The following is a 164,723-nucleotide window of genomic DNA, read 5'->3' as shown; positions in this document are numbered from 1 at the left end:
GCCTGGTACGCGGCCACGTGGGACCACGAAGTCAACAGGAAGGCGATCTTCTCCAGGACGATAGCGAACCGTCCTCTGGCGCTGTACCGCACCGAGGACGGCCGCCCTGTCGCGCTCGCGGACGCGTGCTGGCATCGCCTCGCGCCGCTTTCCATGGGAAAGCTGGTGGGGCGCGACGAGATCCAGTGCCCGTATCACGGGCTCCGGTTCAACTCGGCCGGACGCTGCACACACATGCCGGCCCAGGAGACGATCAATCCCAGCGCCATGGTGCCCTCCTTCCCGGTCGTGGAGCGTCACCGCTTCATCTGGGTATGGCTCGGCGATCCCACGCTGGCCGACCCGGACACCGTGCCCGACATGCACCAGATGGGCTCCCCCGAATGGGCGGGAGACGGTCTGACCATCTCCGTGCCGGCCAACTACCAGCTCGTACTCGACAACCTCATGGACCTGACTCACGAGGAGTTCGTGCACAGCACGAGCATCGGCCAGGAGGAGCTGAGCGAGTCCGGCTTCGACGTCACGCACGACGACCGCACGGTCACCGTCACCCGCTGGATGCACGACATCGAGGCACCGCCGTTCTGGCAGAACAACATGAGGGACAAGTTCCCCGGCTTCCAGGGCCGGGTCGACCGCTGGCAGATCATCCGCTATGAAGCCCCCTCGACCATTCGCATCGACGTGGGGGTGGCCAAGGCCGGCACCGGAGCGCCGGAGGGTGACCGGAGCCAGGGCGTCAACGGCTACGTCATGAACACCATCTCACCGGAGACGGACCGGTCCTGCACCTACTTCTGGGCGTTCATGCGCAATTACTGCCTGGACAGTCAACTCATCACCACACAGACCAGGGACAGCGTTTCGAAGGTCTTCACGGAGGACGAAGCCATGCTGACCGCCCAACAGGCGGCCATCGACGCCAACCCCGGCTACGAGTTCTACAGCCTCAACATCGACGCCGGCGGCATGTGGGTCCGCCGTCTCATCGAGCACATGCTCGCGGCCGAACAGCTCATCGCCGCCGTTTCCTGACCACACCACCGAGATACGAGGCACCGAACCATGGCGGCAGAGAACCAGGCCAGGTGGCAGACCGGACGGGTCGTCGAGGCAACCCCCGTCGCCATCGGGATTCAGCGCATAGTCCTTCAGACACAGAATCCGCAGCGGGCCGCACCCGGCTCGCACGTGGACGTCGTCGTCGACATCGGCGGACGCGCGGACACCCGCCCGTACTCCGTGGTCGCGTCGAGCGACGAGGGCAGGCTGCTCACCATCAGCGTGCACCTCGCGCCACAGTCACGCGGCGGATCGGTCTTCATGCACCGTCTGAAGCCCGGTGACAGCATCGAGATGACCCAGCCGCTCCAGAACTTCCCGCTCCGCGTGGGCGCCGAGCGGTACGTCCTCCTGGCCGGCGGTGTGGGCATCACCGCGATCGCCGAGACGGCCCGCGTCCTTCGCCGCCTGAAGTCGGACTACCTCCTCGTCTACGTCGGCAGGAGCCGGGACCGCATGGCCTACCTCAAGGAGCTTCAGCAGCTCCACGGGGAGAGGATCCGCGTCCACGTGGACGACGAAGGCACCAGTCTCGACGCCGCGGCGCTGGTCGACGAGGTCGCGGCCGCGGAGTCGACCGAGCTGTACATGTGCGGACCCATCCGCCTCATGGACGCGGTCCGCCGCCGCTGGCAGGACAGGGACCTGCCCGCCGCCAACCTGCGCTACGAGACGTTCGGCAACAGCGGTTGGTACGAACCCGAGGAATTCGTCGTGGCCGTCCCGGGTCTCGGGATCGAGACCACGGTCGAGACGGGGCAGTCGATACTCCAGGCCCTGGAAGGCGCCGGCGTCGACGTGATGTCCGACTGCCGCAAAGGGGAGTGCGGACTGTGCCAGGTGAAGGTGCTCGGCATCCAGGGCCACGTCGATCACCGTGACGTGTTCTTCAGCGACGAACAGAAGAAGGACTCCCGGGGGGTGTGCGTCTGCGTGTCCCGGGCGGTCCCGGACACGGCGACCGCAGCCGGCACCGTCACCGGGAAAAACGCGCCCGTTGCCACGCTCCCCACGGGCAACCGCGCGGTACTCACGCTCGACATCCCCTGAGCATCTGGCAACTCATCACAAGGAACCGCTCATGAACCTTCGTGAACGCATCGACACGTCCCCCATGTCGGGCTATCAGTGGCTGATCATCGCTCTCTGCGTCGTCCTCAACGCACTGGACGGCTACGACGTCCTGGCCATGGCCTTCACGGCCCCTGGCGTCGGCTCCGAGTTCCACCTCGACGGAGGTGAACTCGGGCTGCTCCTCAGCGCCGGCCTCATGGGCATGGCCGCCGGCTCGCTTCTTCTGGCTCCGTTCGCCGACCTCTTCGGCCGCCGGCCGCTCATCCTCCTCTCCGTCGGTCTGGCGACGGCCGGCATGCTCCTGTCCGCGACCTCGGGCTCAGCGACCCAACTGGCCCTCTGGCGCGTACTGACCGGCCTTGGCGTCGGCGGAATCCTCGCCTGCACCACGGTCATCGCCAGCGAGTACGCCTCCCGCCGTTGGCGAGGTCTGGCCATAGCTCTGTACACCGCGGGCTACGGCATCGGAGCCACGGTCGGCGGCCTGGTCGCCGTCACGTTGCAGAGCTCCCAGGGCTGGCGCTCGGTCTTCCTCCTCGGTGGCGTCCTCACCGGAGTCGTCCTGCTCCTCCTCGCCGCGCTTCTGCCGGAATCGGTCCAGTTCCTCCTGACCAGACAGCCGCGCAACGCGCTGGCTCGCGTCAACACAATCGCCACCCGCATACGACAGGAGCCCCTCACCAGCCTCCAGGGCATGGCGGACGCAGCCCGACCGACCGCCTCGAACCGGGTCGGCGACCTGTTCACCGCCGCCCACCGCCGGTACACCCTGCTGCTCTGGGTCGCGTTCTTCACCCTGATGTTCGGCTTCTACTTCGTCAACAGCTGGACACCGACCCTTCTCGTCTCGGCGGGCCTGACCGAGAAGCAGAGTGTCACCGTGGGCATCATGCTCGCGCTCGGCGGAACGGTCGGCGCGATTCTGTACGGGCTGCTCACCAGCCGCTGGGACAGCCGCCGCATCCTCATCGGATTCGCGGTCCTCTCGGGCGTGGCCATGGCCCTGTTCATCTCGGCGACCGCCACCCTCGCCCTCGCGTTCGCCTTCGGCATCGCCATCGGCATGCTGGTCAACGGCTGCATGGCGGGCCTGTACACACTCGCGCCGTCCATGTACGAGACCCAGGTACGCAGCACCGGTGTCGGCTGGGCCATCGGCATCGGGCGAGGCGGCGCCATCCTCGCGCCGATCGCCGCCGGCGCCCTGCTGGATGCCGGATGGACGGCCGGCACCCTGTATCTCGCCGTCGGCACGCTCATGCTGGTCTGTGCCGCCTGTGTGGCGCTGTCCCGTCCCCGGTCGGCAACCGGGGTGGCTGTGGCCGCCGGAGTCTGATCCCGGGCGGCGCCGAGCCCACTGCCCGGCGCCGCCCCCTCACCTGACACTTCACGGCACGCCGGATCTGTTGCAGGAATTACCCATCCAACGGATCCAGCCGCCGTAACCCTTCCCTGGCGCGCGTGTAACGAGAGGAATCAAGCAATGTCCCAGCAGGTACGAGCCGTTGTCGCACGGGCGAAGGGAGAGCCGGTCGGGATCGAAACGATCGTGGTGCCCGACCCGGGGCCGGGTGAGGCGGTGGTGAAGGTCCAGGCATGCGGGGTCTGCCACACCGATCTGCACTACCGCGAGGGCGGGATCGGCGACGACTTCCCTTTCCTGCTCGGCCACGAGGCCGCGGGTGTCGTGGAGTCGGTGGGCGAGGGGGTGACCGAGGTGGCTCCTGGCGACTTCGTGATCCTCAACTGGCGGGCGGTGTGCGGCGGCCGGTGCCGGGCCTGCCGTCGCGGACGCCCGCAGTACTGCTTCGACACCCACAATGCGAAGCAGAAGATGACACTGACGGACGGCACCGAGCTGTCCCCCGCCCTGGGTATCGGCGCCTTCGCCGAGAAGACCCTGGTCGCGGCCGGCCAGTGCACCAAGGTCGACCCGACCGCATCGCCCGCCGCAGCGGGACTGCTGGGCTGTGGCGTGATGGCAGGGCTCGGTGCGGCGATCAACACGGGCGGAGTCGGACGCGGTGACAGCGTGGCGGTGATCGGCTGCGGCGGCGTCGGGGCCGCGGCGGTCGTCGGGGCGAACCTGGCGGGCGCCGCGAAGATCATCGCGGTGGACATCGACGACCGCAAACTCGCCACCGCGGCCTCCCTCGGCGCCACGCACACCGTCAACTCCCGGCAGGCCGACGCGATCGAGGCCGTACGGGAGCTGACCGGCGGGTTCGGGGCGGACGTCGTCATCGACGCCGTCGGCCGACCTGAGACCTACCGACAGGCGTTCTACGCCCGCGACCTGGCCGGCACCGTCGTCCTGGTCGGCGTACCCACCCCGGACGTGACCCTCGAAGTGCCGTTGCTCGATGTCTTCGGGCGGGGCGGGGCGCTGAAGTCGTCCTGGTACGGCGACTGCCTGCCGTCTCGCGACTTCCCGATGCTCATCGACCTCTATCTCCAGGGTCGCCTGGACCTGGACGCGTTCGTCACCGAGACCATCGCCCTGGACGCGGTGGAGGACGCCTTCGCCCGGATGCACAAGGGAGATGTGCTCCGCTCGGTGGTGACGTTCTGATGACCGGCGTCCGCATCGAACGCCTCGTCACCTCCGGCACCTTCAGCCTGGACGGCGGCACCTGGGACGTCGACAACAACGTCTGGATCGTGGGAGATGACCGCGAGGTGATCGTCATCGACGCCGCCCACGACGCCGACGCCATCGACGCCGCCGTGGGCGGCCGCCGGGTCATGGCAATCGTGTGCACGCACGGCCACAACGATCACATCGACGCCGCGCCCGACCTCGCCGACATAACCGGGGCACCGGTGCTGATCCACCTCGACGACCGGCTGCTGTGGAAGCACACTCATCCCGACAGGGAACCCGACGGCTACCTCAGCGACCTGCGCCGGATCACCGTGGCAGACACCGAACTCATGGTGCTGCACACCCCCGGCCACACCCCCGGGGCGATCTGTCTGCACGCACCGGATCTGGACACCGTCTTCAGCGGGGACACTCTCTTCGCCGGCGGACCGGGCGCCACCGGGCGGTCGTACTCGGATTTCCCGACGATCGTCCGCTCCATCCGCGACCGGTTGCTGGTCCTGCCGCCCACGACAGTGGTCCGCACCGGCCACGGTGAGACGACGACGATCGGGGCCGAGGCGCCGAGCCTCGACGAGTGGATCGCCCGGGGGTACTGAGTCCGGCACGCCACCGCCCTCGCGCACGGGCACGGAACGCGCCCAGGACGTCAGGCCGCACACAGGAGTTCCTCTCCGGTCCGTACCGGCCCGGACAGTTGAGGCGCCCGCTCGACGAGGCGCGGGAGGAGCTGGCGCAGCTGCGTGGCGTACAGAGCGCAAACGTGACAGCTACACCACACCTGCCGCGGCCGTGCGCGCTCAGGGCATGGTGCCCATCCGCCAGCCACAGCCACAGCCACACCGTCCCTTCCGACGCCCCGTCAACTGCGCCGCGATCCGCACATCCAACCGCGAGCATCCCCTCCCCATCCACCGCAAGAAGCCGCCTCCACACAGAACACATGACCCCAGTTCACACGCGCCGACCTCCCCACTCGACCCGCTCACCCGGCCACTCAACAAACCAGCAACACACCAGGTCAACCACCACCCCGTAAACCAACCAACACCCCCCTGAGCGTCAGCCCTGGCTACGCGTCCTTCTCCCCGGACCGGAGCACGGCAGTGTCAAGGAGCGCCTCGCCGCCGCCGTCCACGACGATGTCCGCTCCGTTGATCCACCCGGCCCCGTCCAGCAGGAAGATCACGACTTCCGCGATGTCGTGCGGGGTGCCGTGCCGGCCGATGCTCGTGCGGAAGCCGTCGAGCAGGTCCGGATCGGCCGAGTCGTAGAAGGCCTTGAGGATCGGGGTGGTCACCGGGCCCGGACTCACACTGTTGGCACGGATGCGTCGCGGCATCAGGTCGACGGCGAGCTGCTTGGTCCAGAAGGTCAACGCCTGCTTGGAGAGCCGGTAGGCCGTGCTGCCGTCGAGTCGTTCCTGCCGTGCCCAGGCGACGCCCTCCTCGAAAGACGTGTGCTCGAGGACTTCGTCGACGGCGGGCCGGTTGGCCGCCCATCCCACACCCAGGGTCGACGACAGGTTGACGATGGCGCCGCCTTCGGGGATCCGGGGCAGCAGTCTCCGGGTCAGATGCCGGGGAGCGAACGTGTTGACCGCCAGCACCTCGTGCCCTTCCTTCGTTCCCGGCAGCCCGGCGATGTTGCAGAGCCCTGCCAGGGCGACCGGCAGCGCGGCGACGGCGTCCTCGATGGAGGTGACATCGGTCAGGTCACACCGCAGGTAGGGCACATCGGCACAGGGGGCGGCCCGGTCGAGGACCACGACCTCACGTCCGGCGCCGGCCAGGCGCTCGCGCGCAGCCAGGCGGGGGCAAGGGCCTGTGCGTCGGTCATCTCAAGGCGCGGCAGCCGGCCGGGACGCGAGCCACGACGGGCCGGCGCGGGCGACGGCACGGACGGAAGTGTCATAGGTTCTCTCATCGCGCCTGTCCTTGTGCGTCGCTCGGATCCGACGGAGTCGTCACGCCGCCCATCAGCATGCCGATGCGCTCCCGGTCGAAGTCCGGCCGCTCGAAACCGCCGAGGATCCTGCCCTCGTAGGCCACGACGATCCGGTCGCTCAGCGCCATCACCTCATCCAGGTCCTCCGACACCAGCAGGATGCCGACGCCCTCGTGCCGGATCGCCAGCAGGGCTCGGTGGACGTCGGCGGTCGCCGCGATGTCCAGTCCCCGGGTCGGGTGGGAAGCGACCAGCACACGGCTGCTCGCCTCCAACTCCCGGTAGACGATCAGGCGTTGTGCCTGCCCGCCGGAGAGCGTGGCGGCGCGGCGGGCGGGATTGACGTCGCTCAGGTCGGCGGTGTCCATGATCTGCGCCGCGTGACGGCGCATCGCCGGGCGGCTCACCAGCAGACCCCGGCGCACCGGCGCCCGGCGGATGCGTCTCATGCTCGCGCTCAGCGCGATGGGCGCGTTCAGGGCGAGGCCGCTGCCGATGTCCTCGGGGATGTGGCCGACGCCCGCGTCGAGAAAGGCCCGGGGCTCGTGCCCAGCCAGGGAGACCTCGCAGATCGCGATGTCGCCGGCGGTGAGCCGGCGCGTCCCGGTGAGCACCTCCGCGAGTTCCCGCTGGCCGTTGCCGGCCACCCCGGCCACCCCGACGATCTCCCCCGCGTGCACGCGCAGGTCCACCCCGTGCAGCGCCGCGAGGCCGCGGTCGTCGACGGCGTGTACGCCGGTCAGGGCGGCGACGGCCGGGCCGATCCGGGCCGGCTGCCGCTCGGGCGCCGGCACGGTGCGGCCGACCATCAGCCGGGCGAGCGAGCCCGTGGTGCAGTCACCCGTCGGCAGGGTCGCCACATTGCGGCCGCCCCGCAGGACGGAGACGCGATCGGCGATCTCCAGCACTTCGGCCAGCTTGTGCGAGATGAACACGACGCTGTAGCCGCTCGCCGTCATCTCCCGTACAGCCGTGAACAGTTGGTCGACCTCGTGCGGGGTCAGCGCCGCTGTCGGCTCGTCCAGCACGAGGGTGCGGGCGCCGCGGACGAGTGTCCTCAGGATGGCCACTCGCTGCATCTCGCCGACCGACAACTGCCCGATCCGTGCGTCGGGGTCCACCGCGAGCCCGAACCGTTCGCCGAGCTCGGCCGCCCGGCTGCGCAGCCGGCTGTCCGATATCGCGAAGGACGTGGCTTCCCAGCCGATATGGAGATTCTCCGCCACCAACATGTTCCGCACGAGCTGGTAGTTCTGGTGCACGATGCCGAGCCCGTGCCGTAGTGCGTCCCGGGGCGTGCGCGGGCGAAGTGTCGTGCCGTTCAGGGAGATGGTTCCGGCATCGGGCCGGCACACCCCGCTCGCCACGCTCATCAGCGTGGTCTTGCCCGCACCGTTCTCACCGAGCAGTGCGTGCACCTCGCCGGTCCGGACGTCGAAGTCGACGCCGGACAGCACGTGCACCGAACCGAACCGCTTGGAGATGCCCGCCAGAGCCAGGGCGGGGGCGGCGGGAACCGCCTGGAGCGTGCCGCTCGCCGGGGCGGGGCCGGGCTTGAGTGCAACGCCGTCGCCGCCTGGTCGGCCGTCGTCCGCCTCGTTCTTCGGTACGGTCATCGCGATCATCCGCCGATGACGCCGGCGACGGGCCAGGACCAGTTCGCGTACACGACGTCGTCCGGGTCCCGCGGGTCGAGCTCCTTGCCGGCGGGAACGCGGACCTTGCCCTTGGCATCGCGGATCGGTCCGGTGAACGGGTTGGCTCCGCCCTTGATCTCGGCGTACCGCTTCTCGACCTTCTCACGCACCGACGCGGGCACGTTCTTCCCCCAGGGACCGAGGGTCAGGTCGACGGTGTGGGGGGCCGTTCCCCAGTTGATCCGGCCGGGCTTCCACTTTCCGGCGAGCAGGTTCGTCAGGTCCTGCTTGAAGATCTCGGTGAGTGCCGGCTGCCAGATCTGCGAGGTGACGTAGGTACCGGGCGCCTCGCCGCGCTGGTCGGTGTACAGGCCGAAGCTCCAGGCCTTCAGGCTCGCCGCGGCCTTCAGGGTCGCGGGGTCGTCCATGTAGTGCGCGATGACGTCCGCGCCGCCGTTGACCAGTGTCTTGGTCGCGGACACCTCGCCGGGCGGGTCCGAGAAGGAGTTGAGGTAGACGTTGTGGACCTTGCAGTCCGGCCGCACCGAACGGCAGCCCAGGGCGAAGCTGTTGACGAGCGCCGTCGAGCCGGGAAGCTTGATCGCGTTGACGAAGCCGGTGTCGCCCGACTTGGTGAGCAGTCCGGCCGCGACGCCCTGGAGATAGAACATCGTGTTCGCGTCGACCCAGTACCCGGCCGTGTTGGCCGGCAACTGGCCGACCGGGTAGCCCTCCAGGCAGTACTTCTTCGGATACTTGGTACAGGCGTCCGTGAAGAGGGGCCCGGCGGTGGCGGCGCCCCTGCGCGCCATCCCGGGCTCCGAGGGTGGCCGCATGCCGGACATCGGCCACTTTCCCGTATCGGAGAACTACCCACTGTGCAAGGAATACCTGCTGCCGGCACTGCGGGACCTGGCACGCTCCCGCGGTTCCTCGGAGGGGACATAGCCGGAGAGGACACCGAGTCCGTCTACTCCAAGAAGAACAGGCGTTCCGGGGACTCGACGAGGATCTCCTGGCGGTCGCGTTCGTTCGGTGCCCAGTGGGCGAGCAGGTTGAGCAACTCCCCCGTGTCCCGTTGGCCGTTGGTCAGGTGGGGCCAGTCGGAGCCCCACAGCAGACGATCGGGGCGAGCCGCCACCAAGGCCCGGCCGAGGTGTGCGACCGAGGAGAGCGGCTTGTCCTGGGCTATGCGGTAGGGGCCGGACAGCTTGATGTGGCAACTGCCGAGGTCGAGGATCCGCAACAGGCGCTCGAAGTCGGCGCCCGTCAGGCCGTCCGACTCCTTCATGTATCCCATGTGGTCGATGACGAAGGTGTCCTCGAAGTCGGCGAAGAAGGGCAGGAGGTCCCGCACGATCCTGCCGGGCGTGTAGAACTGCAGGTGCCAGCCACGCGGTCGGGCGCGCTCGGCCATTTTGCGGATGTAGTCGGTGATGTCGGCAAGCGGCCAGGACGAGCGCGCGAACAGGTCGAGGCGAATGGCCCGTACGCCGAGCGCGTGGTAGTGGTCGAGTTCGGAGTCGGGGGTGTCGTCCTCGATGCGTACGACCGCGCGGCAGCGGGGGCCGACCTTCTTGAGGACGTCGAGGAGCAGGCTGTTGTCGGTGCCGTAGTAGGTCGGCTGGACCAGCACCACGCGGTCGATCCCCAGCCATCGGGTCATGTCCAGGTACTGGCGGAGCGTTCCGTCGGGGAACTGGTAGAGGGGGTTCGGAGCGACGGGGTAGCCGGGTTCGAAGACGTGGAAGTGGGTGTCGCAGCTGCCGGTCGGCAGCTCGAAGACCGGCCTGGTGTTGGTGTCGGCGGCACGCATGGGGGTGGGCTTGGGCAGGTCTACGGCCATGGGCGGGTCTCGATTCGCTTCCTGAGGTCTGAGGTGAGAGGTCAGAGGTATTCCGTGCGGGCTACGGATGGGCTGCGGCCGTGAGGCCGGCGAGCGCCTGCCGCACATGTGCCTCGGCCGCCTCGAAGAGCAGGGCCGTGTCGGTGCCGGTCATGCGCAGCGAGCTCACGCCGAGCGGGACGAGGTCGTCCAGCACCTTCTGGTCGCCGATGCCGCCGAGGACCATCAGCTTTCCGTGCCGGCGGCAGGCGTCGGTCAGCGTCTTCACGGCCTCCCGCACCCGTGGGTCGCCGTACTCGCCCGGGATGCCCAGTTCGGCGGTGAAGTCGTTCGCCCCGAGGGCCAGCATGTCGACGCCGTCCAGTGCCGCGATGGCGTCCGCGTTCTCGACTCCGGCCGGGGTCTCCAGCAGGATCTGCACGACGGTGGCCCTGTCGGCCGCGGGATTCATCTGTGCGGCGGGGAGGGGCCGCATGCCGAGCTGCGGGACCATGTTGGTCTGGGAGCGCTGACCGCGCGGGGGGAAGCGGCAGGCGCGGGCGATCTGCCGGGCCTCCTCGACGGTTTCGATGCGCGGTGCGACGACGCCGTGCGCCCCTCCGTCGAGCAGGGGGCCGATCATCCCGTACTCACGCTCGGGTATGCGGACGAGGGCGGTCAGGCCGAGACCGTCGGCCGCTGTGCACAGCTGGGCCGCGGTGTCGGTGGACATGGTGGAGTGTTCGAGGTCGATCATGAGGCCGTGATGGCCGCTCGACGCGGCGATGTGGACGATGTCGCTGGTCCGGCTGGTCCGGACGCTCAGCATGAGGGTGGGCTCGCCCGCGTGCAGGCGCTGCAGGAACCGCTCGACGTGGTGGGGCATGTCTCCCTGTGACTTCCTGGTCAGGCCGCCGCGTGCGCGGTGCCGTGGGCGGGGTACGGCTCGTTGTCGAGGCCGGGCACGGTCACGGCCCGGGGGTCGTTGGCGTGGGCGATGAGCTGCTGCGCGGCGTAGTCGGTCACCGCTCCGGACAGCAGTTGCCGGGGGTCCTCCATGACCAGGCGCAGCCGGGTGATGAGGGTGAGCCAGTCGTCGACGGCCCGGATCAGTGGCTGTTCGCTGACGACGTCCGCCGCCCGTGTCACGGTCTGTCCGTCCCGGCCCAGGTCCGCGTCACCGGGGCAGAAGGCGGGGTATCCCTCGAACATGGCGGCGCCGAGTTCGACCGTGACCCGGGTACCGGCCCACAGTTGACGCAACTGCCCTTCCACCGCGCGTACTTCGCGCAGGTCTCCGTCGACGGGCGTGGCGAATCCCGCGGCGTGGGGCGCGATGTAGAGCCGGTCCAGAGGGAGTTCGCCCCGTGAGGCGGCGAGCACCATGCCGGCGACGCCGTTGGTGCGCCAGGTGACTCCGGCGGTGGGGCGGCCGATCCGGCCGACGACGACCACCATGGTGCGGGTCCAGTCGATGCCCTGGTCGTCCAGCCAGGTGATGAGCCGGTGCGAGGTGTCGAGGCCGACGAGGAAGAAGGTGGCCACCATGATGCGGTTGAAGGAGACGGGGAGTTCGTGGTGGCCGTCGTCGAGGTAGGTCTCGCGCAGTGTCCGGTGGTCGAGCAGGGACGGGTCCGCGAGCGCCCGTACCAGATAGCGTTCGGTGATGGCGCACGCGTAGTCGATCATCGCCGCGATGTCCGCCTCCCGGCCGCGGTAGGAGATCGCGGCGATCCGGTCGCGCCACAGGGCGGTGCTGTTGGCCGCCCGGGCGCGGCGCACGTGGTGCAGGAGACGGTCGGCGTCACGCCGCCATGTCCCGTCGGGTTCGCGGTGGCGCAGCTCGATCAGTGAGGCCAGTGCCGTGCCCAGGTGGGAGACGGCGGCCAGTTCCTTGAAGCCGCGGTTGCTGAGCCGGTAGGGCAGCACCGTGGGCGGTCCCCCGTCTCCGGGGTAGAGAGCCATGTCGGCTCCGGTCACCACCAGCAGTGGGTCACCGGCCCTCGTCCGTGCCGCGCTGGCGCGCAGGTGGGCACCGATGGAGTCGGGTCCCGCGGTGTAGGCGGTGAAGAGGTCGACGAGTTCGGGACTCTCGTGAGCAGGCATGTCGGGCTCCTTGGCAAGGCCGCACGTGTCCGGGGAGAAGGGACAGGGGTGCGGGTGTCAGTCCGTGAAGCGGTAGACGCGTACGTACGCGGCGAACCGCAGATCGGCGCTCAGCGCGTTGCTCTGCACGATCAGTGGGCCGCCGGGGCTGTCCAGCACCTCGATGTCGGTGCCGCCGGTGGTGGGGAACTCCTCGACCACGTCCAGGCGTTGGTCCTGCCACCGGTAGACCTGGGACATGAGGTCGGCCGTGGGGTCGGCCGGGGTGCCGTGGATGAAGTTGACCCGGATCACGTACAGCCCACGGGCTGTGCGGACGACGGTGAGTTCGCGGCCACCGGCGCCGGTCAGCTTCTGGTGTTCCAGGAATCGCTGCGTCGCCGGGTCCCAGCGCAGCACGCGTGACCCGTCGTCGATGCAGGCCGTCACCAGATAGGTGCTGCCGTCGGCCGGATCGTCGAAGGTGGCGAAGGCCCGCCCGGCGGCGGGGGCGAGTTCCTGGTGGGCGACGAAGCCGGTGCCGTCCCACCGGTACAGCACGCTGGGTGTGATGTGGTCGGCGTGGGCGAGGAACATGTGTCCGTCGACGGTGAAGGCGTGCCAGTTGTAGGCCCACCGCGAGGGGATGTCCTGGAAGCGGGTGAAGCGGGTGCCGTCCCACTCGTAGATGACGGAGGGCCGGTTCTCGCGCTCGTGGCCGGGTACGGCCACGCCCTGGGCGAGGGCGAGAAAGTGTCGGTCGTCGACGGTGAAGTGCCGCCACTGCTTGGCCGCGAAGCCGTCGAACGCCTGGAAGGGCTCGAACCTGTCGCCGTTCCACTCGTAGACCCGGGAGGGTATGTGGTAGTCGTACGGGCCCGCTCCGCCGCGGATGCTCGCCACGGCGAGGAAGCTGCGGTCGCCGATGGTGAAGTGCTCGGCGTCCTCGCCGCCGGGTGCCGGCAGCTTCCCCCAAGGGGTGAAGGTGTCTCCGTCCCGCCGCAACAGCAGGAGGTCGGTCTCGCTGTCTCCGCCGTTCATGTGCGCGGGTGCGTTGGGAACGTCGTAGGCCAGTTGGGGAATCGCCAGGAGTTCCATGCCGTCGACGCGCACGGGCGCGGCGGCGCGGGCGCCTGATGCCGGGATGTCCTGGAGCAGGGTCAGGTGGGGGTGCGTCATGGGGTCACCGAATCGTCGGGGGTGCGTCGGGGGGACTGCGGTGCGGTCATGAGGCCTGGCTGTGCCGGGGAGCCGCCCCGAAGAACAGCTGTGCCATGTCCGGATCGGCGAGGAGCGCGCCGGCGTCGCCGGTGTGCAGCACGCGCCCGCCCTCCATGACGACGGCGTGGTCGGCGAGCGTGAGGCCGAACCGCACGTTCTGTTCGACCATGAGCACCGTGACGCCGGAGCCGTGGAGGGTGCGGACCGCTTCGGCGAGCTGGTGGCAGGCCTTGGGGTCGAGGCCGAGGGTGGGTTCGTCCAGGAGCACGACGCGCGGGCTGAGCATGAGGGCGCGGGCGAACTCCACGATGCGGCGCTGGCCGCCGGACAGGGATGCTGCTCTGTCGTCCGCCCGTTCGGCGATCAGCGGGAAGAGGTCGGTCAGTTCGGCGTACCTGCGCCTGTTGCGCTCGCGTTCCCGGCGTTGGACGTAGGCGCCGAGCATGACGTTCTCCCGCACGCTCAGCGAGGGGAAGAGTCCGTGGTGCTGGGGTACCTGCACCACGCCCCGGCGCAGGATCTGCGCGGGTGAGCAGTGGCTGATGTCGTCGTCGCCGATCAGGACCTGGCCGTCGCGTGGGCGCAGCAACCCGCTGCAGGCCTTGAGGACGGTTGACTTGCCTGCCCCGTTGGGGCCGACGATGCAGGTGACGGCGGACTGAGGGGCCGTGAAGTCGACGCCGCGCAGGATGTCCCCGGACCGGCCGTAGCCGGCGACCAGGCTCTTGAACGTGATCATGCGCTCGCTCCCGCGGTCGCCTGGCTGTTTCCGGGATCGGAGGAGGAGGCCCCGAGATAGGCCTCCAGGACGACCGGGTCCCGTTCGATGCGGCCCGGTGCGCCACTGGCGATGACCTGTCCCTGGGCGAGCACATGGATGTGGTCGCACAGGGAGAGCACCAGGGGCATGTTGTGTTCGACGATCACCACCGTGGTACCGGCCTCGTTGAGCGCACGGACGATCTCGGTGAGGCGTTCCACGAGCGCGGGGTTGATGCCCGCGGCGGGCTCGTCGAGCAGGAGCACCTCGGGCTCCAGCATGAGCGCCTGGGCGAGTTCGACGAGTTTCTGCTGTCCGTACGACAGTCCACCCGCGCGGTGATCGGCGTACGCGCCCATGCCGACGAAGTCGAGCCACTCCCGCGCCCGTTCGGCCTCCTTGCCGCTGATCGCGGAGTGGGCGAGCCTGGCGGTGGAGAACGAGCGGCTCGGTACCGCGAGGTTCTCCAGGACGGTCAGCCCGGGAAAGACGCGGGTGGCCTGGAAGGTGCGGGCCAGACCGAGGTGTGCGCGCTGCCAGCGGGACAGGTCGTCCAGGCGCGGCCCTCCGAGATGGACGGTGCCGCCGTCGGCCGCGAGGCTGCCGTCGAGGAGGTTGAAGACCGTGGTCTTGCCGGAGCCGTTGGGGCCGATCAGCCCGGTGATGGACCCGCGCTCCACGGTGAAGGAACAGTCGTCGACGGCACGGACACCGCCGAAGGCCTTCCGCAGGCCTTCCACCCGCAGCAGCGGCAGGTCGGTGCGGGACTCGTCGGCGCCTGGGCGCGTGAGCGTCCTGGCGGGCAACCGGTCGGGCGCGGGGGTCAGTCGCGTGCCGGCCTCCGCCTGGGGTCCGGTCCGGCGCAGCCGGGCGAGCCGGGCGAGTCCTTCGGTGAGTACGCCCCGGGGGAAGAACAGCACGATGGCGGCGAGCAGTGCACCGTAGATGATCAGACGCCAGGAGCCGGCGTCGGGCCCGCTCAGGCTCTGGTTGGTGAACTGGTTCAGCGGCTCCAGCAGAAAGGCGCCCAGGACCGGGCCCCACAGGGTGCCCACTCCGCCGAGGTGGGCGGCGAGCACGATCTGCATCGCGATGACGATGTCGAACATCGACGCCGGTTCCAGGAAGGCGATGTAGTAGCCGTAGACCCCGCCCGCGACGCCGATCGGGAAGGCGCTCGCGGCGAAGGCGAGCATTTTGTAGCGGTCGGTGCGCACGCCGATGCCGTCCGCCTTGGCCTCGTCGTCGCGGATCGCGGTCAGACCGATGCCGAGCTTCGAACGGCGGATGGCCCAGGAGCCCCAGACGGTGAGGACGAGCAGGGCCAACAGGTAGTAGTAGAAAGGCCAGTTGAGGTAGGCGCGGTCCCAACTGGGCAGCGGCAGGGCGATGCCGTGGTTGCCGTTGGTCAGGGACGACCAGTTGGCGGCCAGCAGCCCGGTGAGCTCCAGGAAGGCGAAACTGACGATCACGAAGGCGACGCCCCGGGTGCGTCGGCCGACCAGACCGAGCCCGAGGGCGGCTGCCGCCGCGACGATGCCGCCGACCGGTGCCGCCAGCAGCGGGGAGATGCCGGTGTGGATCGACAGCAGGGCCGCGGTGTAGGCGCCGATGCCGAGGAAGGCGCTCTGGCCCAGCGACACGTATCCGGCGTAACCGGAGATGATGTTCCAGCCGGACGCCATGATGGCCAGCAGGAAGGCCATGATGGCCATGTTCTGCAGATAGGCGTTGTCGGACAGGAGCGGGAAGAGGGCGAGGACGACGACGGCCGCCCCGATGCCCGTCGCTCGCAGACGTTTGCTGGTCATGCGCGACTCATGTCCTCTCGCAGTCGGGTGCCGAGCAGGCCCTGCGGTCGGATCACGAGCACCAGGATGATCGCCATGAAGGGCACCGCCGCCGCCCAGTCGGGCGAGACGTAGGTGGAGGTGAGGGACTCGGCGACGGCGATGACCAGGGCGCCGAGCACGCTGCCGGCGAGGCTGCCCATGCCGCCGAGCACCACGATGGACAGCGTCAGTCCGATCCAGTGGTCGGCCGAACTGGGCATGAACGGATAGAGCACGCTCAGCAGCGCCCCGCCCGCTCCGGCGGCCGCCACTCCGATGGCATAGGCGGCGGCCCATGTGTTGCGTACCTCGATCCCGATCAGCCGGGCGCCTTCGGAGCTGGCGGCGGTGGCCTGGATGGAGCGGCCCAGCCAGGTACGGCGCAGCAGCAGATACAGACAGGTCAGTACGGCGACGGCGACCAGGCAGGCGTAGACCTGGGCCTGGGGCAGCAGCAGACCGGCCACGTCGAAGGAACGGTTGGCGTACCCGGGTGTGACCGACCGGGGCTGGTTGCCCCAGATCAGTGCGATGACGCCTTTGGTGACGAGGGTGAGGCCGAAGGTCGTCACCAGTGCCATGGAGGGGTCGGTGGTGCGCGACCGCTCGATGAACAGGTAGTACGTGACCCAGCCGACGACGAGCAGACACGGCGTGGTCACCACGACCAGCAGCAGCGGGTCGAGGCCCGTGGACGACCACAGCGTGAAGGTGAGATAGGCGCTGAGGATGAGCATGCCGCCCTGGGCGAGGTTGACCACCCGCATGACTCCGAAGATCAGGTTCATGCCCGAGGCGGCAAGGGAGTACACGCCGCCGATCAGCAGTCCGAGGACGATCGCCTGGAGGAGGGCTGTCATCACGACCACCCCGGCTTGGGGTTGATGACCTTGGTGGTGGTCTGCTGGGCCTTGGGCGAGACGAACTCCAGCTTTCCGCCCTGCCATTGGGCGAGCAGCATGTCGCCGGCCGGCACTCCTCGCTCGTCCCAGCCCAGAGGGCCCACGATGGTCTTGACCTGGTGGCCGTGCAGCCAGTCGGCGAGCTTGCCCTGATCGAGGCCGCCCACGTTCTTGACCGCGGCTTCGAGGACCTGGCCGGCGGTGTAGGCGTTGGCGGCGTCATCGGTGGGTGCGGACCCGTATGCCTTGGTGTACGACTTCACGAACGCGGTGTTGCCCGCGTAGGTGGACTTGGGGCTCCATGCCGTGGTGGTGAAGATGCCCTCGGTGTTCTTGGCGCCGACGGCCTGGGGGTAGGACCCGACGAGGCTGGGCGCGTTGGTCTGGAACATGATCTTCGGGCTGAACTGCTGCTTCTGGAAGGCCTTGACCAGGCCTGCGCCGTCGTTGGCCGCCACGGCACCGTGCACGACGAGGTCGGGTTCGGCCCGGGCGATGACGCTGGCGATGGAGTCGAAGTTGACCGTGTCGGGGGCGTACTTCTCGCTGTAGACGGACTTGACCCCGAGGGCGGTGAGTTCCTTGCGGAACTCCGCGACGGTGACGTCGGTGTTGGGATCGTCCTGGGTCGGGTAGGCGGCGGTCTTGGGCCGCTGGTCCGCGGGCAGCGACCGTATCCAGTTCAGGAACTGCTCCGGCAGGTCGCGGGACGTGCCGGGCTGCGCGAAGAAGAGGTAGTCGTACCCGCGGTCGAAGATCTCGTCCGCGCCGCCGGACGGTTCGACGTAGAGCATCTTGTTGCGCTCGGCCACGGTCGAGGCAGGCAGGTTGAGCTTGGAGGAGAAGGTCCCCAGCAGCAGGTCGACGCGCTCCTGGCTGATGAGACGGTTGTAGTTGCTGACCACCGTGTTCTGGTCGAAGCCGTCGTCCAGGACCTTCAACTCGACCTGTCGGCCGAGCAGTCCGCCGTTCTTGTTGAGCTGGTCGACCCACACCTTGTAGCCCTCGTAGGCCGGTTTGGAGGCGTCGGCGACGGGCCCGGACAGCGGCAGGGAGATGCCGATGGTGATGGGCCCGCTGCCGCTCGACCCGGAGCCCGTACCGCAGGCGACGGCACCGAGCAGGAGTGTTGCTGTCGCCCCCAGGACGGCGACCTGCCGTCCGCTTCGTCCAGAACGTGGCATGAGACCCACCTCAAGTCGGTGATCGTGATGTCGGTTTTCATGGACAGCCCTTCGCCCCGCTGCCGTCATGGGCAGCGCATCGGGGCGAAGTGGGGCAGCGGCCGTGAGTGCGGCGACTCGTCGTGGAGGGGTCCGGTCGGCGCGTGTCCCTGGCGCACGGATGTCTGCGGGGCACCGGGTCGGTGCCCTGCATGCCGGGCCGAGGCGGGCGCCTCTGCCCTTCATGTGCAATGTATACATTGCACATGAAGGGTCGACAAGACGTTGGACACGGTGCGGATGGAGAAATCTGCTGGACGGGTCCGCGACCGTGCGGCAGACGTTCAGCGCGTCGGCCAGGAGCAGGTGATGCCCGCGCGGGGGCACCACCTGCTCCTGGCCGTGGGGGCGGCGGGTGCGTGACCTGGGGACGGTTGGTGACGGTGGGTGCCGTGACCCGAAAGGGGCTGATCAGCAGGCCGTGGGGGCAGCACCCTGCCCCTCGCCGCCCCTCGCCGACGCCGGTCCCCCGCACGCTTGACGGCGGGTCGGTCCGGACGACGCGACCCGCCGAAGCGGCACCGGGAGTATCAGTGGCCGGGGTGGTCCTGGCCGTACATCGCGGCGGCCGCGCGCACATGTTCCGCCGCCGCAGCCTCGGCCCGGTCCGGGTCACCGTCGAGAATGGCGCTCACGATCGCCTCGTGCTCGCGGGGCGTCAGATCGTGGCGTCGGTGGATGTTGGCATGGCTGCCGACGGCGAAGCGCGCCCAGATGCGGCCAAGTGCGTCCGCCAGCAAGGGATTTCCCGAGAGATGGGCGAGCATCATGTGAAAGTCCAGGTTGGCACGCCAGGCTCCCGTCACGTCACCCGTTTCGGCCCGTTCCTCGACCGCGTGCGCCGCCGCCTTCAACTCGTTCAGCTGAGCCGGGGACAGCCGCCCCTCACGCTGCGCCGTGGCGGTGAGCCTGGCGGCCAGCGAGTCCAGAGCCTCCTGCAACTGCATGGCGTGCTGCATCTCTTGCAGGGTCAGGGCACTGACGACGACTCCTCGCCCCGTTGCGGAGACCAGCCCGTCGCTCTGGAGGCGACGCAGCGCTTCACGAACGGGCGTTCTACTCATCCCCAGGTCCTCGCAGAGACCCACCTCTGTAAGGCGGTCCCCGGGACTGTAGTGCCCTCGCACAAGCCGTTCCCGCAGTCGCTGATAGGCGACTTCGGCCTGGTTGTGGATTCCTGGACGCTCCACGGAAGAGCCGCCGGATGCAAGCATGGTCAACGTATACATTGCATTCAGCGTGGCCTGCAAGCGTCGGGCGGGGCGCATCGGCGGGTTTCAGGGCCGTTCCGGTACCTCCCGCCACTCTGGTACCGGCAGGCTCGGGGAGCGACACCCTGACTAAGGTGCACCGATCCGCACCGTCGGCGGGACGCCGTGCAACTGCGGCCTCCGGTTCAGGGGTTCGACGAACTCCCGGCGGACCGGACTACAGCACGATGGCCGACACGGACCGGCCGGCCACAGCCGCGACACCGCCGTCCAGCGCACCGGCAGCTGCCCGGCCACTGGGCAGCCAGTCCGCAAAGAAAGCCGGACGTGTTCGGCGAGTTCTCAGCCGTACTGGCCGAAGAGCGCTTGGAGGTAGTCCTCCAGGCGCTGGGCGAGAACGTCCGATGTCAGATCTTCCCTCCCGAGTTCCCGCCAGGGCTTTGCGACCTTCTCCGCGTCCGGCGCGAAGGCCAGCGCGTCCAGCACACGCCAGTACAGGTGGTCAGCCGGGTCGTTGCTGAGTGTTCCACCGGCTGCGGTGTAGTGGTCGGCCAGCCGCATACCTGCGGGCACTCCATGCAGTAGGGCAAGCGCGGTGGAGCAGTGGGCCACGTCCAGGTCAGCGGGTCCCCAGGACGTCTCCACCCAGTCCACGACACCCGTGATCGCCAGGTCCGCTCCTTCTCCGGTGAAGAGCACGTTTCCGGGGTGGAAGTCGCGGTGCAGGAAGCATGGCCGGTAGGACGGGGGCGGACGGCGGATCACGTCCACGGCGCGCTGCCACACTTCCGGCTGTTTCGAGGTCTCGGGAAGCCGCACCCGCTCTGGACCGGTCCACGCCTGATACGCGCGCGGACGGGCTGCTTCTGGAATCAGCAACTCGTGAATCACCACCAGCTGCCGGGCGAGGAGCTCTGTCTTGCGCTCGATATCCTCCGCGTCCAGACGCAGGCTCCCGGGCAGCAACGACATCAGCAGCGACGGATGATCGCAGTGCTCGGCTGCCGCATCAACACCATGCAGGTGAGCGGCCGGCACGCTCGTGTCCGCGAGCAGCCGGAGGATGTCCGCCTCCCGCGTGAGCAGCCCCACCGCGTGCTTCACGAAGAACGGCCTGACGAACGACCGAAGCACGCGAGAGTACGGCTCCCCCTCCCCCACGACATCCAGGCGGCGCATCCGTGAGGTCCAGCCTCCTCGCAGCGGTACCACGGCGCGGATCCGGTCTCCAGGACGGAGGTTCCGCTCCACCCATGCGCGGGTGTTGGACCAGTCCACGTCATCGAGACCAGCCTCACCAGGCGTCACGCTCTCACCCTCAGCCATGACAGCAGCCTAATGATCACGAAGAAGCGACCCGAGGCGAACGTCCAAAAGCACGCGTACAAACGCCCGAAGCAAACCTGCAACGCGTCCGGCCGCCGGACAACGCTTCCCGCGGCCGGACGTGATGAGCCTCAGCAGTCAGGGGACCTTGACTCCCAGCAGGTCCACCGGGGTGATGACCGGGGGCGAGCTGAACATGGTCTGCGCCATTTCGCCGAGCGCGGCGGCGATTCGGCCCTGCAGGTGGGACTGACGCCCCTGCTCGTCGTCGAAGGTGTCGAACACCCCGAAGGTGGTGGCGTCCTGGCGGAACGCGAACCACGTCACCGTGTGCCGCTCCTGTTCCGCCAGCTCCTGCGCGCCGCGCAGAGCCGCCTCGACCTGGTCGGCGTACTCGGGCTTGGCCTCGATACGCACCAACAGACCGATCTTCATCGTCGCTCCTCGAAATGGATTGCCGGATCCCCCGTACAACGCGAACCTACGGCGGTGATCGGCGGCCACATCAGAGGCAGAAACGACGCGGATGATAGCGTTCCCGCCATGGACGTGGCGATTCTCGTCGACGACGACATGTTCGACTCCGGGCTCGCGGGGATCCTCGACGTGCTGGACAACGCCAACGCGATGGGCCGGGAGCTCGACAAACCACTGTCCTGGAACGTCACCAAGGTCGGCTTCCAACCCCAGGTCCGCACCGGCGCGGGGCACCTGGTGACCGTCGAGCCGGTCGAGCACGCCGAGGCGGCCGATCTGCTGATCGTTCCCGCCCGGGCCGCCCGCCGGCCCGCCGAGGTGCTCGACTATGTCGGCTCAGCGCAGTCGTTGCCCGCCCAGAAGCTGCTGATCCGGACTCGCGAACGCGGCACGCCGATCGCCTCAGCATGCGCGGGCACGTTCCTGCTGGCCGAGGCCGGGATCCTGGACGGCCTGCGCGCGACGACGGCTTGGTGGCTGTCACCGGCTTTCCGCAGCAGGTACCACGCGGTCCAGCTCGAACAGAGTCAGATGGTCGTCACTTCGGACGGCATCACCACCGCGGGCGCGGCATTCGGCCACGTCGACCTCGCCCTGGCGATCATTCGGGATCGCAGCCCGGCGCTGGCCGATCTGGTGGCCCGCTATCTGGTGCTCGACGAACGCCCCTCGCAGTCCACCTACATCATCTCCAGCGCCCTGGCACAGAGCGACCCCACCGTCGCGGCCTTCGAACGCTGGGCCCGCGCACACCTGGCCGAGCCCATCGCCATCCCCGCCGCCGCCAGAGCGATCGGCGTCAGTGAACGCACACTCCAACGCCGCGTCCAACAGACCCTGGGAACATCACCCATCCGCTTCATCCAGGACCTGAGGACCGAACAGGCATCCCACCTGCTGCGTACGACCGACCTGTCTCTCGAGACCATCGCCCGGAAAGTCGGCTACGAGCACGCCAACACCCTGCGCATTCTCCTGCGCGATCGCACCGGCAGGACGACAACAGCCCTGCGGGGCACCTGACTCACCAGCCGCTCGCGCGCGGCCGGTACGCTCCGGAGACCTCGACCACGGCCTCCGCGTCACTGGCGAGCCGCCGCTGTATGCCGCCTTCGACGGCCTTCTCGGTGAGTGCCGCGAGCGCGGCCAGGACGGTGGCGGCGAGCAGCACGGCAAGCCCCGCGGCGCCCAGCACCAGTCCGTGGTGGGCGGTTCCCACGCACTGCGGCAGGCGCACGTCTCCCGCTCAACTCGCAGGCCCCTCGTACGGCCGGCCACAGTATGGGTCCGTCCGTCCGGGAGCCGCGATCATCTATCCCAGGACGGTGCCCGAGCTCTTGTCGTTCACCGGCCGGAGCCTGGAGAAGGCGTCCAGCTCGATGGAGTGGCCTGTGTGCGGGCCCTTGAACACCGCGGGATGCCGGTCGTGGTCCACGCCGTTCTCGGTCTGGTCGATGATGGTGCGCAGGAATCCGCCGACGAGCGGGGCGTTCTTGAACTGGTTTCCGCTGGTTCCGATCGCCACGTAGTAGCCGGGCAGGTTCGTCTTGTCGTAGATGGGTGTCCAGTCGTCGGTGACGTCGTAGACGCCGACGACACCCCTCGGCCGGTTGGGGACCGTCAGGGTCGAAAGGCGTCGTGCCGCTCGTGTGGCCTGTGCCTCGAACACGTCCCTGGTCACGTCGGTGCCGATGATGTCGGGGTCGTCGACCCATTGGAGGGGGTCGCATTCCGGTTCGGTTCCGCCGATCAGCATGCCGCCGCCCACTTCGGCCCGCAGGTAGACGCCGAGGTCCATGTCCGCGATGCAGATGTGCGGTGCTCCGCCGACGCCATGGGGCGACGCGGGCCGGGGCGACGGGCCCGGCACGTGGTGTACCTCCTGGCGCAGCGGGCGCAGCGACACCGTGAAGTCCTCGCCGACGCCTGCCAGTTCGTTGATCCGGCCCGACCAGGGGCCGGCCGCGTTGACGACGATGCCGGTGTCGATCCTGGTCCCGTCGTCGAGGAGTACGGCGGAGACCTCTCCGGACCGGCGGATCACCTTCGTCACCGCTCTGTTCAGGAGGAAGTCCGCGCCCTGGCGTACGGCGGCGTCGGCGAGGTTGGCCGCGGCCAGTTGGGGGTCGCTGACGTGTCCGGCGTCCGGGGTGTACACCGAGCCGAGGGATGCGGAGGAGGGTGCCCAGAACGCGTCGTCGTCCAGGCGCTTGGGCGGCCAGTAGCGGCCCACGTCGATGCCGGGTACCTCGGCCCTGAGGCGGTCCGTGCTCCACTCCTCGTAGGGCACTCCGACGGTGTCGAACAGGGGCAGATACAGGGCTCTGGGGGCGAGGTCCACATCGAGGAAGGCCAGGCCCGTCCTGACGTACCGGACGAGGTCGTCGGCGGCGGGCAGTCCGGTGTGCTCGGCCCAGTTCTCCCAGTGGAACTTCGACTCCCAGGCGGTGGCGACCCCGGCCAGGGTGGAGAAGTTGAACCGCATGACCGCGCTGGACGCGCTGGTGGAGCCGTGCCCTATTCCGCGTGCCTTGTCCACCACCACCGTACTGCGGCCGGATTTGGCCAGTTCGAGTGCGATCGACGTTCCCATGACACCGGCTCCCACGATCACGGCGTCGGAATGCATCGGCGATCCTCCTTGCCGGAATTCAGCTGGAATGCGGCCGGAATTCAGCCCCGCTCAGAAAAAGGCTGAGCTTTTCATCGATCGTAGAATCACCGTCAGGTGCACGGAAGCGCTTTCCGTCGCGACTCGGGTCGCTTTTACGCAACAGGTGTTGCGCTCAACTCGACGAACGGTGGGACGTGTTGATGCGGGCCAGCTTGAGCGCCAAGTGCAAGGTCAGGCGGTCCATTCCGTCGTCGAGGGAAAGACCCGTGATGCTCTCGACGCGCTTGAGACGGTGATAGAGGGTGGTGCGGTGTACGTGCATGGCCTGGGCCGTGCTGCTAGAATCTCCGGCTCGGTCGAGGAATTCCTCGGCGCTCTGGACGAGGATGTCGTGTTCCGGGTTCCCCAGCAGATCTCCCACTCCGGGAAAGGGGAGATCCTGTGTCAGCTGGTCGAAGTCGATGCGCAGGAGAAGGGCGAAGGGGCCGAGCGAGGACCAGGACGCCACGCCGCCGAACACCGGCAGGAGTGTGGCCGCGCGCACGGCCGTGCCGGCCTGTCGGTAGGCGTCGCCGACGGTATCGAGACCGTGCACGGTGGCGCTGAGGCCGATCGCGCATGTCCGCCCGTGCCCCGCTGTCCGGCCGAAGTCGTGCCGGAGCCGCTCGGCCAGATCGCGCAGCGCCTGGTCGCTCAGGGGACGGGGGCCGCCGACCACGACGACCGCCCTGCGTCCCCTGACCAGGGTCAGCACCGAGCCCCGGGGAAGCCGTCGTTCCATGCGCTCGGCGGCGGACTCCAGCGCGAGGGCGGTGTCGCCGGTCGCCTCGCCGTCGGCCTCGACGACCAGGACGACGAGGTGGGAGGAGTGGGCGAGCAGCCCTTCCTCCTGGATCTCGCCGATCGCCCGGTGGCGGTCGTCCGCCTCGGGCGACAGCAGCATCCGCAGCGACGACTCCACGCGTGAGCGGCGGCGTTCGTCGAGGACCATCCGGCGGTAGAGGATCAGGCCGATGGTGTCCGCCGCCTCGGCGACCGCCCGGTGCGCCTCGTCGTCGATCGCCGCACCGGACTCGATGAGCCACAGGAAACCCAGCAGCATGCCGTTGCAGCGGACGGGGAAGCAGAGCCGTGGTGCCAGCTCGAAGTCCGGTTCTCCGGTGACGCGGCCCGGCTCCGTCCAGTCCGCGATGCCTTTGGCGAGCACCCAGCGCTGGAGTTCCGGGGAGATCTGCCGGTCGATCACCGACCGGACCCGCATGTCGTCCTCGTCGCCGAAGTGCCTGCTCGCGGCGATGAGATGGATCAGGGGATCGTCGACGGCGACGGACCGGCCGAGCCGGTCGGCGAGCGTGTCGACGACCGACTGGACGTCGTCCCCGGTCCTGGCGTCGCCCCGCGGGGCGGCCGACTGGCTCTGCTCGTCCGTGCCCATCACTCCTCCCCCGCCGCGGCGAGGTGGCGGTCGAAGAACTCCAGCAGCCGGGCCGCCTGGTCGACGACAGCCGCGTGGGCCCGTACGCCGTGTCCTTCGTCCGGGTAGATCACCAGCGTGCTGTCGCGGCCGTGGTCGCTCAGGGCGCGGTGGAACATGGCGGCCTGTTCCGGCGGGGTCGCGAGATCGTGGGCGCCGGCCATCAACAGCACCGGGGTGCGCACGTGCTGTGCGCGATACAGCGGGCTGCGGGTGCGGTAGTCCGACGCCGGGTCGAGCGGGTCGCCGTCCAGACACATCCGGTCGAAGCCGGGGATGTTGCTCGTGTGGTGCTGGCTGACCCAGTCGGTGACCGGCGAGCGGGCCACGGCGGCGGCGAACCGGTCGGAATGGGCGATCAGCCACGCGGACATGAAGCCACCGTAGCTGTTGCCCGTCACCCCGACCCGCCGTCCGTCGACGCGCCCCGCGGCCACCAGCGCCTCGACGGCGGCGAGGAGGTCGTCGGCGTCGGCCCCGCCCATGTCGTGGAGCCCGGCGGTCACGAACTTCTGCCCGCGACCGAGGCTCCCGCGCATGTTCGGCGACAGCACCGCGTACCCCTGGCCGACCAGCAGCGGGACGAGCGGATGCCGCAGCGCCCATTCGTCGCGCCACGCCCACACCGGTCCGCCGTGGATGTTCACCACCAGCGGGTACGGCCCTGGAGTCGGCGGAGTGACCAAGAGGCCCTCGATCACCTGCCCGTCGGGCGCGGACCAGGTGAACCGCTCCGCCGACTCCCGCGGCACGGCGGTGCGGGGCCGGGAGAAGGAGAGGTGCCTTCGCAGGTCCCCGTCCGGTGTCAGGACGCTCAGCGCCGGGGCCTCACGGTAGCTGTGCGTGGTGCAGGCGACGACGCCTCCGCCGACGGCGACCTCGGGCAGCAGTCCGCCGCAGGTGGCGTCGGACTCCCACAGCACCTCGGTCCGTGCCGCGGCCACGGAGAACCGGCCGATCACCGTGTCCAGGCCGCGGAGCCCGGCGAACACGACGGTGTCCTCGCTCTCCCATCGCGCGCAGGTCACGTCCACACCGGCGGTGTCCACGGCCGTGGCCTCGCCGTCGGCCGCGCGGAGGACGACGAGATCACCGCCGTACAGACCGCGGTCGCTCATCGCCCCGACGACCGCGGAGACCAGCGAACCGGACGGGTTCGCGGCCGGAAACCCGATCTGGGTACCCGGGCTCAGCAGGGTACGGACCGCGCCCGCACGCGGATCGAGGAGCGCCAACTCGGCCTCGTACCAGTCGGATTCGGTCGCGCCGTGCGAGACGACGCACACGATCGCCGACGATCCGGCCCACGCCGCCTGCCAGACCGTGCGGTCGGCGGGCGACACCTGGACCGGCGTGCCGCCGCCGGGGTCGACCAGCCACAGGCCACGGCCGGGTGCCGCGTCCCGGCCCACGCTCACCACGGGGCTGCCCGGGTCGTCCGGCGGGCCGCCGGGCAGCCGTCCCGATCCGTCGACGTCGGAGCGCTCGGCCCCGTGCTCGGCGAGCCCCACCAGGAGGGCGCCGCCGTCGGGCCGCCACTCCAGGTACTCGGGCACTCCGGGCAGCCGCCACCGCCGGGCCACCCACGGTCCGGTGTCGTGGCGCGCCGTCTCGACCCAGCTGTCGCCGAGCCACGCGAGACGCGTGCCGTCCCGCGTCCAGCGCGGCCGTCGGCCGCGGTCCGGCCGGGTGAGTTTTCCGGTGGCCAGGTCGAGTACCGCGACGTGGTGTGCCTCGTCCGGTGCACCGGCGGTCCGGACGATCGCGGTGAAGGCGATCAGGCGGCCGTCGGGTGAGACGTCGAGGTCGAGCGCGTCGGTGACACCCGCGTCGCAGCGCACGCGCTTGAAGAACCTCTCGACGACCTCAAGGGGCTCCGGGCCGGGAACCTCGGTGGTGGTCTCCGGGTCGGGGATCAGGGGCACGATCCGTGGCCTAGCGTCGGGCGGGCATCGCGTCGGCGACGTCCCGCTCGGTCGGGAAGCGGTCCGCTTCGAAGCGGTCCAGCCGGTACGGGGACGCGTCCAGCCAGTCCGAGCCGCCGGTGTCGATCTCCTCGGCCATGAGCCGCCCGAGTCCGGGGCCGTGGGTCACCCCGGCCTCGTTGTCGCCGCCGAGGACGTACAGCCCCGGGACGCCCGGCACCGCACCGGCCAGGAAGCTGCGGTCCGGTGTCATGCAGGGAATGCCCTGCAGCCACCGGTCGATGGAGAGGTCGTGCTCGGGGACGAGGGTGCGCAGTCCCGGCAGGAGGCGCTCACGGAGACGGTCGACGAGTTCGGGGTAGTGGGGTCGGCTCTCGGTGCCGACGGCGTCGTCCAGTTCGTACGACGGGCTGTAGCCGTCCCCGTTGCCCCAGGTGAGGCCGGAGCGGTGGGCGCGCAGCCACAGGCCGTACAGGTCCGGGACCATGACCGTCGGCATCGTGTCGGGGACTCCGGACGGCGGTGAGACGACCCGGGTCGCGACCATGCGCAGGAGCGGCAGGCGGTGGCCGAGCGGACGCAGCAGTTCGTTGGACCAGGCCCCGCAGGCGAGGACGACCCGGCGGGCCCGGATCAGCCCGGTGTCGGTAAGAGCCCCGATGACGGCACCGTCCGACACGATCAGACCCGTCACCCGCGTACGTTCGCGGATCTCGCCGCCGAGTTCGCGGACCGAGGCGGCCAGGGCGCGGGTCGCCCGCCCGGCGCTGATCTGGATCCCGCCCGGATGCAGGGCGCCGCCCACCACACTGCCTGGCGCGACGACGCCGCCCGTGACCGTGCCGATGTCGTGGGGCGTCAACTGCCGTGTGCCCTTGGGCGCGAGGGGATGTCCAAGCACGGGTTCGACCCACTGGGTCCAGCCGGACTCGGTGGTGGCGAGGTAGAGGTTGCCGTTGGTCCGGCACTCGATGTCCGGGGTCCGCTCGGCCAGCCGGCGGTAGAAGTCGATGCCGTACTGCTCCAGTTCGAGGTCGGTGTCCGTGAGGAAGTTCGCGTAGCCGGCGGCCCACAGACCCACGAAACCGGCCCCGGCGCCGGAGGTCGCCGCCGACGGTGTCTCCGCCTCCACCACGACCACGCGTCCGGCGCCGCGCAGGAGCAGGTGGTGGGCGAGGGAGGTGCCGAGTATTCCTGCTCCCACGACCAGGACGTCGGCGTCGGTGGTGTCGGGCATCATGCCCTCCTTGTCAGTCGGTCTGTCGGTCGTGTGCGTGGTGCCGGTGGTGGGCGGTCAGAGGGGGTTTCCGGCGTCGAGCAGGACGGCGTAGGAACGGTAGAAGTCGATGACGGACTGCTCGTCGTTCGAGAGCGGGCCCGGCACGTAGGTGCGGGATCTCACTCCGAGTTGGGCGCGCTCGCACAGGGCCCAGTCCTGGAGGTTGGTCTCGTGCCACACCTTGATCAGCGTGTCGACGTCGTAGTCCGCGCCCTCCTGCGCGTCGGCCCGTACGAGCCAGCTCATCCGGATCTCCGTGCGGTCGATCGCGAGGGGCCGCTCGGCGAGCACCACGGCGTAGTCCGGGCAGGCGACGAGCGCGAAGGACGGCTTGAGGTGGATCGCCGCGGTGTACGGAGCGTGGCCGTCGGCGAAGTCGCCCAGGGGTTTGCGGGACGCGTACCCGCCGTCGAGGGTGAGCGACAGCGCGCCGGAGCGCATCGGGAACCGTCCGTGCTGCACGCGCCGGTCGGCGCTGGCCACCAGCTCGGCCTCCCGGTAGTCGTCCTGGTTCAGCCCGCCGACGTCGAAGGTCTTGAGCAGCTCGGGGTGGTTGGCGTTGCAGTGGTAGCACTCCTGGGCGTTCTCCCACACGATCTTCCAGTTCGCCGCGACCTCGTAGGTGATCGTGTGCGCGATCCGGGTGCCGGCGATGTCGAAGGTGCGCATCAGGTCGGCGCCGGTGCCGAGGAGGTCGGCCAGGCTCTGGGCCGGGGAGTCGCCCAGGTTCACGAACACCAGCCCGTGCCAGACCTCGACCTGCGCGGTGGGCAGCGGATGCGCGGCGGGATTGAAGCCGTCCGGCATCCGCGGCGCGCCCTGGAGGCTCCCGTCGAGGCGGTACGTCCACTGGTGGTAGGGGCACACGAAGCGCCGGGCGACCCCGCAGCCGGCGTCCACCAGCCGGGCCCCGCGGTGGCGGCACACGTTGGAGAACGCGGCCAGCGTGCCGCCACGGGTGCGGGTGACGACGACGCTCTCGCTGCCGCTCTCCACGGTCACGTACTGGCCGGGCTCGGCGAGTTGGGACTCGTGGCCGGCCAGGAGCCAGCTGCGCTGGAAGATCCGGGTGAGTTCCTCGGCGTACAGCTCGTCGGACAGGTAGAGCTCGCGCGGGACGCCCTCGCCGCGGTCGATGTGTTCGCGCACGATGCGGCTGTACCGGAGCGCGGGTTCGGTGGTGGTGGTCATGACTGTTCGTCCCATCCGTCGAGGAACGCCCGGACGATCGCCAGGTAGGCGGGTTCGTTGCGTGCGTGGAACATGGTGTGACCGTTGTTGTTCATGGTCAGCCACTCGCTGCCGGGGATGCGTTCGGCCAGTACGCGGTTGGTCTCGGCCGAGGACATGTCGTCGCCGCCGTGGACGATCAGCGTCGGGGCGGTGATCTCGGGGAGGCGGGGTTCGACGTCCCAGTCGCGCAGGGCGCCGGTGGCGAACCACAGTCGGTCGCCCCACAGCCCGTGTCCGGCGGGCCCGGGATCCAGCGCCTCCTGCATCTCCTCGCGCGCCGCGTCGACGTCGACGTCGGTGCCGTAGCACGCGAGCCACACTTCCACGGCCGTTCGGAAGGCCGGGGCGTCGTGGTCGCCGAGCGCGTCGGCGGTCACGGCGGCCGAGGCGTGCGTCTCGGGGAGGACGTCGGCGAGTTGGGCGAGCGACCCGAGGGTGACCCGGGCCGTGCTTGCCGCCGTGTTGGACAGCACGAGGCGGCCGACGTGTTCGGGGTGGTCCAGGGCGTACTGGAGGGCGAGCATCCCGCCCCAGGAGTGGCCGAGGAGGTCCACCCGCTCGGCCGCGCAGTGCCGGCGGACCGCGTCGACGTCGGCCACGGCCCGCGCGAGGCTCCACTCGTACTCCGGTGGAGGTACGTCCGAGGCTCCGGTGCCGAGCTGGTCGAAGGTCGCCACGGTGCGGTCGGGGCCGGACAGCCGGTGCAGGGGCTCCAGATAGCCGCCGCCGGAGCCGCCGGGCCCGCCGTGCAGTCCGATGAGCACCCGGCCGCCGTCGCCGGAGCGGGTGCAGTGGAGCTTGAACCCCTCGTCGGTCAGAACGGATTCAGCGCGCATCGCCCACCACCAGCGTCTCCCTCGGGACCGACGACAGGAATCTCGGCCCGGTCTCCTCGAACACGACCGTGTCGACCACGGCGACGAAGGCGCAGCTCTCGAAGTTGGTCACCAGGCCAGCCTCGATCACGTCCTCGATCTCCCCGTCCTCGATGTCCCAGCAGAACTCGCCCACCCAGTCGGGCATGAAGGACACCCCCAGCTCATAACCTCCGGCCCAGCCGTCGGCCGCACCGGACTCGGCGAAGTAGACGCGCAGCGCGCGGTGCAGTTCACGGAAGGGCAGTCCGACCCGTGCCGTGGACAGCACGACGTCGTACGCGCCCGCGGCGATCTCGGTCAGCCGGGTGAGTGCCTTGGGCGGCTCGCCCATCGAGAACGGCCGGGTCAGGCGGGCGTGGTAGCGGTCGACGGCAGCTGCCGCATCGGGGTGGAACAACTCCCCCGGGCCGATGGGCCGTCGGCTGCTCAGTCCGTGCAGGACCGGCATCGGCGGTCCCGCCGCGACGGTCTCGTGCATGGCTGTCGGCTCGCCGCCTGCCGCGATCACCCCGGTCATCAGCTGGTTCCACGCCTCCAACTCCGTCATGCCCGGGCGGGCGTTGGCGTACAGGTGCCGGACTCCGGCGTCGCAGGCGGCCTGGGCCCGCTCGATGACGGCGATCTCCGCCGGGGACTTGATCCGGCGTACGCCTCGCACGGCCGCGGAGGCGTCGACCACCGTGGCTCCGCGGGCCGTGAGCGCGGAGGCGACGACCTGGGCGACGGCGGGGTTGGGGACGCTGCTCCAACTCTCCACGCCGATACGGCCGTACGGCCTGCCAGACGCGGACGGTGTGCGTGGTCCGGACAGTTCGGCCGTGAGGACGTGGACAAAGTCGGTGACCGTCGGCTCCCCCGCGGTCCCCTCGACCCCGATGAACTCGTCGACGCACGAGGTGAGTCGGACGAGTTGTTCGTGATAGGCGGGCTCGATCAGCACGGTCCGGTCGTCGTCGGCCCTGACGACCGTGCAGTGCACCGGCGGGAAGCGGGTCGAGGAGTGCTGGCGGTACCAGCGGTTGGTGTAGCCGTGCAGCCAGCACATCGCGTCCGGTGCGGTGAGGAGAAGCACGTCGATCCGGTCCGCGGCCATCCGCTCCCGCAGACGGGTCAGCCGGTCGCGGTACTCGGCCTCGGCGAAGGGGAGTTGGCGCTCTCGGCGGGCCAACTCGGCTTCCTGTTCCCGGATATAGGCCTCGACGCCGGTGGTGTTCATCGAGCGGCCTCCGTGGGCAGGTCTTCCCGGGGCGGCCCGGCGAGGGTCGGGGCAGCGACCACCAGCCGTTGTGTGTAGGGGTGTTCGGGTGCGCGCAGAACGCGTTCGGTGGGGCCGGTCTCGCAGATCCGACCGCCTTCGAGGACCAGGACCCGGTCCGCCACGCCGGAGACCACGCCCAGGTCGTGGGTGATGAACAGCAGCGCGACGCCGAGGTCGTCGCGGAGTTCGGCCAGGGCCTCCAGGATCGCCGCCTGTACGGAGACGTCCAGCGCCGAGGTCACCTCGTCGCACACCAGCACGTCCGGACGGGCCGCGAGGGCACGCGCGATGGCGACCCGCTGCCGTTCGCCGCCGGACAGCTGGCTCGGGTAGCGGTCGGCGAGTCGGGGTGAGAGCTGGACGCGTTCGAGGAGCGAGCCGACCTCCGCCCGCGCCTCCGCGACCGACAGGCCGCGCAGTACGTGTCCCGGTCGTGCGAGGTCCTCGCCGATACGGCGGCGGGGGTTGAGCGACTGGTAGGGGTTCTGGAATACGTACTGGATTCCGCGTCGTTGCGCGGCGCTGCGCTTGCGGATGCGGGCGGGCAGTGGCGCGTCGCCCAGCTGGACGCTGCCGCCGTCCGGCAGGTGCAGGCCGACCAGGCAGCGGGCGATCGTGGTCTTCCCGCTGCCCGACTCCCCCACCAGCGCGAGGCATTCGCCCCGCCGTACGTCGAACGAGATGTCCTCCGCGACGACGACGGTCCCGCCCCGCCCCTTGTGCGTGGCCCGCAACCCTCGCACCTGGAGCGCGGGCTCGGCGGTCACCTCGGCGTGTTCGCGGAGGACGCCGACCACGGCCGGTGGAGTCAACTCCCAGCGAGGGCAGCGGACTTGATGCGGTAGTTCGTCCAGGATCTCGGAGGTTTCCTGGATCTCCGAGGTCTTCAGGATGTCCGAGGTTTCCAAGGTCTCCACGGTCTCCAGGACGGGTGGCGTGGTGTGGCAGTCGTCGGTCGACTGCGGGCAGCGGGGGGCGAACGCACAGCCGTCCGGGCGTTCCTCGACACCGGGTGCCGAGCCGGCCATCGGGACCAGGCGGGCGGGACGGCGATGGTCGGGGATGGACTGCAGGAGGCCGCGGGTGTAAGGGTGCCGGGGCCGTTCCATGAGGGTCGCGGTCGGGCCCTGCTCGACGATGCGTCCCGCGTACATCACGGCGACCCGGTCGGCGATCTGGGAGACGACCGCGAGATCGTGCGACACGTAGACCAGGGAGGCGCCGCGTTCGGCCCGCAGTCGCTTGATCTCGTCCAGCACGCTCTGCTGGGTGAGGACGTCGAGGCCGGTGGTCGGCTCGTCCATCACGATGACCGGCGGCTCGCAGGCCAGCGAGGTGGCGATCGTGACGCGCTGCTGCTGTCCGCCGGAAAGCTGGTGGGGCAGCCGACGGCCGAACTCCGTGGTCGCGGGCAGGTCCACGGACCCGAGCAGTTCGCGTACGGCGGCCGGTGCGGGCTCGCGGTGCCGCCGCAGTACGTCCGCGACCGAGTCGGCGATCCGCAGCGAGGGGTTGAGCGCCTGCCCGGCGTCCTGGGGGACGTATGAGATCAACTTGCCGCGGATGTCCCGGCGTTCGGTCCGGGACAGGCCGAGGAGTTGTCGGCCGGCGACGCGGACGCTGCCGTCGGCTATGTGTGCTCCGCGCTGGGCGTAGCCGAGCAGGGCCAGGGCCGTGGTCGTCTTTCCGCTGCCGGACTCGCCGACGATGCCCAGGATCTCGCCCCGGCCCAGTGTCAGGTCCACTCCGTCGACGATCGGCGTTCCGGAGGTGAGGGCGATCCGCAGGCCGCTGACCTCAAGGAGCGGGGTGGTGTCGGTTGTGTCGGTCATTCGGTGCCTCCCGCGAGGGCGTCGCCGAGCAGGTTGATCGCCAGTGTCAGGGCGCCCAGCAGGGCCGCGGCGACGAGCATCGACGAGGGGTTGAGGGCGATGCCGCCGCGGTTCTCGGAGACCATCAACCCCCAGTCGGCGGCGGGGGGTTGGAGGCCGAGTCCGAGGAAGTTGACGCCCGCGATCAGCAGCACCGACCAGCTGAACCGGAGACCGGCGTCGGCGGCGACCGGGCGCGCGATGTTCGGCAGGATCTCGCGCCCGAGCACCGAGAACGTTCCCTCGCCGCGGGCGACGGCCGCCTCGACGTAGCCGCGTACGGACTGCTCCAGTGCGGCCGAGCGGACGATCCGCACGATGGGCGGCAGTTGGATGAGCGCGGTGGCGATCACCACTCCGGTGATCCCGCGCCCGAAGGCGGTCGCCAGCAGCAGCAGGAAGACCAGCGCCGGGAACGACAGCAGGACGTCGGTCAGGCGCATCAGGACCGGTTCGAGCCAGGAGCGGCTGTACCCGGCCAGCAGCCCGAGGGTCAGTCCGGCCGCGTAGGCGGCGAGCGTGGCGACACCCGCGTACAGGACGACGCTGAGTCCGCCGCTGAGCACCCGCGACAGTACGTCCCGGCCGAGGAAGTCCAGTCCCAGCGGGTGCCCGGCGCTCGGCTGGGCGAAGGGGATGCCCACCGTCCGGTCCGGTGCGTACGGGGTGCACAGGGGGCCGAGCACGGTGACGGCGAGGACCAGGACGAGGAGGGCGAGGCCGATCCGGCCCGAGAGGGACTTCGGGGTGCGTCGGCGCAGGACCGCGCCGAGCACAACCCTTCGTGAGGAGTCGTTCTTCAGGGGGGCGCTCATGACGTGCCACCTGTTCTCAGCTTCGGTACGACGGCCATGACCAGCAGGTCGGCGGCGATGGTGACGACCACGTAGCACGTGGCGAGGAGCATGGTCACGGACTGGACTTCGAGGTTGTCGTGGACGGTCACGGCGTCGACGAGTTCCTTGCCGATCCCCGGATAGCCGAACAGTTCCTCGACGATGAGCAGTCCGCCGACGAGGTACTGGGCGATGAGTGCGAATACCTGGATGCTCGGCGCGAGTGCGTTGCGCAGGGCGTAGCGGCGCACGACGCGGCGCTCGGGTATTCCGTTGAGGCGGGCGACGGCGACCGTGTCGGCCACCAGCGCCTCCTGCATGCCGGCCCGGATCATGCGGGTGGCCGGTCCCACCGTCACCCCGATCAGCGTCAGTACGGGCAGTACGAGGGTCTCGGGTGTCGCGAAGGGACTCGCTCCCGGCGCGACGAACGACACCGGTGGCAGGACGTCGAGCCAGGTGAAGAACACCGCGAGCAGCACGGTGCCGAGGACGAACTCGGGCAGCGCCGCCGGCACCAGGGTCACGGTCGTGACGAGGTGGTCCAGCCAGCGGCCCGCCCGCAGGGCCGTGACCACGCCCAGCACCAGGGCGAGCACCAGGACCGGCACGAAGACCGTGGCCGCCAGGACCAGGGAGTTGCCCAGCTTGCCGCTGATCTGGTCCCAGACTCCGACCCGGCCGCCCGCCGCGTATCCGGCGGCGGTGTTGCCGAGGTCGCCGTGGAGCAGTCCGCCGAGCCACTTTCCGTACTGGACGACGAGCGGCTGGTCGAGTCCCATCTGGTGCCGCAGCGCGGCCACCGCGTCCGGCGTCGCCTGCTTGCCGAGGATCGCGCTCGCCGCGTCGCCGGGCAGGACGGAGGTCGCGAGGAACACCAGGACGGACAGGACGAAGAGGGTGAGGATGCCGCCGGCCACCCGGCGCAGGGCGACGCGGGCCGGCGGATGCCGGGAGCCGAAGGACGAGGAGGCGACTGTGGGTGCGGCCGTGGGTGCCGTGGTGGCGGTCATGACGCGAAGTACGCTTCGTTGAGCCCGGTCGGCAGACCGAGGTTCTGGTAGCGGTTCGGGGTCAGGCCGCCGACCCGGTTCGAGACCGCGTCGAGGTTGTCGACGTTGCCCCACCAGACGTAGCCCCCGCTGTCGTACTGCTGACGCTGTACGGCGGCCCAGGCGGCCCGGGCGGCGGCCGCGTCGGGCGAGGCGACGGCCGTGGCGACGAGTTCGTCGGTGCGGCGGTCGGACCAGTGGGTCTCGTTGTAGGGGCCCTTGGAGACCAGGCTCGCGTTGTAGACGTCGCCCAAGGTCGTCATCCCCTGCCACAGTGTCTGTGCGAACGGCATCTTCAGGTAGTCGCGGGTCGGGTCGAAGTACGACGTCGGGTCGACCGGGGAGATGGTGACGTCGACCCCTGCGTCCTTGGCCTGCTGCTGGAAGAGCGTGGCGGCCTCGACCATCCCCGGTACGACGCTCGACGTCTGCAGCTTCAGGGGCAGGCCCCTGCCGTGCCCGGCCTCGGCGAGCAGGGCCTTCGCCTTCGCGAGGTCCCGGGTACGTTGTGGGAGGGTGCCGTCGTAGTACGTGAGTCCCTTGCCGTACAGGTCGTTGCCGACCGTGCCGAAGCCGAGCAGACAGACGTCGACGAGTTGTTCGCGGTCGACGATCAGCCGTATCGCCCGGCGCACCCTGACGTCGTCGAACGGTGGTTTGTCCGTCGCCATGTAGAAGGCCTGGGCGGTCACGCCGGGGCTTCTGATCAGCCGGACGTCGCCGACGAGCTGGGACTTGGCCTGGGTGAAGGGCACCTGGGCCATGACGTCGGTCTGGCCCGACAGCAACGCGTTGAGCCGGGCGAAGTCGTCCTTCACGGACAGGAACACCAGCTCGTCGAGGTACGGCTTCCCGGGGTCCCAGTAGGCCGGGTTGCGTTTGCAGACGGCCTGCTGTCCGGGGTCGAGGGAGACGAAGGTGAAGGGCCCGGTGCCCACCGGCCTGGTGAAGTCCTCGGCGCCCCGCTGCACGATCGAGCCGGTGGCGAGGCTGTAGGGGAAGAGCAGGTTGGGGTTCTTCAGCGGGATGACGATGGTGTACGGCCCTGCCGTGGACACCTTGTCGAGGTCGACGTCGGCGACGTTGAGGGCGAGCCCGTTGCCGGGTTTGGCCATCCAGTTCAGCGTGTACTGGACGTCGGCGGCGGTGAAGTCCTTGCCGTCGTGCCAGGTGACGCCCTTGCGCAGCCGGAACGTCCACACGGAGGCGGTGGAGTCGGAGGTCCATGACGTCGCGAGCATCGGCCGCAGCCGACCGTCGGGACCCATGGTCAGCAGCGGATCGAACACGGCGCAGCTCATCGCTGTGTTGATCAGGGCGTTCGCGCCGAGGGAGGGGTCGAAGGACTCCCCCTTGCCCGCCCCGACCATGCCGACCCGCAGCCGGCCACCGCGGCGCGGCGGGCCGGTCGGCCCGGCCGACGCGGCGACCGGCTGCCGCCCGCAGGCCGAGAGCGGGACCCCGCCGGCCAGGAGCATCCCGGCCGCGGCGGCGCCACGGAGGACGGTGCGCCGGGAGGCGGGTCGAGCGGATCGACCGGAGAGGAGTGTTGTGCCGGAGAGGGCTGTTGTGACTGGACCTGTCATCGTGACTCCCACGTACGACGCCGGGCCGCAGTACGGAGCGTGGCCGGACATGCGGTGAACACCCTGCGGTCTGCGGATTCAGCTTGCAGGCAGTGTGGCACCACAACGGGAGGCAGGCATTCAACAGGTGATGCGCAATTCGGCGAAGCCGCGCATCAGGTGTTGTGTGACGTCTCATCCAGTCGATTCATCGCAGGGTGAGCAGGTCATCGCAGGGTGAGCGGGGTCTCGGATTCGACACGGGACAGTTTGGCCGGGTTGCGGACGTAGTAGATGCCGGTGATGCGGGCGTCCTCGACACGGATCGCCATGATGCCGTCGATCTCGCCGTCCAGGCGTACGAGGAGTGCAGGGCTGCCGTTGACCACGGTGGGCGCGACGGAGATCGGGAGGTCGTTCCTGCCGAGACCGCCGGCCATGAAGCGGGCCACCTTCTCGGCGCCGGTGATCGGCCGCAGCGCCGCGTGCTTGATGCCGCCACCGTCGCTGACCAGCACGACGTCCGGGGCGAGCACCTCCAGGAGGCTCTGCGGGTCCCCGGTTTCGAGTACGCGCCGGAACGACTCCAGGGCCGCCCGGGTCTCGCTCGGGGAGACCACCTGGCGAGGGCGGCGGGCGTCCACGTGCAGGCGGGCGCGGTGGGCGATCTGGCGCACCGCGGCGGGGCTCTTGTCGACGGCGGCCGCAATCTCGTCGTAGCCGACGTCGAAGGCCTCGCGCAGTACGAAGACGACGCGCTCGGTCGGCGACAGCGTCTCCAGGACGAGCATCAGCGCCATCGACAGACTCTCGGCGAGCTCGACGTCCTGGGCGACGTCCGGCGCGGTGAGCATCGGCTCGGGGAGCCAGGGGCCGACATACGCCTCCTTGCGGCGTTTCATGGCGCGCAGCCGGTTGAGCGCCTGCCGGGTCGTGATCCGAACCAGATAGGCGCGCTGGTCACGCACCTTTCCCAGATCGACCTCGACCCACCGCAGCCAGGTTTCCTGGAGGATGTCTTCGGCATCGGCCGCGGATCCGAGCATCTCGTAGGCGACGGTGAAGAGCAGGTTGCGGTGAGCGAGGAAGGTCTCGGTCGCCGGGTCAGTGGCGTGGTCGCTCATGTCTCGCCCCTCTTCCTTCGTGGCCGCCCCTTCGCGGCAGGCTCTGGTTGCCGGTGGCCTTCGGGCGCGTACCCACGGCCTGGTCCTTCCCTCGGTAGCTGTTCCATCGGTAGCTGTTCCATCGGTCCGCCGCTCCATCGGTAGCCGTTCGGTCTGACCCACCTGCACCACCACTGCCACGCATGCCTGGCTAGGCCACCGGTTCGGCGGGGACCGGCGCCTCGCCGCGCTTGGCGTCCAGCAGTTGGCGGCGCTTGTCGTCCTTGGCCCACCAGGTGCGCGTACCTGGCTTGCGTGCCTCGTACGCCAGCTGCCAGATGGTGCTCCTGCACACGAACTCCTTGAGCTTCGCGCCGGGTCGGCCGCCGAGGTAGTACCGGTTGGGGACGTCGTTCCTGTGGGCGAACTGGAAGATGCCGACGCCACGGCCCAGGCTGATGCACTGGCCGGCGAATCCCACGCTGACGGGCGCGGGCCGCTCACCCGCGATCCGGCTGAGCACTGTCTCGGCGGCCTGCGGGCCCAGCTGGACCGCGGCCTGACACCCCATCCGGAACGGCAGATCCGATGGCGCCGCCGAATCCCCGGCCGCGACGATGCGCACGTCGTCCACGCTCGTCAGCGTCTCGTCCGTCAGCAGGCGGCCTGACGCGTCGGTGCTCAGCCCGCTGCGCACGGCCAGGTCCGGCACGCCGAATCCAGCGGTCCAGATCGTCACCTCGCTCGGCAGCTCACGGCCGTCGCCGAGCCGTACGGCATCGCGGGTCACCGCCGTCACCTTCGCACCGGGGCCTTCGAGCACGGTCACACCGAGCGCGGCCAGCCGTTTGGCGACCGAGTACCGCCCCCGAGGGTGCAGGTACGGGCCAAGTACCCCGCCGCAGACCAGAGTTACGGTGCGGCCAAGCTCCGCCAGCTCGGCGGCGGTCTCGATGCCGCTCGGACCGGCTCCGACAACCGTCACCGCGGCGGTGGCGGTCGCGGTGTCGAGCACCGGCCGCAGCCGCTCCGCCTCCTCCAGGTCGGCAATCGGGTAGGCGAACTCCGCCGCTCCGGGTACGCGCTGCTCGGCGCTGCCACTGCCCACCGCGTAGATCAGGTAGTCGTAGCCGACCGTGCCGCCGGTCGCCAACGCCACGCCGCGCTCGGCCGCGTCGATCCGTGTCACGGTGTCGACCACCAGCCGGACGCCCTCGGCCAGGACCTTGCGGTAGTCGACGACCGCGTCGTGGGACCCGCCCACCAGTTGATGCAGGCGGAGCCGCTCGACGAAGGCGGGACGCGGGTTGATCAGCGTCACGGTCACGTCATCGCGCTGCGTCAGGCGATTGGCCGCCATGACGCCGGCGTATCCGCCGCCGATGACGACCACATCGGTGTTCCCAGTCATGATGTCTCCTTCGTTTCCAGGCGTTCGACCTCAAGACACCGGGCCACCGATGGTTGTGACAGCGCGTGAGCCAGATCACCCCGCAGGCGACCGGCGATCGGCGATCGGCGACACAGTTCTGGCGTCAATACTTGCCGGATGCATGAAGTGAGGCTGTCCGACGGGTTCACCACTCTGTCCCCGCTGCGCCTGGACGACGTGGCGGCGCATCTCGCGGGAGAGGACGAACCGCTCGTTCGCTGGCTCAACGGCGGTCCGGGCACACGCGAGGGCGTCGAAGCGTACTTCCGGCACTGTTGACCAATCTGCTGGCCGCGGACCGGCAGGTCGTGGTGCTGGACGCCGACCTTTCGCGCAGCAGCGGGTCCGCAGTTCTGCGGGACCGCTGGCCGGACCGTTTCGTGACCACCGGAATCGCCGAGCAGAACACCATGGGCGTGGCGGCTGGCATGGCGCTGGTGGGCCTGCGCCCGGTGGTGCACACCTTCGCCGCCTTCGCGTCAATGCGCGCCTGTGAGCAGATCCGGATCTCCATCGCCTACCAGGTTCTGAACGTCACCATCTGCGCGAGCAAGGGAGTGCTGGGCGCGTCGTACTCCGGGCCCACCCACCATGCCACCGAGGATTTGACGATCATGCGGGCCATCCCGGGTATGACAGTGGTCGCGCCCCGCGACTTCCGGGACCTGCAGAGGCTGCTCCCGGAGCTGGTGAGTCCGGATGCGCCAGTCTAGGTGCGGATCCCGCCGGAGTCCGAGTCTGACGATGTCGGCGGTTCGTCGGCCCGGCTCAGTGGCCTGCTACGGCAGGCTGGCGGCGAGGTAGCCCTGGCCTTCACAGGGACCATGACCGGAATCGTGCGGGCCGCCGCGAACGGACTTGCCGAGCGCGGAGTCAGCACCTCGATCGCCTACTTCCCTACAGTGAAGCCGCTTGACCAGAAACTACTGGCGAGGTGCATTGGCCGTAGTCGCCTGATCGTGACAGTGGAGGAGCACAGCACGATCGGCGGCTTCGGTTCGGCGGTCGCCGAGCAGATGGCGGCCCGACCCACAGTGCCACTCCTGCGGGTGGGGGTCGATGATCAGTTCTGCTGCGCCGCCGGGAGCTACCGGGAGCTACTGGACCGCTGCGGCATCTCGGCGCAGGAGATCGTGCGACGTGTGCTGGAGCACCGCTAGTGTCCTGCGCCAGTAGTTGATCGTTAGTAGTTGTGTGACTACTACTGCTGGTGCGTCAGTTCCTCGTCGGGGTCCCAAATTGGAGCCGTTGCTGCTGTCCGGGGAGGAGCGGGCGGAGTTGGAGCGGTGGACACGTCGGGCGACATCGGCCCAGGCCCTGGCGCTGCGGGCTCGGATTGTCCTGGCGTGTGCGGGGCCGGAAGTACCGCCGATTGTCGCGGTCGCCCGGGAGTTGCGGGTGGCCGCGGACACGGTCCGCAAGTGGCGGCGCCGGTTTCTCGCCGAGCGGCTGGACGGTCTGGTCGACGAGCCCAGGCCGGGCCGGCCGCCCACCATCGGCGTCGACCAGGTGGAAGCGGTAGTGGTCACCACGCTGGAACAGCTGCCGAAGAACGCCACCCACTGGTCCAGGAAATCGATGGCCCAGCACAGCGGCCTGTCGAAGTCGACCGTGGGCCGGATCTGGCGCCAGTTCCAGCTCAAGCCGCATCTCGCGGACACCTTCAAGCTGTCGACAGACCCGCTGTTCGTGGAGAAGGTCTACGACGTCGTGGGCCTGTACTTCAACCCGCCCGAGGGTGCGGTGGTGCTCTCGGTGGACGAGAAGTCGCAGATCCAGGCCCTGGACCGGTCCCAGCCGGTGCTGCCGATAATGCCGGGCATGCCCGAGCGGCGCACCCACGACTACGTCCGCAACGGCCTGACCACTCTGTTCGCCGCCTTCGATGTCGCCACCGGCGAGGTCATCACGGCCCTGCACCGCCGGCACCGGGCCGTGGAGTTCAAGAAGTTCCTCATCCGGATCGACAAGGAGGTGCCCGCTCACCTGCAGATCCACTTGATCGTGGACAACTACGGCACCCACAAGACCCCGGCGATCAAGACATGGCTGGCCAAGCACCCGCGGTTCGAGCTGCACTTCACCCCTACCGGCTCTTCCTGGATCAACCAGGTCGAGCGGTGGTTCGGCTACCTCGCCCACCAAATGATCCGCCGCGGCGCACACAAGAACGTCCAGGCCCTCGAAGCCGACATCCGCGCCTGGGTCAAAGACTGGAACCAAGACCCCAAGCCGTTCATCTGGACCAAGACCGCCGAAGAGATCCTCGACTCCCTCGCCCGCTTCTGCCGACGGATCTCTGGCGCAGGACACTAGATGATCTAGTCCAGGGGGTCAGTGAGCGTAGGCGATCAGTGAGCCTAGGACGGTTTGTCCGGTGGCGTCGTTGTGCCAGATCGCGGCGGTCAGCGCGAGGATGCGTTGCATGACGCGGGCTATGACACCTCCCGGTGTGCGCCCTCGGTGCCGTTCGAGGTCAAGCTGTCCCTTGAAGGTCTCGTTGATCGATTCGATGACCTGTCGCAGCGGCTTGAACAGGGCTGCGCCAGGCCGTTCCCGTTCACCTTTACGGGCCGGCCGCAGCAACTGGACTCCACGCTCGGACAGTTCGCGTTCGAAACCACGGCCGAAGTAGTTCTTGTCGCCAATGAGAGTCTGTCGGGGGCGCTCTCGCAGAAGCTCGCATTCGGCGGCCAGGAGGTCGAGGAGGGTCTCGCGTTCGTCGGCCTTGGCCCCGGTCAGGGCGAAGGCGATGGGCAGGTCCTGAAGGGTGCAGAGCAGGTGCAGGCGCAGGCCCCAGAAGAAGCGGCTGTGGCTGGCGCAGTAGCCGTATTCGATCCAACCTGCCAGGTCGGAGCGTTTGACGGTCTCGCGGGAGCGGCCGCATTCCACCGGGGTGGAGTCCACGACCCATACGTCGTCGCTCCACACCGAGGTGGTGGTGGCCAGGATCCGGTTGACGCTTCGCATCAGACCGGCGGCCTTGCGCAGCCGCTTGTGTTGTAGCCGGGCTGCTGGGGCAGGTAGGGGAAGAGACGGCGCAGGTGGGCACGGGCATGGCGGAGCCATTTGGCCTCGGAGGTGTAGCCGAGTAGGGCCTGCATCGTGGCGAGGGTGACCAGTTCGGCATCGCTCAGGCGGGGCGTAATGCCGACCGGCGGGCGCCACGGCGCCAGGTCGGGATGCTCTTTCAGCATGTCGTCGGTCGTCGCCTAGAGTGCTGTCGCGAGGGTGTCCACGTCGTTCGCCATAAGACGATCTTGGACATCCTCGATCTCGTCTCCGCAGGCGCCCCTTGGACCACACCACCAGGAGGAACCAGTGTCATACCCGCAACTGCTCACCCCCGAGGAGAAGCTCGCCAACGCGAAGAAGCTGTTGAGCCTCCCGCGCATTGTCGTGATCTGCGGCTCCACCCGTTTCATGACCGAGATGACCGAGGCCGATCTGCGGGAGACCAAAGCCGGAAAGATTGTCGTCAAGCCGGGTTGCGACATGAAGTCGCCGCACGAGCTTTGGTCCGATCCTGTCGAAGCCGAGGCGCTGAAGGTTCGACTCGACGATCTGCACCGAGCGAAGATCCGGCTCGCTGATGAGGTGCTCGTAGTCGGCGACTACATCGGAGACAGCACCCGAGCCGAAATCGCCTACGCCCGGTCGCTGGGCAAGCCCGTGCGGTTCACGCACCCCGAAGTCGACCCTGACGCCTGACCGCCCGCTGCCACCTCGACAACCAGGGCCGGCAGCCCGCCGCCTGACCGTCTCGCGGTGGCTTCGGCCGCCGCCCACCCCACACCCTCCGCAGGCATCCATCGGAATTGATCATCTAGATGGCGACGGCACAGACACCGAGGCTTTTCAGCGTTGCCGCTCCAGGGTGAGGACGGCGGCGGCGATTGACGACATTCGATTCGGGCTGCATCGGGACCTGCGGAAGACTCGCCACGACTTCAGCCGTGCGACGCCGCGCTCGACCGGTGCCCGTGCCGCGGACAACGCGCGGTTGACGGTTTGCTGGGTTGGCGTGAGGCCACGGCCCGGCGGGCGTCTGAGGGGCGTTGTCACCCATGGGCTGGCTCCCACGGCGGCGCTTGGCGGAGTAGTCGGCCCGGCCGTCGCCGGCCCGGTCGCACTCGGCGAGAGTGCCGTCGAGCAGGACGCAGTCGGGACCGGTCTCGCGCAGCACCTTGAGCAGGCCCGGTGCACGCTCGGCGAGCAGGCTGATCACCGCGGTCGTGTAGGCGTGGGCGGTGCCCACCGAGATGCCGAAGCCGACGGCGATCTGCGCGAGCGTGTCGTGCCTGCGCATGTACACCAGGCCGACCAGCGCACGCGCACGCTGCTGCGGCGGGAGCTTGCAGCGACGGTCACCCTCGCGGGTGACGATGAGCATTGTGACCCACTCGACCAGGGCGTGATGCAGATCGAGTGCAGCAGGACAGGGGATCAACGCGGCTCCTGTTCCTGAGGGTTGAGACTTCGAACACCTCCCCCAACGGCACGGGAGCCTCACGCGTTGCGTGATACCGATCCCGTCATCCGATCAGTGGCCACACTGAAAGAGTTCACTGGCCGAGTTCCGGCGCCAACTCAACGACCTGGTTGAGGGCCACTCGCAGCTGGCCGGCTTGTGCCGAGAAAACCCCGACGCCTGCCTGCAGTCGCTTCAGGCTAAGGGACACGCCTGTATCACCTTGTACGCCGCACTCGCTGATCTGGGTAACTACCGTCAGAGGAACTGGACATGATTATAGAATCGGGTGGACGGTCACTTGGCCACTCGTGTCGAACGACGACCCCTGGCATTGGTGTCTCCACTGGTCCCTGGACATCGGACTATCCAAGGCTAGGTATCGCGCTCAACACCTGCATGCTCGGGCTCAGCATGTACATTCACGCCGTTCTAGAGGACGGCGAGCTGCAATCCGGGCAGGATTGGAAGGCTCTGATGCTGATGACAGCGAGACGTCTGAACGAAACCGAATCTAGCGTCGGCACGGCCAACAGCAACTCGCTGAAGCCGTTCGATAGCACCCTGGTTGGGGAATGTGCCGTGCGTTCTAGGCTGCTGGCGCTGCTAAAGGAGCACAGTGTCATCGGCGGCCTCGGATCTGCAGTCGCCGAGGCGGTGTCGGCTCATTCGTCCCGAACCAGGTCGCTGAAAATGGGCGTCAAGGACCAATTCTGCCGCGCATCGGAAAGACATCAGGAAATGTTTGGAACCCATTATGCCTACGTAGACAACCTGGCGCAACAGACTATGGATCGGTGCTGAATGGCATATACGGACTACTGTCCGGACCAGGTCCGGAGCGTGCTGACAGAACAGCTGGGTGACTATCCCGTGCTCGAGTCCTTTCACCGGAACGTTGTACAGTCACTGCCCGATGCGTGCCTGCGCCTAGTTCCCCGAACCGCACTCGCCGTAGTCACACCAGACGGCCTGGCCCAGGGCGTGCATCGTCGGTTCTTGGAGGAGCACGGCGCTCGGGTCGTTGCGTTCTGCTTCCGGCGCATCGACCAGCGCCTCTCGGAGCGCCTCTACCGAGACGGGCTCGTCATGGATGTGCCGGGCCGACACATCCGGTCGTGGTGGATAAAAAGCAAGGTGTTCGAGCTCGGTGAATCCCTCGTGCTGCTCTTGCGACACCCGGAGGACCAGCGCTTCCAGGCCACCATCACCGACTCCAAGGGCGCTTCGGACCCCCTACTCGCCCGCCCGGGGACCTACCGCGAGACCTACCGGACGCCCAACAAGACATTCGGGCTCCTGCACAGCTCGGACGACTGGCTGAGCATGCTCTACGAGACGAGCGTCCTCTTCGAGCCCACTGATCTGGCCGAGTTGCTGGTCCAGGAGATCTGGTCGCCGGCAGTGCGGGTGGCAGTTACTAGCTATGAGGCGGGACTTCCGCTGCATCGGATCGAGCAGTACAGGGTGCTCTACCGGCTAAAGCGCCGCCTGCTGGCGGAACTGCTCACCACAGGTGCGGTCCCGTCATCAGTACTGAAGGACTTGGAGGAACGGTACGCGGCGGCCGCCCGAGTCGTAGACGAGAACCCGGGGCATGTTCCGGAGACCGCCAAGATAGAGCTCCTCTTGGCCGAGGAGCGAGAATTCCTTGTCCAGCTCCCTCTCCCTGACCAGCCTGCGGGTGCGGTCGAGGTGCCAGCTGCGTCCACCGCGCTGGTTTGTCTCCGTCTGCTCGCCGATCCAGACGCTTGCCAACAGATGCGGTTCGAGGACTTCCAGGCCGCGTTGGCGGCACTAGGAATCCTACCGAGCACCTTGGAGCTCACTGCACTTGAAAGCCTTTTCTTCTTCCGCCCGAGCCAACTGCCATCCGATGCCCAGACGAGGGCGGAGCAAGCCGTGAGGAGCGACATGAGTGACGTCTCACCCGCATACCGCCAGATCCTCGACGCTGCTGAAGAACTCGACGACTATCCGCTGACCGTCGAGAATGTCAGGGAAATGGGGGAAGCAGGCCTTCAGGGAGCCGCAGACCACATCGCATTCATGATTATCACACCGGACGCCGTCCATCGCGGTCGGCATGTGGAGATCTTGGAGGCGATCCGAGACGCAGGATTCGTGGTCCTTGCCCACCGGGCGAAGTATCTACGAGACAACGACATCGAAGAGCTCTATAAAGATGGTCTGCGCAAAAAGGTTCTCGATCATCGTACGACTCATTGGTATCTGACCCGCAAAGGGCTGGGGATGGGAGCGTCTCTGGGACTGCTTCTGCACCATCCCGAAGCTGGTGCGTGCAGCCGTCTGCTCGCGTTGAAGGGTGTTTCTCACCCGGCTCAAGCCGCACCTGAATCCCTCCGGGGCGCGCTGCGCAGCTACTCCAAGATTTTGGCGCTGCTGCATAGCTCGGATGGCCCCACCGCGGTCCTGCGTGAGAGCCTCCTGTACTTCACGCCTACGCAATTGCACAGCATGCTCGAGCAGCTTGCTGAAGACAACAGGCCCGAGGGAATCCCGGTCTCCATAATGACCGAAATTCTTTCCCCGACCACGCCAGACGACGACCCGGTGACCGTGCTGTATGCATTGAAGGCACGCGTGGTGCACACTCTCTTGGCCCATCCCATAACGCCTGCCGAACTGAGGCCGGCGCTCTACGCCCAGTTGGACACCATCCGTGCGGCACGAACGTCAGTCTGTCGTGGGAAAACACCCTGGACTCTTCGTCTTGTGGCCGCAGCAACCGAACTTGAACGGGAGCACAAACTACTTAACGGCAGTCTGCTCGCGCAAAGCATCACGGTCCCGATGTCTGCAGCTGAGGCCGGCGAGGCCCTAGAGTGGTTAGTCTGGACCCGACTAGCTCTGACCATTCGGCAATTGGCAGACCATGACCGCTTCCCAAGCCTCGATGCGGATCAGCTCATACAGGCCCTGCGCGCCGGTCACGTCCACCTCACCTCCTGGGAAGCCCTACTTCTGGAAAATCTGCTGTTTTTCTGGGAGCCGTGAAAAGAGCAACTGTTGCCGAGCAGGGGCGGGGAATGGTGCGGTGACTGAAGCTCCGTTTTCAATCCCCGTTGCCTCAAACCATGCAGGCGATTTTCCCGTAAAAGGCTTTCTGGGAGAGTGTTTGCTGAGCTTGAACTCGTGAAGTCGTAGGGTGAGGGACAGCCCGGTTCCGGCGAGGCATCCGTCGATGATGTGGGGACGGTACTGAATCGTTCTCATGCCGTGGCGGATGGTCTGGATGAGGTGTTCGGGGGTGCTCCTATGCGGTTCGTCAAGGAAATCGGGCTGCATCAGGGACATGCGCCCGGGCAGCATGGCGGTGTGCCTGATCTGCTGTGGGACGGCATCCAGTACTTCGCTCCCCAGATCAGCAGATCCAGTGAGGAGGTGAGGCGCTCGCGCAGGGCCGCGCTGCTGAAGGTCATGACAGCGACTTCCGCTTTGCCGAGCTTCGCGCGGAGGTAGTCGGCCCAGGTGTCGAAGTCGTCGGGCGCCGGCCCTGATCCGACGTCACTTTTCCGGTAGATCTTGCGCGCATCCAGGAGCGCGGCGGCGATGAGCCAATCCACCGGAGGGCCTCCTCGTGCTGGTCGCGGTCGGTCTCGCCGCGGAGCCAGGCAACGCCGCAGGTGACTTGCCGTGGCGCGATGGGGGTAGTCGCCGACCGCCATGCTCGGGGGAGGCAGGCACGACCGCCACTCGCTGATGGGGACCGCAGCCCACGCCCGGGCCCCCACAACCGGCGAAGACGTCTTCGCCTCCTCGTGCCGTTCAGCACCTCTCTCTTCCGGATCCGCGTGTGCTGGTGCCTGTCCCCGTCGACATCATCAATGGGGCCGCGGCATCACCAGCTGGTCTCTGTCAGGGGCCAGGCTCAATCTGAGGCAACACGCTCCAACTGTCCCTAGAATCCGCCGGGCCACTCCGGGCGTTCGGCATCCGGGTGGGCGCCGACGAGGCGCTGGCGGGGACGATCGACTTGCGGTTTGCGGGAGAGGCTCTGGCCCCCGGCCAGGTGAATGTCGCGTACGGCCTCTACCCGTCCTGGAGGGGACGTGGCCTGGCCACCCGTGCGGTCCTCCTGGTGTCCCAGTACGCGGCCGGTGAGGGCGGGGAGGAGGCGGTGATCCAGGTGGACCCGGACAATCCCGCGTCTGCCGCGGTTGCCCAGCGGGCCGGCTTCACCCCGGGCAGGCGGACGCACAACAAGGACGGCACAGGGCTCGACTGGTATGTACGGGATCTGCGCATCCCTACCTGATGATGGCCCCAACAGGCGATCTGTCACCTGAGCGGAGCGTCGGGCATGCCGCACCGTCGGCGAGTGGCTCGCGGGATTACCGTCGGCGCATGGATGGTGATCGCCGAGGGTGGCGCCGGTGCGTGCTCAGCGGGATGGTGTTTGCCGTCTGCATGGCCGGGACCACCTTGCCGACCCCGCTCTACGGCCTCTATCAGGAGAAGTTCGGGTTCTCCGAACTGACCGTGACTGTCGTGTACGCCGTATACGCGTTCGGTGTCATCGGTGTGCTGTTGCTGACCGGCAACGTCTCGGATGTCGTGGGCAGGCGGCCCGTTCTGCTGTGGGGCCTGGGCTTCGCGGCGGCGAGCGCCGTCTGCTTCCTGAGTGCCACCGGGCTGGGCTGGCTGTACGCGGGGCGGTTGATGTCGGGGCTGTCCGCCGGTCTGTTCACCGGCGCCGCCACGGTCTACGTGATGGAGTTGGCACCCCACGGAGGCTCGTCCCGGGCCACGCTCGTGGCGACCGCCGCCAACATGGGCGGGCTGGGCTGCGGACCGCTGCTCGCCGGAGTGCTCGCGCAGTACGCCGCCTGGCCGCTGTACCTGCCGTTCGCCGTACACCTCGCCCTCGTGGCCGGCTCGGCCGCCGTCCTGCTGTATCTGCCGGAGACCGTTCGCGAGCGGCGGCCGCTGGACACGGTACGACCGCAGCGGCCCGGCCTGCCCCCGCAGGTGCGGGCGGTGTTCGGACCCGCGGCGACCGCCTCGTTCGTGGGGTTCGCGCTGTTCGGGGTGTTCACGTCGGTCAGCCCGGCGTTCCTCGCGCAGTCCCTGGACGTGGACAACCACGCCGTGAGCGGGCTCGTCGTCGCGCTCGCCTTCTTCTCCTCGACCGCCGGGCAACTGGCGGTCGGCCGGGTCGGGGTGGCACGGTCGCTGCCGCTGGGCTGCGCCGGGCTCTTCGCCGGACTGGCGCTGCTCGCCGGCGCGCTCCGGTGGGACCTGCTGACGCTGGTGATGCTGAGCGCGATCGTCGGCGGGTGCGGGCAGGGGCTGGCGTTTCGCGGGGCGTTGTCCGCGGTGGCCGAGGCCTCGCCCGCGGACCACCGCGCGTCAGTGATCTCGACGCTGTTCGTGGTGGCGTACGCGGGTATCTCGGTGCCGGTGATCGGGGTGGGGGTCCTGACGGGTCCGATCGGCCTGGAGGGCGCCGGGCTGGTGTTCATCGCGTGCATGGCTGTCCTGGTCTCTACCGCGGCCGTCTACCTGCTCCGGCGACCGGTACGAGCGAGTGCGTGAGTGAGTGTGTGAGCGCGTACGACACGGTGCCCCCGGCCGACACGCGGATCAATATGCCGTCGTCTGGGATTCCAGGTAGTCCTTCAGGAAGGTGTACTTGGCCTCGCTGTCGGCCGCCGGGAGCGTGGTGAAGTGGTCGCCCAGTTCCATGGAGAGCGGCTTCGTCGTGCGCAGGGCGGGCCAGGCGGGCAGGGAGCCGCCGTTGGGGTTGCCGGTGGCCACGAAGTTCGCGACGTACGAGGACGTGGTGTCTGCTATGGCGTGGTCGGCCTCGGTCCAGGGGCGGTCGGTGCCGTAGAGGTTGCCGAAGAGGTAGTACATCTCGGCGCCGTGGTAGGCGCCGGCGCCGTTCGCGGGCTCGATCGGGTTGGTGGTGTCGGTGCCGGGCGGGGCGTGGGTCCACCAGTAGTTGTAGATCGCGCTGCGGTTGCCGGCGGTGTTGCGGAACTGGGTGCCCCACAGGAAGGTGGAGACGCGTTCCTCGTCGCGCGCGTAGTTGTTGTACTGCGCGGCCGCTTCCGTGTCGGTGCTCGCCGGGTACAGCGCCAGGAACTCCGCCGCTCGGTCGCCGAAGGTGGTCGCCGCGTACGCCTCGTACCGGGCGACGGTCATCACGAGGGTCGGCGAGGCGCCGTTCTCATCCTTGTTGTTGCCGGTCAGGACCGGCACATCCGCCTCGGCGCCGGACTCCATGGCGGCGGTGTAGCCGGTCGGGAGGACGTAGCCGTCCAGGACGTTGCCGAAGTCGGTGCCGGTGGCCGGGGCGCCGGGCGCGTAGACCTTCGTCACGATCTCGTCCGCGGTCAGCGCCCGCAGGCCGGCGAGCGAGGAGGCGCCCATGTACCCGGCGAACGCGGTGCCGTTGGCCTCGGCGACCGGCAGCGTGTCGTAGCCGCCCGCCACCCGGCCGAGCGCCGGGTCCTTGGTGTACTGCACGCCGGCCGCCAGCAGCGCCCGGTGGTACAGCCCCCGTGCCAGCCGCGAGATCATCAGGATGTTCACGAACGACGACCCGTGCGACCAGCCCGCGATGGTCACCCGGTCCGGATCACCGCCGAACGCGGCGATGTTGTCCCGGATCCACCGCAGCGCCGCCACCGTGTCCAGCACACCCCAGTTGCCGGAGCCGCCGTGCCCGCCCTCGGTGCTCAGCTCGGGATGGGCGAGGTTGCCGAAGGCACCGACGCGGTGGTTGTACGTGACGACGACCGCGCCCTTCACCGCCAGGTTCGCGCCGTCGTACACCGGTTGGGAGGCCCACATGGCGGAGTTGCGGCCGCCGTAGATCCATACGAAGACCGGGCGGCGTTCTCTCGAACCGGCCGCGCCCGTCCAGACGTTGAGGTTGAGGCAGTCCTCGCTGAGCGGCGGGACCTTGTCGGCGGCGATGCCGTTGACCGGCTGGGGGCAGGCGGCGCCCCAGGTGTCGGCGGCGCGTACGCCCTGCCAGGACGGCGCGGGCCGTGGCGCGCGCCAGCGGTTCTCGCCGACGGTCGAAGCCGCGTACGGGATGCCTCTGTAGACGGTGATCCCGTCCAAGGCGGCCGGGGCACCGGTCACCAGGCCGGACCGCGTACGCACCGGACGATCGGCGGCGGCGCGGGAGGCGGCCGACGCGGGTACGGTCGTCAGGCCGCCCAGCAGTGTGGCGCCGGCCGCGGCGCCGACGGCGTTCCCGAGTAAGCGGCGGCGGCCGATGCTCTCGGTGCCGTGTCGGGGTGGGGGACGTCTCGCGAGCTCACAGGGGCTCCCTGTCGGAATGGGGGGACGGACGCTCCAGGTGCACGGCTCGGCGTCCGTCCCGCCTTCGGTTGAGGCGTCTCATGCTGCGGTCGTTTCACAGAGTGGAACAAGCGCCTCACCTGGACTCACAGCTTCCGCCGCGCACCCTGAAGTTGCGCCCCGCGGCGTTGACAGCGCCGCAGGATCCGAGCTCCCCGCTCAGGGCCGACTGAAGGTGATGCAGTCGGGTTTCGGTACGGGTACGGATGTGCCGGTGTCGGCGAGTTGGCCCGTGCGTGGGTCGACGCTGAACAGGTTCACCGTGTTGCTCGCCTGATTCGCGACGAACAGCCACCTCCCGCCGGGGTGAAGGGTGAAGCTCCACGGCGTGACTCCCGCGCAGGGGATGCGCTGTACCTGGGTGAGCAGGCCGGTGCTTCGGTCCGTCGAGAAGACGACCAGAGTGTTCTCGCCTCGGTTGGAGGTGTAGACGAAGCGGCCGTCGCGGCTGATGGCCAGTTCGGCGGCGCTCGTGGTGCCGGTGTGTCCGGGCGCGTCGGTCGGCAGGCTCTGGAGGTGGGTGAGCACGCCGTCCGCCGCGTTCCAGTCCAGGGCCTGGATGTCCGCGGTCAGCTCGTTCAACAGGTAGACGGTCCTGCCGCTCGGGTGGAAGGCCAGCCGCCGCGGCCCCGACCCGGGCGCCGTCGCGTACGTACGCGGACCGTCGGGCGTACCGGCGGACAGCGCGCGCGTGGCCCGGTCGAAGTGGTAGACGAAGACCCGGTCGGCGCCGAAGTCCGCGACCAGCGCGAACCTGCCGCTCGGGTCGGTGACCACGTGGTGGGCGTGCGGCCCCTGCTGCCGTGGATGGGGGCCGGAACCGGTGTCCTGCACCCGGGACGCCACGGCGCCGAGTCCACCGTCCTTGCCGATCGGGACGGACACGGCGGTGCCCGCCGCGAAGTCCGCGGCCAGGAGTGTCTTCGAGGCAGCGTCCACTGCCATGTACGACAGGCCGCCCACCGGTGTGCTCTCCGTCGCGATCTCGCCGAACTGCTCAAGCGCGGCGGAGGCGTTGTCGATGCGGAAGACGCGGATGATCCCGCCCGGTTCGCCGCCGGCCACGTACAGGACCGGGCGCGTCGGGTGGGCGAGCACCCAGTTCGAGGTGGCCTGGGCCACCGGCCCGACCGGCGTCATGGCCGCGCGGGCGGGGTCGAACCGGAGCGCGTGCACCTGGCCGGCACCCCAGGTGCCGACGTAGAGGAGGTCGGCCGCCCCGCTCGATACGGCCCCGGCCGGCGCGCCGGCTAACAGCGGCGTCCCCACAGCGGCAGACGCCGCCATGGCGCGCAGCAGCGTTCTGCGGGACGGCGATCTGGTCGTCGAGTGCGGTGAGTTGGGCGAGTTGGGTGAGTGGGGTGAGTGGGATGGGACGGCGGGCAGAGCGTTCGTCTTGTCAGGCATATTGCTAACAATATTGCTGCGCGGTTACGTTCTCGTACGCACCGTCCCGCACACAAGCCCCATGTGATGCGGCGGCCCTCGGTCCCACCCGGCTTCGTTCAGTGATCGGGAGATCCGTATGACCGTGCCAGACAGCCATGACCCCCGTCCCGCGGAACCGGCCCTGCGCCGACGGGACTTCCTCGGCCGCGCCGCAGGCGTCAGCGCAGGTATCAGAGTGGGGACCACCGCGGGCATGACCGCGAGTGCCATGCTCGTCGACGCCCTCGCGGCGCAGCCCGCGTCGGCCGCGGGGTCGCTCGGCAGCAGGCCGGTGCGGACCCGGTCCGGTCTCGTCGCCGGTGTGCCCGCCGCGGCGTCCGGTGTCACCGTCTTCAGGGGGATTCCCTACGCGGCCTCAACCGCCGGGCCGAACCGGTGGCGCCCGCCGCAGCCGGCGCCGTCCTGGACGGGCGTCCGCCTGGCCGACACGTTCGGCGACGCACCCCCGCAGGCGTCCGGCACGCTCACGATGAGCGAGGACTGTCTCAACCTCAACATCTGGACGGGCGCCAGGAGAAGCACGGAGCGCCGCCCGGTGTATGTGTGGATCTACGGCGGCGGGTTCTCCGCGGGAACCGGCTCGGACCCGGGCTTCGAAGGCTCGGTCCTGGCCGCCAAGGGCGTCGTCGTGGTGACCTTCAACTACCGCCTGGGCGCCCTGGGTTTCCTCGCCACCTCCGAACTGAGCGCGGAGTCCCGCCATGGCGTCTCGGGCAACTACGGACTGCTCGACCAGATCGCGGCTCTGAAGTGGGTCCGGCGCAACATCGCCGGGTTCGGCGGCGATCCGCGTCGTATCACGCTGGGCGGCCAGTCCGCCGGTGCCGGCTCCACGAACATGCTGTCCATGTCCCCGCTCGCCACCGGGCTCTTCCAGCGTTCCCTCGCCGAGAGCCAGGTCCGCTGTCCGAGCGATCCCGAGCTGCGCTACCTCGGCGTATCGCTCCGGGCGATGGACACCGCGCTCCGACAGGGCCCCGCCTACGGGGCGACGAAGGGCGCGACCACGCTCGCGCGGTTACGCGCCCTGCCCTGGCAGGACTTGACCGATGCCGCCTCGCTCAAGGACGAGACGGTCGACACCAAGTCCGTCGCGAAACCTCCGCTGTTCAGGCCCGTCGTCGACGGCTGGGTACTGCCCGCCGGCTATCGGGCGACCTACGACGCCCGCGCCCAGAACGACGTCTGGTACCTGGCCGGCAACAACCTCGACGAGAGCGGGGCCGTGCCCGAGACCGCCTTCGAGTACTGGCGCGAGGCGGGTTACCCGGACCGTCCCGGCGCCCCGCCCGTCCACGTCACCCTGGACGACTATGTCGGCGCCGCGCGGCGGAAGTTCGGCACGATGGCCGACGAGTTCCTGCGGCTCTACCCGGCGGGTACGGACGACGAGGCGGCCCTCGCCAGCAACGACGCGATCCGTGACAACTCCCGGGTCTCGACGTATCTGTGGGGCACCGAGTGGACCAAGGGCGCCGACCGTCCGGTGTACACGTACTTCTGGACGCGCCGCCCACCGGGCCCCGACCACGACATCCGGGGCGCGTACCACGGCTCCGAGATCGTCTACTTCTTCGGCAACCTCCACCCCGCCACCCAGGGGTGGACCGACCAGGACCGCGAGATCGCCGACACCATGTCCTCCTACCTGGCGAACTACATCACCACCGGCGACCCGAACGGCCGCGGTCTGCCCAGATGGCCCGCCTACCGTCCCGGCTCGCCGACCGTGATGGAGGTCGGCGAGCGCTACGGACCGACGCGGGTGGCGCCGCCCGGGCAACTCGACTTCTGGAAGCGGTACTTCGCGACGCAGGAAGCCTGGTAAAGACGACCACCCCACTACGACGGGCCGTGCTGGGGGTCCGGGCGGGCGCCGGGTGAGAGTGCGCTGAGAGTCTGGGCCAGTTCGCGCCGGGTGGTGACGCCGAGTTTGGTGTAGGCGTGGTGGAGGTGGTTGTCGACGGTGCGTACCGACAGGGCCAGGGCCTGGGCGATGTCCTTGCTGGCGTTGCCGACCGCGGCGAGCAGGGCTATCTCGCGTTCGCGGGTGGTGAGCGGAGCGGTGACCTGGGCGGTGGTCAGCAGTGGTGTGCGGGCGCCTTCGCAGCGGGCCAGGGCCGCGGCGGCCCGGTGGGCGGCCGCTGAGGCACGGCGTGGTCGGGCGGCCCGGCGCCAGGCGGCCGCGGCGGCGGTGGCAGCCTCGGCGGCGAGCAGGTCCGCGCCGATGGCCCGGCACGCGTCGGCGGCCTGGAGGAGCTGGTCGGGGTCGTCGGCCGCCAGCGCCGCCGCCAGTCGGGCCCGGGCCGGGGCAAGCATCCCGTCGCACGTCTGCGCGAGTGCGGTCAGCCGGTCCGTGACATCCTTCGCTCCGCCGAGGCGGGCCACATCGGTCAGCAGCAGCGCCTCACCTGTGACGTGGCCCGTCGAGCGGGCGGCGCGGGCGGCGGCGGTGAGTACGGACCGTGCCCGGCCCAGCTGTCCGCGGACGGCCAACAGCCATGCCTCGCCCAGGCGTTCCTCCCCTGTGGACAGCAGGCCCGGTGCCAGCGGCGGCAGGGTTCGGTGTTCGGCCAGTGATACTTCGGCCGCGTCCAGGTCTCCCAGCACGGCCGCGCATGCGGCGAGGCCGCCGAGCACCGGGCGCAGGGCCATGGTGTGGTCGAAGGTACGGGCCAGCGCGGCGGCCTCGGCCCACCAGCGGCGGGCGGTCGTCGGCCGACCGACCAGCCACTCCGTTCGGCCGAGGAAGACCGCCATCCAGACCCTCACAAGGGAATCGGCGGCAACAAGTTCGGCGTAGGCGCGCTCGCCCTCGCGGCGGGCTTCGGCCGGGAGACCGGCTTCGGTGAGGGCGAGGACGAGCGGGATGCGCTGGACGGCTGGATGGGAGACGAGGGCGTGTTCGTCGACCCGCCGGTGGCCGACGTGGGCGCGCTCCGCCCAGGTCGCGGCCTCTCCGGTGCGGCCCACCAGGGCCAGCCCGAAGGGCTTCATCCAGGCGCCTCGCAGCCAGACGTCGACGTCGGGGGCGTCACCGACGTCGGTCTCCATGTCATCCAGCAGGGCCAGCCCCTGGGCCGGCAGACCGGCGGCGATCCGCATGAAGCCCTCATTGATCCTCAGCTTGCGGCGGCCCTCGGCGCTGGTGATCCGGTCCAGTGCGGCCTCGTTGACCGCGAGTGCCTCGGTGAGGGGGGCGTTGCTCCACAGCAGATTCATCGTCCGGACCAGAGCGACCGCCAGCTCCTCCTGCTCGCCGATGGCAAGGGCGTCGGCCTGGGCGAGCGCCGCCTCGGCCTGATCCCAGCGGCCCATCTCGAAGAAGGCACTGCCGAGCATCAAGCCGGTGGCAGTGGTGCGGTGTTTCTCGGGCAGGGCCTCAAGGAGAGCGATGGTCCGGGGGTAGTCGTGCGCGTGGCGAGCCAGTACGGCGGCCTGAGTGAGAAGGGTGGGATCGGCGGTTCCCGTGGCGGCCAGCCGCCAGCCGGCGGTGCGCAGCAGGTCACCGCGTCGGCGGGCGCCGCGGGCCTCGACGCGTGCGGCCTGGTCCAGCAGCAGGGCCCGGCGGCGCAGGACCGGAAGACCGGCCCGCAGCGCCTCGCCGTACAGCGGGTGGGCGAGGGAGACGACGGTGCGCCGCCGGTCCAGCGTGACGCGGATCAGCCCTGCCCCGTCCAGGGCCGCCATCACCTGTGGCGGGGCGAGGACTTCGGCATCGGCCAGCGGCAACGGCTCGCACAGCGCCAGCAGTTCCAGCACGGGGCGCCCGGCGGAATCAGCGGTGGCCAACCGGGCTTCGATCACTTCGGTCAGCCGCGCGGTGCCCGGTAATCGGCCCTCGGACAGGTGCCAGATCTCCCCGTCCTCGGTCAACTCCCCGGCGGCCAGGGCGCCCAGGACGAGTTCCCGCAGGTACAGCACGTTGCCGCCGCTGGCCGCCGACAGCTCGTGCAGACTGCGCCGGGCGACCGCTCCGCCGAGCGCGGCCTGCAGCAGCGCCTCGATCTGCTCCGGGCTCAGTACGGTCAGGTCGACCCGGTACACCGCGTCCCCGCCCCGCAGCGCCGTGACGGCCTTCCCGTACGGCTCACCGCTGCGGACGGTGCCGATCAGCAGGAGTACGCCGGTATCCATCAGCTGCCGCAGGAGCACCGCCGAGGCCGAGTCCAGCAGGTGCATGTCATCCACGAACAGTGCCCAGCGCCGCCCCGGCCCGGCGGCCAGCCGCTGGGCGACCGCGGCGAACCCGGCCACCGGGTCCGACAGATCAACCCCCGCGGGCAGCAGATGCGCGATCGCCCCCAGCGGCACCGCGCCCGCCGCGGCACTCGCCGTGGCCCGCCCCACCCGGAAGCCCGCCGCCGCGGCCCGGGCCAGACACTCCTCGGCCAGCCGGGACTTGCCCACCCCGGCCGCCCCGCCGATCACGAACCCCCGGCATTCCCGGTCCGCCAACGCCGCAGCGAAGGCGTCCAGTTCAGGCCCCCGTCCGACCAACGGCCAACGACCCACCCGATCCCAATCCCGCATCACGGCTCCCCCCGGCAGGACAAGACACGCGAACACCCACGACGGGCGCCCCCGGCAACGCTCCACCCACTCAGCACGATGCACGACGCATGATCCGTTTGACGCCACGTCAGTTTAGGAACGCCCGTACGAGCGGACCAACCGGCGCTCCGGCAGTTCTCCGAGATGTCGCCCAACGCGCAGAGGCCCCGCCCCGGTACTCGCGGGCGGAGCCTCTGTGGCCGTTCAGCTCATGTCATGTCTGCGGCTGGGGAAAGATCAGCCGGAGTCTTTGAACTCTTCTCTTCTTGCGGAACATGAGCCAGGCGAGAGTCGGCGGGCAGGTCTGGACGGCGCCGACGTGGGTGACGTCCATTTCCCAGATGGTGATGTCGCGGCTGGCCACCACATGGCGCACGCTCTGGTGAACCCCGGATTCCAGGGTCTCTCGCATGACCGGGACGGGATGGGTGCGTTCGCCAGGCTTGCTGAGTGGGCCGACGAGTTCGGCCTCCGCCGGCCACAACTCGGATAGCTCGCGGGGCAGGCTGCCGCGCTCGGACGCCTGCAGGGTCTCCACGGCCTCGTGTTGGCTCTCCTTGGTGAGCGCAGCGGCGTCGTCGTGCGACTGCGCGGCGGTCGACAGCAGCACCTCGGCCATTTTCCCCCTGGCCTGGTTGAGCCGACTCCGTACGGTGCCGACCGGCACCTCGCAGACGTCGGCGATCTCCCGGTACGAGGTGACGCCGCTGAAGTGCCGCAGCATCAGCACCAGCCGGAGCTGGGGCGGCAGTTCGTCCACCGCGTCCCAGATCCAGTCCCGCATCGCGTGCTGCTCGATGAGCTGCTCCGGCTGCGACGGCTCGTCGTCGCGAAGCCGCAGGTGGTCAAGTCCTTCCAGGCCGGGCATCTCCCGGGTTTCGCGCAGCCGCGTGCGGGAGGCGTTGCGCACGATCGCTCGTAGCCACGCTCCCACGGCCGACGGGTCCCGTACGTCGCCGATACGCCGCAGCGCGGTCAGCGCGGCGTCCTGCACCGCGTCTTCCGCGTCGGGGCCGTAGCCGAGCAGGCTCAGCGCCACCGCGCGCATCGGCGCCTGGTGGCGGGCCAGCAGTAGTCCGAGGGCTCCGGTCTCGCCGGCCTGGGCCCTGCGGGTGAGTTCCTCATCAGTGGGTGCGTTGAGGGGCACCATGTACTGAACGCCTCCGTGCCGACGAATAACGAACCATGTGCTGTGTGGGAGACAGAGTCCCACTTTTCCCGCTCGGCGACGCGCGCGGGGTGGGCCTTGCGCATCGGGCCGAGTGGGCCCTTGCCCAGGAAGATACGGCGGGGCGGATGCTCCGCGTTCACCACGGTCATGAGAGAAACGGTCATGAGAGAAATCGTCTTTCCTCGGTTTCGGGCAACCAGCTGCCGTGGAAGCCGGCCGGAACGGGGTACGGCAGTTCCACCACTGCCTGGACGGAGAGCTCCGCGGCGTCGAGGACGAGCAGCTCACCCGCTTCACCGTCGTCGTTCGAGATGAATGACAGGAGCCAGCCCTCGTCCTCGCCGGTGGCGTCCGCCGCCGGTACGAAGACCGCCTCGCCGGCGTAGCGGCTGCCAGGCGTCTCATGGGTGTGACGGGTGCCGCGCGCGAGGTCGTGCTTGGCGATGCCGTCACCGGAGACGGTGTACAGGTAGCGGTACGGGCGTCCGGTGAGGGTTTCGTTGTGTGTGGGGAACTCGGCCTCGCGGTCGTCCAGTTGGGACTCGCAGACGCGGCCGGTGGCCGGGTCCAGGGTCCAGCGGTACAGGACGGCGGAGGCCGGGGCGTGGCCCGGTTCCAGCACCCCGGGCAGGCCACCCGTGCTGGTGGGTCCGCCCATGTCCCCCCAGGACTTCCGGAAGCAGGCGTCGTCGTGGCGCACCGCGTCCAGCACGATGCGCCCCCGCTCGTCCTCGTAGGCGTTGCCCACGTGGAAGACGTAGCAGGGATCGACGTCGTACCACCGCACATGGGTGCTGCCGGGCATGCGGGACATGATCCCGAGCCGTGCGCCGTACGCCGCCTCCCACCGGTAGGGCACGCCGCCGCGCCCTGCGTGCGCGGGATCGAAGACGACGGGCAGGTCCATCCAGACGATGTGGCGTTCGGTGATGGCGAAGTCGTGCATCATCGTCGGGCCCGGCACGCCGATCGGCCGGCTGTCGAGCAGCAGCCCCTCCGCGGTGACCCGGTGGTAGGTGAGGTAGGGCGGGGCGGCGAACCCGGTTCCGAACAGGTGGAGTTCGCCGGTGACCGGGTCCTTCTTGGGGTGGGCGGTCATCGCGGTGTTCAGGCGCCCGCCGAAGTCGTACGGTCCGACGGTCTCCAGCTCCGGGGTGACCCAGTAGGGAAGGCCTGCCTCGCACAGGGCCAGTACGGTGCCGGCGTGCCGGATCACGTGGGTGTTGGCGGGCGTCGCGGTCAGGTCGATGGTGAGGTTCTCGCGAATGAAGGGATGTCCCTCCAACTCCCGGGTGCGCACCCACCGGTTGCGGTACCACTCGGCGCGCCCGCCCCGCAGCCGCATGCCGTGGAGCATGCCGGGACCGGTGAACCAGTGCCCGTTGTCCTCGCCCGGCAGCGGGTTGGGGCCGTTGCGCAGATACAGGCCGTCCAGGTCGGGCGGCAGGGAGCCCCGCACCGTGAGATCGGCCGCGCTGTGCTCGTCGGGGACCGGGGCGAAGCGGCCCTGGAGATACAAGGGAAGAGCTGTCTGGTCTGTCATGCCGCTCTCCTCGTCATGGCGCGGGCCGCGTCCTCGATCATGTCCGTACCGATGCCCGGGCGACTGATCATCCGCGGCAGGTCTGCGGCGGGCAGGGCGCGCAGGCGCGTGCGCACGTTCCCCATCAGGTCGTAGACCCCTGTCCAGCCCGCTCCGTCGAGGAATCCGCTGGCGACGGATCCGCCGTGGACGGATCCGCCGTGGACGAGAACGACGTTCCGAGCTGCCGGGCGGTGCTCACGTGGTGGTTGCTCCTTCGTACGGTGAGTTCTTGGTCCTGCGAGGTGGCACAGCCGCGCGGAGGAGGCGGCCTATCGGGGAACGGCCGTGACCGGAGCGGCCTGGGCCAGCAGTCGCGCCTGGGCCCGTGCGGGATAGACCTTCGTGAACACGGCGGGAGCGACGAGGCCGGCGACATGGGCTGCGATGCCCACCCAGGCCGGGGCGTCGACCGCGCCGCAGACGGCCTGGCTGACGCCGATGAAGGTGAAGCCGGTGCCCCAGGCGATGGTGATGTGGTTGTTGACCTGGATGAATTCCGGCATGTCCCAGTATTCACGGGGCGTCTGGCGCTTGGCGATGCCCAGGGTGAAGGGGCGGCGGATCGCCAGCGTTCCCCAGGCCGTGGCGGCCAGCCAACCGAAGGAGATGACGTCGGTGTGGTCCGCCAGGGCCGAGTCCGGGGCAGAGACGGACACGGCGCCGATCACGGCGAAGTACGTGATGGAGCTGATCTCCAGGATCAGCGCGTCGAGGTCGACGCCACGGCGGCGGTCCTGGAGCAGGAGCAGCAGGCCCGTGACAAGGCCGGCCATGGCGCCCCAGCGCCAGTCGAAGGACGAGACGACGCCGGCGACGATCCAGGGGATGAATCCGCGCAGATAACCCATTGAATGTTCCTTGGTGAAATGAAGTGGACGGCTGCGGAGAGGTGCTGTTCCGAAGCCGCTCGGTGACCGACGCCGACTAGACGCGTGGCGAGCGTCGAAGTTCGAAGATCAAAGTGTGGCGCTGGTCACAGGTTCGCCGGAGTCGGCTCTCACCCTCGGTGGTGTGGCGGTTCCGCTCGTGGAGCGTCCGCGGGGGAAGGCCGCGGTGTTCGCCCCTGCCAGGGCTGGGCTGTTGTCCGCGTCGAGTCCTGCGCGGCCGCAGCGGAGACCGTAGGGGCAGGGGGCGAGACCCCCTCCGGCCGGCTCCAGACCGCGGGGGGAGGCGGTATGGGCCGGCCGGAGGGGTGACTGTGTCCGCCGAAGCCGGCGGAGGGTCGGGAGGTGGTGGCTCGGGCGTTCGGGGTGCAGAGTGATGGATGCCCCGCCGTGCCGCGCCATTGGTGCCGCGGCCCGCGGCTACGCGCCGGACGCCTGCCTGATCAGGCTGACGACCGCGTCGGGCTGGGACAGATACACGGAGTGGCTGCCGGGGACCTCCACGGTCGTCGCCCCGATGCGCCCGGACATCGCCTGTTGTGCCGGCGGAGGGATCATGCGGTCGTCGGTGGCCACGAGGTACCAGCTCGGCTTGGTCCGCCAAGCAGGCTCGGTGACCGCGCCGTTGAGGGCGTCCACGCCCCACGGGACCTGCGAGTCGGCCATGAACGCGGCCTCCTCACTCGGCAGGTCACCCGCGAACGACTCCGCGAACCGCTCACGGTCCAGGAACAGGAAGCCGTCCTGCGGAGGCAGGATCGGGGGTACCGGAGCGCCCGGCGGCGGGTCGGCGATCAGGCTGTTCACCGACTCGCCCTTGTCCGGGGCGAAGGCGGCGATGTAGACGAGGCTCGCGACGCTGTCGTGCCGGCCGGCCTGCGTGATGACCACACCGCCGTAGGAGTGGCCGACCAGAACGACCGGGCCGTCCTGCGCCTCGATGACCTGGCGGGTGGCGGCCACGTCGCCTTCCAGGCTCAGCGTGGGGTTCTGGACGACACTCACGTGGTAGCCCTCGCCCACCAGCCGGTTGTGCACCGCCTTCCAGCCGGAGCCGTCGACGAACCCGCCGTGCACGAGGACGACGTTTCGGATTGCCGAGTCTGCGCTCATTGCCTTCCCCTTTGCCTGTGATGACCGTTTTACCGGGCAACCTGAGGCTAAGGGGTCCTGGTTTCGACCGCTTCTGTCAAATGGCGTAGGTCAGGCAAGTGGCGTAGGCCCGGATCGAGGCCGGAGGGTTCGGCATGGTGGTCCTGATCCGGTGGGGCTGGGCATGTCCGGGCCTGCGTGAAAGGCTCACACCGGGTGGGCGCCTGACGATCACGGACAGCGGCCGCCGAATGAGACAGGCACGACGAGAGGTGGCGGTATGCGCATCGGACTGCTCGGTACTGGGCCCTGGGCCGACATGGCCCACGCTCCCGCCTTGAGCGGGCATCGCGAACTGGACTTCGTGGGGGTGTGGGGCAGGCGCGCCGACGCGGCCAAGGCCCTGGCCGACCGGCACGGAACGCGCGCGTACGAGGACGTCGACGACCTCCTCGCCGAGGTGGACGCGGTCGCCATCGCCCTGCCTCCCTCCATACAGGCCCCGCTCGCGGCGCGCGCCGCGCGGGCTCACTGCCATCTGCTGCTCGACAAGCCGCTAGCGGCGACCGTGGAGGAGGGACGCGCCGTCGTCGAGGCGGTCGAGCAGGCGGGCGTCGCCTCGGTCGTCTTCTTCACCAGCCGCTTCCAGCCCGAGATACAGGCCTGGATCGCCGAACAGGCCGCCACGGAGGGCTGGTTCACCGCACGCGCGGAGTGGCTCGGCGCTGTGTTCACGAGTGACAGCCCGTTCGCGGCCTCGGCCTGGCGACGGGAGAAGGGCGGCCTGTGGGATGTCGGCCCGCATGCCCTGTCCGTGCTGCTGCCGGTTCTCGGGGATGTGGAGCGGGTGGCGGCTGCCGCGCGGGGCCCGCAGGACACCGTTCACCTGGTGCTCCACCATGCCGGCGGGGCGTCGAGCACCCTGACTCTCAGCCTGACGGCGCCGCCCGCTGCCGCCGGAGCCGCCGTCGAGCTGCGGGGCAAGGCCGGGGTGACCGTCCTGCCCGGCTCCGCCGAGGGGGCGGTCGAGGCTCTCACACGGGCAGCCGACGCCCTTCTCGACGCCGCCCGCACCGGTCGCCCGCATCCGTGCGACGCCGCCTTCGGCCTGCGGGTGACGGAGATCCTCACCGACGCCGAAGCACAGCTCAGCAGCGGCTCCCCGGCGAGCCAAGAGCGCTGAGAGGGCCGCGGAACCGACCGGCCGACGAGCGGGCGGGGCAGTGCACGGGCGGCTACCGCACACTGCCCCAGTGGCGCGGAGACACATCCGATGAGAAACGTGCGCCCTCCGGTCCTGCCGGGCTCTCGCCGCTCCCCCACTCCCTGATCCCGCTCTGTCCCTGTCCCCTTGCTCCTGTCCCCTTGGCCCTATCCCCCGGCGCACGCCGGTGCGTCCGCGTCGACGGACAGCGGGCTGCCCTCGGGCACGAGGTAGGTGACGTACAACTCGACCGGCTCGGTGCCGAGGTTGCGGCCGATGTGGACGTGCCGGGCTCCGGCCGGCTCGATGAACGAGGTGCCCGTCGTGGTGACTTCCACGGAGCAGTCCTGCAACGTGCGGGTGAGTGTGCCCGACTTGACGACCGCGATGACCTGACCGGAGTGGTAGTGCCAGCCCGTCGAGCCGCCCGGCGCGATGGTGATGGACCGCACGATGACGTCCGTACGCCCCTTGGCCTTGACCTTCAGCGTTCCGGCCGAGGTGCCCTGGGCGAGGATCGTGCCGGTGACCCCGCTGCCGGGCGTGGCGAGCGCGGACGTCGAGCCGAAGGCCAGCGCGGCCGCACAACCGGTCATGACGAACGCCCTGCGGATCTTGCGCATCCGAGACGTAGTGCCCACGGAAATCCCCCTCCGGATCGGCCAACTCGTGGACTCTCCCGCATACTTGAGCCCGACAGACTCATTGCCCCCGTACATCGCCGCCCACACCCGGGCGCCCCGGACAACAGTCCGACCCGCTGGTGAGTCCGAGCCGCCCGTGAGTCCGACCAACGTGCGAGGGGCCGCCGCGCTCCTCTCGTCACCCGGCCTCGGTGCGCTCCCGAATCTGCTCCGGAGTCAGATACGCGCTCGTGTGCTCGAAGCCCCGCAGCGTCGGGGACGCACGGGACAGCAGCCCCGTACGCACGAAGTCGTCGCCGGCCACGGTGTTCAGCGCCCAGTTCGTCGCCACCCGGGCCTTCGCCACATTGGTGCGCAGCGCCGACCAGTGGTAGCCGCGGGCGACTGCCAGCGCGGGCAGGCCGCGCAGCTCGACACCGAGCGGCTTGGACACGGCGTCGAGGCCCCCGAGATCGACGACGAGTCCCAGGTCCTTGTGGACGTACGGCGTCATCCGCTGCCCGCGCAGCGACGCGATGACGTTGTCGGCGACGTGTTTGCCCTGGCGCATCGCGTGCTGCGCGGTCGGTGGGCAGACGGCGCCCTCCGTGTCCTTGGCCTCGTCCGGTACGGCGGCGGCGTCGCCGAGCGCGAAGACGCCGTCGTGGCCGGGCAGGGACATCTCCGAGCTGACCGCCAGCCGCCCCTTGACCGTCTCGGCGCCCAAGGTGGCGATGAGCGGGCTCGCCGCGGCTCCGGCGGTCCAGATCAGCGTATGGGTCGGGATCACCCGGCCGTCGGTGAAGGTGACCTCATCAGGGCCCGCCTTCGCGATGGAGACGCCCAGCGAGATGTCGATGCCCCGCTTGCGCAGGATCTCCTGGGCGCTGCGGCCGAGCTTGTCACCCAGCTCGGGCATCAGCTTCGGTGCGATGTCGATCAGATGCCACTTGATCAGCTTGGGGTCGAGCCTCGGGTAACGCTTGACGGCGTTGTGCGTCAGGCGCTGGAGGCACCCGGCGGTCTCCGTGCCGGCGTAGCCGCCGCCGACCACCACGAACTGAAGCCGCGCCGCCCGCTCGGCCTCGTCCTGGCTGGCGTCGGCGACATCGAGCTGCGAGATGACGTGGTCACGGAGGTACGCGGCCTCGGCGAGCGTCTTCATGCCGCGGGCGTGGTCGGTGAGGCCCGGGATGTCGAAGGTGCGCGTGACGCTGCCGGGTGCCAGCACGATGTGGTCGTACCGCTCGTTCACCATCTCGCCGGTGATCGTGCGGACGACGCAGACCTTGGCCTTCAGATCCACGCCGATGGCGCCGCCGGGGATGATGCGCGTGCGGTACTTGCGGCTGCGGCGCAGCGACACGGCGATCGACTGCGGGGTCAGTACCCCGGAGGCGACCTGTGGCAGCAGCGGCAGGTAGAGCTGGTAGGAGACCGGTGTCACCAGCGCCAGGTCGGCCTCGTCGGGCCGCAGCTTGCGCTCCAGGCTGCGGACGCAGCCCACTCCCGCGAAGCCCGCTCCCACCACCAAGATCTTCGGTCGTGCCACGATGTCCATCCCTTCACCGGCCGCGCACTGTCTGGCTTCCCACGATCCCCCTCTGCCCCCTGAGTCCCCCGTTCTCACAGGGTGATCCCCCGAGGAGGCGAGCCGACACCCCTCCCCGACCGACGAGTCGGCCCCCTACCCGTACGGTACGGACCCGTATGGACCGGACCGTACGGATACGGGTTCGAGTCATCGGTGTCGAAGTCTGCGCTGAACCAGGTGGCCGTGTCAGCCCCTTCGCGGGGACTTCCTCCTCGTGGGAAGGCCGGTCAGCGTCCGTGCCCCTTGTTCAGACGCTTCAGCACGGCACGTGCCATGGCCTCCTCGCCCTTGGCGTTGGGGTGTGCCGGGGCCGCGGGCGAGGCCGGTCGCAAGGGCTCGACCCAGCGGATCTCCGGGGCCTTGCACATGTCGTGCCCGATCGTGGGCCCGTACGTGTCGACGTACTCGGCCCGGTTCAGCCCCGCCACCACGCGCATCATCAGGTTGAGGCGCTTACCGGTGTCGCGCAGATAGGGAAAGTCCTTGGCCGCGAACGGGACCGAGGGGTAACAGCCACTGCCGTCCTCCGGCAGGAGATTCGGATAGCCGACCACGAGCACGCGCGCGTGCGGAGCCCTGGCACGCACGTCCCGCAGAACGCGGGCGATCTTGGGCGCGGTGTCGAGGATCTTCCGCGTCAGCTGATCGACCCCGGTGGACGTGTAGTGACGCCGGCAGGGGTCACCAGCGAGATCCTGCGAACTCAGCTGGGCGCAGGTGCTGATGACGGAGCTGAACCCGAAGTCGTTGCCGCCTATCTGGACCGTCACCAGGTCGGTGTCACGCCGCAGGGCGTCGAGCTGTGGAGGGTTGGTCCCCTGTGCCTTCCACATGTGCTCGGTCGTGGCGCCGCTGCAGCTCACGTCCTTGAACGTGGACGTTCTTCGCTCCGCGGCGACGAGTGAGGGGTAGTTGTGGTCGGAGCGGGCGCAGTTCGCGTCCACCTGACGCGGGATCAACGGCCCAGAGGTGTACGAGTCCCCCAGCGAGACGTAGTCCGTGCCCCGGCCGCGGCCGTCACCGTGGGCCGCGACGGGTGCCGCCGACGCGACGACGAGGGCGCAGCCGCTGACCGCTGCTCCCACGGCGGTCGCCCGTCTGCGGTTCGACGCCGTTCTGCCGTACTGGGTACCACGGTTCATGAAGTTCCCCCCTGAGTCCGGAACGGCGAGCCGGGCCGCCGACGGCGCCCCAACGCCCGGTAACTGCACTTGTATACCGGCTAGTTCACTCCCGGGACCAGAGGCCGACAGTACGGAGCCAACGGGTACGCGCCACGGATCCGCCGGTTCGACATGACCGCCAGAGGCCGTCGACTCCGCAGGGGCGGAGTTCCACAGGGGCAGAGTCGACGGCGGCGGCAGCTGTCAGATGCCGAACTCCGTGGGTGACAGGCCGAGGGCGGCGCAGGCGTCGCGGATGGCCTGCTGCTCGGACGCCTCGAAGTGCCCGTCGGCGCCCGCGACCACGATGCCCGTCTGGATGACCGCGCGGGCCTCCGCCGGCTTCTTGGCCGCCTTGGCGATCTCCCGCAGCGCTTCGGCCTTGCCCAGTTCGAAGTTGGCGACGAGCTGGTCCAGGTGTTTGTTGAAGCGCTGGCGAAGCTGGTCCGCCGGGAAGTTCTGCAACACCTCGTTCGAGACGATCAGCTCCTCCACCCGCTGCCGCTCCGCCGCCTCCACGTATCCGTCGGCCGCGGCCACCAGCGCGCACATGGCCATGCTGGCGTCCCGGTACGCCCCGCTCTTGAGCTCCGTCTTGACCGACGCGAGCTGGGACTTGAGCAGCCCTACCAACTGGGCCTTGGAGCCACCGGACGAACCGGACGCGTGGCCACCGCGCTGTCCCTGTCCATAGGGGGCGTGCCCCTGTCCGCTCCCTCCCCTGGCACCCTGGGACTGCTGGAGATTCTTGGCCTGGTCCTTGAGCCGGTCCCACATCGCCACTACTGCCACCTCGGCTTCTGCTGTTGCCTGTCCGGTCCTGATCATCGGTCACGCTTTCACGCCCCGCCACAGATGAACGGTCCTCGCGGCCACTGGTGTTCCCGAATGGCAAAGGCAACGTAAAAAAATCCTGCTCAGCGTCGGCGGGCCATGGTGTGATGGCGTCGTGAGCCGTGCCACAGAAGAGAGCAACCGTCGCATGCTTCGGGCACGGGACGCGATGGACCGCGCCTACGCGCAGCCTCTGGACGTCCCGGCCCTGGCCCGGATCGCCCATGTGTCCCAGGCACACTTCACCCGCACCTTCCGGGCCACGTTCGGCGAGACGCCGCACCGCTATCTGCAGCGCCGCCGGGTCGAGCGTGCGATGTTCCTGTTGCGGGAGACCGACCGCAGCGTGACGGACATCTGCTTCGAGGTCGGGTTCGGCAGCCCGGGAACCTTCAGCCGCACGTTCCACGACGTCGTCGGCCGGTCACCGAGGACGTACCGCCAGGAAGCGGCGGCCGCGGCCGTACCGACGTGTTTCGCGATGGCGTGGATGCGGCCGAGCGCCTGATCGCCCGCTCGGCCCCAGGTCGTGTCGTCAAACTCCCGCCTGCCACCCTCCGGGCGGACGGCGGGAGTTTGACGACAGGACCCAGCCATCCGCCGGCTGAGCAGTTTTGGATAAGTTTTCGCCCGTCCGGCTCGCTAGCGTGGTGCCCATGTTCACCGCTATCACGCACTCGCAGATTTACGTCCTCGACCAGGACGAGGCCCTCGACTTCTACGTGGGCAAGCTCGGCCTGGAGGTCAACGCCGACGTCGACCTGGGCTTCATGCGCTGGCTCACCGTCGGCGTCCCCGGTCACCCGGAGCGCCAGATCCTGCTGGAGAAGCCGGGGCCTCCGGCCCTGTCCGAGGAGACGGCGCAGCAGGTCCGGGAGCTGTTGACCAAGGGGGCGATGGGCGGACACCTCATCTTCGCCACCGACGACTGCCGCAAGACGTACGAGAAGCTGCTGGGCCGGGGCGTCGAGTTCACCGAGGAGCCCACCGAGCGCCCGTACGGAATCGACTGCGGCCTCCGCGACCCCTTCGGCAACAGCATCCGCTTCACCCAGCCGAAGGAGTAGGACTCCTCCCCCACAGGCAAGGCCCGGCCGGTGACGGGGCGAACGCCGTCACGGCCGCGTCCACCGTCCGGCCGGTGACGTGACGGTTCGGCCGAGATGCCGGGCGAAGAGCCGGACCGCCGCCGACAAGCCGTTGCACGGGCTGTCGCCCGGGCTCCGTCAGGCCGTCGCCCGGGCCAGGTTGCCGGAGCCGTTCAGGACCGGGTCGCCCCGCAACCGCAGGAAGGCAAGACCGAGAGCCACGGCTTGCAGCACGCCGCACACCAGGATCGCGTGGCCGAGTGCCGGCAGCGGCGTCAGGGCGACCACGATGCCCGCGACCGGGAAGGGCAACAGCAGAAGCAGGATGGTCAGCGACAGGGTGCTTCCGAAGGCTGCCGGCGGTATGAGAAGTGAGCGCAGCGTGCGCAGCACCACGGTCAGGCCGCCGTCCGCAGCCATGAAAAGCGCCATGACCAGGACGTACGAGATGTAGGTGGGCGCCTGGGACAGGGCGAGACAGGCCGCGGACGCGACCGTGGAGCAGACCACGCCTACTCCCCACAGGCCCAGCCGGTTGAGCGCGATCCGGCAGGCCGCGATGGCGAGGAGGGTGGATGCCGCTGCCGCCGACCAGAGGGTGCCCACGGCTGCCGAGGTCAGCCCGAAGTGCTCGATCACGATGATGGGGCTGGCTGCCTGCAGCAGCCCGAGCGCGAGGTTGGAGATGACGAGCCCGGCCACGAGCCAACTCAGCACTGGCAGCGAACTCAGGGTGTGCCACCCCATCTTGAGCCCTGCTTCCAGTCGCGCGCCGTTCCTCGCCGAGGCGCGCAGTGGCGTCGGCGGGGTCTGCAGCGCGAGACAGGCCGCGAGGACGGAGCACACTCCCAGGACCGCGAGCATGTGGCTCGGTCCGGCGAGCAGCAGCACACCTCCCAGCGCGGGCCCGGTGAGCGTGGCGGTCTGGTCGATCCCGATCAGCACGGCCTGCACCTTGTGCGCCTGTCCCGCCGTGCGCCGGCTGACGATCGCGCCCACGGCCTCGTTCGCGATGAAACTGAACTGCGTCAGGGCACCGGTTCCGGCGGCCAGCGCCATCACGGTGACCGTTTCGGCCGTCCCGCTCGGGAGTACGAACAGGGCGACGCCTCCCGCCGCCACGAGCAGCGCCCGTGCCAGGGAGGCGAGGAAGAACACGATCGCGGCGCCACGCCGGTCGACCAGGTCACCCGCCAGGCCGAAGGCCGCCACCCGCGGTATCCATTCCAGCGCGAAGGCCAGGCCCGTCAGAGACGCGGATTTGGTCGTGGCGAGCACCAGGAGCGGCATGGCGTAGGTGCACATGGAGAAGGCGAGTGCGTCAAAGGCACGGGGTGCGTAGACCCGGCGGAGCAGGCTGCCTTGGGGAATGGCTGCGTGCCGACCGGCCGGTTGGCCCTCGTAAACGGAGATGGTCACGGAGTTGGGGTGCTTTCGGTCAGCGGTGGCATGACAAGAGGAGGGGAACGTGAGGAGGAGGTCTTCGACCGGCCTGACGGCCCGTCAAATGAAGGACCCGGCCGATGGTTCTTGGCCTGAAGCCGGACGCGATGCGCCGAAGCCGGTCCCGTAGGGCGGCGACCGCCGCAGGGGGCTTCTGTCGCCGACCGCGCCGAACGGGAGGCGCCGCATTCGATCAGCAGGGCATCAGGCGTTGTTCGTACGCGCTACGCGGCCTTCGCACCGCCGTCCGCGCACCGTTGGCGCGGGCCCTTGAACAGCCGCACGGCAGGTCGGACATGTCTCCGCGATTCCCTCGACCGGCCGCTGCCGGGATGCCGGTTGCCCCACTGGTGTCGCTCCGCTCGGCGGCGGGCTTGGCTGTGACGGGGACGCTGTCCGTCCACGCCAGGGTGCGAGCTCTTGGGCACGCGGACTCCACTCGAGTGTGGGCAAGAGGGAAATCAGGCCTGCGGTATGAAGCGGCACGCCCGACGGTAGTGAAGTGACCTTGCCACAGGCGTAGTTGAGGAAACAACCGCGAAGCCCACACAAGTTTTCGGCATCCTACCCGTGCCGGTGCCGGGCCACAGGAGTCGGTCCCACCAGCGAGGCGTCACCGGCCCGTCCGCACGCGACACCGCGTCCGCCGGTTCGCAGAACGCGCTTACCCCAGAGGCCGGCAGAGCGGGCCGACCAACCCGGGACGACGTACGAGGGCCCGCGTGCCTCTCAGGGCCGGGCAAGCCCCCGTACGCGCCGGTTCTTCGATGTTCTACGCGTAGATCGGCCCCGCGTGGGCCCACGTCGTCGTACCGAAGACCTCGGGGTCGTCGATCGTGATCCGCAGGTTGCTGACCTTGAGCCCGTACTGGGTCGGGGTCATGCCGGACGGGCAGTCAACGTCCACGATGGGAGTGAAGTTGACGAACCAGTTGGGACCGTATTCGGCGTCCGGGTTGTCGCGGAACCGCTGGACGAGATTGGCGGCGCCGCCCTCGACGTAGACCGGGGACAGACGACGCTGTTCCTGGTGGACGACGAAGGCGGTGGAGTGGTCGAAGCTGCCGTCGGCACGCAGACAGCCGAAGGTGCGGTCGGTGTCGGCGTACGCGTCGAAGTAGCCGGTACCGGCCAGTCCCGCCTTGTAGCCGGGCTGCTCGCGGACGTTGTGGAGCACCGTCCCGAGCTTGAAGCCGCCACAGCCGGGCGACGGGTCGAACTGCCGGAAGTAGAGCTCGCAGGTGTTCGGTTCGTTGTACGCGGCGTCCGGGTCCGGGATGTACGGCTGGGGCACGACGGCCCCGTAGAACTTCGCCGTCATGGAAACGCCGCCCGCGCTGGGCGCCGGGATGTCGACGACGGTGTCGGCCTGGGCGACGCTCGGTCCGGTCAGGACGAGGCCCGTGGCCGCCAGCAGCGCGACGCCCAGCCGCGTCAGAGTCTTGCGGATGCCTGTCTTTCGCATGTACTGCTCCCCCTTGATGCGCATTGGCCAAGGCAAGCTAACCGCGCCTCAACACCCGTGACAGACAAACGCCTTGAATCCACACAAGTGGAGGAATGGTGCGCGGTGCGCTGGACACGGTGAGGGACTGCGTATCCGGACTTGGTTTCGGGGCTTCATATCCGGCCCCTGCGTGGCGTCGAAGCCGAATGGGACGGCCTGCCCCTCGGCGTTCCGGCTGGCACCCGCGGATATCGGGGGCTGCTTCCACCTCGGAGCGGGGGGACAGCCGGAGCGAGAAAGTGCGGCCACGCCTCTAGCGTGATGGAGACGTGAGGAGTTCCGCGCTGCTCATGCCGCACACCTCGCCTCGCGCCGACGCGCTTCTGCCGGCGCGGTCACTCCCACGCCCCGGCCGACACCCATCAACTCGTCGCAGGAGCCGCACCGAATGGACCCGATCAACACCCCACGCCGCGCCGTGCTCGCGCTCGGCACCGCCGCGGCAGCCGCACCATGGCTCGGCGGAGTTCCCGCCCGGGCTCACGCCACAACCACAGGGCGAGCCGCGGACACAGCCCACGCGGCGGCCACCGGACTCGACGAACTGGGCATCACCGAGCTTCGCCGGCGGATGGACGACGGACGGCTCGACGTCGAACAGCTCACCCGTCACTACCTGGAACGCATCGAGCGCATCGACCCGCTCCTGCATGCCGTGATCGAGGTCAATCCCGACGCACTGCGAGAGGCCCGGCGCCTGGACGCCGAGGGGGATCGCCGCGGACCGCTGCACGGCATGCCCATCCTGCTCAAGGATCTGGTGGAGACCGCGGACCGGATGCACACAACGGCCGGATCACTCGCTCTCCAGGGACTGCGGCCGGCGAAGGACGCCACGGTCGCCGCCCGGCTGCGCGCCGCCGGTGCCGTCATCCTCGGCAAGACCAATCTCAGTGAGTGGGCCGGCGGCATGTCGCTCACCCACCATGCGGGCTGGAGCGCCCGCGGCGGACAGACCCGGAACCCCTACAAACTGGACCGGTCGCCGAACGAGTCGAGTTCGGGCACGGCGGTCGCCGTCGCGGCCAACCTGTGCGTCGCCGGAATCGGCACCGAGACCAACGGCTCCATCATCGACCCGGCCTCGGCGAACTGCGTCGTCGGGGTGAAGCCGACCGTCGGACTGGTCGGGCGCGGCGGCGTGATTCCGGGTGTGCCGAGCCAGGACAGTGTCGGTCCGATCGCGCGCACGGTCCGCGACGCCGCGATCCTGCTCGGCACGCTCGTCGGCATCGACGACCGCGATCCGGCGACCGGGGCGAGTCGCGGCCACTTCCATCGCGACTACACCCGCTTCCTGGACGCCGACGGGCTGCGTGGGGCCCGCATCGGCGTACCGCGAACGGTGTACTTCGGCTACAGCCACCACGCCGACGAGATCGCGGAGCGGGCGATCGCCACCCTGCGCAAGGCCGGGGCGACCGTGGTCGACCCGGCCGGCATCCCGACAGCCGAGCAGCTCGAAGACCTGCCCAGCTCGATGGTCGTCCAGGCGTACGAGATCAAGCGTGCGCTGAACGCCTACCTGGCCGGCGCCCCCGGCGACCATCCGCGCAGCCTGGCGGAGCTGATCGCGTTCAACCGCGCGCACGCCGACCGCGAGCTCCGCTATGTGCGGCAGGACGGGCTGGAGGCGGTGCACGAGCTGGACTTCACCGAACGCGAATACCGCGAGGCGCTGGCCACCAACCACCGGCTCTCGCGCGCTCGGGGCATCGATGCGGTGCTGCGCCGGTTCCGTCTGGACGCACTGGTCATGCCGACCACCGGACCTCCCGCCAAGATCGACCTGATCCGCGGGGACACCTACGGCGGCGGCGCGTCGACGCCCGCCGCTCTCGCCGGATACCCCGCGATCAGCGTCCCGGCGGGCTTCGCGTTCGGCCTGCCGGTCGGCCTGACCTTCATGGGTACGGCGTGGAGCGAGCCGACTCTGCTCCGGCTCGCCTACGCCTTCGAGCAGGCCGGCCGCGTCCGTCGACCGCCGACCTACCGAGGCGCCGATGTCGGCTTCTGAACCGCGACCGACGAGGACACGCCCGGGCGGTGACGCGCTGGGCGCCGGGCCCGGCCGTCAGCGTGCTGTTTCCGAGACCCTGATGGCGCCGACCGGGCAGGCCCGGGCCGCCTCCCGGATCATCGGGTCGCCGCTGTCCTCCCGTCCGGGCAGGAGGGTGCTGAAGCCGTCGTCGTCCTGAACGAAGACGGCTGGGGCGGTCAGCGCGCATTGGCCGGCGCCGATACACACGTCCGTGTCGATGTCGATGTGCACGAGGAGGCCCCCTACCAGGTCACGGGGAGTTCCAGCATCCCCTGGATCGTGTCGCCCGGCTTGAAACGGACCTCGTCCGCCGCCACGGCGAGCCGCAGACCGGGCAACCGCTCGAACAGGGTTCGCAGGGCGATCTCCAGCTCGGCGCGGGCGAGGTTCTGGCCGAGGCACTGGTGGACGCCGAAGCCGAAGGCCACGTGATGGCGGGTGGGCCGGTGCCAGTCAAGCGCGTCCGGTTCGGCGTAGACCTCCGCGTCGCGGTTGATGACCGACGTCCCGAAGACCACGCCGTCACCCGCGCGGATGGTCGTCCCGGCCACCTCGATGTCCTCGGTGGCCAGCCGCAGCAGCCCGTCCGCGATGGACAGCATCCGCATCAACTCGTCGACGGCGGCGGGCCACAGCGACGGGTCGGCCCGCAACTCGGCCAGCCGCTCGGGGTGTTGGAGAAGGGTGTGCGTACCCAGAGAGATCATGTTGGCGGTCGTCTCGTGGCCGGCGATCAAGAGGATCGTGGCCAGGCCGATCGCCTCCTCGCGGTCCACCGCGCCCTCGCGCAGCTGTTCGTGGACCAGGGCGCCGAGGACGCCGTCGCCGACGGGCGACTCGAGCTTGCGGTCGATCAACGCGCCGAGGTAGTCGTACAGCTGATCGCGCGCGCCCCGCACCTGGTCGAGGTCCCGGCCACGCAGCAGCAGACGGGACTGCTCCTCGAAGAACTCGTGGTCCGCGTACGGGACGCCGAGCAGCTCGCAGATCACCGTCGAGGGCACGGGGAGCGCGAAGGCGCTCACCAACTCGGCGGGCGGGCCCTGCGCGACCATCGCGTCGAGGCATTCGTCGACGATTCGCTGGATCGCCGGTCGCAGCGCGGTGGCGCGCTTGAGGGTGAAGCTCGGGACCAGCATCCGCCGCTGGATGTGGTGTTCGGGGTCGTCGACGTTCAGCAGGGCGGCCCGGCGGTCGCGGAGCGCCATGACGCGCGGCGAGGTGCCCGGAAAGCCGTGGCGCAGGCGGTCGGTGGACAGGCGGGAATCGGCGAGCAGGGCGCGGGCCACGTCACGTCCGGTGACCAGCCAGGCGGTCCGGCCGTCGTAGAGGGTGACGCGGGCGAGCGGTCGGTCGGTGCGCAGGGGGTCATAGCCGGTGGGCGGCTGGAAGGGACAGGTGCGGTCCTGGGGGAAGGCGACGGGCGCCGGGAGTGCCGACACTTCTGTCGCGCCTGTCATGCCTCTCGCGCCTGCCGCGCCTGCCGTACCTGTTGCGTCCGTCGTGTCTGTCATATCCGTCATGGAAGACCTCGCAGACGAAGAGTGCGTCGTACCGACCCTCATTAGATGCCGCAGGCACCTATCTGGGCGACACCGAGTTCGGCCAGATCGACGAAGGGGGGCAATCTGGCCGGAATTGACCACTCCGGAGACCACTTCGGAGACCACTTCGGAGAGTGCTTCGGAGACCGCTTCGGAGACCGCTTCGGCACTGACCGCGACCGTGCGTTCGTCCGGGCGGTGAAGTGCGCGCCTTCTCGGCACCGGGGACCGGGCACCACGGCGTTCGGCTGTGCGGCGCGTCCGCCGCCGAGTCCTCCTTCGCGCTCCCGCGAATGGCGTAACCGTCGCTGCGCCGCGCTCACCATGATCCATAGCCTGGCATCCGGCGCGTGACCTCGCGTCTGTTCGGACAGAGAAGGCGAGCGCCCCCAGTGAAACTCCCGATGTTGCAGCGCATGGCCTGGCTCACCGCGGCCACCACGCTGCTCACCACGCTCGCCACCGCCCCGGCCGGTGCCGACAGCACGTGGCAGCAGGCCTGCGGACCATGCCGTTCTGCGAAGCCTGATGCCTCCTGAGCACTGGTCGGCATCCCTGCCCTGTAACGCTTTTCGCGCCTCGGCCCAAGCACAGGTGAAGTGCCGTTGAGGCTCCCCGGGGAACCTCCGCCGAGGATGCCTCGCGGAGCCTCCGACCAGAAGGAGTCGCCGGTGGATGGCACGGGACGGTTACGGGGTGGACCCGCCGCGGCGGTACGTGACCCGCGGCTCCTCGAAGAGTTCTGTCGGCGCCACGTGGACGCGGTAACTCGTTTCGTGGCCCGGCGACGCGTCGACTCCTGACGGGGCGAAGTCCCGCGGTCCGCCGGGAAATCCACGGACGGCGGGACGCCGGGGAGCCAGGCAATGACACGGGACCCCCCAAGAAACGCCTCACCCACAGGACGCGGTCCACGTATGGAAGCCCCACCCCCCGTCCCTCCGTCGAGGGGACAGCCACCCTCCGCACCACCACGACCACGACCACCCGCATCCGGCGCGGCGAACGGTCCGTCGCGGTTGGGCTGGCTCGACGCGTTGCGCGGCATCGCGGCACTTGTCGTGGTGTTCGACCACGCGACGTACACGTTCATGGCGGATTTCCGGCGGGAGCTGATGCCGGAGTTCAACACCAGTCGGTACGGCATCATGGTGTTCTTCCTCGTGAGCGGCTACATCATCCCCGCGTCGCTTGAACGCCGGGGCTGCGTCCGGACGTTCTGGATCGGACGGGTCTTCCGCATGTACCCGCTGTGGGCGGCTGTCGTCACCGCCGTCCTCGTCCTCGACCTGGCGGGCGTGGCGGACATGCGAACCGGCTCGGGTGAGCAGAGTGGTGCCACGGTGGCGGTCGCCCATGTCACCTTGCTTCAAGAGCTGCTGGGGACGCCCAGTCTCCTTCTCGTCCTGTGGACGCTGTCGTACGAGATGGCTTTCTATCTGCTGGTCGTTGCTCTGTTCACGGTCCGCCTGAACGAGTGGTCCTGGGCGGTCGCCGTCACCCTGGCCGTGCTCGCGGCCGTGAGCGCGGCGGCAGGGGGCACGCTGCCGGCCTCCGCCCTTTCCGACGCGGTCGGCACCGGCCCGCTGGCCGCGCTCGCCTCGGTCGCCATAGTGGTCGCCATCTGCTGCGCGAGCAGCACGTTGCCCTCCCTTCGCGTGTTCGGGGGTGTGTTGGGCGGAGTGCTGGGGTACGTCCTGGTCGCGTTCAACGGCACGGTCCCCATGTGGGAGGGCCTGACGATCCTCGCGGTGATGTTCCTCGGCACCGCCGTCCACCGGGCCGAGAACGGGCAGAACACCTGGTGGTGGGTGGCCTGCACAGCCGTCGTGGTGATCGGCTGCGGCGTGGCGAGTGCCTACTGGCAGGGCGGCGGGACCTCGTACACCCGGCGCGGCTGGATCCTGGCGTTCCTGCTGGCGTTGCTCACCTTCGGTGTCGGACTGGCGGCGCGCCATCGGCGGATCCCGCTCTGGCTCACCGGTCTGGGAGTGATCAGTTACTCGGTCTACCTGGTGCATCCGGTGCTGCTGTCGGTGATCGACGGCACGATCGGCCGACGGCCGCGGGACAGTGTCGTACTCGTGGTGGCGTTCTATGCGGTGCTGCTGCCGCTGTGTGTGCTGACCTACCGCTGCATCGAAGCTCCGGGCCAGGCATGGGGCCGAAAACTGGCACGCCGCGTTCAGCCTCCGTGACGAGGGGCCGAGCGCACGCGTCGCACACGTCCCCAAGTGCCCAGTGCTGGGCCGGGAACGTGTCCCGGTCGTCGGCCTGTTCGGTGCGAGGCGCCCGGCCGGAGTGTTTGACTTGCGTGTATGTCGACGACCCTTGGTGTGACCCGGCCGGAGCAGGCCTCGTACATGCTGCGGGCGGCAGCCAGCAACGCTGGTCGTGCCTACAAGCAGCAGCTCATCGACCTGTTGGACATTGCACGCGGTCAGACCGCGTTGGACGTCGGCTGCGGTCCGGGCACTGACCTTCCCGCACTGGCTGAGCGGGTCGGTGAGCACGGCACCGTGATCGGCATCGATCGCGACCCGGCCATGCTCGCCCAAGCGCGTGAACGAGCCACTGGCCTGCACGGAGTGGAGGTATGCGAGGGCGACGCACACGCGCTTCCCATCCATCCGGGATCGGTGGATCGAGCCAAGATCGACCGGGTTCTGATGCATGTTGAGGAACCAGACGCTGCTCTCGCTCAGCTGCACCGTGCCAGGCGCCCTCGTCGGTCTCGTCGAGCCTGACTGGGACACGCTGGCCGTTGATGCGGAGGATCGTCGGACCAGCCGGGACTTCACTCGGTACACCACGGAGGAAGTAGTTCGTAACGCCACCATCGGACGGAGCCTGGGCCGGCTTGCTGAGAAGGCAGGTTTCCGTGTGGAGACGGTGGTGGCGACGACACCGGTCTTCAGAGACTTCGCCGATGCGGACCACACGCTGGGGCTTGGCCGCACCATGCAGCGGGCCATCAACGACGGTTACGTGGAGCTGGACCGCGGCGAGCGGTGGTTTGCCGACCTCGCTGAAGGCTCCTTCTACGCATCGTTCACCCTCGTCACCGTGATCTGCTCTCGGTGACCTGAGACTCGATGGCCACAACTGTCAGAACTTGCGTCGTGGTCTGCGACCGAGGTGGTCGCGGTGTCGGCTTTCGGGTGAGGCGGCGGGGCATGAGCGGGATAGATGCCCAGGTGACGAGGGTCTCGCTGACCTGGGGCAGCCTTTCGTGGTCACGGCAGTGGCGGCGGAATCGTGAGGTCGAGTTGGGTCTTTGCCCAGGTCACGGGAAGTGCCTGCGCAGGCGGATCGGCCCAGCCGCAGGCGCTTGGGTTCCCAGCGGCGCTTCCTGGTTTTCTGACCACTCGTCGGACAGCTGCTCGTTCATTTCAGAGGTCGTTGAGTCCGTTTCTAGTAGTGGCCTCGTCCGGGTTGGGCGAGGAAGCCTTGGCGGGCGAGGCGGCTGTGGGTGACGTTCATGTCTGGGTCGTCGGCGGGCAGGCCGAGTAGTCGTGCCGTGCACGATCTGCTGGTAGGCGGAGCTTTGGTCGTGAGGATCGGACCGGGATCGGAAATTCGGTGTTGTGCCCGCCCCATGAGGACACAAGATAGTGCGCATGACTTTGGCCACCCCCGTACTGCACACCGCTCACCTGCGACTGCGCCCCTTCACCGACGCCGACGCGGACCTGCTCTTCGCCCTGCACAGCAGCACCTACGTGATGCGCTACTGGGACTCCCCGCCGTGGAACGAACGGGCCCGCGCCGAACGCTTCATCAACATGTGCCGGAAGATGGAGGACGAAGGCACCGGGGCCCGGGTGGCCATCGACCGCGCTTCTGACGGGGCCTTCGTCGGCTGGTGCGGTCTGACCGGATGGAACCCGGACTACCGCAGCGCGTCGTTGGGCTACGTCCTCGACCAAGCGATGTGGGGACACGGCTACGCGACGGAGGCCGCGCACGCCTTGCTGCGGTGGGCATTCGACACACTGGACCTGAATCGAGTTCAGGCCGAGACCGATACGCGCAACGTGGAGTCTGCCCGGGTCCTGGAGAAGATCGGATTCATGCGTGAAGGGACGTTGCGGGAGGACTGCGTCGTGAATGGCGAGGTATCCGACTCGTGGGTGTTCGGGTTGATCAGGCGAGAGTGGCGGCCGGCGGCCGTGCCGATTCCGGCCCTCGAAGAGCGGCGTTAAGTCTGTCCTGGTAGAGGCCGCGTCCAGGTTGAGTGAGGAAGCCTTGACGGGTGAGGCGTCCCAGGCGGCTGCGGGTGACGTTCATGGCCGGGTCGTCGGTGGGCATGCCGAGGAGCCCGTGTGGATCACGGACCCGGAACGCCTGATCGGGCTGGGTGTTGAAGGCGTTCAGGATGACCTGGTAGGCGGTGGTCAACTCAGGCGGTTCGGATTCGGTCCCGGTCGTGTCGGAGACAGGGTCCTCCCCCGGTTCGGGCACGGCCAGCGCGGCCAGGGCCTGCTCCGAGCCCAGGACGAACGGGGAGGCCGTCAACGCGCCGGAGAAGCCTGCCATCTGCAGGATGTGACGGCGTGTGAGCCCCGTGGCTTGCTTCGGCATGCGGCGTGACCTTTCCCATTCTCTGGACAACGTTGTCAGAGGGTCGCGGTCATTCTTCGGGCGCCCGGTGGACACGTCAAGACTTGAGTCGCCTCTTGGGGCACTCGACGCATCACGCGTACTCCCTTGAGGGGCCGGTCGATTGGGTCATGCAGCCCTGTTGACCGGCCCGCCGAACGACACTTAGGTTTCACGGAGGTGAAAGCGCTTGCTGTTATGGGCACCTGACAACGATGTCAGGGTGTTGAGAATGCCAAGGACCAGATAAGGGTGATGCCTGATCATGTCCCCACTGAGCCGCCGCCTCTTCCTCGGTACTGCCTCGGCCGCCTTCCTGGCGGCAGGGACCGGATCCGCCGCCGCGCTGTCGGAGAGCATCCGGCGCGGAGCGCGGAACTGGACCTTCGAGAACGACTCGCTCAGAGCCACGGTCACCTACGAAAGCGGCGGCATCCGCCTCTCCGGGCTCGTCAACAAGCGTGCGGGCCGTGACTACTTGGCCGCCGCGCCCTCACTGCTCTTCGCCCACGAACTCGACGGCGCCGACACCGTACGCGCCGACGACGGAGGGTGGAGCCTGGGCGCGACGACCAGGGAACTCATCACCGTACGCACGACGGAGAGGTCCTGGCGGGTCGGGGAACGCGTCCGTATCCCCCTGCGCAGAACCACGCCCCGGCCGTTCCGCGTCACCCTCGTCTTCGAGATCTACGACGGCGACGCGGGCCTGCGCTACTTCACCCTCGTACGCAATGAGGACACGGTCCGCGAGCTCACCCTCACCCGCTCCACCGTGATCGGCCTGCGGCTGCCCGACGAGCCGCACACCCTCCACTACGTCCCGAACATGAAGTGGTTCAGCACACGAGGGTCGTTGAGTACCGACCCCGTCGGCAGGTCCTGGCCGAAGAAGGCCCTCAACGTGTACGACTCCGGGGACGGCTGGAGTGTGAGTCCCGAGCTCAACTGGAAGACCCAGCGTGGCAACGGCAACTACCCGACCGACTACATGCTGCCGCCGTTCGCGGGCGTCAACGCCTGGCACGAGCAGGACACCGTCTCCGTGGACACCCACCCCGAGGCGCTGCGGCTGTCACTGTTCCCGGGTGAGGAGTTCGAGTATCTCGCGGTCAACCTGACGGTCTTCAAGGGCGATGTCGTCGACGGCAAGATGGCCGACGAGCTGCACTTCCGCAAGCGCTTCAAGTACCACCGCACGACCACGCTCTTCCACCAGAACGACTGGGACTACCGCGGCGGCCCGGGTCATGAACTGCCCGTCGGCTACTACTACGACACCGTCATCCCGCAGACGAAGCGGGCGGGCCTCGACATGGTGATGCTCGACGACTACTGGAACACCACGCGGGATTCCATCGAGCCCAGCGACTCCATGAAGAAGTCCATCACCAGCCTGGCAATGCTCTCGAAGACGCTCAAGGACAACGGACTCGGCTTCGGTCTGTGGTTCTGCCTGACGGGAGACGGCCATCTCAAGGGCCGCGACCTCGCCGACCCGGCCCAACTCGCCTACAAGAGGGGCCAGATCGAGACGCTGCTCAACGACTACGGCGTCACCCAGCACATGATCGACCTCACCGAGTACTGGCAGAACGAGCGGACGACCGCCTACTCGCACCCGAGTGACAACGTCTACCGCAAGGCCGTCCTCACCCGGACCATGCTCAACGACCTGGTGACGAAGAACCCTCAGTACCTGCCCAAGCTGACCAGTGAACTCGATATCGCCCCCACCCAGGGCGACCGCAACAACGGCCTGCTGCACATCGCGTACAACGGCTGGAACACCTCCAACGGGGGCGTCACCGGGGAGGACCTGTCGCTGCGTACGGCGCTCACCGCCTTCGGACACCTGCCGATGGGCGCGACCTACATGAACGGCGGCAAAATGACCGGCCGCATGGAGGACTACTACTCCTACATGGCCGTCCGCGCCGTCAAGTTCCCCCAGGATCCCGGCGACGCGACCAAGTGGCCCGAGGCGGCGGTGAGGTTGATGGGTGTCTTCAACGCCTGGCGCAGGCGGCCCGAGATCACCGCGCTGACGGATGGTCAGTTCCTGCCCGTCCACCTGGGCCAGGGCTGGGACACGACGGAGTGGGACAGTGCCAAGGGCCCGTACGTGTGGATGTGGGCGGACGCGCCGCGCCGCACCGCCCTCCTGATCGCGACCGCCGCCGGCACCGCGCAGACGGCCGTCGCCGCCAAGGTGCGCTGGCTGAAGGACCGCACGACGTACGCCGTCACGGACATCACCATCGACGACGACGGCACGCAGGCGCACACCGCGAAGGGGCAGTTCACGGGCGAGCGCCTGCGCACCGAGGGGCTTCCGGTCGACCTGTCCGAGAACACCTCGAAGGGCAAGGCGTTCTGGCTGGAGGCGGTGTAGGCGCGGGGCGCGCACGTCGCGGGTCCGGAGGCCGGTGTGCCTCCGGACCGGTGGCCGCGTCAGCCGCGGGCCATCGCGATGGAACCGGCGAGGCGCTCCCCCGCCTCGTAGATCATGTACGGCACGCCGCCGTCGGTGCCGAACGACGGGGCGGCGGCTCGGCCGTTCTCCGGGGCCCCGCTCCGGGAGTTGTAGAAGACACCGAGGTGGGCGCGCTTGCTGAAGTCGTTCCCCACCTCCGTGATCATCAGGTCGCCGCCGCTCTCCTTGTCCTTGTTGTAGACGACGTAGGTGCTGTTGTTCCGGTAGAGCAGGTGCGGCCCGCCGATGTTGACGGCGCCGACGTCGGAGTGCCGGACCAGCGGCTGCTGGTCGTAACTCCAGGTGCGCCCGTCGGCGGACCAACCCCAGTGGATGTCACGGTGGTTGGTGGTGTTGTTCAGCATGAACACCATGACGTAGTGGGCACCGCGGGACGGCAGTTCGTGCGGGAAGACACGGGCGTACGACGTCTCGGTCGTGCCGCTCGGCAGCATCGACGTGGACAGGACGACCTTGTCGTAGGTGAAGTTGATGCCGTCCTTGGACCGGGCCAGTCGGGTCGTCGTGTTCTCGCCGTGAAAGTAGAGCCACATCTCCTTGGCGCTCTCGTTCCACATCACGTGGGGGGACGCCACGTGGCTGACGGAGTAGTGGGGCTGCCAGTTGTTCCTGACGATCGGGTTGTTCGGATACTCCGTGAAGGGGCCCTCCAGAGAGTTGCCGTAGGCCAGGCAGATGCCGCCGGGCGCGTCGTGCGGCCCGTAGTACAGGTAGTACCTCGCGAGGGGATTGGAGAGGCGTCCAGTCGTTCCGCGGAGGCACGGGAAGATGATCTCGCCCGTCGGGTTGTACTTCAGCTGGGACGGGGTGAGCAGCGTACGGACGTGGGTGTAGTCGGGGAATCCGCCGAGGGCGGCGGACGCGGTCGGGGCGGAGAGTCCACCGAGGGTGAGGGCGGCGCCGGTGGCCGCGGTGGTGCGCAGGAACAGACGACGGTCGAAATGCTCAGGCATGGTCGGCTCCGGAGAGATGGGGGATGTGGGGGGGGGAGAGATCGGGGAGATGCGGAACGTCAGAGGTAGGTGGCCGCGGTGACGCACAGCCCGCCGAGGGCGACGGCCCAGACGTACGGGAGGGTGCGCACCATGACCTGCTGCGGGGAGACGCCCGCGTACTGGGCGGCCCACACGGTCTGCGTACTGGTCGGGTCGGCGACACCGAAGACCTGGTTGTACGACGTGGCCATCCCGAGGACGACCGCGGCGGGATAGATACCCGTGGCGATCAGGACGCCCGCGATGCCGGCACCCAGCCCGAACACGTTCAGCGGCCCGCGGTAGAGGCACAGCGGCGCGAGCAGGGTGAAGACGATGACGAACAGCACGGCGTTGTGCGGGCTGACCGCCTTCATCAGCGGTTCGAGTGCGTCGACGGCACCGGGCAGTTTCACGGCGGCGAGCAGGATGCCGATGGCGATGAACAGGGCGATCGGCGGGGCTGCCACATCGAAACCGCCGTACAGGGTGCGCAGGAGCCGCTTGTTCATGTCCCGGGGGCGGGTGGTGGTGACCAGGGCGTACAGCACTCCGGCCAACAGGGAGGGGATGATGGCGAGTTCGAAGCCCAGGGCGAGGATCAGGGGCACGGCCGGGGTGAGCAGCGCGTACCAGGGGGCGTCGCCCAGCTTCTCCCGGCGGCCGGGTGAACGGGGCTTGTCCTGCACGGACTTGAGCGACCAGGTGTGTTCCACGCCGCGTCGGCGGGACTCGACGAGTACGTAGAGTACGGCGGCCACGAGGGCGAACGGGAACAGTTTGACCATGAAGCCGCGGACGGTCGGTATGGGCAGTTCCAGGGCGGTGGAGAAGAACTGCCACAGGGGCAGTTCGAAGGGGATGCCCACGGCGATGCCCATGAGGATGGTCCCGGCGGCGGTCACTTTCGGGATGCCCACCGCGATCATGGCCGGGATGCCGATGAGGCCCGCGAGCATCGCGGCGGGCGCGGAACCGGTGACGGTGCCGACGAGGGCGGAGACCGCCAGCACGCCGAGGGCCACGACGACCGGGCGGTCGCCGCCGAACTCGACGATCTTGCGGACGAGTGTGGCGGCGACGCCCGTCTCCTCCAGGAGTTTGCCGAGCCATGAGCCCAGCACGATGGCGATCATGGTGGCGGCCAGCGTGGGCGCACCCTCCTGGAGGACCGTGTCCAGGACGCTGTTCTTCCCGGTCAGCGGTGCGCCGGCGAGGAAGGCGATGACGACGGCGAGGATGACGAGCGCGAACGCCGTGGGCAGTTTGCGGGTGAGCATGGCGGCGACACCCGCGGCCATGACGAGCAGGATGACAACGCCCATGGCTCAGTTCTCTCTTCTTGGTGCGCCGACCGCGGCGGCGAGCGCGGCGGTGAGCAGGAGGGGGCTGCGGCCGAGTCCGCAGACGGTACGGGCGTAGGCGTGGGCGGCGATCTCCTCGGCCCCGGCGACATGGGCCAGGATCCGGAAGCGGCCCAGCCGCAGGGCGCTGTGCCCGATTGCTTCCTTGAGGGCGGTCTTCGTGTCCTTGGCGTGCAGCAGTTCGTGCGCGGTCTCGTGGGCGAGGGCCGCGGCGCGAACGGATCCCACGGGATACCAGGCGCGCCAGCCGAGTTCGTCGATCAGGATCTCGGCTCGTTCGATGGTGTCGGTGTAGAGCTCGACGGTGGCGGGACGCGAGGTGTAGCGGGCGAGCAGCGCCTGTTCGAGCCCGTCGCCGCGTTCCACGATCCGGGCGCGGCACGGGCCGGGGCCGAGTGTCGCGCCGAACGCGTCCGCGGCCTGGGCCCAGTGGCGCAGCTGCACGGGGTCCCGTCCCTCGTGGGTGGGCGTCGCGGCGAGGAGGCGTACTGCGAGATCGAGGTCGTCCGCGGCCGGATCGGTGACGGGCGCCAGGTGACCAGCTGGCCGTGCCGCGAGGGCGCCGGTCATGACCTCACCTCCACCACGGCCACCACGGGCTCGTCGGCCGCGCGGTCACGCATCTCGCTGTGGGCCAGGGCGAGCAGCGGCTGCGGATCGAGGACGCCGGAGAGGTCGGCGATGCGGGAGCCGAGCAGGAGGCGCAGCGCGGGGGCGCGGACGCCCCCGTCTCCGTACGAGGTGGCCTCGCGCACCAGGCGGGCGAGGAGTTGGGGGGCGGCGGCCACGGTGGTGGCGGCTACCTGTGCGTCGGAGGCGTGCAGGCGTACGACGCCGTCGGCGTCGACGACGCGTACGGGTTTCCGGGGTGCCCGCAGTCGGCGGCGCACCTCGGTGCCGTAGACCGTGTGGGCGGGTGTGCCGGCGAGGACGCGGACCCGGGCGGGGTCGGTCTTGAGGCTGACGGCCGCGGCGGTGAGGCGTTCGGTGGCGTCGGCGCTGTGCGAGCGGTCCTGGGTCCGCAGTTCGGTGGCGCCGGTGGCGATGGCGCGCACGGTGCTGGTCTGCGGGTCGAAGGTCACTTCGACCTCGACCCCGTCGGCCGCGGCACCCTGGGCGACGACGGCCTGCTCGGCCTCGGCGCGTACGGCGAGGATCTGCTCCTGGGAGGCACCGGGGATGATCCGCTCGATCTGTTCGCGCACCAGGGCGAGGGCCACGCCGATCGGGCTGATGACCTCGCTGTGCCGGGCGATCCTGCCCTCCATGCCGGTGAGTGCCGCCAGGTGCGGGGTGACGGAGGCCGCTCCTCCCCCGCCGCCGACGAGCACCGCGGTGTCGGGGTCGAGGCGGTAGTCGCGGACGAGTGCGTCCACCACCTTCCGCACCTGGGTGACGCCCGCGTCGAGGATGCGGCGCGCGGCCGTGGGCACGTCCATGCCCAGGGCGGCGGCGAGCGGGGCGATCGCGGCCTGCGCCACCTGCTGGTCGCAGTGCGCGAAATCCCCTTCGGGGACACGGCCGAGCGCGTTGGCGGCGCAGGTCATGGTGATGGCGTAGCGGCCGCCCGCCGCGTCCAGGACGGCGTAGTCGGCCGGGTCGTCCGGCATCGGGCGCACCGTGGCGAGCGTCGCGTCGCGCAGGTCGTCGAGGTCGGCGAAGCAGGCGTAGGGCAGTCCGGCGATGTGGGCGCTGCGCGGTCCGACGGCGGTGATGCGGGCCTGGCCGACCCGGACCATCGAGCCGCCGCCGACGCCGACGGTGCGGACGTCTAGGGCGTTGAGGTACGAGGCCTTGCCGAGCATCGTGGCGTGCCGGATGGCGACCCTGCCTCGGCGTACGACGCTGATGTCGGTGGAGGTGCCGCCGGTTTCGAGGAAGACACCCTCGCTGATCCGTTCCTGCATCAGGGCGCCGGCGACTCCGGCCGCGGGGCCCGACAGCACGGTCAGAAGCGGGCGTCGCCGCATCTCGTCGAGCGCCATGACGCCGCCGTCGCAGCGCATGACCATGAGCGGTGCGGTGACGCCCGCCTTGGTGATGGACGCGTCGACGAGGTCGGCGGTGGCGAGCATGCGCGGCAGGATGGCCGCGTTGACGACGGCGGTACGGGTCCGCTTGTGCAGCCCGTACAGCGAGGTGATCTCGTGTGCGGCCGTCATCGGGAGCCCCGCCGGCCTGGCCGCTTCCAGTACGGCCTGCTCCCCTTCGGGACGGTCGACGGCGAACGGCTCGGTGGCCACGAGGACTTGGGCGCCCGCTCCCGTCAACTCCTCGACCGCGGCGCGTACAGCGGTCGCGTCGGCCGGGTCGGCGACGTGGGCGTAGGAGAGCGGAAGCCGCTTGCCGGGGGCGAGTTCGAGACGGCCGAGGGCGGCGAGCCGACGAGTGAGGACGGCCCCGGGGCCCGTGCCGATGCCGATCAGGCCGACGGTGGCGACATCGCCCTCCAGCAGCGCGTTGGTGGCCTGGGTCGTGCCGTGCGCCAGGAACGCGACGTCGGCCGGAGCGCAGTCGACCTGTTCGAGCAGCCGGTCCAGTGCCTCGACGATGCCGTGGGCGACTCCGTCCTCGTGGTGGTGGCTGGTGGGGACCTTGATCTGTCCCAGCAGACGCAGTGTCGTGGCGTCCACGGCCACGGCGTCGGTGAACGTTCCGCCCACGTCGATGCCGACGCGGATTCTGTGGGTGGTCATGTCCGGGCACCTCCTTGTGCTCTGTCAGTCATGCGCGGGCGATCGCCGGGCGGGCAGGCGAAACCGACCCGCCCTGCTCATGCGCGCGGTACGGCGGCCGGGGCCGTCGTGTGCACCGTGGTTCAGCAGCCGGGTACGTCCGGCCTGTTCAACAGCCGCGTACGTCCGGCCGGTTCAGTAGCCGCGTACGTCCGGCCAGTGGCGCTGTACTCCCTCGCGGTCGAGCCGCCGGGCGAACTCCTCGAACCGCTTGTCCTCGGCCTGCACCTGGTGCGGTTCGACGTCCTCGGCGAGACAGTGGGCGGCGAGCGCGCCCGCGACCTCGCCGATGTTCCACTCCACCGGATGGAGCCGGTAGCAGCCGTTGGTGATGTGCGTCGTGCCGATGTTCTTGCCCGCGGGCAGCAGATTGCGGACCCGCCGCGGCACCAGTGCGCCGAGCGGGATCTCGAAGGGCACCGAGCCGATGTCGATGTAGGTGTCGCCGCCGGTCGAGGGGTGCAGGTCGATGCGGTAGCCGCCGACTCCGACGGAGTCCCGGTACTTGGTGCCGCCGTGGGGTCCGACCAGGTCGATCGCCACGTCGTGCTCGGTGACGGTGGTGACGGCCTTGATACGACGGGACTCGCGGACGTACGGCGCCTTCGCCAGGCCGTCGGCGGTACCGGTCACGTCCGGGCGCGGGCGGAGGCCGGGGAACCCGGTGCCGCCGTCCGGGCGGGGCGCCTCGGTCTGGAGCCAGTACAGGACCGACAGGGACAACTGCCGTGCCTCGGTGACCGCTTCGGCTCCGGTCCGCGCTCCGGCCCCGACGAGGGGCTTCAACCAGTAGTCGTTGAGCGGCCAGTTGACGAGGGTGATGTCGGAGTCGAAGGCTCCGGGGCGGTGCAGCTTGCGGGCGAGGATACGGCGGAAGCCCCACAGCTCCTTGTCGCCGGGCTCCGTGCTCTGGTCGGCGCTGACGCCGAGCGGGTCCTGGTCCGGGTTGGGGACGAAGGTACGCGGCACGGGTTCCAGGGAGCGCGGATCGGGTGCCTCGAAGCCGAGGAGCGGGCCGGGCCAGAAGTCCGGCCGGTACGCGCGCCAGAAGTCGTAGTCCGCCGGGCGGTCGATGGTGTGGTCCTCGCCCTCGTGATGCGAGAGCGCGAAGCACACGGTGATGCCCTGCTGGTTGAGTGGCTGGGCCTGGTCGGGGGCGTGCGGCTCGTCGTACTCGGAGCGCGCCTCGGTGCCACAGACGTGCTCGACGTTGGCGAGGTCCAGGAGTCCGCCGGTCTCGGTGGCGTCGATGACGTACCGGGCCGGGACGGTGACGCGGGTGCCGTCGTACCGGTGTGCCAGCGTCACGGACCGTACGACATCGTTGTCGGACTCCGCCGCGACGGGCCGGTGGTCGGTGAGGACGGTCAGTCGACCGGCGGCCCGGTGGGGCGCGAGCATGGCCTCAAGGACGGCCAGCGCGACACGCGGCTCGTGGCAGAGTTTGCTCACGCGTCCGGCGCCGGGGTTGAGGTCCGTGAGCGCCAGCGCCGCCGAGCGCAGCGGGTACCACTGCCGGTAGAACTGCCGGATGCCGTCGCGCAGTTGCCGGTACGAGGCGGTGGTGCCGAACTGTTCGACCCAGGGGTGCTCGTCGGGCGGTACGGCCTGCGAGGTGAGCTGTCCGCCGAGCCAGTCGGTCTCCTCGGTGAGCACGACGCGGCAGCCTGCACGGCAGGCGGCCAGCGCCGCGGCGACGCCGCCGAGTCCGCCGCCCACGATGAGGATGTCGGCTTCGGGTATCACGCTTCTCCTTGCGGTTGTCCTGGTCCACGGAAGATTCGGTGCAACGTTTTCGGTGTGACGTTCTCGGTGCGACGTTCTCGGTGCGAGGCTTTCGGTGGGGAGTTGCGGCGGGAAGTCCCGGTGGGGAGAGGTCAACTCCGCTCCGGCGGCCTCCCGGTGGTCACACCTGGCCGGAACACGCAGGTGACCAGCGGTTCTTCGGTCTCTTCGCCGGATACGAGTGCGGCCAGCAGGCGGACCGCGGCCGCGCCCAACTCGTGGCGGGGGATGTCGAATCCGGTGGGGTGCGGACCCACGTCGAGATCGGGCGGAGGGCTTCCGAGGAGGGCGAGGGAGAGGTCGTCGGGGCAGACGAGTCCGGCGTCGTACACGGCCCCGCGCAGGGCGCGCCAGGCGGCCCCGGTGTCGGTCTCCTCCGCGACGAAGGCGGTGACGCCCTCGTCGAGCCATCGGCCCAGTCTCTCGGGTGTGATGTCGCGTTGCGGATCGGCACTGCGGAAGACGGCTTGGGGCCCGCCGGCCAGTCCGGCCGCCTCCAGCCCCTCCAGGAAGCCCTGTTGACGGTCCGTCGAGGCGGGCGCGTCGTCGTCCTCACGGACCAGGACGATGCGGCGGTGCCCCAAGGACGCCAGGTGACCGACCACTTCGCTGCTGGCGCTCACGTAGTCGGCGCCCACCCAGGACGGCCCTTCCAGCTCTTCGCGGCGTCCGAGGTGCACGACCGGGAACCCGTCGGCGACCATCCGCTTCAACTCGGCGAGCGGGACGTGCCGGCCGAGGAACAGACAGCCGTCCGCGAGCCGTACCCGGTTCAGCGCCTCGGGCCCGGTCGCCCCGGCGCCGCCGGAGCTCGACCCCGTGAACAGCACCAGGTCGTAGCCGCGCGCCGCTGCTTCCCTCTCCACGCCGACGAGGAAGGGGTAGTACGAGTGCTGCACGTCCGTGGGAAAGGTGGCCGTGAAGCTGAAGACGCCGAGCAGGTTGTTGCGGGCCGCCGCGAGACGCTGAGCCGCCGGGTCCGGTACGTAGCCGAGGCTGCGGGCCGCGTCGAGCACCCGCTGCCGTGTCTCGTCCGAGATCGCCGACCCCTGCGCCTTGTCCGACAGCACGAGCGACACCGTGGCCTGGGACACCCCGGCCAACCGGGCCACTTCCGCCTGCCGCGGTCGCGACGTGCGGCCCGCCCCCGCGGGGGTCCGACCGCTCCGGGACCGCTTCCTGGGCTGCTCCACCATACTCCCCACCCGGCCGCTCACGGCCGACCTCCGGACTGTTAATGCGTATCAGTAATGCGCATTAGCAGAACTGTGAGTGCGCGGAGGGCGTCGGTCAAGACTTCCGACACGACTTGTTCGGACGGCGGACCGGGCCAAGTGCGGTGCGGGCCGGTCGACTCGGGCTCAGGACACCGGGTCCGGGCTGTCACCGCGGCGCAGTGCGCGGGCACACCAGCCGATGACCACGGCGTTGACCAGTGCGCCGAAAGCCACGGAGATGACAGGCGCCATCACGTTGTCCGGCAGCACGAGCAGCACGAAGCTGGCCGGGGCGGCGGCGAAGAGGGGGATGATTCCGGCCATGGACCCGCCCGAGTCGTCGCCGACACTCACCGCGTACGACCACACGAGCAGGGCGGCACAGACCGCGAGGTAGACGAGGGCGGCGACCTCGCCGAGCAGCTGGCGCAGACGGCGTGGGAAGGATCGGCCGGAACCGGTCACGGCAGTGGACTCCTCGGTCGGGGTGGTCATGGTGCGGAGCTCCCGTGGCGGGAGCGGCAGTTGGTAGGTCGTGAGAGGTGGTGCACGGCGGGAGCGGCGGCCGGTGGGTCGCAGCGGTGGGTGCCCGGCAGGTTCGGCGGCCGGTGGGTCGTCAGAGGTGGGCGCCGGGCGGGTTCGGCCGGGCGAGGCCGAGATCGTACGCGAGGATCGTCACCTGCACCCGGTCGCGCATTCCGAGCTTACGCAGCAGCGCGTTCACATGGGACTTCACGGTACCGACGGTGATGCCGAGCTCTTCGGCGATCTCCGTGTTGTTGAGTCCCGAGGCGACCAGAGTGAGGACGTTCCGTTGGCTGCCGGTGAGGCTGTCCAGCTCGCGGGGGCCGCTCGCGGTCCGGATCCCCGGGCCTGTTCCGGATGCGTAGTGGCCGATGAGCCGGCTGGTCGCGGACGGGGCGAGCACGCTCTCGCCGGCGGCCACCACCCGGATGCCGTGCAGCAGTTCGGCCGGGTGCACATCTTTGAGCAGGAAGCCGGAGGCACCCGCGCGCAGCGCGTCGAAGACGTACGCGTCGAGGTCGAAGGTGGTCAGCACCAGGACACGCGGCGCGTTCCCCCGGCCGGTGATGATCCGGGTGGCGGCGATGCCGTCCAGTTCGGGCATCCGGACGTCCATGACGACCACATCGGGTGCCAGCTCTTCGGCGAGACGCACCGCGGCGACGCCGTCGGCGGCCTCACCGACGACCGTCATGTCCTCCTCGGCGTCGATCATGGCGGCGAACCCCGCCCGTACGACGCCTTGGTCGTCGACGACCAGCACTCTGAGACTCATCGCTCCCTCTCCTCGACACTCCGCTCCGCGACCGGCACGACGCCGGCCGGGGGTCCGTCCCCGCGTGTGGGTCCGCCGTCGGTCCCGTCGGTCCCGTCGGTCCCCTCCGCCCCGGCCCCGGCCGTCCCGCCCGGAGCGAGTGGCAGCCGGAGGCTGACCCTGCCCGGCCCGCCGGTGGTCAGGGTGCCGCCGAGCGCCGCGACTCGCGCCGCCAGCCGCTCGCGTACCTCGTGGTGACCGGCCCGGGGCAGCCCGGTGGCCGTAAGCGTCAACGTATCGTCGTCCGCGTCGAGTTCTAGCACCGCGGGCTCTTCACCGCCGATCGCGAGTACGGTCTCGGCGGCATGGTAGGCGGCCAGGTCCACCGCGGTGGGCAGCCGCTCCGGCACCCGGTCGGTCAGCCGTATCTCGACGTCACGGCCGGTCGCCCGGCACTGGTGGGCGAGCAGGTCGAGGGCCTGGAGGGTGGGCTGCGGCCGCAGTTCGGGCCCCGCGTCCTGCTCGTCCTCGCCCCGGACCGTGTCGAGCAGGGTGCGCATCGCGGCCAGCGCCTCGCGGGCGCGTTCGGCGGTCGCGTCGAGGTGTCCCGCCTCGGCCTGGGCGACCATGTCGGCGGTGCGCGCCAGCACGGTGGTCTCGAGCCCGGCGGCCATGCGGCGGCGCTCGGCCCACGCGTCCCGGACGGCCTCCTCGGTCCAGGCGGCGACGCGTTCGACCCGCGTGCCGCGGGCAGCCCGGTCACGCCGCCCGCGCCGGGCCCCGCCCCACCGGGCCGCGCCGACCACCAGGGACGCCCCGGCCGTCGTCGACGCGGCCACCGCCCAGACGGGGACCGTCGTGCCACGGTCCAGGACGGCGGCGGTCGCCGCGGCCGCGTGCACCACCACGGCCGCGACCGTACGCAGGCCCAGCAGACCCGGCAGGCCTGACAGGCCTGACAGCGGCGTGCGCGGGCGGCCCGCGGAACGGCCTTCGGCAGGGGACGAACCGGCAGCCGTGCGGGCCGCGTCCGCGGCGAGCGCCGCGCAGGTCGCGAGCATGCTCATCGCGGGCGGCAGGAGGACCGGACCGGTGTACCCGCCCATGGCCATCGCCGACGGCCAGAGCAGCGCCAGGCCGAACAGGGCTCCCTGAGTGGCGCGGGGCGCCCGGCCCAACCACAGCAGGGCGGCCACCTGTGCCGCCGCCAGCAGCGCGAAGAGGGCGCCGGCAGACACGTGCGAACTGTACGACGGGGTATCCGTCCGGAGAACCAGCGCCGGGAGCAGCGGCTGCGTGCACAGGCCGACGGCGGTCGTCACCTGCGCCACGCGGTAGCTCCACGGAAAGGACCGGTCCATCGAGGCCACGGTCCGGCCGGGCAGGACCGCGCGCACCTCCCAACCGCCGTCCGCCGTCGGGCCGCTGTGCAGGGTGCCGCCCGCCTCCCGTGCCCGGGACCGCAGGAAGCCCTGGCCGCGACCGCCGCCGAGGCCCGCACCGTGCGTCGGCGAACCGGCCGGCGGTGCCGCGCTCGTGACCACGACGTCCGTGCGGGTGTCGCCGTACCGGCACCGCACGGTCGTGTGCGCACCAGGGGCGTGCCGTGCCGCGTTGGTCAGCGCCTCGCGCACGATGCCGTACGCCGCGTCCGCGACGGCGCCCTCCGGCAGCGGGTCGAGCTCGCAGTCCACCGGCTGGTCGAGGCGGCGGAACCCCGCGACCAGGCCCAGCAGCCGTTCCTCCGGCGACGGCAGTCCCTCCCGCGAGGGCGCCGGCGCCCGCACCGCCGCGAGGGCCCGGCTGACCTCTCTGCCGGTCTCGGCCGCGAACTCCAGTGCCTCCTGGGCCAGTTCGGGACGACGGTCGCGCAGCCCGAGCGCCGCCCCCGCCGTGACCACCACGGCCGTCAGGTGGTGGGCGCTGACGTCGTGCAGCTCCCGTTCCATCCGGCGCCGTTCGACAGCCGGGAGCCGGTGGCGCTCGGCCTCGGCCCGCTTCAGCAGGTGTTCGGCGGCTTGCCGCGCGTGACGGGTCCGCCGTACGAGGATGCCGGCGCCGCACGTGACGGCGTACAGCAGCGCGGTCAGGACGAGACCGAGTCCGTTCCGGTCGCTGAGTCCGTGCAGGCTGAGGCTCTGCAGGAACTGCCAGGCGGCGAGCGTCACGACACACAGCACGGTGGTGAACGTGTCGCGTTCGGTCGCCACCGCGAACAGGGCCAGCGCGACACCCGCGGTCCCGAACACCGCCATCGCCCCGCTGGACAATCCGCAGGCAGCGACGACGAGCACGAGGGTGACCACCGGCCGCGTGTGGCGGAGGGCGAGCGCGGCCGTCACCAGTCCGGCGACCAGGACCGCAACGAGCAGGTCGGACGCGGGCGGGACGGATCCGCGCAGCAGCGCCCCTCCGGGCCACACCACGGCCTGGGCGCAGATCAGCAGGACCGGGAGCAGCCGGTCGTCGGCATCGATTCGGTTCATGGCGGATCAAGGTTATGTCCGCAGGTGAGGCGACCGGCTCCCGCTGGAGGTGGATTTCCTTCTCTTACCTGGGTTGCAGACCCGGTGGAACCCGGCCGGGTGGACCACCAGGAGGTTTTCTCTAACTCCGGTTCGACGCGGCAATCATCCGGCAGCGCGACGACCGCGCAATGGCACGGACCCTAATCTCGAACACATCGAGAAAGCGATCGGGAACCGGTTCCACCAGCGTTTCTACGGCGCCTTTTCGTGCAGGATTTCCGTGCACTTCTTTTCCGTGCATGGAAATCCTGCACATCGCTTTCCCGTTCCGTTCCGCAGGTACGCCGTACCTGCTGTCACAACGAATTCAGGAGAATCTCTCATGTCCAAGCGCATTCTTGCTTCGTCCCTCGTCGGCGTTGTCGTGGTCGGCGGAATTGCCGCCGGTGGCCTCGCGGTGGCCTCCGCCTCCGCTTCCTCCTCCACGGAGCCGAGCCTGGAGAACGTCTCGGCCCGTTACGTCGCTCCGACGGACAGCGAGGCAGGCTCGCTGACCTTCACCGCGGACGTGAGTGACGACTCGGGCGTCAAGGACCTCAAGGTCCTCCCGTGGCCCGCGGGCTCGGGGCTCGACGTGAGTGAGAAGGACCTTCAGCACGTGGACAGCGCCAAGTGCGAGAGCACCTCGGCCGAGACGTCGCGTTGCACCTACACGCTGCGGGTCACGAAGAAGGAGGCGGCCGAGCTGGACCAGGGCCGGTGGTACGTGTCGACGCTCGCGACGGCCAAGGACGGCGACACGACGTTCGAGTCCCTCTCCGCCCGTTTCGTCGTCGCTGACTGACCCGCCTGCTTCGGCCGGGCGCCTCGGGGGCGCCCGGCCGGGCCATCGCGAGAGACCGGGGTCCGACATCAGGCCGTTGTCGGACCCCGGTGCTTTCATGGGAACCATGACCAGCAGAAGTGTCGTCGTCGAACGGCGTGTCGCCGCGGCCCAGGGACCGGTGTGGGAGGCCATCACCGACCTCGCGGGCATGCCGCGCGTTCTCAGCAGCGTCTCGAAGGTCGAGGTCCTGACGGAGGGGGCCTTCGGCGTAGGCACGCGGTGGCGGGAGACGCGGCGCATGTTCGGCAAGGACGCCACGGAGGAGATGTGGGTGACCGCGAGCGAGCCGCCCGAGCGGTATGTGGTGGAGGCCGCGTCCCACGGCTCGCACTACATCTCGGAGTGGGTGCTGCGAGCCGACGGCCCGGCGACGACGGTCCGTATGACGTTCTCGGCCGTGGCGACCGGCGGTGTCGCGGGCCTGCTGGCCAAGATCATGGGCGGCCTGGGCGCGCGGGCGGTGAGGAAGGCCATCGCCAAGGACCTCGCTGACATCGCGGCCGCGCTGGAGGGTCGCAGCGGCTGAGGCTCGCGGTCCGCCGAGCCCCGCGGGCCTCTGCACCGAGCCCCGCGATCCGCTGAGCCGGGCGCCGGGTGGCACCCGGCGCCCCTTCGTTCAGTCGGTGCCCTCCTGTGGTGTTCCGGCCGTCGTGCGCGTCTCGCCGCGGCCCGTCCCCGTACGGGGGTCAGGCCACTGCCAGCACCGTGGTCAGTACCTGCCGCAGGGTCGATTCGGCGTCCGGGACCGGGCCCGGCGACCGCCAGGCGACGAACCCGTCGGGCCGGACAAGTACCGCGCCGCCGGGCGTCGTCCCGTGAAGTGCGGACCAGTCGGCGTCGCCCTCGGGCGTGAGCTCGGTGTCCGGTCCCTCGCCCACTCGGTACGAAGCCAGCGGGACGGGCATCTGCTCGGCGAGGCGGGTGGCGGCCTCGTGCCATCCGCTCGGGCCACCGGCGCCGCTGAGCAGGACCAGGGACCGTTCGTAGAGGTCGAGCGTGGAGACTCGCTCGCCGCGGTGCCGTACCCAAAGGTGAGGTGCCCTGCTGCCCGGTTCGCCGCTCAGGAGCGGTGATTCCGGGACCACGGGGGTCTCGGGGTCGGCGCCGACGACGGCGCCGTGCGGGTAGCGGTAGGCGAGGGCCACGTTGAGGATGCCGCGCTGCGGGGCACCGCCCGCACCGGGAGGCGCGGCGAAGCCCGGGTGGCTGTGTTCGGCCGAACGGGAGGCGGCGCGGGCGCTGGTCGCCTCCGCGACCGGTCGGCGCTCGGCGTCGTACGTGTCCAGCAGCCCGTCCCCGGCCCAGCCGCCGAGCACCGCGGCCAGTTTCCAGGCGAGGTTGTGCGCGTCCTGGATACCGGTGTTGGAGCCGAAGGCTCCGGTGGGGGACATCTCGTGGGCCGAGTCGCCGGCCAGGAAGACGCGTCCCGACCGGTAGCTGCGCGCGACGCGTTGGGCGGCGTGCCAGGGAGCCCTGCCGGTGATCTCCACGTCGAGGTCCGCGACCCCGACCGCTCGGCGGATGTGCTCCACGCACCGCTCGTCGGTGAAATCCTCCAGGGTTTCGCCCTGTTCGGGGTGCCAGGGGGCGTGGAAGACCCAGTTCTCGCGGTTGTCCACGGGCAGCAGCGCGCCGTCGGCGTCCGGGTCGGTCAGGTAGCAGACGATGAAGCGGCGATCGCCCACGACATCCGCGAGACGGCTGGAGCGGAAGGTGATGCTGATGTTGCTGAACAAATCGCCGGGGCCGCTCTGACCGATGCCGAGTTGTTCGCGGACCGGGCTGCGGGGGCCGTCGGCCGCGACGAGGTAGTCCGCGCGGATGGTGGTGTGCTCGCCCGTCTCCCGGCTCTTGACCACCGCGGTGACACCGGTGGGGTCGGTGTCGAACGACAGCAGTTCGGTCCCGTACCGCAGATCGCCGCCGAGCCGCGTGGCCTGGTCGAGCAGGACCGGCTCCAGGTCGTTCTGGCTGCACAGGCACCATGAGCTGGGGCTGAAGCGGACCAGTCCGCCGCCCGGGTCGATCTCCTTGAACAGCCATTCGCCCGCGTCGCCGACCAGGGTGGGCGCCTGCAGGATGCCGTGGTTGTCGGCCAGTGTGGCCGCGGCCTGCCGGATCATCGGCTCGGTACCGGCCGCCCGGAACAACTCCATCGTGCGTACGTTGTTGCCGCGGCCGCGAGGGTGGATGGACGTGCCCGCGTGGCGCTCCACCAGCACGTGCCGCACGCCAAGTCGGCCCAGGAACAGGGAGGTTGCCAGGCCGACCAGGGAACCGCCCACGATGAGGACCGGCACCGTGAGGGTCCTGCGGTCGGTTTGATCGGTTCCTGCTTTCATCACTCGCCTCCAGCACGTCGTGTCCGCCGAATCCGCCGGATGCGGCCGGGACTCTCATGCATGCCCCGTGAGGCAGACGGCAGGTCAGGCTTCACCCGCCTGACCCGTCCGGTTCGCGATGTCGGCGGACACGGCCGACGATCGTGCTCATGCGACCGACGCACCTTGTCGCCCAGCGCGCCGGTTGCTCCCCGGTCCACGAGGAAGTCTCCCGAGGAAGAGGTGTGCCGGATGACGGTTCCCCCCGCCCTGTCGACGTTTTCGGACGGTGTCTCCGTATCGGCGTTCGACGGGTCCAGAGTGCGGGTCGTCCTGATGCTGGACATCCATGACGGAACTCAGCAGGAGTTCGTGGACGCCTACGAGTACATGCGGTACCGGGTCGCCGACGTACCGGGGCACGTCAGCGACCAGCTGTGCCAGTCCGTCGAGAATCCCACCCAGTGGCTCATCACGAGCGAGTGGGAGAGTGCTCCGCCGTTCCTCGCCTGGGTCAACAGCGAGGAGCACCTGGAGATGGTCGCGCCCCTCGAGAACTGTGTCCGCGACACACACTCCATGCGCTACAGCGTCCTGCGCGAGACCACGGGCGCCCATGCCGATGCGCGAGCGGAGCCCGGGCAACGGCCGGAACCCGCCCCTCGCCCGGGTTCCAACGTCGTCCGGCACGCCCTGACCTTCACGGTCAGGCCCGGCAGCGAGTCCAAGGCCGCGGAGATCCTCTCCGGATACGCGTCGCCCGAGGCGCGGGTGGACGACTCCACCCGGCTGCTGCGCACGTCCCTGTTCCTGCACGGCAACCGGGTCGTCCGGGCGGTCGAGGTGCAGGGCACCCTGCAGACGGCACTGCGGCACGTCGCCCGGCAGCCCGAGGTGCGCGCCGTCGAGGAAGCCCTCAACCCCTACCTGGAGCAGGAGCGGGACCTGGACGATCCGAAGTCCGCCCGCCTGTTCTTCACCCGGGCCGCGCTGCCCGCCGTCCACCATGTGAGTTCCGGACGCCCGGAAGAGTCGCGCGTGCGGCGCTACGCGCTGCACTACCCGGTCAGGCCGGGCGCCGGGCCCGCGTTGGCCCGGCTGCTGGCACGGCAGGACGAGGCCGCAGCGAGTGCCCCGGCCAGTCCGGTCCGCGCGGCGACCGTCTTCCACCACGACGACCTCGTCGTACGGCTCGTCGACGTGGCGGGCGAACCGGACGAGGCGCCCGCGTTCGTCCTGGCCCTGCACGAGCCCGCCGGTGTCGCCGAGGCCGAGCGGTTGCTGGACGCGGCGGCAGCCGGTGTCGACGGGCCGCTGACGGACGACCGCACACTGCTGCGCCTGCTCGCGCACACCCGTATGCAGCCCCTCACCGACCGCCGATCGCCCGCTCCCTGACGCCGGCCGCACCCACCCCTGTCCCCCCATCTCCCGGAGTGACCGACATGACAGAGCAGCAGACACGCATCGTCTCCCTCGACGACACACCGCCCAACCGTCGTCGCGGCGGGGACCTCCGCGCCCTTCTCACGCCGAGCACGGTCGGGTCGACCAGCGGATTCATGGGCGTGGCCATCGTGCAGCCCGGAGAGCGCGTCGGCGAGCACTATCACCCGTACTCCGAGGAGTTCGTGTACGTCACCGACGGCACCTTCGAGGTCGACCTGGACGGCGAACCGCACCGCCTCGACACCGGCCAGGGGATGTTGATCCCGCCGAACCTGCGGCACCGCTTCCGCAACGTCGGCGACGGCGAGGCACGCCTCGTCTTTCACCTGGGCCCGCTGGCTCCCCGGCCGGAAATCGGGCATGTCGACACCGAGGAGGAGACGGACGCCGGCGCCCACCGGGACGACCGCCCCGCCGCACCGGCCGAGGCCGTGTCGTGAATCGGCGGCGGGTCGCCGTCACCGGCACAGGCGTCGTCGCCCCGGGCGGAATCGGCGTCCCGAGCTTCTGGAACCTGCTGTCCAATGGCCGTACGGCGACGCGCCGCATCTCCCTCTTCGACCCCTCGGCCCTGCGCTCGCAGATCGCCGCCGAGTGCGATTTCGATCCGTCGGCGCACGGGCTGGACGAGGAGACGACCCGCCGCTGCGACCGGTACATACAGTTCGCGCTGGTCGCCGCGGCCGAGGCGGTCCGCGACGCGGGCATCGACCTGCGGCGGCAGGCCCCCTGGCGGACAGGCGTCACGCTGGGCACCGCGGTCGGCGGCACCACCCGTCTGGAGCACGACTACGTCCTGGTCAGTGAGCGCGGTTCCCGCTGGGACGTCGACGAACGGCGGGCGGAACCCCATCTGCACCGCGCCTTCTCCCCCAGCACGCTCGCCTCCGCCGTGGCCGAGGAGTTCGGCGTCCATGGACCGGTGCAGACCGTGTCCACCGGGTGCACGTCCGGGCTGGACGCGGTGGGGTACGCCTACCACGCCGTCGCCGAGGGCCGGGCCGACATATGCGTCGCGGGCGCGTCCGACTCACCGATCTCGCCGATCACCATGGCGTGCTTCGACGCCATCAAGGCGACCTCCCCGAACAACGACGATCCCGCGCACGCCTCGCGTCCCTTCGACGCCGACCGCAACGGCTTCGTGATGGGGGAAGGCGCCGGGGTGCTCGTCCTGGAGGAACTGGAGCACGCGAGGGCCCGCGGCGCGGAGGTGTACTGCGAGATCGCCGGCTACGCGACCTTCGGCAACTCGTACCACATGACCGGGCTGACCAAGGAGGGCCTGGAGATGTCACGGGCGATCGACACCGCGCTCGACCAGGCGCGTCTCGACGCCTCCGACATCGACTATGTCAACGCGCACGGCTCGGGCACCCTGCAGAACGACCGCCACGAGACCGCGGCGGTCAAGCGTTCGCTGGGCGCCCACGCGTACGTGACCCCGATGAGCTCGATCAAGTCCATGGTGGGCCACTCGCTCGGCGCGATCGGCGCGATCGAGGTCGTCGCGTGCGTCCTCGCCCTGGCTCACCAGGTGGTGCCGCCCACGGCCAACTACGAGACGCCCGACCCGGAGTGCGACCTGGACTATGTGCCACGCGTGGCCCGCGAGCGGAAGCTGCGCAGTGTGCTGTCGGTGGGCAGCGGTTTCGGCGGCTTCCAGTCCGCGGTGGTCCTGACCGGGCCGGAGGAGGGACGATGATGAGCGGAGGACAACCCCGGCGTGCGGTGGTGACCGGGCTCGGCGTGGTGTCCCCGCACGGCATCGGTGCCGAGACGTTCTGGAAGACGGTCGCGGACGGCGGCAGCAGTCTCGGCCCCGTCACCAGGGAAGGCTGCGGGCACCTCCCACTGCGTGTCGCGGGCGAGGTGTGCGACTTCGACGCGACCGAGCTGATCGAGGAGCCGTTCCTCGTCCAGACCGACCGGTTCACACACTTGGCACTGACCGCGGCCCAACTCGCCATGAACGACGCCCGGTTGGGCCGCACCGATGCCGACTCCCCCTATTCCGTGGGCGTGGTGACGGCAGCGGGCTCCGGCGGCGGCGAGTTCGGGCAACGCGAGCTGCAGAACCTCTGGGGGCAGGGACCCCGCCATGTCGGCCCCTACCAGTCCATCGCCTGGTTCTACGCGGCCAGCACCGGCCAGATCTCCATCCGCAACGGCTTCAAGGGCCCGTGCGGTGTCGTGGCCGGCGACGAGGCCGGCGGCCTGGACGCCCTGGCGCACGCCGCCCTGGCCGTACACCGCGGTACCGACACGGTCCTCGTCGGCGCGACCGAGGCCCCGCTGGCCCCGTACTCGATCGTCTGTCAGCTCGGCTACCCCGAGCTGAGCCGCAGTGCCGACCCGCAGCGCGCCTACCGTCCCTTCACCTCCGCCGCCTGCGGGTTCGTGCCCGCCGAGGGCGGCGCCGTGCTCGTCCTGGAGGACGAACGGGCGGCGCGTGTCCGCGGGGCCGAAGCCCGTGCGACGGTGGCTGGGCACGCGGCCACGTTCACCGGCGCCTCCCGCTGGGAGGAGTCCCGGGCCGGGCTGGCCAGAGCGATCGGTACGGCACTGGCGCAAGCCGGCTGCCGGCCCGGGGACGTGGATGTCGTGTTCGCCGACGCTCTCGGCGTCCCGGAGGCGGACCGGGCCGAGGCGCTCGCCCTCGCCGACGCCCTCGGCCCGCACGCACGACGCGTACCCGTGACCGCGCCCAAGACGGGCACCGGACGGGCGTACTGCGCGGCGCCGGTGCTCGACGTGGCGGCCGCGGTGCTCGCCATGGAGCACGGGATGATCCCGCCCACCCCCCATGTGTTCGACATCTGCCACGACCTGGACCTGGTGGTCGGCCGGGCACGCCCCGCCGAGCCGCGTACGGCGCTGGTGCTCAGCCGGGGACTCATGGGCTTCAACTCCGCGCTCGTCCTGCGTCAGGGCGGCACGCCGTCCTCCGACCGAAGGAGCACCCCCGCATGACCGACCGAACCGACCAGGTCGACTACCGCGTCACTGTCGAGGACTTGGCCGCCCTCATGACGCGCACCGCGGGAGTGAACGTGGATCCCGATGTCCTCAAGCAGCGGCCCGACGCCGGCTTCGACACCCTCGGCCTGGACTCCCTCGGCATGCTGGGCATCGTGGCCGAGCTGGAGAAGCGCTACGGCCTGGCGCTGCCGGAGCAGATGGAACGGTCCAAAACACCCGCGGAGTTCCTCGCGGTGGTCAACGACGTACTGAGGAAGGGAGCGTGACATGGCGGGCCACACCGAGAACGAGATCACCATCGACGCACCGCTGGAGCTCGTCTGGGACATGACCAACGACATCGAGAGCTGGCCGCAGCTGTTCAGCGAGTACGCCTCCGTAGAGGTGCTCGACCGCGACGGCGACCGCACCACCTTCCGGATCACCATGCACCCGGACGACCAGGGCCAGGTGTGGAGCTGGGTGTCCGAGCGCGTCGCCGACCCGACGACCCGAACCGTCCGCGCCCACCGTGTGGAGACCGGCCCCTTCCAGTACATGAACATCAACTGGGCGTACGCCGAGACCCCGAAGGGCACCCGGATGCGCTGGGTCCAGGACTTCGCGATGAAGCCGGACGCACCCGTCAACGACGCGGGGATGACGGCGATGATCAACCGCAACTCCCGTACGCAGCTGGCGCTCATCCGGGACCGGATCGAGGAGGCGGCCGGCGAGCGGCACACGGCCGCGGTACTCACGGACTGAACCGACGCCGACCGATCCGCCCGATCCGCCCGACCAACCCGACCGACCTGATCGACCCGACCGGCGAAGGAGACATCCCTATGCACCACACTCTGATCGTCGCCCGAATGGCGCCCGGCGCCGCACCGGACATCGCGCAGGTGTTCTCCGAGTCCGACAGCGGCGAGCTGCCCCACCTCGTGGGGGTCACCCGGCGCAGCCTCTTCGAGTTCGGCGACGTGTACCTGCACCTCATCGAGAGCGAACGCGACCCCGCTCCCGCCATCGCCCGGATGGCGGGCCACCCGGAGTTCCGCGGGGTCAGTCAGCGGCTCGCCCCGTACGTCTCCGCCTACGACCCGGAGACCTGGCGCAGCCCCCAGGACGCCATGGCGCGATGCTTCTACCGCTGGGAACGGGACGCCGCGGGCTGACCTCCGTCCCGACAGATGCGCGAAGAGGGCATGGTGAACCATGCCCTCTTGCAACGCGGATCCGCTCGTGCGACGCGGATCTACTCGTGCGCCACGGGTCTACCCGAACACCGAACCCCGCTCGCCCACCATTTCGTCGAGCGTGTCCTGAATGGTGTCCCGCACCTCGTCCGAGATCTTGTGCACGAACATCGGATCGTCCAGCGCCTCCGGTGAGTAGTGAGCGGTCGGCACCGGCTCACCGAACCGGATCGTCCACTTGGTCGGCAGCGGGATCGCGCCGAGCGGGCCGAGCAGGGGAAACGTCGGCGTGACCGGGAAGTACGGCAGACCGAGGAGCTTGGCCAGGGGCTGGGCGTCCGCGACCATCGGGTAGATCTCCTCGGCGCCCACGATGGAGCACGGCACGATGGGTCTCCCGGTGAGCAGGGCCACGGACGCGAAGCCGCCCCGGCCGAAGCGCCGCAGCCGGTACCGCTCGGCGAACGGCTTGCCGAGCCCCTTGTAGCCCTCCGGCATCACACCGACCAGTTCACCGCGTTCCAGCAGCCGCAGCGCGTTGTCCATGCATGCGGCGGTGTGGCCCGCCTTGCGGGCCAGTACGCGCAGCACCGGCAGTTCGAAGACCAGGTCGGCCGCGAGCAACCGCAGCGCGCGATGTGCGGGGTGATGGTCGCGCAGCGCGACCTGCAGCATCAGCGCGTCCAGCGGAAGTGTGCCCGAGTGGTTCGCCACCACCAGGGCGCCGCCGTCGCTCGGCACGTTCTCCAGGCCTTCCACTTCGACGCGGAAGTACTTCTCGTAGAGGGGCCGGAACGGTGCGAGCAGCAACTCGTCGGTGAGTTCGGGATCGAAGCCGAAGTCGTCGGCGCTCTGCTCCTCGGTGAGACAGCGGTCGAGGAAGTCACGGCCCCGCGCGAGGGTGAGCATCCCTTGGGCGAGCACGTCCGCGAGCAGGTCCCCAGGGCTGGTCCGGTCCTGCGCGGCCTTGAATCGTCCTTCGCTGCTTGTCCCACTCATGTGTTTCTTCCTCCCATGACGCGCTCAGTAGACGAACGGCACCAGCTTGGCGGTCTTCTCGGCGTACTGCTCGAAGGCTGCGCCGTACCGCTCCGCCAGGTATTTGTCGAGCATGGGAATGTTCAGGAAGGAGAACATGCACGCCATGATCGCCGGGATGACGAAAGCCCACAGGCTGCCCGTCACCAGGGCGAAGCCGGTGAAGAGCACGACATCGCCGAAGTAGTTGATGTGCATGGAGTACTTGAAGAGGCCCTCGGTGTAGAGCTTGCCCTTGTGCTCGGGCACCTGCTTCCACACCTTGCGCTGGTACTCCGAGCCCGTGTTGAGGTACGAGCCGAAGAAATAGAGCGCCACACCGAGCCAGGTCAGGACTCCAACGGAAGCGGTGTTGGTCCCGCCCAGGTACGCCATCGTTCCGTGGATGATGACGACCCAGACGCCCACGGTCACTGCCTCCGACCACTCCATGCTGCGCCGCAGCATGACGAAGGTCGTGGCGACGAACCGCAGGAGGTAGATCGCCGAGAGAGCGATCAGAAGCCCCCGGCGGAGCACCTCGGCGTGGTCCGCATCGGTCCCGAACCAGTCCGCCACCGTGTCCGTGCCGCCGAAGAGGAACCATGCGGCCGCCGCGACGGCAAGCGCGTTGCATGCCGTCACCACCGCCTTCGGACCGGTCGACGCGTCGTACCCGCCGTACATCTCTCACACTCGCCTTCCGACTTTTCGTGGTCAGGTTGCGGACGGTCAGGAACGGGCTTTCGCCAGCTTGCCCGTCCGGCTCGACGTCTCGCCGCGCTTGCGGCGGGCTCCGTTCGCCCCGCCCGAAGCGTCCCCGTTGGCCATGACCGGGGCGTCGACCGGCTCGGCCACGGGGAGGTCGCCGTCCGTCTCCACCGCGTCCGCCGCTGCCGCCGCTTCCGCCTTGAGCCGGTCCCGCATCTGCAGGAACTTGGCGTTCATCTCGTCCACGGCGATGAACTTGTTCACGCCTCGTTCGCTGACCTTGGGCTCCTGGCGGAGCATGATGCTCACGTCCTGGGGGTCCTGGACGAGCTTCTCCATGAGGAGTGACGCCCTCAGTACCCAGGGCCGGAGCTGCTTGACGGGCACCATCATCTTGAGCTGCGGGTACTCGTACAGGCGCATGATGGCGAGGGTGTTCTCGTCGTCGATGGGGGTGAGCCAGGTGGTGATCTCCAGCAGGCCGGTCTTGACGTGCGTCAGTCCCGGAGCCTGGTAGATGAGGTTGAAGTGGGAGCTGTTGGCCGGGTTGGCTTCCTCGCACTGGTCGAAGGTGGAGCGGATGGTGGTCCCCTCGACCTCGACCTCGTGGTTGACGATCTTGTTGGCCGCGATGTAGCGCTCGCGCCCGTCCGTCCAGAGATTGCGCGCGGTGCCGTACATGAAAGTGTAGTCGATGTTGTTCGTCCAGTGATCCCGGTGCACGAAGGTCACGTGGTAGAACTCGAGAAGGCTCTCGATGTAACGCGTGTAGTGGACGGGCCGGCTCCAGGAGATCGTCTCGTAGGGCCTCGGGTTGCTCACGAGTTCGGTCGGGAGCTCGATCGCCGGGAGGTTCTCCCGCTGGTCCCCCCACCACAGCCAGACCAGGCCGTGTTCCTCACGCACCGGGTACGTCTTCAGCTTGAGCGAGAGGGGGATGCGGGCCTCCGCGCCGAGGGCCGGCACCACCTTGCACGCGCCCTCGGAGTCGAACCGGAAGCCGTGGTAAGGGCATTCGACGGTGTTGCCCTTGAGGCGGCCGTCGGCGATGTTGGCTCCCTTGTGCGGGCAGCGCGCGGTCTGGCACACGAGATCGCCACTGAGGTCGCGCCACAGGACGAGCTCCTCGCCCATGCGGCGTACGCCGGTGGGTTTGTCGCGCTCGATGTCGCTGGTCTGCAGAATCGGATACCACTGGTTGGGGATCATCTCGTTGCCTTCCTCTGGTGACCCGCGCCATGGGAAACGCGGCGCGGCCTGCTGTCGGATCTCGGCACGGCTCAGCCCTCGACGACTTCGACGATGCCGGTGTCGCCGTCGACCATGATCATGTCGCCCGTGTTGATGCGCTGCGTGGCGTGCTTGGTGTTGACCACCGAGGGCACGTTGAACTCCCGCGCCACGATCGAGCTGTGCGAGAGCATCGACCCGATGTCGGTGACCACACCGCCGGCGATGGCGAACAGCGGTGTCCAGGAGGCGTCGGTATAGCGGGTGACCAGGATCTCGCCGGGCTGGAACTCGTCGGCCTGCCACACCAGGTCCTCCACGATGCGCGCGCGGCCCACGATCCGCCCGGGGCTGGAGCCCAGGCCCTCCAGCCGCTCCCCGTCGGCGACCGGCCGCACCGCCTGGGTGATGTCGTGCTCACCGATGAACGTGAGGGGCGGTTCGGGCAGCCGGTTGTGGTACTCGTGCATGCGCCGCCGCTCGTCCAGCTTGGCGCGGGAGAACACCTCGCGCGCTGTGTCCGACCCGCGCAGATAGGTCCGTACATCCTCGAAGTCGAGGTGGGCGACCTCGTCCAGGGAGTGCAGGACGCCCTCTTCGACGAGTCGGCGGCCGACCTCGTACACGACGTTCCTGACCAGCCAGATCGACGTGATCATCGACATGCGCGTGGTCTCGCGCAGTTCGCTGCACAGGGCGTACATCGAGATGACCGTCTCGATGGTCTTCCGCTTGGGCAGCGGCAGCTTCTCCAGGACCGCCCGGACGTCGCCCTCTTCGTGCGCGCGGCTGCGCCCCATGATGTCGTCGATGGAGAAGCCGTCGGCGGAGTAGCGGCGGATCATCTGGAAGATGTACGAGGGGTCGTCGATCCAGCGCGGGTGGGTGAGTTCCATCTCCTGGCGGCCACGCGTGCCGTTGGCTCGCAGGAACGGCTCCATCTGCGCGTTCCAGAAGGCGCGTCCCTCGGCGTCCTCGCGCAGCCGGACCTCGACCTCTTCGAGCGGCGTCTCATTGATGATCCGCATGACGCGCGGCCTGGCCTTGGCGGCCTGGGCCACTCCCCAGATCTCCTGGGCCGACGCCACGGTCCGCAGACTGGACATGTCGGTCTTCATGCGGTTCTGCAAGTTGACGCCGTCGGCGCCGAGCCAGCCGGCGCACAGCGCCGTCAGTACGCCGTAGAACCCGAAGGCGTTGATGTAGTAGGGCATGTAGCCCACGTGCGCGTCGTGGAAGAAGGCCAGGTACCGGGCGAGTTCGGCGTCGAGTTCGCGGCGGCTCATCCGCGTCAGATCCAACTGCCTGGCGCGGTCGAACTCGTAGAGCCGTGAGGCGACCATGTCCTCGGCCCGGTGAGTCATGCTGAGCATCTCGGTCGCCGTGGCCTGCACCCAGTGGACCGTCGAGAGCAGGTCCTCCATGCCCCCGGGGAAGGTGCCGAAGGGATTCGCGTACGCGGCGAGGTCGACCTCTTCGCTGACGAAGCGGCTGGTGAAGTGGCGCTGGTCGCGGGTGGGTACGGCCTGGCCGAGCAGGTACGCCGTGTAGGAGATGTTCAGATAGACGTGGCCCTGGAAGTGGCCCATCTGCAGAGCGACTTCGCCGGTGTCACGGACGCCGAGCGCGGCGGAGCAGTCGTCGTGCACGTGGTGCTGGTAGTACTGGGCGAAGCTCAGGCCGAGCGGTGACATCAGGCCGACGAAGATCTCGCCGATGTCCATCCGGGACCACAGTGTGCCCCGTTGGACGGTGTCGGGCTGCGGTACGAGGTAGGGGCTGCGCTCCGCGTCCACGGTCTTGCTCTGGGGGTGGGTGGTGATGGGCCTGGTCTGCAGGAGGTACAGCGTGCCGTCGCGCATCGCCCACTCGATGTCCTGCTCGGTGCCGTAGTGGGACCGGACTTCGATGGCGAGCCGGGCGAGTGTGTCCAGTTGTTCGCGGGTCAGGCAGGGCGCGTTGCGGTCGGCGGCGTCGACCTTGGTCATGCCGATCCGGCCGGGTGTGAGCGGCGCGCACTTGGTCACCTTGTAGCGGACGCGCTCGTCGACGACCTCCAGGGTGCGGTCGTCCACGACGAAGAAGTCGCTGGATACCCGTCCGGAGACCAGGCCCTCACCGAGGCCGCAACAGGCCTCCACGACAAGCCGGTTGGGCCGTGCGCTGATCGGGTCGACGGTGAACAGGACGCCGCTGACGTCGGCGTCGACCATCTCCTGCACGACCACGGCGATGGAGCCCGCGGGGCCGGTGCCCTCGCGATAGGCGGCCGCGCGGTCGGACCACAGCGAGGCCCAGCAGACCTTCACCGCGTCGAGCAGCGTCTGGTCGCCCGACACGTCCAGGACCGTGTCGTGCTGGCCGGCGAAGGACTGCGCGGCGGAGTCCTCCCGGCAGGCGGACGAGCGGACCGCGACCCTGGGGCGGCCGAGGTCCTCGTAGGCGGCGAGGATCGTCCGGGCGATGGGCTCGGGGATGTCCTTGGCCACGATCAGCTCTCGGACCGTCCGGCTGTCCGCGGCGCGGGCCTCGGCGGCGCGGATCTCCGCCGCGAGGCCGGTCTCGCGCAGGAAGAGGTCGAACAGTCCGGTGGTGAGACAGAACGCGGGCGGGACCGGAAACCCGGCCTCGATCATCTCGCCGAGCCGGGCGGCCTTGCCGCCCAGGGTCTCGACACCGACACCGACACCGACACCGGCGCCTTCGGTGCGGCCGAGGACGGCCACCAGTTCGGAGTGCGGGGCGTCCGACAGCGTCGTGGCGGGAGCGGAGGCCGGGTTGCTTGCCGTTCGGGTGTTCATGATGAGGTCTCCTGGCCTGGTCAGGCAGTCGCGGCGGGAGCGTTGGTGCCCACGAACGCGCGGAACGGCTGAGTGGGGATGATCTGCGTGGCCCGGACGTCGGCGAATCCCGCCTTCTCCAGCTGGGCGGTCAGCTCGTCCTCCTGGGGCAGCGGGCCGCCGAAGTCGGCGTACTCGAACCAGAGGTTGAGCACGTCGAGGCTGAGGTTGCCGCCGCCCTGGCAGGACGAGGTGAGCAGCAGTCGGCCGCCGGGCGCGAGGAACGACCGAGCGCGCTCCAGTACCTCGACCCGCTCGCTCTGAGGGAAGTAGTAGATGTTGTTGTGGAGGGTGACGAGGTCGAACTGGGGCTGGAGTTCGAGCTCCCGCAGATCTCCCTGGCGGGTCTCGACCCGGTCGGTGAGCCCCCATCGGGCCATGTTGTCGGCGGCCTGGACCGCGACGTCCTTCTGCAGGTCGACCGCGAGGGCGGTCAGGCGGGGGTTGAGTTCCGCGGCGTGGCGGACGTAGGTGCCCGTGCCGCAGCCGATCTCCAGCAGCCGGACCGGCCTGTCGCGCTCCAGGGTCTTGCCGATGGCCTCCTGGACAAACCCCTGGAGGGCCAGGGAGGAGCGGGCGATGACCGGTCCGTCCTGGTCGTCGAGGGAGAAGCCGCGGCCGGTCTTGAGCATCCGGGGTGCGTCGAGCAGCACGGGTACGTGGAAGCGCATGATCTCTTCCAGGGTGGCGGCGACGGCGTCGTTCCCGACCTGGGCCAGGAGCTTGGCCGGGGTGCTCTTGAGCCGGTAGCACCCCTCGCGCATGTCGAACTCGCCGAGGCGGACGCCGATGTCGAGCCAGGCGCGCAGTCGCCGGCGGTCGTCGGGGACCTCCAGATACTCGGCCAGGCTGTCCAGGTCGCACGGGCGCACGGCCAGGCATTGCAGCACGCCGGACCCTGCGGCGGAGGCCAGGAACGACGCCCGGTACAGCGGGGTGACGACCAGGGTGGAGAGCGCCAGTAGGAGCGGGGTCCGCGGATCCGTGACGATCCTGGCCGCGGCCAGCACGTCGGTGATCGGTTCCTCCACCCGGTCCTTGACGGTCCTGGCCAGGCTCAGTAGATCCATGAGGGTTCCCTCTTCGGAGTGGGGAGTCGGTCTGGCATGTCCGGGCCGGGTGCGCCCGACTCGTCGGTGAGTCGGGCGAGTTCGCCGCGGATCTCGCGCAGGAGTGTCAGCCGCGCGGGGCCGTTGAGGAAGAAGTGGTCGCCCTCCAGGTGCCGTCGCAGGAGGGAACCGCTCGTGTACGCGCGCCACGCCTCCATTTCGGGTGCGGGCGCGATCGGGTCACGGGTGGCGGAGAACGCGGTCATCGGGCAGGCCAGCGGGTGCCGCGGAGTCCAGCGGTAGGTCTCGCAGGCGGTGAGGTCGGCGCGGAGCACCGGCAGCCGCCGCTCCAGGTAGGAGCTGCCGATGGTGTCGTCGGCGCCCAGGCCGCCGAGGCCGCGGACCAGCTGCCGCAACTCCGCGTCAGAGAGCGTGTGGTCGTCGCGGTCGCCGTACAGATGGGGGGCCTTGCTCCCCGACACGAACAGGTGCACGGGTTCGGGCCGGCCGCGGTCGCGCAGCTCGCAGGCGACCTCGTAGGCGAGCAGGGCGCCCATGCTGTGGCCGAACAGGGCGTAGTCGTGGGCGAGTTCGCACGCGTCGAGCGCGTCCGCGATGTCCGAGGCCAACGGGACCATCGCGGTGTACGGCGTCTCCCGCAGGCGGAGCCCCCGCCCGGGCAGGAGCACGGGCACGACCTGTACGCGGTCGCCGAGGTGCTGGGCCCAGCCGCGGTAGACGGACGGCGTGCCACCTGCGTACGGGAAACAGATCAACCGCAGCGGCGCGGTGTCCGTCCGGGCTTCGGTGCCCGTCCCGGCTGCGGTCCCCGACTCGACGCCGGGGAACCAGCCGCCGGTCGGTGGCCGCGCAGCCGGCGAAGCCGGCGGATTGCCTGGCGGCCGCTCAGTGGTGTGCACGTGGGTCCTCTCCGTCCTGTCTGCCGGTCGCCGGCACTGGCTGGTCGCGGCTGACGTGCGCCTGTCTGCCGGTCGCCGGTCGCCGGCTCCGGCTCTGGCTCTGGCTCTGGCTGGTCAGCGGGTGACGTGCTTGCGGCCCTCCGGTGAGTCCAGCCAGGCCAGGGTGAGTTCGATGCCCTCCTCGAAGCCCACCTCGCTCTTGAAGGCGAAGTCGTCGCGGGCACGGTCGACGGCGTAGGACTGGTCGCGGTCGAAGAGGTGGACGGCGTGCCGGGTGAGTACCGGACGGGCCTTGATTCCCAGCGCGCCGTAGAGCTTCTCCGAGACCGTGGCCACCCCGCGTGCCACCGGTGTCGGCAGACTGAACCCGGGCGACTTGACGCCGAGCCCGCGGGCCAGCGCCTCGATGTACTCCCGCCAGGTCGTCAGGTCCTGGTCGCGCAGGTTGTACACCTTGCCCACCGCGGCTTCGGACGTGCAGGCGGCGATCATCCCGTCCACCAGATTGCCCACGTAGATGAGCCCGGCGGGTACCTCGCCCCTGCGGATGTAGACCATCTGCTTGCTCAGCAGGAGGGTCGCGATCTCGATGACGAAGTCCTTGCTGCGCGGGCCGTAGACCGACACCGGCCGCACGACGGTGAGCGGCAGGCCGGCCCGCTCGGCCGTCTCCCGCACGGCGCGTTCGCCGAGCGCCTTGCTGCGGTTGTACGGCAGTCCGATGTCGTTGAGGTCCGCGCTCTCGTCGCACGGCGTGACCGGGTAGCCGTAGACGTCGGTGGTGCTGACGTGGAGGAAGCGCTCGACCGTGCCCGCGTGGTGCGCGGCCTCGACCAGGTTGCGGCTGCCGTCGACGTTGATCCGTCTGAAGTCCTCCCAGGGGCCCCAGTCGGCCGACATGCCCGTGCAGTTGTAGACGTGGCGCACACCGGTGGTGGCACGACGGAGGCTCCGCGGGTCGTCGAGGTCGCCGGTCGCGATCTCGACGTCGACGCCCTCGAAGGCGGAACAGTCGCTGCCCTGGCGGACCAGTACCCGCACCCGGTGGCCGCGCTCGGCCAGCCGACGGGTCAGGTGTCCCCCGATGAAGCCGCTCGCGCCCGCGACCAGGACGTCGGCACCGGAGTGGGCGTCGGCTTCGACGGCACTGAGACGCTCCGGTTCGGGTGCAGGAGCGGGTGCGTGCGCGGACGCAGACGTGGACTCGGACTGGGACTCGGTCGAGGACGTTCCCGTCGTGTTCTTCTCTGCCATGGCCCGCCCCAGGAGGTCGAGGGAGTGTTCGAGGTCTGCTTCGGTGTGGTCCGCGTTGATGAAGAAGCGGAGGCGGCACTCGTCGCGGGCGACGGCGGGGTAGCCGATCGGCATCACGTTCACGCCCTGGTCGAGCAGGGTGTTGGAGAGCGCCATGGTCTTCTCCCAGTCGCCGATGATGACCGGGATCACCGCGGAGGCACGTGAGACGCCGATGTCGAGTCCGCGGGCCCGCGCCGAGTCACGGAAGTGCTCGGACAGCTGCCGTACCCGGGCCACCCGGTCCGGCTCGTCCCTGATGACCCGGATCGCCTCCAGCGCCGCGGCCGTGTTCGCGGGCGAGATTCCGGTGCTGAAGATGTGCAGCGGGGCGGTGAACTTGAGGTATTCGATGATCGGCCCGCGGGACGCGATGTATCCGCCGAGGCTGCCGATCGCCTTGCTCAGCGTGCCCATCCACAGGTCGACGTCCTGGCGGTCGACGCCGAAGTACTCGCCGATGCCCCGGCCGGTGCGTCCGAGGACGCCGATCGAGTGCGCCTCGTCGATCATCAGCATCGCGCCGTGGCGTTCCTTGACCTCGATGAACCTGCGCAGGTCGGGGATGTCACCGTCCTGGCTGTACGCGCCCTCGATGAGGACCAGCGCCCGCCGGTGCTGCGAACGCAGCGTGCCCAGCAACGAGTCGAGGGCCCGCCAGTCGTTGTGCGGGAAGGGCCTGCGGCGCGCACCCGAGAGGATGCAGCCGCGTACCGCGCTGTCATGGATCCATTCGTCGTGCAGGATCAGGTCCTCGGGCCCGAAGAGGTGACCGATCGTCGCCACGTTCGTGGCATGGCCTCCGGCGTAGACGATGGCCGCGTCGGTACCGAGGAACGAGGCGATCTCGGCGTCCAGTTCGTGGTGCAGCGGTGTCTCGCCGAACAGCAGGGGTGTAGCCGAGCTGGAGGTGCCGTACCGGTCGATGGCGTCCTGTGCGGCCCGGCGGACGCGGGGGTGGTTCGACAGGGCGAGGTAGTTGAAGGACGAGAAGTTGATGACCGAGCGGCCTTCGACACTGGCTCGGCCGGAGTTGTATCCCTCGTGCACCCGGCCGTACGGATTCGCGCCGCTCGACCTGGCCCGGCGGAGCCGGCCCTGCAGTTCCGCGTACTCGGCCCACTCCTCGAACTCCCGCTCCTGCTTGACCGCATGGGCGGGGCCGGCCGCGGCGGGCAGGGAGCCGGCCGGTTCCGCGGACTCGCGGGAGCCGTCGGCCGGGTGGACACGGCCCGGGTGGTCATGGTCCGAATGGTCACGGTCCGGGAGGACCGGGGTGCTGCCTCCGGTGCCGAGGAGGTCCACGAGCTGCCCGACGGTCGGGTCCTCGGGCAGGTCCTGCCCCAGGCCGCCCGGGAACTGCCGGGTGAGGGAGCGCTCCAGTTCGGTCCGCATCAGCGAGTCGAACCCGAGGTCCGCGCCGAGACGTGCGTCCAGGGGGATCTGTTCGACGGGGAACGAGCACACCCGCGCGACATCGCCGAGCACGGCACGGCGTGCGATCCCCTTGTCGGCCGGGACGGCGATTGTCGGGACGGCAACTGTCGGAACGACAGCAGCCAGGACCGCGGCCGTCGGAACCTCGGCGTTCGGGGCCGTGGGCTGAACGGAGGCGTGCGTTCCGTCCTCCCGCGGCGACGGACGGAACCAGTACGGCTGTCGCTCGAAGACCGCGTGCGGTACCGGGAGCGGGGGCCTGCGGTACCCCTCGTCGAGAGCGGCCCAGTCCACCTCGCCGCCCGCGCAGTGCAGGCGGCCGAGCGACTGCAGGAGTGTCCCCCAGTCGCCGCCGCCGGTGTGCCCGCCCCGGCCGCGTCGCAGGGACGGCAGCCACAGCACGGGGTTCTTGTCGTCCGCGGCCGTCATGGTGCGCGCCATGTTGAGCAGGGTCGGATGCGGGCCGATCTCCACGAACGCGTCGCAGCCCAGCCCGCGAAGCGTCTCGAAGCCGTCGGCGAAACGCACCGTGCCCAGCAGGTGCTCGGCCCAGTCGTCGGCCCCGATCCGCGTGGTGACGAGTTCACCGGTCGCGTCGAAGACCCAGGGAATCTCCGGCTCCGCGAAGGCGACGGCACGGGCCGCCTCGCGCAGCGGCTGAGCCGCACCGGCCATCAACGGGGAGTGGAAGGCGTGCGACACGGCCAACGGCTTGACCACGACGGACCGGTCCTGGAGCAGGACACGTACCTCGTCGATCTCCTCGCGTGCCCCGGACAGCACCAGCTGGCCCGGAGCGTTGACCGCGGCCACGGAGACCGAGCCGAATCCGGCGGCCGCCGCGCGGATCGCCTCCGCGTCCCCGGCGCAGGCGATCATCGCGCCGTCGCCCGGCTGTTCGTCCATGTGCCGGGCGCGCGCCACGGCCAGGGTCAGTCCGTCCTCCAGGGACATCACGCCGGCCACGCACGCGGCGCCGTACGCCCCGATGCTGTGCCCGAGCAGGGCGGTGGGGCGTACGCCGAGCGACATCCACAGTTCGGCGAGCGCGACCTCCAGCGCGACCAGGGCGGCCTGGCAGTAGCGGGTGCTACGCAGCCGGTCCGCGCCGTCCTCGGAGAAGAGCAACTCCGTGAGCGGAACGCCGAGTTGGGGCCGCAGTACGCGGTCGGCCCGGTCGAGGGTGCGGGCGAAGCCGGTGTGCGTGTCGTACAGCCCCTTGCCCATGCCCGTGTACTGCGTGCCCTGGCCGCTGAACAGGAACGCGACCTTCGGTGCCGCGCCGGGTCCGGCATGGCCGCGGACGACGGCGGTCGACGCCTCGCCGCGGGCCAGGGCGTCGAGCGCCGTGTCGAACGCCTCGGTGGAGCCGCCGGTGACGACCGCCCGGAACGCGAGCTGGGCCCGGCCCGTGCTCGCCGTGTGGCAGAGGTCGCCGAGGTCCGCGTCGGGATGGGCGGCGAGGTGAGTGCGCCAGCGTTGTGCCAGGGCGGTGAGCGCCGTCGGTGTGTGCGCCGACAGGCACAGCGCGTGCACCGGCCGCTTCGGGGGCACCGCGTCGTCGCGCGTCGGCTCGGGGGGCGATTCGAGCACGACATGCGCGTTCGACCCGCCGAATCCGAACGAGCTCACCCCCGCCCGTACCGCGGTCCCGTCCGGCAGGTCGGTGAGCCGCGTCGGTACGCCGAGTCCCGCGTCGTCCCAGGCCAGGTGCCGGTTGGGGGTGCGGAGGTGGAGCGTCGGCGGTACCTGGCGGTTGCGTACGACAAGCGCCGCCTTGATGAGTCCTGCGATGCCCGCGGCGGCTTCCAGGTGACCGATGTTGGTCTTGACCGACCCCACGAGACACGGGCTGTCCGCTGTGCGGCGGCTGCCGTAGACGGCCGCGAGGCCCTCCCATTCGACGGGGTCGCCGAGCGAGGTGCCGGTGCCGTGTGCCTCGACGTAGTCGATCTCGTCGCCGCTCAGCCCCGCCTGGGCGAGCGCCCGCTCGATCACCGCCCGCTGGGCCGAACCCTTGGGCGCCGTGAGGCCGTTGCTCCGACCGCCGTGTCCGGTCGCCGCGCCCCTGATCACGGCGTGGATCCGGTCGCCGTCGGCGATCGCGGCGGAGAGGGGTTTGAGCAGGACCAGACCCGCGCCTTCGCCGCGCACGTAGCCGCTCGCGGAGTCGTCGAACGTACGGCAACGGCCGTCCGACGACAGCATGTTGCCCTCGGAGAACGCCACGGACAGGCCGGGGGTGATCAGCAGGTTCACCCCGCCGGCGAGCGCCGCGCCGCACTCCCCTCGGCGCAGGCTCTCGCAGGCCAGATGGACGGCCAGCAGCGACGACGAGCACGCCGTGTCGAGGGCGAGGCTCGGGCCCTGGAGGTCGAGCGTGTACGACAGCCTGTTCGCCGCGATGGAGTGGGCGTTTCCGGTGGCCGCGTGAACGTCGATCGTGTCCAGGCGGCTCAGCTGCAGCTCGGAGTAGTCATGGCTGCTGATGCCGACGAAGACCCCGGTGTCGCTGCCCGCGAGCCGGGACGGGTCAAGGCCCGCGTCCTCCACGGTCTGCCAGGCGATTTCCAGGAGCAGCCGCTGCTGAGGGTCCATCCGGATCGCCTCTCTGGCCGAGAGGCCGAAGAAGCGGGGGTCGAACTCGTCGACATGGTCGATGAATCCGCCGTAACCCGGCGCGCTCACCTGGTCGCGGTCCCAGCGGTCGCCGGGGACCTCGGTGATCGCGTCGCGGCCGTCCACGAGGAGTCGCCAGTAGCTGTCCACGTCCGGGGCGCCGGGGAAGCGGCAGCCGAGGCCGATGATCGCGATCGGCTCGTCCGCACGACCGTCGTACGAGGCCGTGGTGATCGTCGAGCCGGCCGTGAACTGCCCCTTTTCTCCGCCGAAGTGGGCGGCCACAGCGCGGATGGTCGGGTGGTCGAATGCCGCACTCGTCGTCACCTCGCGGCCCGTCTCGGAGCCGAGCTCGGCCAGGATCGCGACGGCTTGCTTCGAATCGAGGCCCAAGGACGCCAGGGGCTTGGTGACATCGATCGACGCCGTGGGCAGCCCGAGCCGGCCCGCGACCCTCCCGACGAGCCACGCCTCGATCGCCTCCGGCTCCCGCAACGTCTCGGACCGAGTGGTCCCGGCCGGCTCAAGCCGCGTGGTCTCGGGGGTCGAGGAGCCGGGATCTTCGCCATCGGCTGCCCCCGGCTTCTCGCCGAGGAGCAGCGCGATCAGCGTGTCGACCCGCGGACGGACCAGCAGCTCCCCCACCGCGATCGCGGTGCCGAGTCGCTGTTCGAGGTCCCGTACGGCGGTGAGGAGTGACGTGTAGTCCAGGTCGAGTTCGGCGAACGTGCGGTTGCTCAGGTCGGGAGCGGGGGCGGCCGAGACGTCGGTCAGTACCTCGGTGACGGCGTCGATCACCCGCTGTCCGCGGCGGCCGGGGGGCAGGTCGGCGAGAGCGTCGCCCGGCAGGGGCGTCTCGGTGTCCCGGGTGACGCTCGCCGCCACCACCGTGAGTCCGAGGCCGAGGAAGTCGCTTCTGCAGGCCTGGCGTTGGATCTTGCCGCTGGTGGTCTTGTGGACCGTCGACCTCTTGAGGAGGACGACGGCGTGCGGTGTGACGTCGTGTTCCTCGGCGATCGCCGTGCGCAGCTTCGCCAGGAGCGCCGGCGCGCTGTCGACCCGCCTGCCCTCGACCTCGTAGGCGACGACCATCTCCTCGACGCCGTCCACCTCGACCGCGAAGGCGGCGCCGCTGCCCGTGCGCAGTGAGTCGTCGGCCTGCTCCACGGTGAGCTCGATGTCGTGCGGGTAGTGGTTGCGGCCCTGCACGATGACGACGTCCTTGGTGCGGCCGACGACGTGCAGTTGGCCGTCGCGCAGGAAGCCCAGGTCGCCCGTGCGCAGGTAGGGCGTGTCGTCCTCGCCCTCGATGCGGGCCCCGAAGGTCTCGTGGGTGGCTTCGGGCCGGCGCCAGTAGCCGAGCGCCACGCTGCCGCCCGCGACCCAGATCTCCCCGATCCGGTCCCCGGCGGGGATCCGCCGCCGGGTGGAGGCGTCGACGATCGCGACGTCCACACCGTCGACGGCGGGGCCGCAGCCGACGACCCGGGTCACCCGCCCGTCCGCCGGTTCGCCTGCGGGCTCGGCGACGCCCGCTCCGAGCGCATTGGACGCGTACGCGCCAACGGTCGGCGGCTCGGTGGCCGCCAGGCCGGTCACCATCAGCGTCGCCTCCGCGAGGCCGTAGCACGGCAGCAGGGCACGCCGTTCGAAGCCGCTGGGGGCGAAGCGCTCGGCGAACCGGTCGAGTGTGTCGGCGCGTACCGGCTCGGCGCCGTTCAGCGCCAGCCGCCAATGGCTGAGGTCCAGGCCCTCCAACTGCTCGTCCGTGATCCTTCGTACGCAGTGCTCGAAGCCGAAGTTGGGCGCGACGCTGGTGGACGCCCGGGTCCGGGACAGCGTCTCCAGCCAGAGCAGCGGCTGCCGTACGAAGGACATCGGCGACATCAGATGGGCGGGGAACCCTCCGTACAGCGGGGTGAGGATGCCGCCGATCAGGCCCATGTCGTGGTACGGCGGAAGCCACGACACCATGGCCGAGTCCGCGTCGTGCTCCAGACGGTGATGGATCGAGCGAAGGTTGTGGATCAGATTGCCGTTGCTGACCATGACGCCCTTGGGGGCCGAGGTCGAGCCGGACGTGTACTGCAGGAAGGCCGGTGCATCGCCCGCGGCACCGGGGTCCCGCCAGTCGTCGGCTCCGGCGGTGTCGAGGTCGTCGGTCACCAGCCAGCGCAACCCGTCGAGCCCGAGCGCGTTGATCTCGTCCTTCCTGGTCGCGACGGAGCGGGCGAAGGTCGCGGTCGTCAGCGCGTGCGTCGCCTGCGAGTCCCGGGCGATCGCCGCGAGGCGTGGCATGGTCTGGCCGAAGCGCCTGGTGTCCGGCGGGTACGCGGGTACGGCGATGGCTCCGGCGTAGAGGCAGCCGAGGAAGCCTGCGATGTAGTCGAGCCCCGGGGGCTGGAGCAGCAGGACCGCCTTGTCCGCCAGGCCCTCGCGCTGGAGGCGCGCGGCCACGCCGCGGACGCGGAGGTCGAGTTCGCGGTAGGTCCACGACGCGCCGTCCGCACCGGGATCGGGTGTGCCGGTGGCGGTGCCGGGTCCGGTACCGGGTCCGGTGCCCATGCCTGTACCGGCGCCGGCGCCGGTGAGGAAGCGGTAGGCGAGTGCGTCCGGGCGGTGTTCGAGGTGGTGCCGCAGCAGCCCGGCGACGCTCTTCGGCTCGTTCCCCTGCCAGTGTGTCTCGGTCGCAACTTGGTTCATGAACGTCTCCGTCACTTGCCGGGCAGGGCCTGCGGGCGCTGGGCAGGCTCGGCCGTCCCGCCGCCCAGGCGGTGGTAGTCGGTCTTGCCGTTGGCGTTGCGCGGCAGTTCTTCCAGGCAGGTGGCCGTCCGCGGCAGCATGTACCGGGGCAGGTGCTGGGCGCAGTGCCGCTTGATCTCGATGAGGTTCGGCCTGCGCGCGCCGTCGTTGAGCGTGTAATGGAGGGCGATCCTCGGATCGGTTCCCGGCCCGTCGACGACGACGGCCGCTGCGGCGATCGCCGGGTGCCGCAGCACCGCAGCCTCGATCTCGCCCAGTTCCACGCGGTAGCCGGAGAGTTTGACCATACGGTCCTTGCGCCCGCGGTAGACGAGGCTGCCCTGTTCGTGGCTCACCAGGTCGCCGGTGGCATGGCGGCCCTTCCAGTGCCCGGCGGCTGCCGGTTCCGACTCCCGCCGCCAGTAGCCCGGGGTGACGCAGTCGCCCTCCACGATCAACTCACCGATCGCGTCCGGCCCTTCGACAGGGTGCCCCTCGCCGTCGACGACCGACACCCGGGCGCCGGGAACGGGCGTGCCGATGGGCACCGGCTCGTCACGCACCAGGTCCTCCGGGCGGACGTGGTGATAGGTGCAGACGTTCGTCTCGGTCGGGCCGTAGAGGTTGTACAGCTCCGTCCCGTGGGGCAGTCGCGCGGCCAGCGCGCGGAGTTGCGGGATCGGGAAGACCTCACCGGCGAAGAGGACGTAGCGCAGGCTGCGTACGGTCTCGGCGGTGAGTGCCCCGGAGGCCGTGAGGAGGTTCAGTACCGAGGGCACGGAGTACCACACGGTGACACCGTGCTCGCGGATGCCGTGGGCGAGCGCCGTGACGTCGCGTGCCTGGTCGTCGGGGACGATCCACAGGCCGGCGCCGACGGACAGCGCGGTGAACAGATCGAAGGTGGAGAGGTCGAAGTTGAACGAGGCGTGGTTGGCGAACACGTCGTCGGGGCCCACGAACAGTTCGGCACGGGCCCAGCGGATGAAGTTCGCCAGGTTGCGGTAGGAGATCCGGACGCCTTTGGGCGTACCGGTCGACCCGGAGGTGTAGAGGATCGCGGCGAGGTCGTCGCGCTCCAGTGCGGGCAGGATCACGACGTGCCCGGCCGCACCGGCGGCGAAGTCGGTCCACGACCGCACGGGTATCGGCCTGCCGTCGGGACCGGCGACAGCGCCGCTCAGCTCCTGGCGGCTCGTCCCCTGGCGGCTCGTCCCCTGGCTGCCCGTGTTCGGGCTGTCCGTGTTCGGGCTGTCCGTCTCGTCGGCCAGCACGATCGTCCGGATCGACGCGGGAAGGCCGCCGGCCAGCGCGTCCAGGTGCCGGCGGTCGGTGAAGAGCACCACCGGCTCGGAGTCCGTGAGGATGGTCGCGACCCGGCCGGGTGGCTGGCCTCCGTCGAGGGGCACGTAGGCGCATCCTGCTTGCAGGGCCGCGAGGATCGTTTCGGCGTAGCGCGGCTGCTTGTCCATCCAGATCGCCACGCGGTCGCCCACCGCGGCCCCGAGGCCGAGCAGACCGGAGGCCACGGCGGCCACGTCCGCCGCCAGTTCTCCGTAGGTCACTGTCCGCGCGCCCACGAAGGCGGGGCGCGCCGCCTGCTCTTCGGTGAGAGCCCGCGGGAGCCGGATCAACGCGATGTCGGACTCGTTCATCGTCTGGGTCATGCCTGCTCCAGTCACCGTTGCCTCACCGTGCCGACGGCAGCACGCCAACCTCACGGCCGGCCTCGACGAAGATCCCCGCGGCGGTCTCCAGGTCCTCCCGCGTGTGCTCGGAGGTGACGCTGACGCGCAGCCGCGCGTCACCGAGCGGCACGCCGGGGAAGACCACCGTCTGGCAGAAGAGCCCTCGCGCACGCACGGCCCGGCCCATCTCCATCGCCTTGCGTTCGTCGCCGATGACGATGGGCAGGATGGCGCTCTGGGTGTTCTCCAGGTCGAACCCGGCGTCGGCCAGCTGGCTGTGGAGGAGCCGGATGTTGGACCAGAGCTTCGTGATCCGCTCGGGCTCCGACTCGATGATGTCGATCGACGCGATCAGTCCGGCGGCGACACCGGCGGGGATGTTGGCGGCGAACACGTACGAGTTCGAGTAGAAGCGGAGGTACTCGATCACTTCTTCCTCGCCGACGACGAACCCGCCCATGCCGGCGAGGGCCTTGCTCATCGTGCCGAGTTCGAGGTCGACCTCGCCCTTCAGGCCGAAGTGCTCAGCCGTACCGGACCCGCGCTCGCCGAGGACACCGGTGGAGTGGGCGTCGTCGATCAGGACCCTGGCGTCGTACTCCTTGGCCAGCCGGACGATCTCGGGCAGGTCGCAGATGTCGCCGTGCATGCTGAACACGCCGTCGGCGGCGATGAGCCTGCCCGATGACCGGTCGTCGGAGCGCTTGAGGATCCGCTCCAGGTCGGCCATGTCGTTGTGCTGGTAGATCTTGCGGATCCCACCGGAGAGCCGAGCGCCGTCGACCATGCTCATGTGGTTGAGCTTGTCGACCACGAGGGTGTCGTAGCTCTTGACCAGCGCGGAGATCGCGCCCAGGTTCGCGGCGTAACCGCCCGGGTAGACGATGCAGCCGGGGCGCTGCTTGAACGCGGCGAGCCGGCGTTCCAGTTCCTTGTGCAGGGCGTTGGTGCCGCCGATGAAGCGGGAGCCGGTGTGCGTCGCTCCGTACTCGCGGGTGGCGTCGCAGACGGCCTCGATCACCTTGGGGTGGTTGGCGAGGCCGAGGTAGTTGTTGGACGCGAACATGAGGAACTCGCGCTTGTGGCCCGTGAGTTCGTCGAGGATGACCGCCCGGTTCTCGCAGCGGGAGTGCAGCGGCATCCCGTACCAGTAGAGCCGCTCGGCCTCGCGCCGCCGCAGGTACTTCGCGAAGCTGCGGGTCTTGGCGAACAGGTCGCTGTCACGCTCCTCCATGAAGTCCTTCATGGAGCGGCCGTCCCAGGCCGCGTTCTCGTCGGCGGGCTCGGTGTCCGGTTCCGCCGTGGCGACCGGTGTCCGGCCGGCGGTCGATGCCCGCTCCGTGAGGCGCGTGACCTCGTAGAAGGGACGCAGTTCCGTCAGGAGCGCACGCAGCGACGTCGCGGTGATCGTGCTCGCCAGGCTGCCGGGGAGGCCGAGTTCCGCGACGGAGTCGGCGACGATCGACGCCAGGACGACGGAGTCGATGCCGAGTTCGCTCTCGAAGTCGGCATCGAGTCCCAGCTGATGGCGCTGGTACTGGGTGTGCCGCATGGTCACGGTGACGACGGTCTCCAGGAGAGCGTCGCCGCCGGCGAGCCTGGCGGCACTGCCGGTGTCCTCGGACGAGTCCGTCCTGTCGGTCGCCCTGCCGAGCGCGTCGTCGACGGCGTCGACGAGTTGCCGGATGGTGGCAAGTTCCTGGGGCAGTGGTGAGTCGAGCCCGAAGTGCTCCTTCACCGACGTGAGGATCGACTCGAAGATGACCGAGTCGATGCCGAGTTCGGCCTCGAAGTGGCTCTCGGGCAGGAGATAGGACTCGTCGTAGAGCGTCCGTGCGGCAACGATGTCGACGACCTGCCGGTGGATACTGCCGGTGTCCTGCCTGCCCCCCGTGATGTTCGTCATCGGACGCTCTCTCCTTTGCGCTGCAGCCGTTCGACAAGTGCCGCGATCGCGTCGACCGTCCGGAAGTTCGCCGGAACGATCTCCTGGAGCGGGACAGTGATCCGGAAGTCGCCCTGCAGGTAGTGCACGAGGTCGAAGATCCCGGCCGAGTCGATGATGTTGAGATCGGCGAGGGGAACCTGCCCGTCGAGCCCGTCGGCGTCGCCGTCGAGCCAGACGCCGGCGATGTAGTTGATGATTGACTGCTGTGTGCTCATGGTCGTCCTCGGCTCGGATCCCGGCAGGCCCTGGCGCTCGGCCGCTACCTGCCGGTGACGGGCGGGTGCGGGTGGGGGTGCGGTCATGACGAGGCCGCGGGGGCAGTGAGGCTTTCGAGGAGCACGGCGACCGCGGTGATCGTGTCACCGGGGGAAGCGGCGTCGTCGTCGACGGCCACACCGAAGTCGGACTGGATCACCAGGAGGAGTTCCACGAGGAACAAGGAGTCCATGTCGAGGTCCTCGAACGTGGTGTCAGGGCCGATCTCAGCGCGGTCCACCTCGAAACGATCGACAAGAAGATCGACCAGCCTGCCGTACATCACGCTCATGCTGTGCTCCTGCTCTCTCGTCCTCAGACGCGGTCCAGCTGCGGCCAGGTCAGTACCGTCGACCCCCACGTGAGCCCGCCGCCGAACGCGGTGAGGAGGATGCGCTGCCCGGGCCGCAACCTGCCGTCGGCGTGCGCCTGGTCGAGCGCGAGCGGGATGGAGGCGGCGGCGGTGTTGCCCACCTCGGCGATGTTGTTGACGCAGCGCGCCCTGGGAATCCCGACCTCGTCGGCGACATGGTTGGTGATCCGGAGGTTGGCCTGGTGGCTGACGAGGTGATCGACGTCCTGCGCCTGCCAGCCCGCCCGGGCGAGGACCGTGTGCGCCGACCCGGTCATCCGGCGTACCGCATGCCGGAAGACCTCTTTGCCCGACATGGTGAAGTACTCGTCGCCGGCGTCCGGCTCCGCTCCGGACAGCCGCTGCCGCGAACCACCCGCGCGTACGGTGATCAGGTCTTCGCCCTCGCCGTCGCTCCCCAGGTCGAAGGGGCCGAGCGCGCCGGGCTCCGCGGGATCTCCTGAGCGCAGGACCACGGCGCCCGCCCCGTCTCCGAAGATCACGGACGTGGACCGGTCCTCCGGGTCGAGCAGGGTGGAGAACGTCTCGGCGCCGATGACCAGCACCCGGTCCGCGATCTGCGCGGAGATGAGACCCGCCGCCGTGGCAAGTCCGTACACGAAGCCCGTACAGACGGCGGACACGTCGTAGGCGGCGGTCCCCGTCATGCCGAGGCGGGCGGCCACCGTCGGCGCTGTCGCCGGGCAGGGCCGGTCCGGCGTGGTCGTGGCGACGAGCACGGCGTCCACGGTGGAGACACCCGAGCACTTCAGGGCCTTCGCGCCCGCCCCGACGGCCAGGTCGGAGGTGGACGTTCCCCGCGCCGCGAAGTACCGCTGTCCGATTCCGGTCCGCGAGCGAATCCATTCGTCGGAACTGTCCAGCCGCGCGGCCAGCTCGTCGTTCGAGACAGCCCTCCGCGGCAGACAGCTGCCGACGCCGGCCAGCACCGCGGTCCGGTTCACCGGGCACCGCCAGGGTCTCGACGACGTGCAACCACTCGAGTGCTCCTCGTCTCCCGGACGGCCAGAACCGCTTTCGGTCGCCGAGTCTTGTCCGGCGGACTGACCGATGGCTGACCGACCGCTGACCGATGGCTGACGCGTACGCCCCGGCGCCACGCACCCCGTACGGGGACCTGGGATGCCCCGCCGCGGGGTCAGCGGTACGTCAGTCATCGGTCAGCGGTCGGTCAGTCCCGGAGCCCACACTCGGTACCCGGTGCGACGAACGACAACGAACGGCAACGAACAACCAGGACAGAAAAGGGCGTTCAGCCATCCGCTCCCGTGTGTGGGCCGGCACCAGGCCATCGGAAAGGTAAGGCGCATCTCATGAGCGTGATGTACGGCAGGCTGGTCGATCTTCTTGTCGATCGTTTCGAGGTGGACCGCACGGAGATCAGCCCTGACACCACGTTCGAGGACCTCGACATGGACTCCTTGTTCCTCGTGGAACTCCTCCTGGTGATCCAGTCCGACTTCGGTGTGGCCGTCGACGACGACGCCGCTTCCCCCGGTGACACGATCACCGCGGTCGCCGAGCTCCTCGAAAGCCTCACTGCCCCCGCGGCCTCGTCATGACCGCACCCCCACCCGGCTCACCTCCACCCGGCTCGCCCGCGATCGCCGTCACCGGCATCGGCCTGGTCACCGCGGCCGGTATCGGCGTCGACGCCACCTGGGAGGGTGTGTGCCGGGGTGAGTCCACCGCGGTCAGGAACCCGCTGCTCGCCGGACTTCCCGTGGACATCTCCTGCACCGTGCCGGGCTTCTCCGCCCGCGAACACGTCGGCAGGCGCAGTTCCCTGGCGCACGACCGCTTCAGCCAGCTCTGCATCACCGCGGCGCGCGAGGCGGTCGCCGACTCCGGGCTGGACCCGCAGACCTGGGACGGTGCCCGGGTCGGTGTCGTCGTCGGCTGCGGTCTCGGCGGCGTGGCGACGTGGGAGACCCAGCACAGGCGGATGCTGGAAAAGGGTCCGGAGGCGGTGTCCGCCCTGCTGATCCCGATGCTCATACCCAACATGGCGGCCGGTCACCTGGCGATGGACCTGCGTGCCACGGGCCCCAACCTGGTCACGGCGACGGCCTGTGCGTCCGGCGCCACCGCGATCGGCACCGCGCTGCAACTCCTGCGCGACGGAAGCTGCGACGTCGTGATCGCCGGCGGCGGCGAGGCGGGGGTGGTTCCGCTGATGGTGACGGGCTTCGCCCAGATGGGCGCGCTGTCCAGGCGGGTCGACGAACCGTCCGCCGCGTCCCGGCCGTTCGACGCGGACAGGGACGGGTTCGTCATCGGCGAGGGCAGCGGGATGCTCGTCCTGGAGCGGGCGGCTGACGCACGTGCCCGAAGGGCGAGGATCCGGGCCAACGTCGCCGGATACGGGGCGTCCGCCGACGCGTACCACATGACCGCGCCCGACCCGGAGGGCACCGGTGTGCTGCAGGCGCTGCGTACCGCGCTGGAGGGGGCGGCGGTCATGCCGGACGAGGTCGACCATGTCAACGCGCACGGGACATCCACTCCGCTCAACGACGCGGCGGAAGCCCGGGTGCTGCGCAAGCTGCTCGGGGAGGGTGCCGCTGTCACGTCCGCCAAGGGCGTGGTCGGTCACACCCTGGGAGCGGCCGGCGCGATCGAAGCAGCCCTGACCGTACTGACCGTGGAGCACGCGACGGTACCCCCGACCGCCAACCTCGAACGGCAGGACCCCGAGATCGAGTTGGACATCGTCGCCGGATCCCCACGCGAGAGGAAGGTGGAGGTCGCGGTGAGCAACTCCTTCGGCTTCGGCGGCCAGAACGCGGTCCTGGTCATCACGACCGCATGAGTCGCAGCAAGCACGGACGTGACTTCTTGTCCGAAAAGAGCCCCGCCCCATCGGCCACGACATGGGAAGACTCCGTCAGGTGACCAGACGAAACCTGCTCCTCCAACGCATCGTCGGTGTTCTCTACATCCTCGCGGGCATCGGCAAGTTCTTCCCCGAACTGGAATCGGTCGAGCAGCGCCTCGACGATGCCGCCGACGCGAACGGCGGCGCCGCCGTCCTCGGCCCGTTCACCGAGTGGCTCGCCGACCACCCCATGGGGGTCACCGTCTTTGTCGCGGCGGCCATGGTCGCGAGCGGCGCGGTGCTCATCCTGAACCAGAAACTGGTGGTCGCAGCCATCTACGGCCAACTGCTGATGATGGTCTGCTTCGTCATCATCCTCGTCAGCAGCGCGCCGCAGATCCTGGTGCTCGACGCCGCGTTCTTCGCCGCCGCCATCTACCTCCTCGTACTGCACCGCCGCGCACCGTCCCCGTCCACGTCCCCAGGGGCCACCGCCCGAGCCGGGAACGACAACCGAAGCTAAGGGACACCCCATGTCCTTCACCGTTCCTCACACCGAACTCGCACGGCTCGAAGCGCAGGTTCAAGCCGCTCTGCGAACCACCGACGACAGCGCCCTCGATGTGCTCGGCTACGGCGAAGTCTCCCTGGTCCTCAGGCTCCGGACCGACCAGGGCGCCTTCGCCTGCAAGCGGCTGCCGGTCTTTCCGGACCGCGGACGCTTCGAGCGCTACCAAGAGGGGCTGGACGAGTACCTGCGGCGCCTGTCCGGCAGCGGGGTCAACGTCGCCGAGACCAAGGTGTGGCACACACACCATCCGTCGGGCGGGATCACCGCCTACTGCCTGCAGCGTGAACTGCCGTCACAGCGCCTGTGCTCCAGGCTTCTGCACACCGAGGGCGAGACCTGGGCCAAGGACTTCTTCTCCCGGTTCCTGGATCAGGTCGACGGCGCGGTGGACCCCGCTCTCGGCCTCGACGCGCAGGCCACCAACTGGGTCGAGGTCGACGGCGAGCTGATCTACCTCGATGTCACCACCCCCCTGATGCGCGACGCCCGGGGCCGTGAACGGCTCGATGTCCGACTCTTCTTCTCCTCGCTGCCCTGGTTCCTCCGCGACGCCGTCCGTCTCTCGATGACCAAGTCGATCTTCGACAAGTTCTACGAGACCCGCGGCGTGCTCCTGGACTTCCTCGGCAACCTCCACAAGGAACGGCTCGACGCACTGATTCCGGCGTTCCTGGAACAGGCCAACGCGCGTCTGGCCAAGCCGATCACGGCGGAGGAGGTCGCCGCGTACTACCGCGGCGACGCCCGGATGTGGGAGCTGATCCAGCGGTTGCGCCAGGCCGACCGTTTCTGGCACCGCAGGATCAGGCGTCGTACGTACCCGTTCCTCCTGCCGCCGCCCGTGGACCGCTGACGGTGAGTGCGGCGATGGCGTCGTTGGCCCGCGCTCCGGCACCGGGCCTCGACGAGAGCGTGACTCTCGACCCGTCGCGTCCGCTGCGCATCAGCCATGTACGGGGCCCGCTGACGATCGCGGTGGTCTCGATCGCCTGGGTACGCGAACTCGACGACGCGGCCCGTACGGTGATCGAGGCCCGGCATCTCAGCACGGACGAGCTCGCCCGGGCGGCGGAGCTGCGGATACGTAAACGGCGTCTGGAGTGGCTGGCCGGGCGACTGGCCATCAAACACAGCGTGTTCGCCTACCAGCAGCGGCACATCGGCGTGTCCCTCTGCACGCGCGGCATCGAAGTCGGCGTCGTCCCGGACGGAATGCGCGCGGGAAAGCCCGTCGTCAACGCCCCGGTCGAGGTGGGACTGTCCCACTCGGCCGACTTCGCGGTTGCCGCCTGCGGGCCGCGTGCCGTCGGTATCGACGTCGAACGCGGCCGCCAAGTGCCGCCCGTGCTTGCCGAGTTGCTGTCCCTGCCACGGGATGCCGCGGAGGACCCCGGGCTCAGCAGTGTGGACACCATGCCGCTGTCACTGCGCTGGGCGTGCAAGGAGGCCGTACTCAAGCACTTCGGATTCGGCCTGCGGGTCGACACGCGCGAGGTCGAGCTGATCAGGTGGCGGCCCGACGGACGGTTCTCCTGGCACGCGGGGCCGGGACTGCGACGTCATGTCCCCTGGGCGGACGACACCCGTTTCGACAGCTGGGCGCGGGAAATCAACGGTTACTCCATGGCCCTGGTGTGGCAGTAGGGAGCGCAGCATCCGTGACATCCGCTGAGACATCGCCGGCCCGGCCCACCTCAGTGGCGCGGCGGGCGGTCTTCGAGCACGCGCTTCACAAGGCGGCCGAGATCGCCGCGCTCAGCCCGTCGTCACACAACTGCCAGCCCTGGGCGGTCGCCTGGCCCGCGGGTCGTGACGCACGCGAGGCAGCGGCGGCGCTGACCGGAGGGCCCTCGGGCGACACTTCGGGCCGCGACGGCCATGACGGCCACGACGGTGCGGCAGAGGACGAGTACCTGATCCTGGCCGTCGACCACGAGAGGCAGCTCACCTCCCTCCCCGCCCACGCCGTCGAGATGGTGATCAGTTGCGGCGCCTACTGGCAGATCCTGCTGCGGGCTCTGGCCGCTCAGGGCTGGTCGGCAGACGGCTTCCGGTTCGCCGACCGGTTTCCGGACGGGAGTGGGACCGGGGAGGGCGGCACGGACGGGGAGGGCGACGAGGACTGGGCACTCGGCGGTACCTGGCCGACGAGTTGGTCTCCCCTGTGTGCCGTCCGCCTGCGCCGGACGGACGAACCCGCCGGCAGCCTTGCCGAACTGCACAGCACCGCGCGTGCCCGGCGTACCAACCGGGCACCCTACCACCGCGAAGGCATCGACCCGGCGACGCTCGCCGGGCTTTCGGCACCCTCCACCGCCGCGGCGGCAGGAGCGGACGTCACCGTGCGGCACCTGGTCACGGAGACCGAGCGCGCGGATTTCGCCGACTTCGTCGCCCGGCACGGAGGCCGCGATTTCAGCCACCCGTCGGCCTGGCGGGAGACACACTCCTTCGTACGCTGGAGCCGGGCCGACGCCGAAGCGCATGGTGACGGGTTCCCCCTCAGCCACTTGTTCGGACCGATGTCGTGGCCCCGCCGGAACGCCATGCGCATCGCGCTCGCGCCCCTGACGATGCGGGTGCTGCGACACGTGGGCTACCACCGTGTACTCGCCCGGGGACTCGCCCGCATGGTGCGGCCGTCACCGGCGATCGTCGCCATGAGCTTCGCCGACAGGGCGCCGAGCCCCGAAGCTGTCGTCCGCGGCGGCGCCCAACTGGCCGACTACTGGCTGCGTGCCACCGACGCGGGGCTCGTGCTGCACCCCGTCAGCGTGGTCCTGCAGCACGACGATCTGCGGGCCGAGCTGGAGGACGGACTGCGGCTGCCCGGCCGCGCGTTCTTCGTAAGCCGTCTGGGTCGCCCGACGACCGAGTTCCCGCCCTCACCACGCCGGGCCGCCGGCGTCGCGCTGCGCCGGATCTGACCTGAATCTGACGCAGCCGGTCCAAGCCACGCAAAGCGGTATGGCCAAAATCGACTCCCTCTGATTGCATCTGTCTTCGATCCGGCCACGCCAACGACGATCGTCGCGACTGCAACCTGTGTAATTCGCATGCGACTAGCCACCTGCACGGACACTCCAGGGTGAACCAAAGGGGAGTGTTTTTATGCCTCCACATGCTAGCCTCGATTAGCTGATCGGTTGAAATGTTGCGAAACCAATAAACGGCAGACGCAATTGACGGCCGAGAAGCGACGAGGAGTTTCTGAAGCGCGCACCATAGCGCCATTCTCGGGGGAGGCACCAGCCCTTGCGCCACAACGAGAGACAACACCCGAAAGCTACTCGCCGGTTAACCAAACCAGCGGCGCGTCACCTCCCCCAGGGGGGTGCCCGATGAGCATTCGTGTACTCGTTTGCTGCAAGGAGACGATCGTGGGCGCCGGCATGGCGGCACTGCTCGACCGGCAGCCCGACATCGCCATCGTCGGCTACACCACCTGCCGTGAGTCCGCTGCAGCCGCCGCAGACGCGTCGCCCGACATCCTTGTCATCGTGGCTCCCACGCTGACCGCGGAGACCAAGCGCGAGCTCTCCGCCCTGGCCGCTCTCACCAAGGTCATCCTCATCGCCAAGGCCGAGAACGCGCCTCACTTCATCGATGCCCTCTGTCTCGGCGTGCGCGCGGTCCTCTCCCCCAACACCTCGGCGGACGAACTGATGCATGTCCTCAGGACCGTCAGCGCGGGGGGAGCGGTCATCATGCCCGCGGTGGCACGACAGAACCTCGACCGCCTGCCGGACCGCCCTCCTTCCGCTCTCGCCACGAGCGTCGCGGCCGCGCTGACACCGCGGGAAACCGAAGTGATCGTCCTGCTCACCCAGGGGAAATCCAATGCCGAGATCTCGGAGAAACTCTCGATTTCCACGGCAACCGTCAGATCCCACGTTCACCACTTACTGAGAAAGCTCGGCGTGGGCACCCGCGCCCAAGCTGTGGCCGTGGCTTACGAGACAGGTCTCATCTCAGCCATTGGACGAAATTCAAAAACCGCGGAGCACGGCAGCTCAGCACGTTGATGCACACTTCAAACTTGAAAGGCGTGAAGGTTTACGCGGTGTAGCCGGTCCCCACGCGCTCCCCCACTGTCTCGTCGACGACCTTCGCCATCTTGTCGAATTCCGTCACAAGCCCCTGAAATTGGACGGTCCTCATGTCCTGCTCGAATGCCTCGCGGCTGGTCACCTCTATGATCTCGAAGAAGTGGCAGGACTCGCCGCCGACAGTTGGTCCGGCGTCGCCACGACTTTCCTCCACGACCCGCTGGACGCTGAACGACACGACACTGGGCAACTCCGGACAGGTCGCGTAGTCGACGTCCCGTACCCACGTCTCGAAGCGTGCGGGTTCCACACCGTCGTGCAGACGGATTCGATGAACAATGATCGCCACAGTGTCCTCCAGGCTTGATCAGACAGGTCGAATGGATCGGCGGCGGTGCGGTCAACGCCGCCTGGCCGGGCGGCGGTTGCCACCCAGCCCCAGCGCACGCGCGATGTTGTTCTTCTGGATCTCGTTGGTGCCGGAGAAGACCCGTGAGGGAAGCGCGTCGCGCAGCAGGGTCTCGGCTTCTCCCTCCAGCATGCCGAGCGCACCGCGCAGCTGAACGGCGTCGAGACCCACCTGTACGGCCGCCTCGCTCACGGCGATTTTCGCCAACGCGGGCGCGATCTCGTCCTCGCTGCCCTGCGCCAGCCCCCATGCGGCCTTGTAGGCCATGAGACGGGCGGACTCCAGACGCAGTGTCATGTCGACGAGGCGGTGGCTCACCGCCTGAAAGCTCCCGATGGGCACGCCGAACTGCTCACGTTCTCCGGCGTAGTCGATCGTGGACTCCACAACGCGCCGCATCGCGCCGAGGTAGGCGGCGAAGAGACACGTACGCTCCCACTTCATGGACGAGGAGAACACGCTCGCTCCCGCGCCTTCGGCGCCCAGGACATCGTCCGCAGGTACGGCGCATCCGTCGAAGTGCACGTCGGCCGTCGGCGAGCCCCGCAGGCCGACCTTGTCGTACGTCGGCCCGACAGTGAGTCCGGGGGTGCCGGCCTCCACGATGAACGCCGTCAGGCCGAAGAAGCCGCCTCCGGGATCGGTCGCCGCCTGGACGACGAAGACGTCGGCCACGGGTGCGTTCGTGGTGAAGCACTTGCTGCCGTGAAGAACGTAGTGGTCGCCCTTGCGCTCGGCGCGAGTCCGCAGGTTCAGCGCGTCGGACCCGGCTTCCGGCTCCGTGATGCCATGCGCGGCTATCCGCTCCCCCGAGCAGAGGGCGGGCAGCCAACGCCGCTTCTGCTCCTCCGTACCGAACTCGACGATGGGCACCAGCGAGGCGAACAGGTGGGCGGCGACGGAGAAGGCGAAGCCGGTGTCCGGACAGCCGTACCCGAGGGCCTCCATGACGGCCGACGCGGTCACGGCGTCCAGGCCGCTGCCTCCGTACTCGGTGGGGATGACACCGCCCACAACGCCCTGCTTGCCGGCGAGAAGCCAGCGCCTGCGGAAGTCGTCGGCGTCGAAGGCATGGCCGGTTTGCCCGTACCCACCGCTGAGCTCCCGCTGGGCGAACGCCACCACCATGGCGCGCATCTCTTCGGTGTCCGCGTCGAATGCGAAGTTCATCGTGTTCCGTCCATGTGTTCCTCGAGAAGCACGTGATAGTTGATGCCGCCGGTGCCGAACGAGCTCACTCCCGCGCGCCTCGGCCGCCCGGGCGGGGTCGTCCACGGCGACGGCTCGGTCGAGATGGAGGCAGGGATGGCCGCGAGGTCGAGTGCCGGATTGAGGGTGTGGAGGTTGGTGTTGGGCGGCAGTGTCCTGGCCCGCAGGGCGAGGAGCGTGCGCAGCAGTCCGGCGCTTCCCGCGGCGGCGAAGGTGTGGCCGAAGAAGGACTTGGCCGAGCCGATCTCCAGTGGTCGGACACGGTCCGCGCTCGCGTAGACCTGCGCGGCGGCGGCGATTTCCACGCGGTCGCCGACCTTGGTACCGGTGCCGTGGGCCTCCAGGTAGTCGACGGCCGACGGCGCGAAGTCGACCTGGGCGAAGGCCCGTTCCATGGCCCGCGCCTGCCCCGCCACGTCGGGCGCGATCAGCGACTTGGCATCGTTGGACGCGCCGACGCCCCGTACGAGACCGAGGATGTTGTCGCCGTCGCGCAGCGCGTCGCTGCGGCGTTTGAGGAGGAACAGGCCGCAGCCGTCGCCGGGGGTGAAGCCGTCGGCTCCCGCGTCGAAGGGCGCGTTACGGCTGTGCGAGAGGAGGCCCAGCGCGGAGCAGAGGACCATGTCCCGGGTGTTGCACGCCAACTCGACTCCCCCGGCGATGGCGAAGTCGGCGGTTCCCGAACGAAGCGCGCCGACGGCCACATCGAGCGCCGCGAGGGACGACGCGCACGCCGCCTCGACGGCGAGAGGCACCGCGTCGAGCCGGTACTCGTTCGCCAGCAGCGCGGCCACACCGCTCGCGAGGCAACCGTCGAGCAGAGCGGGCGACATCGCTTCGTCCAACGCTCCTGATCGCTCTCGTACCAGCGTCAGGAGGGTCTTCTTGCCGAGCGGGGACAGGTGGGCGAGGGCGGGGAGTCCGACGACCGCTTCTTCCAGTTCCTGCAAGCAGAGTTCGGTGTTGGCTCGGCGCTCCCGTGTCAGGCCCAGGTTGCTGCCTACCGCGACGAGACCACGTCCTGTCAACGCGGCACCCGTGCCCGCACTTTCCGGCGCCGTGCCCTGGGGTCGCACCGCGGGGATGCGCCCCTCGAAGAGCTGTGCGGCCACGTCGAGAGTGAGGCGCTGCGCGGCGTCCATGGCCGCATAGCGCTGGGGAACGATCCCCAGGCCAGGCGGGGGTTGGTCCGGCACCACCACGTGGGCCCCTTGATCGGTGTAGCTGTGGGTGAGACTGAGCGCTCCGGGTGCGTAGTACAGGTCCCGGTCGAGCACCGCCTCCGGCACCGGGCCGATTTGGCTTTCGCCCGAGCGCACAACCCGCCAGAGACTCTCGGCATCGGGCGAGCCGGCGAACCTGCCGGCGAGTCCCACCACCGCGATCGGCTCGGCGCGCGATTCGGTCACTCCGTCCAGGTACCTGACGTCGGCCTCGGCTGCGGCCTTGGCTTCGGGACCGGCTCCGCGGGCGGCCCTGGCTCCTGGCCGAGTGGAGGACTCTGTCACCCCGGGGTCGTGCTCTTCGAGGACGAAGTGACACAGGGTGCCGGTGAGGGAGGCCCCGTGGACGACGGCACGGCGTGGCAGTCCCTCGCCGGCCGGCTGCCACGTCTCGCCCACGTCCGGGAAGCGGAATGGTGTTCCGTCGAGCTCGTGCTCCGCCGCGTCGGCCGACGCCCGCCGCGGTGGGATCCTTCGGTGGTGCAGCGCGAGGGCGACTTTGGTGACCGCGGCAACACCCGCGTTGGCGAAGGTGTGTCCGAGGCGGTCCTTCACACTGCCGATGGCCACGGACCCGGGAGCACCGCCCTCGTGGAGTCCCGCGAGGGCGGTGAGCTCCGCTTGGACCTCGTGGGCGATTCCGGAGCCGACACATTCGACGTACTGGGTCGACGAGGCGGTCACCGCCGACGCCCGCAGCGACTCGGAGGCGGCCGAGCGGCGCAGGTCGACGGATGACGAGGAGCGGAAGGCACCTGGGCGCGCGTCATGGCGAAGCGAGCAGTCGAGGATCGTCGCGTAGATCCGATCGCCGTCGCGCACTGCGGTCGACACCCGCTTGAGCAAGAGGGCTCCGACCCCCTCACCGATCGCGTAGCCACGGCCGTCCACCGCGAACGGGCTGGCGGCGCGGGCGCCAAGGCCCTTGGCAAGGAGGGCCTTTTCGAGGAACGGGCCCTCTCGGCGCTGCCCGGCGACGACGAGTGCCGCGTCGGAGAGTCCGGCGCGAAGGTTGCCGACAGCCTGCGCGATGCCCACGAATGAGGTCGCGTCGGCCGACTCGACCGCGAACGTCCTGCCATGGAACTTGAACGCGGTGGCGATCCGTGCCGGAATCGTGCTCGCCATTTCTCCGACTCGGTCGTGCGGAGAAGCGCCAAGGCGCTGGCCCAATAGCGTCCGGAATTCCTCAGCGGCCAACCGCGCACTGTCGGTGTCGGCTCCCGCCGCGGCCGCTGCCGCTTCGACCTCTCGTGCGTAGCGGCTTCCTTCGATCCGTAGTGCGTTGGCGTACTGGCGGTCCAAGCCGAAGCATGTCCCGGTGATGACGTCGGTATGCTCTGCCGACAGCGGCCGCTCGGGATGTCCGGCGTCGGACAGACACTGCCGGGCCGCTTCGAGCATAAGAAGCTGCATCCGGGCCATGGACCCGGCTTGGGCCGGGGGAATGCCGAAACGTGCGACATCGACCTTGATGTCCTCAAGACCGCCCGCTGTCGAGGGGGGTGCGCTTTCGGAGGAGGAAACCTCGTTCAGCAGCTGCCAGTAATCGTCGGGCCCCCGCGCGCCCGGATAGAGGGCGGCGATCCCCACGATCGCCACTGGCTCCTCGGCGGATACGCGCTCGTGTCGGCGCAATTCCGAGTCGAACGACATGATGCGGCTACTCCTGCGTTTTCGGCCGGCCGGACTGATGGACATCACGACATTGCGACATCGCGGAGACTGCTTGGAGGGGGACGGGAGGGGCTGGGGCGGGATGGGACAGGAGGGACGGGCTCGGACTCCGCCGGCTCGCCCACTCGTCCACTCGCCGTCTCGACGCCTCGCGACTCCGCGGCTTCGCCACCAGCGCGCTCAGCTGACGGTCGCCGCGGGCTCCCGTTGGCTCGATACCACTGCGGTCGGCAGGGTCAACGCAGGGTCTTGGGCAAGGATCTCGGCATGCCGCCGCTGGAGCAGGGCTCCTGGCTGAATCCCCAGTTCCTCGTCCAGCCGCCGCCTGGTCGACCGGAACAGGTCCAGCGCTTCTCCCTGCCGACCGGTGCGGTAGAGAGCGAGCATCAGCAACTCGCAGAATCGCTCGCGCAAGGGGTGCCTGGCAACGAGTTGACGAAGCTCCGCGATCGCGCGCGCCTCGTCCCCGACGGCAAGGTAGGAGCTGACCAGGTCCTCCCACGCCGTCAGCCGACGCTCGTCGAACAGCGCCGCCGCACCCCGTACGCGCAGTCCGTCACCGGCGTCGAGCAGCGCGGGCCCCCGCCACAGTTCCAGTGCTGTCTGTAGCAGTTCCAGCGAGCGTTCGGGCCGTACGGGCAATTCGGCGGCTCCCCGCGCCGTGAGGGAAAGGAACCTGTTCCCGTCGACGCAGTCGCGCGGAACATCGAGCAGATAGCCGTTGTGTACGGCCCGCAACACGGTCGAACCGCGTGGCTGACGCGCCGGACCGGAAATCACCTTGCGCAACCGGGTCGCGTGCGCCTGCAAGGCATTTCGTGTGTTGCCGACCAGATGTCCGGACCACAGTTCGTTGGCCAGGTCCTCGTTCGAGACGGCCCGGCCGGCATCCAGTGCGAGGGTGGCCAGCATGGCTCGCACCTTGTTGGCTCGTATTGGCTGGTGCTTCCCCTCCACGGCGACAGATATGGGCCCTAAGAAGCATATGTGCATGAACTTCCCCCGATATATTGCAAACTGGAGCAGTCACTATCCAAGAGAAAGCACGTACCACCGCGCGATAGGATCCACAACATTCCTCGGAGGAAGACGAGGGACCTTATCAACGCAGAAGTGCACGATCACCCTTCCGTGGCTTCAGCCTTCCAGGGTGCCTGCCCTGTGTCATCAATCAACCGGCTGATTTCTCTCATACACAACAGGCGGAGATCCAGAGCAGGGCCTCCTCCACCATTCGTTGAGGCAGAGTCCACAACAAGCCAACTAAAATTGGACTGCCACTGGAGTAGTGAACGGCAGGCCCTCCTCCTGCGGCTTGCGAAGGGGGCACCACGTGAACCGGCCGATTCTCTATCTTGACGTGGACGGGCCGCTCAACCCGTACGCCGCGCAGCCGCACAGGCGGCCGGAGGGCTATGCCACGCATCGGATGAAGCCCGAGGGCTGGATCGCCCAGCACCCCGGCATGCCACGGGCCCGCGTGAAGCCGCTCCGGGTGTGGCTCAACCCCGAACACGGTTCCCGCCTGCGGGAGTTGGGCGAACGGTACGACCTGGTGTGGGCCACCACCTGGGGTGCGGAGGCCAACACGTTCATCGGGCCTGTCCTCGGCCTTCCGCGACTGCCGGTCGTGGCCTGGCCCACGACACATGAGGTGTGCCCGGACGGCACGTTCTGGAAGACCCGTCCGCTCGTCGCGCACGCCGGCGGCCGTCCGTTCGCCTGGGTCGACGACGACCTCGACGACACCGACCGCGCTTTCGTCGCCTCCCACCACGAAAGCCCGGCGCTTCTTCATCACGTCGACGCTCGGGTCGGGCTGCGCGACACCGACTTCGCCGTCCTCGACTCCTTCGCGCGCGCGTTGTGATCCTTTCCGCCCACGGCCGTACAACCTCCGAGCGGCTCGGAAGTCCTCTTCTCCGGGGTGTGTCGTGGGATCGGAACACCAGATCGCCTTCTTCCTACGGGAGTTGGCGGGACGTGTTGAGGGACGATCCAGCCGTGCAGGCGGAGGTGATCCGGACAGCCCGGGAGGGCGACGGCGCCGCTCGCGCAGAGGCCCTCACCTTGGCGCCGGGCCGATGCACCGAGCGACTGCTCGACTCGCTGCTCGCGGGGCTGCACGACCCGTCCCCCGACGTACGGATCGCGGTGGCGCGGCGGCTGTCCGACGTGGAGACGCCGCAGGTCCATGACGCCCTTGCCGCCGCTCTTGACGCCGAACGGGACCCGGCGGTGGCACGGCACCTGCTGGGCATGCTGGAACAGCCGGGCGACCAGCGGATGATCGACCGGGCACGGCGATGGCTCAGCGACCCGGTGGCCGGCCAGGCAGCCGCTCGCGCGTTGGGCGAGGCGGACACCTGGACCGCCGTAGTGCACCTGCGCGGCGTAATCTCCGACGCGGCGATACCTGGACCGACCCGCGCCGCCGCCGCGAAAGCCATCGGCGGGTGCGGGAGATGGGACGCCGTGTGGCTGCTGCTCCCGCTGCTCGACGACCCGGACGCCGACGTGCGGGCAGGTGCTGTCGACGGTCTGGGCGCACTCGTCTACAACGGCCTCCGCCTCTGGAACGGGGGCTACGGGGGTCACGACGGCTACGGCGCCGAGGACGACGTACGCCGTTTGGTGCGGGCTCTCGACGACCCGCAGGAGCCGGTCCGTTACAGCGCCGCGCTCGGTCTGAAGCGGTGGGTCGCGGTCGGCTTGGCACCACCACCGGACCCCGACGCGCTGTACGACCGGTTGACGACCCTTGTCCAGGACCCGTCCCCGCGGCTGCGACAAGCCGCGGCCGACGCGCTCCAGGCCCTTGCCGATCCGGTCGGGCCGAATTCGTCCCCGCGGAAAACCACCTGACAGCCCGTCGTGAGGGCGATACCGTCGCTCGCGATGATGACTCACTCTGTTGGCAGAATGGGGGTCCCGTCCGCGCAAGGTGAGTGCTGATGCTCACTGACACCGCGTACGAGGATGTCCGCCTTTCCTTCTGGCCGCGCGTGCGAGAGTTCGCCGTGCCGCCCTCCATGATCGAGACCGCGACCGCCCGTCGCCATGCCGGGGACTGGGCAGGGGCGTGCGCAGCCGCGGGCGTCGATGTCGATCTCGATCTGCGCTCCCTGGCACGCACGCGCGGCCGGGGCCTCGCCGCCCAAGTCCGCGCGGACCTGCGCCACTTGGCTCCCGATCTGCTGCGCTGGCACATGCCGAGGATCGCTCCCCACGGATTGCTGCGCCCGGGCCTGACGATCGCTCTGACGCGGTACGGGGCGGCGGAGCGGGACGGCCCGGGTGCGATGGATCCCCCGGGTGCGATGCATCCCCCGGGTGCGGTGTGTCTGGTGGTCCGGACGGCGCCCGCCTGGGCGGATGCCGGTCAGCGCATCAGCCTCGCACTGTGGGACGGGTCCCATGGCGATGCCTTCACCCGTCGTCACCCGCATCCCCGTCCGAGCCGACGGTTCCGCCTCGATCTGCACCGGCACCTGTGGGACGCGCGCAGGAGTGACGAGCTGCTGTTCCGGTCAGGGGCTGATCGGCCGACCGGGGAGTGCCTCCCTCTGGTGAACCCGGATGGGCGGGAACTGGTGTCGTTGGTGTCACGGGAACGGCACTGTGCCGTCGACCGCTGGGCCGCCGAGGCAGGGCTACTGCTCCGCGCCGAGGGGCGGTCCACCGCTACCGTCACCGTGCGGGTGGGTTCGCGGCAGCGGCTGCTGCTGGACCTGGCCGCTGAGGGTGAGGGTCCGGGGTCGCCCGGGTTCACCGTCGCGGTGGCGTCCACACCAGGGGTGGCCGCCGAGCTGCCGGTCCTGCCCGACGCGGCGACCTGGACGTTGCCGGACCTGGAGTTGATCCGCAGGGGTTCGATCGAGGTCGATCGGCTGCATCCGCTGGTCGCCTCGGCGTTGGCACCGGGGGGCTGCCTGGTTGGTTCCTCCCGGACTCCGGACCGGACTCCCTCCCGGACCCCCGGTCGGCCGGGGCAGCTGCCACACCTCGTGGAGTGTCGGGGAGAGCGGCACCGGATCGCCCTGGTCGACGGCGTCCTGTCGCCGTTGGACCACGACCCTGCCGAGATCCGCCGGGAGGAACTCCTGGCCGAGCTCACCGGCACGCCACTCCCCTGCCTCCAGGTGATCGACACGGCACACCGTCATCCGGACTGCCTCACCGGCGTCCAGGAGCGTCTCCGGCACGGCGACATCGCCGGAGCGCTGGCCGTCGTCGAAGGGCTGTTGGGCCCCGACGCGCTGTTGCGCGACGGCGCACTGCGGGACGAACTGGAGGCGGCCGCACGGCGGCGCATCACGTACGGGCTCTTCCGGGCGGACCTGGTCGGTCCCGGTCCCGGCCGCATCTGCCCGGGTCCCCTTCGTCCCCGTGACCACCGCTCCAGTCCGCGCCACGCCACCGCCCGCTGACCCACGGACACCCCGCCCTCGCCGCCACGCCACCGCCCGCTGACTCAGGAACGTCTCGCCTTCCCTGCCACGCCGCTGCCCGCTGCCCGCTGCCCCAGGTGCATCCCTCCCTGCCTGCCTGCGCCTCATCCACCGCTCCAACGAAACCCCCAGGTGATCAAACATGCCCACATACAGCCCGTTCACCGCGCCCAGCGCACCCTCACCCTCCGACCCGGCGCACACCTCCCAACTGGACATCGCCGCCGACCTGTTGGCCCGCCTGCGCGACACCACCACGGAACCTCGCCCCGATATCCAGCTCGACGCCCTCACGCTGGCCGTCGCCGCCGACCTGCCCGTCCTCCTCTGGGGCGAGCCGGGTATCGGCAAGACCGCGGCCCTGACCCAGCTCGCGGCGGCCCTCGACCTTCCGCTGACCACGGTCATCGCCAGCGTGCACGAGCCGTCGGACTTTTCCGGGCTGCCCGTCGTCGGCGACGATCCGGCGGAGCAGGGCGTCCCGATGGCCCCGCCGGACTGGGCGGTCCGACTGGTACGGGCCGGCCGCGGGCTGCTGTTCCTGGACGAGTTGTCCACCGCGCCGCCGGCCGTGCAGGCCGCGCTGCTTCGCCTCGTACTCGAACGGCGCATCGGCGCCCTGCGGTTGCCGCCCGGCGTACGCATCGTGGCCGCCGCCAATCCACGGTCCTCGGCCGCCGACGGCTGGGAGCTGAGCCCTCCCCTGGCCAACCGGTTCGTGCATCTTCAGTGGACCCACGACCACGACGTGGTGGTGCGCGGCCTCGGCGGGACCTGGCCGCGGGCCACACTGCCGCGGCTCGATCCGGAGCGGCTGCCGGAAGCCGTGGCCTTCGCTCGCCGTGCCGTGTGCGAACTCCTCGCCGCCCGCCCCGGGCTCGTACACCGGCTGCCCACCAGTGAGACGCGTCGGGGCGGTCCTTGGCCGTCCCCGCGGAGCTGGGAGATGGCCCTGTGCCTGATCGCCTTCGCGACCGCGGCCGGCTCCTCCCGGGAGACGCTGTCCCTGCTGGTCAGGGGAACGGTGGGGGACGGTCCCGGGCTGGAACTGCTGGCCGGTCTGGACCGTATGGACCTCCCGGACCCCGAACTGCTGCTCGCCGACCCGGCGTCCGCCGCCCTGCCCGAGCGGGGGGATCTGCGGCAGGCCGTGCTCGACGGTATCGTGGCCGCGGTCCGCAAGCGTCCCGACCAGGCGCGCTGGGACGCCGCGTGGGCGCTCCTGGTACGGGCACTGGACACCGGCGCCCCGGACTTGGTCGTCGTTCCCGCGACCACGCTCGCCTCGCTGCGCCAGGAGGACTGGGATGTTCCGGCGTCGATCGAACGGCTCGCCGGAGCGGTGTCCATGTCCCGGCGGGCGGACCGTGCGGCGGCCCGGGCCGGCGTCGCCACGAAGGCGGGCCGGTGATCGGGCGGCCGACGAGGGCACTGGACCTCGACAAGCTCTTCGCCGCCCGGCTGCAGGCGGCCCGGGCCCGGCCCTACTTGGCGACGGCGCTGTTCGCGCTGCACGCCGTGGAGTCGCGGTCGGTGCCGACGATGGCCGTCGACCGACACTGGCGGTGCTACGTCTCACCGGCGTTCGTGGACCGCACGCCGGTGGAGGAGTTGGCCGGTGTGTGGGTGCACGAGGTGTCGCACCTGCTGCGCGACCACCACGGGCGAAGCGACCGGGTCGCGAAGGAACGCGGGCTGACCGGGCCCGGGGAACGGCTGCGGATGAACATCGCCGCGGACTGCGAGATCAACGACGACGTGTACGGCGACGGGCTGGTCAAACCCGAAGACGTCGTCGAGCCGGGCTCCCTGGGGCTGTCCGAGGGGGAACTCATGGAGGACTACCTGCGGCAGTTCCGGCTCGGGCCGCGCACCCAGAACCACACCTGGCTGGACTGCGGCAGTGGTGCGGACGGTCTGGAAAGGGAGTGGGAACTGGGACCCGACGGCGCGCACGGCCTCAGCGCGCAGGAACGGGACGCGGTGCGGTTCCGGGTGGCCCAGGGCATCAAGGGCCGCCCGGGCCACGCGTCCAAGGCCTGGCAGCGATGGGCGGAGGAGGCGTTCCAACCACCGCAGCCGTGGCGGGAGTTGCTGGGCGCGGCGATCCGTTCGGCGACCTCGGGCTCCGGCGCGGGCGAGGACTACAGCTACGGTCGTCCGTCCCGCCGCTCGGCCGGGCTGCCGGGCGTGGTGCTCCCCAGTCTCCGGCGCAGGCCGCCCCGGGTCTCCGTGGTGATCGACACCTCCGGCTCGGTCAGCGACGCCGAACTGGGCAGTGCGCTCCGGGAGGTCGCCGCGATCTCCCGTGCCGTGGGCGGCCGCCGGGACCTGGTCTCCGTACTGCCGTGCGACGCGGCCGCCCGGGTCGTGCACCCGCTGTGCCGTGCCGAGGGGATTCCGCTGCTGGGCGGCGGGGGCACGGACCTGCGCACGGGCTTCGCCAAGGCACTCCGTACGCGGCCGCGGCCGGATGTCGTCGTGGTCCTGACCGACGGTCAGACGCCCTGGCCGAGCGCGCGGCCGTCCTGCCGGACGGTGGTGGGTCTGTTCCCTCGGCCGTACGGCTCCGGGTCGTGGGACGAGGACGATCCCGAGTACGTCCCTGACACCCCGCCCGCGTGGGCCCGCGTGGTGGAGATCGGTTCGGCTCCCGGCGTTCGGTGATCCCTTCGTGCAGCTTCCTGGTCACCGCTGTGTCCCGTCCGAGGTAGCCGCCGGTCAGCACGCCCACGCGAAAGGACTGCGCGCCGACGCGAAAGACGGCTTCGCCTTGGCCCTGGAAAAGTCGTCCTCACGTCGAACGGTCGTCACAGTTCACAGTTCACAGTTCGCAGGGAGGAACATCCATGAGTACGAAGCCGGTGAGGAACGTCGTACTGGTCCACGGAGGGTTCGTGGACGGCTCCGGGTGGCAGCGGGTGCACCGTCTGCTGACGGACGACGGCTTCCGGGTCAGCGTCGTGCAGAACCCCACCCGCTCCCTCGACGGGGACGTCGCGGCAACCGAGCAGATCCTGGACGCGCAGGACGGACCGACGATTCTGGTGGGTCACTCGTACGGCGGGGTCGTCGTCACCGAGGCCGGCAACCATGACGGCGTCGCGGCGCTGGTCTACATCGCGGCGTTCGCGCCCGACAAGGGCGAGTCCGTCGGTTCGCTGATCGCCGATCCCGAGCCGGGGGCGCCCGTACCGCCGATCCTCCCGCCGATCGACGGTTTCCTGTTCCTCGACCGGGAGAAGTTCCACGCCTCCTTCGCGGCCGATCTACCGTCGGCCGAGGCCGAGTTCATGGCCGACGCCCAGGTGCCGTGGGGCGTCGACGCGCTCGGCGGGACCGTCACCGAGCCCGCCTGGCGGCGGAAGCCGAGCTGGTACCTGGTGGCGACCGACGACCGGATGATCCCGCCCGCCGCACAACGGGCCATGGCACAGCGGGCAGGCAGCACGGTCACCGGGACCGACGCCAGCCACGCGGTCTACGTCTCCCAGCCGGAGGCCGTGGCCGACCTCGTCAAGCAGGCAGCCGCCGTCACCGGCTCCTGAAACACATCGCGAAACCCATCGCGAAACCCATCGCAAAACATCCCGTACAGGCTCACCGAACCACGTCACCACACCGCACCGCACATCCCCGGGCCGCCCGATCGACAGGCGAGTCCGGGGCGAGTACCAAAGGATCCGTATGCTCCCGACCTCGCAGGTCCAGACCGTCCGCGGCCCCGTGGCGGTGAGCGACTTGGGCCCCGTACCGATGCACGAGCACGTCTTCACCCTGAGCGAGGAACTCCGGCAGAGCATGGCGGAGACCTGGGACGAGGAGGAGCGCGTCAGCGACGCCGTGGCCCGGCTCACCGCCCTTGCCGCGACCGGCGTCCGCACGATCGTCGACCCCACCGTCATCGGGCTCGGCCGCAACATCGCGCGCGTCGCCCGGGTGAACGAGCAGGTCGACCCCAACATCGTTGCGGCCACCGGCCTTTACACCTGTCGCACGACGCGTCGTGTCACATCGGCTGGTTCCCGCCCGGCGTCCGGGAGAAGATCGCGCCGAACTGGCACTACACCCACCTGTACGACGAGGTGCTTCCGGCACTGCGCGCCGCCGGCGTCACCGAGGCCCAGCTCACCACCATGCTGGTCGAGAATCCACGGCGGTACTTCACTCCGGCCAACGGCTAGGGCCGGTCCGGCAGTTCAGGCCCGAGCGTTTCAGGCCGGAGCGTTTCAGGCCGGAGGGGGCGGGCGGCCTGCCTGGCCTCACGAGGTGTCATGCCGAACTCCGCCCGGAACGCGGTGGCGAAGGAGGCGTGACTGCCGAATCCGCAGGAATGGGCGATCTCCGCGATCGAGTACGTGCTCCAGCTCGCGCTGGCGAGGCGGGTGCGGGCGACGTTGAGCCGTTCGCGGCGGATGAGGTCGCGTGAGGTGGTGTTGGCCGCCTGCAGCACCTGCTGGACATAGCGCGCGGACCAGCCGAGGGCTCGCGCGATGCCGACGACGTCCAGGTCCCTGTCGCAGGCGTGCTGGCGTATGTAGCGCCGGATCTCGGCCTCGACCGTCGCCCGTTGCCCGGTGGGCGCCAAGTCGTCGCCGCCCTCCGCGACCAGGCACACCAGATCGAGGAGCCGGTCACACGCCATGTCGAAGGTCGTCTCGGAGAGTTCCTCGCGCTCCTCGTGCAGGGTCGTGGTCAACTGCCGGACGATTCGGCCCAGTCCACGATCGCTGCCGAGCATGTGCGATCCCGAGGCCGCGATCGAGCTGCGCACGGCGACGTCCTGGCCGGACATGATGAAGGCGATCGACAGGAAGTCGGCGTCGTGCGCGAACGTCATCGGGCGGTCGATGTCGCACAGCACCATGGTGCCGGGCCGCAGCTCGGCGGACGAGGGCCCCTGTTCCACCCAGGCCGTACCCGCTAGCGGTACGAGGAGTTCGTACGTGCCCCGGGGATCGGCCCGGATGTGCCGGGCATCCCTGTTGACCGCTTGCGGTCCGCCGAAGCAGAGGGCGAGGCCGTATGCCTTCGACTGCTGCCACTCCAGACGTCCGGTCATCGGAGCGGTGCGGTCCGGCAGGGTGATGCGGCTCGCGCCGTGGAGGCCGGAGAAGACCTCGTCCCAGTCGCTCGCCGAGGACAGGGAGACGGCTTGGTTCCAGGAAGACACACCTCATCGTATCCAGCGGCCTCACCCGGGGTTCATGACCACAGCGTGAACACTGGCGACCGCCGCCCACCACGACACCGTGACCCAGTTCACACCGCCAGGGGCGAACTTCTGGTTCCTCCCTCCGTCTTGTCCGCGTCCAGCCACGCACAGACGCACAAAAGAACACACACAGACACGGGAGATGAAGAGGGACGCGGGCACAGCAGCCGTGTTCGTGAAGAACGACCAACTCGGTATCACCCCAAGTCGCTGGCTCAGCAGCGACGTCAGAACGCAAAAGGACAGTCATGTTTGACCGCGTTGCGGAACTAACGGTCCGGCGGCCCAGAGTCGTGCTCGCCGTAGCTTCCGTCCTCGTTGCCGCGATGAGCTTCGTGGGCGTGGGCGCATTCGGGAAACTCGTGGGCGGAGGCTTCGACGACCCGGACTCGCAGTCGACCCGTGCGGGTCAGGTCATCGACGAGAAGTTCGGTGGAGAAGCGAACTTGGTGTTTCTGGTCAGCAGTCGCGCCCAGCGCGTCACCGACCCGGAAGCGGCGCAGGACGGCAAGCAGTTGGTGGCCGAGCTGCGCAAGCAACCCGAACTCAGCAACGTCATTTCCTACTGGGACACGCAGAGCGAGTCGCTGCTTGCCCGTGACGGCCGTTCGGCCATGGTCCTCGCCCATGTGAAGGGCGACGAATCGACGCAGGGGGAGAACGCGCACGACATCATCGACACGTACGCGGGCCAGTACGAGGGACTCACCGTCCGGGCCGGTGGCGGTAGCGCGGTAGGCGCCGAACTGGACGAGCAGGTTCTGCAGGACCTCCTCCTCGCGGAGGTCATCGCCGTCCCCGTGACGCTCCTGCTCCTTCTCATCGTGTTCGGGGGCGTGGTCGCGGCTCTGCTGCCCCTCGCCATCGGCACGGTGGCCGTCGCCGGGACCTTCGCGGAACTCGCGATCCTGGGCGGCGTCACCAACGTGTCGATCTTCTCCATCAATCTGACCACCGCTCTCGGGCTCGGGCTCGGCATCGACTACGCGCTGTTGATGATCAGCCGTTTCCGGGAGCAGCTCGCCCGGGGGACGAGCGTTGCCGACGCGGTGCGAACGACGGTGCACACCGCGGGACGTACGGTCGTGTTCTCGGCGGGCACGGTCGCGGTGGCGCTCACCGCACTGCTCGTCTTCCCGCAGTACTTCCTCCGCTCGTTCGCCTATGCCGGCGTGGGCGTGGTCGTCATCGCCGCCGTCAGCACACTGTTCGTGATGCCCGCTCTGCTCATGCTGTTGGGGCATCGCATCAACAGCGGCAGGCTCCCCTGGCCCAAGGCCGACCGGCATCGCCGGCGGGCACCGTTCTGGGGCCGGCTGGCCGGGACCGTGATGCGCCGACCGGTGCTCATCACCGTGCCGGTTCTCGCGGTGCTCCTGCTCGCCGCGACGCCGCTCCTGGGCGTCACGTTCGGCACCCCCGACGAGAGGGTCCTTCCCGAGGACGCCACGAGCCGGCAGGTGTCCACGGCGCTGCAGGCGGACTTCGAGGGCGATGACGAGGCCGCCATCCAGGTGGTCGTCAGCGGGTCCCTGAGGTACGAGGCGGTGGACACCTACGCGGAGCAGCTGTCGCGCCTCGACGGGGTCGTTCGCGTCCAGGCGGCGACAGGCACGTACGAACAGGGACGCTCACAGGCCCCCGGCCCGGCGAACGAGGCCCTGGAACGCCCCGACGCCCAGCGCGTCACCGTCATCGGCTCCGCTCCGCCCAAGTCGGACGATGCGCAGTCCCTCGTCCAGGTGGTCCGAGAGGTCAAGGCACCTGCCGGTGCCAAGGACGTACTGGTGGGAGGTGGGGACGCGGAACTGCTCGACACCAAGGATTCGATCGCTGGTCGTCTCCCCCTCGCCGGCGGCCTGGTCGCCGTCACCACCTTCATCCTCCTCTTCCTGTTCACCGGAAGCATCGTCCAGCCCATCCGTGCGCTGGCGTTGAACATCATCAGCCTGGCGGCGGCGATCGGCGCGATGACCTGGATTTTCCAGGACGGCCATCTGAGCTCGGTGTTGGGATTCACCGCCCAGCCGATGGACACCTCCATGACGGTCCTGCTCTTCTGTATCGCCTTCGGACTGTCCATGGACTACGAGGTGTTCGTCACCAGCAGGATCAAGGAACTCCACGACGCGGGCGAGAACACCGAGGACGCCGTCATTCACGGCCTCGGACACACCGGAAGAATCGTCAGCGCCGCGGCCTGTCTTCTCGCGGTCGGATTCTTCGCGTTCGCCACGGCGAAGGTCAGCTTCATGCAGATGTTCGGCCTCGGCAGCGGTCTGGCCATCCTCATCGACGCCATCGCCGTACGCGGAGTTCTGCTGCCGGCCGCGATGCGGCTGCTCGGCCGCTCGGCCTGGTACGCGCCGGGACCTCTGCGCAAGTTCCACCAGCGCTTCGGAATCAGCGAAAGCGGCCCCACGACCCACCACGCCCCTGCGGGAGTTGCCCAGCACGACGAAACCTCGATCAGAGCCTGAGGCGACCCGCGACGAACTGCGACAACGCCCAGTCCGCACCGAAGACATGAACCAGTTTCGAATGAGAGAGTCAAAAGAAATGCGTAACCTTGTGAAGCTCGGCATTGCCGCTGCCGGTGTCGGCGCTGTCCTGCTGACCGGCTGCAACAGCGATGATTCGGCGGACGACGCGTCGAGCAGCAAGCCGGCGACGCCGGAAGCGATCGCGACCACGCCGGAAGCCCCGAGCGCCCCCGCCACACCCAGCGGTATCAGCGCGAGCGGTCAGGCGGACAGCCTCGACGGTGGCTGGCTCGGAGAATCCGATGTCGACAAGGTCGCCATGATCGTCCAGGGGAAGAAGGTCATGCTCGCCTTTCAGAGCACGGACGGCAAGAAGCGGCAGGCCTGTGATGGCCTGCTGAAGGAGAAGGCGATCCAGCTCCAGTGCGTCGAAGCCAACAAGGACCGAGTCAAGGGCACCGTCGAGATCTCGAGCGGCGAGAAGATCGCCATTGCCTGGACGTCGGGCAAGAAGGATCTCCTGACGAAGAGCGGCAACGGTCAGGTGGACTTCTCACAGTGGGGCCTTCCCTCGGCTCCGGCCGCCGGCTGAAGTCCTGATTCCCTCCCGCTTCGGCGGCGATGACCCCTTCCGGACGGAGACGGGACGGGGTGCCGCCGAAGCAGGGCTCGCTGCTGGGCCTCCTCGGGGGAAGGCCCAGCAGTTTCCGCTGTCCGCAACAACACATTGGAGAAAGATCCGCCCCATGTCATTTTCGCGACGCTTCTTCGCTCCGGTGGTTCTGCCGGCGGACCCGGACTGTTCCGTACTCCGGGACGCGGTGGTCGATGTCGGACCCGAGGGACGCATCACCTACTGCGGTGAGGCCGCTGCCGCTCCCCCGATACCGGACGATGTCCCCCGCAGCCATATGTCCGGAATCCTCGCTCCCGGTCTCGTCAATACCCACGCGCATTCCCCCATGACGCTTCTGCGGGGACTTGGCGGCGACCTTCCGCTGATGACCTGGCTGCAGGAAGCCATCTGGCCGGCCGAGGCACGTATGCGGCCACAGGACGCCCACGCGGGGATGCTGCTGGGATGCGTGGAAATGCTTCGTTACGGCGTGACCACCAGCGCCGAAATGTACGCACACGCCGAGGAGGTGGCGGACGCGGCGCTGCGAGCCGGGAGCCGTGTCCTCATCGCACCCGCCTACTTCGACAGGCCGGGCGGCGACTGGCGCGGCGATCTCGCGGCCATAGGCAAGTGGATCGACACCGACGGCCTGCGCTTCGGGCCAGGGGAGCGCATCGAACTCTGCTACGGGCCGCATTCCGCCTACACCCTGCCTCCCGAGGCTCTGCACGCCACGGCGGAAGAGTCCGCGCGACGCGGGGCCCTGGTCCACATCCATGTCGCGGAATCCCTTGCCGAGGATGTCGCACAGCGGGAACGGCACGGGTCGGTTCCCCAATTGCTGAAGACGAGCGGGCTTCTCGACGGGCGGCTCCTCGCCGCCCATGCGGTGCACCTCTCCGACAGCGACATCCAGTTGTTCGCCGAGTCGGGGGCCGGCGTCGCGCACTGCCCGGGCTCGAACGCCAAACTCGCCTCCGGAACGGCTTCCCTCCACGAACTGCGGGCCGCGTCGGTCGCTGTCGGTATCGGTACCGACGGGCCCGCGAGCAACGACGATCTCGATCTGTGGGAGGAAGCCCGTCTCGCCATGATGTTCTGCCGTCTTTCCACTGCCGACCCCTTGGCCCTCACCGCCGAAGACGCCTTTCTCATGGCGACTTCTGGCGGAGCCGCGGCATTGGGCCGGACGGATATCGGCGAACTTCGCCCCGGCACCTGGGCGGACATGATTCATGTCTCCGTCGACGGGCCTCATTTCGCGGCAGGTCTGGATGTCGCGGACGGCCACCTGCTCGCCAATCTCATGTGGGCCGCCGGTTCTCGCGCGGTCACGGATGTCTGGGTCGCGGGAGAAGCCGTGGTCGTGAACGGCGAGACGGTCCGCGTCGACCGCATCGCCGCCCAGCGCGCTGCCGCCGATGCGACGGCACACATTGTGTGAACAGCCGTCAGGTGCGTGAGCGGTGATGTACGCCGCCGGGTTGAAGGCCCGTCGGCGTACATCACCGTCGCCGTCCGCGGGGTGCATGTGGTTGATCCTGACCGACCGCTTTGGGAGTTTTCATGGCATCAATGGGCCGTCTTGTCGGGCGATCAGCGGAACTGGAAATGTTCGACCGGATCTTCGGCACGGCCGTCGCGCGGGGTACCACGCTGATGCTCACCGGAGAGGCCGGGGTGGGCAAGAGCGCGCTGCTGGACGCCGCCGCCCTGCGCGCGTCCGAGGCCGGCTTCCGGGTTCTCTTCGTCACCGGCTCCCCATTCGAGAAGTGCGTCAGCTTTTCGGCACTGAACCAGATGGTGCAGCCGCTGTCCGACGAGATTCCCGCGCTGCCCGTACGGCAGGCGGAAACGCTCCAGGCGGTCCGAGGGCTGTCCGAAGGGCAGCCGACCGAACTGCTCACCGTCGCGGACGCCGTACATGTCCTGCTGTCCCGGGCAGCCGCCGACCGCGGCCCTCTTGCTCTGCTCATCGATGACGTCGCGTGGCTGGACCGGCCCAGCGCCGCGGTGCTGGGCACCGTCGCCCGCTACCTGCACACCGCCTCCCGCACCGCGCACACCGGCTCCATCGCCCTGCTGGCCGCGTCCCGGACCAGCGACGAGTCCTTCCTGAGCGGCACCGGGTTACCCGCGTACGAGGTTCAGCCCCTGGACGACGAATCGGCGAACACGTTGGTGGCCGAGCGGTACCCCGCCCTGACCGCCAGGGTCCGCCGACGGCTCGTCGCGGAGGCCCGGGGAAACCCCCTGGCGCTCCTTGAGCTGCCCGTCCCGCTCAATGACGCACAGCAGACGGAGCGAGGAACGCTACCGGCCGTGCTGCCGTTGACCGAGCGGCTCAAGAGGGTCTTCTCCACCCGGATCGGCGCGCTTGCGGACACCACACGGAAGCTGCTCCTGCTCGCCGTCCTGGACGGCTCGGGTGATCTGCACATCCTTCGGCAGGCCATGGGCGGCCCCGACGGCCTGGCCGGGCTGTGTTCCGCCGAGCGGGCCGGACTCGTGCACGTCGACACCGCCACGAGCCGCCTGGTGTTCCGGCACCCGCTCACCCGTTCCGCGGTCATGGAGCTGTCGACCAGCGCCGAGCGCCGGTGGGGACACCGGGCGCTCGCCGAGAAACTCCCGGAAGGCTCCGAGCACCGGGCCCGGCACCTCGCCGACGCCGCCGTGGGCCCCGACGACCAGGTGGCCGCGCTCCTGTACGAGGTGGCCTACAGCACCCTGCACCGCGGTGACGCCGTCGGCGCCGTCACCACCCTGCTGCGCGCCTCGGAGCTGAGCAGCACGGGGACGGCCAAGGGACGAAGGCTGGCGGAGGCGGCCTGCCTGGGCGCCAACATCACCGGCGATCTCCGTAACGTACGCGCTCTGCTGGACAATGCCGGCGACGCCGATCCGGGCGGCACCGATTCCCTCGCGGCCGCCACCGCCGCGGCCAGCCAACTCCTCAACGGTGAAGGCGACGTGGACACGGCCCACCGGCTGCTGGCCGGCGCCATCGACACCCATGTCAGGTCCGGGAAGACGGACGACAACATCCTGCGCGAAGCGCTCAACACGCTGCTCATGGTGTGCTTCTACAGCGGGCGGCCGCAGCTGTGGCACTCCTTCGACAGCGTCGTGCAGCACTGCCGGCCGCCCACCTCGACCCGCCGGCTGCCGGTGATCCTGGGTGCATTCGGCAATCCGGCGTACGGGGCGCTCTCCGTGCTCGACCGTCTCGACGAGCTCATCTCCGGCCTGCACGAGGAGTCCGACCCGGTACGCGTCTTCGGGACCGCCGTCTCGGCCTCCTACGTCGACCGACTGCCGGGCTGCCGCAGCGCGTTGCGGCGCGTCATCGACGACGGGCGGAACGGAGGAGCGGTCGCCCTGGCGATCCAGGCGCAGTTCCTGCTGGCGAACGACGCCTACGCCGGCGGGCAGTGGGACGACCTGCCGGAGATGACCGAAGAGGGCCTCGGGTGGTGCGCGACGTACGACTACCGCCTGCCGGCGTCGTCGGGCCACTTCCTTCAGGGGCTGCTGGCCGCCGCGCGGGGCGACAGCGCCACCGCACGCGAGGTCGCGGACCGCCTCGTCTCCTGGGGCAATCCCCGGGGACTGGGGACGCTCCGTGTCTACGCCTCTCATATCCGGGCCCTGTCGGCGCTCGGCAGTGCGGACTTCGACACCGCCTACCGGCTTCTGAGGGCCCTCGGCACGCCCGACGAGGTGCCGCCGTACATGCCTCATGCCCTCTGGCTGATGCTGGACTTCACCGAAGCCGCGGCCCGGTCGGACCACCATGGCGAAGCGTCCGCGCACATCGCGGCGGTCAGGAAGACCGACATCCCGTCCATCTCGCCGCGGCTGGCCATGGTCACCGATGCCGCCGAGGCGATGGCCCTCCCGGACTTCATCGACCATGACCTGTTCGAAGCGGCCATCGCCACGCCCGGCGCCGAGCGATGGCCGTTCGACTGGGCACGGATCTGCCTGGCGTACGGCGAAAGACTGCGCAGAGCCAAGGCAGGGGTCGACGCCCGGATGCACCTGGAGGCCGCGCTCAGTACGTTCGAACGCCTGGGAGCCGCGCCCTGGAGCGCGCGGGCGGCGAACGAACTGCGGGCGAGCGGGATCCTCACCAAGACCGTCGCACTCGGCACGGCCGCGCCCTCGCAACTGACTCCGCAGGAACGGCAGGTGGCGCAGCTGGCCGCCACGGGACTGACCAACAAACAGATCGCCGCGCAGCTCTTCCTGTCTCCCCGGACCGTGGCCGCTCATCTGCGGAGCGTGTTCCGGAAGGTGAACGTCACCTCGCGCGCCGGACTGCGCGACGCGCTGACCGCCACGTACGCGACCTCGTGAAGTCCGGCTTCCCTTCTCGGTCCTCTGCACTCGGTCTCCTGCTCTCAGTCCGCTTCTGCTCTCTCGCCTGTCGGTACCTGAGCCGGGCCTGTCCCGCGGTGCGGGGCAGGCCGCCCCTCAGTGCTCGTCGTGCGTGAGGTGCCAACTCCAGTTGCGGCGTTCGTAGACCGCCTCGAAGCCGAGCCGGAGCATGTTGTGCAGGGACGAGTTGCGGGTCCCGGGGGCCTCGGCGCCCGTCTCGGCGATGAGCACACGGCACCCCAACTCCTGTGCCACTCGGGCCCGGGCGGCCAGGAGGGCGGTCTGGCCGCCACGCTTGCGCGCGTGGGGCAGCACGGCGCCGGCGAACATCTGCGCCGTCTCGCCCTGGACGAACAGGGTGCCGGTTCCGACGATCTCCCCGTCCAGCCAGGCGGCGAAGGGATGCCATCCCGGCCGGGTCGCGGTCGCCGCGCCCATCTCCGCGTACTGCTCGACGGGCATGCCGTAGGCCCGCATCATGACCGTTCCCCACTCAGGGGCCTGGTCGGCCTCCAAAGGGGCGACGTGGATTCTGTCGGGGGTCATGTCCAGGGCGTCGGCACGGGCGACCGCCTCGTCGGTCGGGCAGGCGAGCTTCACCCACGACGATGACGATGTCGGGTCGATGCCTTCCTGTTCGCATATCTCCTGCCACTCCTCGGGCAGGAACGCGGGTGCGATCTGGAGGACGGCCTGCGAAGTCCCCTCAGCCCGGTAGAAGTCGCAGACTTCGCCGATCAACTCGGCGGTGACGGGTGCGGTGGCGCCGAAGCCGAGGGCCTTGCTCCAGAAGTGGGTCGTGTCGTTGCGCATCGAGAGCACCACTCCCCCACCGATCCGCGTGGCGCTCATTCCCAGTGTGGTGCGGACGGTGTCGGGAGTCTCCGTCTGGAACCGGAAGAGTGCTTCCGCCTCGGAACGCTCCGCGACGGACGGCTGAACGACGGTACTCATGAATCTGTTTCTCTTTCAGAGATGGAACGTCGGACATCGAGCCTCGGGAATCGAACTTCGGAAATCGAGGCGGACAGTCCGCCCGCGAAGGGGAGCGGGCGGACTGTCGCGGAGCAGTGACGGTGCTCAGCGCGTGCCGCGGTCGGCCTGCTTGACGAGCTTGGTGACCGCGTCCGGGTGGCTGATCATGACGGAGTGGGAGGCACCCTTGACCTCGACCGTGCCACGGGTGTGAGCGCGCTGGTACTCGAAGCGCTGCAGCGCCGGCGGAATGGCCTTGTCCGAGGTCGCGACCAGACCCCAGGAGGGAATGGTGTGCCAGGCGGCGGCCTGGGTGACATCGGTCAGCGACGATGCGCTGAACGGCCGCTGGGCCGCGTGCATGACGTTGGTGACCGGCACCGGAAGGTCTCCGGCGAACGCGCTGCGGAACTTGTCGGCCTTGAGGTAGAGGTCCGAACCGGTGGTGCCGTCCGGGTTCGGGAACGGCACGGGGTTGACCGCGTCGGGGATCTCGCTGCCCGGGAACTTGCCGAGGAGTTCGCCGACCTGCTCACCCTTGTCGGGCACGAACGCCGCGACGTAGACCAGGGCCTTGACGTTGGGGTTGTCGGCCGCGGCGTTGGTGATCACCGCGCCGCCGTAGGAATGGCCGGCCAGGATGATCGGCCCCTTGACGGACTTGAGGACGCTGGCCAGGTACGGCGCGTCGGTCGGCAGTCCACGCAGCGGGTTGGCGGGGGCGACGACCGGATAGCCGTCCTTCTGAAGCTGCTTGATCACGTCGTTCCAGCTCGCCGACGCGTCGGCGAAGCCGCCGTGCACGAGGACCACCGTCGGCTTGGCGGAGTCCGTCCGGGGGGACGTCGGCGTCGCCGACGCCGACGTTGCCAGCAGGACGGCCGCTACGACGCCCGCGGTGCCGGCGGCAACTATTCCGTGACGTACAACCTTCTTGCGCATTTTTCTTGGCTCTCTACTTTTCTGATGGCACGAAATCCGGTCGGGATTCGTGAGAGCTCACGCTTGTGGCGGCCCGCGTGACGCGGTCGCCGCCTACTCCTGGTGGGCGGCAACGCCTGGTGGGCAGCTGGGCCCGGGGTGGGCAACTACGCCTGGTGGGCGGCGGCCTGCTTGATCAGCTCCGCCACGGCCTCCGGCTGGGAGACGTAGATGGCGTGGCTTCCGGCGACCTCGCTGACGGTGGCTCCGGTGCGCTCGGCCATCGCGCGCTGGGCCGGCGGCGGGATCATGCGGTCGTCGGTCGCGACGAGGTACCAGCTCGGCTTGGCACGCCAGGCGGCCTCGGTGACCGTTCCTTCGAGCGCGCCCACACCCCAGGGAACCTGCAAGTCAGCCATGAACTGGGCGTCCTCGGGGGCCACATCACCGGCGAACGACGCGGCGAACTTCTCGCGGTCCAGGAAGAGGAAGCCGTCCTGGGGCGGCAGGATCGGCGGAACGGGCGCGCCGGGAACCGGGTTGGCGATCAGGGTGCTGACGGACTCGTCCTTGTCCGGTGCGAAGGCCGCGATGTAGGCGAGCGCGGCCACGCCCTCGTGCCGGCCGGCCTCGGTGATCACAGCCCCTCCGTAGGAGTGGCCGACGAGCACGGCCGGCCCGTCCTGGGCGTCGAGGACCTGATGAGTGACCGCCACGTCGCCTTCGAGGGAGTGGGTCGGGTTCTGCACGACGCTGACGTTGAAGCCGTCGCGGGTCAGGAGGCGGTACACCGACTGCCATCCGGAGCCGTCGACGAACCCTCCATGGACGAGAACGATGTTCTTCACGGCACTCATGTGATTGCTCCTTGTGTGTCAGAGCCCTTCCGGGCAGGTACAAGGCCCTTCCGGGCAGATACAAGCTAGGTCGCGCCGTCCGTGCGGGCTTCGACCAAATGACCTAGTTGTGTTGCAGGGACGACGGTCAGCCGCGTGATCCCGCCGTGGCCGTCACGAAGCGCGTCACTCCCTGCGAGAAGGCTTCCGGCTCCTCGATGTGACCGAAGTGCCCGCTGTTCTCCAGGATCAGCAGCTGCGAACCGGGGATCAGGCTGTGCAGTTCCTCGGCCCACCGCACCCCGCAGATGACGTCGTGACGGCCGACGACGACGAGGGTCGGCACGGTGAGTGAGCCGAGGTCCGCGCGGTCGTCGATGATGTGCGGCAAGAGGTTCTCTTCCAGCCCGGAGATGTGTGCGGCCCGCACCGAGGCACGCATGGGAGCGAACTCCTCTTCGCGGCCCCAGTAGTCGGCGAAGTACGCGGGGAGCAGTCCCCTGGCGACGGCGGTCATCTGTGCGTCGTCGGAGATGGTGGGGATGGCCTGGAAAGCCGCCAGGACCTCGGGGAGTTCGGAGTGGTCGGAGTGCCGCTCGGCGAACGCCTGCACGAGCCGCATGGCCTCGGCCCCGTGCTCGGGGCCGGTCAGCGGTGCGCTCTCGTAGAGGATCACTCCGGCGACCCGGTCGGGGCGGTGCAGGGCGTGGTACTGGACGACGAATCCGCCGTGCGAGTGCCCCAGCAGGTGCACCTCGGGTACGCCGAGGTGCTCGATCAGTGCGTCGAGGAACCGGCTGTAGCGGGGCCGGGTGTAGCCGTGGGGGTGGGAGGGCAGGTGGCCGGAGCCGCCGGTGCCGATCGGCTCCGGGTAGACGACCGTCAGGTGCCGCTCCAGCGCGGGCATGCGCAGGTACTCCCAGAAGATGCCCGGGCCGCCGGAATGCGCGACGCACACCGGTCCCGTGCCGTGGACGTGATAGCGCTGCACGATTCCGTCGATCTCGACGGTGTGCGTTCCGGCGGCCAGGGGTTCGGTCGCGGAGGTGGTCATGGGGTACTCCGTATCCAGCAGGTGTCGATGACACCGGCAGGACGCCGGAGATCGGGCGAAGTTCGATCCGGGTTGCGTGATGCCCGTCACATCAGGGTGAGTGACTGGAGGGCCTGTACCGGCCTGGGGTGCACGAGACGCAGCCGGTGCGGACGGCCGGCGTCGTCCAGGGTCATCAGCCAGGCCACCGAGGGCGGGCAGTGGTCGGGGTCGTCGGCCGGGGCGAGAAGGTCCATCTCCCAGACGACGAGGGACCGGCCGGCCACGGCATGGGCCAGGCGCTGACGCACTCCGGCCTCCAGATCGCCGTCCATGCCGCGCAGGAGGAGGCCCCGGTCGCCCACCGGTTCGTTGCCCCTGACCAGGGCGATCTCGGGCGACCAGCGCTCCGTCATCAGCGCGCCGAAGCGTCCGCCCTCGGCGGCGGCCAGGGTCTCGTGTGCCTCGACACGGCTGGCGCGGACGCGCTGCGCGGTGTCGCCGTGCGGGGCGTCCGCTGTGGCGGCGAGGGCGGTCGCGAGCTTGGCCCGTCCCTGGTTGAGCCGACTGCGGACCGTGCCGACCGGGACGCCGCAGGCTTCGGCTATCCGCTCGTAGGACGTGACGCCGGTGCTGAAGTGCCGCAGCACCAGGGGCAGTCGCAGTGCGGGGGAAAGCTCTTCGATGGCCTCCCAGATCCAGTCCCGCATCGCGTGGTGCTCCAGCCGCCGCTCCGGAGCGGAGTCCGTGGACGGGATGTCCAGATCGTCGAGCGGCCGGAAGTGAACCGAACCCCGTAACAGGGAACGGCAGGCGTTGCGCACGATCATCCGCAGCCATGCGCCCACGGCCGCCGGGTCGCGGACGTCGCCCATGCTGCGGAGCGCGGTCACCGCCGCGTCCTGGAGCACGTCGTCGACGTCGGGACCCGGTCCCAGGATGCTCAGTGCCACGGCGCGCATACCCGCACGGTGTCGTTCCAGCAGCAGGCCCAGGGCAGCGACGTCGCCCGCCTGCGCGGCACGCGTGAGCACCGCGTCCTCCAGGCGTGCGGTTTCGCCCGCGTTCCGGTTCATGGGGTGTTCCTCTTCCAGCGTCTCCCGTCGTGCCAGTGACCGTACTGTGCGCGGCCCGGTGACGTCACGGCGCGGCCTCAGGAACCTGGCGGGCCTGATCGGGGAGACGGAGGAGTGCCGCTCCGAGGGGGGTGAGGGTGTGCAGGACGGTGTTCGCGTGGCGGTGGCTGGCGATGAGTCCCGAGTCGCGCAGCACCGTGGTGTGGTGGCTGGCGTTGGCGGGTGACACCGAGACCGCGCGGGCGATCTCCGCGTTGGTCGCGCCGTACGTCACCGCGAGCAGTACCGCGGCGCGGGTGCGTCCGAGCAGCGCCGGCAACGACGCCTCGGCCGACCGGAGTTGAGGCTCGGGGGCGACCGGTGCCAGCGGGTACAGCAGGACGGGAGGCAGGCTGGGGTCGGCGAAGGAGACCGGCTTCTGCCAGCAGAAGTACGAGGGGATCAGGAGCAGCCCGCGGCCGCACAGGTGCAGGTCACGATCGACACCGCCCACGTATTCGACCTCGAGGACGGGGGCTCTCCAGCGCATGGCGGGCCCCAGTCCCCCGTGCAGTCCTTCCGCTCCGCCGAGCAGCAGATCGCGACCTCGGTGGGCGCACTCGGCGTCGACGCGGGACTGCATGTGGTCGCTGTAGGGAGCGATGGCGGCGTTGTGGTACTTGCGCAGCGTCTCGACCAGTTGCGCGCGGACGTCGTGGTCGGCCAGGCGGTACATGTCCGCCGGCACCTTCCGCACCTGGGCCAGCAGTCCGATCTCGTGCCGGACCCGGGCGGCCGGCGTGTCGAGGATCGCGTCGAGTCCGCTCCGCAGTCCCTGCACTGCCTCGGCCGGGGTGAGGAAGTCGGGGAAGTACGTCGCGCGGGGGAACAGCGGACACAGCAACGTGCGTACGGCGGAGCCCAGTTGCCGCGTGGCGATGGCGGCGCGGGCGTCGCGGTACCAGGCGGCATGGGCCCAGCGTCCGATCCGGGACTGTAAGCGGTGCAGGCTGGCCGCGATCTCCCACAAGGGGTCGGGGCGGCCGGCGAGCCGGGTTCGTGCGAGATCCTCCGCCGTGAAATGGATACGCAGCACGGTCCCCCCATGCGTGATTCTTTGCGTGGTTCCTGGCGTGGCTCCTGGCTTGATTCCTGGCGTTGCTTCCTGCCCGATGCGGCAGACGATGCCGCGCCGCCCCCGTGAAGACAATGACCGGAACGGCTCATCCTCGGGGGTACGCGGCGGAGTCCGGCCGGTACGCCCGAGCCGTCATCCCTGGATCAGGGCGGCCACCTCCGCGCGTATGGCGGGCAGGTCGGCGAAGACCGTGCCCGGGCAGTCGGTGGCCGCCCAGTGGAGGTGACCGCCGAGGGCGGGCGCGGCACGGCTGACTCCGCTCACCGGGTTGCGGTAGAGCACCTTCCCCAATGGCCTGATCGCGTGGCGCTCGGCGAGGTCGGCCAGGAGCAGGACGAGTGCGCCGCGTACGGCGGTCGACGGGGGCGTGGTGGTCAGTGTGCCCAGCAGGGCGATTCCGATGTTTCCGCTGTTGTATCCCTGGACGTGCGCACCGGTGACGAGCCGTCCCGCCGCGTCGTGTGCGGCCGTGCCGTCGGTACCGGACCAACGCCCCTCGTACACCAGGCCGTTCCTGCAGATCAGGAAGTTGTAGCCGATGTCTCCGTAGCCCTTGCCGACCGTGTCGTTGCGGTAGATCGCGCGCACCACCGCGGCCGGGTCCGGATCGGTGCTCCTGTCGTCGGTGTGGTGCACGGTGAGGGTCTGGACCGGGTAGTACTCCGGCGGCCAGATCTCCGTACCTCCGGCGGCGTACCGCAGGGTCTCGTCCGCACCCCAGTCCCCGCGCGACAGCAAGGTGTACGAGGCGGAAGCGGCAGCCGCCGCCGAGGGCGGGCGGGGTACGACAGCCAGCGCGGCGGCGACTCCGAGGGCACCCAGGAACACGCGTCGCGGGACTGGGGACGTGGTGTGGGCCGGGCTCCGGGAGCCTGCGGAGTCCGAGTCCGAGTACGAGGTCGAGGTCGAGGTCGAGTCCGTCATCGCGTGTTTCCTCCTGTGGGGTGTCCGGGCCGGTCGAAGCTGCCCGCCCCTCCGGTGTGGAAGCGGGCAGCCGGTGGAACGGAGGATTGCCCCTACAGGGCGCAGGCGGGCTTGGGGGTGTAGAGGCGGGACCAGGTGCTGGAGCCGACGATGCCGTCGGCACCGCCCGTGGTGCCGTTGCAGGTCTGCACCCAGTAGACGCCCTGCGCGGTGGCCGGGCCGTAGTCTCCGTCCTCCTCGAGCCAGTCGGAGTACTTGCTGTAGTAGTTGATGAGGCACTGCACCTGGCGGACCGCGTTGCCCTTGTCGTTGGGGCGGACCGTGGGCCGCGCGGAGTCGGCGATGTAGTTGCAGTTGGTCTCGGCGACCGCGGCGCTCGCGGAGGGCGCGCCCGCGAGGGTCCCCGCGAGCGCCAGTACGGCGGTGCCGCACAGGAGGGCCGAGCGGTGGGTGCGCATGATGTCTCTCCCGATATGTGTGGTTGTGGTGATGAGAGCAAGAGTGCGCGGGAACGCGGCCACCGGTCCACGAGATTCGACCAGGCCGAAAGAAGGCTGGTCAAGCGCGCCGAGCCGGGCTTGACGCACAACCGCCCTGCCGGGCGGGGGGCGTTGTCAGTGGCCTGTTCTAGAGTTCCGGTCACTTGATCACAGCGGTGCGGGGAGGCACATATGGGGTGGGTCACGGCCGGCGATTACGAGGTCGGCCTCGACGGCGGAAAGGTGGTGTGCCGCAACACCGCGGGGCGGCGGTTGAAGTCCGTACCGGCCAAACTCGCGGACGATCCCGCGGTCCTGGGGCTGCGTCAGCTCGCCGAGTGGCTGGAGCGGCACGAGCGCCAGTGCCTCACCGATGTCGAGAAGTGGATGGTGCGCTCGCTTCCGGTGCCGCTCGCCGTCATCGCCCGGGTGTGGCCGGATCCCGCCTGGCAGAGCGCGCTGCGCGATCTCGTCGTCACCGGTCCGGACGGCGAAGTGGCCGGATTCCTCCGTGACGTTGACCTCGACCGCGGACTCGGCCTGGTCGACCTGGACGGAGACAGTGTGCGCATCGCCCCCGAGCTCGTCCGCCTCCCGCATCCCGTCCTTCTCGACGACCTGGAGGAGCTGCGGGAGTTCGCCGTCGAACTCGGCGTCGAACAGCGGGCCCAGCAGCTTTTCCGCGAAGTGTGGCGGCACCCGGCGGGCCTCGACGCCGAGAGCACCAGCGTGGAGGAGTACGCGGGCGGCGCGTTCAAGCAACTGCGCTTCCTGCACGGCAGGACCACCCAGCTCGGCTACCGCGTGCGCGGCGGCAACGCCGTCTGCTCCGTGCGGGAGGACGCCCGCGGCGTCGAGGCCCGGGTCTGGATCGGCGACTACGACGGCTACGAGGAGACCGAGACCGGCCCCCTCATGTGGACCGACGGCTCCGGCCGGGTGCTGAAGCTCGGTCAAGTGGGGCCCGTGGCCTGGTCGGAGGGCCTGCGCATGGCCGCCGCACTGTTCGCCGGGCGTGACATCGAGGACGAGGAGCAGGCGGCATGACCACGTACGCACCAGCCACCGCAGACACACACCCCACCACGGCCGCGCTGCTAGAAGCCGGCGCCGTCCTGCCCGTGGGCACCACCACCGGCGAGGACGCCGACACCCTCACCGTACGGACCTACACGCATCCCGCGCTGGACGGCCGGCTCGCCGTCCGTCTCGTGCCGGGCACCCTCGGCGAGGCCGAGGACCTCGCCCTGGAGTTCCTCGGTCTGGTCCGCGAACCGGAGACCCCCGAGGTCGGACAGGTACGCCGCGAGACCCTGGGCTTCCCCGCCTGGGCGCTGGTCAACGACCCGGCCAACGGCCACCACGCACTGGCCCTGGTCAAGGACGTCGAGCGGCTCGCACGCCAGGCCAAGTCCCGCCCCGGCACTGCCAAGGAGGGCTTCGAGGCGCTGGGCGAGCGGCTCGGCCGGGCCGTGCCGCACTTCCTGCCCACCTTCTACGAGCAGGCCGCCCGGATCTTCCTCCAGCACGAGAACACGACGTACGCCGCCGCCTTCTTCGGCAAGGCCCGCGAGGCCGAGCGGGTGCACGCGCTCACCGTCGACGAGGATCGGCAGCGTGCCGTGTTCCTGGAGTTCGCCTTCGCCGGGGCGCTGACGGTCAAGGCGCTCAAGGAGCATGTGAAGGACCTGGCGCACCGGCTCGATCCCGCCACGGCGTGGGCGCAGTTCCGGCAGTTGTGCGTGGAGCGTTGCGCGGCCGGCATGCCGCCGTACGCGTCACTGCCGCAGGACGCCCGCGGCCTGATCAAGGCCGCCGGACTGCCCCGGGTCACCGAGGAATGCTCGCTCGTGGCCGACCTGGTCGCCTCGCCCGCCGCGGTGCGGGCGCCCGCCTCCTTCTGGACCGCCTTCCGGGCCACGCTCCCGGTCCTCGCCGAGCGGCAACCGGCCGTACGGGCACGGCTGTTGGAGATCATGCCGATCGGCCTCGGGCGCAAGCCCGAGGACGACGAGTTCTGGCTGACGCTGCTCGCGGAGAGCGGCGCCGATCGCCTTCTCACGGGCGAGGACGGCCAGGTCTCCGAGAACGACAAGGACGGCCAGGCCGCTCCCGAGACGGAAGACGTCGGCGCAGCGGGCGACATCGATGCGGCGAGCGGTGCTGGTACGGCAGGCGGTGCTGGTGCGGCGGGCGGCGTCGACGCGGCAGGCGGCGCAGACGCGGCGGACTGGCTGAGCCGCTGGGCCGCCCATCGCAAGCACGGCGGCACGGTCTGCGGGCGCTCCCCGCTCACCCTCCGGCTCGTCGAACGGATGGCGCCGCGGCTGCGTGCCGACGGCCGTACCGTGGACCTCTTCACGGGCCGCTGGCACGCGGGTGCCGACCTCGACCTGCTGGACCTGTGCGTGGCCCAGGGCGTTCCCCTCGCGATGCCCGACGCGGACGAAGAGGTCCATCTGGCCCTCGACCGCTGGCTTCGCGACGATCAGCCCGGTGGGCGCGACCTGACCGCCACCGCCGCGGATTCGCGTTTCCGGCCCCTGCTGCACCGGGCCATCGGCGCGCTGGGCAACGACCGGATACTCCCGGAACTGCTCAAGAGCCTCGCCGCCCATCCCGTGCTGGGCGACGTGCTGCGCGAGTGGCTGGACGACGCGGCCGAGACGTTCGACGCGTCGACAGGCCTGCCCGGCGCCCGCGCGGCGATCGACCGCCTGCGCCCCTTCCGTCCGGTCGCCGCTCAGGTCAGCCCGAAGGCGGTCGCACGCGTCGCGGCGCACGAGATCGCGCCGCTGCTCGGCCGCACCCTGCGGGCCGGTATCCCCGACGAACTGGGCTGGCCCGCCCTCGAGGAGGCACTGCGGCTCCTCGACGCCGAGACCCGGCGCGACCGCGACGACACCCTGCGCCTGACCGAGGCCTGGCCCGCGCTGATCCTCTCCCGCGGACACAAGGCCGTCGTCGTCGGCCCGGACAAGGTGCTCCTCGACCACGACCTGCGCCTGCCCGTCGAGCTGGAACGCTGGCAGCATCCGCAGTTCCGCTACACCGACGGCGAACTGCTCGTGATGTGGCGGCAGGAGAGCAAGCAGTTCGGGTACTGGTCGGCCCGGCCGTCCGAGGTGTTCACCCTTGGCGGCGAGCAACTGCCCCACTGGTACGGCAGCGACGCCGGTGCCCCCTCCATCCCGCTGTCCGGCGGCGGCCGTGCCACCGGCGGACGGACCCTGCACGCAGGCGACACCGTCCTGCCCGCCGGCCGGCCCGTCATCGGTGACGGCACGACGTGCTGGCGCCAGGGCAGGCAGGGGCGGCAGCAGGTCTGGCTGGAGTACGACCCGGCCACCGGTGCGCACGGACGTGCGTCCCTGCCCGCTTTCCTGCGGTCCGGCATCCGCGAGGACGCCGCCCTCCTGCAGCACCACTGCGAGGTTCTGCCGCTGCAACCCGGCCTGGAACACAGCCCCTTCGGCACCGACGGCACGGTGCTCGGCCGCTGGGTGCGTACGGAGGGCGAGGGGGCCGAGGCCCGGACGACCACCGGCTCGCCGGACGGCCGGACCGTCACCCTGCGGGCGGCCGGCAACCGTTCGGCCGCGATTCCCCTCGGTGCGCTCCGGCTGCCCGGAGGCGCCGAGCCCGTCGCCGCGTACCTCCACCGGCAGGTCGCACTGTTCGCCGCCGACGACACCTCGGCCGGCGGCGAGCTCGGCCGGCTGGTACCCGGTCAGCAGGGCGGGGAGTTCGCCGCCGGCACCCGGCTCGTGCCGCCGGTCGCGTTCTGGCACGCGCTGCGCCCTCGTGACGAGCGGGCGTCCGCCGTGCTGCGCGCGCTGACGGACGAGACCGCGGCCCATGTGCTCGAGGCCTCCGCCCAGGCGCTGGCCGAACGTGAGGCTCAGCTCGTCAAGGCCGGTGACGCCGCCAGGACGACCGTCGACGGCAAGCCCGTCGTCCCGGCCGCGGACGACTTCATCCGGCGTGCCGTGTCGACGGCCCTGCCCGACCTCGCCGACGAACGGCTGCTCATCGGTGTGTCCGCGCTGGTCCATGCGGCGCTTCGCCTCACCGGGACGGCCGCCGCGTTCGTGAAGCCGCCGGTCGAGCGGCCGCGGTCCGATCGACGGCGGAGCGAAGGCATGTTCGCCGAATACCGTCCCGTGCACGGCGACGACCGCACCCTGCGCTCGGCCACCGATGGCATCGCCGATCTGTGGGGATGGTGGGGAGGCGACCACCAGTGGAGCGCGCTGCGCCAGATCCGGGCCGTGAACCACGTCCTGTCCGGACGGCCCGCCGACGGCAAGCCCCTGCCCGATCTCGCGCGGACGGGCGCACTCGGTGACGGCTGGCGGAGCGAGGAGCACACGATCCCCGGCATCGGCCTGGTGTGGCCGTCGCTCCTGGCTGTGCTGCGACCGCTGGCCTACCGGGCCGCTACGCCGACCGTGACCGACGCCGAGCGGGAAGCGCTGCTCCTGCTGCTCGAAGCGGTCGCCGAAGGGCCGCTCGCCGCACCCGGACACGGGCTGCGCGAGATCCTGTTGAGCGAGCCGCACGACAAGCAGCAGCGCGCCGGTCAGGTGCTCCGGCGGGAGGGCCGGACCGTGGTCCTCCTCGGCTGCCAGAGCATCGACGCCCAGCGCGACCGGGTCAGTTGGGTCGCCCTCGACCACGATCCCTCCGGCGCGTTCGGCGCTGTCGCCCACTTCGTGCTGAAGGAGGAGACCGCGGTGCCGTCGGCGTTCCCCGCCGACGATCTCGCCGCCGTCGCCCGGCTGATCCGGGACAAGGGTGCCGCTCCCTGGCGACCGGAGGCGCCCGCCGCGTTCGCCGCCGCGACCCGCGACGGCCTGGGCCCCGTCCAGGCCACCGTGCTCCTCGCCGCGCGTCCGCGGCAGCCCGGCGCCGACGTGCTCGCCACGATCGGCCTCAAGCCCCGGCAGCTGGATCTGGGCAACGGCCGTCTGTCGTCGCTCGACCGGGAGGACCGGTCCGCGCTCATGAGCGCCCTGCTGCCCGAGGACCCCGCGGACCTGTGGACGACCGGGCCGGACACGGCCACCGCGGGCCGGGTGTGGGCCGAGTGCCT

134 protein-coding genes and 6 pseudogenes (1 of these 140 only partly in view) are annotated in these 164,723 nt (G+C 69.8%); 56 read left to right on the top strand and 84 right to left on the bottom strand.

Features of this window, described 5'->3' with window-relative positions; genetic code table 11:
- From OHA11_RS46920 to OHA11_RS46900, 5 genes are all read left to right on the top strand, one after another.
- Positions 1–1,038: aromatic ring-hydroxylating dioxygenase subunit alpha (locus OHA11_RS46920; RefSeq protein WP_266508622.1), on the top strand; the 1,038-nt coding region annotated here is incomplete at its 5' end.
- Between the two features lie 30 nt (positions 1,039–1,068).
- Positions 1,069–2,115 carry a PDR/VanB family oxidoreductase gene (locus OHA11_RS46915; protein ID WP_266508620.1) on the top strand — a complete coding sequence of 349 codons (1,047 nt, stop codon included), beginning with the start codon at positions 1,069–1,071 and terminating at the stop codon, positions 2,113–2,115.
- Positions 2,116–2,146: 31 nt separating this feature from the next.
- Entirely contained in the window at positions 2,147–3,475 is a 1,329-nt protein-coding gene (locus OHA11_RS46910) for an MFS transporter (RefSeq protein WP_266508618.1), read from the top strand.
- Positions 3,476–3,622: 147 nt separating this feature from the next.
- Positions 3,623–4,711, top strand: coding sequence for an S-(hydroxymethyl)mycothiol dehydrogenase (locus OHA11_RS46905; protein ID WP_266508617.1), 1,089 nt, complete (start codon positions 3,623–3,625; stop codon positions 4,709–4,711).
- Positions 4,711–5,343, top strand: a complete 633-nt coding sequence (locus OHA11_RS46900) for an MBL fold metallo-hydrolase (protein ID WP_266508616.1) — start codon at positions 4,711–4,713, stop codon at positions 5,341–5,343. The genes OHA11_RS46905 and OHA11_RS46900 overlap by 1 nt, the downstream gene beginning before the upstream one ends.
- Before the next feature lie 473 nt (positions 5,344–5,816).
- On the opposite strand, the gene OHA11_RS46895 is transcribed toward OHA11_RS46900, so the two are convergent.
- The 14 genes from OHA11_RS46895 to OHA11_RS46830 all read right to left on the bottom strand — a co-directional run bounded on the left by OHA11_RS46895 (position 5,817) and on the right by OHA11_RS46830 (position 21,148).
- A complete protein-coding gene (locus OHA11_RS46895) occupies positions 5,817–6,512 on the bottom strand; it encodes an SDR family oxidoreductase (RefSeq protein ID WP_266508614.1) in 696 nt (231 codons plus the stop codon).
- A 154-nt stretch (positions 6,513–6,666) separates the two neighbouring features.
- Positions 6,667–8,307 (bottom strand): ABC transporter ATP-binding protein, encoded by a 1,641-nt coding sequence (locus tag OHA11_RS46890; RefSeq protein WP_266508612.1) that lies wholly within the window; start codon positions 8,305–8,307, stop codon positions 6,667–6,669.
- Positions 8,308–8,312: 5 nt separating this feature from the next.
- On the bottom strand, positions 8,313–9,140 hold the full coding sequence (locus OHA11_RS46885; RefSeq protein ID WP_266508610.1) for a BMP family protein: 828 nt from the start codon (positions 9,138–9,140) through the stop codon (positions 8,313–8,315).
- 158 nt (positions 9,141–9,298) lie between these two features.
- Entirely contained in the window at positions 9,299–10,174 is an 876-nt protein-coding gene (locus tag OHA11_RS46880) for an amidohydrolase family protein (RefSeq protein WP_266508609.1), read from the bottom strand.
- A 61-nt stretch (positions 10,175–10,235) separates the two neighbouring features.
- Positions 10,236–11,039 (bottom strand): HpcH/HpaI aldolase/citrate lyase family protein, encoded by an 804-nt coding sequence (locus OHA11_RS46875; RefSeq protein ID WP_266508607.1) that lies wholly within the window; start codon positions 11,037–11,039, stop codon positions 10,236–10,238.
- 20 nt (positions 11,040–11,059) lie between these two features.
- Positions 11,060–12,259, bottom strand: a complete 1,200-nt coding sequence (locus tag OHA11_RS46870; RefSeq protein WP_266508605.1) for a DUF5624 domain-containing protein — start codon at positions 12,257–12,259, stop codon at positions 11,060–11,062.
- A 57-nt stretch (positions 12,260–12,316) separates the two neighbouring features.
- Entirely contained in the window at positions 12,317–13,417 is a 1,101-nt protein-coding gene (locus OHA11_RS46865) for a hypothetical protein (RefSeq protein ID WP_266508603.1), read from the bottom strand.
- Positions 13,418–13,463: 46 nt separating this feature from the next.
- Positions 13,464–14,198: an ABC transporter ATP-binding protein gene (locus OHA11_RS46860; protein ID WP_266508601.1), complete on the bottom strand. Its 735-nt coding sequence runs from the start codon at positions 14,196–14,198 to the stop codon at positions 13,464–13,466.
- Positions 14,195–16,030 (bottom strand): ATP-binding cassette domain-containing protein, encoded by a 1,836-nt coding sequence (locus tag OHA11_RS46855; protein ID WP_266508599.1) that lies wholly within the window; start codon positions 16,028–16,030, stop codon positions 14,195–14,197. The genes OHA11_RS46860 and OHA11_RS46855 overlap by 4 nt, the downstream gene beginning before the upstream one ends.
- A complete protein-coding gene (locus OHA11_RS46850) occupies positions 16,027–16,911 on the bottom strand; it encodes a branched-chain amino acid ABC transporter permease (protein ID WP_266508598.1) in 885 nt (294 codons plus the stop codon). The genes OHA11_RS46855 and OHA11_RS46850 overlap by 4 nt, the downstream gene beginning before the upstream one ends.
- Positions 16,911–18,137, bottom strand: coding sequence for an amino acid ABC transporter substrate-binding protein (locus OHA11_RS46845; protein WP_266508597.1), 1,227 nt, complete (start codon positions 18,135–18,137; stop codon positions 16,911–16,913). The genes OHA11_RS46850 and OHA11_RS46845 overlap by 1 nt, the downstream gene beginning before the upstream one ends.
- Before the next feature lie 569 nt (positions 18,138–18,706).
- On the bottom strand, positions 18,707–19,390 hold the full coding sequence (locus OHA11_RS46840; RefSeq protein ID WP_266508674.1) for a GntR family transcriptional regulator: 684 nt from the start codon (positions 19,388–19,390) through the stop codon (positions 18,707–18,709).
- Positions 19,391–19,729: 339 nt separating this feature from the next.
- Complete coding sequence (locus OHA11_RS46835; RefSeq protein ID WP_266508596.1) at positions 19,730–20,713, bottom strand: phosphotransferase family protein; 984 nt, start codon at positions 20,711–20,713, stop codon at positions 19,730–19,732.
- 138 nt (positions 20,714–20,851) lie between these two features.
- Positions 20,852–21,148 (bottom strand): putative quinol monooxygenase, encoded by a 297-nt coding sequence (locus tag OHA11_RS46830; RefSeq protein WP_266508595.1) that lies wholly within the window; start codon positions 21,146–21,148, stop codon positions 20,852–20,854.
- 108 nt (positions 21,149–21,256) lie between these two features.
- Here OHA11_RS46830 and OHA11_RS46825 point away from each other — a divergent pair, with 108 nt between their 5' ends.
- Complete coding sequence (locus tag OHA11_RS46825; RefSeq protein WP_266508594.1) at positions 21,257–22,213, top strand: GlxA family transcriptional regulator; 957 nt, start codon at positions 21,257–21,259, stop codon at positions 22,211–22,213.
- Between the two features lies 1 nt (position 22,214).
- Here the strand turns inward: OHA11_RS46825 and OHA11_RS46820 are convergent, their stop codons facing one another.
- From OHA11_RS46820 to OHA11_RS46755, 14 genes are all read right to left on the bottom strand, one after another.
- A complete protein-coding gene (locus tag OHA11_RS46820; RefSeq protein WP_266508593.1) occupies positions 22,215–22,427 on the bottom strand; it encodes a hypothetical protein in 213 nt (70 codons plus the stop codon).
- A 75-nt stretch (positions 22,428–22,502) separates the two neighbouring features.
- On the bottom strand, positions 22,503–23,819 hold the full coding sequence (locus tag OHA11_RS46815; protein WP_266508591.1) for an FAD-binding oxidoreductase: 1,317 nt from the start codon (positions 23,817–23,819) through the stop codon (positions 22,503–22,505).
- Between the two features lie 157 nt (positions 23,820–23,976).
- The gene (locus tag OHA11_RS46810) at positions 23,977–25,239 is read right to left on the bottom strand and encodes a CdaR family transcriptional regulator (protein ID WP_266508590.1); all 1,263 of its coding nucleotides are present in this window, start codon (positions 25,237–25,239) and stop codon (positions 23,977–23,979) included.
- Positions 25,239–27,203 carry a S9 family peptidase gene (locus OHA11_RS46805; protein WP_266508588.1) on the bottom strand — a complete coding sequence of 655 codons (1,965 nt, stop codon included), beginning with the start codon at positions 27,201–27,203 and terminating at the stop codon, positions 25,239–25,241. Before OHA11_RS46805 ends, OHA11_RS46810 begins: the two co-directional genes overlap by 1 nt.
- A gap of 10 nt (positions 27,204–27,213) precedes the next feature.
- Entirely contained in the window at positions 27,214–28,440 is a 1,227-nt protein-coding gene (locus OHA11_RS46800) for an FAD-binding oxidoreductase (protein WP_266508586.1), read from the bottom strand.
- Positions 28,441–28,497: 57 nt separating this feature from the next.
- On the bottom strand, positions 28,498–29,673 hold the full coding sequence (locus tag OHA11_RS46795) for an aromatic ring-hydroxylating dioxygenase subunit alpha (RefSeq protein ID WP_266508585.1): 1,176 nt from the start codon (positions 29,671–29,673) through the stop codon (positions 28,498–28,500).
- Positions 29,670–30,551 carry a proline iminopeptidase-family hydrolase gene (locus tag OHA11_RS46790; protein WP_266508582.1) on the bottom strand — a complete coding sequence of 294 codons (882 nt, stop codon included), beginning with the start codon at positions 30,549–30,551 and terminating at the stop codon, positions 29,670–29,672. Before OHA11_RS46790 ends, OHA11_RS46795 begins: the two co-directional genes overlap by 4 nt.
- On the bottom strand, positions 30,541–31,809 hold the full coding sequence (locus tag OHA11_RS46785) for a Xaa-Pro peptidase family protein (RefSeq protein ID WP_266508579.1): 1,269 nt from the start codon (positions 31,807–31,809) through the stop codon (positions 30,541–30,543). Before OHA11_RS46785 ends, OHA11_RS46790 begins: the two co-directional genes overlap by 11 nt.
- Positions 31,806–33,683 (bottom strand): ABC transporter ATP-binding protein, encoded by a 1,878-nt coding sequence (locus OHA11_RS46780; RefSeq protein WP_266508577.1) that lies wholly within the window; start codon positions 33,681–33,683, stop codon positions 31,806–31,808. The genes OHA11_RS46785 and OHA11_RS46780 overlap by 4 nt, the downstream gene beginning before the upstream one ends.
- Positions 33,680–34,537, bottom strand: a complete 858-nt coding sequence (locus OHA11_RS46775) for an ABC transporter permease (RefSeq protein ID WP_266508576.1) — start codon at positions 34,535–34,537, stop codon at positions 33,680–33,682. The genes OHA11_RS46780 and OHA11_RS46775 overlap by 4 nt, the downstream gene beginning before the upstream one ends.
- Positions 34,534–35,571, bottom strand: a complete 1,038-nt coding sequence (locus OHA11_RS46770) for an ABC transporter permease (protein ID WP_266508574.1) — start codon at positions 35,569–35,571, stop codon at positions 34,534–34,536. The genes OHA11_RS46775 and OHA11_RS46770 overlap by 4 nt, the downstream gene beginning before the upstream one ends.
- A complete protein-coding gene (locus tag OHA11_RS46765) occupies positions 35,568–37,196 on the bottom strand; it encodes an ABC transporter substrate-binding protein (RefSeq protein WP_266508573.1) in 1,629 nt (542 codons plus the stop codon). Before OHA11_RS46765 ends, OHA11_RS46770 begins: the two co-directional genes overlap by 4 nt.
- Positions 37,197–37,402: 206 nt before the next feature.
- Positions 37,403–38,299 carry an RNA polymerase sigma-70 factor gene (locus tag OHA11_RS46760; protein ID WP_266508571.1) on the bottom strand — a complete coding sequence of 299 codons (897 nt, stop codon included), beginning with the start codon at positions 38,297–38,299 and terminating at the stop codon, positions 37,403–37,405.
- A 190-nt stretch (positions 38,300–38,489) separates the two neighbouring features.
- Complete coding sequence (locus OHA11_RS46755) at positions 38,490–39,689, bottom strand: NAD(P)/FAD-dependent oxidoreductase (protein ID WP_266508570.1); 1,200 nt, start codon at positions 39,687–39,689, stop codon at positions 38,490–38,492.
- Between the two features lie 138 nt (positions 39,690–39,827).
- Here OHA11_RS46755 and OHA11_RS46750 point away from each other — a divergent pair, with 138 nt between their 5' ends.
- From OHA11_RS46750 to OHA11_RS46735, 4 genes are all read left to right on the top strand, one after another.
- Positions 39,828–39,989, top strand: coding sequence for a hypothetical protein (locus OHA11_RS46750; RefSeq protein WP_266508569.1), 162 nt, complete (start codon positions 39,828–39,830; stop codon positions 39,987–39,989).
- Positions 39,986–40,423, top strand: a complete 438-nt coding sequence (locus OHA11_RS46745) for a hypothetical protein (protein ID WP_266508567.1) — start codon at positions 39,986–39,988, stop codon at positions 40,421–40,423. Before OHA11_RS46750 ends, OHA11_RS46745 begins: the two co-directional genes overlap by 4 nt.
- Complete coding sequence (locus tag OHA11_RS46740; protein ID WP_266508566.1) at positions 40,424–40,870, top strand: transketolase C-terminal domain-containing protein; 447 nt, start codon at positions 40,424–40,426, stop codon at positions 40,868–40,870.
- A 79-nt stretch (positions 40,871–40,949) separates the two neighbouring features.
- Positions 40,950–42,026: an IS630 family transposase gene (locus tag OHA11_RS46735; RefSeq protein WP_266491290.1), complete on the top strand. Its 1,077-nt coding sequence runs from the start codon at positions 40,950–40,952 to the stop codon at positions 42,024–42,026.
- Positions 42,027–42,044: 18 nt separating this feature from the next.
- On the opposite strand, the pseudogene OHA11_RS46730 reads toward OHA11_RS46735, so the two are convergent.
- Positions 42,045–42,907, bottom strand: a pseudogene (locus OHA11_RS46730) (IS982 family transposase).
- Between the two features lie 124 nt (positions 42,908–43,031).
- Here OHA11_RS46730 and OHA11_RS46725 point away from each other — a divergent pair.
- Positions 43,032–43,421, top strand: a complete 390-nt coding sequence (locus OHA11_RS46725; protein ID WP_266508565.1) for a hypothetical protein — start codon at positions 43,032–43,034, stop codon at positions 43,419–43,421.
- Between the two features lie 147 nt (positions 43,422–43,568).
- Here OHA11_RS46725 and OHA11_RS46720 read toward each other — a convergent pair.
- A pseudogene (locus OHA11_RS46720) lies at positions 43,569–44,160 on the bottom strand (transposase family protein).
- 435 nt (positions 44,161–44,595) lie between these two features.
- Between OHA11_RS46720 and OHA11_RS46715 the strand changes: the two are divergent.
- Together OHA11_RS46715 and OHA11_RS46710 are read left to right on the top strand one after the other, a co-directional pair.
- Positions 44,596–44,985, top strand: a complete 390-nt coding sequence (locus tag OHA11_RS46715; RefSeq protein WP_266508564.1) for a transketolase C-terminal domain-containing protein — start codon at positions 44,596–44,598, stop codon at positions 44,983–44,985.
- A 195-nt stretch (positions 44,986–45,180) separates the two neighbouring features.
- A complete protein-coding gene (locus OHA11_RS46710) occupies positions 45,181–47,199 on the top strand; it encodes a nucleoside-diphosphate kinase (protein WP_266508563.1) in 2,019 nt (672 codons plus the stop codon).
- A 153-nt stretch (positions 47,200–47,352) separates the two neighbouring features.
- Here OHA11_RS46710 and OHA11_RS46705 read toward each other — a convergent pair.
- Positions 47,353–47,457 (bottom strand): annotated as a pseudogene (locus OHA11_RS46705) (IS630 family transposase); the annotation flags it as partial.
- A 32-nt stretch (positions 47,458–47,489) separates the two neighbouring features.
- A complete protein-coding gene (locus OHA11_RS46700) occupies positions 47,490–47,768 on the bottom strand; it encodes a hypothetical protein (RefSeq protein ID WP_266508562.1) in 279 nt (92 codons plus the stop codon).
- A 329-nt stretch (positions 47,769–48,097) separates the two neighbouring features.
- Between OHA11_RS46700 and OHA11_RS46695 the strand changes: the two genes are divergently transcribed.
- Together OHA11_RS46695 and OHA11_RS46690 are read left to right on the top strand one after the other, a co-directional pair.
- Positions 48,098–48,460, top strand: a complete 363-nt coding sequence (locus OHA11_RS46695; RefSeq protein WP_323186805.1) for a GNAT family protein — start codon at positions 48,098–48,100, stop codon at positions 48,458–48,460.
- Between the two features lie 89 nt (positions 48,461–48,549).
- Positions 48,550–49,740 (top strand): MFS transporter, encoded by a 1,191-nt coding sequence (locus OHA11_RS46690; RefSeq protein WP_266508559.1) that lies wholly within the window; start codon positions 48,550–48,552, stop codon positions 49,738–49,740.
- A 48-nt stretch (positions 49,741–49,788) separates the two neighbouring features.
- Here the strand turns inward: OHA11_RS46690 and OHA11_RS46685 are convergent, their stop codons facing one another.
- Together OHA11_RS46685 and OHA11_RS46680 are read right to left on the bottom strand one after the other, a co-directional pair.
- A complete protein-coding gene (locus OHA11_RS46685; RefSeq protein ID WP_266508557.1) occupies positions 49,789–51,321 on the bottom strand; it encodes a carboxylesterase/lipase family protein in 1,533 nt (510 codons plus the stop codon).
- A gap of 360 nt (positions 51,322–51,681) precedes the next feature.
- Complete coding sequence (locus OHA11_RS46680; protein WP_266508556.1) at positions 51,682–52,929, bottom strand: lactonase family protein; 1,248 nt, start codon at positions 52,927–52,929, stop codon at positions 51,682–51,684.
- A 118-nt stretch (positions 52,930–53,047) separates the two neighbouring features.
- Here OHA11_RS46680 and OHA11_RS46675 point away from each other — a divergent pair, with 118 nt between their 5' ends.
- Positions 53,048–54,799, top strand: coding sequence for a carboxylesterase/lipase family protein (locus OHA11_RS46675; protein WP_266508554.1), 1,752 nt, complete (start codon positions 53,048–53,050; stop codon positions 54,797–54,799).
- 14 nt (positions 54,800–54,813) lie between these two features.
- Here the strand turns inward: OHA11_RS46675 and OHA11_RS46670 are convergent, their stop codons facing one another.
- The 5 genes from OHA11_RS46670 to OHA11_RS46650 all read right to left on the bottom strand — a co-directional run bounded on the left by OHA11_RS46670 (position 54,814) and on the right by OHA11_RS46650 (position 62,278).
- Positions 54,814–57,504, bottom strand: a complete 2,691-nt coding sequence (locus OHA11_RS46670; RefSeq protein ID WP_266508553.1) for a LuxR family transcriptional regulator — start codon at positions 57,502–57,504, stop codon at positions 54,814–54,816.
- Between the two features lie 235 nt (positions 57,505–57,739).
- The gene (locus tag OHA11_RS46665) at positions 57,740–58,675 is read right to left on the bottom strand and encodes an RNA polymerase sigma factor (protein WP_266508552.1); all 936 of its coding nucleotides are present in this window, start codon (positions 58,673–58,675) and stop codon (positions 57,740–57,742) included.
- A 181-nt stretch (positions 58,676–58,856) separates the two neighbouring features.
- The gene (locus OHA11_RS46660; RefSeq protein WP_266508551.1) at positions 58,857–60,239 is read right to left on the bottom strand and encodes a carotenoid oxygenase family protein; all 1,383 of its coding nucleotides are present in this window, start codon (positions 60,237–60,239) and stop codon (positions 58,857–58,859) included.
- A 311-nt stretch (positions 60,240–60,550) separates the two neighbouring features.
- Positions 60,551–61,129 carry a hypothetical protein gene (locus OHA11_RS46655; RefSeq protein WP_266508550.1) on the bottom strand — a complete coding sequence of 193 codons (579 nt, stop codon included), beginning with the start codon at positions 61,127–61,129 and terminating at the stop codon, positions 60,551–60,553.
- A gap of 456 nt (positions 61,130–61,585) precedes the next feature.
- A complete protein-coding gene (locus OHA11_RS46650; protein ID WP_266508548.1) occupies positions 61,586–62,278 on the bottom strand; it encodes an alpha/beta fold hydrolase in 693 nt (230 codons plus the stop codon).
- A gap of 259 nt (positions 62,279–62,537) precedes the next feature.
- On the opposite strand from OHA11_RS46650, the gene OHA11_RS46645 reads away from it, so the two are divergent.
- Positions 62,538–63,440 carry a Gfo/Idh/MocA family protein gene (locus OHA11_RS46645; RefSeq protein ID WP_266508547.1) on the top strand — a complete coding sequence of 301 codons (903 nt, stop codon included), beginning with the start codon at positions 62,538–62,540 and terminating at the stop codon, positions 63,438–63,440.
- Positions 63,441–63,628: 188 nt separating this feature from the next.
- Here the strand turns inward: OHA11_RS46645 and OHA11_RS46640 are convergent, their stop codons facing one another.
- The 4 genes from OHA11_RS46640 to OHA11_RS46625 form a co-directional block, all read right to left on the bottom strand.
- Positions 63,629–64,057, bottom strand: coding sequence for a cupin domain-containing protein (locus OHA11_RS46640; RefSeq protein ID WP_266508673.1), 429 nt, complete (start codon positions 64,055–64,057; stop codon positions 63,629–63,631).
- 226 nt (positions 64,058–64,283) lie between these two features.
- Complete coding sequence (locus OHA11_RS46635; protein WP_266508546.1) at positions 64,284–65,645, bottom strand: NAD(P)/FAD-dependent oxidoreductase; 1,362 nt, start codon at positions 65,643–65,645, stop codon at positions 64,284–64,286.
- A gap of 260 nt (positions 65,646–65,905) precedes the next feature.
- Positions 65,906–66,820, bottom strand: coding sequence for an SGNH/GDSL hydrolase family protein (locus tag OHA11_RS46630; RefSeq protein ID WP_266508545.1), 915 nt, complete (start codon positions 66,818–66,820; stop codon positions 65,906–65,908).
- Positions 66,821–67,045: 225 nt separating this feature from the next.
- Positions 67,046–67,624 carry a tellurite resistance TerB family protein gene (locus OHA11_RS46625; RefSeq protein WP_266508671.1) on the bottom strand — a complete coding sequence of 193 codons (579 nt, stop codon included), beginning with the start codon at positions 67,622–67,624 and terminating at the stop codon, positions 67,046–67,048.
- A 166-nt stretch (positions 67,625–67,790) separates the two neighbouring features.
- On the opposite strand from OHA11_RS46625, the gene OHA11_RS46620 reads away from it, so the two are divergent.
- Positions 67,791–68,183, top strand: coding sequence for a helix-turn-helix domain-containing protein (locus OHA11_RS46620; RefSeq protein WP_266508544.1), 393 nt, complete (start codon positions 67,791–67,793; stop codon positions 68,181–68,183).
- A 148-nt stretch (positions 68,184–68,331) separates the two neighbouring features.
- Entirely contained in the window at positions 68,332–68,742 is a 411-nt protein-coding gene (locus OHA11_RS46615) for a VOC family protein (protein WP_266508543.1), read from the top strand.
- 159 nt (positions 68,743–68,901) lie between these two features.
- Here OHA11_RS46615 and OHA11_RS46610 read toward each other — a convergent pair whose 3' ends face one another.
- Both OHA11_RS46610 and OHA11_RS46605 read right to left on the bottom strand, forming a co-directional pair.
- A complete protein-coding gene (locus tag OHA11_RS46610; protein ID WP_266508542.1) occupies positions 68,902–70,182 on the bottom strand; it encodes an MFS transporter in 1,281 nt (426 codons plus the stop codon).
- 796 nt (positions 70,183–70,978) lie between these two features.
- Positions 70,979–71,671: a hypothetical protein gene (locus tag OHA11_RS46605; protein ID WP_266508540.1), complete on the bottom strand. Its 693-nt coding sequence runs from the start codon at positions 71,669–71,671 to the stop codon at positions 70,979–70,981.
- A gap of 430 nt (positions 71,672–72,101) precedes the next feature.
- Between OHA11_RS46605 and OHA11_RS46600 the strand changes: the two genes are divergently transcribed.
- Positions 72,102–73,730 (top strand): amidase, encoded by a 1,629-nt coding sequence (locus tag OHA11_RS46600; RefSeq protein ID WP_266508538.1) that lies wholly within the window; start codon positions 72,102–72,104, stop codon positions 73,728–73,730.
- A 57-nt stretch (positions 73,731–73,787) separates the two neighbouring features.
- On the opposite strand, the gene OHA11_RS46595 is transcribed toward OHA11_RS46600, so the two are convergent.
- Together OHA11_RS46595 and OHA11_RS46590 are read right to left on the bottom strand one after the other, a co-directional pair.
- Positions 73,788–73,985: a ferredoxin gene (locus OHA11_RS46595; protein ID WP_266508537.1), complete on the bottom strand. Its 198-nt coding sequence runs from the start codon at positions 73,983–73,985 to the stop codon at positions 73,788–73,790.
- An 11-nt stretch (positions 73,986–73,996) separates the two neighbouring features.
- Entirely contained in the window at positions 73,997–75,214 is a 1,218-nt protein-coding gene (locus tag OHA11_RS46590; protein WP_266508535.1) for a cytochrome P450, read from the bottom strand.
- A 755-nt stretch (positions 75,215–75,969) separates the two neighbouring features.
- Between OHA11_RS46590 and OHA11_RS46585 the strand changes: the two are divergent.
- From OHA11_RS46585 to OHA11_RS46570, 4 genes and pseudogenes are all read left to right on the top strand, one after another.
- Positions 75,970–76,086, top strand: a pseudogene (locus tag OHA11_RS46585) (RNA polymerase subunit sigma); the annotation flags it as partial.
- Between the two features lie 231 nt (positions 76,087–76,317).
- The gene (locus OHA11_RS46580) at positions 76,318–77,496 is read left to right on the top strand and encodes an acyltransferase (RefSeq protein ID WP_266508534.1); all 1,179 of its coding nucleotides are present in this window, start codon (positions 76,318–76,320) and stop codon (positions 77,494–77,496) included.
- 120 nt (positions 77,497–77,616) lie between these two features.
- Entirely contained in the window at positions 77,617–78,045 is a 429-nt protein-coding gene (locus OHA11_RS46575; protein ID WP_323186803.1) for a methyltransferase domain-containing protein, read from the top strand.
- Positions 77,972–78,382 (top strand): hypothetical protein, encoded by a 411-nt coding sequence (locus OHA11_RS46570; RefSeq protein ID WP_266508532.1) that lies wholly within the window; start codon positions 77,972–77,974, stop codon positions 78,380–78,382. The genes OHA11_RS46575 and OHA11_RS46570 overlap by 74 nt, the downstream gene beginning before the upstream one ends.
- 73 nt (positions 78,383–78,455) lie before the next feature.
- Here the strand turns inward: OHA11_RS46570 and OHA11_RS46565 are convergent.
- Positions 78,456–78,551 (bottom strand): annotated as a pseudogene (locus OHA11_RS46565) (IS5/IS1182 family transposase); the annotation flags it as partial.
- Between the two features lie 367 nt (positions 78,552–78,918).
- Between OHA11_RS46565 and OHA11_RS46560 the strand changes: the two are divergent.
- Positions 78,919–79,503 (top strand): GNAT family N-acetyltransferase, encoded by a 585-nt coding sequence (locus tag OHA11_RS46560; protein ID WP_266508530.1) that lies wholly within the window; start codon positions 78,919–78,921, stop codon positions 79,501–79,503.
- Here the strand turns inward: OHA11_RS46560 and OHA11_RS46555 are convergent.
- Positions 79,445–79,882 (bottom strand): hypothetical protein, encoded by a 438-nt coding sequence (locus OHA11_RS46555; protein WP_266508528.1) that lies wholly within the window; start codon positions 79,880–79,882, stop codon positions 79,445–79,447. The two genes, OHA11_RS46560 and OHA11_RS46555, sit on opposite strands and share 59 nt — an antisense overlap.
- Before the next feature lie 283 nt (positions 79,883–80,165).
- Here OHA11_RS46555 and OHA11_RS46550 point away from each other — a divergent pair, with 283 nt between their 5' ends.
- Complete coding sequence (locus OHA11_RS46550; RefSeq protein WP_266508526.1) at positions 80,166–82,295, top strand: hypothetical protein; 2,130 nt, start codon at positions 80,166–80,168, stop codon at positions 82,293–82,295.
- 59 nt (positions 82,296–82,354) lie between these two features.
- Here the strand turns inward: OHA11_RS46550 and OHA11_RS46545 are convergent, their stop codons facing one another.
- The 9 genes from OHA11_RS46545 to OHA11_RS46505 all read right to left on the bottom strand — a co-directional run bounded on the left by OHA11_RS46545 (position 82,355) and on the right by OHA11_RS46505 (position 94,237).
- On the bottom strand, positions 82,355–83,350 hold the full coding sequence (locus OHA11_RS46545; RefSeq protein WP_266508524.1) for a twin-arginine translocation signal domain-containing protein: 996 nt from the start codon (positions 83,348–83,350) through the stop codon (positions 82,355–82,357).
- 59 nt (positions 83,351–83,409) lie between these two features.
- Entirely contained in the window at positions 83,410–84,696 is a 1,287-nt protein-coding gene (locus OHA11_RS46540; RefSeq protein ID WP_266508523.1) for a TRAP transporter large permease subunit, read from the bottom strand.
- Positions 84,697–84,699: 3 nt separating this feature from the next.
- Positions 84,700–85,305, bottom strand: a complete 606-nt coding sequence (locus OHA11_RS46535) for a hypothetical protein (RefSeq protein WP_266508522.1) — start codon at positions 85,303–85,305, stop codon at positions 84,700–84,702.
- Positions 85,302–87,431 (bottom strand): hydantoinase/oxoprolinase family protein, encoded by a 2,130-nt coding sequence (locus tag OHA11_RS46530; protein WP_266508521.1) that lies wholly within the window; start codon positions 87,429–87,431, stop codon positions 85,302–85,304. The genes OHA11_RS46535 and OHA11_RS46530 overlap by 4 nt, the downstream gene beginning before the upstream one ends.
- Before the next feature lie 174 nt (positions 87,432–87,605).
- Positions 87,606–89,216 (bottom strand): FAD-dependent oxidoreductase, encoded by a 1,611-nt coding sequence (locus OHA11_RS46525; protein ID WP_266508520.1) that lies wholly within the window; start codon positions 89,214–89,216, stop codon positions 87,606–87,608.
- Between the two features lie 131 nt (positions 89,217–89,347).
- Positions 89,348–90,367 carry a LacI family DNA-binding transcriptional regulator gene (locus OHA11_RS46520; RefSeq protein ID WP_266508519.1) on the bottom strand — a complete coding sequence of 340 codons (1,020 nt, stop codon included), beginning with the start codon at positions 90,365–90,367 and terminating at the stop codon, positions 89,348–89,350.
- Positions 90,368–90,616: 249 nt separating this feature from the next.
- Complete coding sequence (locus OHA11_RS46515) at positions 90,617–90,967, bottom strand: SCO4225 family membrane protein (RefSeq protein WP_266508517.1); 351 nt, start codon at positions 90,965–90,967, stop codon at positions 90,617–90,619.
- 121 nt (positions 90,968–91,088) lie between these two features.
- Complete coding sequence (locus OHA11_RS46510; protein ID WP_266508516.1) at positions 91,089–91,772, bottom strand: response regulator transcription factor; 684 nt, start codon at positions 91,770–91,772, stop codon at positions 91,089–91,091.
- Positions 91,769–94,237 (bottom strand): sensor histidine kinase, encoded by a 2,469-nt coding sequence (locus tag OHA11_RS46505; protein WP_266508515.1) that lies wholly within the window; start codon positions 94,235–94,237, stop codon positions 91,769–91,771. The genes OHA11_RS46510 and OHA11_RS46505 overlap by 4 nt, the downstream gene beginning before the upstream one ends.
- 364 nt (positions 94,238–94,601) lie before the next feature.
- Between OHA11_RS46505 and OHA11_RS46500 the strand changes: the two genes are divergently transcribed.
- Positions 94,602–95,063 (top strand): DUF5707 domain-containing protein, encoded by a 462-nt coding sequence (locus tag OHA11_RS46500; RefSeq protein ID WP_266508514.1) that lies wholly within the window; start codon positions 94,602–94,604, stop codon positions 95,061–95,063.
- 106 nt (positions 95,064–95,169) lie between these two features.
- Positions 95,170–95,631, top strand: coding sequence for an SRPBCC family protein (locus OHA11_RS46495; protein WP_266508513.1), 462 nt, complete (start codon positions 95,170–95,172; stop codon positions 95,629–95,631).
- Positions 95,632–95,791: 160 nt separating this feature from the next.
- Here OHA11_RS46495 and OHA11_RS46490 read toward each other — a convergent pair whose 3' ends face one another.
- Positions 95,792–97,447: an FAD-dependent monooxygenase gene (locus OHA11_RS46490; protein ID WP_266508512.1), complete on the bottom strand. Its 1,656-nt coding sequence runs from the start codon at positions 97,445–97,447 to the stop codon at positions 95,792–95,794.
- A 231-nt stretch (positions 97,448–97,678) separates the two neighbouring features.
- Here OHA11_RS46490 and OHA11_RS46485 point away from each other — a divergent pair, with 231 nt between their 5' ends.
- The 7 genes from OHA11_RS46485 (at position 97,679) to OHA11_RS46455 (ending at position 103,017) form a co-directional block, all read left to right on the top strand.
- Positions 97,679–98,824 (top strand): SchA/CurD-like domain-containing protein, encoded by a 1,146-nt coding sequence (locus tag OHA11_RS46485; protein ID WP_266508510.1) that lies wholly within the window; start codon positions 97,679–97,681, stop codon positions 98,822–98,824.
- 47 nt (positions 98,825–98,871) lie between these two features.
- The gene (locus tag OHA11_RS46480; RefSeq protein WP_266508508.1) at positions 98,872–99,315 is read left to right on the top strand and encodes a cupin domain-containing protein; all 444 of its coding nucleotides are present in this window, start codon (positions 98,872–98,874) and stop codon (positions 99,313–99,315) included.
- Positions 99,312–100,580 carry a beta-ketoacyl synthase gene (locus OHA11_RS46475; RefSeq protein WP_266508506.1) on the top strand — a complete coding sequence of 423 codons (1,269 nt, stop codon included), beginning with the start codon at positions 99,312–99,314 and terminating at the stop codon, positions 100,578–100,580. Before OHA11_RS46480 ends, OHA11_RS46475 begins: the two co-directional genes overlap by 4 nt.
- Positions 100,580–101,848 (top strand): ketosynthase chain-length factor, encoded by a 1,269-nt coding sequence (locus tag OHA11_RS46470; protein WP_266508667.1) that lies wholly within the window; start codon positions 100,580–100,582, stop codon positions 101,846–101,848. The genes OHA11_RS46475 and OHA11_RS46470 overlap by 1 nt, the downstream gene beginning before the upstream one ends.
- The gene (locus OHA11_RS46465) at positions 101,845–102,123 is read left to right on the top strand and encodes an acyl carrier protein (protein WP_266508505.1); all 279 of its coding nucleotides are present in this window, start codon (positions 101,845–101,847) and stop codon (positions 102,121–102,123) included. Before OHA11_RS46470 ends, OHA11_RS46465 begins: the two co-directional genes overlap by 4 nt.
- A 1-nt stretch (position 102,124) precedes the next feature.
- Positions 102,125–102,604 (top strand): SRPBCC family protein, encoded by a 480-nt coding sequence (locus tag OHA11_RS46460; protein WP_266508503.1) that lies wholly within the window; start codon positions 102,125–102,127, stop codon positions 102,602–102,604.
- A gap of 80 nt (positions 102,605–102,684) precedes the next feature.
- Positions 102,685–103,017, top strand: a complete 333-nt coding sequence (locus OHA11_RS46455) for a TcmI family type II polyketide cyclase (protein ID WP_266508501.1) — start codon at positions 102,685–102,687, stop codon at positions 103,015–103,017.
- A gap of 99 nt (positions 103,018–103,116) precedes the next feature.
- On the opposite strand, the gene OHA11_RS46450 is transcribed toward OHA11_RS46455, so the two are convergent.
- The 12 genes from OHA11_RS46450 to OHA11_RS46395 form a co-directional block, all read right to left on the bottom strand.
- Positions 103,117–103,947, bottom strand: coding sequence for a lysophospholipid acyltransferase family protein (locus OHA11_RS46450; protein ID WP_266508665.1), 831 nt, complete (start codon positions 103,945–103,947; stop codon positions 103,117–103,119).
- A 114-nt stretch (positions 103,948–104,061) separates the two neighbouring features.
- Positions 104,062–104,742 (bottom strand): isoprenylcysteine carboxylmethyltransferase family protein, encoded by a 681-nt coding sequence (locus tag OHA11_RS46445; RefSeq protein ID WP_266508499.1) that lies wholly within the window; start codon positions 104,740–104,742, stop codon positions 104,062–104,064.
- 45 nt (positions 104,743–104,787) lie between these two features.
- On the bottom strand, positions 104,788–105,975 hold the full coding sequence (locus OHA11_RS46440) for an aromatic ring-hydroxylating dioxygenase subunit alpha (protein WP_266508497.1): 1,188 nt from the start codon (positions 105,973–105,975) through the stop codon (positions 104,788–104,790).
- Between the two features lie 71 nt (positions 105,976–106,046).
- The gene (locus OHA11_RS46435; protein ID WP_266508496.1) at positions 106,047–108,797 is read right to left on the bottom strand and encodes a PEP/pyruvate-binding domain-containing protein; all 2,751 of its coding nucleotides are present in this window, start codon (positions 108,795–108,797) and stop codon (positions 106,047–106,049) included.
- A 20-nt stretch (positions 108,798–108,817) separates the two neighbouring features.
- Positions 108,818–109,906 carry a cyclopropane-fatty-acyl-phospholipid synthase family protein gene (locus OHA11_RS46430; RefSeq protein WP_266508495.1) on the bottom strand — a complete coding sequence of 363 codons (1,089 nt, stop codon included), beginning with the start codon at positions 109,904–109,906 and terminating at the stop codon, positions 108,818–108,820.
- Positions 109,894–110,805 carry a thioesterase II family protein gene (locus tag OHA11_RS46425; protein ID WP_266508494.1) on the bottom strand — a complete coding sequence of 304 codons (912 nt, stop codon included), beginning with the start codon at positions 110,803–110,805 and terminating at the stop codon, positions 109,894–109,896. The genes OHA11_RS46430 and OHA11_RS46425 overlap by 13 nt, the downstream gene beginning before the upstream one ends.
- A 114-nt stretch (positions 110,806–110,919) precedes the next feature.
- Positions 110,920–118,857, bottom strand: a complete 7,938-nt coding sequence (locus OHA11_RS46420; RefSeq protein WP_266508493.1) for a type I polyketide synthase — start codon at positions 118,855–118,857, stop codon at positions 110,920–110,922.
- Between the two features lie 11 nt (positions 118,858–118,868).
- Positions 118,869–120,563: an amino acid adenylation domain-containing protein gene (locus OHA11_RS46415; RefSeq protein WP_266508492.1), complete on the bottom strand. Its 1,695-nt coding sequence runs from the start codon at positions 120,561–120,563 to the stop codon at positions 118,869–118,871.
- Positions 120,564–120,585: 22 nt separating this feature from the next.
- Entirely contained in the window at positions 120,586–122,490 is a 1,905-nt protein-coding gene (locus OHA11_RS46410; protein WP_266508490.1) for an aminotransferase class I/II-fold pyridoxal phosphate-dependent enzyme, read from the bottom strand.
- Positions 122,487–122,747 (bottom strand): acyl carrier protein, encoded by a 261-nt coding sequence (locus tag OHA11_RS46405; RefSeq protein ID WP_266508488.1) that lies wholly within the window; start codon positions 122,745–122,747, stop codon positions 122,487–122,489. Before OHA11_RS46405 ends, OHA11_RS46410 begins: the two co-directional genes overlap by 4 nt.
- An 83-nt stretch (positions 122,748–122,830) precedes the next feature.
- The gene (locus OHA11_RS46400; RefSeq protein WP_266508487.1) at positions 122,831–123,079 is read right to left on the bottom strand and encodes an acyl carrier protein; all 249 of its coding nucleotides are present in this window, start codon (positions 123,077–123,079) and stop codon (positions 122,831–122,833) included.
- Positions 123,080–123,102: 23 nt separating this feature from the next.
- Positions 123,103–124,104, bottom strand: a complete 1,002-nt coding sequence (locus tag OHA11_RS46395; RefSeq protein WP_266508486.1) for a beta-ketoacyl-ACP synthase III — start codon at positions 124,102–124,104, stop codon at positions 123,103–123,105.
- Positions 124,105–124,473: 369 nt separating this feature from the next.
- Between OHA11_RS46395 and OHA11_RS46390 the strand changes: the two genes are divergently transcribed.
- The 7 genes from OHA11_RS46390 (at position 124,474) to OHA11_RS46360 (ending at position 130,574) form a co-directional block, all read left to right on the top strand.
- Positions 124,474–124,722: an acyl carrier protein gene (locus tag OHA11_RS46390; protein ID WP_266508484.1), complete on the top strand. Its 249-nt coding sequence runs from the start codon at positions 124,474–124,476 to the stop codon at positions 124,720–124,722.
- On the top strand, positions 124,719–125,972 hold the full coding sequence (locus OHA11_RS46385; protein ID WP_266508483.1) for a beta-ketoacyl synthase: 1,254 nt from the start codon (positions 124,719–124,721) through the stop codon (positions 125,970–125,972). Before OHA11_RS46390 ends, OHA11_RS46385 begins: the two co-directional genes overlap by 4 nt.
- A gap of 79 nt (positions 125,973–126,051) precedes the next feature.
- A complete protein-coding gene (locus OHA11_RS46380; RefSeq protein WP_266508482.1) occupies positions 126,052–126,501 on the top strand; it encodes a DUF6041 domain-containing protein in 450 nt (149 codons plus the stop codon).
- 10 nt (positions 126,502–126,511) lie between these two features.
- The gene (locus OHA11_RS46375; RefSeq protein ID WP_266508480.1) at positions 126,512–127,402 is read left to right on the top strand and encodes a DUF6206 family protein; all 891 of its coding nucleotides are present in this window, start codon (positions 126,512–126,514) and stop codon (positions 127,400–127,402) included.
- Between the two features lie 2 nt (positions 127,403–127,404).
- Positions 127,405–128,193 (top strand): 4'-phosphopantetheinyl transferase superfamily protein, encoded by a 789-nt coding sequence (locus OHA11_RS46370; protein WP_266508478.1) that lies wholly within the window; start codon positions 127,405–127,407, stop codon positions 128,191–128,193.
- 14 nt (positions 128,194–128,207) lie between these two features.
- Positions 128,208–129,476, top strand: a complete 1,269-nt coding sequence (locus OHA11_RS46365; RefSeq protein ID WP_266508476.1) for a RedV protein — start codon at positions 128,208–128,210, stop codon at positions 129,474–129,476.
- 414 nt (positions 129,477–129,890) lie between these two features.
- Entirely contained in the window at positions 129,891–130,574 is a 684-nt protein-coding gene (locus tag OHA11_RS46360) for a response regulator transcription factor (protein WP_266508475.1), read from the top strand.
- 31 nt (positions 130,575–130,605) lie between these two features.
- Here the strand turns inward: OHA11_RS46360 and OHA11_RS46355 are convergent, their stop codons facing one another.
- From OHA11_RS46355 to OHA11_RS46340, 4 genes are all read right to left on the bottom strand, one after another.
- A complete protein-coding gene (locus OHA11_RS46355; RefSeq protein ID WP_266508474.1) occupies positions 130,606–130,947 on the bottom strand; it encodes a RedY protein in 342 nt (113 codons plus the stop codon).
- 51 nt (positions 130,948–130,998) lie between these two features.
- Positions 130,999–132,177, bottom strand: a complete 1,179-nt coding sequence (gene redW / locus OHA11_RS46350) for an L-prolyl-[peptidyl-carrier protein] dehydrogenase (protein ID WP_266508472.1) — start codon at positions 132,175–132,177, stop codon at positions 130,999–131,001.
- On the bottom strand, positions 132,174–135,095 hold the full coding sequence (locus OHA11_RS46345) for a polyketide synthase (RefSeq protein WP_266508470.1): 2,922 nt from the start codon (positions 135,093–135,095) through the stop codon (positions 132,174–132,176). Before OHA11_RS46345 ends, redW begins: the two co-directional genes overlap by 4 nt.
- A gap of 201 nt (positions 135,096–135,296) precedes the next feature.
- Complete coding sequence (locus tag OHA11_RS46340) at positions 135,297–136,028, bottom strand: AfsR/SARP family transcriptional regulator (RefSeq protein WP_323186802.1); 732 nt, start codon at positions 136,026–136,028, stop codon at positions 135,297–135,299.
- 421 nt (positions 136,029–136,449) lie between these two features.
- On the opposite strand from OHA11_RS46340, the gene OHA11_RS46335 reads away from it, so the two are divergent.
- The 8 genes and pseudogenes from OHA11_RS46335 (at position 136,450) to OHA11_RS48450 (ending at position 143,751) form a co-directional block, all read left to right on the top strand.
- On the top strand, positions 136,450–136,986 hold the full coding sequence (locus OHA11_RS46335) for a hypothetical protein (protein ID WP_266508467.1): 537 nt from the start codon (positions 136,450–136,452) through the stop codon (positions 136,984–136,986).
- Positions 136,987–137,120: 134 nt separating this feature from the next.
- The gene (locus tag OHA11_RS46330; RefSeq protein WP_266508465.1) at positions 137,121–137,981 is read left to right on the top strand and encodes a HEAT repeat domain-containing protein; all 861 of its coding nucleotides are present in this window, start codon (positions 137,121–137,123) and stop codon (positions 137,979–137,981) included.
- 89 nt (positions 137,982–138,070) lie between these two features.
- The gene (locus OHA11_RS46325; protein WP_266508464.1) at positions 138,071–139,546 is read left to right on the top strand and encodes a hypothetical protein; all 1,476 of its coding nucleotides are present in this window, start codon (positions 138,071–138,073) and stop codon (positions 139,544–139,546) included.
- Between the two features lie 163 nt (positions 139,547–139,709).
- Positions 139,710–140,978 (top strand): AAA family ATPase, encoded by a 1,269-nt coding sequence (locus OHA11_RS46320; RefSeq protein ID WP_266508463.1) that lies wholly within the window; start codon positions 139,710–139,712, stop codon positions 140,976–140,978.
- A complete protein-coding gene (locus tag OHA11_RS46315) occupies positions 140,975–142,234 on the top strand; it encodes a VWA-like domain-containing protein (protein ID WP_266508462.1) in 1,260 nt (419 codons plus the stop codon). Before OHA11_RS46320 ends, OHA11_RS46315 begins: the two co-directional genes overlap by 4 nt.
- Positions 142,235–142,416: 182 nt before the next feature.
- A complete protein-coding gene (locus tag OHA11_RS46310; protein ID WP_266508461.1) occupies positions 142,417–143,115 on the top strand; it encodes an alpha/beta hydrolase in 699 nt (232 codons plus the stop codon).
- A gap of 139 nt (positions 143,116–143,254) precedes the next feature.
- Positions 143,255–143,515, top strand: a pseudogene (locus tag OHA11_RS46305) (phosphotriesterase-related protein); the annotation flags it as partial.
- A 41-nt stretch (positions 143,516–143,556) separates the two neighbouring features.
- Positions 143,557–143,751, top strand: a complete 195-nt coding sequence (locus OHA11_RS48450) for a hypothetical protein (protein ID WP_323186804.1) — start codon at positions 143,557–143,559, stop codon at positions 143,749–143,751.
- Here OHA11_RS48450 and OHA11_RS46295 read toward each other — a convergent pair.
- Positions 143,748–144,740, bottom strand: a complete 993-nt coding sequence (locus OHA11_RS46295; RefSeq protein ID WP_266508459.1) for an AraC family transcriptional regulator — start codon at positions 144,738–144,740, stop codon at positions 143,748–143,750. The two genes, OHA11_RS48450 and OHA11_RS46295, sit on opposite strands and share 4 nt — an antisense overlap.
- A gap of 290 nt (positions 144,741–145,030) precedes the next feature.
- Between OHA11_RS46295 and OHA11_RS46290 the strand changes: the two genes are divergently transcribed.
- The 4 genes from OHA11_RS46290 to OHA11_RS46275 all read left to right on the top strand — a co-directional run bounded on the left by OHA11_RS46290 (position 145,031) and on the right by OHA11_RS46275 (position 152,246).
- Complete coding sequence (locus OHA11_RS46290; RefSeq protein WP_266508457.1) at positions 145,031–147,262, top strand: MMPL family transporter; 2,232 nt, start codon at positions 145,031–145,033, stop codon at positions 147,260–147,262.
- A gap of 91 nt (positions 147,263–147,353) precedes the next feature.
- Positions 147,354–147,857 carry a hypothetical protein gene (locus tag OHA11_RS46285; RefSeq protein WP_266508455.1) on the top strand — a complete coding sequence of 168 codons (504 nt, stop codon included), beginning with the start codon at positions 147,354–147,356 and terminating at the stop codon, positions 147,855–147,857.
- A gap of 154 nt (positions 147,858–148,011) precedes the next feature.
- Entirely contained in the window at positions 148,012–149,328 is a 1,317-nt protein-coding gene (locus OHA11_RS46280; protein WP_266508453.1) for an amidohydrolase, read from the top strand.
- A gap of 122 nt (positions 149,329–149,450) precedes the next feature.
- Positions 149,451–152,246, top strand: a complete 2,796-nt coding sequence (locus OHA11_RS46275; RefSeq protein ID WP_323186801.1) for an AAA family ATPase — start codon at positions 149,451–149,453, stop codon at positions 152,244–152,246.
- Between the two features lie 117 nt (positions 152,247–152,363).
- On the opposite strand, the gene OHA11_RS46270 is transcribed toward OHA11_RS46275, so the two are convergent.
- From OHA11_RS46270 to OHA11_RS46235, 8 genes are all read right to left on the bottom strand, one after another.
- Positions 152,364–153,221: a GNAT family N-acetyltransferase gene (locus OHA11_RS46270; RefSeq protein WP_266508449.1), complete on the bottom strand. Its 858-nt coding sequence runs from the start codon at positions 153,219–153,221 to the stop codon at positions 152,364–152,366.
- A 126-nt stretch (positions 153,222–153,347) separates the two neighbouring features.
- Positions 153,348–154,184 (bottom strand): alpha/beta fold hydrolase, encoded by an 837-nt coding sequence (locus OHA11_RS46265; protein ID WP_266508448.1) that lies wholly within the window; start codon positions 154,182–154,184, stop codon positions 153,348–153,350.
- A gap of 146 nt (positions 154,185–154,330) precedes the next feature.
- Complete coding sequence (locus OHA11_RS46260; RefSeq protein WP_266508446.1) at positions 154,331–155,020, bottom strand: alpha/beta fold hydrolase; 690 nt, start codon at positions 155,018–155,020, stop codon at positions 154,331–154,333.
- 127 nt (positions 155,021–155,147) lie between these two features.
- Entirely contained in the window at positions 155,148–156,053 is a 906-nt protein-coding gene (locus OHA11_RS46255; RefSeq protein ID WP_266508445.1) for an alpha/beta fold hydrolase, read from the bottom strand.
- Positions 156,054–156,139: 86 nt separating this feature from the next.
- On the bottom strand, positions 156,140–157,108 hold the full coding sequence (locus tag OHA11_RS46250) for an RNA polymerase sigma factor (RefSeq protein WP_266508444.1): 969 nt from the start codon (positions 157,106–157,108) through the stop codon (positions 156,140–156,142).
- 64 nt (positions 157,109–157,172) lie between these two features.
- Positions 157,173–158,183, bottom strand: a complete 1,011-nt coding sequence (locus tag OHA11_RS46245) for a helix-turn-helix transcriptional regulator (RefSeq protein ID WP_266508442.1) — start codon at positions 158,181–158,183, stop codon at positions 157,173–157,175.
- A 174-nt stretch (positions 158,184–158,357) separates the two neighbouring features.
- Complete coding sequence (locus tag OHA11_RS46240) at positions 158,358–159,149, bottom strand: N-acetylmuramoyl-L-alanine amidase (protein ID WP_266508441.1); 792 nt, start codon at positions 159,147–159,149, stop codon at positions 158,358–158,360.
- A 92-nt stretch (positions 159,150–159,241) separates the two neighbouring features.
- Entirely contained in the window at positions 159,242–159,607 is a 366-nt protein-coding gene (locus tag OHA11_RS46235; RefSeq protein ID WP_266508439.1) for a peptidoglycan-binding protein, read from the bottom strand.
- A gap of 213 nt (positions 159,608–159,820) precedes the next feature.
- On the opposite strand from OHA11_RS46235, the gene OHA11_RS46230 reads away from it, so the two are divergent.
- A complete protein-coding gene (locus tag OHA11_RS46230; protein WP_266508438.1) occupies positions 159,821–160,675 on the top strand; it encodes a DUF4132 domain-containing protein in 855 nt (284 codons plus the stop codon).
- A protein-coding gene (locus OHA11_RS46225) for a hypothetical protein (protein WP_266508437.1) crosses the window boundary here: on the top strand, positions 160,672–164,723 show its 5' portion. It continues 1,096 nt past the right edge of the window; the window shows 4,052 of its 5,148 coding nt (coding positions 1–4,052); its start codon is at positions 160,672–160,674; its stop codon lies beyond the right edge, outside the window. The genes OHA11_RS46230 and OHA11_RS46225 overlap by 4 nt, the downstream gene beginning before the upstream one ends.

The organism is Streptomyces sp. NBC_00878, from assembly GCF_026341515.1.
Lineage (GTDB): Bacteria > Actinomycetota > Actinomycetes > Streptomycetales > Streptomycetaceae > Streptomyces.
Note: the sequence above shows the minus strand (reverse complement) of the source record. Positions and strands in the feature narration are given on the sequence as shown.

What these genes read in the sequence shown, in the direction of transcription:
- OHA11_RS46915 (WP_266508620.1), top strand. Translation starts at nt 1,069, where the DNA reads ATGGCGGCAGAGAACCAGGCCAGGTGGCAGACCGGACGGGTCGTCGAG.
- OHA11_RS46910 (WP_266508618.1), top strand. Translation starts at nt 2,147, where the DNA reads ATGAACCTTCGTGAACGCATCGACACGTCCCCCATGTCGGGCTATCAG.
- OHA11_RS46905 (WP_266508617.1), top strand. Translation starts at nt 3,623, where the DNA reads ATGTCCCAGCAGGTACGAGCCGTTGTCGCACGGGCGAAGGGAGAGCCG.
- OHA11_RS46900 (WP_266508616.1), top strand. Translation starts at nt 4,711, where the DNA reads ATGACCGGCGTCCGCATCGAACGCCTCGTCACCTCCGGCACCTTCAGC.
- OHA11_RS46890 (WP_266508612.1), bottom strand. Translation starts at nt 8,307, where the DNA reads ATGACCGTACCGAAGAACGAGGCGGACGACGGCCGACCAGGCGGCGAC.
- OHA11_RS46885 (WP_266508610.1), bottom strand. Translation starts at nt 9,140, where the DNA reads ATGGCGCGCAGGGGCGCCGCCACCGCCGGGCCCCTCTTCACGGACGCC.
- OHA11_RS46880 (WP_266508609.1), bottom strand. Translation starts at nt 10,174, where the DNA reads ATGGCCGTAGACCTGCCCAAGCCCACCCCCATGCGTGCCGCCGACACC.
- OHA11_RS46875 (WP_266508607.1), bottom strand. Translation starts at nt 11,039, where the DNA reads ATGCCCCACCACGTCGAGCGGTTCCTGCAGCGCCTGCACGCGGGCGAG.
- OHA11_RS46870 (WP_266508605.1), bottom strand. Translation starts at nt 12,259, where the DNA reads ATGCCTGCTCACGAGAGTCCCGAACTCGTCGACCTCTTCACCGCCTAC.
- OHA11_RS46865 (WP_266508603.1), bottom strand. Translation starts at nt 13,417, where the DNA reads ATGACGCACCCCCACCTGACCCTGCTCCAGGACATCCCGGCATCAGGC.
- OHA11_RS46860 (WP_266508601.1), bottom strand. Translation starts at nt 14,198, where the DNA reads ATGATCACGTTCAAGAGCCTGGTCGCCGGCTACGGCCGGTCCGGGGAC.
- OHA11_RS46855 (WP_266508599.1), bottom strand. Translation starts at nt 16,030, where the DNA reads ATGACCAGCAAACGTCTGCGAGCGACGGGCATCGGGGCGGCCGTCGTC.
- OHA11_RS46850 (WP_266508598.1), bottom strand. Translation starts at nt 16,911, where the DNA reads ATGACAGCCCTCCTCCAGGCGATCGTCCTCGGACTGCTGATCGGCGGC.
- OHA11_RS46845 (WP_266508597.1), bottom strand. Translation starts at nt 18,137, where the DNA reads ATGCCACGTTCTGGACGAAGCGGACGGCAGGTCGCCGTCCTGGGGGCG.
- OHA11_RS46840 (WP_266508674.1), bottom strand. Translation starts at nt 19,390, where the DNA reads ATGCTTGCATCCGGCGGCTCTTCCGTGGAGCGTCCAGGAATCCACAAC.
- OHA11_RS46835 (WP_266508596.1), bottom strand. Translation starts at nt 20,713, where the DNA reads ATGGCTGAGGGTGAGAGCGTGACGCCTGGTGAGGCTGGTCTCGATGAC.
- OHA11_RS46830 (WP_266508595.1), bottom strand. Translation starts at nt 21,148, where the DNA reads ATGAAGATCGGTCTGTTGGTGCGTATCGAGGCCAAGCCCGAGTACGCC.
- OHA11_RS46825 (WP_266508594.1), top strand. Translation starts at nt 21,257, where the DNA reads ATGGACGTGGCGATTCTCGTCGACGACGACATGTTCGACTCCGGGCTC.
- OHA11_RS46815 (WP_266508591.1), bottom strand. Translation starts at nt 23,819, where the DNA reads ATGCATTCCGACGCCGTGATCGTGGGAGCCGGTGTCATGGGAACGTCG.
- OHA11_RS46810 (WP_266508590.1), bottom strand. Translation starts at nt 25,239, where the DNA reads ATGGGCACGGACGAGCAGAGCCAGTCGGCCGCCCCGCGGGGCGACGCC.
- OHA11_RS46800 (WP_266508586.1), bottom strand. Translation starts at nt 28,440, where the DNA reads ATGCCCGACACCACCGACGCCGACGTCCTGGTCGTGGGAGCAGGAATA.
- OHA11_RS46795 (WP_266508585.1), bottom strand. Translation starts at nt 29,673, where the DNA reads ATGACCACCACCACCGAACCCGCGCTCCGGTACAGCCGCATCGTGCGC.
- OHA11_RS46790 (WP_266508582.1), bottom strand. Translation starts at nt 30,551, where the DNA reads ATGCGCGCTGAATCCGTTCTGACCGACGAGGGGTTCAAGCTCCACTGC.
- OHA11_RS46785 (WP_266508579.1), bottom strand. Translation starts at nt 31,809, where the DNA reads ATGAACACCACCGGCGTCGAGGCCTATATCCGGGAACAGGAAGCCGAG.
- OHA11_RS46780 (WP_266508577.1), bottom strand. Translation starts at nt 33,683, where the DNA reads ATGACCGACACAACCGACACCACCCCGCTCCTTGAGGTCAGCGGCCTG.
- OHA11_RS46775 (WP_266508576.1), bottom strand. Translation starts at nt 34,537, where the DNA reads ATGAGCGCCCCCCTGAAGAACGACTCCTCACGAAGGGTTGTGCTCGGC.
- OHA11_RS46770 (WP_266508574.1), bottom strand. Translation starts at nt 35,571, where the DNA reads ATGACCGCCACCACGGCACCCACGGCCGCACCCACAGTCGCCTCCTCG.
- OHA11_RS46765 (WP_266508573.1), bottom strand. Translation starts at nt 37,196, where the DNA reads ATGACAGGTCCAGTCACAACAGCCCTCTCCGGCACAACACTCCTCTCC.
- OHA11_RS46760 (WP_266508571.1), bottom strand. Translation starts at nt 38,299, where the DNA reads ATGAGCGACCACGCCACTGACCCGGCGACCGAGACCTTCCTCGCTCAC.
- OHA11_RS46755 (WP_266508570.1), bottom strand. Translation starts at nt 39,689, where the DNA reads ATGACTGGGAACACCGATGTGGTCGTCATCGGCGGCGGATACGCCGGC.
- OHA11_RS46750 (WP_266508569.1), top strand. Translation starts at nt 39,828, where the DNA reads ATGCATGAAGTGAGGCTGTCCGACGGGTTCACCACTCTGTCCCCGCTG.
- OHA11_RS46715 (WP_266508564.1), top strand. Translation starts at nt 44,596, where the DNA reads ATGTACATTCACGCCGTTCTAGAGGACGGCGAGCTGCAATCCGGGCAG.
- OHA11_RS46690 (WP_266508559.1), top strand. Translation starts at nt 48,550, where the DNA reads ATGGATGGTGATCGCCGAGGGTGGCGCCGGTGCGTGCTCAGCGGGATG.
- OHA11_RS46680 (WP_266508556.1), bottom strand. Translation starts at nt 52,929, where the DNA reads ATGCCTGACAAGACGAACGCTCTGCCCGCCGTCCCATCCCACTCACCC.
- OHA11_RS46675 (WP_266508554.1), top strand. Translation starts at nt 53,048, where the DNA reads ATGACCGTGCCAGACAGCCATGACCCCCGTCCCGCGGAACCGGCCCTG.
- OHA11_RS46670 (WP_266508553.1), bottom strand. Translation starts at nt 57,504, where the DNA reads ATGCGGGATTGGGATCGGGTGGGTCGTTGGCCGTTGGTCGGACGGGGG.
- OHA11_RS46665 (WP_266508552.1), bottom strand. Translation starts at nt 58,675, where the DNA reads ATGGTGCCCCTCAACGCACCCACTGATGAGGAACTCACCCGCAGGGCC.
- OHA11_RS46660 (WP_266508551.1), bottom strand. Translation starts at nt 60,239, where the DNA reads ATGACAGACCAGACAGCTCTTCCCTTGTATCTCCAGGGCCGCTTCGCC.
- OHA11_RS46655 (WP_266508550.1), bottom strand. Translation starts at nt 61,129, where the DNA reads ATGGGTTATCTGCGCGGATTCATCCCCTGGATCGTCGCCGGCGTCGTC.
- OHA11_RS46650 (WP_266508548.1), bottom strand. Translation starts at nt 62,278, where the DNA reads ATGAGCGCAGACTCGGCAATCCGAAACGTCGTCCTCGTGCACGGCGGG.
- OHA11_RS46645 (WP_266508547.1), top strand. Translation starts at nt 62,538, where the DNA reads ATGCGCATCGGACTGCTCGGTACTGGGCCCTGGGCCGACATGGCCCAC.
- OHA11_RS46640 (WP_266508673.1), bottom strand. Translation starts at nt 64,057, where the DNA reads ATGACCGGTTGTGCGGCCGCGCTGGCCTTCGGCTCGACGTCCGCGCTC.
- OHA11_RS46635 (WP_266508546.1), bottom strand. Translation starts at nt 65,645, where the DNA reads ATGGACATCGTGGCACGACCGAAGATCTTGGTGGTGGGAGCGGGCTTC.
- OHA11_RS46630 (WP_266508545.1), bottom strand. Translation starts at nt 66,820, where the DNA reads ATGAACCGTGGTACCCAGTACGGCAGAACGGCGTCGAACCGCAGACGG.
- OHA11_RS46615 (WP_266508543.1), top strand. Translation starts at nt 68,332, where the DNA reads ATGTTCACCGCTATCACGCACTCGCAGATTTACGTCCTCGACCAGGAC.
- OHA11_RS46605 (WP_266508540.1), bottom strand. Translation starts at nt 71,671, where the DNA reads ATGCGAAAGACAGGCATCCGCAAGACTCTGACGCGGCTGGGCGTCGCG.
- OHA11_RS46600 (WP_266508538.1), top strand. Translation starts at nt 72,102, where the DNA reads ATGGACCCGATCAACACCCCACGCCGCGCCGTGCTCGCGCTCGGCACC.
- OHA11_RS46590 (WP_266508535.1), bottom strand. Translation starts at nt 75,214, where the DNA reads ATGACAGGCGCGACAGAAGTGTCGGCACTCCCGGCGCCCGTCGCCTTC.
- OHA11_RS46575 (WP_323186803.1), top strand. Translation starts at nt 77,617, where the DNA reads ATGTCGACGACCCTTGGTGTGACCCGGCCGGAGCAGGCCTCGTACATG.
- OHA11_RS46570 (WP_266508532.1), top strand. Translation starts at nt 77,972, where the DNA reads ATGTTGAGGAACCAGACGCTGCTCTCGCTCAGCTGCACCGTGCCAGGC.
- OHA11_RS46560 (WP_266508530.1), top strand. Translation starts at nt 78,919, where the DNA reads ATGACTTTGGCCACCCCCGTACTGCACACCGCTCACCTGCGACTGCGC.
- OHA11_RS46555 (WP_266508528.1), bottom strand. Translation starts at nt 79,882, where the DNA reads ATGCCGAAGCAAGCCACGGGGCTCACACGCCGTCACATCCTGCAGATG.
- OHA11_RS46550 (WP_266508526.1), top strand. Translation starts at nt 80,166, where the DNA reads ATGTCCCCACTGAGCCGCCGCCTCTTCCTCGGTACTGCCTCGGCCGCC.
- OHA11_RS46545 (WP_266508524.1), bottom strand. Translation starts at nt 83,350, where the DNA reads ATGCCTGAGCATTTCGACCGTCGTCTGTTCCTGCGCACCACCGCGGCC.
- OHA11_RS46540 (WP_266508523.1), bottom strand. Translation starts at nt 84,696, where the DNA reads ATGGGCGTTGTCATCCTGCTCGTCATGGCCGCGGGTGTCGCCGCCATG.
- OHA11_RS46535 (WP_266508522.1), bottom strand. Translation starts at nt 85,305, where the DNA reads ATGACCGGCGCCCTCGCGGCACGGCCAGCTGGTCACCTGGCGCCCGTC.
- OHA11_RS46530 (WP_266508521.1), bottom strand. Translation starts at nt 87,431, where the DNA reads ATGACCACCCACAGAATCCGCGTCGGCATCGACGTGGGCGGAACGTTC.
- OHA11_RS46515 (WP_266508517.1), bottom strand. Translation starts at nt 90,967, where the DNA reads ATGACCACCCCGACCGAGGAGTCCACTGCCGTGACCGGTTCCGGCCGA.
- OHA11_RS46510 (WP_266508516.1), bottom strand. Translation starts at nt 91,772, where the DNA reads ATGAGTCTCAGAGTGCTGGTCGTCGACGACCAAGGCGTCGTACGGGCG.
- OHA11_RS46505 (WP_266508515.1), bottom strand. Translation starts at nt 94,237, where the DNA reads ATGAACCGAATCGATGCCGACGACCGGCTGCTCCCGGTCCTGCTGATC.
- OHA11_RS46500 (WP_266508514.1), top strand. Translation starts at nt 94,602, where the DNA reads ATGTCCAAGCGCATTCTTGCTTCGTCCCTCGTCGGCGTTGTCGTGGTC.
- OHA11_RS46495 (WP_266508513.1), top strand. Translation starts at nt 95,170, where the DNA reads ATGACCAGCAGAAGTGTCGTCGTCGAACGGCGTGTCGCCGCGGCCCAG.
- OHA11_RS46490 (WP_266508512.1), bottom strand. Translation starts at nt 97,447, where the DNA reads ATGAAAGCAGGAACCGATCAAACCGACCGCAGGACCCTCACGGTGCCG.
- OHA11_RS46485 (WP_266508510.1), top strand. Translation starts at nt 97,679, where the DNA reads ATGACGGTTCCCCCCGCCCTGTCGACGTTTTCGGACGGTGTCTCCGTA.
- OHA11_RS46480 (WP_266508508.1), top strand. Translation starts at nt 98,872, where the DNA reads ATGACAGAGCAGCAGACACGCATCGTCTCCCTCGACGACACACCGCCC.
- OHA11_RS46470 (WP_266508667.1), top strand. Translation starts at nt 100,580, where the DNA reads ATGAGCGGAGGACAACCCCGGCGTGCGGTGGTGACCGGGCTCGGCGTG.
- OHA11_RS46465 (WP_266508505.1), top strand. Translation starts at nt 101,845, where the DNA reads ATGACCGACCGAACCGACCAGGTCGACTACCGCGTCACTGTCGAGGAC.
- OHA11_RS46460 (WP_266508503.1), top strand. Translation starts at nt 102,125, where the DNA reads ATGGCGGGCCACACCGAGAACGAGATCACCATCGACGCACCGCTGGAG.
- OHA11_RS46455 (WP_266508501.1), top strand. Translation starts at nt 102,685, where the DNA reads ATGCACCACACTCTGATCGTCGCCCGAATGGCGCCCGGCGCCGCACCG.
- OHA11_RS46450 (WP_266508665.1), bottom strand. Translation starts at nt 103,947, where the DNA reads ATGCTCACCCTCGCGCGGGGCCGTGACTTCCTCGACCGCTGTCTCACC.
- OHA11_RS46445 (WP_266508499.1), bottom strand. Translation starts at nt 104,742, where the DNA reads ATGTACGGCGGGTACGACGCGTCGACCGGTCCGAAGGCGGTGGTGACG.
- OHA11_RS46440 (WP_266508497.1), bottom strand. Translation starts at nt 105,975, where the DNA reads ATGATCCCCAACCAGTGGTATCCGATTCTGCAGACCAGCGACATCGAG.
- OHA11_RS46435 (WP_266508496.1), bottom strand. Translation starts at nt 108,797, where the DNA reads ATGAACACCCGAACGGCAAGCAACCCGGCCTCCGCTCCCGCCACGACG.
- OHA11_RS46430 (WP_266508495.1), bottom strand. Translation starts at nt 109,906, where the DNA reads ATGGATCTACTGAGCCTGGCCAGGACCGTCAAGGACCGGGTGGAGGAA.
- OHA11_RS46420 (WP_266508493.1), bottom strand. Translation starts at nt 118,857, where the DNA reads ATGAACCAAGTTGCGACCGAGACACACTGGCAGGGGAACGAGCCGAAG.
- OHA11_RS46415 (WP_266508492.1), bottom strand. Translation starts at nt 120,563, where the DNA reads ATGACCCAGACGATGAACGAGTCCGACATCGCGTTGATCCGGCTCCCG.
- OHA11_RS46410 (WP_266508490.1), bottom strand. Translation starts at nt 122,490, where the DNA reads ATGACGAACATCACGGGGGGCAGGCAGGACACCGGCAGTATCCACCGG.
- OHA11_RS46405 (WP_266508488.1), bottom strand. Translation starts at nt 122,747, where the DNA reads ATGAGCACACAGCAGTCAATCATCAACTACATCGCCGGCGTCTGGCTC.
- OHA11_RS46400 (WP_266508487.1), bottom strand. Translation starts at nt 123,079, where the DNA reads ATGAGCGTGATGTACGGCAGGCTGGTCGATCTTCTTGTCGATCGTTTC.
- OHA11_RS46390 (WP_266508484.1), top strand. Translation starts at nt 124,474, where the DNA reads ATGAGCGTGATGTACGGCAGGCTGGTCGATCTTCTTGTCGATCGTTTC.
- OHA11_RS46385 (WP_266508483.1), top strand. Translation starts at nt 124,719, where the DNA reads ATGACCGCACCCCCACCCGGCTCACCTCCACCCGGCTCGCCCGCGATC.
- OHA11_RS46375 (WP_266508480.1), top strand. Translation starts at nt 126,512, where the DNA reads ATGTCCTTCACCGTTCCTCACACCGAACTCGCACGGCTCGAAGCGCAG.
- OHA11_RS46360 (WP_266508475.1), top strand. Translation starts at nt 129,891, where the DNA reads ATGAGCATTCGTGTACTCGTTTGCTGCAAGGAGACGATCGTGGGCGCC.
- redW (WP_266508472.1), bottom strand. Translation starts at nt 132,177, where the DNA reads ATGAACTTCGCATTCGACGCGGACACCGAAGAGATGCGCGCCATGGTG.
- OHA11_RS46345 (WP_266508470.1), bottom strand. Translation starts at nt 135,095, where the DNA reads ATGTCGTTCGACTCGGAATTGCGCCGACACGAGCGCGTATCCGCCGAG.
- OHA11_RS46340 (WP_323186802.1), bottom strand. Translation starts at nt 136,028, where the DNA reads ATGCTGGCCACCCTCGCACTGGATGCCGGCCGGGCCGTCTCGAACGAG.
- OHA11_RS46325 (WP_266508464.1), top strand. Translation starts at nt 138,071, where the DNA reads ATGCTCACTGACACCGCGTACGAGGATGTCCGCCTTTCCTTCTGGCCG.
- OHA11_RS46320 (WP_266508463.1), top strand. Translation starts at nt 139,710, where the DNA reads ATGCCCACATACAGCCCGTTCACCGCGCCCAGCGCACCCTCACCCTCC.
- OHA11_RS46310 (WP_266508461.1), top strand. Translation starts at nt 142,417, where the DNA reads ATGAGTACGAAGCCGGTGAGGAACGTCGTACTGGTCCACGGAGGGTTC.
- OHA11_RS46290 (WP_266508457.1), top strand. Translation starts at nt 145,031, where the DNA reads ATGTTTGACCGCGTTGCGGAACTAACGGTCCGGCGGCCCAGAGTCGTG.
- OHA11_RS46280 (WP_266508453.1), top strand. Translation starts at nt 148,012, where the DNA reads ATGTCATTTTCGCGACGCTTCTTCGCTCCGGTGGTTCTGCCGGCGGAC.
- OHA11_RS46275 (WP_323186801.1), top strand. Translation starts at nt 149,451, where the DNA reads ATGGCATCAATGGGCCGTCTTGTCGGGCGATCAGCGGAACTGGAAATG.
- OHA11_RS46270 (WP_266508449.1), bottom strand. Translation starts at nt 153,221, where the DNA reads ATGAGTACCGTCGTTCAGCCGTCCGTCGCGGAGCGTTCCGAGGCGGAA.
- OHA11_RS46265 (WP_266508448.1), bottom strand. Translation starts at nt 154,184, where the DNA reads ATGCGCAAGAAGGTTGTACGTCACGGAATAGTTGCCGCCGGCACCGCG.
- OHA11_RS46260 (WP_266508446.1), bottom strand. Translation starts at nt 155,020, where the DNA reads ATGAGTGCCGTGAAGAACATCGTTCTCGTCCATGGAGGGTTCGTCGAC.
- OHA11_RS46255 (WP_266508445.1), bottom strand. Translation starts at nt 156,053, where the DNA reads ATGACCACCTCCGCGACCGAACCCCTGGCCGCCGGAACGCACACCGTC.
- OHA11_RS46250 (WP_266508444.1), bottom strand. Translation starts at nt 157,108, where the DNA reads ATGAACCGGAACGCGGGCGAAACCGCACGCCTGGAGGACGCGGTGCTC.
- OHA11_RS46240 (WP_266508441.1), bottom strand. Translation starts at nt 159,149, where the DNA reads ATGACGGACTCGACCTCGACCTCGACCTCGTACTCGGACTCGGACTCC.
- OHA11_RS46235 (WP_266508439.1), bottom strand. Translation starts at nt 159,607, where the DNA reads ATGCGCACCCACCGCTCGGCCCTCCTGTGCGGCACCGCCGTACTGGCG.
- OHA11_RS46230 (WP_266508438.1), top strand. Translation starts at nt 159,821, where the DNA reads ATGGGGTGGGTCACGGCCGGCGATTACGAGGTCGGCCTCGACGGCGGA.